Source organism: Pseudomonas sp. S04 (assembly GCF_009834545.1).
Lineage (GTDB): Bacteria > Pseudomonadota > Gammaproteobacteria > Pseudomonadales > Pseudomonadaceae > Aquipseudomonas.
The window spans coordinates 3649659-3879855 of record NZ_CP019427.1; the positions used below are offsets into that span (position 1 = coordinate 3649659).

Below are 230197 nucleotides of genomic sequence, written 5' to 3' on the forward strand. Positions count from 1 at the left end.
GCATCCCCTACACCGCCAAGGACAGCTACCTGGTCAAGGGCCTCACCGCCGCCTCCGGCAGCCCGGCCTTCGCCAATTTGATCGCCTACCGCGATGCGTTCACCATCGAACGGCTGCGCGGCGCCGGCGCAATCTGCCTGGGCAAGACCAACATGCCGCCCATGGCCAACGGCGGTATGCAGCGTGGGGTCTACGGCCGCGCCGAAAGCCCGTACAACGCCGCCTACCTCACCGCGCCCTTCGCCTCCGGCTCCTCCAACGGTGCCGGCACCGCGACCGCCGCCAGTTTTGCCGCCTTCGGCCTGGCCGAGGAAACCTGGTCGAGCGGTCGTGGGCCGGCGTCGAACAATGGCTTGTGTGCCTACACGCCATCGCGCGGGGTGATCTCGGTGCGCGGCAACTGGCCGCTGACCCCGACCATGGACGTGGTGGTGCCCTTTGCCCGCACCATGGCCGACCTGCTGGAAGTCCTCGACATCGTGGTCGCCGAGGACCCCGATACCCGTGGCGACCTGTGGCGCCTGCAACCCTGGGTGCCGATCCCCAGCGTGGCCTCGGTGCGTCCGGCGTCCTACCCGGCACTGGCCGCCAACGCCGCAGCCCTCGCCGGCAAACGCTTCGGCGTGCCCCGTATGTTCATCAATGCCGACCCGGAGGCCGGGACCAGCGCCGCGCCGGGAATCGGTGGCCCGACCGGGCAGCGCATCCACACCCGCGAGTCGGTGATCGGTCTCTGGCAAGAGGCATGCCAGGCTCTGGAAGCGGCTGGTGCAGAAGTCCTCGAAGTGGACTTCCCGCTGGTCTCCAACTGCGAAGGCGATCGTCCCGGCGCGCCGACCGTGTTTACCCGCGGCCTGGTGTCCAAGGAGTTCCTCCATCACGAACTGTGGGACCTGACAGCCTGGGCCTTCGACGATTTCCTGCAGGCCAACGGCGATCCGCAGTTGCAGCGCCTGGTGGACGTCGACGGTGCGCTGATTTTCCCCCACGACCCCGGCACCCTGCCCAACCGCGAAGGTGACCTGGTCGCCGGCATGGACGAATACGTGCGCATGGCCGAACGCGGCATCACCCCCTGGGACCAGATCAGCACGGTGCCTGACGGCCTGCGCGGCCTGGAGCAGACCCGGCGCATCGACCTCGAGGAGTGGATGGACCGCCTGGGGCTCGACGCCGTGCTGTTCCCCACCGTCGCCGACGTGGCGCCGGCCAATGCCGATGTCGATCCGGCGGCCGCGGATATCGCCTGGAGCAACGGCGTGTGGGTAGCCAACGGCAACCTCGCGATCCGCCACCTGGGCGTGCCGACCGTCACCGTGCCCATGGGCGTCATGCCGGACATCGGCATGCCCGTTGGGCTGACCTTTGCCGGTCGGGCCTATGACGATTCGGCGCTGCTGCGGTTTGCCTCGGCATTCGAGTCCACAGGTTCCAAGCGCCAGGTCCCGCCGCGCACCCCGCCACTGTGACCTGCACGGGACTGGCGCCGCCCTGGCGCCAGTCCCGTGCCCCGCGTCTCACTTGATCCGGTAATGAAAGGTATTGCGCACCGCTGGTACAGCCACCGCGCGACCGTCCACCATGCGTGGCTGATAGCGAAAGGTGTTGGCCGCCGCCAATGACGGACGCATGAACAACGGATGGCAGCCGTCGAGCACCCGCGGGTTTTCCACTTTGCCCTGGGGGTTGACGGTGTATTCCACCGAGCAGTCGCCCTCGATGTTCTTGTCCAGGGCTCGCTGCGGATAATCCGGCGCCTCCTTGCTCAACGGCAGGTACTGACGACTGTCGGCCGCCGCCTGCTGGCGCGTGCGTTCGGCTGCCTGGCGCGCCTGGTCGGCACGCTGCGCCTGGTCTGCCTGCTGCTGGGCCAGGCGTTGCTGCTCGGCTTCGCGGCTGCGCTGCTCCTGGGCCACGCGCTGGCGTTGTTGCTCGGCCTCGCGAGTGCGCTGCTCTTCGACCCGCTTGCGAGCGAGGCTCGCCTGTTCCAATTTGCGGGCCTGGATCTGCGGGTCGACTGCCGGTTTGACCGCTGCCGGAGCCGCTGGTACCGGCGCGGCCACTACCGGCGCAGGCGGCGCAGGCTCGACCACCGTCGGCAGCGGTTCAGCGGCGGGGACCGGGGCTGGCGGCGCCGGGGGCAACATCACCAATTGGGTCCGCAGCACCGCAGCCGGCGCTGGCGGTGGTGGCGCCACCGACCAAGTGTGCACCAGCAACGCCAGGACCAGCACATGCAGCGCCACTGCCAGGCCCGCCGCCAGGCTATTGCGCCAGAACCCCGACTGATCGGCGCGCGGCAACACCAGGGCTGGGTGGGCCATGCTCATGCTGGTCATTGCGGCGCCTCGGTAACCAGTCCGAGGTTGCTCACCCCGCCCTGCTGCAACGCCGCCATGGCCGCCACCACCGTGCCGTAGCCAGCGTCCTTGTCGGCGCGGATATAGACCTGGGTCTGGCTGTTGGCCGCAACGATGTCCGTGACCTTGGCCCGCATCTCGTCCAGGGTCAGCGCGCTGTCGGTCTGCTGCTGGGTGTCGAGTTCCCCTCCCAGGTTCCAGGAGTAACCGCCCCCAGCCTGCACCGACAGCGTGAGGATCTGTTGGCGGCTGTCAGTGGCCAGGGCTTCGCTGGCGACCTTGGGCAGCTCGATCTTCACGCCCTGGGTGAGCATCGGCGCGGTGACCATGAAGATCACCAACAGCACCAGCATCACGTCGATATAGGGCACGACGTTCATTTCGGCCTTGGGCCCGTGTTTGCGTTGCGGCCTGACTAACATTGGCTCTCTCCTGCTCAGGCGGCTACGGCCAGGTTGATGGAGCCGCCGTGCAACGTGCGATGCAGGCGTACTTGCAGCTCATTGCCGAAGGCGTAGTAACGGGTCAGCAGGGTCTGGCTGCGTGCAGAAAAACGGTTGTAGGCGATCACCGCGGGAATCGCCGCAAACAGGCCGATAGCGGTGGCAATCAGCGCTTCGGCGATGCCCGGCGCCACCGTGGACAAGGTTGCCTGCTGCACCTGGGACAGGCCGAGGAAGGAGTTCATGATCCCCCACACGGTGCCGAACAGGCCGATGTAAGGGCTGACCGAACCGACCGTGGCGAGAAACTGCAGGCCCTTTTCCAGCTTGATCTCCTGCTCGCTGAGGGCCACGAACATGGCTCGCTCCACGCCCTCGAGTACCACCTCGGGATTGTTGCCGGGGTGCTGGCGCAGTTGGCTGAAGGCCTGTAGGCCGCTATGGAACACCGGCTCGATGCCGGCCTCGGGATCGCTGCTCTGCGCGGTCTCGCGGTACAACGGCTGCAAGTCCGGGGCACTGCGAAAGCGCTGGATAAACGCATTGGCCTGGCGCTCACGCTGGCGCAGCACACGGCTGCGGGCAATGATCAGGTACCAGCTGAGTACGGACGCCAGCAACAACGTGAGCATGACGGCTTTGACCAACAGACTGGCGTCGCTGATCAGCCCCCAGACGGTCATGTGTTCCAGTGTGGCCTGCATGGTGAAGCTCCTTGGTGGGTGCCCGGCGGCGGTTGCCGTGCAACGGCCGCCAGGCTATTCGATGAAAAACCGATGACAGGTTGATGACAGCCGCGGTCAGGGCAATTGCAGCGCCTGGGTGACCTCGGCCCAAGGCACGAACTTGAAGTTCTGGGTCTGTTCGGGCATCCGCTTGCGCCCGTCCTGCACCACCAGCATGCCCTTGCTCCAGGCCCCGCCGAGGTTGACCGCGGTGACCTCCAGGCCGTCGGTTTCTGCGGCACCGTCGATGCCGGCCGGCGCATTCAGGCCGACCCGAAAGGCCCCGCGGGAGGCGAAGGGCGGCTCGGCGTCCAGCACCAGGTAGCTGTCGTTGCCTTGGCTGGAGATCACCAGGTAGTCATGGCTCGGGCTTTGATACAGCGCCAGGCCCTCGACATCGGCGTGCAGTTGCGGGCCGACCTTGATCACGCTGGTCAACTGCGCCGGCTGATCGGCACGGGCATCCACCGCCCAGACCCCCACGTCCTCTTCGCCGAGGAACAGGCGCTGGCGTTGATCGTCGGCCACACAGCCTTCGGGCTGGCTGTCGACCTTGAACTGGCGCACCAACTCACCCTGCACCACACCACTGGGTGCACTCAGGCGGTATTGCAGGAAGGTGCCATCCTTGCCGTTGGCAATTGCATACAGCTCGCCACTGGCGGGCTGGAACAGGCAGATGCCATAGATGTCCTTGAGCGGCGTGGCGATCTCGCCGGCCTCGCGCAACTCACCGCTGCTGCGGTCGATGCTGAACAGGCTGAGGCTGTTGTGATCGCGATTACTCGCCACCGCGAGGTCGACCGTCTGCTGGCGGAGCTTGAAGTTGGGCCGCACGTCGACATTGTTCAGGCGCCCCACCGGCAACTCCTGAAGCAGCTTGCCTTGCAGGTCATAGGCCAACAGGCCCTGCTTTTTGTTGGTGCCCAGGACCCGGCTCAAGGCCGGTTGTTGCGGGTGAATCCAGATCGCCGGATCGTCCGCCGCATCGCCCTGGCGCCCGACCGGGTCACTCTGGGCCAGCGCGCCGACGCTCGGCAGCACCGGTGCCAAGGGCACAGGCTTGGCCTGCCAGTCCAGTTCGCCCTGGTACAGACGCCCGTCGTCGTCATCACGCAGCAAAAGTTGCAGGCCGTTGGCGGTGGTCCGCAGGGCGAGGTTCTGCGGTTCTTTCAACTCACTCACGGGCAGTTTTGCTACGGCGCTCCACGCAGCGTCCTGCTGCTGATACAGGTGCAGCTGTGCCGCCTTGGGGTCTAGCCCGACCACGCCGCCCGGCACCAGCGCCATGGCCCCGGCCTCCTGGCTGATATCGCCAAAGGGCTTGCGCAGGGCCACCGGCACCCGCAACACCTCGGCCTCAGGGTGGGCCGGATAGGCCCACCAGCCGACGTTTTCCTCGTTGACCAGTAACTGGTTGGCGCCATCGTCGACCTGGCAGAACTGCGCCGAAGGCGGCAGCGGCAAACCTCGAACCCGCTGCGGTTGCGGGTTCAACTGTGCACCGTGGCCCACCAGCCACTGCTCACCCTTGCCCTCCTCGCCCACCAGGAACAGGAACAGGTTGCTGGCGTCGTCGCGGTACAGGCACAGGCCATTGACCGCAAAGTCCCGCGTTGGCAGATACACCGGCTGGCCAAAACGCCGCTGGCGCGGATCAAGGCTGACCAGCAGTGCCTGCTGCCGACTGTTGTCGAGACTGGCCAACAGCACCTGCTGGCCGGCAGCCCGGCGGTCCAGGCCACTGAAAGTGCCAGCCAGGTTGGCCAGCGGCGCACCTTGTTCGTCTAGCAACAGCAAGCCATCGCGCTCACTGGCCGCCAGGCGCTGCGGGCCGAGGTCGGCCGGCAAGAACGCCAGTGCATCCACAGTGAGACCGGGGGCCCAGGGGCTGAGAGTCAACTTCGGCCCGGCGGCCAACGCCTGGCCCGTGCCCAGGCAGATCAAGGCGGCCAACAGGCAGCGCTTGGGGGAAAACGAAATAGTCATGGAAGTCCTTGGTGATGTATTGCCCGAATCTGTGGTCCGCAGGGAATCAAAAATGGGTAAAGGTCAGGCCGAGCTTGAAGGTCGGGCCGTACTCTTCGTATTGGGCGTTGTAGGCGCCGTGGCCGGTGTAGACGTAGTACGACTCGTCCGTGAGGTTCTGCGCCTCGAAGTTGACCTGCAGGTTCTTGGTCAGCGAGTAACGCGCACTGAAGTCAACGAAGGTCTGGGCATCCACGTGCAGGTCGTGGGCCTTGTCGTTGATCGCGGCCAGCTCATAGAGGTAGTCGGACTTGTAGTTGGCCGACAGGCGCAGGCTGAGCTTGTCGTCTTCCCAGCCGAGCATCAGGTTGCCGACGGTGTCCGACTGGCTCGGCAGGTCGATGCTGCGCTTGCGGTTGCTGCCGCTGGCGGCGTCGAAGCCTTCAATCTGCGCATCAGAACGGCTGAAGGTGGCGTTGGCGCCCAGCAGCAGGCCGTTCCAGGGGGCGGGCAGCCAGTCGTATTTCTGCGAGTAGGCCAGTTCCAGCCCGTAGAGCTTGGCGCTGTCACCGTTGGTGAAGGTGTGGGCCTCGGAGAAATCGACCCAGGCACCGCTGCCGGCGACGTCGGTGTTGTAGACGAAGTTCTGGATGTCCTTGTAGAACACGAACGCCGAGACCGTGCCGGCACGGCCCATGTAGTGCTCGATGCCCAGGTCCAGGTTGCTCGACTCCAGGGGCTTGAGGTTGGGGTTGCCAAAGGTTGCCTCGTCATCGTCGATGACAAACCCCGGCGCCAGTTGACCGAAGGTCGGCCGCACCACGGACTTGGTCCAGGCCGCGCGCACCTGGGTGTTCTTGTCCAGTTGGTAGCGCGCGTGCAGGCCGGGCAACCAGTGGTGATAGCTACTCTTGCTGTCGCTGGCCTCGAACTCGCCGTCGTTGACCCCGGTGCCCTTGGCCGCGAACTCGGTGCCTTCGTAGCGCATGCCGGCAATGAAGCGCCAATCGTCGATGTCCAGGGTGTTCATCAGGTAGCCGGCGTTGATGTCCTCGCTCATCTTGAAGTCGTTGACCCGTGACTCGGTCTCGTCATAGAAGTCCGCCCGGTCGAGGCCGCCGATCAGGTCCTTGATCGCGCTGCCACTGATGCCCGGACCGAACTCGCCGAGACGGTAGTGCACCTTGCCCTTCTGGAACTGGCTGAGGTTGAGCTGTTCATCACTGAACCCCAGGTCGTCGAAGTCCTCATAGACCCAGGCGTCGAGGTTGTTGTCTTTGTTGCGCCGGCTGACCTTGCCGCCGAACTTGACCTGCGACGCATACCCGCTGAGGTCATAGTCGCGGGCCAGGTCCAGGCGCAGGTTTTTCTCGGTGTCGGTAGTTTTCTGCTGTTCCCAGTCGACCTTGTCGAGGCTGAAGTTGTCGGGGTTGTAGAAGTCCTGGCCGATGATCAGCCGCGGCTTTTCGCTGTCGTAGAAACCACTGCCGGCAAAGTCCTCGGCGCCGCTGAAGGCGGCATTGGCGATGTGCCCCGGGCTGTCTTCGCTGGAGCGGCTGTAACCGGCCTGGCCGCTGAGGGTCCACAGGCCCAGCAGGTGCTCGCCACCCAGCACGTAGGATTGGATTTCCTGGGTTTCCTCGCGCTGCTTGAGCTTGCGCTTGCCATCGGCGTCCCCCAGTTCACCGGCGGCCTGGGGCTCGGCGAACTCGATGCTGGTGGAGTTGCGCGTCTCGCTGTCCTTGTAGCGGCTGTAGAGGGTGCGCAGGTAATAGCTGCTCAGGTCGTCGGGCTTGTAATCGAAGTTCAGGCCGCCGCCGCTGCGCTCCCGACTGATGTCGTAGTCACGCTGCTCGAACTCCTCGAGCCGTGCGCCCCGCTCGAAGTCCCAGGCGCCGCCGGTCTCGACGTTGTCCGAAGCGAAGTCACGCTTCTGCCAGCTCAGCGCCGCGGCCACGCCGAAGTTGTCGATGCCATCGCCGAGGCTGAAGCGGTCGCTGATCGCCCCGGAAAATTTCGGGCTGGTCTGATGGCTGTTCTGGTCATAGCTGGCCTCGCTGCTGCCGGTATAGAACAGGCCCTGATGATCGAAGGCCGACAGGCTCTGCACATCCACGGTGCCACCGAGGGAGTTGGCATCCATGTCCGGGGTCAGGGTCTTGATCACCGAGAGCGATTGCACCAGCTCCGCCGGCAATACATCGAGGGCCACGGCGCGGCGCTCGCTTTCCGGCGAGGGCACCAGGGTGCCGTTGATGGTCACGCTGTTGAGGTCCGGTCCCAGGCCCCGCACGCTGACAAACCGGCCTTCGCCCTGGTCGCGCTCGACGCTGATCCCCGGTAGGCGTTGCACCGCCTCGGCCACGTTCTCGTCCGGCAATTGCGCCACGCCGTCGGCATGCACCACGCTCTTGATGCTGTCGGAGCGGCGCTGTTCCTTGAGCGCCTGATCGATACTGGCGGCCTGGCCGACCACTTCGATGTGCTCGGTCTGGCCGGCGGTTTCGGCGGCGTGCAAGCGGTCGCTGGCTATCGCCAGGGCCAGGGCGGTCAGCGTGAAACTGACAAGCCCGGCGGTGCCGCTGCGCGGGTGGCTGCTGCGCTGGTACATGGTGGTCCCCCCCAAGAGTCCGATAACGCCAGGCAAGACGCCCGGCAACTGGGAGGGCACGCTAGGGGTGGGGAATGACGGTTCTGTGACAGCCACTGCCAGATGGCCCGGTAAACAGGGGGTTTAGCGCGGTTTTCCTGGGACAGTGAGCTGATTTGACCTCTGATACGAGGGGGCCGATCAGCATTTTGCTCTGACTTGAGAGCATCGCGAGCAAGCTCGCTCCCACAGGTTTAGTGGCCGTACGCAAGATTTGCAGGCAACCAGATTTACTGTGGGAGAGGCCGGGCGGCGCTCCGCTTGCTCGCGATGGCGATTTCCCAGGCACCACGCGCTGGGTGGCGCAAAAATCGCGTGTCCCAGGCTGAGCTGATTCGACCTCCCTGCCCTGTCACCCAACTGTCACAGACATCTGCTGTGCTGGCGCGCATTGCTCGTTCGCCAAAGGATCACGGCCATGTTCTCAGTACTCAAACCCCACCGCTGGAAACTGCTCCTGCTGCTGTTGGCCGCCAACCTGGGGCTGCTCCTGCACCTGGCCTGCGGCGAGTTGAAAAGCGTCGGCGAATGGGTCTGGCTGGATATCGTCGGTGAAGGCGGCTCGGCCCTGCTGGCCCTGGTCTGGCTGGGCCTGGTGCTGAAAAGTCGGCCCGCCGGGCGGGTCACCAATTACCTGGCGCTAGGCCTGGGCTGCATCTTTTTCTCCTGGTGGATCGACAGCCTCGACGAGTTTATCCGCCTGCCTGACAGCATCACCTGGGATCACTGGCTGGAGTCCGGGCCGATGCCGGTGGGCATGCTCCTGCTGACCCTGGGCATCTACCACTGGCACCGCGAACAACTGGCGATCAGCGCGCAGATGGAAAAACGCGAGCGGCTGTTTCGCGAACACCGGCTGTTCGACAAGCTCACGCCCTTGGGCGGTGCCGACTATCTCAAGCGCCAACTGGCCAGCAGCCTCGACGAAAGCCTGGAGCAGCAGCAACCGCTGTCGCTGCTGGCCCTGGACCTGGACAACTTCGCCGCCATCAACCAGGCCTGTGGTCACGCTGAAGGCGACGCCGTGCTGCAGGCCGTGAGTCACTTGCTGCTGCTCAACCTGCGGCGCCAGGACCTGCTCTGCCGCCTGGCCGGCGATCGTTTTGTGGTGGTGCTGGCCAACACCGGCGAAAGCCAGGCGCGGTTACTGGCACTGGAGCTGCAACAGGCGGTGCACGGCCTGGCCCACAAAACCCGCCAGCACGGCGAACGCTTGCACCTGTCGGCAAGCACCGCGGTGGTGATGGCCATGGACGAATCCCCCGAGCAGTTGCTCAAACGCCTGAACCTGGCGCTGGCCCGGGCCAAGCAGCCGCTGGCCAAGACGGCCTGAGGCGCGCACATGACCTGCAAAACCCTGTGGTACGAAAACGACAGTCGCTTCATTCCCGGGCACTACCAGCCGGCGACCCTGATCGACCTGGCCCTCTCGCGGGATATCGACAGCCATCGCCTGTTGCGCGGCACCGGGCTGTTCCATGAGGACATCCTGGCCGGCCAGACCCGCCTCAGTCCCCAGCAGTTCTTCGCCTTGATTGGCAACAGCAAGCGGCTGCTCGACGCCGACGACAGCAGCTTCCTGTTTGGCCAGCGTTTGTTGCCGGGGCATTACGGTGCCGCCAGCCATGCCCTGCGCCACGCGCAAAACCTGCACCAGGCTCTCGACACCCTGGTCCAGCAGCAGGCGCTGCTCAGTCCCTTGGTCACCCCGCAACTGGTGCTGGATGAGCAGTACGCCTACTTCTACTGGCTCGACAGCTGCGGCGCAGGCGAGCAGTGGCGCTTCCTGCTGGAAGCGAGCATGACCTCGCTGGTCGCCATGAGCCAATGGCTCAGTGGCCAGCGCCTGCCCTGGCAATGCAGTTTAAGCTACGACGAGCCCCGTTATGTCGAACAGTACTGGGTGCACCTGGGCGAGCAAACCCAGTTCCAGCGCCCGCTGGACATGATGCGCATTCCCCGCCAGTACCTGACGCAAGCCTGGCCCGGTGCCTCCGCCACGGCCGGCCAGGTCGCACGCCAGGAAGCCCAGCAGCAGTTGGACCAGTTGGGCCATGCCAGCAGTTTTCTCGCCTGCCTGTACCGTTACCTGCAAAGCCAAGTCCGCCAGGCGCCGAGCCTGGAGCAGGCGGCTCACGCCTTCGCCATGAGCCCGGCCACCCTCAAGCGCAAGTTGCACAAGCACGACACCGGCTTTCAGCAGCAGGTTGACCTGGTGCGCAAACATGTGGCGCTCTACCTGTACCAGGTCAAGGGTATGAACAACGAGGAAGTCGCGGCCTACTTGAACTTCAACGACCCGGCGAACTTTCGGCGCTCGTTCAAGCGCTGGACCGGCAGCACCCCCAACCTGATCCGCCAGTTGTTCTGTGGAGCCTGAAACGCCGCAGGCTATCGAAAGCGCAACCGGGCATTGTTATGCTCGGCGCCTGTCCCCGTCTTTTGCGCAGAGCCCTGAATGCCCCCATCCCTGAACGCAGACCGCAGTCCCTGGCAGGTGTTCTGGGTGTTCCTGCGCCTGGGCCTGACTTCCTTCGGCGGCCCGATTGCCCATCTGGGCTACTTTCGCCAGGAGTTCGTGGTGCGTCGGCGCTGGTTGAGTGAGCGCAGCTACGCCGAGCTGGTCACGCTCTGCCAATTCCTGCCCGGCCCGGCCAGCAGCCAGGTCGGCATCGCCCTGGGCCTGTCACGGGCCGGCTACCGTGGCGCGCTTGCCGCCTGGTGCGGCTTCACCCTGCCCTCGGCCCTGGTGTTGATCCTGTTCGCCCTCGGCCTGCACGACTACGGCGACGTGTTGCCCGGCGGCATTGTGCATGGCTTGAAAGTGCTGGCGGTGGCGGTAGTCGCCCAGGCGGTCTGGGGCATGGCGCGTTTGTTGTGCCCGGACCTCCCGCGCATCCTGCTGATGGCCGCTACCACGTGCCTGGTGCTGATGCTGCCAACTGCCTGGGCCCATGTCGGGGTGATTGCCACGGCCGGGATTGCCGGGCTGTTGCTGTTCAAGCCGACACCCACCCTCGAGCACGAGCCGTTGCCGATCACCGTCAGCCCGCGCGCCGGGCTGTTTTGGCTGGTGCTGTTTGCGGTGCTGCTGGTGGGCCTGCCGATCCTCGCCCAACTGCTGGCGAGCCCGACCCTGAGCATGCTCGATGCCTTCTACCGCACCGGCTCGCTGGTGTTCGGCGGCGGCCACGTGATGCTGCCGTTGCTGCAGGCCGAAGTGGTGCCCAACGGCTGGGTCAGCAATCAGACTTTCCTCGCCGGCTATGGCGCGACGCAGGCGGTACCTGGGCCGCTGTTCACCTTCGCGGCCTTTCTCGGTGCGTCGATGCAAGGCCCAAAATCGGGTTGGCTCGGTGGCCTGCTGGGACTGCTGGCGATTTTCGCGCCGTCGTTCCTGCTGGTGGTCGGCGCACTGCCGTTCTGGGAGCGGCTGCGGCGCAACCTGCGCATGCAGGCGGCAATGCTCGGGATCAACGCCGCGGTGGTCGGCCTGCTGCTGGCAGCGCTGTATCAGCCGGTCTGGACCAGCGCCATCCTCACCCCGGCAGACTTTGCCCTGGCCCTGGTGGCACTGCTGGCGCTGATGTTCGCCAAGGTCGCGCCGTGGAAGGTGGTGCTGGGGTGCGGCTTGGCGGGCTGGGGCCTGGATGTCATCCTGTGAGCCATTCGACGACTATGCAGGAACCTCGGTACATGGATCAGTCACACCGCGGCAGTTGCCTGTGCGGCGCCGTCAGCTACCAGCTCAGCAGCCCACTCAAGGCCTTCACCCATTGCCATTGCCGCAAATGCCAGAAAGCCCATGGCGCGGCATTCGCCACCTATGCCAGTGCGCCCAGGTCGGCGCTGGCGATCACGGCCGAGGCGTCGCTGCTCAAGGCCTACGAATCCTCCCCCGGGGTCACCCGCCAGTTCTGCGGGCACTGCGGTTCATCGCTGTTCTGGTCGAATGCCCGAGGCGCGTTCCCGGACTGGATCTCGATTGCTGTCGCGACCCTGGACACCCCGTTCCAACCCACCAAGCAAAGCCACAGTTGCCTCGAGGCGAAGGCCTGCTGGTATCAGCTCGACGACGCGCGGTTACCCAGGTAGCTGAAGGCTGATTGCAGCGCGGCCTCGGGCGTACGCGGGGCATAACCCAGTTGCTGCTTTGCCTTGTCGATGCAGTATTGCTGGCGCACTTGATGGAACATCCGCACCTGACTTTGCAACAGCTGGGCCGGCCGCCCGGTCAGCCGCGCCCGCGCCTCCTCGATCCACGCCAGCGCCAGCAATAGCCAGCGCGGCGCCGGCGCGGGCAGCCGATAGCCCGGAGCGACCGCGTTGGCCGCGTCGATGATCTGCGCCAGGGACGAGCAATGTTCGTTGGCCAGAATATAACGCTGCCCAGGCTGGCCCTTCTGCGCGGCCAGGATCATGCCCGCGGCCACGTCCCGCACATCGACAAAATTGAAATGAAAGCCCGGGTCCAGCGGCAGTTTGCGCTGCCTGACCGACTCGATGAACCCCATGGTGTCGGTCAGGCGCGTCGCGTTCGGGCCGATCATGGCCGAAGGCAAGACCGCGACCATCCACAGGTCCAGGGCTCGCGCCGTGTCCCAGGCAACTTGCTCGGCGAGGATCTTCGAGCGGTAGTAGGCGTTGTCCGGCTCGACGTTCCACTGCTGCTCATCCAGCGCCTGCCCGTTGTGACCGATAGCCGCCACGGAGCTGACGTAGACCACCCGCCTGACCCCGGCGCGCTTCGCTGCGTGCAAGACCCGGCGAGTGCCCTCGACATTCGGCTGGACAATCTCGGCCTGGGGATCGCGGGCCCAGTGCTTGAACACCGCCGCCACCTGGAACAACACCTCGACGCCCTGTAGCGCCTGGAACAACGTCTCTTCGTCGAGCAGTTCGACGTACACCAGTTCGCAATCCAGGCCCTGGAACGCCGCGCGGTTGTCGATATCGCGAACCCCGGCCCGGACCCGATAGCCCTGCCCAAGCAAGGCCCGGACCAGGGTATTGCCCAGGTGCCCATTGGCCCCGGTGACCAGACATGACTGACTCATAGCGCCTCGTTGCTCCCTGTTGTGGCGGTCAGCATAGACTCTGCCCCGGAGGGGAGAGTCAAGGACACCGGGGACACCATCAACGCGATCGAGAACGAACGCTACGACCCGAGCCTGCCCCTCAGTCGTGAGCTACTCGGGCGCGCTTGAGCAGTTTCTTGCAGCGCTCGGACAGGTGCAGCACGCGCAGGTGCTTGCCGGCCTTGGCGTAGCGCTCGCGCAAGGTGTCCAGGGCGGCGATGGCCGAGTAGTCGACGAAGCTCAGGTGCCGGCAGTCGAGAGTCACCTGAGGTGGGTCGCCGGCACTGTCGAACTGGTTGAGAAACGGCGTGGTCGAGGCGAAGAACAGCGTGCCATGCACCCGGTAGAGTTTGCTGCCGTCGGGTTCCAGATGGCTGTCGGCATACAGCTGGCGAGCTTGCTGCCAGGCAAAGTTGAGCGCGGCAATGATAATCCCGCACAACACCGCAGTGGCCAGGTCAGTGAAAACCGTGACCAGGGTCACCGCGACAATCACCAACACATCGTTCAGCGGCACCTTGTTCAGCACCCGCAGGGAAGCCCAGGCGAAGGTCTGCTGCGAGACCACGAACATCACCCCGACCAGGGCCGCCAGGGGAATGCGCTCGATCAGCGGTGACAGGAACAGCACGAACAGCAGGATCATCACCCCGGCCACCACGCCGCTGAGCCGTCCACGCCCACCGGAGCTGAGGTTGATCACGGTCTGGCCAATCATCGCGCAGCCGCCCATGCCCCCGAACACCCCAGACACCATATTGGCCGCGCCCAGCGCCACACACTCACGGTCCGGGTAACCACGGCTCTCGGTGATCTCATCGGTCAGGTTCAGGGTCAACAGGGTTTCCAGCAGCCCCACCAGCGCCATCAACACCGCGTAGGGAGCAATGATGCGCAGGGTCTCGAGGGTCCAGGGCAAGTCGGGGAATGCCAACACCGGCAAGCCGCCGGCAATGTGCGCCATGTCCCCCAGGGTACGGGTCGGCAGGCCCAGCAGGTAGACCGCCGCACCGACACCGAGAATCGCCACCAGGGCCGGCGGCACCGCCCGGGTCAGGCGTGGCATCAGGTAGACAATCGCCATGGTCGCGGCCACGAGGCCAAGCATCAGGTACAGCGGCGTCCCGCTGAGCCAGGCTTCCCCGCTCTTGAAATGCTCCAGTTGCGCCAGGGCAATGATAATCGCCAGGCCGTTGACGAACCCCAGCATCACCGAATGCGGCACCATGCGCACCAGCTTGCCCAGGCGCAACAGGCCGAACGCAAGCATGATCAGCCCGCCCAGCAGCACGGTGGCGAGCAAGTACTGCACGCCGTGCTGGACCACCAGCGCGACAATCACCACCGCCATCGAACCGGCCGCACCGGAGACCATGCCCGGGCGGCCGCCGAACAGCGCGGTCAGGGTGCAAATGATGAAGGCGCCGTAGAGCCCCATCAACGGATTGAGGTGGGCCACGAGGGCGAAGGCGATGCACTCGGGCAACAGGGCGAAAGACGTGGTGAGTCCGGCCAGGACATCGGCGCGCAGACGTTGAGGTTTCATGGCTTACCTGAAAATGGCGACCGGGGCAGCCGGCCGTGGAGGATTGCGGGAAAAGGCGCTGAATGTTACGCAATTGCCGGCGGACGAACCAGTCGTGGCGGGGGCCAGCCGTCAATGGGGATTTTGTAACAACTGGCGACCTGTGCATTTCCAGACTGCGTGCTACACCTTGGTGAGCCTCCTTACCCTCGAGCCGACCGCCCATGACCGCCACACCCCTGTTGACCGCGTTCCTGCCCATTGCACTGGGCATCATCATGCTGGGCCTGGGGTTGTCACTGACCCTGGCCGACTTCACCCGCGTGGTGAAATACCCCAAGCCTGTGCTGATCGGCCTGGTCTGCCAGTTGTTGGTGTTGCCGTTCCTGTGCTTCCTGATCGTCCAGGGTTTTCGCCTGGAGCCGGCACTGGCCGTCGGCCTGATGCTGCTGGCCGCCTCCCCCGGCGGCACCACCGCCAACCTCTACAGCCACCTGGCCCACGGCGACGTGGCGTTGAACGTGACGCTGACGGCGGTCAACTCGATGATCGCGATCCTCAGCATGCCGTTGCTGGTGAACCTGTCGCTGCTGTATTTCATGTCCGCCGACCAGGCCATCCCCCTGCAATTTGCCAAGGTGCTGCAGGTGTTCGCGATTGTCCTGTTGCCGGTCGGCCTGGGCATGCTGGTGCGGCGCTACTGGCCACGCTTTGCCAACCGCATGGAAAAACCGATGAAAATCGTCTCCGCCCTGTTCCTCGTCGGCACGGTGACCATCGCCTTCATCAAGGACTGGCAGACCGTGGTCGACTACGCGCCGGTCGTGGGCCTGGCCGCCCTGCTGTTCAACCTGCTCAGCCTGGCCATCGGCTACGGCGTCCCCCGCCTGCTCCGCCTACCCCAGCGCCAGGCGGTGGCCATCGGCATGGAAATCGGCATCCACAACGGCACCCTGGCCATCGCCCTGGCACTCAGCCCGAGCCTGCTGAACAACTCCACCATGGCCATCCCGGCCGCCATCTACAGCTTCATCATGTTCTTCACCGCCGCAGGATTCGGCTGGTGGGTCAACCGCGTGCACGGCAAGCAGTTGGCGTTGGAGGAACGGGAGTTGGCTGGGTGAGTCAGCGAAACGCGGCGAGACCGCCATCGCGGGCAAACGGAGCGCCGCGCGGCCCTCTCCCACAGAGATATTCCAGTGCGGGAAAGCAGGCCGGCCGGTAGGCCGCCTCGCCCGCCCGTACCACTCACCCACCATCGCACCGCTCTTGCCGTAGACATTCCCGTCCCGTTACTATTGCTAATAATTCTCACTAACAAAAAACACCAACGCGATGAGCGACTCTCCAACCGCCACTCACCAGCAGCACGTCGAAGCCCTATACGTGGGCCACCAAGGCTGGCTTTACGCCTGGCTGCAGCGAAAACTGGGAAACCGGGTAGAGGCCGCAGACCTGATGCACGACACCTTCATCCGCATCCTGGCCGCCAAGTCAGTGCCAGACCTGGTCGAACCCAGGGCCTATCTGACCTGCGTAGCCAAGGGCATCCTGATCAACTGGTACCAACGCCAGGCACTGGAACGCGCCTACCTTTCGGCACTGGCCCAACTGCCGGAGTCCCAGGCGCCCTCACCCGAACTGCGCTACCTGATCCTGGAAACCCTGCATGAGGTCGATGCCCTGCTCAACACCTTGCCGCCGCTGGTGAAGCGCGCCTTCCTGCTCGCCCAGATCAGCGCCGTGAAGTACGAAGACATTGCCCAACAACTCGACGTGTCGCTGACCACGGTCAAGCGCTACATCAAACAGGCGTTCCTGCAATGCCTGACGTTGATGCCCGAATGAGCAGCCCGACAAACATTAACCCCGCTGTCCTGGAACAGGCCGCCGAATGGCTGATGCGCCTGGGGGAAGGCAACCTCAGCGCCCAGGAACTCGCGCAATGGCAGCAATGGCGCACCAGCAACGTCGAGTGCGAGCGGGCCTGGCGACGCGCCGAATCCCTGCTCGGCACCCTCGGCGGCTTACCCGCGGACCTGGCCCTGTCGGCGCTCGACCGCCCGGCCAATCCCCAGCGCCGGACACAGCTCGCGCGCCTGGCCGCACTGTTGGCGCTGGCGCCGGCCTCCTGGCTGGGCTGGCAACTGGACCAACGCCAGGGCTGGAGCGCCGACTACCACTCGCCGATTGGCGAACGTCGGCGCCTGACCCTCGCCGACGGCACCCGGGTGACCCTCAATACCGATACTTCGATCGATGTGAATTTCGACCCGCTGCAGCGCCTGATCCGGGTTCGCAAAGGTGAAATCCTGGTGCAGACCGCACCCGATCTCCAGGTGCCTGCCCGACCGTTGCGGGTCAGCACCGAGCAGGGTCGCCTGGAAGCTTTGGGCACGCTCTTCAACGTGCGCGAAGAAACCGGCATCACGCGCCTGGCCGTGCTCGACGGGCGGGTGCGAATCGAGCTGAACCAACAGCCCCAGGCAACCCCGACCATCGTGCTGGCCGGTCAACAGACCGCATTCTCGGCCTCAGCGATCGGTGCCATGCGCGCCACCGACAGCTCTCGCACCGCCTGGACCCAAGGCATGCTGGTAGCCGACCGCATGCGCCTGGGCGACTTCGCCGCCGAACTGGCGCGCTATCGCCCTGGAGTGCTGCGCTGCGATCCGGCCGTGGCCCAGGTGCGGATCTCCGGCGCGTTCCCCCTGGACGACAGCCGTCGCGCCCTGAGCATGCTGAGCCAAACCTACCCGGTGCGAGTGACCTCACGCCTGGGCGGTTACTGGGTGACGATTGCCCAGGCGTAGCCGCGGAGAATATTTTCACCCAGCCCTGGCACTTTTTTCGCGCTCGGCTGGCAAGGGAAGAATCCACCTTCTCCCTTGCCCACAGGATCACCTCTCAATGTCCGTCGTCCGCCCCCAAGGATCCACCCCGCCGTTTCGCCGCACGGCCTGCCATGCGCTGTTCAGTCTGCTGCTCAGTGGCACCTGCGCCCAGGCCTGGGCTGCCGAGCCACAGCCATTGGCCAACACCCAGGCGCGCAGCTACCAGATTCCCGCCGGTACCCTGGGGCAGACCTTGTCGCGCTTCGCCGCCGCCAGTCACATCGCCCTGTCGTTCGACCCCAGTCTCACCGATGGCCTGCAAAGCCCCGGCCTGAACGGCAACTACTCACCACTGGAAGCCCTCAGCCACCTGTTGCACGGCAGCGGCCTGGACCTGCAGCAGCGCGCCGATGCCAGCTTCACCCTGGTGCGCTCGGCGAACGGTGATGCCCTGCAACTGGCGCCGACCGCGATTACCGGCCAGGGCCTGGGCGTCACCACCGAAGACACCCACTCCTACACCACCAGTGAAGTCAGCATCGGCAAGGGCAACATCAAGCTCAAGGACATCCCGCAGTCAGTGTCGGTGGTCACGCGCCAGCGCATGGACGACCAGAACATGAACAGCCTGCAAGACGCCATGCGCCAGGTCACCGGGGCCACCATCAAGACCTACAACTCAGGTTCCAGCCTCAACGACGTGTACATGCGCGGCTTCCTCGTCGACCAGGTGCAGGTCGACGGAGTCTCCCAACCCACCGGCCAGGGCGACATGGCCACCAGCTTCGACCTGGCGATGTACGACCGAGTCGAGGTGCTGCGTGGCCCATCGGGCCTGTACCAGGGGGCTGGTGAGCCCGGCGGCACCATCAACGTGGTGCGCAAGCGCGCCCTGGGCCGGTTTGCCCTGGGTGGCGAACTGGGCGCAGGCTCCTATGATCACTACCGTTCCTCGGTGGACGTCACCGGCCCGCTGAACGAACAGGGCAGCGTGCGCGGCCGTTTCATCACTGCCTACGAGAACAACCAGTCCTTCGTCGACTATGCCCAGAATGAACGGCCGATGGTCTATGGCCGCCTGGAGTTCGACCTCGACCCGTCCACTACCCTGTCGGTTGGCGGTGCCTACCAGCAGAACCACTCCACCCCGGCATTCGGTTTGCCGGCCTACGCCGACGGGCGCTTGCTCGACGTCCCACGCTCGACCTTCGTCGATGCCAAGTGGAACGAACTGAACGAAAAAGTCTGGGAGAGCTTCGCCGAAGTCGACCACGCCCTGGACAACGGCGGCCAGTTCAAGACCACCCTGACCTACCGTGACGCCGAAACCCCCAAGCGCAACTTCACCTGGGCCGATGGCGCCGTCGACCCGGCCACCGGTGACAGCTGGGCCGTGGCCTACAACTACTACACCCACATCAAGACCATTGGCGTGGACAGCTTCGTCACCACCCCGTTCGAAGCGTTCGAGCGCAGCCATGAGTTCACCGTGGGTGGCGAGTACCAGCACCTGGACAAGGACTTCACCTACGGCGGCGGCGACTACTTCCCGATCAACGTGTTCGATCCGGGCAGCATCGACATCCCCAAGCAGGATTACGAGCGCAACAACGGCAACTGGTCCAAATCCGATCAGTACGGCTTTTATACCCGCGCCAAGCTCAACGTCAGCGACTGGCTCGACGTGGTCGGCGGCAGCCGCGTGAGCTGGTACGAAAGCGACGCGCAAAATGCCAACGCCTTTTTCAACAATTTCAGCAGCGCCCACACCAGCATCAACCGCAAGGTGGTGCCCTACGGTGCGCTCATCGCCAAGCTGACTCCCGAGCTGTCGGCCTACGCCAGCTACACCGGGGTGTTCAAGCCGCAAAGCGAGATCGGCAGCGACAGCTCGCCCATCGGCCCACGCAAGGGCAAGCAATATGAAGTGGGTCTCAAGCGCGAGTTCTACGACGGACGCCTGAATGCCAGCGTGGCAGTGTTCCGCATCTATGACGAAAACCGCGCCGAATACGACAACCTCACAGCTGCCTACGAGGCCCAGGGCAAAGCCCGCAGCCAGGGTTGGGAAACCGAGTTGAGCGGCAACCTGAGCGACAACTGGAGCCTGGTCACCGGCTACGCCTTCACCACCACCAAGACCCTGGAGGCCGATGACGGCAACGAAGGCAAGACCTTCAGCACCATCACCCCCAAACACAACTTCAATCTGTGGACCAAGTACCAGTTCACCGATGGCCCGCTCAAGGACTTCAGCGTCGGTGGTGGTGTACGAATCGTCAGCAAGACGTACTTCCAGCGTGAAGTGCGTTTCGAACAGAGCGGCTATGGCATCACCACGGCGCAGGTCGGCTACAAGATCAACGACAACCTGTCGACGACCCTGACCGCCAACAACCTGTTCGATCGCAAGTACTACGACCGAGTGGATGCATCCTGGGGCACCAACTTCTACGGCGACCCGCGCAACCTCACGCTGACCCTGCGCGCGCAGTACTGAGCATGACGCACCACGCTTGACGGAACAGGCAGCGGTGCCGGCAACGAGCCTGCTCGCGAAGGACGCAAGAGCACCGCGGTGAATCAGGCTTTGCGCGTCATCGTTGACGGCCATCGCGAGCAGGCTCGCTCCCACAGGTTTGATGGGTATATGCAAAATCTGCGGGCACCACAAAACCACTGTGGGAGCGAGCTTGCTCGCGATGGACTCAAGAGCGCCGCGGTGAATCAGGCTTTGCGCGTCATCGTTGACGACCATCGCGAGCAAGCTCGCTCCCACAGGTTTGATGGGTATATGCAAAATCTGCGGGCACCACAAAACCACTGTAGGAGCGGGTGCCCGCTTGCGGCTTGCTCGCGATGGACGCAAGAGCACCGCGGTGAATCAGGCTTTGCGCGTCATCGTTGACGACCATCGCGAGCAAGCTCGCTCCCACAGGTTTGATGGGTATATGCAAAATCTGCGGGCACCACAAAACCACTGTAGGAGCGAGCTTGAACTGGCCTAATGATTCTGGACACTTCAATCGGGCGCTATGATGGCGCCCAAATCTGAGGCGTCTATGGAAATGCGTAACTCCTACTCCAACGAGTTCAAACTCAAAGCTGTGCTTATGGTGCTTGATGAGGGGCTAGCTGTCCCAGATGTCTGCGCCAGCCTGAACATCGGACCTACCGCATTACGTCGTTGGGTCGATCAAGTCCGCAAGGAGCGTCTGGGTTCAACACCGGTGGGGGCGAAAGCTATTACGCCTGAGCAAAAAGAAATCCAGGCGCTTAAAGCTCTGCTCAAGCAAAAAGATCGGGATATCGAAATCCTAAAAAAGGCCAGTGCTCTCCTGCTTATGGACTCCAAAGATCATTTCCGCTGATCAGCGAGCTAGGCGAGCAGTACGGCATTAGTGATTGTTGTCGTGTATTTGAAGTTAATCGAAGCAGTTTTTACGTCTGGCGTCAGCGTCAGGGCCGATCGAATCCTGAACGCGAGAAGCTCATCGTTGTTTTGATCAAGCAACACAAGGAGTCGAGGGGCTCTGCCGGTGCTCGGACTCTTTCCAAAGAACTGCAAGCAAAGGGGCATCGCGTGGGGCGCTACATGGCTCGCAGCCTAATGAAAGAGGCCGGTATCGTCAGTCGTCAGCGGCGGCGCCACAAATACAAATCTTCGGGCGTAGAGGCCTTGGTGGCGCCTCACGAGCTCAAGCGCAAGTTTGATGTCTCGGCGATCAATCAAGTCTGGTGCGGGGACGTCACCTACATTCAGATCGGTAAGCGTTGGCTGTATTTCGCGGCGGTTCTGGATTTATTTGCACGCCGCCTCGTGGGGTGGTCATTTTCACTGATATCCGATGCCACGTTGACGTGCGAAGCGTTACGCATGGCGGTTGAGCTGCGAGGACGACCCAAAGAGGTGTTGTTTCATTCCGACCAGGGATGCCAGTACACCAGTCACAAGTTCAGGAATGAGTTGGTGGCACACAGGATCAACCAGAGCATGAGTCGCAAGGGGCAATGTTGGGACAACGCCCCAATGGAGCGCTTCTTTGGCAGCCTGAAATCAGAATGGATGCCTGAAGGCGGATACAGCTCGGAGCAGGAAGCCCGAGCTGATTTGCAGCAATACGTGATGCGCTACAACAACTCCAGGCTCCACAGCTACAACGACTATCGCTCGCCGGTAGCCATGGAAAAAATGGTCGCGTAGAAAACCTAAACATGTGTCCAGAATTACTTGACCAGTTCAGCTTGCTCGCGATGGACGCAAGAGCACCGCGGTGGATCAGGCTTGGAACGTCATCGTTGACGACCATCGCATACCCGGACTCACGCTATTGGCCCATGGTTTCAAGCCCGGTCGCCGCGTTATCATGCCCTGGGACCTGGTGCTATCTCGCGCATCACCTGCAAAAGGACTTCAGCTCATGACAACGCCCCGCATCCGCGCGCTCGCGCTTTGTGTGTTCCATCACCAGGGAAAAATCCTGGTCCATCGCTTCGTCGACCCCGTCACCGGACAGAGCCTGTTCCGGCCAGTCGGCGGTGGCATCGAGTTCGGTGAAACCAGTGCCCAGGCGATCGAGCGTGAAGTCCAGGAAGAGCTCGACCTGGCGATCGACAACCTGCGCCTGGTCGGCACGCTGGAAAGCCTGTTCACGTACAACAACATCCCGGGGCATGAAATCGTCCAGGTCTACGATGGACAATTTCGCGATCAGCACCTGTACCAGATGCCCCACCTCGATGGTCACGAAAGCGACGGCATGGCCTTTCAGGTCACCTGGCAAGACAGCTCGGCTTTCACCGCCACGTCGCCCCTGGTACCCGAAGGCCTCTATCCGCTGCTGAAGAACGCCGGCCTGCTTGCCTGATCCCAATCCCACCGCGCCCAGACCACCGTCACCAAGGATGTCCGGGAGTTGAAGTGCCTGCGCGACAACCTGGGGCGAGCTGCAGGCTTCAGCTCGAATGCACAATTGCCTCGTCCGGAACATCGTCCAACGATTCCGGTTGCCCCGGATCTTCGGTGATCACCGTGAAATCACTGACCTCGACCGCGCCCACCCCGTACCCCAGCAGGTGGAAGGAAAAGGCCTTGCGTGACTCGGGGTTGTCGAAGCTGAAGTTCATCTCCAGCGGTTGATCGCCGGTCACCAGCATTTCTTGCGGCAGGCCCAGCGGCACGTCCTGTTCCAGCTCCTTGGCCTTGAGCAGGATGTAGACCTTCTCTTGCGGGTCCACCGAGCGCACCGTCAGGCGCACGCGGGTCTGGGAGCCCTTGGGCATTTCCAGGTACTGCGCGCCGATCAGGTTGTCGGCCCAGTCGTCCTTGATCTGTGCCTGCAGCGGGATGATCGCCGGGCTGCCGAACTGGTAGCGCTGGTTCAGCGGGGTGCGCAGCAGTGTGCGGTCCAGGGCCTCGGCGCGGGCGCTGATCTGACGGGCCCGCAGGCCGCCGTACTGGCCGGCGAAGGTCGCGCGGTCGGCAATGAACCCCGCGCTGTTGTAATAGCGGCAGCGCTGCTGGAAATCGCACTCGGTGAGGGTGCCCTGGCCGTCGTGATAACGCAGCTTGCCGTTGGTGTAGGACATGATTTCACGGCCGCTGGCATAGTCGCGAAACAACGAGCGGCCACTCAGGCTCGGCGGCACCGGCAAGGAGAAATAGTCGAGGATCGAGGTACTCAGGTCGACGTGCCCATAGACCCCTTGCTTGACCCGGGGCAGTTGTTCCTGCTCGGGGGCCAGTGTCAGGTTGAAGCCCCAGGACGAGGCCAGGCGCACGCCATCGATGCCGTGGGATTCGTCGGAAGTGATCACCACCAGGGTGTCCTTGAGAATGCCCTGGCGTTCCAGGCCATCGAGGAATTGCCCAAGGGCGTCGTCCAGGTAACCGACGGCGGCCTGTTTGGCCGTGTCATAGCGCTGCAGGTACTCGTCCGGTGCCGAGTACGGCTGGTGCGTGCCCACAGTCAGCAGGGTCAGCATCCACGGCTGTTTCTGTTTTTTCAGTTGACCGACGTAATCCAGCGCGCCTTCGAAGAAGGCCTTGTCGTCCTTGCCCCAGGGGAATTCCAGGTAGTTGCTGTTGCTGAACCACTCCAGGCCATGGGTCGCATCAAAGCCGATGTGCGGCATGATCTTGTCCTTGGCCATGAAGCGCAGGCCGGCACCCTGCAGGTAGTGGGTGGCGAAGCCGTGCTGGCGCAGTTGGGCCGGCAGGCAGGCCTGGTTGCGTTCGGTCTGGGTGAGCATCTCCACGCCCTTGGGCGTGCCGTTGTCGAGCTTGTCGTAGTCACCGCACAGCATCGCGTACAGGCCACGGATGGTCTGGTGACTGTGCAGCACATAGTCCGGGGTGTTCATGCCGCGCTCGGCCCAGCGGCTGAGGTTGGGCATCAGGTTTTCCTGATAGCTGCTGTGCAAGGCCTGGCGATTGACCCCGACATACGCCCCGGGTATGCCCTCAAGGGTGATGATCAGCACATTGCGCGCACGACCCGGCGCGCCCAGCAGTTGCTGCCCGTCCAGGTCCAATTGAGTGAGGCCGGCCATCTGCGGCGGCACATCGACCACATCCCCTTCCAGCCATTCTTCGGCGCGCATCTGCACCTCGCCGACGCCGGCTGCCAGCAGCTGGTGCGGCAGGTTGAACAGCTGCCATTGATCAGCCTCCGTCGGGTGCAGGTACTGGGCCCCCCAGTGCGCGACCAGCAGCAACGCCGGGGCGGCCCAGGCGCTGCGCGGCAGGCGCGTCGCGGGTTGGCCGCGACCTGCCCATTGGCAGAGCAGCCAAACCAACAGCCCCGACATCAGGCTGGCGGCCAGCCACGGCTGGGCAAAACTGCCGCTGGTGGATTTATCGAGAAACTGCGGATCGATCAGGTAGTTAAGGTCGGCCGCATTGGGCAAGCGGCCGACTGCGCTGACCAACTCGGCCGTCGCCACGGTAAACAGGCCCCAGACCAGCAACACCGGCAGCGCCAACCACCAGGGACGGCGATGCAACAGCAGCACCAGCAGGCTGCCGATGCCCAGGTCCGACAGATAACCCAACGGGTCCGACCAGCCCATGGCCGCTCGCAGGCACAGGGGCGCCACCAGGACCAGGCCCATCAGGGCAATCAGGCGCGCGCGCGGGTGCTGCAACCAGTGACGAATGATGTTCACAAAAATATGCTTCCAGACATTAAATCTTCATATAGATATGCCCGATGGTACCAAGGGATGCACAGGATGTGCCGTGATATTCCCCGTCGGCGCCGCGATTAAACAAACGTAGGACGGCGGCTACCGCGCCGTGGCCCCGCGATATGGGGCATAAACCCGGCGCCAGAGCGTTGCACCGCCTCGACGAAACGGCGTCCTGAAGGCCTGCAGCAAGTTGTTTCAGGCTGTTTAATCAGGCGGTCATTTATTTTTCCGGCGCCTGCATCCAAAACCCTTCCTGGCGGGTAGTACAGGTAGCAGCCCCTGCGCTGCCGAGCTGTTCAACCTGTTGGAGAGACCTCAATGAACACCAGACAATTGCTCTGCCACCTCACTACTGCGTTATCCGCGACTTGCCTGATGAGCGCGCTGTCGCTCGCCCACGCGCAAACGAATCTACCGGACCCGATCAAAGTGCCCTCGGGACACAAGTTGGTGCTGGAAAGCGTGGGGGTTGGCGAAATCACCTACGAGTGCCGCGACAAAGCCAATGCGCCCGGCCAGACCGAGTGGTTTTTTGTCGGCCCCAAAGCCACGCTCAATGGTCGCGATGGGCAAATGCTGGGCAGCTACTTTGGCCCGCCCGCCACCTGGCAGGCCAAGGATGGTTCGACCATCACCGGTACCCAACTGGCGGTCGCGCCCTCGTCCAGCGGCAACCTGCCCTATCAACTGGTCAAGGCCAACCCGGCACAAGGCAAAGGTGCCATGACCGGTGTCAGCTACATCCAGCGCGTGGCAACTCGCGGCGGTGTCGCGCCCAGCCTCGCCTGCACCGCCGCCAACAAGGGGCAGCGTGAGGTCGTGAGCTATCAGGCCGACTACCTGTTCTGGGCGGCCAACTAACAGCGCGGGGCAAAAACACCCGCCGCAGGGAAACTCGTCTAACCTGCTGCAATGGCACCCCAGCCTCAGGGCTGGGGCGGTTTCACCTTGTCGATGGCGGATCCATTGTCCTTGCCCGAGCCCGGTTTTGATTATGAAGCGTGCCTGACGGCGTGTGCGCAAGGCGACCACCAGGCCCTGCGCGACCTGTACACGCAGGAGAGCGCCCGCCTGTTGGGGGTGGCCCGGCGCATTGCCGGGGACACCGCCCTGGCCGAAGACATCGTGCACGACGCGTTTATCCGGATCTGGACCAAAGCCGCCAGTTTCGATCCGGCACTGGGGACAGCGCGCGGCTGGATTTTCAGTGTCACCCGGCATCTGGCCCTTAACTTCATGCGTAACAGCGCCAGGCTGGTGCCCATCGACCAAGACCACGAAGACGCCTCGCCGGGCTTCGACCTGCACGGGCATTCGGGACGGATCTATGACTGCCTTGAGCAACTGCAGCCGGCCCGCCGCGATTGCCTGTTGCATGCCTATGTCGATGGTTACTCCCATGGGCAGATTGCCGAAAAACTGGGCACGCCCCTGGGCACCGTCAAAGCCTGGATCAAACGCAGCCTGGCGGCATTACGCGAGTGCATGGGATGAACACGAGCCCCGACGACAATGACCAACTGGCAGGTGAATACGTGCTGGGCACCTTGGCGGCCGAACAACGGCGCGAGGTTGAGCAACGCCTGGCCGTGGACCCGGACCTGCGCCTGGCGGTCGCCAGTTGGGAGCGGCGCTTGCTGGAGTTGACCGACCTGGCCCCACCCCACCCGCCTGGCACACGCCTATGGGGCCGCATCGAACGTAGCCTCGACGCTCTTGATCGACCTGAGGCAACTGCGCCTGCCCCGACAACAGCGCCGACCTGGTGGGACCGTCTGGCACTGTGGCGCGGCCTCGCCGGCGCCGGCCTTGCCGCGACCCTGGTGCTGGGTAGCGTGCTGCTGACGCGGACCACGCCCCAGCCGGTGACCTCCTACCTGGTGGTGCTGGTGGCCCCACAGAGTCAGGCCCCAGGCTGGGTCATCCAGGCAAGCGATTCCCGGGAGATGCAACTGATTCCATTGGGCGTGGCCCAGGTGCCTGCCGACAAGGCCCTGCAGTTCTGGACCAAGGCCGAGGGTTGGCAGGCGCCGGTGTCCCTGGGCCTGGTCAAGCCCGGGCAACGCCTGCAGGTGCCCCTGGACCAACTGCCTCCTCTGACGCCCAACCAGTTGTTCGAACTGACCCTGGAAAACCCCGGTGGCTCGCCGACCGGCAAACCCACCGGGCCGATCCAGTTCATCGGCCGGGCGGTCAAGGTCCTCTGAGCGTGCTCGGCGGGCACCCTTTCGCAGTCCGCAGCGGCGCGCGGAAAACCTTGTGCTAGGCTTTTTTTCACATGAAGAACGGCGATTGAACCCTCCCATTTCTGGATGACGGAGTTGTGCAATGAAAAACACGCTTTCCTGGCTGACAATTACCCTGATCAGCCTGCTGCTCGGTGCCTGCGCCAGCATCGATGCCCAGACCACCGCCTACGTCGGCGGGCCGCATCCCGGCCCGACCCTGGCGGCCAACGTCCAGGTACTGCGGGTTGAGCCAACGCGCCCCCATGTGCGCCTGGGTGAAATCCTGGTCGATGCCAGTGTCGACCCTGCCCCGCCTATCACCGACGTCGAGCAGAAACTCAAGGATGAAGCGGCGAAGATCGGCGGAGACGCCGTGGTGGTGGTCTACGACCACATCCAGCCCGTGGCCGCCTACGTCAGCGGACCACTGTGGAGCCGCGATATCGAGACCATCCAGGGCCGCAAACTCAAAGGCATCGTAATCCGCTACCAGTAACTGTCTCGCCCGCGCAGCCTGGCAATTGACCTGTAACAGCGGCGTGGAATACCGATGGCAGAATCCTGGCGCATTGCCACAGGAGCCCTATGCTGTAGACGATCAGAGCAAATCCCAGTCAGGCGAGCGAGTTTTGGGGCAATTCGATAACGCCTGGATACAAGCCCTGGCCGGCAACATGAACTGGCAGTTTTGAGACCCTGCAACCCGAACTTAAATACATGGAGTCACACCCTATGAGCTTGACGCGAAAAATGATCTTCGGCGCCGCATTGGCCAGCCTGTTACTGGGTGGTTGCACCTCGAAAGTCACTGAGCGGGAGCAGTACTCCGGCTTCCTGTCCAACTACAACAACATGGAAGAAGTCACCACCACCAGCGGCGAGAAAGCCATGCGCTGGGTCAGCCCGTCCTGGAACGCCAACGCTTACGACACCGTGGCGTTCAACAAGCTGGAACTGTACCCGGCGCCCAAGCCTGATGAACGGGTCAACCGCCAGACCCTGGATGAGTTGCAGCGCTACATGACCAGCTCGGCCAAAGCCACCCTGGGCACGAAGTACCGCATCGTACCCACCCCGCAAGCGGCGCCTGCCGGTTCCCGCGTATTGATCCTGCGTGCGGCGATCACCGGCGTCAGCGCCTCCAACGAAGGCATGAAATGGTATGAAGTGGTGCCCATCGCCGCTGTCGTCGGCGGGGTCAGCGCGGCCACCGGGCATCGTGACCAGGACACCGAACTGTTCATCGAAGCCGAACTGGTCGACGCCCGCACCAACCAGACTGTGGCCCGGGTAGTGCGCAAACTCTTCGGCAAGACCCTGGAAAACTCCAGCCAGAAGATCACCACCAACGACTTCAAGGCAGCGATCGCCAAACTCAACAGCGACTTGCAAGCCTTCATCCGTTAATCCGCCAAGCCTGCCAGCGCCTGTCCATGGCGCTGGCAGCAGCCCATCAGCGCTGCACAGTGCCCCGCGATGCTGGCGTTGCCAGCAGAAACGGCAACAGATGCGCGACAAACGCCTCGGGCGCCTCCTCCGTAATGAAGTGACCACAACCTGGCACAATCGCGCCTTGCAGATTCAGCGCGCTGCCTTGCATCGTCAGCAGCGGCGCATCGTTGGTCGCATGTTCCGCGCCGATAGCCAACACCGGCATTTCCAGCGGCCTGGCGGCTCGCCGCTGGTTCTGCGCGATGGTCTCAGGGATCGCCCGGTAATAGCCGAACCCACCCCGTAGCCCACCCGGCGTCGCATAGGCGTTGATGTAGCTTTGTACCGCGACTCGCTCCTGGCGCACCGACCATTGCGCAAACATGTAGGCCAGGTACTGGGCTTCCCGTCCCGCGATCAATACCTCGGGCAGGTCGAGCAACTGGTTGAACATGAAGTGCCAGAGAAATATGTTCTGCCCCGCTGGCGCAAAAATCGACGGCGCCGGCGCCAATCCGGGTATCACTGCCTCCGTCAGTACCAGGCACTCAACCGCCTGCGGATAATCGCTCGCCAGGGCGTACGCCACCCACATGCCGACATCATGGCCAACCACCGCGTAATGCTCGTAGCCGAGAACCTGCATCAAACCGTGCAAACGCCTGGCCGTGGCCCCGGTGTCATACCCCTCTTGCGGTTTATCGGAGAGCCCGGTGCCCGGCAGATCCACCGCGATCGCCTGGAATCCGTTCGCCGCCAGTGCCTGCATCACATGCCGCCAGGTCAACCAGGTTTGCGGCCAACCGGGAATCAACAGTACCGGCGCCCCCTGACCCTCGGTCACATAATGAATGCGGCAGCCGTCGACCTCGGCGTAACCATGCTCGTGCGTGCGCCCGGCGAACGCCTGCTGTTCGAAGAGATCCATGTTCATGCCCGCCCTTGCAGTGCAGGTCGGGCCAGGCCGAGCATGGCGTCCAGTTGCGCCTGGTCGACGGCGGCGCCGGCAAAGTCGTCGAACACCTTGTCCGTGACTCGGATGATGTGTTCATTGATAAACGCCACGCCTTGCCTGGCGCCGTCATCCTGGTCTTTCAGGCAGCACTCCCACTCCAGCGTCGCCCAGCCGGCATAGTCATGGAGTGCCAGCTTGGAAAAGATCCCCTTGAAATCGACCTGGCCATCGCCCAGGGAACGAAACCGCCCTGCGCGATCGGCCCATCCCTGGTAACCACCGTAGATGCCCTGGCGCCCGGTCGGATTGAACTCGGCATCCTTGACGTGAAACATCCGAATGAAATCGCGGTAGATGTCCAGATAGTCCAGGTAGTTGAGTTGCTGCAGCACGAAGTGACTGGGGTCGAAGAGGATCTTGCAGCGCGGATGATTGCCCACCCGCTGCAAAAACATCTCGAACGTCACACCGTCGTGCAGGTCTTCGCCGGGGTGAATTTCGTAGCACAGGTTCACGCCCTCCTCGTCACAGGCATTGAGGATCGGCAACCAGCGCTTGGCCAACTCGTCGAATGCCGAGTCGATCAGGCCCGCGGGGCGCTGCGGGAACGGGAACAGATAGGGCCAGGCAAACGAGCCGGAGAACGTGCCCATGTCCGTCAACCCCAATCGGCGGGAAGCCTTGGCCGACAACAACAAGCGCTCCAGCGCCCACTCGGTCTTGGCGGCTGCATTGCCCTGTAGCGCTGGCGGGGCGAACCCGTCGCACAAGCTGTCATAGGCCGGATGCACCGCCACCAGTTGCCCGAACAGGTGGGTGGTCAACTCGCTGATCACCAGGCCGTGCTCTGCCAAGGTCCCGCTGATCTCATCGCAATAATCCTGGCTGTGTGCCGCCAGGCTCACATCGAACAGGCGCTCATCCCAGGCCGGAATCTGCAGCGCCCTGAATCCACGGTCCGCAGCCCAGGCCGCGATGGCCGGCAGGCTATTGAACGGCGGCGCGACGTCACTGAATTGCGCCAGGTGCAAGCTCGGTCCCTTGAGGGTTTTCATCGTTCACTCCATTTGTTTGTCGATCGACAAAGAATAGAGACGTTGAACAAAGTCCGTCAATACGTCGACTTGCTTTTTTTGTCGATCGACCAATAATAGCGCCAAGCCCCACGACCCTTCCCCCATTGAGACCCCCACCCCATGGCTGGCAGACCCCGAGAGTTCGACCGCGATCAAGCCTTGCGCAACGCCCGCGATGTATTTTGGCGGCGCGGCTTCGAAGCCACGTCCATGTCCGACCTGGTCGAGGCGCTAGGCATCGCGTCGGCGCGGATCTACGCCGCGTTCGGTTCCAAGGAAGCACTGTTTCGAGAAGCCGTCGCCCTCTACGAGTCCGCCGATGGAGCCTTTGCCGACGCCGCCCTGGCCGGGGAAAGCAGTGCTCGCGACGCTATCGAGCGCATGCTCAGGGACGCCGTCGAGCTGTACACCCTGCCCGGCCGGCCACAGGGTTGCATGGTGGTGTCGTCGGCCACCAACTGCTCGCCCGACAACGACGGCATCCGCGAGTGGCTGGCTGGGCATCGGCGCAACCGGACCCAGTCGATCATCGAACGCCTGGAGCAGGCAGTGCGTAGCGGCGAGTTGCCCGCGCGCACCGACGTGACGTCCCTGGGTGACTGCTACGCGACCCTGCTGCACGGGTTGTCGGTCCAGGCACGAGACGGGATCGCCAAGGCTCGCCTGCTGGCAATGATTCCCATGGCGTTGGCGGCCCTGGATGCGGCGGTCGATAACGCGCAGCGCTGATCTCGCTACAACTCACTTGCCAACTCCGCACGGTGACGCTAGTGTCAGGACCATGAACCAGCCCCGCACGACCTCGACCACCTTTACCACGACCGCCCAGGGCGGGTCGTGAGAGGTGCCGTGAGCGGCTAAGCACACGTTACCCCAAAGGCCCCGCCAGCAATGGACGGGGCCTTTTTTTGCGCCGCTGTCGCTGGTTTACGACAAGGAAATGCAGCATGCACGCACTGTTGATTCTCGATATGCAAGTTGGCCTGTTCCACGGCCCGGACCCGCTTTGGCGCAGTGCCGCACTGCTGGACGCGGTCAATCTGCTGCTGGACAAGGCGCACCAGGCCGGCGCGCCGGTGTTCCTGGCCCGGCACGTCGGCCCGCCCGGGTCGCCGATCGAACCGGGCAGCCCGCTGACCCACCTGATTGATGAACTGCGGCTACAGGGCGATGAAGTGATCTTCGAAAAGCAGCGTCCCAGCGCCTTTGCCGCCACGCCCCTGGCCGCCTGGCTACGGGAGCGTGGCGCAGAGGGCGTGGTGATCGCCGGACTGAAGACTCAGTACTGCGTCGACAGCACCTGCCGTGTCGCCCGCGACCTGGGCCTGGACGCCATGCTGGTCGAGGACGCCCACAGTTGCAGCGACACCGAGGTGTTGAGCGCCGAGCAGATAGTCGCCCACCACAATGCGACGCTGGCGGGGCCTTTCTGCCGCCTGGTACGGGCCGCGGACTGGAACTTCCAGCCATCAAGGACAAGCGCACCATGAACAGCCAGGTACGCCGCGCCCGTGCCGAGGACGCCAGCGCTATCAGCCAGGTGGTGATCGCCGCGCTGCGCCACTGCAATGCCCAGGACTACCCGCCGACGGTCATTGCCCAGGTGGTGGAGCATTTTTCCCCGGCAGCGATCCGGCAATTCCTGGCGCAGCGCCAGGTCTACGTGGCGACCCTGCAACAGCAGATCGTCGCCACGGCCAGCCTCGATCAGGACGTGGTGCGCAGCGTGTTCGTCGAGCCGAGCCAGCAAGGCCGTGGCATTGGCCAGCAATTGATGGCGGTGATTCACGCAGCGGCCACCGAGGCCGGCCTCGAACAGTTGCGTGTGCCCTCCTCGCTCACCGCCGAGGGGTTTTATCGCCGGCTCGGCTATGTAAAGGTTCGCGACCAGCTGCATGGCGCCGAACGCACCATCATCATGCACAAGCGGCTGGTCTGAACCGCTGAGTGTCGGTGTTCCTCAGGTGGAGAGTCCGAGATGTTAAGCATTGCGGATTCTCCATCCGACGCAATAGAATGCGAAACATTACCACTTGCTAGATTTTCTCATGAAGCCCTCCCCCGCAACCGAGTCGTCGACGCTTGAAGCCCTGTACCGTGGCTATCATGGATGGTTGCTCGGCTGGTTGCGCCGCCGCGTGCAGTGTTCGCACCACGCTTCGGACCTGGCGCAGGACACCTTCATTCGCCTGCTGGCGGCCGGCCCTTACGTCGCCCCGCGTGAACCCCGGGCCTTCCTGGCCACTGTGGCCCGGCGCCTGTTGATCGACAATGGCCGACGCCTGCGCCTGGAGCTGGCGTTTCGCGAGGAGCTTGAACGCTGCGCTGCCTACCTCGATCAAGCGCCGTCGCCGGAGCAGATCCTCCAGGCCATCCAGATCCTCGAAGCCATCGACCGGGCATTGGCCCGGATGAAACCCCGGGTGCGCGAAACCTTCATCCTGCGTCATCTCGATGGCCTGGGACAGGCGCAGATTGCCGAGCGCCTGGGGGTGACCGTGCGCACGGTGCAACATGACCTGGTGGAAGCGCTGCTGGCCTGCGACGCATGTGCCCAGGCATGAAACCCGCAATCGCCCCCCAGGTATTGCGCCAGGCCGCTGAATGGCTGGTGCGCCTGGATCACGGCAGCGATGCCGATGCGCAGACCGAACAACAGTTCCGCGCCTGGCTGGCGGCAGACCCGCAGCACCACGAGGCGATCACGCGGCTGCAGGGCCACATTGCGCCCCTGCAGGAACTCCCTGCGCGGGCGGCCCTGCGCCGAGCACAGCCACCGCGGCGCCGGGCGTCGGGGGTCAAGGGCCTGGCGTTGCTGGCAGTACTGGGGCTGACGGCAGCACCCGGCTACCAGTATTGGCAGAACGGTTACCTGCTGGCCGATCACAGCACCGACAGCCGCCAGTGGCGGCACGAATACCTCGCCGATGGCAGTCAACTGCAGCTGGACAGCAGCTCCGCCGTCGACCTCGACTTCCACTCCGCGCAGCGTCGTGTGCGATTGCTCGAAGGCGAGATCCTGATCGACGTGGCCAAGGACGCCCATCGTCCGTTCTACGTCGACCCCCCCCACGGCACCATTCGCGCCCTGGGTACGCGGTTCATCGTCGAGCGCATCGGCGACGCGACCCAGGTGAGCATGCTGGAATCCTCGACCCGCATCGACAGCGGCGGACGCAGCCTGACCCTCAATCCGGGCCAGCGCGTGCGCTTCGACGCCCAGGGGTTGGGCGCCGTCAGCCAGGTCGATGGCCCTGCCCTGCAAGCCGCGTGGAGTGCCCACCAGTTACTCGCCCACGACCAATCCCTGGCCGATGTGCTGGCACGAGTTGCGCGCCATCGCCCGGGGCTGTTGATCTTCGACCGCCAGGCCCTGCAGGCCTTGCGCGTGACGGTGATGCTGCCGGCCGACGACAGCGACCGCGCCCTGCGCCTGCTGGCGCGCACCCTGCCGATCGAGGTGAAAAGCTACAGCCCGTGGATCACCCGGGTATCGCTGAAACGCGAAAGCGAATAATTTTTCGCGGTTATTTCATGTTTGCGATTCTGCTGCGTCCTTCCTTTGGCCAACATTGATAAGGAGCACACAGAAGATGGCTTCAACGTCGTTCACCCGCAGCGGTTTGCTACTCGCCAGCCACATGCTGCTGGGCAGCCTGCCGCTGGCCCTGCCCACCCTGGCGTATGCCCAACAGCAAACCCAGGCCTTCGATATCGCGCCCGGCCCGCTCGGCGAAGTGCTCGGTCGCTACGCCCAGGCCGCCGGCGTGCCGATCGCGTTCGCCTCGCATCAGGTCGAGGGACTGCGCAGCGAGGGTGTACGCGGCAGCTACAGCGTCGCCGAAGGATTCGCGCAGATCCTGCGTAACACCGGCATGGACGCCAGCGCCAGCACCGACGGCTATCAGTTGGTGAGTCGGCCACTGTCCACCGGATCGATTGCGCTGGAGGCGACAGAAGTCACTGCCAACCAGTTGGGAACCATCACCGAAGGCACCGGTTCCTACACCCCGGGCACCATCGCCACGGCCACCCGCCTGGTCCTGACGCCGCGGGAAACCCCGCAGTCGATTTCAGTGGTGACCCGCCAGACCATGGATGACTTCGGCCTGGTCTCCATCGACGACGTGATGCGTCATACACCGGGGATCACCGTCTCGACCTACGACAGCGAGCGCACCAACTACTACGCCCGTGGTTTCTCGATTCAGAACTTCCAGTACGACGGCATTCCGACCCTGCGCAACGATGCCTTCTCGGCCGGCCAGACCTTGACCGACATGGCCGTCTACGACCGTGTCGAAGTGCTCAAGGGGGCTACCGGGTTACTCACTGGCGCAGGTGGCCCCGGCGGCACCATCAACCTGATCCGCAAGAAACCGACCGCCGAGTTCAAGGGCAACGTGGAGCTGGGCGCTGGCAGCTGGGACAACTACCGCTCGCAGATCGACCTCAGCGGGCCGTTGACCGAAACCGGCAATGTGCGGGCACGGGCGGTCGCCGCCTACCAGGACAAGCATTCGTTCATGGACCATTACCAGCGCAAGACCAGCGTCTACTTTGGCACCGTGGAAATCGACCTCAACCCCGACACCCTGCTGACCCTGGGTGCCGATTACCAGGACAACGACCCCAAAGGCTCGGGCTGGTCCGGCAGCCGCCCACTGTTCGATTCCAATGGCGATCGCATCAGCCTGCCACGCGCCTTCAACAATGGGGCGAAATGGAGTGGCTGGGAGCAATACACCCGCACGGTATTCGCCACCCTGGAACACAGCTTTGCCAATGAGTGGGTCGCCAAGGGCCAGTACAACCACCAGATCAATGGCTATCACGCCGAGATCGGTTCGGTGCAGAGCAGCCCCAATGCGCTGACCGGAACCTCCAGCGTGTACGCCAACAAGTTCACCGGCGAAACCACCAGCGACAGCGGCGACTTTTACCTGTCCGGGCCCTTCAGCCTGCTGGGTCGCGAGCATCAGTTGGTGGTGGGCACCTCGGCCTCCAACTCCCACTGGAAAGCCAAGAGCTACTACAGCCCGACCTACACCAACAACGTGATCGACTTCTATCACTGGGACGGCGACAGCATCAAGCCGGACTGGGGCGTGGCCACCCCGACGGATGAAACCACGCGCCAGACTGCCGGCTACACCACGGCACGTTTTAGCCTGACCGATGAGCTCAACCTGATGCTCGGCGCCCGCGTGGCGAATTATTGGCTGACGGGCACCAGCGACACCCGGGAAACCGGCAAGCTGGTGCCGTACGCCGGCGTCACCTACGACCTCAGCCAGAACCTGTCGTTGTACGCCAGCTACACCAGCATCTTCATGCCACAGCTCTACTACATCGACAGCCAGAACAAAGTCCTGGAACCGGATGAGGGCAAGAACTACGAGCTGGGCATCAAGGGCGAGTATTTCGATGGCCAGCTCAACACCAGCCTGGCGTACTTCGAGATCCACGAGACCAACCGTGCCGAAGCCGACAACGCCTACAACGCGGCCCCGACCAACCCCGCCGTGGAGTACGCCTACCAGGGCATCAAGGCCAAGACCAAAGGCTACGAAGCAGAAATCTCCGGGCAGTTGGCCCCTGGCTGGCAATTGCAGGCCGGCTATACCCACAAGGTGGTGCGTGACGAGCACGGCAACAAGGTGTCCACCTGGGAACCCGAGGACCAGTTGAGCTTCTACAGCAGCTACAAACTGCAGGGCAACCTCGACAAGTTGACCCTCGGCGGCGGTGCACGCTGGCAGGGACAAGGCTGGCAGGTCCTGACCAACCGGGCCAAGTCCAGCGAGGAGAAGTTCTCCCAGGATGCTTACTGGCTGGTGGACCTGATGGGCCGCTATCAGTTCACCGAACACCTGTCGGCCACGGTCAACGTCAACAACCTGTTCGACAAGTACTACTACACCAACATCGGCTTCTATAACTCCTCGTACTACGGCGACCCACGCAATGTGATGGTGACCAGCCGCTACGACTTTTAAGCCATGGCCCACACGCCGAGCAGACACTGGTGGTCGGCTCGGCTCAAGCACCGGAACCGGGCACCGGAACCAGGCACCGGAACCAGGCACCGGGCACCGTTACAAGTAAGGCTGGATATTGGCCAGGGTGCGCTCGACATACAGCTGTTTTTCTCCCACCGGGGCCACGTAGTGCACCGCATTGCAGGCCGCCTCCTGGCCCTGCAGGCGGGCGATGAGCCAGGCCGCCAGGTAGGTTGACGCCAGGCAGCCGCCGGCGGTCGCCACGTTGCCCCTGGCGAAGAACGCCTGGTTCAGTACGTCCACCCCCGCGGCCTGGACCCAGGGTTTGGTGGTCAGGTCGGTGCAGGCCGGCACCCCTTCCAGCAGCCCCAGCTTGGCCAGCACCAGGGTCCCGGAGCACTGCGCCGCCAGCAGTTGCCGCCGCGGGTCCAGGCGCAATTGGCCCATCAGTTGACTGTCCTCGACCACTTCACGGGTCAGCGCACCGCTGCCGACAATCACCGCATCCGCCTCGTTCGCCTCCTGCAGCGTGGCCTGGGACTCGATCACCAACCCGTTCATCGAGCGCACACGCAACGTCGGGCTGGCAATCGACACGCGCCAGCCCGGGGTCTTGATCCGGTTGAGCAGCCCCAGGGCAATCAAGGAGTCGAGTTCGTTGAAACCGTCAAAAGTCAGGATCGCGATATGCATGACCGGGTCGTCCGCTGAATGGGCTGGCGTCCGCCTGTTGGGGCGGTTGTGCGGTCTCAGGCTAGGGCCAATAATCAGTACAATCAAATTATTGTACTGGATACAAGCCCATGGCCCGTTCCCGCTACAAGTACCTGGTGGACGCCTTCGCCGCCGACATCCGTGCCGGCCGCCTGACACCCGGCACGCGTCTGCCCACCCATCGCCAACTGGCCACTCGCGAAGGCCTGGCCCTGGCCACCGCGACTCGGGTGTATGGCGAACTGGAAGCCATGGGCCTGGTCAGCGGCGAAGCCGGCCGGGGCACTTTTGTCCGTGAGACCGCGCTGCCCGCCGGGCTGGGAGTCGACCAGCACGCAGTCGCCGCGGGCCTGCTCGACCTCAACTTCAACTATCCCGCACTCCCCGGCCAGGCCGAACTGCTGCGCGGCGCCTTGCGGCAACTGGCGAACAGCGGTGACCTGGAAGCCCTGCTGCGTTATCAGCCCCACGGTGGTCGCCCCCATGAGCGGGCCAGCGTCGCCCGGCACCTGCACTGTCGCGGTCTTGCGGTCAGTGAAGAGCAGGTGCTGATTGTCAGCGGCGCCCAGCACGGCCTGGCCGTCACCCTGATGGGGCTATTGCGCGCCGGAGATGTGGTCGCCACCGACGCCCTCACCTACCCCGGGTTCAAAGTCCTCGCCGAGAGCCAGCGCCTGGAACTGGCGCCGATTGCCGCTACCCACCAGCAACCGGACCTCGACGCCCTGGCGCGCCTGTGCCAGCAACGCAAGGTACGTGCCGTGTACTGCATGCCGACCCTGCACAACCCGCTGGGCTGGGTGGCCAGTGCCGACTGGCGTCAGCGCCTGGTGCAGATCGCCCGCCAGCACGACCTGCTGATCATCGAAGACGCCGCCTATGCCTTTCTTGCCGATGACCCGCCACCGCCCCTGGCTGCCCTGGCGCCGGAGCGCACCGTGTACGTCTCGGGGCTGTCGAAAAATGTCGCCACCGGCCTGCGGGTCGGTTTTGTCGCGGCGCCCCTGCCCTGGATCCCAGCCCTGGAACGGAGCATCCGGGCCACCGTGTGGAACACCCCCGGCGTGATGACTTCGATCGCCTGCAACTGGCTCGACGACGGCACCGTGCTACGCCTGGAACAACACAAGCGCGAGGATGCCAGACAGCGCCAAGCCCTGGCCCGCGCCGTCCTGCGCGGCCTGCCGTTCACCAGTCACCCCAACGCCTACTTCCTCTGGCTGCCCCTGGGCGAAGAAGTGCGCGCCGACCAGATTGCCATGGCCCTGCTGCGCGAGAACGTCTCGGTGTCGACCGCCGAACCCTTTGCCACCTCCAGCCACGTGCCCCACGCCATCCGCCTGGCACTGGGCTCCCTGGACCTGGCTAGCTTGCAGGTGGCCCTGGAAACGGTGAAGCGGGTGGTGGACAGGCATACGTATTAAGCCGGCTTGCGCCCGGTTGCCTCTGATCCCACCACCCCACGCGCCTCGAGCATCCGCACAAACATGCTCAGGCTTTGCGACACCGTGCCCCGGCGCCACACCAGCCAGGTGCGCAGGTAGCGGAACGACTCCGACAGCGGCCAGATGCTCACCGTGCTGCAACCGGGCATGCTCTCGAGCATGCTGCGGGGCATCAGGGCCAGGCCGGCACCGGCGCTGACGCAGGCGAGCATGCCGTGGTAGGACTCCATCTCGTGGATCCGCCCCGGCACTGCCGCGTCCTTGGCGAACCAGCTTTCGAAGTGGTGCCGGTAGGAACAATTGGCGCGAAACGCATAAATGCTCTCGCCGTTGACCTCCCGCGCGCGGTGGATCGGCGGGTGATTGAGGGGGGCGATCAGCACCATCTCCTCCTCGAACGCCGGCACTCCCTCCAGTGCCGGGTGCAGCACCGGTCCGTCGACGAAGGCCGCCGCCAGGCGCCCGGACAATACACCGTCGATCATGGTCCCGGAGGGCCCGGTGGACAGGTCCAGCGCCACCTTGGCGTACTGTTGGTTATAGGCCGCCAGCAGTGCAGGAATGCGCACCGCCGCCGTGCTCTCCAGTGAGCCCAGGGAAAACGAGCCTTGGGGTTCTTCCCCGGCAACCGTCGCCCGGGCCTCCCCGACCAGGTCGAGAATCCGTCGCGCGTAGTCGAGAAAACTCCAGCCGGCCGGCGACAGGCGCAAGCGGCTTTTCTCACGGATAAACAGATCCACGCCCAGGTCCTGCTCCAGTTGCTTGATCCGCGTCGTCAGGTTCGAGGGCACCCGGTGGATGTGCTGCGCGGCGGCACTGATACTGCCGTGCTCGGCCACGGCCTTGAAAATCTCCAGCTGAACCAGATCCAAGTCATTCTCCATTCGTGAACGATAGGCTCAGCATTATTCAGTTTTCAGCAGCCAAGCGCCAGCGTAGCCTGCATCCATTCCCACCCAGCAGGACGGTGCCATGACCCAGATTTCCAGCCTCACCCATGCCCTTTCGATCAACCCCGCCACCGCCGAGCAGATCGGCCACTACCCCTTCCAGTCCGCGGCCGAGCTGGATGCGGCGCTGGCCCGGGCCAGTGCCGGGTTCGCCACCTGGCGCCGTACCCCCCTCGCCCAGCGTGCCCAGGCCTTGATTGCCCTGGCCCAGGCACTACGCGACAACGCCACGAGCATGGCCCGGATGATCACCCTGGAAATGGGCAAGCCGCTGACCCAGGCCCGTGGTGAAATCGAAAAATGCGCCCAGCTCTGCCTGTGGTACGCCGAACACGGCCCGGCCATGCTCGCTGCCGAACCGACCCAGGTGGAAGGCGCCAAGGCGCGCATCGAGTACCGCCCGCTGGGGCCGATTCTCGCGGTGATGCCGTGGAACTTCCCGATCTGGCAAGTCCTGCGCGGCGCGGTTCCAGCCCTGATCGCCGGCAACACCTACGTACTCAAACATGCACCGAACGTGATGGGCAGCGCCTACCTGCTGCGCGATGCCTTGCGCCAGGCCGGGTTTGCCGAGGGTGTGTTCGAAGTCATCAACGTCACGCCGGACGGCGTCTCCAGTGCGATTGCCGATCCCCGGATCGCCGCCGTGACCCTGACCGGCAGCGTGCGCGCCGGCATGGCCATCGGCGCCCAGGCCGGTGCGGCCTTGAAAAAATGCGTGCTGGAACTGGGGGGCAGCGATCCGTTCATCGTGCTCAACGACGCCGACCTCGATGAAGCGGTCAAGGCCGCAGTGCTCGGCCGCTACCAGAACACCGGGCAAGTCTGCGCAGCCGCCAAGCGCCTGATCATCGAACAGGGTGTGGTCGAGGAATTCACCCGCAAGTTCGTCGAGCTGACCCGCCAACTGGTGGTCGGCGACCCCTTGGCCGACGCAACCTACATCGGCCCGATGGCACGTGTTGACCTGCGCGACGAGCTGCACGAGCAGGTGCGCGAGACCCTGGAACAAGGCGCGACCTTGCTGCTGGGTGGCGCCAAGGCCGAAGGCCCGGGCAACTACTACCCGCCGACGATTCTGGCCGACGTCACCGACCAGATGACCGCCTTCCGCCAGGAACTGTTTGGCCCGGTGGCGTCGATCATCACCGCCCGCGATGCCGCCCATGCACTGGCGCTGGCCAACGACAGCGAGTTCGGGCTGACGGCGACTGTCTTCAGCCGCAACCTGGAACTGGCCCGGCAACTGGCGGACGAACTGCAAACCGGTGGCGTGTTCATCAACGGCTACAGCGCCTCCGACCCTCGCGTGAGCTTCGGCGGCGTGAAGAAAAGTGGTTTTGGCCGCGAACTGTCGCACTTCGGCGTCCGCGAATTCTGCAACGTCCAGACCGTTTGGCTGGATCGCCGCTGAGGGCAGCAAAAAAACCGGGAGCACTAGGCTCCCGGTTTTTTAGCGATGCAAGGGGCTAACGATCAGTCCTGATCCTGGTTCAAGGCTGAGCCAAACACCCCGTGGTAGAACTCCCCGACCCAAGGACCGAACTCCGGTCCGTAGTTCTGTTGCAGGTCGATGTTGTACTGGCTGAACACACCATTGACCAACTGCGGCTCATTGATCATGAACCAGGGTCCGCCGCTGCCACCCGCCGTCAACTCATCGTGCTTGACCACGATGGACGGCGCGGCACTGGCCACCTGACTGCCAATGCTCTGCCATGGCACTTGACCGTCGAACGGGAACAGCACCGTGGCTTGCCCCGGATAACCGGTGTTCCTCCAGCAACCGGCAACCATGCCCCACTGCAAGCCCACCCAGCCGACCACATCCCCTACTCCGCGGCCATCGGGGCCGGGTTTGACCTTACAGAAACCCAGGTCCCAGGCCGGGCTCTGGGTGCTCTCCCAGGCTGTCGGCCAATTCCAGTTCTCCACTTGCCAGCCACCGTAAGGGGCGTTGCCGTTTTCATAGGCGGGGACGAAATAGAGATTGCTGGCTTGATGCCCATCGAGCAGCAGGCAGTGGGCCGCCGTCAAGATCCCGGATCGATGCACCACCACCGCCGACGCGGTGCACGGCCTGCCATTCATATCGAAGAACAGCTTGCCGACGGTACGCTGCGGGTACTCATGCAGGTGCTGAACCCGCGAAGTATCTGGCCCCAGGTGCACACTCAAGCTGCCCGCAGACGGCGGTGTCCCCCCGGCCAACAGACTGTTGGCGTCGCCGCCGACGATCGACCGGCCAGCCTCCGGCAGCGGGTATTCATCCAGCGCGTGAGTGGAGCGATCCAGTGGCTGTGCGCTGGCCATGCGTTCGGCGGTCCACAGCGCGGCAAGGTCTTCGAGCGACGTGGTAGCGCTCGCGGAAAAGTCCTGGGCATGCACGGCGGTGGCCAGCCATGGGCCCACCGGGTAGAGGTTGGCCTCCACCAGGTACCAGACGATGTTCCAGCTGTAGCCTCGGTCGTAGTCGCTCTTGACGAACACATCGCCGCTACTGCGACCGATTACCTGCTCGCTGACTTTGTGCCAGTCGCCGCCCGTGCCATCGTCCCAGTTGCAGATGATGTCCCAGCCGACAATCACCTTGGTCGAATCACGGAAGGAGAACACGTGTTTGTTCCAGCCGATCCGCCATTTCGCCTCGACATGGTCCGAGACGCTCTGGATGTTGATCCCCGGCAGGTCGCCTTTCTGGAACCCGAAGCTCCAGCGCACCGTGCCCTTGTCGGCGTCGAAGTTCTGGTCCTTCTTCGGCTCGTTTTTTCCCGCCGCGACCACCTGGGTGTAGAACACCTGGCGGTTGTTGATCTCGCGCAGGCCGTTGAGCAGGCGATTGGTTTCATCGGTTAACAACTCGATCATTTTCGAGTCTTTGGGCAAGGAGGCTTGCTGCGCCTGGATTTTCGATTCCAGCCGGTGGTACGGCTCCTCGACCAGGCGTCGGCCGAAGTCCGGGCAGCTACTGAACAAGGCGCGCGCCAGCCAGAAACGGTTGTAGAGAAAGCTCAGCTCGGAAAACACCACCGGGCTGACCGGCACTTCGCCGGAAATCGACGGGTCGATCACTCGATAGTGCTGCAGGTAGGTTTCCAACTGATTGGCTTGCAGCGACTGGTTGAACCACGGCAGCAACTCGGTGACGATGGTCTCGGCGGTCCAGCCCGTTTTCGGTGGCGAGGGGATCGCGCTGTTGACCCCGGTGGCCTTGATCCGCACTGAGACGCTGGCGTTGTGTTCCTTGGAGATTCTCTCGAAGCTGGCGCTGCCCTCGGTACTGAACACCTGGGGCACATCGGCGGCCATCGCGGCGGTGAACTTGTTGCGTTGCTCGGCGCTGGAAAAACGGCACTGGTAGATCGCATACAAGGATGAACCGGCCCTGTAGCCTGCGACAAAATAGTCGCCGTACTTGCTGCGAAAATCCTCGCCTGGAGTCACGTTCAGTTCGTTCTTCTGCGCCAGCGCGTACTGGCTCTCCTCGATCGACACCTGGGCCACCAGTGTCACACTCAGCTCGGAAACCGCCATCTCGTTGAGGAACGAGGTACTGGCCGAGACATTCACCCCCTCAAGGTTGTAGGCGGCCTTCACCGAGCCGGAAATCATGCTCTGCAGGTCGCTCTCGGACTGCACCAGTGAATAGATGAATTCCGTCGACTTCTGCCCCGCCGGGGTCACCGTGAACGGCTTGACCGCCGAGGCACGCAATTGACCGGTGATGGCATCGACACCCAACCCGAGCTGGTAGCTCTTTTGCCACGGCTGGCCCACCACTGTGGTGTTGAGCAGGGAGGTCACCGGATTGCTTGAGATCTGTTTCATGGGTCGTTCTCCTTAACAGTTTGAACCGCACAATCGTCACTGGCGCCCGACACCCTTGCGGTGCACTTAGCGCGTCACCACCCTGGCAAGCTTGTGCCAGGCCCACAAGCAATGGCGCATGCGTGCTGCGCACTTCTCGTGCGTGGTGCTCAGTAGCCGCTGGCAGGGTCTTGAAGAACACGGATCAGGTGCGCACGTGCCCGGTCACACAGATCGGGGAAAGGCTGCTCGACCGGCCATGGCGCCGGCTCTCGGTGCTGCTCCATGCCACCGCGCCCCAGCAGCAGCCAGTCTGCCGATACGTCCAGGTACTCGCACAGGGCGATGACATTGGCCAGGGTCATGGGACCGCCCTGGCACCAGCGCGATACCGCGCTTTCGCTAACCCCCATGGCGGCAGCCAGCGCGTAGTGTTTGTTGATGTGGCGTTGCCCCATCGCCTTGCGGATACGTCGTCCTCGATTCAGTGGCATGTCAGCCCCTCTGCAATGAATATCCTGTAGGGAAATCTGGCACAAAAGCCAAGCACCAGTGAGCGATCGCAGGGGGAACTGTGCGGCAGCTAGCAAAGCGCGGGGGGAGACAGCAAAAAAACCGAGGGGTATCAGCTAATTTCGAGCAGTTAAACGATGCCGGGCCTTGTGGGAGCAGCCGGGCGGCGTTCCGTTTGCTCGCGAAAAACGTCAACGATAACGCGTGCATTCAGAATAACCGCGGCGCTCTCCAGACCATCGCGAGCAGGCCGCAAGCGGGCGCTCGCTCCTACATTAAATTTGCTGAGTGTCTGCAAAACCTGCGGGCGGCCAAGCTCACTGTAGGAGCGAGCTCGCGAAAAACGTCAACGATAACGCGCACATCCAGAATAACCGCGGCGTTCTCCAGACCATCGCGAGCAGGCCGCAAGCGAGCGCTCGCTCCTACAGGGATTGCGCCGGGCCTTGTGGGAGCGGCCGGCGTGCAACGCCTTAGTGCTGGAGGATTTTCGAGAGGAAACTGCGGGCCCGGTCCGAGCGTGGGGCGCCGAAGAACTCTTCGGACTTCACGTCCTCGATGATCTCGCCGCCATCCATGAACACGATGCGATCAGCCACCTTGCGCGCGAAGCCCATTTCGTGGGTCACGCACATCATGGTCATGCCCTCGCGGGCCAACTGGACCATGACGTCCAGCACTTCGTTGACCATCTCCGGGTCGAGCGCCGAGGTCGGCTCATCGAACAGCATGGCGATCGGGTCCATGGCCAGGGCCCGTGCAATGGCGACCCGCTGTTGCTGGCCGCCGGACAACTGGATCGGGTACTTGTGCGCATGGCTCTTGAGCCCGACGCGTTCCAGCAGGGCCATGCCCTTTTTGGTCGCCGTGTCGCGGTCGCGACCCAGCACCTTGATCTGCGCCAGGTTGAGGTTATCGATGATGCTCAGGTGCGGGAACAGTTCGAAATGCTGGAACACCATGCCAACCCGCGCACGCAGTTTCGGCAGGTCGACACCCTTGCCCGTGACAGGCTGGTTCTCGATAAAGATCTCGCCTTCCTGCACCGGCTCCAGGCCGTTGACGCATTTGATCAGGGTGCTCTTGCCGGAACCGGATGGCCCGCACACCACCATCACTTCACCACGCGAGAGCTCGGTGGTGCAGTTCTTCAGGACCTGGAAGTTGCCGTACCATTTGCTCAGGTTTTTCATCTGGATCATGCGGTTCTCCCTACATTTCTTTTCAAGCGCTTGGTCAGGCTGGAGAGCAAGTAGCAGATCACCAGGTAGACCAGGGCCACGAACAGGTACAGCTCCACCAGGCGCCCGTCACGCTGGGCGAACTTGCTGGCCGCGCCGGTAAAGTCGGCGATGGACAGCACGTACACCAGTGAGGTGTCCTGGAACAGGATGATGGTTTGGGTCAGCAGCAAGGGGGTCATGCGGCGCAACGCCTGGGGCAGGATCACGTAGATCATCGATTGCGCCGGACGCAGGCCGAGGGCGGCCGCGGCCTGTCGCTGGCCGCCAGTGATGCTCTGGATACCGCCACGAATGATCTCGCTGTAGTAGGCCGCCTCGAACATGCAGAAGGTCACGAAAGCGGTGACCACCGGGCCGATCTGCACCGGCCGTTCGGTGCCGAAGGCCATCTGCAGGAGCAAGGGCATCAGGAAGTAGAACCAGAAGATCACCAGCACCAGCGGGATGCTGCGCATCACCGTCACATAGCCCAGGGCAAAGCCGCGCAATACGCGGTTGTGCGACAGGCGCATGAGGGCCAGGAAGGTACCGGCGACGATGCCGACCGACATTGCCACCAGGGTCAACAGCAGGGTGAATTTCAGGCCATTCCACAGGGCCGGCATGGCCCGGACAATGACGCTTGGGTCTAGATCAAACATGACTACCTCGTCGCGCCGCGAATGGCCAGGGAACGTTCGATGTGACCCATGACAAAGGTCACCAGCAGCGAAATCACCACGTAGATCACGGTTGCGGCGGTGAACGCCTCAAAGGTGTTGAACGAGTACTCGCTGACGTTGCGCGCCTGCGCGGTCAACTCCATCAAGCCGATGGTCAGGGCCACCGATGAGTTCTTCAGGGTGTTCAGGGCCTCGGAGGTCAGCGGCGGGAATACCACGCGGATCGCCTGGGGCAACAACACCTGCAGGTACATCTGGGTCGGGCGCAGGCCCAGCGCCAGGGCCGCGCCCCGCTGCCCGCCGGCGACCGACTCGATACCGGCCTTGAACAGCTCCGACAATTTGGCCGAGGTGAACAGGGTCAGCGCCACCACGGCACTGAAGAACGAGGGATAGGGCAAGTCCTGCTTGAGGTAGTCACCCATCGACACCGGGAGTAACTCGGGCACCACGAAGAAGCAGATGAACATTTGCACCAGCAGCGGGATGTTGCGAAACACCTCGGTGTACAGGTTGCACAGCCATACCAGTGGCCGCAGCGTACTGGTGCGCAGGGTGCCGACCAGGCCACCGATCAACAACGCGAGGATGAACGCGACCAGGGTGGTCGCCAGGGTCCAGCTGGTACCGGTGACCAGCCAGTGCAGATACGACGAAGTTTCTCCGGGAGCGAAATCCCAGAACACGCTCCAGTTCCAGTTGTAATCCATCAACCACCAACCTTTAAGAAAAAGCACAACGCTTGCACGCTGGACACGCTCTCCCCTGCGCAGGAGCTGGCAAGCCAGCGCCCGCGCCTTGAAAAGCGCCTCAGCTCATTGGCAAACCGGCATCAGACGCCGGTGTCGTTCGGGTGCGCGATGGCTTGTTTCAGCGCTTCGCTCATCGGCAGGTTGATCACGGCATTCTTCGGCGGGATCGGCTGCTCGAACCATTTCGGGTACTGGGTATCGATCACGCCAGTGCTGTAGAGGTTGCGCAACACGTCATCGGCAAAGGACTTGAACTGCGGGTCGTTCTTGCGGATGCCGATGGCATAGGGTTCGGCGGACATCGGCTCGGGCAGCAAGGTGTAGGCATCCGGGCTGCGGCTTTGGGCGATGGTTGCCATCAACTGCACGTCGTCGTTGATGTAGGCCACGGCGCGCCCGGTTTCCAGCATCAGGAAGGCTTCGCCACCGTCCTTGGCATTGAGGATTTTCAGGCCCAGCTGTTTTTCCCGGTCCAGGTTCTTGGTGATCCACTCGCCGCTGCCCCCGGTAATCACCACCACCGCCTTGCCCTTGAGGTCGGCGACGCTGTTGATGCCGGCGGTCTTCTTCACCGCGTACTTGGCGCTGGCCACATAGCTGGTGAGCAGGAAGCCGATCTGTTTCTGGCGCTCGACGGTGTTGGTGGTCACCCCACACTCCAGGTCGATGGTGCCATTGATCAACAGTGGCGTACGGGTCGCCGCGACAACCGAGACGTACTCGGTCTTGAGGCCCGGCTCGCCCACCTTGACCTTGATCTGGTCGACGATTTTCTGGCACAGCTCGATGCTGTAGCCGATCGGTTGCTGGGCATCGTTGAGGTAGGAAAACGGCAACGAGGCGTCGCGGTAGCCGAGGGTGACGGTGCCCGATTCCTTGATTTTCTTCAGGGTTCCTGTGAGGTCGTCAGCCTGTGCAACGCTGGTGCCCAGACAAGCAGCGACGACTAGGGCAAGCAGCTGTTTCTTTTTATCGAGCATGGGGATCTCCGACTATTGTTATGGCAGCTTTGGCACAGCGAAAGGGCGAAGAACTTCAGCGCAAGGCATCCAGCGCTTCGCGGATACGAACGACAGCTTTTTGTAGGTTTTCCCGGGAGGTGGCGAACGACAGCCGGAAGTACCCCGGCAACCCGAACGCCAACCCCGGCACGACGGCGACACCGGCATGGTTGAGCAGATAGGCCGACAACTCGACGTCATCGCTGATCACCTGCCCGTCCGGGCTGACCCGACCGAGCAGCTGGCTGCACTCGGGGAAGGCATAAAAGGCCCCTGCCGGTGCGCTCAGGCGCAAGCCGGTGCACTGGCGCAGACCGTCCACCAACAGACGACCGCGCGCGGCGTACTCGGTGGCGCTGTGCTTGACGAAATCCTGCGGGCCTTGCAGCGCGGCGCGCGATGCCTCCTGGGAAATCGCGCTGGCGCCTGAAGTGCTTTGCGACTGGATCTTGCTGATCGCGGCGATCAGCGCCTTGGGGCCGGCGGCGTAGCCGATACGCCAGCCGGTCATGGCATAGGCCTTGGCCACACCATTGATCAGCAGGGTGCGCTCACGCAGCTGCGGGCAGGCATTGGCGAAGGACACGAACGGTTGGTCGGCGAGCAGCACGTGCTCGTAGATTTCGTCGGACATCACCAGCACATTGGGAAAGTCTTCCAGCACCTTGCCCAGCGCTTGCAGCTCGGCGAGGGAGTAGATCGCGCCGCTGGGATTGGACGGCGAGTTGAGGACCAGCCAGCGGCTCTTCTCGGTCAGCGCGGCCTGCAGCGCCTCGGCGGTCAGCTTGAAGCCGACCTCGATGCCACAGGCAATCACCTGCGGGCTGCCGCCATTCAAGGTGACGATATCGGAATAGGAGACCCAGTACGGCGCGGGGATGATCACCTCGTCACCGGCTTCCAGGGTGGCCATGAAGGTGTTGAAGATCACCTGCTTGGCGCCGTTGCCCACGGTGATCTCGTCGACGCTGTAGTCCAGGCCATTCTCGCGCTGGAACTTGCTGACGATCGCCTGGCGCAAGGCCAGGGTGCCCTGGGGCGCGGTGTAGCGGGTATGGCCGTCACGCATGGCCTGGCAGGCCGCGTCGATGATGTGGGCCGGGGTATCGAAATCCGGTTCACCCAGGCTCATGTCGACAATGTCGCGACCCTGGCTGGCCAGCTCCTTGGCACGCATGGAGATAATCATGCTCGGAGAAGAAGAGATCTGCTTGACGCGTTGACTTTCAAAACTCATGAAATGCCCGCCTTCCATGGAGGTCCGCTGAAGATCATGGAGGATCGTCAAGCGCCTCGCTGTTGTTGTACGACGTAGTATGACATGCGTTTTTCTGATTTCGCAATCGCCAAGTGCCAGTGTTTTTTTTCCACGCAAAAAAGCCCGTCATCCCACGATAACCAGTGGTTATCGTGGGATGACGGGCTTGATGGGTCTAGATGAGGGTGATGGCAGCGCTAGGTTCAAGCAGAAAAAAATCGCTGCCTGGGTTGCTTAACCCCGAAAGAGGTACGATGACTTAACGACCTCTTCCGGGAACTGAGACCTTCCAGCACCTAGGCCGGCGTATTGAGGCACACCACCTTGGGCTGGGTCATTTCCTCATAGGCAAAGCGCACCCCTTCGCGTCCCAGGCTGCCGTACTTGGAGCCGCCGAACGGCATCGCATCGAAGCGGTAATCCGAGGAGTCGTTGATCATCACCCCTCCCGCCTCAATCCGCCGAGCAGCGCTCATGGCCGTGGCCAGGTTACCGGTGAAGATCCCTGCGTGCAGGCTGTACTCAGGCTCGTTGGCCAGCGCGATGGCCTCATCGAAACTGTCGAAGGGTTGCAGGACCACCACCGGGGCGAACACTTCATCGCGCCACAACCGGCTGGCGTGATCGACATTCTCCAGCACCGTTGCCGCGTAGCAAGAACCTTGGCGGCGATGACCGCAGAGTAGCGTGGCGCCCTCGCGCAAGGCTTCGTTGACCACCTGCTCGGCATTCTGTGCGGCCTGCGGGGTGATCATCGGCCCGATATCAGTGCTCGCCAAGGCAGGATCACCGGCGACCAGCGCCTCGGCCTGGCGCACGAAGCCTTCGCGAAAGGCCTCATAGACCGACGCCTGGACCAACAGGCGCTGGGTGCCGATGCAGTTCTGCCCGGCCGCCCAGAACGCCCCGGACACACAACTGTCGATCGCCGCCGGCAAGTCGCAGTCACCCATCACGATCACCGGCGCATTGCCGCCCAGGTCCATGGCCAGCTTCTTCAGGCCGGCGGTGCGGGCAATCTTTTCGCCGGTGACGAAGCCGCCGGTGAAGGAAATCATCCGCACCTCGCGGGCAGCCACCAGCGCCCGACCCAACTCTGCCCCACCGGTAGCGACCGTGACGACCGCCTCCGGCAGCCCGGCTTGCACCAGGTAATCCACCAGGCGCAGGGCCGACAAGGGCGCCAACTCCGAGGGCTTGAGGATCACCGCATTGCCCCCGGCAATCGCCGGGCCGAGCTTATGCGCCACCAGGTTCAGTGGATCGTTGTACGGGGTGATCGCGACGATCAGGCCCAACGGCTCACGGGTGAACCAGCCCTGGCGTGACTCGGAGCCTTCATAGGCATCGAACGGCACCACTTCGCCAGCGTTGCGCTTGGCCTCCTCGGCCGACAACTTGAGGGTATTGACGCAGCGCTTGACCTCTTTTTGCGCCTGCACTTGGGTCTTGCCGGCTTCCTCGACAATCAGCCGGGCAAAGCCCTGGGCGTCGCGCTCGATGGCCAGCGCGGCCTGCTCGAGAATCCGTGCGCGACGATGGCGCGGCAGCGCGGCGCAGAGGCGCGCGCCATGCCGGCCCTGCTCCAGCAGCTGCGGGACCTGGGCCGCATCCACCTTGACAACCGTGCCGACGACGCTGCCGTCAAATGGGTTCAACACATCGATGTGCGGTTCAACAACCGCCAGGGCCAGACGCGATAGGTTCACAGGCTTTCTCCTAGTGGGTGACCACGGATTGGTGCAGGCTGATGATGTCCGACAACAACGCGTATGCAGTTTCCATGCGCCCGGCGCCCGGCCCCGAGACCGTCACTGCGCCGAGCAATGGGCTGGTGAACGACACGGCGTTAGTGGCGCCGCTGATCGCGGCCAATGGGTGGTCGTTGCGCAACAAGCGCGGTTCGACCCGGGCACTGACCGAGCCGTCGGCCTGACGCGTGGCGGCGCCAATCAGCTTCCAGCGCGCACCCTCCTGGCGAGCCTTGGCGATATCGTCCAGGGTCAGGGCGCTGATGCCCTGGCAACTGACATCGCTGACCTGCAGCTTGGCGTCCAGCAGTTCATTGGCCAGGATCACCACCTTGAGGCGCACGTCGTAACCTTCGACATCCGCGCTCGGGTCGGCTTCGGCGTAACCCAGTTCCTGCGCCTGGCGCACCGCCTCGGCAAACCCCAAGCCGCCTTCCATGCAGGTCAGGACGAAGTTGGAAGTACCGTTGAGAATGCCCTCGAAGCCGTTGATTGCACTGCCGGCCAGGGTCTGTTTGGCCAGGCGGATCACCGGTGTGCCGCTCATCACCGAACCTTCGTATTCAAACGCCACCTTGTTGCGCAGGGCCAGGGCCTTGAGCTCGGCACCGTGCAGGGCAATCGGCCCCTTGTTGGTGGTCACCACATGCTTGCCCGCCTCCAGGGCCCAACGGCAGAACGAGGTAGCAGGCTCGCCATCCACTGGATTGGTGAAGGTCGCCTCGGCAATGATGTCTGCCCCCGAATCCTTGATCACCGCCTCATTCAACGCCTCGACCGTGCCACCAGGCAACTGGGCCAAAGCCCCCTTGGCCGCCGGCAACCGGGCCAGCACTCCAGCGTCCAGGCCTTCACGGCCAATCAGCGAACCCAGGAACAAGTCAGTCACCCCGACAATCTTGAGGCTGAAACCCAACTCGGTTTTCCAGCCTTCATTACGCTCGGCAATCAGTTGGGCCAACGCCCGGTTGACACCACCGAAGCCGACCAGCGCCAGTTTGTATTCAGTCATTTTGTTATTGCCCTTGATCCGGAAGATGGGTTGTTGGGCACTAGATTAGGCGGCGGGACTGGGCAGTGAAATAGGCCAATTTGCTCTATTTCCTGAGCGTTTTGCCCAGGGTTTGCGCAATTTCACACGCCGTTGCGGGGGGCTCCCAGAGTGTGGTTTTGGGTGTTCGCAGATTTTGTGTACTGCCACTTATTTTGTGGGAGCGAGCCTGCCCGCGATGGCGGTGGGTCAGGCAGTATCGAGGTTGGATGGGCCGGCCCCATCGCGGGCAAGCCGCAAGCGGGCGCCCGCTCCCACAATGATTTTGGCTGTTCACAGATTCTGTATACACCACATCAAACCTGTGGGAGCGGGCTTGCCCGCGATGGCGGTGGGTCAGGCAGTATCGCGGTTGGATGGGCCGGCCCCATCGCGGGCAAGCCGCAAGCGGGCGCCCGCTCCCACAATGATTTTGGCTGTTCACAGATTCTGTATACACCACATCAAACCTGTGGGAGCGGGCTTGCCCGCGATGGCGGTGGGTCAGGCAGTATCAAGGTTGGAGGCCGGCCTCATCGCGGGCAAGCGGAGCGCCGCCCGGCCCGCTCCCACAATGACTCCAGGGGTTCGCAGAGTTTGCATACCCCCCGACTCGCCCTAGACCACCGACGACAACACAAACGAGGTCACGGTGTTTTCCACCCCAGGCAGTGCCGAAATCTGCTTCCAGACCTTGTGCACCCGCTCAGGACTGGCGGCGCCGACGCGGAGCATCAGGTCGAACTCACCGCTCATCACATCGCACTGGATGACTTCCGGGATCGCTCGCAGCGCCTGCAGCACCTCGGCCCCGCGCATGCGGTCGTAGCGGTAGACAAAGATCACCGCATTGATGTGCGAAGCGCCGGAATGCCCCTCCCCCGTGCGCACCGTATACCCCTGGATCGCACCGTCGCGCTCGAGTCGTTCGATGCGCTGGCGCACGGCATTGCGCGACAGGTTGACCTTGGCCGCCAGCTCCGCATGGGCGGCCCGGGCATTGAGCCGCAGCTCGGCGATGATGCGCTCATCGAGGGGATCGAGAATACGTTTCACCGGGCCTCCCAAGGCAGCGCGCCCAGGCGCTGGCGAAGTGTTTGCAGATCATCCGCCTCGATCCGAGACGCCCCGCCGCCCTGCTCCACCACCGGGGCAGGCATCATGGGCAGGACGATCCCCAGCTCGGCGAGCAACTGCGCCGACTTGCCGGGAGCGATCTCGCCCAGGGTCACCATCGGCGCCACCAGGCTGCGGCGATAGAGCCGGGCCGCGAGCACCCCGGTCGCCGTGTGGGGGTCGATGACGTAGCCGGTGTCGCGGTACAGCGCGCTGATTTCCTGCACCGTCTCGGCATCGCTGACCGCGTAGGAGTCAATGATCATCCGCGCCTGTAACCAGCATTCGTTGGCCATGCGCATCTCGCCAGTGGCCTCGAACCCGGCCATCAGCGCACTCACCGCCTGGCCATCTTGCCCATACAGCGCCCAGAGCAAACGTTCGAGGTTGGAGAAAATCGACAGGTCCATGGCCGGTGACAGGGTCTGGTTGGCGTGCGACCGGCAGTAGTAATTCTTCAGGAACAGCTGGTGCAGCGCGTCATTCTGGTTGGTCGCGACAATGATCTGGGTAATCGGCAGCCCCATCTTCTGTGCAATGTACCCGGCATACACCTGGGCAAAACTCGCCGCCGGCACGCTGACGCCGATGGGCCGCTGACCGCCACCCAGTTGCAACACCCCGTGGAAATAGAACACCAGTTGCGCCAGCACACTGACCCAGTTGCTGGAGTTGAAGCTGACCGCCTGCAAGTCGGCGCACGGCCACTGCTGGAATAGCTGACTGACCAGGGTCTGGCACTGATCGAAGCTGCCGTTGACCGCGAACCTGTGGACCCTGGGCCGGTTCACCGCCTGCAACTGCTGCCACTGCTGCGGCGCCACGCCAGTCTGCGGGTAAAGCAGCACCACTTCGGCTTGCGCGCAATGCTTGAATGCCTCGATGGCCGCCAGCCCGGTGTCGCCATTGGTGGCCCCCAGCACCACCGCCCGGCGCTGGCGTTTGCGCAAGAAGTGTTGCACCAGTTGCGCCTGCAGTTGCGCGGCAAAGTCCTTGGAGGAACCCGTGGGCCCGTGGAACAGCTCCAGCACCCACTCGTTGCGGTCGACCTGGTGCAGGGGCGCTATCGCACGATGGCTGAAACCGCGGCAGGCGGCCTTGAGCAATGGGCGTAAATCCGCTTCGGCAATCGCCTCACCGATAAACGGCTGCAACACCCGCCAGGCCAGTTCGTCATAGGCCAGGGTCGACCAGTTGGCGATATCCTGCGGGCTGAAGTGCGGAAGGTCGACGGGGACGAATAGCCCCCCATCGTCGGCCAGTCCGGATAACACGACCTTTTCAAAGTCAGCCTCTACGGCCGAACTGCGGGTACTGACATAACGCATGGTTGGCTCCGGCCATTCATTTGTGACGATGTGCCTGCTCCACCAGCCAGGTGGCAAACATGATCGCGTCGGGGTGTTCGTCGGTGCCGGCACCGCGCACCAGGTAAAACGACTCGCTGGCTTCGATGCGCTGGGCGAAGGGTTCCACCAGGCGCCCGTCCTCGAGCATCTCGAGCACCATCGAGGAGCGGGCCAGGGCAATGCCCTGCCCCAGCTCGGCCATGCGCAAGGTCGAGATCAGGGTGTCGAACTGCATGCCGGTCGAGGAATCGACGCTGTCGGCGCCAACCATCTTCAACCAGTAGCCCCACCCTTCTTCGTAGCCCAGCACGTGCAGCAGCGGATGCTGGGCCACGTCGGCCGGGACCTTGAGCGGCGAGCGCGCCATCAGCGCTGGCGAGCAGACCGGGAACAGGCTGTCCCAGGTCAGGCGCTGCGCCACCAGGCCGGGCCAATGGCCGTGACCCCAGCGAATCTCCATGTCGTCCTCGCCGTCCAGTTCCTTGACCCAGATATTGCTGATGTAGCGGATGTCGACATGCGGATGGGCCTGGCGGAACCCCACCAGCCTGGGCGCCAGCCAGTGCACGAAAAACGACAGGCTGCCGCGCACCTTGATCGGCCGGCGCTTGTGCTGGCCGAAAATTTCGTTGGTGCCCACCGCCAGCCGGGTGATCGCGTCCTGCACCACGGGCAGGTAGGCCTGCCCTTCCTCGGTCAACCCCAGGCCACGAGGCAAGCGCTTGAACAGCGCCACCCCCAGATGGCTTTCGAGCTGGCGGATCTGCTGGCTGACGGCGCCCTGGGTGAGGAACAACTCGTCGGCGGCGTGGGTGAAGTTCAGGCAGCGGGCTGACACCTCGAAGGCCCGCAACCAGTTCAACGGGGGTAAGGTTTTTTGCTTCATGGCCTGGACCTCTGTGACACCCCCGCACCGAGCGAACCTGCCCAGCCCGCCGACGGTTGCTAGAACGCATCGGACGGTTGTGCCAAGGGGGCAAGCGCCAAGCGGCGCTCACGGCTTTTGCGGGTAATGTAATACACGAAGTAGCACCAGGCGATGAAGGGCAAGCCGAAGTACAGGGCCACGCGCTGCTCAGGGTCGAAGGCGATCCCGATGCAGGCCAGGCTGCAGCAGACCAACGCCCCCAAAGGCACCCACGGATAACCGCGGACCCGGAACTTGAGGTCGTGGATATCGCCGCCGTTGGCCACGTAGTGTCGGCGAAAGGCGATCTGGCTCGCGGCGATGCTCATCCAGACCACCACCACGGCCAGCCCGGAGATCGATACCAGTGCCAGGTAGATGGTGTCGGCGGCAAACACACTGCTGAGCAGCGAGGCGGCGCCCCCGGCCATGCTCACGATGATCGCGTTGAGCGGCGTGCCCATGCGGGTCAGGGCCGAGAATTGCTTGGGCAGGTGTCCCTGGTCGCTGAGGGTCCAGAGCATCCGCGAGGCGGCGTACAACCCGGAGTTGGCTGCCGACAGCAAGGCCGTGATGATCACGAAGTTCATGATGTCGGCGGAGTACGGAATGCCGATGTAGGTGAACACCGTGACAAACGGGCTCTCCACCAGCCCGGCCTGCTCACGGGGCAACAGGGTCGCGAGGACAAAGATGGTGCCGACAAAAAAGATCGCCAGGCGCAGCACTGTGGTGCGGATGGCCCGCGGTACATTGCGTTGCGGGTCCTTGGTTTCACCGGCGGCGATGCCGATCAACTCGGTGCCGGAGAAGGCAAAGGCCACCGCCAGCAAGGTCATGGCAATCGGCATGAAGCCGGTGGGGAACAAGCCTTCACGGGTGAAGTTGCCCAGGCCGATGCTGTGCACCTGGTCGATGTTCAACAGGCCGAGAATCGCCCCGCCGCCAATCACCAGGAACACCACCACCGTTATCACCTTGATCAGCGATAACCAGAATTCGGTTTCGGCAAACAGGCGCACCGAAATCACGTTAGTCAGGAACACCACCCCGGCAAACAGGGCGCTCCAGATCCACACCGGAGTGTCCGGGAACCAGCGCGTCATGAGGATGCCGGCGGCGGTGAACTCCGAACCGATGGCCACGGTCCAGGTCAGCCAGTAGAGCCAGGCCACCGTGTAGCCGGTGCCCGGGCCGAGAAAGCGCGTGGCGTAGGTGCTGAAGGAGCCGGTTTCCGGCATCTGCACCGCCAGTTCGCCGAGGCACATCATGACCATGTAGACCATCAGCGCGCCAATGATGTACGCAATCACCGCGCCCAGCGGGCCGGCCTGGTTGACGGTGTAGCCAGAGGTGAGGAACAGTCCGGTGCCAATCACGCCGCCCAATGCCAGCATGACGATGTGGCGGGTCTGCATTTCCTGTTTGAAACCGGAACGCGGGTCGAGTTGTTGTTCTTTTATGGACATGGTTGTTCTCATGAAAGGGGTTAGGGCACGCACTGGCGCCTGCGCTCGGTTGCCCGGCAGAGGCGCACCCAGGTTTTATTGTTATGGCTCTTCATGAAGTCCCCACGGACGGTCTCGCCGTGGGGCTGGTGATCCCTCACTCGTCAGCCTGCGACCTCGGCGCTCGACGGATTGCAGGTAACACGCGCCATCGACGCGCTTTGCTCCTCGCGAGTGCGCCGGACATGGGCAAACGCCTGCTGCAGATCCGCCAGCAGGTCATCGGTGTCTTCGATGCCGACCGAGACCCGCACCAACCCTTCGCTGATCCCCAGGGCGAGACGCTCCTGCAGGGTGTTCTCGACGTGGCTGGTGGTGCGGGCCGGGCCGTAGATGGTTTCCACCGCCCCCAGGTTGCCCGCGCAATGGGCATACCGCAGGCGTGGCAGCAGCACCTTGACCGTGTCCATGCCCCCCACCAGCACGAAGCTGACGATGGCGCCAAAACCGCGCATCTGCGCAGCCGCGACACTGTGGTTCGGGTGGCTGGGTAACCCGGGGTAGTTGACCGATTCCACCAGCGCTTCGCTGCACAGGTAGTCCGCCAGGACGCGGGCGCTGTGCTGCTGTTGGCGCATGCGCAGCACCAGGGTCTTGATGCCACGGATGATCAGGTAGGCCGAGAATGGGTCGAGGGACGCACCGTTGATTTCCCGGTAATGCCGGACCTGCGCCATCAGGGTTTCACTGCCGCACACCAGGCCGCCAAGCACGTCGCCATGGCCGCTGAGAAACTTGGTCGCGCTGTGGATCACCACATCCACGCCCAGCGCCAGGGGGTTCTGGTTCAGGGGGGTGGCGAAGGTATTGTCGGCCACCACCAGCGCACCGACACGCTTGGCCGCGGCGACCAGGCGCTGGATGTCGAGGATTTTCAGGGTCGGGTTGGTCGGTGTTTCCAGGTACAGCACACGACAGCCCTTGGCGATTTGCGCTTCGATCTCGGCGTGATCGAAGGTTTCGCACAAGGTCACTTGAACGCCCATGCGCGGCAGGAATTCTTCGAAGATTTTGTTGGTGCCGCCGTAGCTGTCCTTGGTCGACACCACCCGGTCACCGTTGGCCAGGAAGGTGTAGAGCACACTGCTGATGGCCGCCATGCCGCTGCTGAACGCCACCGCGGACTCGGCCTGTTCCAGCTGGCGGATCTTCGCTTCGAGGGTCTCCACCGTCGGGTTGCTCATGCGGCTGTAGATGAAGCCTGGGGCCTTGCCCAACGCCACGTCGTACCAGACGTCGATGTCGTCGTAGGCATAGGCGGCACTGGCAACGATCGGCGTTTGCGTGGCGTTGTAGGGATGCCCGCCCTGCTCCCCGCCCCAGACCGCACGGGTCCCCGCGCCGGCCTGGGTGAGTCCTGCGCTGTCAGGTTTTTTATTCATAGAGACTACTCGCACTAAGGATGGCGAGCGTTCAGCCACTCACCGGGTATGGCGGCCAATATAGGGAAATACGCCGCCCCCGAGAAACGATGGAATCGGTGGCAAAGGGGCGGTTTTTTTAATGGCTGGGGGACGGGCTGAACGGTCAGGCTCCCCCCTGCGGCGCCCCTTCAGGCTCACGCCTGATCCATAGCCTCGACCACGCCGTTGTCCTCCCCCAGGAAGCCGCCGCTTTGATGCTGCCACAGCCGTGCATAAACGCCGTTCTTGTCGAGCAGTTCGGTGTGGGTACCTTCTTCGATGATGCGTCCGTCATCCATGACGATGAGCCGGTCCATGGCCGCAATCGTCGACAGTCGATGGGCGATGGCGATTACCGTCTTGCCTTGCATCATTTCATCGAGGCTTTCCTGAATAGCCACTTCGACTTCGGAGTCCAGCGCGCTGGTGGCCTCGTCCAGCAGCAGGATCGGAGCGTTCTTGAGCATCACCCGGGCAATCGCGACGCGTTGGCGCTGGCCGCCGGACAGCTTGATGCCCCGCTCACCCACCAGGGTGTCGTAGCCGGTGTGGCCTTGTCGGTCGCTCAGTTGGTTGATGAACCCATCGGCCTGGGCATTGGCCGCGGCGCTGCGGACCTGCGCGTCGGTCGCATCGGGACGGCCATAGGCGATGTTGTCGCGAATGGAACGATGCAGCAGGGAGGTATCCTGCGTGACCATGCCGATGGAGGCACGCAGGCTGTCTTGTGTCACCTTTGCGATGTTCTGGCCGTCGATGCGAATCTCCCCGCTGTCGACGTCATAGAAACGCAGCAGCAAGTTGATCAGCGTGGACTTGCCAGCGCCAGAGCGACCCACCAGGCCGATTTTTTCACCGGGGCGGATGCTCAGGCTCAAGCCATCGAGCACCTGGCGTTCGCCACTGTAGTTGAAGCTGACCTTATCGAAGGTGACCGCGCCACCGCTGGTCATTAGCACGCCGGCATCTGGCGCGTCCTGCACCTTGGCGCCCTGGGTCAGCGTCGCCATGCCATCCTGCACGGTGCCGATGCTTTCGAACAGCGAGGTCATTTGCCACATGACCCAGTTCGACATGCCGTTGATACGCAATGCCATGGCAATGATTGCCGCCACGGCACCGGCGCCGATCTCGCCCTGATGCCATAACCACAGGGCATAACCCCCTGCCGCCATGATCAATGCCACCACCAATGCCTGATTGACGATATCGAACAGGCTGACCAGGCGCATCTGGCGAAAGCCGGTTTGCTTGAAATCCTCCATCGCTGCACGCGCGAAGTGCGCCTCACGATTGGAGTGGGAGAATAGTTTCACCGTCGTGATGTTGGTGTAGGCGTCCGAGATACGCCCGGTCATCATCGACCGCGCGTTGGCTTGTTCCTGCCCGACTTTCCCCAGACGAGGCACGAAGTACAGCATGGCCACGCTGAACAATACGACCCAGGCAATAAAAGGCAGCATCAGCTTCAGGGCGAAGCCGCCGGCCAGGGCGATGATCGCAATCAAGTACACGCCGATCCCGGGGGCGATCTCGATAAGGGTAAACAGCACATCGCGCACCGCTAGCGCAGTTTGCATCACCTTGGTCGTGACTCGACCGGAAAACTCATCGGAAAAAAAAGACAGGCTTTGCCGCAGCATCAGGCGATGGAAGTCCCAGCGCAGGCGCAACGGCAAGTTGATCGCCAATATCTGGTGCTGCACCATGGTGCGCAGCGCGACCAGGACGACACTGGTCACCATGACGATGCCCATGCCCCACAACACGCGACTTTCCTGCGCCGCCGCTGCACCGCCCGCCTGCCAGGTCGAGAGCAGGTCCACGACCTGCCCGAGGAAGTAGAACAACCAGGCTTCGTAGATCGACACACCGGCACTCAGCAACGCCAGCGCCAGGATGTAACCACGAGCACCCCGCGTACAGGCCCACAAAAAGCGAGCCAGGCCGGCGGGTGGCGGTGGCACCTCATCTGGAGGAAAGGGGTCGAGCCTTCGTTCAAACGCACCCAGCATGGTGATCTCCAAAACCATCCAGTCTAGTCCGTTCGACAAAACACGAGAAGCCTGGCGGTTTTTCGAGCGGCGGTTATGGGGTATCGTGCCGACCTCGAAACCGGCTGGTATTCATGGAGGAACAATTGCGGATCTACATTACCGGTGCGTCGTGTGCGGGCGTGACCACATTGGGACAAAACCTCGCAACCCAGCTGGGTGTTCGGCAGGTCGATGTCGATGATTTTTTCTGGATGCCCACCAACCCTCCGTTTACCACCAAGCGACCTGCCGACGAGCGCGTGTCATTGATCCAGCAGGAGTTCACTGACGAAGATTGGCTGCTGACCGGTTCTTGTTTGGGTTGGGGAGATGCGCTGATCCGCCAGGTCGATCTGATTGTGTTCGTTGCAACTCCAACGCCGGTTCGCCTTAAACGGCTGGCCGCCCGGGAACAGCAGCGCTTTGGCGATCGCATCGCACCCGGTGGCGACATGCATGAGATACACGTGGCCTTTCGGGAATGGGCTGCGCAGTATGACAATCCGGACTTTGCAGGACGCAACCGAGCGTGGCACGAGGCGTGGTTATCCAAACAAACGGCACCAGTCCTGCGGATCGACGGGGCCAACAGTGCTGAACAGATGGCAGCGGATGTGATTGCTGCATTGTCGCAAGTATCGTAGTCACTCGTAACCGAGCCGGCTTCCCCGCTAGCTGCTGGTAAAAGGATGAGCACCATGACCCGCACCCGCCACATCCACCTGATGGCAACCTATAACCAGTGGATGAACAGCAGGATTTATCAGGCCGCCCGGAGCCTGCCAGACGAAGAACTGTGCATGGATCGTAAAGCCTTCTTTGGTTCGATTCTGCGGACCTTGAACCACCTGGTGGCCGGCGACACGGTCTGGCTGCAACGCTTCGCCACGCACCCAGCGAACTACCTGGCACTGGGTGCGATTGGCCAATTTCCCGTCAGCAGCCTGGACCAGTTGCTGTTCCCGGATATCCGCGAACTGTCGGCACATCGAGAGTGGCTCGATGAGCAAATTGTCGAGTGGTCTGGCTGCATTACCGAGTCGGACCTGGATCACACCCTCCATTACAGCAGCATGAAGGGTGTACCTGCCGACAAGGACTTCTACGCGTTGCTCATGCACTTTTTCAACCATCAGACCCATCACCGCGGACAAGTGACGACCTTGCTGTCACAGGCGGGTGTCGACATGGGGGATACGGACCTGGTCATACTTGTTCCGTCCGAGCCTGGCGCACTGGATAGCTCGCGCTGAACTCACCATGCCACCTTGAAGCCCGCAGGCCCCTGATGCGACGGAAACAGTGGCAGGACTTCTTCGGCCAGTTCCTGGACGACTTCTGCGGCCGGTCGCTGGGAGAACTGGATGCCCAAGGCGGCATGGTTGACCCCGGCAGCGCGCCACTCACCCAGCAATTCAATCAAGCCTTTACGCCCGGTACGCAGCACATATCCCCCCTGTATCGGCGTGCGGGGATGGTTGGGGTCGTCAACCAGATCGAGCCACTCATTGGTCATGTGGGGCCGGAACCCGCCGTCTGCAATCAACCCCCGCCAGGCCTGGATCTTTGCCGCCAGGCGTTTCGGCCCTTCAGGTGTATGGGTCGCTTCGGGAAAGGTCAGCCAGCCATCCGCCTGTTCTGCGATCCAGGCGGGTGACTGGCGGGACGAACCGGTCACCATCAAGGGTATGACTCCCGCCACGGGTTGCGGCAAGAACTCAGCGCCGGTGATCCGGCCCAAGGGCGAATCGACGGAGGGCGTTTGCCCACCGGTGAGCTGACGAAAATACGCCACCGCCTGTGCAAACCGTTCGCCACGTTCGGCGTGCTGCAGACCGTAGGCGGGAAACTCTAGCGGCCGGTCACCCGAGGCAATGCCCAGGACCAAGCGGCCGCCCGACAGCTGGTCGATCGTCGCCGAGGCCTTGGCCAGGTCGATGGGATGGCGCAGCGAAAAAATCGCACTGCCGGTTGCCAACGCAATGGTCTTGGTCTGGGCGGCCAGGAACGCCAAGTACGTGAAGGGGTCGAACACCTGGCCGGCATCACCGAACGCCGGATCGAACAGCGGCACGTCCCTCACCCAGACGGCGGCAAAACCCAGGCGGTCAATGTCCCTGACCATCTGCGCCTGCCCCGCCAGCACGGCCATGTCACCTTGATAGAAGCGCAAGGGCAGGAAAATCCCCAGTGTCAGTTCATCGGACGCGAACATGCGTCGGTAGCCTGGATGGCTGGCGAACGCCCAAGAGGATTTGCCGACACCGTGATCGATGCAGTTCATGCTCGTTCTCCAGGTTCAAGCGCCTGGAGCGGGCGTGGTAAAGAGGATGCACCCGCAGACTTGCCGGGCAGGATGAGCGCGGCACAGACCACACCGATCACCACCATGCCGGCGGAGACCAAAATGGCATAGCTGAAGCCTTGCACCGCACTTCCACCATCGGCCAGCACGGCGATGCTGACTGCCACACCCATCGCCAGGCCCACGGCTGAACCCACCTCTTGAGTGGTGGTCAGCATGCCGCCGGCCAAGCCGTGGTCGACCGCATCAATGCCCTCGATCCCGGCCACTGTCCAGGCAGGAAACGCGACCCCGTAGCCAATCCCCGCCAACAAGGTGCCGGGAAGAATCGAAGTAGCCCAGGAGGCGTCCGCTGCCAGTGAGGCACCCAGCAGCGCCAGGCCGCCGATGAACAGGGTCATGCCGCCGAGGATGACCGGCTTGGTAGTGACCCTGGCGATCAAGGTCGGCCCGACCCAGGCGCTGGAGAGCGTGAAGGCAATCGCCATCGGCAGCAGCCCCATTCCGGTCTGGGTGGCGCTGAAGCCGAGGATTTCCTGCATGTACAGCGCCACGACCACAAAGGTCGGACCCAGCGCGGTGTTCGCCAGCAGCGAGACCAGGTTGGCCCCACCGGTCATGCGCCGCCAGAAAATCGGGATCGGCATCAACGGCTGTTTGACCTTGCTTTCGACCCAGACGAACAAGGCCAGCAACCCCATGGCCAGGGCGATCAATCCATAGGTGATGGGCGACGCGAGGCCCACGTGTTCGCTGTTGGCAAAGGCGAACACCAGCGTTGCAGCACCCGCCGCCACCAGCACTGCACCGCCGGCGTCCAGGCGCCCCGCAGCCCTTGCCCCCTCACGCTGACCCACCGGGAGATTACCCGCCAGGGCAATCACCAACACGCCAACGGGCACGTTGATCCACAGCACCCAGCGCCAGCCCATGAGGTCAGTGATGATGCCACCCAGGATCAAGCCCGCGACAAATCCTGTCGCGGCCACGGCCGTCCAGGCCCCCAGCGCTCGATTACGCGATTGCTCATCGGTAAACAGGGCCAGCAATAACGAAAAGGCCGCTGGCGAAAACAACGCCGCACCAAAACCCTGCAAGGCCCGGGTGAAGATCAGCATCGCCGGGCTCTGTGAAAAACCCCCGAGCAACGAACCGAGGGTAAAGATAACCAGCCCGAGCAGAAACACGCGCCGGCGGCCAAACAGGTCGGCCGCTCGCCCACCCAGCAGCAGGAACCCGGCAATGGCCACGCCGTACGCATTGATCACCCACTGCAAGGCGCCGGGGGTAAAACCCAGGCTTTGCTGAATCTGCGGCAAGGGAATCATGGTGATGGAGAAGTCGAGCAGTGCAACGAATTGGGTGGTGCACAGCAATATGAGGCAGAGCCGCCAACGAGGATTGTTCATACAGGCATCCTGATAGATATAGTTTTACTAAAGCTTCTTAGTCGCGCTAAACGAACGGTATAATCGCTGGCGTGCTGCTCCAGCGGAAACGATCATTTCTGCGCACTGACTTTAGGAAAACTAAACCTTATGGCCACCTCACTGCCCCTGCTCGCCCTGCGCACCTTCGTCGAGGTTGGCCAACGCGGCAGCATCAAGGCTGCCGCTCAAGCGCTGAGCGTCACCTCCGGTGCGGTCAGCCAACAGATCCGCCTGCTGGAAGATCGGATCGGCCTGGCGCTTTTCACTCGCCAGAGAAGCGGCTTGCGCCTGACCGAAGCGGGAGCCAGCGTTCACCCTTCCCTGCTCCAGGCGTTCGAGCAAATGGAGCAAGCGCTGCAGTCGCTGGAACAGATCAAGTCTCGCCAGACCCTGACGGTCAGCACGGTCGCAACGTTCGCCGCGTCGTGGCTGGTGCCGCGCCTGGGGCGTTTCAACCTGCGCCACCCGCACATTGAAGTGCGGGTCGAGGCGACCTCCGCCGTGATCGACATGCGTCGCGATCATGTGGATGTGGCCCTGCGACACGGCTTGGGGGTCTACCCCAACCTGCACGTCAGCCGCCTGATGGCGCCCGTCCTGGTGCCGGTGGCCAGCCCTGGGTTCATGGCCGACCACTCCATGCCTGAAGAGCCGCAGGAGTGCCTCGACTTTCCACTGCTGCACGACTCTGACCGGGCAGACTGGCCCCTGTGGTTGACCGCACACGGCGTGGCGAAAGACCCGCGCGCAGAACGCGGGACGGCGTTTGAAGATGACTTTCTGCTGATCCGTGCAGCGGAGGCCGGCCAGGGGCTGGCCCTGGTGCCCGTGGAATACGCAAGAGACGAAATCGCCGCCGGCCGCCTCGTGCAAGTCATGGATAAACCTTGGCCGGCACGCTTTGCCTACTACGTCGTGACGCAACCGGAGGCGATGCAGCGCGATGAGGTCAAGGCGTTCGTTGCGTGGGTCATGGAAGAAGCCCAGGGCATGAATTAGATGCACCCCTGCGGCTAATGCTGATCAGTTAAGCGACGCCGTCCATTGTGGGAGCGGGCGCCCGCTTGCGGCTCGCCCGCGATGGCGGTGTGTGGGCAGCGCAAATGGTTGTGTGTGCCGACACGCGGGCTGATATCTTTGCCGCGCGCCGAAACGCGGCCACTCCATCAAGGAAGATGAAAACCATGAAAGTATTATTGATCGCTTCGCTAGGACTTTTCTCGCTGACGCAGACCGCACTGTCCTTGGCCGATAATGCCAACGGCAAGAATCTTTTTACCCAGAGATGCTCCATGTGTCATGGAGCGGATATCAAGGGAACCGGACCTCTGGCCAACAAAAGCAACCCGCCGACACCGGACCTGACCACAGCCACTTTCAAGAAACGCTTGAGTGATTATCCGGGCGTTATTGTCTCCTCGATTATCCTGCGCCCCAATGGCGACCTGATTCCCCGGACCTTGCGCGAGAATGGCGTAAAGGTGGCGCCGCACGCGTGGAGCGTTAACGATTTTCGCGATTTGAATCAGTACATGAGTGCTGTGATTGCAAAAACCCGATGATTGCGAGATGAGCGCTGGGCACGGCAATCCAAGCGAACGACTGAGCACTCCTTAGTGCGCTTTGGACCTGGCAATTGACAACTCTCTCGGCAGGCTGGCCCCATTCTTGGCGGCAAGGATCTCGGCCATCACGCTGACGGCGATCTCCGCGGGCGTCTTGCTGCCGATGTAGATGCCGATCGGTCCGTGCAGACGCTCAAGCGACGCTTGGGTCTCAGCAAAATGCTCGATCAGGCGCTCGCGGCGCAGCTGGCTGTTGCGCCGCGAGCCAATGGCACCAATGTAGAACGCCGGTCCGTGAAGGGCTTCGAGCAATGCGAGATCGTCGAGTTTGGGATCATGACTCAAGGCGACGATGCAGGTTCGCAGATCGACCGCGAAGTCACGAACCACGTCATCGGGCATGCCGACAATGCACTCCACGCCGGCCACCGCCCACGTCTCGATGTACTCGGGACGTGGATCGCAAACCGCCACTTTGAATCCGTTGAACAACGCCATGATGGCCAGGTACTCGGCCAGCGCGCCGGCTCCGATCATCAGCATCCGATACCCCGGCCCCAGGGTATTGAGCATCTGCTGGCCGTCGAAGCTGAATTGCTCCGGGGTCTGCGTGGGTTCGAGGGTGACCTGACAGGGTTGCAGTACCAGGCGGCGGCGCACCAGTCGCCCGGCGTCCATTTCGGCCAGCAGTTCATCGAGCGACCGCCAGGACGGGCTGAACTCCAGAATCAGCTCAAGCGTACCGCCACAGGGCAAGCCGAAACGGTGCGCTTCATCGGCGCTGACGCCATAGCGCACCACCTCGGGTGCGCCGTCCTTCAGGCCACTTCCGCCATGGGCTGTGGTGTAGCGATGGATCAGGTCATCCTCAATGCAGCCGCCGGACACGCTGCCCACCACCCGACCGTCGTTACGCAAAGCCATCATCGACCCTACCGGACGCGGTGAAGAACCCCATGTGCGCGCAACAGTGGCGAGCAGCACGCGCTCGCCGGCGGCGAGCCAGTCCCGCGCGGTGCGCAGGACCAGCAAGTCGATGCTTTCCATCTGGCTCTCCTCTAGCGTATGTGGTGTACCAGGCACGGCCAGCCATCCAGGCGCAGATCAGGTGAAGGTGTGCCGGCTCATGGGCAGGCTACGAACCCGCTGGCCAGTCAGCGTAGCCACCGCATTGGCGACAGCGGGCGCGACGGCGGGCAGCGGCGGTTCGCCGATGCCACCCATTTTTTCCCCGCTCTCGACAACCCGCACATGTACCCGGGCCATCCGCGCAGGCGCCAGGATCGGGTACAAGTCAAAGTTGCGAGCCCGGGGTTTGCCATCCACCCACACCGACTCCTCCACCAGCGTTTGAGACAGCCCCAGCGCCACGGCGCCATTGACCTGGGCTTCGACGATAGCCGGGTTGACGATGCTGCCGGGGTCAATCGCCTGCCAGATATCGTGCACCTTGACCTGCCCGTTCTCGATGGACACCTCGGCGATCACGGCAGTCTGCGTACCGAACGGCGAAGCCATCGCTATGCCGCGCGCACGTTTGCTACCGTCCTCGGCGGTAAACGGCCCGCGCCTCCAACCGCCCGACAGTTCACTCACAGCCTGCAGCAGCGTGGTCAGGCGCTGGTTGCCACGAAGCAGGTGCAGGCGCAGTTCGAACGGATCCTTGCCGCCCTTGTCAGCCAGTTCGTCAAGAAACGATTCGTAGAAGAAGTCGTTGAGGGAATTGCCCACCGAACGCCAGTAGCCCAGCATGGCCGGGCCTTTGACGTAGATCTGCGCGATTCGCTTGTTGGGGATCGCGTAGGACTTGCCCGACAACCCCTCAAGCGCAGTAGGGTCGAGCTTGTCACCCTGCTTGCCCGCGATGGCCTCGCTAGGACCTTCAGTGGCACTGATCGCTTCGATCGCCAGCGGCCAGCCATCGTTATCCAGCGCGGCGCGAAAATTGACCGCGGCAACGGGACGGAGCACGTCACGCAGGAACTCTTCCTCTCGACTCCAGATCAGTTTGACCGGGCGGCCAACCGCCTTGGACAACTCGATCGCCTGGGGATAGGGACTGGCTGAGTCGTAGAGGAAATGCCGACCGAAGAAACCACCCAGCAGTGGCGAATGCAAGGTGATGCGAGACGGATCCAGCCCCGTGCGCTTGGCTATGTCCGCAAGAAACATGTCCGGCGCCTGATTAGGTAGCCAGACCTCCAGCGATCCGTCCGGATTGAACCTGGCCAGCGCAGAAGGCGGTTCCAACTGCCCGTGGTTCAGGTACTGGTTGTGGTAGGTGGCGTCGACCCGGGTCTTGGCGTCAGCGAGAATCGAAGCAACGTCCCCTTTGTGTTCGTCATCCCTGGCCAGCCCCTTTGCGTTAGCGAGTCGCTTGAGCCAGTCGTCGCTGGAAAAGTCTGCGGGCATCGGTCGCACTTTGCTGTCGAGCGCTGGCTCCTGCCAGTCGACCTGAATCGCCTCCACCGCACGTTTGGCGTGCCACCAGCGCTCGGCCAGCACTGCCACGGCACCCGGCAGACGATGCACGGAATGCACGCCTTTCATGGCCTTGACCGGGTCTTCGTTACGCAGGTTGCCCACCGTCATACCCAAGCGCGGGGCATGCTGAACGGCGGCATGCAGCATGCCATCGACCTTCAGATCGATGCTGTAGAGCGCCTTGCCGGTGGACTTGTCGTAGGCATCGATGCGCTTTACCGGCTTGCCGATCCAGCGAAACTGGCTCGGATCACGCAGTTGCACGCTGGCAGGATCGGGAACTGGCAGGTCCATCGCACGCTCGGCCAACTCACCGTACGCCAACGAGCGGCCCGACGCGGCATGCACCACCTTGCCAGGTTCGGTGGTCAATTCGCCCACCGGCACCCCAAGCTTCTCCGCGCCCGCTTGCAACAGCATGGCGCGGGCAAGTGCGCCGAGGCGGCGCATGACCGGGTAACTCATGCGCACCGACATGCTGCCACCGGTGACACGCATGCCATTCTCCATCACCACAAAAGCCTCGCCGGGCGGCGCGGCTTCGACCAGGAAGGTCGCCGGGTCGGCGTCCAGTTCTTCACCGACGATCTGCGCCATCGCGGTGAACGTACCCTGCCCTCCCTCCATGAAAGGGCACAGCAGCCGTATGCGGTTGTCCGGGCGGATTTCCAGGAACGCCGGGACCTGGGTGCCGCGCCCGGCAGTCGTGGCTGCCGCAGCTTGCACCCGGGTCGCACCGAGCGGCAGGCCGAAACCGAGGACCAGTGCGCCGACGGCGGTACCGGTCAAAAAACGTCTGCGCGACACATTGATCGGATCGTGCAGAGCGAATGCCGATGCCTCAAGGGACGGATCGATACGTACGTTCATCACACGCTCCCCTTGGCAGCAAGCTCATGCATCGCGGCATGAATAGCGTTGTATGTGCCGCAGCGGCACAGATTGACCATCGCGGCCTCGATCTGCGCGTCACTCGGCTCGGGGTTTTGTTTGAGCAGCGCGGTGGCTGCCATAACCTGCCCGGACTGGCAGTAGCCGCACTGGGCTACCTGAAGATCGACCCAGGTCGCGACAACCCGCTTCCCAACTTCATCGGCCTCGATAGCTTCGATGGTGGTGATCTCCCGGCCAACCACACCGGCCACCGGCATGATGCACGAGCGCACCACATTGCCGTCCACCAGCACCGAGCAGGCGCCGCATTGCGCCAGCCCGCAGCCGTACTTGGTCCCGGTCATGCCCAGGTCATCACGGATCACCCACAGCAAGGGCGTATCGGCGTCGGCATCGACCTGATAGGTCTTCTGGTTGATTCGTAGTTCCATGGTTCACCCGCTTGATCATCGGTTGACGAGCATTGTTTTAAGCGGTGAAACGCTGCGAGGCGTACCACCGGTAAAGCTGTTCTTTCGCTCAACTTGCCGCGTTACCGAGCCCTTCGGCCTCGAATGACTGCCCACGCAGCAGCGCCATGTCACGACTGGGTGCGGTGCCGAACAGGCGGCCATATTCGCGGCTGAACTGTGAGGGGCTTTCATACCCGACGGCGAACGCCGCCCGTGAGACGTCCAGGCGCTCCGTCAACATCAGCCGACGGGCCTCGTTCAGGCGCAGCCACTTCTGGTATTGCAGCGGGCTCATGCCGGTGAGCTGGCGGAAATGATGGTGGAAGGTGGGTGCGCTCATCTGCACCCGCGCCGCCAGTTCGTCAATGCGCAGCGCAGCCGTGTAGTTGAGCTTGAGCCAGTCGATGGCTTTGGCGATGCGATAACCCTGGCCATCGACGGCGGTTATCTGCCGCAGCCGTGGCCCTTGATCGGTGCTCAGCAGCCGATAGTGGATTTCCCGCAGAATCAGCGGCGCCAGCACCGGGATCGCCTCCGGTTCATCGAGTAATGCCAGCAGGCGATCGAGTGCGCCTTCCAGGGCGAACGACATGCTGCCAATGCCAGCGCCTGAACCCATGACTGGAATTCGCTTGGCAGGCAAGCCGACCTTGGTGATGACCTCGGCAAGCATGCTGACATCCAGTTTCAGCACCAGGCCGACACAGGGTTGTTGGGGACTGGCAACAATCACTTCGGAGTTGGCTGGTAGATCCAGTGACGTGACCAGGAACCGCGAATGGTTGTAGCTGTAACCCTCACCACCAACCCACAACCGCTTCGCACCACGGCCCACCAGTATCAGGCTCGGCTCAATCATGCACACGGCGGGGGGCGCCGGCTGGTCGCGACGAAACAGCGACAGGCCGGGTATGGATGTGGCGAAGTCACCCGCTTCGCTCACGCGCGGGTCAATGTTCAACGCCAAGGGTGACTCATGGCGCAGGGGGTTGGGATTCATGTCAGGTCGCTCCTGTTGACTGAACTCTAGTGCGCCCACGCTGCGTTTCCTATCCACCGCCCTGCATCGCCATAGGATTAGGCAAGCATTCAAGCGGAATGCACTAGGGCAGAGGCAAATCGACCGGGAGAATGTGTCGAACTGTTACAGGAGAGCCACAATGGAAGTCTTCGCTTATGGCGCCCATGCGGGCGACAAACCGCTTGAACCCTTGCGCATCACTCGTCGTGATCCCGGCCCGGAAGATGTGCAGATCGAGATCGCCTATTGCGGCATCTGCCACTCGGACCTGCACCAGGTGCGCGCCGAATGGCAAGGTACACAATTTCCGTGCGTGCCCGGTCACGAGATCGTCGGCCGTGTCACAGCCGTAGGCCTGAAGGTCGCCGGGTTCGCACCGGGTGATCTGGTCGGAGTCGGCTGCATCGTCGACAGCTGCAAGCATTGCCAAGAGTGTGCCGAAGGCCTTGAGAACTACTGCGACAGCATGATCGGCACCTACAACTTTCCAACGCAGGACGCACCAGGCTGGACGCTCGGTGGCTACTCGCAAGCGATCGTTGTCCATCAGCGCTACGCACTGCGCATTCGCCACCCCGAAGCACAGCTGGCGGCCGTTGCGCCGCTACTGTGCGCGGGCATTACCACCTGGTCGCCGCTGCGTCACTGGAACGCCGGCCCCGGGAAAAAAGTCGGCGTGGTGGGCATCGGTGGCCTGGGTCACATGGGCATCAAACTGGCCCATGCACTGGGCGCGCATGTGGTGGCTTTCACCACGTCCGAATCCAAGCGTGACGCCGCCAAAAGCCTGGGCGCCGATGAGGTGGTGATCTCAAGCGATGCGCAGCAAATGGCCGCGCACCTGAAGAGCTTCGACCTGATCATCAACACCGTCGCCGCCCCCCACGATCTGGATGCCTTGCTGGTACTGCTCAAGCGCGACGGCGCGATGACACTGGTGGGCGCGCCCGCCTCGCCGCATCCAGCGCCCAACGTGTTCAACCTGATCATGAAACGTCGAACCCTGGCGGGATCGATGATCGGCGGCATCGCGCAAACCCAGGAGATGCTCGATTTCTGCGCCGAGCACGGCATCGTTTCGGACATCGAGCTGATACGTGCCGAGCACATCAATGAGGCTTACGAGCGGATGCTCCAGGGTGACGTCAAATATCGTTTTGTGATCGACACCGCAACGCTGGCGGGGTGAACAACGGCGCACGCAAACCATCACGCTTTTCGCAAGACAGGTAGTTCCCATGACTGTTCGCGCTACAGAAAAACGCGGCTGGAGCGCCGTGCTGGCCATGTCGTTGGCCGCATTCGCTTTGGTTGCTTCAGAATTCATGCCCGTCAGCCTGCTAACCCCCATTGCGGCGGAACTGAACATTACGCAAGGCCAGGCAGGCCAGGGTATTTCCGTGTCCGGTGCATTCGCATTAGTCACCAGCCTGGTCATTGCAACAATTGCCGCTCGCGTCGAGCGCAAGAGGCTGCTGCTGTGCCTGATCTTGCTGATGATCGTCTCAGGTACGGTCGTCGCCCTCGCGCCAGGCTACCCCTCCTTCATGCTGGGGCGTGCCTTGATTGGTATCGCTATTGGCGGCTTCTGGTCATTATCAGCGGCGACCGCCATGCGCTTGGTGCCGCCTGATCAAGTTTCCCGGGCGCTGGCCATGGTCAATGGCGGTAACGCTCTGGCTACGGTCATCGCAGCCCCGGCGGGGAGCTTTCTTGGCTCGCTGATAGGATGGCGCGGGGCGTTCTTGTGTGTGGTTCCGGTCGCAGCGCTTGCAGCCGTGTGGTTGCTGATCAGTCTCCCGACCTTCAAGGTCGAGCGTAACGCAAGCAGCGGCAATGCCCTGCGGCTGATGAAGCAGTTGCCAGTCGCATTGGGCATGGTCGCCGTCAGCGTATTTTTCATGGGACAGTTCATGCTGTTCACTTACCTGCGGCCCTTTCTTGAGGTCGTCACCGGTGTCAGCGTTTCAACCTTGTCTTTGATGCTGTTGGGCCTGGGACTGGCCGGCTTTATCGGGACCTTTGTGATCGAGAGATTCATGGGCAATGGCCTCTACCGCACACTGACCGTGATACCTCTGATAATGGCTGTTATAGCGCTGGCTCTGGTGGCCTTCGGTGCATCGCCGTTACTGACTGCCGTGTTGCTCGGACTCTGGGGCCTGGTGGCGACTGCCGCTCCCGTTGGCTGGTGGACATGGCTGGCGCAAACGCTTCCTGATGATGCTGAAGCCGGTGGCGGCTTGCTCGTGGCCATTGTCCAGCTGGCTATCGCAGGAGGGGCAATCATCGGCGGCCTGGCATTTGACCTGAGCGGCTATAGAGCCACCTTCGAGCTGAGCGCGACTGTGCTGGTCATCGCATCTGTTCTCGCTTGGCTAGCGGGTCGCAGTGCCACTGAAGTTCATCTCGCCGAGTCGAACGCGACAGCCTGACGAGATCAGGACCTGCCCAGCGAGCTACGTGACTCTGGGCAGATCGGTCGCTTCGCCGAAGACTGCACAGTGCACCCGCAGGTATTGAGCTGCGGGGACAATAAATCTGTCCCCTTTCCCTACTTTCTCTGGCGAGCCACTTTCAAGGCGCCTGCTATAGTCAGCCGGGTCGGTTCAAGGCTATAGCTGCAGGTAAAAAACAAACTACTCAGGAGTTTGATTATGCGAATTCTATCGGCCACTGCGTGCATATTCCTGTTATCCCTGGCATTGCCAACGCTGTCCTTTGCCGGTTCGGACTGTGATGATGCGGGCAGTGCAAGTGACGTCAGAAACTGTTTAAAAAACAACAACGAGCAAAAAGGTAAAGGCAATTGTAATGACAATGGCAATTGCGCCAAGGCCAAGGACAAAGCCAAAAACAACGATTACGATGACGATCACTCAGTCAGTTGCATGAAGATCAACAACCTGACCTTGCGCCGTGAGTGCCTTGACCGGCGTAGAGATTGAATGAACTGATGTGATAGCGGGATCAAGGAAGAAACCACATTGAAAATAGCTTTTGGCACCCTGTTGTTGACCGGGCTGACGACTATCGCACTCGCTGACGAAAGCGCTGTCGGCTTCCAATCTTCCACGCTGGTGGACACGCACAATGACCGCGCACTGCAGATGGTGGTCTGGTACCCCAGTGCAACCACCGCCGCCACACAACTGATCGGCGATGATGCGGTGTTCGTCGGGGCGGCTGCGGTTCGGGACGCACCGCCCGCGGCTGGCAAGCATCCGTTGCTGGTGCTCTCGCACGGGTACAGAGGTAACTGGAGCAACCAGATCTGGCTCGCCAGTGCGCTGGCTCACAGGGGTTACATCGTCGCCGCCATCAATCACCCGGGCTCCACCACCCATGACCGCAGCCCTCACGCAGCGGCGCAGTTATGGCAGCGCCCGGTTGATGTGAGCCGAGCCATTGATAGTGTGACCACTCAACCTGAAAAATTCGGCGCGGTGGCCAAAGACCGAATTGCCGTGGCCGGCCATTCACTCGGCGGCTGGACCGCCCTGGAGATCGCCGGCGCGCAATTCGACCCAGACCGCTTCGCCCAAGACTGCAAGGCGCACCCGCAGTTAACCAGTTGCAGCGTCTTTGCACGGATGAACCCGGCAAGCACCTCACAATCAAAAGCCGCATTGACCGCCGATTTGCGTGATCAACGTGTCACTGCCGTGGTCACACTAGACGTGGGGCTTTCACGGGGCATGACCGATGCGAGCCTGGCGGCGCTGCCGATACCCGCGCTGGTAATCGCTGCCGGCGCCCCTTCGCATGATCTTCCTGCGCAGTTGGAGTCTGCCCACCTGGCCAAACGTCTGCCGGCGGCTTCAAGTCGTTACGTCGAAATCAGCGACGCGAGCCACTTCACTTTCTTATCGGTGTGCAAACCGGGGGCGCAGGCACTGCTCGAAGAGGAAGTACCAGGCGATGGCATCATTTGCCTGGATGGCGAAAGCGCACGTGCGCGTGGGGTGATTCAACAGCAGGTGACTTCGCTGATCGCGGAGTTTCTTGAGTCATCTGCCGCCAAGCAACCCTAACCTTGTGCAATATCAGCCGGTGCGAGCACTTGATAACGACTCTGGACAAATCCGTTATCCGATACTGATGAGTCAATCAGGCGTAAGCCCAGCTCATCAGCAAACTGGCTGAACAGTGGAATGCCTTTGCCCAACAACACTGGAATGCGCGTGATGACGATCTCGTTGATCAATCCCGCAGCAAGGAAAGCCTGGATGGTCTGCCCCCCATCTATGTAGAGATGCTTGAGACCTCGCGCCGCCAGTTGCTCCACGATGTGTGCCGGGTCGCCGGCCAGCACATCGATCTTGCCCCTCAGTTCTTGTGGCAGCGCCACCTCCCCATGCGAGAGCACTACGACTGGCGTGTTGCCGTAGGGCCATTGAGGAAAGGACAGCACCTTGTCCAGGGTCTTGCGTCCCATGACGATGGCATCAACCGTGGTCATGAATTCGTCGTAACTGAGCCCCTTCAAAGCCGCGCACTCGTACTCGGGCCGATGAAGCCACTCGATATCGCCATCAATCCTGGCAATGAAGCCGTCAACGCTGGCCGCGATGAACACCGAGCATTTTCTATCCATAGTCTGGGAACCTCCTGTTTGGGCGGTGTTTATAGCATGAGCTGACGCCCGAGATTCAGGGGGGAAAAGATGATCACGCTGTAGTTACATCAACGCCGCTTGTCCACCCAGTGCCCCCGCGCCTGCAAGACCTCGCACAAGAAGTCCAGCGCTCGACGAAAAACAGGATGGCAATCGTCATAGGGTAAGCAGTCGAACGAAGCCCAGAAAAACTCGAAGAGGTGACCATGGTCATCGAGCGTCTGGTGTGACCATTGCTCAGGTAAGGGTCCACCCGCCTGACAAAGGTGAAACGACCAGATCTGGCCCTGATGAGCGGAGTCCCAGCAGCCTAGATCGTTGACGATTTCGGCATTGCTTATACCCGACTCTTCCGCCAACTCACGCAGGGCAGCTCGAGCCGGTGTTTCGCCCTGTTCAATGGTTCCCTTCACCAGTTGGACCCCCGCTTGAGGATGCCGGAACAACAGGATCCTGGGTGGCGACGTAGAAGAAAGTACGACTGGGCAGGCCTTGTCAGGACGCATGGCGATTTCCGTATCGGTAATGAGGGCCCGCCATCATACGCGTTCAGCTAATGCGTCAGGGCTGTGGCTGGGTCCTGACTGGCATCGTGAGCTGCAGCCAAGTGATCACATTGGCCAAATCAAAACAGGCCTTGAGCAAACGCGGCTAGGTGCGTGCACGGCGCTATAGTCGACTCTATTGACGACCGTACTTCCAGGAGCTTTTCCAGTGTCTGACATGCCGAGCAATCTCGCTTACACAAAACGCTTCAACGCCGTGCTCGCCTACATTGATGCCAATCTCGAAGGCGACCTGTCGGTGAAGACGTTGAGCCGTGTGGCGAACTTCTCGGCATTTCACTTCCATCGACAATTCACCGCGTTCGTTGGAGTGCCCGTCTCCCGCTATGTGCAACTGATGCGACTACGCCGCGCGGCACATCGCCTGGCAGCCCTCGCTGATCACTCGGTACTGGACGCGGCACTCGATGCCGGTTTTGAAAGTCCCGAGGCATTTAGCAGGGCGTTCAGGCGGGCGATCGGTATGACGCCGAGCGCGTTCAGGAAGGAACCGAACTGGCAGGTCTGGAATGCGGTGTTCGCAATCCCTCACTTTTCAAGGACAGTCATCATGCAAGTACGAATCGTAGATTTCCCCGAGGTCAAGGTCGCCGCGCTTGAGCACTGCGGGCCAGCCGGGCTCGTCAGTGAAAGCGTGAACAGGTTCATCGAGTGGCGTATGCACAGTGGACAGTCGCCGGTGGCCTCGTGTCGCACCTTTGGCATTCCCTATAGCAACCCCGATACGACACCTGCACAGGAATTTCGCTTCGCAATCTGCGGCGAGATTCACCAAGCGGTGGCGCCCAATGAGTTCGGCGTGCACGAGATCGTCATCCCCGCCGGCCGTTGCGTCGTGGTACGACACACGGGGTCACCGGATCACATCGGCGAAACGATCTATCCGATCTACCGCGACTGGCTGCCAACCAGTGGCGAGGAACTGCGTGACCAGCCGCTGTTCTTCCATTACCTGAGTGCCTATCCCGAGACCCCGCGGGATCAATGGCAAACCGATGTGTATGTCCCGCTGCAATAGCGCAGCAAATAGCGTTCGAGCCTGAGCTGACGCTGACGAGTGTCTGTTCAGGGTCGAAGCTTGCCTTCCCTGCAAGCTCCACTCTTGGCTGCTGTGAAATCAAGCTAGGCTTGAGCAACCCCGGCGATGGCCAATATAAACTAAGGTGACGGGCAGCTTTCGGCCAGAAGCGGTCATCCCGATTCCTATACATGGTCAGGAGTTCTGCCTGGGTTCTTCAAAACACGTTTCTAATTAGCCGACTGCACGTCGTAGGGTGGGCCACTGTGCGGTCAATGATGCTCAAGGGCACCCGATGGAGCCAGTCGTTTCAGGCTTTGCAGATAAGCCTGGAGGCTTTTTCATTGCGGTAGGTCAACTGCTCCAAGCCCTGCGGCGCGTATTCGGCGTCCTCGCGGGCGGCTAGGATGAGGCCATGGTGCGACGACTTTCCGCAAACCGGGTCGGCGTTGTCGGCATCGCCGGTGAGCATGAAGGCCTGGCAGCGACAGCCACCGAAGTCACGGTCCTTCTCGTCACAGGAGCGGCACGGCTCGGGCATCCAGGCGTCGCCGCGGTAGCGGTTGAATCCGAACGACTCGAACCAGATGTGCTCCAGGCTGTGCTCACGCACGTTGGGGAACTTCACCGGCAACTGCCGGGCGCTATGACACGGCAGCGCGGTGCCGTCCGGGGTGATGTCGAGAAACAGCTTGCCCCAGCCGCTCATGCACGCCTTCGGCCGCTCCTCGTAATAGTCCGGGGTGACGAAGATGAGCTTGCATGGGTGCTTCTGCGCCGTCAGCTTGGTCCGCCACTCGTTAGTGATGCGCTCGGCGCGCTGCAGCTGCTCGCGGGTCGGCAGTAAACCGACGCGGTTCAGCTCGGCCCAACCGTAGAACTGACAGGTGGCCAGCTCGACGTAATCGGCCTCCAGTTCGATGCACAGCTCGATGATGCGGTCGATGCGGTCGATGTTATGCCGATGGGTGACGAAGTTGAGCACCATCGGGTAGCCGTGCGCCTTGACCGCGCGGGCCATTGCCAGTTTGTGGGCGAAGGCCTTGCTGGAGCCTGCCAGCAGGTTGTTCACCTCCTCGTCGGCAGCCTGGAAGCTGACTTGGATATGATCCAGGCCAGCCGCGCTGAACTCAGCGATTCGTTGCTCGGTAAGTCCGATGCCTGAGGTGATCAGGTTGGTGTAGAAGCCCAGGTCACGGGCAGCCTTGATCAGCTCAGCGAGATCCTGGCGCACCAACGGCTCGCCACCGGAAAAGCCCAACTGCGCTGCGCCCAGTGCACGGGCCTGGCGGAATACGTCGATCCACTGTGCAGTACTCAGCTCGGTGCCCTGCTTCGCGAAATCCAGCGGGTTGGAGCAGTATGGGCACTGCAGCGGACAGCGGTATGTCAGTTCGGCCAGCAACCACAGCGGCGGGCCGATCTGGGACCGCGTGGGGTTAGGCGAATTCGATCCAGAACTGGGCATGGGCCACCTCAATAAACGCCAGGATGTCTTCATCGATATCCGGCACGCCGGGGAATTGTTCGGCCAGAGAGGCGATGATGTTCGCCACGTCGCGGGCGCCGTCAACACACTTGAGAATCTCGCCGGCGCTGTCGTTGAGTTTGATCATCCCTTCCGGGTAGAGCAGCACATGGCAGTTCTGCATCGGTTCATACTGCAGGCGGAAGCCACGGCGAAAGCGCGGCACGCAAGACTGGGTGGATTGGTTCAAACTGAAAATTCCGTCATCGGGTGCGCCGTACAACGTTGCACCATTTGAGTTATTCGATGCGTAGGGTGCGCACGGTGGCCCAATGCGTCCTTCATCCGCGCGGTTCACTTGACTATCCCACGGTGCTAAACACGTTCGGCCGTCACCGTGTGATACCGCGGGCGCTCCAGTTCGTAGGCCATGCTCATGCATGAGGTCTGCTTTGGGACTGGAAACCCCGGCGTACCGGGGCTCGGATGATCAGCGGTTGGCGAAGTACAGGGTGACTTCGAAACCAAGGCGCATATCGGTGAAGTTGGGTTTAGTCCACATGGGTAGATCCTCTTTTTATTGGCGCCGGCACATGCCGACAGGGCGAGTTAATCACCAGGCCCGCCCTCCCCGAATGATACTTTCGGAGGAGTTGCGGCCCTGATTTTGAAGCGGGCGCGCGACAGTTGCTCGCCCTCCCGCTACAGCTGTCGCATTTCTGCGACGACTACGAAAACCACCGCCGAGTCCGCTCATCAAGGGCGCGGCGCTCAAGCGCGGGCCCTGCAGCGGTGTGGCCCGACGCCGGCATGTACTATGCTGGGTGGCTAGTGTTCGACGGAAGGATGACTGCACGCACCGTCGTACAAGGCTATGGTTGCAACATTCGCCAGGCCTGCGGCCAAGGCCGACCACAACAACAAGATGCCGGTGCGCGACTCGCCACGCCGGCCACATGGAGCGCCCATGCCCCTGCATGCCGTGGAAACCAGCCCCAGCGAACTCGCTGCCTTCGTCAGCGATCACTTCCCCGAACGCAGCATCCGCCCGGACGGGCTGATCGCCCAGTCGTGGTACCGCAGCGTTACCCAGCACAACCTCAACCCGCGCGGGCGCTGCATCAAGAACATCCTCTCCGCCGAGGAAATTCGCCTGCACCAGGCCCAGCACGAGGAATACCTGAAGGTCGCCAGCCAGGGCGTCACCGGCCTGGCCAAGCGTGTGGTACAGGCCGGTTTCGCCGTGCTGCTCAGCGACGAACATGGCATTACCCTCGATGCGCGCCTGCCCAGCAAACGTGACCCCTACACCGAGTCCGGGCTGATCGTCGGCGCGCGCTGGGACGAATCGGTGGCCGGTACCAACGGCATCGGTACCACCTTGGCCGCAGCTCAGGCGATGACTATCCACCGCGAGGAACACTTCCTCACTTCGAACTTCCGCCTGAGCTGCTCGGTGTCGCCGATCTTCGACGCTCAAGGCCAGCTGCGCGGTTGCCTCAACGCTACCTGCCTGAACAGCGACGGGCCGAAGGAAGCGCAGTACCTGACTCTGCAACTGGTGATCATGTACGCGCGGCTGATCGAAAACGCGCACTTTCGCCAGAGCTACCGCGACGGCCTGACCCTGGCGATCAAGCCGCGCGACGACATCACTGATCTGGTCAACGAACAGTTGCTGGCCCTCGACGACCAGGGCCGGGTAATCGGTGCCAACCGCGCCGCCTTCGTCGCCCATGATCACACAGGGCATAGTCTGCTCGGCCGGCACATTGACAGCCTGCTGCCGGTCGGCGTGGATGAACTCCTCAGCCTCACCAGTGGCGGCGCCCGTGGCGTACTGCTGCGAACGCTGGACGAGCAGGCGCTGGTGGATGTCGGGCTTAGAATCCCGGCCGGTCGCCTGCCCCCCGCTCCGCCTGCAGCAAGCCGCAAGCATCTTCCGGTCGGCAACCACCCGGACCTCAACCAGCTCGGAGGTAGCGACGCGCAACTGCAGCAGGGCGTACGGCGCATTCGCAAGGTGATAGACAAGGGCATCCCGATCCTCATCACCGGCGAGACCGGCACTGGCAAGGAAGCCTTCGCACGCGCCATCCACCAGGCCAGCAGTCGTCGCGCCGGGCCGTTCGTGGCGCTGAACTGCGCGGCGATTCCGGAAACCCTGATCGAGAGCGAATTGTTCGGCTACCGCAGCGGTAGCTTCACCGGCGCCAACAAAAAGGGCATGAAGGGCAAGCTGGAACTGGCCAATGGCGGCACCCTGTTCCTTGATGAGATCGGCGATATGCCGGCGCATCTGCAGACCCGTCTGCTGCGCGTGCTGGCCGAGCGCGAGATTTCCCCACTTGGCGCCGAAGCGCCGGTGGAGCTGGATGTGCAGGTGGTATCGGCAACGCACCAGGACCTCGGCCAGATGATCCACGCCAAGCAGTTCCGCGAAGACTTGTTCTACCGTCTCAGCGGCATGACCCTGGCCCTGCCGGCTTTGCGCGAACGCAGCGATCGCAGCGAGCTGATCGATGCCCTGCTCGCCGCCCAGCCGGGCACCAGCAACCTGCGTCTGGATGCCCAAGCTCGTCAGCGCCTGCATACCTACTCCTGGCCGGGCAACATCCGCCAGCTGCTCAATGCCCTGCGCTACGCCGTTGCACTGGCCGAGGACGGTCGTATCGATATCGATTGCCTGCCTGCCGAACTGCATAACCTTGACCTCACCGATCTGAGTCCAGCTGCTGACAGCGTCGCCAGCCTGGCTGATCACTTGGGCGACGCCGAAGCGCGCCATCTGTACGCGGCGCTGCGTCAGCACCGCTGGAACATTAGCGCGGCCGCCGACTCGTTCGGCATTTCGCGCTCGACCCTGTACCGCAAGATGAAGAAGCACGGCATCGTCCAGCCCAACGAGCTGTTCTAGCCGGCCCTCCTTTGCTGATTCGCAGGGTGCGCCTTGCACACCGGGCAGGCCGCACCGAAAAATCCGCGCAGCCCCTCGGCGCGCGCGGCACAAGCCTACGATTCGAACCGCTCCTTTTGCCTGACGTCGCACACAACGTCAGGCAAAAGGAGCGGAGTCTGGCCGAAGCCTTTCTCCACTCTATTCACATGCCCTTTGGTTCCTGCCCGTACGCCACATGGATCATGAGTGAGTCCCCGCGGCAGACCGCGATGTATCCGTGCATCTCGGCTTCCTGCCCCACCTCCACTTAGGGCCGGCGCAGGCACGGCCCTTCCCTTCACGCCTGCATGTACACCACATGGGTATGAGTAAACTCGTACAACCCGTGCTTGCCATCCGCGCCGCCGATGCCAGATTTGCGCGTGCCGGCGTGGAAGCCCTGCATGGCCTCGAAGTTTTCGCGGTTGACGTAGGTTTCGCCGAAGTCGATCTCGCGACTGGCCTTGAGCGCCGCACCCAGGCTGCGGGTGTAGATCGATGAGGTCAGGCCGTACTCGCTGTCGTTGGCCAGGGCGATGGCCTCATCGAGATCATCGACAATCTGAATCGGCAGCACCGGACCGAAAATTTCCTTGCGCATGATCTCCATGTCCGCGCTGCAGCCAGCGAGCACGGTCGGCTGGTAGTGGAAGCCCTTGCCCTTGTCCGCAACACTGCCTCCGGTGATGACCTGGGCACCGTGGCCGATGGCGGTCTTGACCATCTGCGCGACCTTGTCCAGGCCGGCCTGGTTGATCAGCGGGCCCATGTCCAGGTCATTGTCCACCGACGGGTCGCCGTAACGCGTGGCGGCCATGGCCGCGGCGATCTTGTCGATGAACTGGTCAGCGACCTTGCGCTCGACGTAGACACGCTCGGCGCAGTTGCACACCTGTCCGGTGTTGATCACCCGCGACGCGGTGATGGCGGTCACGGCCAGCTCTAGGTCGGCATCTGCGAGGACGATGGCCGGTGCCTTGCCACCCAGTTCCAGGTTCAGCTTGGTGATGTTCGGCGCGGCAGCGGCCATGATCCGCGAGCCTGTGCCTACACTGCCGGTGAAGCTGATCAGGTCGATGCCGGCGTGGCTGGTCAGCACACTGCCGGCACCCGCACCGGTGCCGCTGACGACGTTGAATACACCCGGCGGCAGATCGGTTTCGGCCACCAGTTTGGCGAACTCGAAGCAGTTGATCGGAGTTTCTTCGCTCGGCTTGATGACGATGGTGTTGCCGGTGATCAGCGCTGGCGCCATCTTGCGGGCGATGAGGAAGAACGGGAAGTTCCACGGCAAGATGCCAGCAACCACGCCCAGCGGCTTGCGCAGCAGGAAGATGTGTTCGTTGACCCGGTCGCTGGTCAGCACTTCGCCTTCGAGACGGCGCGCCCACTCAGCCATGTAGTCGAGGTAATCAGCGGTGAAGTTGACTTCCACCAGCGCCAGCGCCGGCACTTTGCCCTGCTCGCGGGTGATGATGCGCGCCAGGCGCTCTGCGTTGTCTCGCACTTTTCTGGCGATCTGGCGCAGGTAGCCGGCACGCTCGATGGCCGGCTTGGCCGCCCAGCCGCGTTGCGCCTTGCGCGCAGCGGCGATGGCCCGCCCGACCTGCTCACCGCTGGCGTCCGGCACCCGGGCCAGCAGCGCGGCATCGGCCGGGTTGTACACCTCGATCAGGCTATCGCTGCCGACGAAGGTGTTGTCGATATAATTCTGGTAGGTAATCTCGCTCATGATCCGGTCTCGCTATTGCTGAAATTCGGGGAAATTCAGGTCAGACGAGCGCACCCCGCGGCGCGCCCGACTGACAATTACTGCGCGGTGAACTTGTCCCAGGCGCCACCTTCGGTCTTAAGGTCGTGGGCACGCTTGATCAGGTACTGATGGATCTGGTCGACCTCCTTGGCATCGAAGGCTTCGGCGAACGACGGCATGCCGTCCGGTACGCGACCGCCATACACGATGCCCAGGAACATCTGGTGCTTGTCGGTGGTGAGCTTGCGCAGATCCGGCAACACGCCGCCGCTGACCGCGTGGATGCCGTGGCATTGCGAGCAGTGGCCGTCGTATAGCTTGGCGCCGGCTTCCACAGTGGCCGCATCGGCAACCAGCGGTGGCGGTTCCGGGGTGTCCGCCGGTGGTGCCGGTTCCTGTAGCTTGGCGATGCCACCGAGCTTGTAGGTCAGCACCTGAGAAAACGGCTGCACGCCGGCGCGCAGGGACAGAGCCCCGGCGAAGGTGGAGAAGGCGCCGCCCCAGCCGGCCATGAAGGTCACGTATTGCTCACCGTCCACCGAGTAGGTTATCGGTGCGGCCATCACACCGCTGGCGGCCGGCTGCTCCCAGAGTTTCTTGCCGGTGTCGGCCGCGTAGGCGATCACCCGACCGTCGGAACTGCCCTCGAATACCAGGTTGCCAGCAGTGCTCAGGGTGCCTCCGTTGAAGATGGTCACGTACGGCACTTCCCAGGCCGGCTCCTGCTTCACCGGGTCCCAGGCAATCAGCTTGCCAGACCAGGTCTTGGCCATTTCCAGCAAGCCGTCCGGACCTTCGGGCATCATCCCGGTCTTCAGGCCGAGCTGGTACATGCTCTTGAATGGGTTGCGCTTGGGCGCATCCGGGATGTGCTCGTAGTAAGCGGACATGATGTGCGCGGGGATGTAAACCAGGCCAGTCTTCGGGTTATACGACATCGGGTGCCAGTCGTGAGCGCCCCAGAATGCCGGGGTCACCAGGTTGCGCTTGCCGTTCTTCCAGTAAGCGGCGTTTTCCTCGTCGACGATGGGCCGGCCGGTCTTCATGTCCATGCCCTTGGTCCAGTTCTGCGGGACGATGCCCTTGGCCGAGAGCAGCTCGCCGGTGGCGCGGTCGATGACGTAGAAGAAGCCGTTTTTCGGCGCCTGCATCAGCACCTTGCGCTGCTTACCCTTGATCTCCAGTTCGGCGAGGATCATGTGCTGGGTGGCAGTGAAGTCCCAGGCATCGCCCGGCGTGGTCTGGTAGTGCCAGACGTATTCACCGGTGTCGGCGTTGACTGCGACGATGGACGAAAGGAACAGGTTGTCGCCCTTGGCCTGGCTGCGCCATTTCGGGTCCCACAGCGAACCGTTGCCGACACCGATGTAGAGCAGGTTCAGCTCGGGGTCGAAGGCGAAAGAGTCCCAGGCGGTGCCGCCACCGCCCTGCTCAACGAAAGCGTCGCCGTACCAGGTCTTGGCGGCGATTTCCATGCCCTTGCCTTCTGGCGGCAGCTTGGGGTCGCCGGGTACGGTGAAGAAGCGCCAGGCCTGCTTGCCGCTCTCAGCGTCGTAGGCGGTGACGTAGCCACGCACGCCGAACTCGGCGCCGCCGTTGCCGATAATCACCTTGCCGTTTACCACGCGCGGTGCGCCGGTGATGGTGTAGCTGCGCTTGTGGTCGTTGCGCGTATCGACCGACCAGACCTTCTTGCCGGTTTTGGCGTCGATGGCTTCCAGGCGGCCGTCAAGCACGCCGACGTAAACCTTGCCGTTCCACACCGCGACGCCGCGGTTGACCGCGTCACAGCAGGCCTCGCCGGCCCGCGAGCGGTCCGACTGCGGGTCGTACTTCCAGATCTGTTTGCCATTGCGTGCATCCAGCGCATAGACCACCGAAAACGGCCCGGTGGTGTACATCACGCCGTCGACAACGATGGGCGTGGCCTCCACGCCGCGGTCGAGGTCGAGCTTGTAGCTCCAGGCCAGGCCCAACTGGCCGACGTTGCCGTCGTTGATCTTTTCCAACGGGCTGTAGCGTTGTTCGTCGTAAGTGCGCCCGTGGCTCATCCAGTTACCCGGTTCGTCGTCGGCAGCGATGATGCGCTTGCCATCGACATTGGCGGGCACGTCGGCAGCCCAGGCAGGGGTTACCAACACACCGAGCAACAGGGCGGTCAAAAGGGGTTTCAGCGGCACGCCTGCGAGGGTGAGCCGAGAGGCGACGTGCGAAGTCAGGCCAATCTGTGTCATGGGGGTCTCCCGATTCTTATTAGGTACCGGCGTCAGCGCGCTCCGGTATCAGGGATAGAGCAACCGCCATGCCAGCGCCTCAAAATCGGCCAGACACCAGCATTCATGGGGCCTGTATAGTTTTATTGGGGGGCAAATGGAGCACCTGTGCCTGCGACAGGTGTCGCACCAGGCGCGGCAGGTGTCGCGCGCATGAAGCAGGCAGGAGGGAATAACACGTTCAATAATGTGGCCGGTCAGGACCGTATCCGGGCATCGTCATGACAGTGCTCGAAGGCAGTGCTAACGACATCAGCCAGCGTCTGCAAAATCGCGAAATCGACGTGGCCTTGCTTGATACCCGCCGCGTCGAAACCACCTGGGACTCAGTACTGCTTGGCACCGATGCAATGGTGCTGTGCATGAACGGACAGCATCCGCTGGTCGGCCAACCCTTGCTCGAAGCGCACCAGTTACGGGACGAGGACATGCTGGTGTTTGATAAGACCTTTCTGCAACGTCATCTGCTCGATGCGTACTGTGGCGCCGACGGCGTGAAAGCTGACGCGTCAATGGATACTTGCCTTCGGCGAATCAGCGGTTTATCGAGTGCGCCCCGCAATTGAAGTTCGGTTCAGATGTTATCCGCCCTTTTCGACTGTCAGCTTCGGGTCGAATTTAGCCAGTCTCGACAGGCAGAAAGCGGCCAATAGCAGCCCTTCTGATCGGTTGCTATTGGCAAAAAAGGTAGCCTTGGCCGACACCGACCTACGTGTCAGCAATGGGTCGCACTACTTCGATACCACCAGCGCCGGAGGCTGCCAGCTGCCTTTGCCAGCGGGAAGAATCGAAGGGGGTGCGGTCTTCGGCCAATAGAGGCGCATTACCAGAAAGACGGTGTCGTCAGGCGCGGGCAACCAGTTTGCCTCCTTAGCCTTGCCAGGGGAGTCTTTCTGGATGTACAGCGTCAGTGAGCCATCCGTGTTTTTCTTCATCGCCGACAGCATCGGCGAATTGATCAGGTAACGGTTGAGCGGATTCTTGACCAGCAGTTGGCTCTTGCCGTCGTACATGGTCACTGACCAGAAGGCATTGACTGGCGGCAGTTTGCCGGCCGGGAAAGTCAGCGTGTACTTGCGCTTGCTAGTATCCAGCGTCTGGCCGGTGCCGTCGGTGCGCGTGTTGGGATACATCGCCTCGACGGCGTCGTTGCCGTAGAGGCCGCCTTTCGCGGCACCAGCACGCTTCAGCCAGTCGGCCTTGTAGAACGCTTGGTCGCCGAAGTACGCGCCTACGTTCCAGCCGTTGATTATCTTCGTGCCGCTCGCGAGGAACTTGTCGACCTTCTCGTCACCGGCCTTCATCCCGAGCAGGACCACAGCCTTGTGCTCGAGCGAGAGGTCCTTGAATTCGAAGGTGCGACCTGGTCCCACACCAATGCTCGCCAGCTTGGCCCGGATTTCCTGGTCGTCAACCGATGGCGGCACATACTCCATCGCGGCCGACAGGTACTCGAAGAAGTTGGCCTTGATGCCTTCCGTCGTAGCCGGTACGAAATCAATCTTCGGCGCAGTGGGTGGCGCGGGTTGATGGAGGAAGGCGGAGAGCGGCTGGACCTTGTAGCCCGCTTGCACCTTCTCGACATTCGGCATGTCCTTGGCATTGTAGAGCTGAGTCCGAATGGCGCTCACGGCAAAGGGAGTGGTCGAGGTGAAGACTTTTTTGATGCCGGGAGGGGGCGCGCCTTTCCAATCGGGACCGACCACCATGTAGTCGCCCGCTTCGTTGCCAGTGGCACGGCTGCCGATGTAACCGTAGTTGTAAGTGTTGCCGTCGATCATCTGCACCGAGTAGTAACGCCGCTTGTCCACTGCCGGCACCGAGATAACCATCGGCTCCGCGCGCAGGTCCAGCCAGACAAACGAGTACGGGGTGTCGCTGTTCGGAGTGATGATGGCCGTGTCTTGGTAGGTGAAGACGCGAGGCTCGTTCTTGATCTGGTTGAACGGCGCCTTGTATTGCGGGCCGCCCTTGTCCACAGCATATTCGTGCATCACGGCGTAGTTCATCACCAGCGGCAAGCCGTAGATAAAGCCTTCCTCGGCGATCGCCTTAGTCTGCTCGAGACTGGGTGCGGGTACGCCCTTGGCCACATCGGCCTTGTCTGCCTGCGTGATCGGATCGTTCTTGCTCGCACACCCCGCAAATAACGTTGAACCCACGACGACGAGTGCCGCAGCCATTGTCCAGCCCGGGTTTGACTTCCTGTTCATTTTCACCTCGTTGGTTTAGTGCAAGCTGGCAAGGTTTTTACTGATCGACTGGCATGCCCCCATCCACACACCCAAGGAGTGTAGATCACAGTAAGCCAACATCCCCTTGCGAGCTAAAGGCGCACAGTCAGCAAACTACTGTTATGTGTCCGATATCATTAATGACGGCTGCCTGCGACTGCTATGAGTCAGTTTCTGCCTCTCACCACAGGCAGAAAACGGTCAAGAGCGGTCGTTTGGGGAGGCTAATGGGTGTCCCCTTTTCCGTCCCCTTTTCCAGTTAATCAAGCCGGAAAAACGACCGGGCAGTCATTGAAAACCGATGACCCGTCGCATCTCTCCTGAGCGCTCGCGGGAGTGGCACCGGGTTCTCTGACTCAGGCATGATGTGAACCTGAGCTAACGGAGAGGCGCTATGGGCAGTCACGACAACCCAGCGGTTTCACTGGCCTTTCGTTCGTATTCGGGCCAAGTCGAACTGCACGATCACGACTTTCATCAGCTCGTGCTGCCGCAGTCCGGCTCCATGGACATCGAAGTCGACGGTCGGGGCGGCAAGGTCGACTGGAGTCAGGGCGTGGTAATTCCTGCCGGTGCTCGCCATGCGTTTCTGGCGCAAAAGACCAATACCTTTCTGGTGCTCGACGTGCCGGCGACGACCTTCGGCGGGCCCAAGAATGTCGACCTGTCGATCAGACTCCTGGCCGACAAACGCTTTTTCCCGGTACGCCCGGAAATCCGCCATTTACTCGATTACGCGAGCCGCAGCGCGCCCCTGCTGACCAGTTCACCTCAGGTTGCGGAGTCCTGGAGTACTTTGCTGCTGTCTTCGCTGACGCTACCGCCCGGAATCATCCCTGAGCATGGTCAGTTCACCCTGGCACGGGCTCTCGCTTACATCGAAAGCCATCTGGACAGCCGGCTCAGCGCCATGGAGATTGCACGGGTGGCAGGTACCAGCGAGCGGCGACTCTACGTGCTGTTCGCTCGGCATTTGAAGAGCACGCCTTTTGCGCATATCGCCACCTTGCGCCTCAACTGTGCCATCGACTTGCTGTGTGAAACCGCGCTGTCGATCACCGAGATCGCCCACCGCGTCGGTTATGCCGATCAAAGCGCACTCACCCACGCCCTGAAAAAGAACCGCGACCTGACCCCGGCCGCGGTGCGCCGAAGTTCGCGGGTAAGGTGAATCCGGCAGGCCTGAACAAATCTTCAGCAGTGCTCATCAATACCCGCCCGGCCGGACCTTTCTATCATTGCCCCACTGACAAGGATAAATCAGACGGGGCGTAGATGACCGAAGCGACGCACACTGCCAAAACACAGGTGTCTGTCAGAGCCGCAGCCTCGGCCACCGCCATCGGCGTGATCGCGGTGTTGCTGTGGTCATGCCTGGCGTTGCTGACCAGCCTCACCGAAGGCATTCCACCCTTCCAACTGCTGACCCTGAGTTTTGCCGTCGCGTTTGTGGCGAGCCTGTGCATCCTCGGCCGCAACGGCATGGCGGGGTTTCGCAGTTGGCGTCAGCCCTGGTCGGTATGGGCGGTCGGTTTTCTCGGGATATTCGCCTACCACGCGCTGTATTTTTTCGCCCTCAAGGCTGCCCCGGCTACCGAGGCGAGCCTGATCGCCTACCTGTGGCCATTGTTGATTGTGCTGCTCTCGGCCTTCAGCGCGGGGGAACGGCTGCGCAAACGCCAATTGCTCGGCGCGTTGCTGGGGTTGGCCGGTACGGCGTTCATCATGCAACAGCGCGCCTCGGGTGAAGCCGCCGCCATGCCGGTAGCCGGCTACCTGGCCGCCTTCGCCTGCGCGCTGGTCTGGTCGTCCTATTCGGTGATCAACCGCCGCTTCAGCGACGTGCCAAGCAGCATCATTGGTGGTATCTGTGGCCTCGTCGCAGTGGCCGGCCTGGTCTGCCATCTGGCGTTTGAAACCGCGGTCATTCCAAGCACCGGGCAATGGGCGGCCATCGTCGGTCTTGGTCTGGGGCCGGTGGGCCTGGCGTTTTTCGCCTGGGACCACGCCACCAAGCACGGCAGCCTGGCGATGCTCGGCGCTCTCTCCTATCTGGCCCCTCTGATCTCGACCCTGCTGCTGGTGGCCATAGGGCAAAGCCATGCCAGCCCGATCCTGATTATTCCCGCACTGCTGATTATCGTCGGCGCCGGTATCGCCACCTCGCGAACAGGCCAGCCCAACGCCGACATCACTGTTGTAAAGGAGCTGTGAGATGGACCTGATTGCCTCTGAAGGCGCCATAAGAATTCAACGCGACCTGCCACGGTTCAGCGTGGCGCCCACTCGATAACCGTCCCATCATGCTGTGTGATCCCCCGCCGGCCAATGAAGCAATTTTGCCGCAGGCCAGAAAGGGGAGCTACTTTTTCAACAGAGTCGGCCGTTCTCTGCCTGTCACCACCGGCAGCTTTGGCTCGATTTCCGCCAGTTGCGCCAAGCAGAAAACGGCCAACAGCGGACTCTCACAATCGACTTTTCCAAGCCCACTGCGAGCAATTGAAGCGGGTCTGCCAGTACGCCCCCCATACAACCTCTTGGTGGAACACACAGCTCCGCCCTTCTTCGCCCCTCAGGCCCAATGATAGAATTTTCTTTTGAAAAAGGAGTTTCATCTGTGGACGCTGGAAAAAAGAGTTGCCCTTACTGCGCGGAAGCCATCATGGCTGAAGCCATTTTGTGCAAACACTGCCGATCCGACCTAAGGCAGAAAACACCAACCCCGCCCTGGGGGCCGCTATCATCAGTAACGAGAATGGGCCCGGCCAGCAAGGTCCTCGTCGGCAGCGTTATCGCCATCGCCTTGTATTTGGCTTTCGGTTTTGTTGTCAGTAACAGCTCGCAGGACAAGGAAATAATCCAGGCCCGAGAGGCCAGCGAACTATGCCGTCAGCAAGTAGACAGCTACTCTGGCCCGGAAGTCGGCAAAACCATTATTGAAGAAACCTGTCGAAAGCTTGAAGACGAATTGCGCAAGGGTTTTGGCCACGCGCCATAGGCGAGGCCGATTGAAAGAACCCTACGCTTATGTGAGGGAAGACGCGGCTTCGATGCCAGAAGTGCTCGACAAGCTTGATCAGTGGCTAGCTCAGTTCGGCAAACGTTATCTTCACCTGGACTGCACAGGTGACAATTACGAAGGTGTGATAGTTGACACTGAGCGGCTGGAAGAAGTTATCGAGTTGGCTGGACGAGCTGGAATCAAAGCCAGTTTTGAGAGCTTCTAGCGCTGCAATAGAGAGCCCGGCGCAGGTCAGTCGCGAGAACTCAAACTAATAGCCGCAGGCGACTCTGACTTTTTCCAGGGCGAGTTCAAGCGTTGCAACAGGCACCGATCCCAGCGCCACGCGCAGCGCATTAGGCGCATGGGAGGCCGCAGAAAACGGCTCTGCTGTCGTCACCAGGATGTTGTCGCGGCGCAATGCGGCAGCAATGCTCTCGGCCCGCATGTCTTCGGGCAACGGCAGCCACAGGAAGTAGGCGTTTGGATGGGCGAGCAGGTTGATGCCGGCGAAAATGCGGCGGGCCAGTCGTTGCCTATGCGCGGCGTCTTTGCGCTTCAATTGTTCCAGGTCATCCACCACACCTTCTTCGATCCAGCGACACGCCAGTTCGACGGTGAGCGATGGCGAACTCCAGGTGGAGGCTCGCACGGCTTGCTCGAGCGCTGGGATCAGCGATACAGGCGCTGCGATGAAGCCGATACGCAAGCCCGAGGCGACGCTTTTGGAAAGGCCGGAAACGTAGATCGTGCGATTCGGTGCGAGCATGAACAACGGCTTCGGCGCCGGCTCGGCTAGAAACGCATAGGCGCCGTCCTCGATCAAAGCAAAATCGTGTTCCTCGGCCAGCGCTACCAAGCGTTTGCGGTCGGCGGCCGGCATGATCGATCCCAGGGGATTGTGCAGGGTCGGCATCGCATAAAACGCGCGCACAGGACGCCGCTTGCAACTTGCCGCGAGCGCGTCGAGATTGGTCTTGCCATCAGCCAACGGTATAGGCAGAAGTTCAATGCGATGGGCGACGGCCAGCGCTTTGATGCCCGGGTAGGTGAGCGCGTCGACCGCGAGTACATCGCCCGGTTTGAGTAGCGCCATCATCGCGAGCGCCAGCCCTTGCTGCGCGCCATTGACGATCAACACTTGTGATCCGGGGACGCGTATCCCTCGATTGCGCAGGTGTTTCGCCGCGATTTCTCGTTCATGCGCACGCCCACCATGGGGGGCGTTGCGCAACAAGGCGTCCAGATCGCCCGACAATGCGAGGCTGCGCAGTGCCTGCCTCAGCAACTCGGCTTGTCCGGGAACCGCTGGACTATTGAAGGCCAGGTCAATTATTCCAGCGTCGGATGCCGGTTGCAGACCAAGGTCGCGTGGCACAGAGGTGTCGCGCACGAAGGTGCCACGGCCCATTTCACCCACCACCAGGCCCATCGATTCCAACGTGCGGTAGACCCGCGCGGCTGTCGCAAGCGCAATCCCATGTTCGCCCATCAAGCTGCGTACCGTCGGCAGTTGGGTTCCAGGGCGCAAACGTCCGCTGCGAATATTTTCCGCTAGCTGGTCAGCAATGGTTTTGTAGCGCGGCATCGTCATTCAATGTACCTAGAACAATTCTTTGTGTGTATCAGGTGCCGAGCGTAGGCTCCACTACCACACAAAACAAGGAGGCGAGTTCGGCACGCAGGACACAACCGTTCCAGTGGCGTCGAATCGATTGAGAGATGTTCAGTCACGTTACTGTGGGATGCACCGACCTCGAAACAGCTGCGGCTTTTTATGACGCCGTGCTTGCGCCACTCGGGCTGATCCGCCGCGCGGTGACCCCGGATGGAGGCCCCGCCTCGGCTTGCTGGGTGCATCCGACGCGCACACTGCCGAGGTTCTATGTCTATTTGCCGCGTGATGGCCTTGCGGCCACGGCGGGCAATGGCAGCATGCTCGCGTTTCATGCCGAGACGCCTGACAGGGTACGCGCGGCGTACACCGCGGGGATTCTCCAGGGCGGTACTGATGAAGGTACTCCGGGTGAGCGGCCCTGGTATGGCGAGGGCTACTACGGTGCCTACCTGCGCGACCCTGATGGCAACAAGCTGCACATCGTCTATCGCGGCGATCTGGAGCACACATGGTAGAGCCATCGACGCTGCTGCTGTTCGCGGGGGCGGTGTTGCTGTTGCTGATGTCTCCCGGCCCCAACATGGCCTTCGTGATTGCGCACGGCGCGAGCTACGGCTGGCGTGGCGGCGTCGTTGCTGCATTGGGAATAGGCGCAGCTGACCTGGTATTGACCGCGCTCACCGCAGCCGGTCTCACGGCCGCAATAGCACAGTGGCCACCGTCGTTCGACCTGATCCGCTGGGCCGGCGCGCTCTATCTGCTCTGGATGGCCTGGAAGGCCATACGGGCGCATGCCGGCCTGCCACCACACTCCGCTATCCAGGCCTCGCTGACGTCGGTGTTCATCCGGGCGCTGCTGAACTCTTTGCTCAACCCGAAAGCGCTGCTGTTCTTCATGGTGTTTTTGCCGCAGTTCGTTGTTCAGGGCAGCTCTACGGTGGCACAGCAAATCGTGGTACTGGGGCTGGTGTTGACCCTGGTCGCGAGCGTTTTCCACATCGCGCTGGGCCTGGTCGGGGGAGTCATCCGCGGTTACGTGTCCGACAAGAGCCAGTCCGCGAAGTGGCAGTCGCGGGGCCTGGCATTGGTATTGGTGTTGCTTGCGGCTCGCCTGGTGTTTACCTCGCGGCCGGCATGAATCTGGCCGACAGGCTTGTTCAAGTGTCGCCTAGCGGCATGATGTGAGTGGCATGGACATCCTCTGTTCGCACGAAACCGCAGTGCAGGTAAAACGCGTCTCCTGAGGGCGTATCGGTGCTCAGACGCACGCTCTGAAAGCGCAGAGCGGCATGTGCGACCAGCGCTTTTACTAGCCTTTGACCGACGTGGTGCCCCCTTGAAGATGCTGCGACGTAAACCCGTCGCAGCCTTGCCGTATTGGTCTGGCCATAGGGATCAACTGAAAGGCCGCCGATGCCTATCAGTTGCTGGTCGAAATACGCCGCCATGAGACATTCCCCGGGTGCATCGAAGCGATTTGCCCCGCAGTGCCATTCGCCAATCAGCCGAGTAAGAAATCTGAAACCCTCTCCAACGGCCTCTTTTTCCAAGGCCAGGATCTGTGGCGGCAGGTGCGTGATGTGGTGAATCTCGACTGGTTTCATGCATCGTCCTTGATTCGGGGTTAAAGGGTTTCGGCTGATCTACACTCCCTGGGCGGCTGAGTTGGCGCTTTACCGCCGGATTTACTTAGTCGGGAGACAATCCTGGGTTTCAGTTGGGCTGCGATCTGGATGGGAGCCTGAACACTCACGGCAATTGCTTGCTCAACACTGACGAGGTGCAAATGAACAGGAAGTTTAACCGGGGCTGGACAATGGCGGCGGCTGTCGTCGTGGGTTCAACGCTTTTTGCAGGGTGTGCGAGCAAGACCGATCCGATCACGCAGGCAGACCAGGCCGATGTGGCCAAGGGCGTACCCGCACCCAGTCTGGAGCAGACCAAGGCGATCGCCGAGGAAGGTTTTATCTATGGCTTGCCGCTGGTCATGAACTACGCCGTGATGAACGAGTTCGCGGTGGACTCACAGTCCAGCCAGTTCAAGGCGCCCTTCAATCAACTGCGCAATGAGCATCGGGTTTCTACTCCCGCCGATACGGCTGTCATTACGCCAAACAGCGACACTCCGTACTCGATTCTCTGGGCCGACCTGCGCGCAGAGCCGCTGGTGATCACCGTGCCGGCGGTGCCCAAAAAACGCTACTACTCGGTCCAGTTGATCGACGGCAACACCTATAACTACGGCTACATCGGGAGCCGGGCAACGGCCGGCGCACCCGGGAGCTATCTGATCGCAGGCCCCGACTGGAAGGGTGCGCTGCCCCCTGGCATTCACAAGGTGTTCAACTCCACGACGCCCTTCGCGCTGACGCTGATCCGCACCCAGCTGTTCAATCCGGCCGACATGCCGAATGTCGAGAAGCTGCAGGCGAGTTACAAGATCCAGCCGCTGTCTGCCTTCCTCCATCAACCCGCGCCGCCCGCTGCGCCGAAGATTGATTTCGTGCCGGCGACGACAGAGGGCATCAAGGCCAACTTCTTCGAGTACCTGTCGGCCGCGTTGGAGTATGTGCCGCCATCGGCCTACGACAAGGAGATCCGTGCCAGGCTGGCCAGCATCGGCGTAGGTCCGGGCCGGAGCTTCGAGTTCAAGGACCTCTCGCTCGAACACAAGGCCGTGGTCTTGCTGGGGATGAAGGCCGGCGACGAGAAGGTCGACAAGTTTCTCTCCAGTGGTATGAAAAACATCAACGGCTGGAACATCGGCGCGTTCTTCGGCGACCAGGCGTTCTACAAAGACAACTGGCTGATGCGGGCTGGCGCTGCGAAGGGCGGTATCTACGGTAACAACGCCGTCGAAGCCATGTACCCCTTCACACGTACTGACGGCAACGGCCAGACGTTGAATACCGGCAAACACAACTACACGCTCACCTTCCCTGCCGGCAAACTGCCTCCCGTCAATGCGTTCTGGTCGGTGACCATGTACGACGGCAAGAGCCAGCTGCTGATCAACAATCCGCTCGACCGCTACCTGATCAACTCGCCGATGCTGTCGGCCATGAAGAAGAATGCCGATGGTTCGCTGACGCTGTACATCCAGAAGGATTCGCCGGGCACGTCCAAGGAGTCCAATTGGTTGCCCGCGCCTGACGACACGGCCTATCTGGTGCTGCGCCTGTATTGGCCGAAAGCCACGCCACCTTCGATTCTTCCAGCGGGTTCCGGCACTTGGTCACCCCCAGGTATCACCCAGGCGAAGTGAAAGCTGCAGCATCGTAGTGACCTTACTGCACGGGTCACTACGACAGCCCGCCCCCCCATTGCCGCCCTTGATGTCTGTTTACTTGCACCTTAGATTACTGGCATTCATGGAGGAGTCTGGCTGATGGCACGCGTAAGTTTGATACTGACACCCGGTTTTGCAGACTGGGAATATGCATTCATTGCAGGAACTGGGTCGCCGTTCTACGGGATCGACGTCAGGTTTTTCGCGCCTGCTGTGGGGCAGTTCCACTCACAGGGCGGATTGGCTGTCACCGTCGAGAGCAGTTTGCAGCACTGCCTGGATTGGCAACCGGATGTTGTGGTGGTCATTGGAGGAACTGTCTGGGAAGGTGCGTTGGCGCCGGACATTTCAGGCTTTCTTCAAACCAGTCGCTCACGAGGAGCGAGCATTGCCGGTATCTGTGGGGGAACGCTGGCGCTTGCCAGAGCCGGGCTTCTCGACACAGTGCCGCATACCTCGAACAGCCCTGCCTTCCTGCAAGACAATGCTCAAGGTTACGCGGGACACTCGTTTTATCGAAGCAGTCCGGTCGCGGTAGTTGCAGACCGCATCATTACAGCGCCCGGCCCGGCCCCCGTCAGCTTCACCTGCGCGGTGTTCGAGGCTGCCGGGCTGTCTGCAGAGACCATTGCACAGTTCAGGGCAATGTTGGCCGCGGAACATCGGTGAGATACCGCACCTACACAGACAACTGTGGGAGCGAGCCTGCTCGCGATGAACTGAAGAACAACGCGTTGATTCAGACAATACGCGTCATCGATGACGTTCATCGCAAGCAAACGGAGCCCCACCCGGCGGCTCCTACAGAGTGAACCAACCCCCGACTACGGACGCAATCGCCTATGGACCTCGCCACCCTCACCCTGTTCCTCCCCGCCTGCTTCGCCTTGAACATGGCGCCGGGGCCGAACAATCTGTTGTCGGTCAGCAACGCTACCCGCTATGGCTACCGCACCTCGTGCCTGGCCGGGATCGGGCGGCTACTGGCATTCGCCGGCATGATCGCCCTCGCCTCCGCCGGCCTGGCGGTGGTGCTGCAGACGTCGGAGTGGCTGTTCTACGGGATCAAAATCGTCGGTGCGGCTTACCTGCTGTACCTCGCCTGGCAACTGTGGACCGCCGATCCCCAGGTCGAAACCGCAACCAAACGCCCTGAGGCGGGGTTGCTGGCGCTGGCCCGGCAAGAGTTTTTGGTGGCAGCCGGCAACCCCAAAGCGATCCTGATATTCACCGCCTTCCTGCCGCAGTTCGTCGACCCCAGCCAGGCGGTGACCCCGCAGTTTGCCTTGCTGGGCGCGCTGTTCCTGGCCCTGGAGTGGGTTGCCATCGCCTCATACGCCTACATGGGGCTGCACATGCGCCGCTGGTTCAGCCAGCCCGGTGGCAAACGGGTTTTCAATCGGTGCTGCGCCGGGCTGTTGGCGGCGGCGGCAAGTGTGCTGATGATGGCGCGTAGGGCCTGAGCCTCGGGCATGCCTGAGCGCTTGAGCAAACGGCTGCGGAGTCTCGACATCCGCTTTTTCCCATACGTTGAGTGATCGGAGCAATAAAGTGGAAATCAAGATTGATATATTGGATTCTCCCACCGAAAAGGATCAGGGAGTTCTGAATAATAGGTTTTCAGAATACCTTCGAATTCAATATCCAAATCTACCGCCAGAATCTGAAGATAAAAAATTCATGGTGGTTGCGCACGATGAAGTAGGCGACTACATCGGCGCAATAAGCTGTAATTGTTACTGGGATGGCTTGGAAATTGATACCTTCTGGGTGAAGGAATCTCATCGCGGTAGAAAAGTCGGTTCCATGCTATTGGAAAAAGCAGAGACGTTTGGCGCCAACAATGGGGCAGTAGTCGCATTCTTGAAAACCGTTGATGCTAAACAGTTCTATGAGCGGCATGGGTATGAGCTTTATGGCGTTCTTGAGGATCGGCCAATCGGGACTAACCTGTACCATTTAAAGAAACGGTTAGTAAAACACGCATAACAACTGCTTCAAACCTTTCGCTTCACTCACTGGAAAGGGACAAAGACTGGCCTTTAACCCAATGCTGGTCAGCGTCCGCATTGGGTCGAAGCTTGCCTTCCCTGCAAGTTCCACTCTTGGCTGCTGTGAAATCAAGCCAGGCTTGAGCAACCCCAGCGATGGCCAATATAAACTAAGGTGACGGGCAGCTTCCGGCCAATAGCGGTCACTCAGGTAAACACGAATTCGCACCTTGAGCCGGGTAGCTCGCAGATCCTCATGTTGTAGAACAATACACCTAAGAATGTGATCGCCAGAGCCCACCGAGCTTGTCGACAATGACCAGAGCCACCCACTCTGCGTTTTCGCAGGCTATGGTTTGAAGTTGATATTGAAGTACCAACAGGCCAATTTAAAAGGCTTTTTTTGGCGCTGGACGTCGATACACGGAGCAATAAACATCTAGATTTCTGCATCCTCCAGCCTTTCTGGTGAAATGCGCGACCGGTTAAATCAGTTCAGATCAGTCGTTTCCTTTGTGCCTGCTTTCTTCTCGGTAGGATAGATCTCGTACCGCCCGATCAATCCGCATATAGACTCAATATGTCGTCATATTTGCCGCTCTGTTTGATCTGGTCGAGGGCCCGTTGCCATCGAGCCACTTCCGAACCAGGTGTGCTTTTGGACAGTGCTATGTATCCATCGGAGGTGAGGATCGTCACCGGCGTTAGACGCAATGCAGAGGCAGAGACCTTGGCTTCGGCCAGCTTATGTTGTAAGCCCCATATCGATGAAGCTACAAGCAGCACTCTGCCCGCTTGCAGCATTTTGAAGCAACCCGAATAGCTATTGCTACGGATGATGGCAGTAAAACCTTGGCTCACAAGGGCAGCATCATCCACGTTGTGGTTCAGCACACAGACGGGTAAATGGCGAGCATCAGATAGCGTATTGATTCCGGTTGGATGTTCGGCGCTTTCATATAGCCGATCCGTTTCGCTGGAAATCGGCCCTACCCAATTGACGGTCGATTCCCTGTCCGCCGTTCGGCTTACATTGAAAAAGGCAATGCCTTCGTTTTGTTGTACCAGCGCCAGGCCTCGAGCCAGTGGCACTTCGGTAATCTCCATAGGCTCGCCGAGCTCTGACAACAACGCTCGTACCAGCTCTAGGTAGAAGGCGCGCTTCCCACTATGTGGCACGCCGCGCAGGCTCCCGCTCGTACGGGACACCTCAAGGCCGGTACTGTGCGTCAATACCTGCCACTCATCGGCCAGGACATGGGATGAGCTGAAAGCCAGAATCGCGGCCAACATCCTCCTTTTCATACATCCCACTCGGGCTGCTCCTGTTCATCCTTCGAGTCACTATAAACGCGTCACCAGATGATTAAAGTCGACAGTGAGCATCGACAACTCGCCCTACGGTCATCGATTGGTGCCAGCGTTTTCAGGCACTCAGATTGGGCCTCCGATTCCCATCGAACGGCGACAGAATGCCAATGTTTTCTAACGGGTGCCATCTGAAGCCTCGTCTAATCTCGTCAGCAAGTGCAAACGGTCGGAGGGTATTTATTCAAAGAAATAGATTGTGCTTGAGCACGCGAGGACAAATTCGAGCCACCTTCAGAGGTTGGGTTAGCCAGTTGGAAAGCATCATCCTTGAAGTTTGTCTTACACCAAGCGTAGCTGATCAAATCTTAGGTGCATTGAATGTAAAGCCTTCCTGAAAATCTATCATTGACTGCCAGCCACGACTGGCAGCAATGGGTCGATTTATCCCTTTGCTGACAGGCAGCTATGGGTCTTGAGCCGCTGCCACTCAGTAGAACAGCAGGGGATGTTCCAGGGGGGTAAGCAGCAGCTTTTCAAGGCTCAGTGCGGCATCTTCGGGATAGAGGGTGTTGATACTGAGCCTGGGTTCGGTCATGTACGCCGCCGGGCCAAGTGCGCCAACCATCTGGCTGACACTGTAGAAGCCCCTGACCCTGCCCTGATGCTGAATTTTGACTTTGAAGCTGGCTCTGGGCTCGAGCCTGGAGGCGCGTATTTTCCAGTCAGCTGGAACGTTGGGGTAGCCAAGAATACGCTTCAGGGTCTGATCTTCCTGATCGCTGCCGTTGAGCATGACATGCTGTTTGAACGCCATGATCACCAACGACAATGCGTCTTGCCATTCCTCGCTCAGCGCGCCATCGCTGCCGTCGTTGAACAGAAAGTCATACAAGTTGACGGTTTGCCTGAGCCGCTCGGTATCGACTTTGTCCTGATAGAAGCCTACCCAGGCCTTGTTGACCATCAGGATATTGCCCGCGCCATCAGTCAGGGTGGATGGATACGGATCCAGTGTCTGCAATGTTCTGAGCATTGCAGACCTTAACCATTTGAGATCCGGGCTGTGAAAGTCCTGCGCTATTTCATTGGTCGCGTAGCCCGCAGCAATGCGCAGATGGCTGCGATCCCTGCGGCCAAGCTTTAGCGCGTCCGCGATGTGGTCGGTCAGCACCTCACTTGGCTTGCTTATCCCGTTTTCCAGGCGACTGACATGTCGAGTCGAGGTGCCGACCATTTCGGCCAGTTGCTCCTGGCTCAGCCCGAAGACTCCGCGCCAGAACCTGAGAAAGTCAGCAAAGCGCTGTAAGTGTTGTGTCTCGGCCATGTCCATTGTTGCGAAAAATCCCTTCTATCAGACATCCCATGTCGTGGTGACTGGGGCCGGCCTCGGCAAAATGGGCGGGTCTCGTCCATTCTTCGCGGAGTAATACCATGGCGGCCTCCATACTAAACGTCAGAGATCTGCATTTCTATCTGTTCGAGTTGTTCGATGCGCAAGCCCTGACCGCCCGCCCGCGCTATGCCGAGCACAGCAAGGAAACTTATCTGGCGGCCATCGAAACCGGGCGCAAGATCGCGCAACGCTACTTCCTGCCAATCCGGCAGAAGGTGGATGTGCAACAGCCTACGTTCGACGGCAAGCAGGTGCACATGCTTCCCGAGATCAAGCCTGCAATCGATGCCGTTATCCAATCCGGGCTCGCTTGCCCGGAAGCCGATTATGAATGGGGTGGCATGCAATTGCCGGCCATTGTTGCAAGTGTGGCCACTTCTTTCCTGTCAGCTGCTGGCAGCACCACACTGGGTTACACCAGTCTGACCAATGCCAACTGCAATCTTATCGAGGCTCACGGCACGCCCGAACAGATCGCCAAGTGGGTCGTGCCGATGCGTCAGGGCCGGTTCGCCGGAACCATGGCCATGACCGAGCCGTCGGCGGGCTCGGGGTTGGCAGACCTGGCGACCAGCGCGACCAGGACTGAAGAGGGTCGTTACCTGATTACTGGCAACAAGATCTTCATTTCTGGCGGTGATCACAACCTTAGCGAAAATATTGTTCACCTCGTCCTGGCAAGGATCAAAGGCGCGCCCAAGGGCATCAAGGGCGTATCCCTGTTCATTGTTCCCAAGTATCTGGTCGATGAAACCGGTGCGGTCGGCAGCCGCAATGATGTGAGCCTGGCTGGCTTGTTCCACAAGATGGGTGGGCGCGGGCAAACCTCCTGTGCGATCAACTTCGGTGAACAGGGCGGCTCGATCGGCTACCTGGTAGGTGAGGAGAATCAGGGTATTCGCTACATGTTCCACATGATGAATGAGGCACGCATCATGGTCGGAACCAGCGCCGCGCTCACCGCGTTAAGCGGTTATCAGTACTCCCTCGACTACGCGAAGGAGCGGCGACAGGGGCGTTTACCTTCGTCCAGGGATCCGCTGTCTGCGCCCGTGCGGATCATTGAGCATGCGGATGTGCGGCGCATGCTGTTGGCACAGAAGGCCTATGCCGAAGGTGCCTACAGCCTGTGTCTGTTCGGTGCACAACTGGCTGACGATGTGCGCACTGCTCCTGACGAGGCCGAGCGCAGAAGCGCAAAGGTACTGCTGGATTTCCTGACGCCGATCATCAAGTCCTGGCCATCCGAATACGGCCCGCGCGCCAATAGTCTGGCGATTCAGGTGTTGGGTGGGCATGGCTATACCAATGAGCATCCGGTCGAGATGTTCTACCGCGACAACCGCCTCAACTCGATCCATGAGGGCACCTATGGCGTGCAGTCGCTTGACCTGCTCGCACGCAAGGTGCCCGCCGACAATATGGCCGGATACACGAACTGTATCAGCAGGATGCGTGACGACATTGAGACGGCCACCCAGCACCCGGCATTGCAGGAGCCTGCGGCTGCGCTTCTGGCCGCCATTCAAGTGCTCGAGGAAACCACCGGTGCTGTTCTTGGCGGCATGCAGAAACTGCACATCGACTTGGCGCTGGCCAATTCGGTCAAGTACCTGGAGCTGTTTGGCAACGTGGTTGTGGCCTGGATGTGGCTCAAGCAAGGCATAGCCGCGAGCGCTGGCCTGGCCAGGGACCCGCATGAGGATGACCGGAACTTCTACCTGGGCAAGTTGCAAGCCCTCAAATACTTCTACGCCTACGAACTGCCAGAGATACAGGTCTGGAAACAGATTCTGTGCGACTTCGAAGATGCCTTCTACATGGCCCGAGAAGAGTGGTTTTGATGGCTGCGGCGTACCTGGTTTGTCCGTTGAATAACCGTATCAATCGCAGAGGTTTCATATGAGTCAGCAAAGTATCGATTTTACTGGGCGTGTCGCCATCGTCACCGGAGCCGGAAACGGACTCGGACGCTCCCATGCGCTGGCATTGGCCAGGCGCGGTGCCAAGGTGGTGGTGAATGATCTGGGAGGCGCCCGTGACGGCGCGGGTAACTCGTTGCAGGCTGCAGACGAGGTGGTCGCGCAAATCCAGGCCATGGGCGGCGAAGCCATTGCCAACGGCGCCAACGTTGCCAACTTTTCTGAAGTCGAGGCGATGGTCGCGCAGGTCATGGAGCGTTGGGGGCGGGTCGATATTCTGCTCAACAACGCCGGAATACTTCGCGATAAAAGCTTCTCCAGGATGGACCTGGCCGACTTCAGGCTGGTGATGGACGTGCACCTGATGGGCTCGGTCAACTGCACCAAGGCCGTCTGGGAAATCATGCGGGCGCAGAACTATGGGCGAATTGTCATGACCACCTCCTCTTCCGGTCTCTACGGCAATTTCGGTCAGTCGAATTACGGTGCGGCCAAGATGGCGGTTGTAGGGCTCATGAATACCCTGGCGCTGGAGGGACAGAAACACGATATCCGGGTCAATGCGCTGGCCCCCACTGCCGCCACCCGCATGACCGAAGACCTATTGGACAAGACGGTATTTGAACTCTTGACCCCTGAGTCGGTTACCGCAGGCGCGCTACTGCTGTGCCACGAGGGTGCACCGCAGCGCACGATCCTCTGTGCCGGTGCAGGTGGCTATGCCACTACGCGGATTTTCGAGACCAATGGCGTGTACCTCCCACCTGCCTTGCAGACCCCTGAGAGTGTGCTGGCGACCTGGGACGCTATCTGTGACACCACAGATCAATGCGCCCTGGAGGCGGGCTTCAAGCAGACAGAGAAGTTCCTGTCCAAGGCTGCCGCCAGCTTCGGCAATCAATGAGATCGCACGCCTGAGCGGTGCATCCAATTCAATTTCTGCGCTTGTCCGGTTGACGGACGGGCGCGTTTTTCTCGGAGAGCAGTATGCAGGATCTATTCAGTTTGCAAGGTCGGGTGGCGCTGGTCACCGGTGGGGCGCGAGGGATTGGCGCGATGATCGCGCGGGCGTACCTGCAATGCGGGGTCAAGGTGTACATTTCATCGCGAAATCAGGATGAGCTGGCGAATTTTACCAACGCTGTTGCAAGCCTTGGCGAGTGCGTTGCGATCCGTGCTGACCTCTCCAGCCTGGAGGGCATCGAGTTTTTGGTCGACGAGATTGGCAAGCGTGAGTCCGGCCTGGACATCCTGGTTAACAATGCCGGCGCTACCTGGGGCGCGGAGTTTTCCGTGTATCCAGAGGCGGGTTGGGACAAGGTTGTGGATCTGAATCTGAAGTCACCGTTCTTTTTGACGCAGCGTCTGCTCGGGCTGCTCAAAACTGCGGCTAAAGCAGAGACTCCGTCCCGGGTGATCAATATTGCCTCGGTCAACGGCCTGGTAAATCCCGGAGTCGATAATTATGCGTACTCTGCCAGCAAGGCCGGCCTGATTCACCTGACCCGGCATCTTGCGGTTGATCTGGCTCCCGCAAATATCAATGTCAACGCAATCGCGCCCGGCTTTTTTCACACGAAAATGACGGCTTACGCGGTTGAGCAAGATGCAGGTTCCATCATGGCCATGGTCCCGAGGGGGCGACTTGGCAATCAGGACGATATGGCTGGCGCTGCCATCTTCCTGGCATCCAGGGCCTCTTCCTGGATCACCGGACATACGCTGGCGCTGGACGGTGGCCTGGTCGCAGCCGCCGGTTGATCAAATAGATTTCAGCGATACTCATGAGACTCTGTGACAAGCCGCAATAGAAAGCCCCCTCCGCTGGCAGCGGAGGGCTCACGGATAACAGCGTCAGCTTTGGCGGGTTGCCTTACTTTGGATCAACACCCAGTGTTCCTATGAAGTCGACCACGGCTTGCCGTTCTTTGTTATTGATCTGGGTAGCAATGGCTTGCATCCACTTGCCCTGGATATCGGAATACTCATCTGCCCCCCGCCAGCCCTGAGCGTAATTGTTCAGCTGCTGATCGATATACCAGCCGTCAAGGATTCGCAAATCAGGTGCCTGCAGGTGTGCATAACCTTGGGCAAATTGGCCGTGGCAAGCCGCACAGGTATCCTGATAGCGTGCTGCGCCAACCTTGGCAGTGGCACTGTCAGACTGTGGCGCCTTGGCCAGTTGCAGACCGGCGTAGTGCGCGGCCAGACTGGCAAGCTGCTCTTCACTGAGGCTCAGGGTAATCGCACGCATGCTCTGCCCCGCCTGATCCTGTTGAGCGTAACCGCGCCGGCCGGCTTTGAAATTCAGCAGCTGACGAGCCAGATATTGTGCGTTCTGCCCCGCCAGGCGCGGTGCGCCCAACGCCTGATTACCCTGGCCTTCTGCGCCGTGGCACACCGCACAGGTTGCACTCAGTGCTGCAGTGGGCGCCTCCGTCGCCTGGGTGGCGAGCGGAGCCAGAAACAGTAAGGCCAGGCTGGTCATCTTATTCATCTGCGAATGCTCCACTGTGCTGCTGTTGCTCACGCTGAACGATCTGTTCAAGCAAATGCGCTTGAATGACTGATGGGCTGGCCAGGGGATACTGACGCAAGGTGCCTACTTCAGCAGCGGTATAGGGTTGAAAATCCGCCGGTATCTGTGCCGCACTGAAGCTGCCGAGCATCCAGTTCAGCAAGCGTGCCAGATCAGAATCGGGCAGCGCCGTCTGGGCGGTGCCCGGCACCTGCACCAGATACTCGCGACCGCCCGGGACACTGAGAAAGCTGCCCATCCGATTACGCAAATCTGGCACCTGTCGTGCGGGAAAGCCGCTGCCATCTGGTAAATGGCAACCCTGACAATTGAGCATGTAATCGACCTGAGCCGGCTCGGTCGCCCAACTGCAGCTGCTGGACAGGAGAAGCCCCAGAGCAACTGCGCGAATCATTGTTCCTTCACTCCGATCACGACCGACAGCGAGCAGTGATAAGGCACATTCGCCTGGCTGCCGGTACACCAATTGAGATCGTTCGAGCTCTGCGGCCGATAGATCGGGGTGTCGCCCTGATCTCGCTGGCAGATGCAGCGCCCACAATTACTTTTGCCACAACAGTCGTTGTAGGAAATGACGTAGTCCTTGCCGTCCGTGGGATTTCGGCAGGTGCCGATCCAGGTGATGTCTGACTTCACGGTGCCAGGCGGACAACTGCTAGCCGTGCCACCGCAACATCCACAAAGAAAACCGTCGATCGCACAATGTCTCCAGTAGTCGCAGCTATTGGGATTGCCTTCTTCAGCAATGCCCGTGGAGGCAAAGGCACTGTTGCGATAAACCGGCAGCAGCGTAAAGGCGCCCGCACCGATCAACAGAGTGCCCAGGCCGCCGAGAAAACCTCGACGCGACGTGCTGCGAGCGGTCTGTCGGGTGAGTTTTTCGGTCACTTGATCAAGCCAATTGTTTTCCATCGTCATTGCCCTCGATGCGTGTGCCTGGCAACTCAGCCATGTGCCGCATGAAATTGTTGAACCGTGGCGTAGCCGAGGCTTTTCGCCTCGAACAGGCTGTCCAGATGTTCGCGGGTATTGATCAGGCCGTGTGCGGTCACCTTGCCCGAGGCATCAATCAACACCCCATAGGGCAGCTTGGCGATCTGGTAAGCCATGCCAACCTCGGGAGAGAGCAAATACGCAAACTCATTCAGCCCTTCACGTCGAATGAAGGACAACTGTTCGGCTTCGTCACCATCACTGGCCAGGATCACGCGTAGCCAGGCTCGCTCCTTTGCCTGGGCCGACTTGAGCACCGGCAGCAAGGTCTTGCACACCGGGCACGTCGGCGAAAGGAAGAACAGCAGTGTCGAGAGTCCGCCAGCATCTACGCCAGCCAGACTCAATGCACCGCCGGTCAGGCTCGGCAGATTGAAGACTGGCGCCTCATCCCCGACCTTGATCACCTTGCCCAGCGACAGCGCCCCTACCGGGCGGATGCGCTCGTGCAGCAGACCAATTTGCCGGGTCAGGGCCAGCACCGTCACCAACAAACCGATGATGGCCAACCAGGAAAGGCTAATGGCAACAACCAGTGCTTCAATCATAGAGAGAGTTCTCGGGCAGAGTTTTGGTTGGCAATCAGGGTATTGGCCAGAAGGTAGAAGGCGCTGCCGGTAAGCACCACGCAGCCAATCACCAGCCAATCGTAGAAAACCAGGATGCGGCCGCTCGGCGGCAGCAGCAGATTCAGGGTGAGGAGCATGAGAATCAGGTTGCGCCATACCAATGGCCAACTGACTGCCTGGCGGCGGGCGCCTGCCTGGCAACCGCAGTCGGCAATGCGCCGGCCCTGCACCAGGCTCAGCGCCATTGCAAGCGCATAGATCAGCAACAACGCCGCCGCGAGCCACACAACGAAGGGCTGCCGGAAAGCCAACAACCCGCCGGCGGTGACTATCTCAAGCCAAGGCAACAGCAAGGCGACAGGACGAACCAACCCTTGCGCAAGCACGTCATAGCTCTGCAACACCGCCGTGAACCCAAGCGTGTCGCGTAATTTGTGCCAGCCTGCAACCCCCAGCAGCAGGGCCATGCCGACACTTATGGCGGTCAACCAGACCGGTTCGCCGAGCAGGCCGATCACCATGGCAGCACCATGTTCAGATATCCATAAGGCAGCCCGGTGATGGTGCGCAGGTGCGCACCGCTCTCGACATCGTAAAGATTGATGTCCTGCTGCAGACGACGCAGCACACCATCCTGGCCCTCGGTTAAATAAATCCAGGCACTGGCCAGCCAGGGCATCTGCAGCACCCAGTCCACGCTGTAAAGACGTGGCTGGACGCCGGGACTGACGCCGATAGAGATGCTCTGCTCAGCCAGTTTGATGGTCTGGATTTTTTTGCCCTGGTTCGCATCGAAGACCCAGACTTCGGTGCCCGGCTCCTGGAAGGTGTCTGGCCCGCCTTGGTGCATCAACACGAACAATCGGCCGCTCGCTGCATGTACGGCGGTGTGCTGAATGCCGCTCATGCGCCAGTCGTCCTTTCGCTCATCCCCGCTAAGCAACGACCACTGCCGGGACACGCGCAACTGATCCGGGCCCATCTGAATGGCATACACCTGACTTTCGCGAGAAACGAAATACCAGGTGTCACCTATCCGCGAAGCCGCAGTCGACAGCAGGTCCTTGAGCGGATCGAATAACGGTTTGCTGCGCTGCTGGATCAGTACCTGACCTTGTTCTCCCAGGCGCAGGTGAAGAAATCCGCCGTCGCCGCAGATGGCATAGAAATCACGCTTGCCGGCCGGATAGATCGAGGCGCAGCCGGGTGTCTCCACCTCGCTGACAAAACGATCGGCATCCAGATCGACGATACTGATGGACTGCGCCGGGGTAAAATTGAGCACCAGGAGAAAACGCTCGTCGTCCGACAACACACTCAAACCCGTATTGCCCAGGGCGTTGATGCGCTTGGACGGAATCGGGATTTCCCGTTTGGGCGCGAGGGTCTGTGGGTCATAGACCGTCACCATATCGCTGCGGGTTCCACGGGTGCCGCGGCTGAAATAGGTTTCGACGGAGAACAACTCATTACGTGACTGTGCAGGCAGCAGGCTGTTGAACCAGAAGCCGGTATCAAGCTGGCCCAGCATCTTGCCGCTGTCATCGAACAAAAATGCTCGACCATCGAGCTGCGTCGGCGCTCGATTGCCCCATACCCAGAACCAATGCTGACCGTCATGGGCTGCCAGGGTTTCGACCCTGGCCTGCTCCACCGGGATATCAGCCAGTGCCAAGGGCAGTTGCAGCGAAGTGCCCAGCATGAAATAGCACGCTAAACGTTTGAACATATCGACATTACCTACCCATAAGCTATTGAAGTTGGCTTCGATCGGGGTTTTCTCACTGTGTATGACGGTGGGTCTATGCCATTCCCTTCTTGCGCGCCAGGGCGCGATACACATAGAAAATCTCTGTAAAAATCAACGACCAGGCAAAGGTTTCAATCACCCACTTATTGAAAAACACCGCTGTGTCTTCATTGGGCAGAACCATGAAGTCCTGGATAGCGGCGACAAACAGATTCAGGACTATAAGTACGACCATCAACCAGCCGTGCAAGATCAGCTTGTATTTAAATGCCTGCTGTACGATACAACCGCAGAAGATTAAAAAGAGTACAGCTGCCAACATCGAGGCGACCGGTAGTGCCGCCCGCATGAAGTCCAGCGTTTCAAAGCCATAACTGAGAACAAGCGCGACGACAAAAACCAGAACCTCCTTACCTTTGGACAATTCAAAGTTATGCGTCACTTTCATTAAGCCGATGGCACCAATAACGGTAACACCAAATAGTTTTGAAAACGTATCCAGGTAATGCCAGACATAGGCGGAAAATTCAAAGACACCGGCCTTATCTAAAATCACGTTGGTTGCAGACACGGCGAGAAAGAACCACTCGTAGCCCAACATATCGTTTTTCAACTTGAGAAAGCGGTATCCGTAATAAAAGCCGACCCACACCAGGGACGAAACAGCCGTGTAAATCATCATATCTCTGCTAGACATTGCCGCTGTCCTTTTTGTTTTTTCGGGGAGTACTTTGATTACCCACCGCCACTGCAGCCTATGGGCTGGCTTAAGCAGCGCCAGCGCAGGTCATTGGCCTCATCGGCCAACGGGAATAACCTGATGGCCGTAGTGTCAGATCAACGCCCAGCCAGGTGTTACCCAATATCCGCATTGAGTAAATTGCGTTTATTGGCTAACGCTGGCACTGCCAATCGCTTAGGCTGCGCGAGACCGATCGTCAGTGCACTTTTCAGCACGATGGGCGATTACAGGAGTAGTGGTGATACGCGCCGCATGGGATAAAGGCGCCTAGTGCTCGGCGGAGTAACCGCCAGGAATCATATGTTGTCCAAGGAGATTGCCAGTGAATACCAGCGGCGGCCTTTACTCCCCTACTCCATTGATCGCGACTAATCCCGTCGTCGTCAGCGTTGCAGAACTGCATGACGTTGATGACTATGGCGCGACCCTGCCTGGCTGGTCCAGTGAGGTCCAGCAGTTGAGCAACGGCTTCTTTGCCGGGCGCTGCAGCCTGGTAAGCTTTGCCGGCATGCAACTGTTTCGCGAAATCACCTCCCAGCGCATGTGCGTTAAGTTCGCCACCAAAGCTAATTCGCGCTCCATTGCCCTGCCGCTGTCGTTGTCCCAGCCTGCCCTGTTCAGTGGCACCGAAGTCAATCACCGGGAAATCGTCTGCTTTGCCGAGGATGAAACCTTTACCTATTACACAGCACATTCAAGCGACTTGCTGACCCTGAGCTTCGATACTGACGTCTTCGCTGCCTATGCCGATCAAATCAAAGATGCCGATGTCGCTCGCAGCCTTGATAAAACGGCCTTTCTAAAAGTCATGCCAGATCAGGCTGCTCAGCTGCAAACATTCCTGCAAACCGTGCTGACCGTTTTGCTGAACAATCCTGGCGCCTTGCAGCACCAGCATGCACAGGACTCGCTGACCGAATCGATTTACACACAGGTGCTCAAGCTGCTCGGCAACGGCGACAAACTGTGCGCATTCGCCATGCCCAAACATCGCTATGCCCTGGTTGCGCGAGCGCGTGAATATCTGTTTCACGACCCCCTGGGTGAGAGCTTCACCATTGCCAGGCTTTGTCACTACCTGGGAGTTGGCTCACGCACGCTGGAATATGCATTCCAGGACGTCCTGGGCATGACCGCAGTGGCTTACTTACGCGCATTGCGACTCAACTATGTGCGGCAGGACATCAAGTCTGGCGGCCCACAGAGTTCCGTGCTGGATATTGCTGCGCGCTGGGGTTTTTGGCATCCGTCGCATTTCAGCGCAGATTACAAGCGCCTGTTCGGCGATCTGCCATCCGAGACGCGCCGACGTTATGCCAGTTAACGTGATGTTGCTCCTGACTAACCAGCCCGCTACTCCAGTGCACTAACCTTTCGCCCAGTAATGCCCCTTTCGAATACATAGCTATTTATCAAATGAAGATGAGCGCTGGAACACTCACTGGCCGGCGCTAATTCTGCACGCGCGCAACACGCGTCGCCGAAGCAGCGGTTAAGTGCGCCCGGCAATAATTCAAACATCGTAAACACTGCGATTTTTGGCTAACGCCTGCGCCACAACCACACAAATAATCGAACCAACGCGTTGCAATGCACATTGAGACTTGATGCACCACTACAACTTGCGCGGGGGGCAGTGGTCATTCCATCGTTACCGGCAAGGCTGAATATTTAATCAATCATCAGGACTTATTGACTGTGAACAAAACAAGCAGAGTGCTCATTCTGGGTGCCACGGGAAATATTGGTGGACTGACCGCTCAAGCGCTGGCGGTAAAATACCCATCTATAAACTTACGTCTGACCAGCAGCCGCGACGCCGGCTGCGATTTACTGCGTGCCCTGCATCCACAGGCTGAAGTACTTAAGGCCGACTGGTACGACCCCGGTAGTCTGCCCGCCGCTTTTACCGACGTAGACAAGGTGTTTATTGTCTCGCCGGATTTTTACACCGACGAAAATATTGTCACCCCCAACCTGATTAACGCCATTCAGGAAGCCGGCTGTGTTGCCCAGGTACTGCGCTTGATCTCCCTCCCGCCAGGGCTGACGGCTGATCAATTGGAGCCGGACATTCTGGCCACCCGATGTGGGGCCAACCTCTCGGTTGTCGCGAAGCCACTGTTTGATGCCAGTGGCTTACCCATGACCTACCTCAATGTTGCCAGCTGGCTGATGTTCAATGTGCCCTGGTTCCTGGCTGCCGAGATTAAACAACACCGGCGCCTGGCCATGCCGCAGGCCACCCATGCATCACGCCTGTGGTTGTCTGAGTGCGACGTTGCCGCAGCCGCCGCCAGGATCCTCGCAAGCGATGCCGCTCTCCATGTGGGTCACGAGTATCTGCTTACCGGCACTGAGCGCATCGACTTTACCCAACTCGCCGAGCTACTGGGCGAAGTGATCGGTGAGCCGGTCACGATGGTGGACGATGACCAGCCCCTGCGCACCGCCACCGCAGAGGCCTTCGATTTGCTCATGACCTACTTCCGACATGAAACCCGCGATTACCTCGACATTCCCGTCACCGACAGCTTTGCGCAGTTGACCGGTCGACCTCCCATGGCCTTGCGCGACTATCTGATAGCCAATCGAACCCTGTTTATCTGATTCACTGGCGCCGCTGGAAAGCTGTGCGAACGCCGCCCAGCCCTGCGCTCCGACCTCTAACAATAATAGGAGACACCTCGTGAATAGCATGTTCAAACGGACTTTGCTGTTTAGCGCCCTGCTTGCATGCTGGGGCCTGAGCACGGCACAGGCGGCCACTTCAGCTGAACTGGAGCAACTCGGCAAAAAACTCACCCCCTTCGGTGCGGAGCGGGCTGGCACCGTGGATGGCAGCATCCCGGCCTGGGAGGGAGGCCTGGCCCGTGCCCCGGCTGGCTGGGAGCCCGGCCATGGTGACCCCTATGGGGCTGACAAGGTGCTTTTCAGCGTCAATGCACAGAATCTCGCTCAACATCAGGCAAAGTTGCCCGCCGGACAGATTGAACTGATCAAGGCCTATCCCGGCTACCGCGTGGACGTTTATCCGACCCATCGCAGTTGCACCTTCCCGGACGCCGTGGCGCAGCGCACCAAACAATTCGCCGCACAGAGCAAGGTTGGCGCTGACGGTTGGCAGTTGGAAGCCGCGGCCGGCGAAGCGATTCCGTTTCCGCTACCGGCCAGCGGTGTCGAGGCGATGTGGAACTACAAATTGCGCTACATCGCCAAGGGTCGGCAATTCGATGCCGCGTTTCTGATGCGGGACAAAGGGGGGACGCTGACACAAGTCGAGCAAAAATCCTACGAGTTCTACCCCTATAACGACCCGGCCGTAAAAGCCCCGGCAGATACCGGCAATATCGAAGCCAAGCTGATGTATGACCTGCTTTCACCCTCGTCCCGGGCGGGCGAGATGTACCTGGTGCATGCACAATTGGATAAGCCGCAGGATGCCTGGATCTACTTCCCTGGCCAACGCCGCGTGCGGCGTGCCCCCTCCTTTGCCTACGACAACCCGATTGCTGGCTCCGACAGCCTCTACTACGTTGACCAGATCAATATGTACACCGGTGCGCTCGATCGCTACGACTACAAGCTGGTCGGCAAAAAGGAAATGATTGTTGCGTACAACTCTTACAAATTGGTCGATAAGTCGAACCGCTATGAGCAGTTGATCGGTCAGGACTACCTCAATCGTGACGTGCAGCGTTACGAGCAGCACCGGGTCTGGGTGGTGGAGGCAACGGTGAAAGCTGACAAGCGTCACTCCCTGGCCAAGCGGGTGTTCTACTTCGACGAGGACAGCTGGGCATTGCTGCATGTCGATATGTTCGACGCCAAGGGCAATCTTTGGCGTGCCCAGGAAGGCAGCGTCTGGGCCAATCCACAGATCCAGGCATGCACCTCCATCGAGTACGTCAGCTATGACCTGATCGCCCGTCGCTACATCGCCGACGGCTTTACCCAGGAAGGCAAGGTGCTCGACCTGACCGCAGGCCTCGAAGGCCGGGTCAACGACAAGATGTTCAACTCCGACGAACTGCGTCGCCGCGGCGAACGTTAAGTCCGACCTGAGGAAAAGCTCATGCATAACAAAAATAAAGGCGCGGCCCTTGCCGCGCCGGGCTTCCCGCGTGTCAAAAACAACCTGACCCTGCTGATGATGGCGGCCTGCGGCCTGGTCTGGAGCGCGCCGGGCCACGCGTTTCGCTTCGGCTCGGACGCGGGGATATCCGGCAGCCTGGATTCGAGTCTGTCCTATGGCTTCGCGCAGCGCCTGGAGTCGCAGGACTGCCATATCCTCGGCGGCGATAGCGGTGGCTGTAACAACGGCACCCAGACTCAGACCGGGCGCTTCTACAATCTGAGCAAAGGGAATGGCTACGCCAACGCCGATATCAGCTACAGCAATGCTGACGATGGCAACCTCAACTACAACAAGCACGATGTCTTCTCGCACGTGATCAAGGGCAACCATGAGTTGAGCCTGAAACTCGGTGAGGGTTGGAGCGCACTCGGCCGGGTCGCCTGGGCGAAAGACTTCAAGATGGATGACACCCGAAACACCGAACTGGATGACGACGCCAAGCGGGAAGCCACCGAGCGCCTGGAGTTGCTCGACCTCTGGGTGGCGAAGAGTTTCGACCTCGGTGAGATGCCAGCCAAGGTCAAGGTCGGCAACCAGGTGATCAGCTGGGGCGAGGAAATCTTCGTGACCGGTGGCATCAACCAGATCAACGCCATCAACCTTGCGAACTACCACACCCCCGGCACCCAATTGAAGGAGGTGTTCATCCCGGCACCTATGGCTTCGTTCAACCTCGGGCTGAGCGAGACCCTCAGCGTTGAGGCCTACTACCAGTTCAAGTGGAACGCCTATGGCATCGACCCGGTGGGCACCTACTACTCGGGGAGCGATGTGGTGGGTGAAGGCAATCTGCCGATCTACCTCTCGACCAGCTTCGTCAACAATGTCTACAGCCCCTTGCTCGGCCTGACTTGCGCCGACCTGACGCCCACGGGACGCTGCGGCGCGCCAGGGATCAGCGGCCTGAGCGACGAGCAGATGTTCGCCACGGGGCTGGCGATTCCCTACGCCGGCAGGCATGAAGCGAAAAACAGTGGGCAGTACGGCATCGCCCTGCGCTGGACGGCGGAGGAGATCGAGACCGAGTTCGGCGTGTTCTATCAGCGCTACCATGACAAGTTGCCCTTCGTCGGCTACACGGCCACCCGCTCCCCCGATACCCTGCTGGTCGACAACTACTTCATCAACTATGGCGAAGACAAGAATCTGTTCGGCCTGTCGATGAACACCATGGTCGGACCGGTAGCGGTCGGCGCGGAGCTGTCCTACCGGCCCAACGACAGCGTCAGCATTGATCCCCTGGTGCCCTTTGGCGCGGCCTTCACCGGCCGGTTCAATGAATTCAGCGTGTACGACAACGGCGTCAGCAAGGGCTATGTCGAAGAGAAGAAATGGCAGGCACATGTGAATGCCGTCTACAGCTTCTCGGCCAGCGACCCGCTGGGTTTCATTCCAGGGAGCCTGGGCGCCTCCGACGGCTTCCTGCTGACCGAGGCGGTCGTCACCCACTACCCGGATCTGGACACCTCGGGCGAGACGCCATACCTGCTCCCGGACTATTCACTGCCGGACAAAACCTCCTGGGGCTACGTCGCCGAGATGGGCATCAACTACCCGAATGCGTTCGGTAGCGGTATCACCCTCACGCCGCAGCTGGACTTCTACCACGACGTCAACGGCACCACGCCGAACGCATCGCCGTTCGTCGAGGGCCGCAAGTCGCTGACCAGCGCCTTGCTGTTCAACTACCGCGACCGTTGGAAGGGTGGCCTGCAGTGGGTGCAGTACTGGGGCGGCGGCGACAACAACCTGATGACTGACCGCGATTTCATCAGCGGCAACATCTCCTACTCGTTCTGACCGCCGGCGCAAGGCGGGCCAGTCCCGCCCTGCTCCGTTCGCTTGGTAATTTCAGGAAGGCATAACCATGCTGACTTCCCTGGTGCTCGGCCTCGAGCGCTTCTTCTTCCGTCATCGTCTTGCCACCCTCGGCGTGCTGGCCCTGGTGACCCTGGTGATGGCTGGCTTCGCCGCGCAACTGCGCATGTCTGCCGGCTTCGACAAGCAGCTGCCGCAGCAGCACGAGTTCATCAAGACCTTCAACCAGTACCGCGACGTGCTGTTCGGCGCCAATCGCATCATCGTGGTGCTGCACGCCAAGCACGGCGATATCTGGAACAAGGAGGCGCTGACCAAGCTCAACGACCTGACCCAGACCCTGTTCTTCATGCCCGGCATCGACCGCCGCACGGTGACCTCGCTGTGGACCCCGAACACCCGCGCGGTACAGATTACCGAAGAGGGCATGAAGGCCGAGGATGTGGTGGGGGGCGACGTCACCGTGGCCACTCTGAACGACCAGGCCATCGCCGGCATTCGTGAGCGCACCCTGGTCGGCGGCTTCGTCGGCAGCCTGGTGGCCAACGATTACTCCGGGGCCATGGTGCTGGCCGAGCTGGCCGATCCTGACCCGCAGACCGGCCAACGCCTGAACTACCTGGAGTTCAGCCAGCGCCTGGAGGACGAAGTGCGGGCCAAGTACGGCGACGACCAATACGAGGTGCAAATCATCGGTTTCGCCAAGCAGATGGGCGACATCGGCGCTGGCGCCACGTCGGTGATGGGTTTCTTCGCCCTGGCGTTCCTGCTCACCGTGCTGGCGGTCTATTGGTACACCCGCTCCTGGGCGTTGACCTTCCTGCCGCTGTGCTGTTCGCTGGTGTCGGTGGTCTGGCAGTTCGGCACTATCACTCTCCTTGGCTTCGGCCTCGACCCGCTGGCGATCCTGGTGCCTTTCCTGGTGTTCGCCATCGGTGTGTCCCATGGCGTGCAGCAGGTCAACTTCATCTCCAAGGAAGTCTGCGCCGGCGCCGATGGCATGACCGCCGCGCGCCGCAGCTTCTCCGGCTTGCTGATTCCCGGCACGCTGGCGCTGATCACCGCCTTCGTCGGCTTCGCTACGCTGGTGCTGGTGCCAATCCCAATGATTCGCGAACTGGCGATCACCGCCTCGGTTGGGGTGGCCTACAAGATAGTCACCAACCTGATCATGCTGCCGGTGCTGGCCAGCTATTTGCGCTTCGATCAGGCCTATGTGAGACGCGTCGATCGACTTCGCCGCGGGCGTGACGGCGCCATGCTCAAGCTCGGGCGCATCGCCGAGACGCGTAATGCGGCAATCGGGGCGGTGCTGTGTCTGGTGCTGCTGGTCGCCGCCGTATGGCAGAGCCAGGGTCGGCATGTTGGCCATGTCCTGCCGGGCGCGCCGGAGCTGCATATCGACTCGCGCTATAACAAAGACGTGGAAAGCGTGGTCAGCCATTTCGGTCTCGGCCTGGATCTCTTCACAGTCGCGGTGGAAACGCCGAAGAACAGCTGCTATCAGCACGAGGTGATGGCCTACATCGACCGGCTGACCTGGTACCTGGCCAATGTGCCGGGTGTTCTCTCGGCGCAGTCGTTGCCTGTACTGACCAAGCTCTCGGCCTCCGGAGTCAACGAGGGCAATCCGAAATGGGTGGCGCTACCGGCGGATGAGCTGTCACTCGGTGAAGCGGTACGCCAGGTACCCGAGGGGCTGCGGCTGTACAACGCAGACTGCAGCTTGCTGCCGGTCAACCTGTATCTGGCCGACCACAAGGCCAGCACCCTGAAAAGCGTGGTGGAGGCCGTTCAGCAATACCGCGCCGAGCACCCAATGGTGGGGGTAAACGTGCGCCTCGCCAGTGGCAATGCCGGGGTGCAGGCGGCCACCAACGAGATCGTCGAAAGCTCCGAGCTGCCGATGATGCTCTACGTCTACCTGACCATCGTGCTGCTGGTCTTTGTGGTTTACCGCGACTGGCGAGCGATGGTCGCCTGCTGCCTGCCGCTGACCTTGGCCACCTTTCTCGGTTACTGCTTCATGAAGGCCCTGGATATTGGCCTGACTGTCGCCACTTTGCCGGTGATGGTGCTCGCGGTCGGCATCGGCGTGGATTACGCCTTCTACATCTATAACCGTCTGCAGTTGCACCTGGCTGAGGGGCTGGACATCGCCAACGCCTTCAAGCTGGCGCTGCGCGAGGTCGGCGTGGCGACCATCTTCACGGCCATCACCCTGTCCATCGGTGTGGCCACCTGGTCGTTCTCGGCGCTGAAGTTCCAGGCTGACATGGGGCTGCTGCTGACCTTCATGTTCATGGTCAACATGCTGATGGCGATTACCCTGTTACCGGCCATCGCAGTGATGCTGGATGTGCTGATTCCGCGTCGGGGGCCGGTTTGCGCGCCTCTGGTTGCGCACTGATTGGAGGACACGAAATGCCCAAGAGAGACTTCACTCCCGTGCGTTTGCTGCTGGTTTGCGCCTTGCTGGCAGGCGCCAACATGATCCTCTACAGCCGTGCCGCTGAACGGACTCCCGCCATGCGCCAAGCCCAAGCACAACACGCCCCGCTGGTGGCGGTGAGCCAGGCCGGTGAGCGCCTGGTCGCGGTGGGCGATTATGGCGTCGTGGCGCTCTCCGACGGGGGGCAGGACTGGCGGCAAGCCAGGGTGGTTCCTGTCGATACGCTGCTGACCGCGGTTAGTTTCGCCGACGCGCAAAATGGATGGGCGGTCGGTCACGGAGGAGTGCTGTTGCACACCAGCGATGCTGGCGAAAACTGGACTCTGCAGCAGCGCCTGGAAGACAAACCCGTACTGCTTTCCGTCTGGTTCGAGAACACCCGCCACGGCATAGTCACCGGCGCCTATGGCTACGCCAGCGAGACCCAGGATGGTGGTCAGAGCTGGCAACGCCTGAGCCTGGGTGCGAACGATGATGACTATCACCTCAATCACATCTTCTGCGCACCGGATGGCAGCCTGTTCATCGCCGCGGAGGGCGGCAACGCGTACCGCTCGCGCGACAACGGTGTGACATGGGAGACGTTGGATACCGGCGTCAGTGGCTCGTTATGGAGCGGCATCACATTGCGCGACGGCCGCGTGCTACTGGCTGGCATGAGCGGGCGGGTGCTGCTCAGCGAAGACCGCGGCGATTCCTGGCGCGAGTTGGACAGCGGCAGCCAGGAGGCGATCACCGCCTTGATCCAGTTGGTCGATGGCCGCGTGGTGGTGGTTGGTAATGGTGGGCTGGTGAGCGTCGCGGATGCTGAACTAAAGCATTTCAGTAGCGCGATTCGTGAAGACCGCGTGAACCTTTCTGCGCTGCTGGCTGTGGATGACGATCAACTGACATTGTTCAGTCCACAGGGTGTGTTGCATCAGCGGCTGTCATCGCGGCAATGAGTTGCTCAGGCCGACACAGTACCTGTACAGACGCGGCCATTTGCCTTGCGGTGATCCCATCGAGTTCATCGCAAGGCCTGTCTTAATGAAGCGATTCATTCAAGGCGAAATGAATCTCCTCTAGTTTCGTAGACACTTTTGAAGGCAGGTTGGACTACCCCCTGAACGGTAGACACCTCCAGGCCTTGAACTGAAGCCACTGGACAGTGCCCTGAGCAACCAGCGTTAGGCGAGTGATCGTGCCGTTGCGCAAATCACAGGCGCTGTCTCACGCCTTCATCTACACCGCTGTGACAAGGGCGCAGGCGCCGGTGATCCCGATGGGCTATGTGAAGGCTGCAAGGAAAGCAGTTACGAATGCACCTAAATGGGTGTCCGGTTTCATTTGACCACTACAATATGGACACAGGGAAACTCCGCCGAGCGGATTCGCGAGTAGCAGCCCTGCACCTGCGCGCGCTGCTGGAATCCGAGTGGCTTGATCTTTTCCTGTTTTCCACGATGCAAGGATTTGATCAAACGTTTTGTAAAGACACAGCTACCAGAGCGACAGATGCATTTTTAGCCGCGTACGGCGCCCCTCAATGATCTGGGCCGATGATGACCTGCTCTGAGCGGTTAGCAGTGTTGCGTACAACAACCCCACATGACCGACAATTTTCACTCGCCGATGAAGTTTATGGATCGAAAGCCTGCTCCTCAGTGCTACGAAAGTCAGGATGGATTCCCGCGCCCCTGCCAACCCCGTGGCAAGCGGATTTTCAACCGTTGCTGCGCCGGGCTGTTGGCGGCGGCGAGTGTGCTGTTGATGGCGCGTCGGGCGTGAGCCTCGGGCATGCTTGAACCCTTGAGCAAACTGTTGCTGGGGCCTTTGCTCCTGCTGCAGGGTCTCTACGTCCGGCGGGTCACCCCGCGGTTGCCGGAAGCCAGCGGTGCACGCCAGGGCTTGACCGGCAATGGCGTGCGCCTGCGCTTGCTGATAGTCGGGGATTCGGCCGTCGCCGGGGTGGGTGCCGCGACCCAGGACCAGGCCCTGAGCGGGCAACTGGTTGGACGGCTGGCTGCAGATTTCCAGGTGAGCTGGCAACTCTGGGCACAGACCGGGCTGGATTCCCAAGGCCTGCTGGAGCTGCTCGAAGCCAAGGACGCGGAGCCCTTCGATGTGGCGGTGCTGGGCATTGGGGTCAACGATGTCACCAGCAGCCTTGGCGCCGATCAATGGCTGGTGCGGCAACAGCGCTTGCTGGGGTTGTTGAGGGACAAGTTCGCAGTGCAACAGTTGATCATTTCCCCGCTGCCACCGATGCATCTGTTCCCGGCATTGCCCCAGCCTCTGCGCTGGTACCTGGGCAACCGGGCCAGGCGTTTCAACCAACGACTGGCCACCCTCACCGCCGCCCAGCCATCCTGTAGCCTGCTGACCCTGAGCCTGGCCCCGGAGGCCGGGATGATGGCCGTCGACGGTTTCCATCCCGGGCCGATGATCTACAGTCTCTGGGCAGAGCACGCCGCCCAGGCCATCACTGGGCGGCGGCACAACAATAAAAACCCAGGAGTCGAACATGTCTGAACTCAAGCTGCATCCCAACGTCGCCGCCACCCTGGCGCAGTGGCACGCCATGCTCGATAAGGGCGACTTGCGCGCCCTGCCCGAATTGCTCGCTACCGAAGCCGTATTCCGCTCGCCAATGGCCCATACGCCCTACCCCGGCGCGCCGGTGGTGGCGATGATCCTCAACACGGTGTTCCAGGTGTTCGAGGATTTTACCTACCACCGCGAACTGGCGAGTGCCGACGGATTGAATGTGGTGCTGGAATTCAGTGCCCGGGTCGGCGCCAAGCAACTCAAGGGCATCGATATGATTCGCTTCAACGAGGAGGGGAAAATCGTCGAGTTTGAAGTGATGGTGCGACCGATGAGCGCCTTGCAGGCCCTGGGTGACGAGATGGGCCGACGTCTTGCTGCGTACCTGGCTGCGAGCAAGGCCTGAGCACCAAGGCGCCATTGCGAGTTTGAGCGCAAGACCCCGGGTGCACGGTGGCGGGCGGACGACTAGTCTGTCCACCAGTCCCTCACTCCTGACCCGGATGCCCCATGCCCTATCACCGCGCCCGCCAGTTCCTCGCCGCCCTCGACGACGACTGGGCGCGGCATGTCGCGGCCATCGGCCCATGCCTGCATCAACCCCAGCCAACGCGCGATCCCTACGAAGCCCTGGTGCGGGCGATCGCCTATCAGCAACTGCACGTGCGTGCCGGCGATGCGATTGTCGGGCGCTTGCTCGCGCTGTTCCCCGGGCAGCCCTTCCCCACTGCTGCACAGTTGCTGGCCAGCGAGTTTGACGACCTGCGCCGCTGCGGTTTTTCCGCGAGCAAGATCGCGACCATTCAGGGCATCGCTGGCGCCACGTTGAGCGGCGTTGTCCCGGACTACCCCACGGCGCAAGCCATGGACGACGAGGCGCTGATTGCGCGCCTGACGCCGTTGCGTGGGGTTGGTCGCTGGACCGTGGAGATGCTGCTGATCTACACCCTCGAACGCTCGGACATCCTGCCCGCCGACGACTTTGGTGTACGCGACGGTTACCGCCGCCTCAAGAGCCTGGAGCAAACGCCCACGCGCAAGCAGATGCTCGACCTTGGCCAGGCCTGGAGCCCGTATCGGACGGTTGCCGCGTGGTATTTGTGGCGAGTGCCCAGGGGATGAAAACCTACTGGCTGCTCAACGAACAACGGCACAAGATCGCCAGCCCGGTGCCCGGCCTGTTGGGCGGCCACCGGCGCTCGAAGATCTACGGTCGCCTGGATTGCCCAGGCGCCTTGCGTGCCATTGCCCGGGGCGGCTACGTGACTCATCGGGTGTTTTTTGCCGATGAGGCAGCCGCCCTGGCGGCCGGTTTCCGGCCGTGTGCGGGGTGTTTGCCAGAGGCTTATCGGGCGTGGAAAAACGCCCGACAACCGCTCTGATCAGTAGGCTTCAGCTACCGGAAAAGGCACACGTTTACCCGTTACCACTTCAGGTTCACGTCGCTCTGCCAACGCAGCGTCCTGCTCCGATTTCGGCTGCGGTGCCGGGGTACGGTAGGCCACGGCCGGCATCTCCTGGCGCAAGCTGTGGATCAGGCTGTAGCAAATGGCCAACAGCAACATGGCGATCGGCAACCCTGCGGCAATACTCGCCATTTGAATCGCTTTCAATCCGCCGGCCAATAACAACCCCGCCGCAATGGCGCCTTCCAACAGGCACCAGAGCACCCTGATCCACTTCGGTGGATTGGTGCTGCCCAAGGCGCACAAGGTACACAACACCTGGGTCCCGGCATCGGCGGTGGTGACAAAGTGCACCCCGAGCAACACGCAGACCAGGATCGACAGTGCCGCGCCGACCGCAGGGCCATCGAGCACTTGCAACAGGGTGAACATGGCCGCCGTGGTTTCTTTTTTGGTCGCCAACAGCACCGTGCCACCGCTGAACGGTGCTTGCTCCTGCACCACTTCCTGAGCCGCTACCGACTGCTGATAGGCTTGCCGGTCGAGTTGCTCCTGCTTCAGGGAAGCACCACCAAAGACCGACATCCAGAGGATGGTGACCATGGTCGGCACAATCAACGCACCCACTACCAGCTCACGGATGGTCCGGCCTTTGGAAATTCGTGCGATGAACAAGCCGACAAACGGCCCCCAGGTCATCCACCAAGGCCAGTAGAACGCGGTCCACCAGTTTTGCCATTCGCTGTCTTTCTGGGCATCCATCCAGAAACTCAGGCCGACGATGTTCTGCACATAATCGCCGGTGGATTCGAACATCAAGTTCAGAATGTAACGGGTTGGACCTAACAGCAGCACCGCGAGCATTAACAGGAAAGACAAATACATATTAAGGGTGGAGATGCGCTTCATCCCCTTGGACAATCCCACCAGCAAGGAAACGCAGGCGAGAATACTGACCACCAGGATAATCGATAACTGCAGGCCGATACTCACCGGGACATCAAACACTTGATGTAAGCCGGTATTGATCTGCGCCACACCCAGGCCCAGTGACTGGGAAACACCAAAGGCGGTGATCACCACACCCATGATATCGACCACATGGCCGATCCAACCGTAGATGCGGTTACCGATCAACGGATAGAGCAACGAACGCAGCGCCAGCGGCAAGCCCCGGCGATAGGCAAAGTACGCCAGGCCCAGGCCGATCATGGAAAAGATTGCCCAGGGGTGCAGGCCCCAGTGAAACAGGGTGATGCGCATGGCGATGCTCGCCGATTCGTCGGTCAAGCCCTTGGAAAACGGGTTGTCGGCGTAGTGCAGCATGGGCTCGGCAACCGACCAGAAGATCAGGCCGATGCCCATGCCGGCGCTGAACAGCATGGCGATCCAGGACGCGAAGCTGAACTCTGGCACATCCTCGTCGGCGCCCAGCTTGAGGTTGCCAAAGCGGCTGACGGCAATATAAGCCAGCACCCCAAGTACAGCACTGATCAACGTAATGTAGTACCACTTGAAGTTGTACAGGATAAACCCGGAGGCCGTTTCAAACGCCTTGGCGGCTTGTTCATCTTGAACGGCACAAAACAGTACAAACAGGATCACGCCAACTAATGAAGCCACCGTCACTTTCGGATTCAAGCCTTTCAACATGCCAGATTGCGCACGCATTTTATTCCCCTTTTGTTTTTGTATAAGGGTGTAGAGAGTGTTCTGGAGTCAGGCGCTTGACGGGTTATTCAAAGCCCCGAAAAACAACGCTGTTCGTCCGATGATTATTCCAGGCGTGTTTATCCTAATTACCACTGGCAAGATGGTGGAAACCCCACCCGCCTTCAAACCATTTTTCGTCACCGATTCATGAGAAAAACGCATCGATCAAAACCGTCGCTGCCCTCCCTGGCGACGGCACTTAGTGCCTTGCCGATTGCTCTACCGGCTCTGCCACCGCCACCCAGTTCGAACTTGCCAGACCATCCGGCGTGAGCGGTTGATGCAAGGGCGCGTCCGGGTTCAGGTGCCGACCGCTGACTCGCGTCTGGGTCACGCACAAGGCCAGCAACAACGCACAACCGGCGTGAAAAAAATACAGGCTGGAGGCGCCCGCATATTCCATCAATAAACCTGCCACCAGCGGCCCGATACAGGCTCCGACGCCGAAGGTGATCAACAGCATGCCCGAGAGGGACACTCGCAAGCCTGCCTCCATATTGTCGTTGGCCAGCGCCACGCCCAGCGGGTACAGGCAAAACTGCAGGAAGCCAATCGCCGCGCCAAACAGCAACACGGTGCTGAACGAGGGCGACTGATTAAACCCCAACGGCAGGCTGGCCACGAGAAGCACCACCGCCACCCCACGGATCAGGCTCGCCCGTGGCAGGCGGTCCGAGAGCCAGCCCAGCGGTAACTGCGCCAGCAGCCCGGCGCCGATGGTCAAGGCCATGAACTGCCCGACCTGCGCCGTATCGAGTCCCTGCTTGCTCGCATAGATCGCAGCCAGGCCGTAGAAACTGCCATTGATCATCCCGGACACCAGGACGGTCACCAACGACTGGGGAATCCGCCGCAGGAACAACCGCACATCAATCGCCGCACTGGGCACCACGCTGGGATGGGCACTGCGGGTCAGCGCCACTGGCACCGAGCACAGGGCAAACACCATGGCCACGCCCAATAGCGCACGAATGCCCAAGCCGGTATCGAGGGTCAGGGCCAACTGGCCGAGCATCATGCCGACGTAGCTGGCAACCATGTACAGCGCCAGTACCGCGCCACGTTGCTCGGTGCGGGCCTGATCGTTGAGCCAGCTTTCGATCACCATCAGCTGGCACATCATCGCCAGCCCCACCAGCGCCCTGAGCAATAGCCAGAACGGCAGTGAATGACTGAATTCATGGGCCAGCACCGCCGCGGCAATAATCCCGGCGCACGCCGCGTAGGTACGAATGTGCCCAACCGCGCCGATCAGCCAACGCCCGACCCAACCGCCCAGGACCATGCCCAGGGCATTGGCGGCCATCAAGGCACCGCCGGCCGCCTCGCTCCCGCCCATGCCACTCAAGCGCAACGCCAGATAGGTCATCAGCAGGGTCGAGCCCAATTGCATCAACAAGCTGGCCAGGTAAAGGGCCCCGAAAGTTCGCGTCAGTCCAAGCACGGTGCGGATTCCAAGAAGTCCAAGGGGGGAAGTTGGCGTCACGCCAACCCGTGCAGCTCTTTCCAGTTGCCCGGGTGCACCACGTAGCCGAACAAGGCATGACCGCCATACACCAGCTCGCTGCCTTCAGGAATCCACAACACCTGGCCTGGCCTGACCTCGAACATTTCACCGTCGGCCTGCAGCTGCAGACAGCCCTCGATCACGAAGATCACCTCGTCATACAGCACCGTCCACCGCACCTCTGCCCCTTCCCAGCGGGCAAATCCCACCCCGATATTCGGTGACACCTCGTTGCTCACGGCACGGGCGACATAGGCCGCTCCGGGCGGCCCACCACGCACGGTGAATGTCAGGTCCTGCTGGTCGATGCACAGCACCCGTGCCTTGCCTGGGGCGCGCGGGCTCATAACTCACTCCGGCTGTTCCAGGCGGCCAGGCGAATGCGCGAGCGCACCCCCAGGCCGAGAAACGGTTCCGGCGGGTTGAGCGACGGCATGCCGGTCACTGCACGGATATCGTTCAACTGCGCCGAATCGGCGCCCACCGCCAGATCGGCCAGCAAGGTCCCGGAGATCGTGCCCCAGGCCGCACCCACCCCGTTGTCGCACGCCGAGGCATGCAGCCCCGGTTCCAGTTCGCCAAAGAAGTTGGTGAAGTTGCGCGAGATCGCGTAGACCCCACCCCAGGTATGACTGAAAGGCACCTCGGCCAGTTGCGGGAAGCGCGCCAGGAACGCCTTGCGATGCGCCGCGCGCACGTCCAGGCGCATGGCATCGCTGGTGCTGCGCCCATACTTGGGCACATGTTTATAGGTATTGCGGATGATCAGGCGACGATCCTCGGTCATGCGCACCGTGGTACCGGCGTGGTCCGCCGGGGTCAGCCCCCAGTCCACCTGACCGCCGTAGGCCGCCAGCTCGTTGTCGGTCAGCGGTCGGGTCCAACTGGCGAAGGTCATCACCGGCAGCAGGCGGTTACGCAAATAACCAAACTCCTGGGTGAAGATGCTGGTGCCGAGCAATACCTGCGGGCTGCGGATCAGCCCCTGGCTGCCATGCAACAGCCAGCCGCCCTTGCCGTCACGCTCCAGGCGCTGGATCGGTGACTCTTCCAGCAACTCGACATTCTCCGGCAACGAACGCGCCAGCCCGGTGACCAGGGCCGCGGGTTGCATCAGGTAGCAGCCGGGGGTGTAGATCGCGCCACTGTAATGCTGGGTGCCGAGGACGCTGGACAGTTCTGCCGGACCCACCCGGCGAAACGGTTCGCCAAGGTCGCTCATCAGCCGCTCGAAGTGATCCAGGTAAGCCAGGCCACGGGCACCGACGGCACCTTGATACTTACCGGCGTGGGACCATTGGCAATCGATCCCACGGCTCTGCACCAAGCCTTGCAACTGTGCAATGGCGGCGCGATTGAGCCCCAGCAAGCGCTGCTTGTGTGCCGGGTCCGGATGCTCCAGGGCGAATTTGTGTGGCAGGTCAATCACAAACCCGGAGTTGCGCCCCGAAGCCCCGTGAGCCACCCGTTGGGCATCGACCAACAGAATCCGTGCTTGCGGGTGATGCGTTGCCAGACGGCGTGCGGCCGCCAGGCCGGCAAACCCTGCGCCGACGATGGTGAAGTCGGCCCGCTGCTCACCGGACAGGCGCGTGCAGGCGGGTTGTGGAGGCAAGGCTGCGTACCAGCCGCAGCTGGCATCGTCATACGGCAGATTGATCGTGTTCTTCATGATTCGGGCCTCAGGCTACAGCCTGTTGGGAGTTCTGGCAGGACTGCAGCAAACGGCTGCGTTGGGCTTGCGCCTGGCGACCGAGCAGGACAAAACCTTGCAGCGCACCGTCGACGTCATGGAAACCGGCACTCACCCCGTCCTCGGTCAAGGTGCAGCGCCATTCCCCCACGCAACCCGCCGCGGGCGGCAGCAGGCACAGCGGCGCGACCGGGGTCTTGACCGTCACCGGCATCAACGGGTAATCGACGGCCGTAGGCCGACCGAGCAAGGTCTGGCTGAGTGCCTGGATGCCCTGGTTGATCGGTGCCAGATAAGGCAACAACTGCCCGGCGATCTCGATGCAATCGCCCAAGGCGTAGATCCCCGGCTGGGAAGTCTGCAGTCGCGAGTCCACTTGAATGCCCCTGCCGACTGTCACCCCGGCACTCTCTGCCAGGCTGAGGTCCGGCCGCAGCCCGACGGCAGACAACACCAGGTCGGCCTCGATGCGTTGCCCGTCGGCGAGTTGCAAGCGGTAACCCTGGGCCGTTGGCTCGATGGCCTGCAGGGTGTTCTGCAGATACCAGTTCACTCCCAATTCGCTGAGGGCGTGCTGCAGCTTCTGGCCGGCCTCGACCGGCAGCAGGCGCTCCATGGGCCAGCGGCCGAGGCCGATGACATCGACACGCACGCCGTTGCTGGCCAGGTCGTTGGCAAACTCGCAACCGATCAGGCCGTCGCCCAGGATGGCGACACGCTGCACGCTGCTCAGGCGCTGACGGAATTGTCGGTAGTCGTGCAAATTGTTGACGCTGAGCACGGCACTGGTGTCGCCCTCGATCGCCAGGCGCAGCGGCATCGCGCCGCTGGCCAGGACCAACTGGCCGTAGTCCATCTCACCCAGACTGGTGCTCAAGCGCCGCGCCGCGCTGTCAATGCGCTGCACTTGGCAATGCGCATAGACGCGGATGTTCAGGCGCCGCTCGATGGCCATCGGCGACTCGCTGGCCAATGCCTCGGCGTCTTTGCCCTGGGACAGCCCGATCGACAGTGCCGGCTTGGAATACAAGTGCCCGCAGTCCTGGGTCAGCACGCAGATCTCCACCCGCGGGTCGGCCTTGCGCAATGCCTGGGCCAGGCCGTAACCGGCGTAACCGCTGCCGATGATGACGATCGGCTGGGTCGGCAACAGCGCGGCAGGAGCCATCACCGGGGTGGGCAACGGCACACTGGCGACGGCAGCCGGCGCAACATGCTCGCTGATATCGAGCATCTCGAAATCCGCCTTGCCGACGTGGCATTCGGGGCACAGCCAGTCTTCGGGCACATCCTCCCAGCGCGTGCCGGCGACGATGCCGTCCTGGGGCCAGCCCAGCGCCTCGTCGTAGATCAGGCCACAGACGATACACAGCCAAGTCTTGTACATGGCGCTCACTCCCCCGCAACCCGGATCGCTACGTTCTTGGTGCGCACATAGCTGTACAAGGCTTCCTGGCCCTTTTCCCGGCCAAAACCCGACAGCCCGACGCCACCAAACGGGGTTTCGATTCCCCCGGCGTACCATTCGTTGACGAACACCTGGCCGGCCCTCAGGCGCCGGGTGCAGCGCATCGCCCGGCTGATGTCCTGGGTGAACACCCCCGCCACCAGACCGAACTCGGTACCGTTGGCGATGGCGATCGCTTCCTCCTCGGTGTCGAAAGGGATCACCGCCAGCACCGGGCCAAACACCTCTTCCTGGGCAATGCACATGTCGGGACGCACATCGCGGAACACCGTCGGGGCCATGAAGTGACCGGAGCGGTCAGGCAATGCCTGGCCACCGGTGGCCGCTACCGCACCTTGCGCCACAGCGCGGCGACACAGGTCTTCGATACCTGCCAGTTGTCCGGCACTGACCACGGGCGTGAGGTCCGCGTCGTCCTGGCCGATCCCGACGCTGAGCCCTTCGGCCATGGCGACAACGGACTCGACCACTTGCTCATAAATCTCGCGCTGCACCAGCAGCCGGGACATCGCTGAACAGACCTGGCCGGCATTGAAGAAAATCCCCGACTGGACGCTGGCCAGCAGTTGCTCGGGGTCGGCATCGGCGAAGGCAATCGCCGCCGACTTGCCCCCCAACTCCATCACGCTGGGAATCGCGTGTTGGGCGGCATCCCGCAAGATCGACTGCCCGGTAGGCACGGAACCGGTGAACACAATCTGGTCCACCGCACGGTGGCTGACCAAGTGCGCCCCGACCTCACGGCCTCGGCCGCAGATCAGGTTGACCGCGCCTCGCGGCAAGCCCGCTTTGCTGATGGCGCCGATCAGCACACACAGGCCCAACGGTGAAAGCTCAGGTGACTTGATGACCACCGCGTTGCCCGCCGCCAACGCCGGGGCCAGGGAACGGGCACAGATCGAAACCGGGAAGTTCCAGGGCACGATCTGCGCCGAAACGCCCATCGGGTCGTACAGGGTAAAGTCCATGTAACCGTTGCCCAGCGGGATCGAGGTGCCCTCGATCTTGTCCGCCATCCCGGCGTAATACTCGAAGTACCGCGCCGCCTCGACGAACTCGTCCCTGGCGTCGCACAGGCGCTTGCCGTTCTCCTGGCACAGCACCCAGGCCCCTTCGTCGGCCACGGCGCGAATTTCTTCGGCGATGCGCAGCAGCCAAGTGACGCGTTGCGCCGGGCGCACTCGGGTCATTTCACCGCTGTCGGCACAGCGCCGGGCCGCCGCCAAGGCGCGCTCGGCGTCTGCCAGACCGGCCTGGGCGATGGTTGCGAGCAACTTGCCATTGCCCGGGTTGTGGACTTTCAAGTGCTGGGTACTGTCGCTCCATTCACCGTCGATGTAGTTGAGCCAGTGCGAGGCTATCGGATACATGGGCGCTCCTCCTCAGGCAGACGGCGTGGTGGCGAGCAACTGACGTGCAGCCCACTGGTGGAAGAAGTGCGTCGGGATGTCCATTTCCGGAGAGAACGCGCCACCTTTGTAGCCTGGGGAGAAACGGCCTTTCTGCATGCCTTCCACCGAGCTGATGTCTTCTTGGAACACCACTTTCCAGGACTCGAGAATCGCGGCGCGGCAGGCGGCGAACTCATCGCTGGTGGCCGCTTCGTCACCCACATAGAACAGGCGCAGGTGCTCGATGGTGCGTCCCGGCGCAACCGGCTCAAGCTGCATGGCAAAGGCGTGGTCGGCCTGGATGCCCAGCAGCACGTTGGGGAAAAATGCTACGTATTCGGCGTTGCGCAGACGGTCCTGGGGCCACGCCGGGAACTTCGGCAGGTGGGTCCCGGCGACATCCGAGAGGTTGTAGGCGTAGCTGCCCTGGCCGGCGAAATGCTCGTCGAACAAGATGTTGTAGTGGTCTTCCAGGCGCGAATAGGAGTTCAGGCTCGGGTGCACCCACGGCAGGTGATAGGCCTCGCAGTAGTTCTCCACCGCCAGCTTCCAGTTGCAGTTGATGTCCAGGGTGGTCTGGTCCTGGCCCGCACGGCGACGCAGCAGGCTCATGCCGTCCTCGCCAAGGAACTGGGTCCAGCGCGTGGTCAGCGGCGCGAGCATGTCCTCGAGTGGCTGGGCGTCGCCCGACAGGTTGATGAACACCATGTCCATCCAGATCGCGCTGCGGATGGCTTTCAGGCCGTGCTTTTCGCAGGCGAAGCGCTCGTCCTTGTGCTGATCGATCCCGCCGACGTGCGGCGTGCCACGCAGGCCGCCGTTGAGGTCATAGGTCCAGGAGTGGTAAGGGCAGCGAATCACCCCTTGCACCTCACCGGCCTCCTCCACCAGCTTCATGCCGCGGTGACTGCAAACGTTATGGAATACCTGCACCAGGCCTTCACGGTTGCGCATCAGCAGCAGGGGCAGGCCCATGAAATCAATCGGCTTGACCGAACCGGCCTTGACCAGGTCGCTGGCGAAACCGACACAGGCCCAGGTCTTGCCCATGACCTGATCACGTTCCAGTTCGAAGAAATGTTGATCGGTGTAGAACTCGTTGCTCAGCCCGGTGGCCTCATGGATCGGGTTAAGTACGGTTTCAAGGTGATGCACAGGAATTTGGCGGTTGTTGCTCATTATTGTTTTCCCCTGCTGGGCACGGTTTGGAAAGATCGGCAGGCCCACTGGCCACTGTCCGTTGGCAGCCAGTTTGGGAAAACAGGAGTGGTCTCGACAAACGATATTTGCGGGGCGATTCATGACTTTTAGTCATAAATTCGCCAGCCTTGTTTTTTGCCTTGAAACTTGCTAATTGCAGGGGCGCGCGAATATATGAGCAACTTGTTGTTATCGGCAAGTTTAACTTTTGCGATTCTTAGACGGAGTCTTTCGAAGGTGGAAGTTGATTCAGCAACCAACTTCTAAAACACTTCACACTCTGGCGCATAGCGCCCCGTGACAACGGCTCCAGCAAACAGAACTGCGCCTCGGTCGTTAATACCGCCTCCAGCGGTCGTACCAATGCGCCGGTGCGCAAAGGGTCATCGACCAGGTTCGACCAAGCCAGGGCAATGCCCTGCCCGTTGATTGCCGACTGGATCAGCATCGAGTAACTATTGATATTGATTCGGCGCTTTGGCTCGACCTTGTTCAGGCCCTGGCTGAGCAACCAGTCGGACCAGCCGATCCAGTCCCGCTGCGGGTCATCGAGGTACAGCCAGGTCAAGCCGGCCAGGTCTTCAGGCTTGCTCAAATGCGGGTGCTGGGCCAGGTAGGCCGGGCTGCAAACCGGGTACACCTCCTCGCAAAACAAGGGCGTTACCTGCATGTTCGGCGGCGGTGTACGGCAGTAATACAAGGCCAGGTCACAGTCCAGCCGGGAGAAATCCTTGACCTGGTCGTGGGCGATGATCCGCAGGTCGATCTCTTCGTTTTCACGCTGGAACTGGGTGACTTTGGGCAATAACCAGAGTGATGCCATGGCCGTACTGGTGGCCACCGTTACTTGCTCGGCCCCCTGCCATTGGCGTATTTCGCCGGTGGCTTGCGCCACGCCCAGCAATGAATTGCGAACCGCTTCGTAATACTGGCTGGCGGCCGGGCTTAGTTGCAGAGTACGGGTCGTGCGTATAAATAGGGTTTTACCCAGGTAATCTTCGAGCAAACGTACCTGGCGACTGATCGCGCCTTGGGTAACGTTTAACTCGTGCGCCGCCAACGTGAAACTCATGTGCCGCGCTGCGGCCTCAAAAGCAATCAAACTATTGAGGGGTGGAAGTGGATGGATTCTCATGCAGGCAAGTCACGTCGTTATTGTGGTTATATGCCACTAGTCTAGCCCTTGTAATAAGCAGTGCACAGAGGGACGCTCGCCCACCGGTCCTGTGCTGGAAAACAAAACGCCGCTCAATGAGCGGCGTTCTTGTGCGCGGGGCAGTTACCAGGACCTGGAAGGCCTCAGGCTTTGCTGTCCCATGGACGATCGCCACGCTCATCCTTGATGCGGGTCGGCAGGCCCATCACGTCCAGCGCCTTGAGGAACGGCTCGGCTGGCAGCTCCTCGACGTTGACCATGCGTTGCACGTCCCACTCGCCACGGGCGACCAGCAAGGCGGCGGCTACCGGTGGCACGCCAGCGGTATAGGAAATGCCCTGGCTGTCGGTTTCGGCATAGGCCTCCTCGTGATCAGCCACGTTGTAGATGAACACTTCACGCGGCTGGCCATCCTTGGTGCCCTTGACCAGGTCGCCGATGCAGGTCTTGCCGGTGTAGCCAGGCGCCAGCGAACTTGGGTCCGGCAGCACGGCCTTGACCACTTTCAACGGCACCACTTCGAGGCCTTCGGCAGTCTTGACCGGTTGCTCGGAGAGCAGGCCAAGGTTCTTGAGTACGGTGAACACATTGATGTAGTGCTCGCCGAAGCTCATCCAGAAACGCACGTTGGCCACGCCGAGGTTCTTCGACAGGGAGTGCACTTCATCGTGGCCGGTGAGGTAGAGGTTCTGCGCGCCGACCACTGGCAGGTCGTCGGTGCGTTTGACTTCGAACATGGTGTTGCTGGTCCACTGGCTGTCCTGCCAGCTCCACACCTGTCCGGTGAATTCGCGGAAGTTGATTTCCGGGTCGAAATTGGTGGCGAAATATTTGCCGTGGGAACCGGCATTGACGTCGAGAATGTCGATCGAATCAATGCGGTCGAAATACTGTTGTTGCGCCAGGGCTGCATAGGCGTTGACCACACCCGGGTCGAAGCCCACGCCGAGAATGGCGGTGACGTTCTTCTGCTGGCATTCCTCGAGGTGTTTCCACTCGTAGTTGCCATACCAGGGCGGCGTTTCACAGATCTTGCCCGGCTCTTCGTGGATGGCGGTGTCCAGGTAGGCGACACCGGTATCGATGCAGGCACGCAGCACCGACATGTTGAGGAACGCGGAACCAACGTTGATGACGATCTGCGATTCGGTTTCGCGGATCAGCGTCTTGGTCGCTTCGACATCCATGGCATCCAGGGCAAAAGCCTGGATATCGGCGGGCACTTTGAGGCTGCCCTTGGCCTTGACGCTGTCGATGATGGCCTGGCATTTGGAGATGTTGCGCGACGCGATAGCAATACGACCGAGTTCATCGTTGTGCTGCGCGCACTTGTGGGCCACCACCTTGGCGACACCTCCTGCACCAATGATAAGTACGTTCTTCTTCAATTTTTCTCTCTCTCCTTCTGCGCCAGCTTACGAAAGGCTGGACAAGTAATCGTCGAAACCAAACTCACGAACCAGCTCGACACTACCATCGAGTTGTTTCACTACGATGGACGGCATTTTCAGGCCGTTGAACCAGTTTTTCTTGACCATGGTGTAACCCGCGGCATCGACAAACGACAGACGGTCGCCAATCGCCAACGGTGCAGCAAACTGATACTCACCAAAGATATCCCCGGCCAGGCAGGATTTGCCGCACACCATGTAGGTGTGTTCACCCTCGCTCGGCGCCAGCTTGGCGTTCAGGCGGTAGATCAGCAGATCGAGCATGTGCGCTTCGATGGAGCTGTCCACGACGGCCAGGTGCTTGCCGTTGTAGAGGGTGTCGAGCACGGTGACTTCCAGCGAAGCGCTCTGGGTGATGGCAGCTTCGCCCGGCTCCAGGTAGACCTGCACGCCGTACTTCTGCGAAAAAGCCTTGAGGCGCGCGCAGAACTGGTCGAGGGCATAGTCTTCACCGGTGAAGTGAATACCGCCGCCCAGGCTGACCCATTCGACCTTGTGCAGCAGGTGACCGAAGCGCTCCTCGATGGTGCACAGCATCTGGTCGAACAGGCCAAAGTCGCCGTTCTCGCAGTTGTTGTGGAACATGAAGCCGGAGATCTGCTCGATGACCGCCTCGACCTTGACCGGGTCCCACTCGCCCAGGCGGCTGTATGGACGCGCCGGGTCTGCCAGCAGGTAGTCGGAGCTGCTCACCTGCGGGTTGACCCGCAGACCGCGAACCTTGCCTTCGGACGCCTCGGCAAAGCGCTGCAGCTGGCCAATGGAGTTGAAGATGATCTTGTCGCAGTTGGCGAGCATCTCCTCGATCTCATCGTCGGCCCAGGCCACGCTGTAGGCGTGGGTCTCGCCGGCAAATTTCTGGCGGCCGAGCTTGAGCTCGTAGAGCGAGGACGAGGTGGTGCCATCCATGTACTGCTCCATCAGGTCGAACACCGACCAGGTGGCGAAGCACTTGAGCGCCAACAGGGCCTTGGCCCCGGACTGCTCGCGCACATAGGCGATCTTCTGCATGTTCGCCAGCAGCTTTTGTTTATCGATCAGGTAGTACGGCGTCTTAATCATTTCGAGGCCTCCGGCAAGGCTAGCCAAAAAAGGATGCGCATTGTGCCTTCACTGACTGCAGATCGAAAGAGCAGAAAGCGTTTGCACCCTGGCCAGGGCATGGAAAGGGGTCAGTTATAACTGGGCGGGGGCATGCAGGGTGGCAGTTTCAACCCACCAAACCGGTGGGGGTGTCAGGTGCCATGGATGCTGACTGTGCCGGCCTCATCGCGGGCAAGCCCGCTCCCACAGTGATTTTGGCTGTTCACAGATTTTGTATATACCCACAGTAGCGCCAGGTGTTCACAGATTGTGCATACAGCCATCAAACCTGTGGGAGCGGGCTCGCCCGCGATGGCGGTGTGTCAGGCGCCAGCGATGTTGGCTGTGCCGGCCTCATCGCGAGCAAGCTCGCTCCTACAGTGAATTTGGATACTCACAGATTTTGTATACACCCACAGTAGCGCCAGGTGTTCACAGATTGTGCATACAGCCATCAAACCTGTGGGAGCGGGCTTGCCCGCGATGGCGGTGTGTCAGGCGCCAGCGATGTTGGCTGTGCTGGCCTCATCGCGAGCAAGCTCGCTCCTACAGTGAATTTGGATACTCACAGATTTTGTATACACCCACAGTAGCGCCAGGTGTTCACAGATTGTGCATACAGCCATCAAACCTGTGGGAGCGGGCTTGCCCGCGATGGCGGTGTGTCAGGCGCCAGCGATGTTGGCTGTGCTGGCCTCATCGCGAGCAAGCCGCAAGCGGGCGCTCGCTCCTACAGTGAACTTGGTTGCTCACAGATTTTGTATACACCTGCAAGGTCGGATACACCTTTGCCTAGCGCGCGCTCGCCAGTTCACGCAGCCGCGCCAGTTCGGCTGCAGGCAGGCTGATGCCGTCGGCCAGGGATTTGGCCCGTTCCTGATACCGTCGGTCGCCTGGCATGCGTTGCAGGCCGACGCCGCGCATCTGCTGCACCAGTTCTTCGCTACGGCTGGCGAAGTGGTTGCCGGCGGTCTTGCTCGGATCGATCACGATCAGCAACTGACCGGTCCAGGGGGTTTGTGCCCCGGGATGGTTCGACCAGTCGAACTCGAACGAAAAGTTGCCGCCGGTCAGGGCCGCCGCCAACAGTTCCACCATCATCGACAGGGCCGAACCCTTGTGCCCGCCAAACGGCAACAGCGCGCCGCCGTTGAGGATAGCCTTGGGGTCCCGGGTCGGCTGGCCCAGGCTGTCGACGCCCATGCCCTCGGGCAGCAATTGACCCTGACGCGCGGCGATCTGCACATCGCCGTGGGCGATGGCGCTCGTCGCCAGGTCAAAGACGATCGGCTCGCCACCGGCCCGCGGTGCGGCAAAGGCAATCGGGTTGGTGCCGAACAGCGGCCGTTGCGCGCCATGCGGCACCACGCAGGTCATGCTGTTGACCACGCTCAAGGCCACCAGGCCCTCTTCGGCGAAGGGTTCGACGTCCGGCCAGAGCGCGGCGAAATGGTGCGAGTTGCGGATCGCCAACACCGCGATGCCGGCACTGCGGGCCTTTTCGACCAGCAAGCCACGGGCTGCGGCCAAGGCCGGCTGGGCAAAACCTTTGGCCGCGTCGACCCGGACAAAACCCGAAGCCACATCCTCCACCACCGGCACGGCCCGACCATCCACCCAGCCACTGGCCAACGACGACAGGTAACCGGGAATGCGGAACACCCCGTGACTGTGGGCGCCGTCGCGCTGGGCGCTGGCACAGTTGTGCGCCAGTACCTGGGCGACTTCCGACGAGGTGCCGTGCTGTTCAAAGATGCGCTGCAGCAGCTCAGTCAGGTCGGCGAGTGAAAGGCTTTGCACTTCGGGCAAAGCGGTGTTGGCGTGGGACATTCTGAAGCTCCGGGCGATTTGTTGTTATGGGCGAACTATCCGGCGATGACAGTTATCTGTCAAATATTGACTTTATGACAGAAAACATCCATTTTCCTTCCCAAGCGCTGAATAACAACAGGAAACAGCCTTGAGCCAGCCCATCAAACAACGCCTTGAAAGCAGTCTGTCAACCGCCGCCGCCTCTGGCCGGGCGATTGCCAACTACATGCTGGCCAACCTCTATGAACTGCCGTTCCAGACCGCTGCCGACATCGCCGCGAAGTTGAACGTCAGTGAATCCAGTGTCGGGCGCTTCTGTCGCTCCATCGGCTACAGCCACTTCAAAGACCTGAAAAACGACCTCAAGGCCGACCTTGGCGATGGCCCGTGGCTGGTAGGCGACCGTTTGCAGGAATTCCGCCAGCAGGCCAGCCAGGGTCCGCAGGGCCTGCCCCGCAGCTTCGAGCTGGAAGTGGCGGCGCTGGTCAAGGTCTACGAATACAGCCTGACCCCCACCTGGCATGCCGTCAGCCAGCGCCTGGCCAGCCGGCGCAAGGTGTTCGTCGCCGGGTTCCAGACCGAACGGGGCATCGCCGCCTCCATGGTGCACTTGCTGCAGTACCTGCGCGATGACGTGCACTGGGTCGACGGCGCTGCCGGGCATTACGCCGACGTGCTGCTCAGCCTGCCCGCCGACAGCGCCCTGGTGGTGTTCGAAGCCCGCCGCTATTCACGCCATGCCCTGACCCTGTGCCGCAAGGCCCGCGAGGCGGGCATCCCGGTGACGCTGGTCACCGACACCTTTTGCGACTGGGCCGAGCAGAACGCCGACGAAGTGTTCCGCGTGCCCACCGAGTTCAACCTCTTCTGGGAGTCGACCGCCGCGATGCTGTCGTTGGTGCACCTGCTGGTCAACGACGTCTGCAAACAGCTGGGCCCGGAAGTGGAAAAACGTCTTGCCGCCGTTGCGCTCCTGCACAACGAGTTCGTTGGATACACATCATCACCAAGCTCAAAACAATAAATCGAGGTGCTAGATGAAACACGTCATTCGCTTTGCCAGTGCATGTGCAATGGTCCTGGCCGGGGCCTCCGGCGCGCAGGCTGAAGTCCTGAAGATCGCCACCGAAGGCGCTTACCCGCCGTTCAACTATGTCGACTCGGACAACAAGCTGCACGGCTTCGATGTGGACATTGCCAACGCGCTGTGTGAACGCATGAAAGTCCAATGCAAGATCGTCGCCCAGGACTGGGAAGGGATTATCCCGGCGCTGATGGCGAAGAAATACGACGCCGTGGTCGCCTCGATGATCGCCACCGACGAGCGCAAGCAGAAGATCGATTTCACTAACCACTACTACCGCACTCCGCTGTCCGTGGCCGTGCCCAAGGACTCGGACATCTCCGACGCCCAGACCGATTTCAAAGGTCGCACCGTGGGTGCCCAGGCCTCCTCGACCCAGGCCATCTACGCCGAAGATCACTACGGCCCGGCTGGCGCCGACGTCAAGTTCTACCCGACCCTGGATGAAGCCAACAGCGACCTGGCTGCCGGCCGCGTCGACGGGGTGATTGCCGACAAGTTCCCACTGCTGGCCTGGATCGACAGCGCCGGCAAGGACTGCTGCAAGATCATCGGCGATGTCAACGGCACCACCGCCGACGCCTCCATCGCGGTACGCAAGGGTGACGATGCACTGCGCGAACGTTTCAACAAGGCGCTGGATGAAATCGTCGCCGACGGCACCTACAAGAAGATCTCCAGCCGCTACTTCGCGTTCGACATCTACTGATCCCCTGCCCCCCAGGTCAGCCTGCGGGGCGTTCCTTGCCGACCTGCTGCACCGCGCGCCCACCGGCGGCGGTGCATGCGTGCGGGCCTAATTTACCGAGAGGGTTCGAGCATGTTCGAAAACCTGTCACTGCTTTCCTTCGCCAGCGGCGGCTGGGGCTCAGCCTTGCTGGCCGGCGCCCTGGTGACCATCGTCCTGGCCTTGAGCTGCCTGCCGATCGGCTTGCCACTGGGGTTGGGCCTGGCCTTGGCCGCCCGCTCCCGACGTCGCTGGCCGCGCGCCATGAGCACGGTGTTTGCCACCGTGTTCCGTGGCCTGCCCGAACTGCTGACCCTGCTGATCATTTACTACGGCTGCCAGATCGGCGCGCAGAAACTGTTGTCGGTGATGGGCTACGAGGCTGAAGTGGCGATCAACCCCTTCGTCGCCGCCATGATCGCGTTCAGCCTGGTGTTCGCTGCGTTCTCCAGCCAGATCTGGCTGGGCGCCTTCAAGACCGTGCCCAAGGGCCAGTTCGAAGCCGCTGCCGCCCTCGGCCTGTCCCGGCGCACCACCTTTACCAAAGTGGTGCTGCCGCAACTGGTGCGCATCGCCCTGCCGGGCCTGTCGAACAACTGGCTGTCGTTGCTCAAGGACACTTCGCTGGTGTCGACCATCTCGCTGGTCGACCTGATGCGCCAGACCAACCTGGCCGTCAGCGTGACCAAGGAACCGATGTTGTTCTACACCGTGGCCTGCTTTGGCTACCTGTTCTTCTCGGCGATTTCCGGCCGCCTGTTCCAGTACCTGGAACAGCATTTCAGTCGCCATCAACGGAGCGTGCGCCCATGAGCCTGGCTGAATTGCAGAGTCTGTTCCTCAGCCCTGAGTTGCTGGAACGTTATGGTCCACGCTTCATAGACGGCCTGTTGGTCACCGCCAAACTGGTGGCTATTTCCTTCACCCTCGGTGCCCTGCTCGGCCTGCTGATTGCCCTGGCGCGGTTGTCGGGCAACCGCTTTCTCAGCCGTTTTGCCGGCGTCTATGTGTACTTCTTCCGTGGCTCGCCGCTGCTGGCCCAACTGTTCATGCTGTATTACGGCCTGGGTTCGTTCAAAGGCTTCTGGCAGGACGTCGGCCTGTGGTGGTTCTTCCGTGACGCCTGGTTCTGCACCCTGCTGGCGTTCACCCTGAACACCGCGGCCTATCAGGCGGAGATCCTGCGGGGCAGCATCATGGCCGTGGCCCAGGGGCAACGCGAAGCCTGCAACGCCCTGAGCCTGTCGCGCTGGACCACCTTTCGCAAAGTCGTCCTGCCGCAATCGCTGCTGGTGGCCATCGGTCCCCTGGGCAACGAACTGATCCTGATGATCAAGGCCAGCGCCATTGCCTCGCTGGTGACCATCTACGACTTGATGGGGGTGACCAAACTGGCCTTCTCGCGCAGTTTCGACTTCCAGATCTACCTCTGGGCCGCGGTGCTGTACCTGCTGATCGTGGAAGTGGTGCGACGCAGCCTCAAAGCCCTGGAAGGCCGCCTCGGCCGCCACTTGCAGTAAACCGGTTTTTTCTCGGGCTGCCGTGGGCGCCCCAGCATCAAGGATCTACCCATGCATTGCCAAACCATCGTTCTGGGCGCCGGGATTGTCGGCGTCAGTACCGCCCTCCAGTTACAGGCCCGTGGCCGCCAGGTGGTGCTTATCGACCGCCAGCAGCCGGGCAAAGGCACCAGCCACGGCAACGCCGGGCTGATCGAGCGCGCCAGCGTGATTCCCTATTCGTTCCCCCGCGAGCTGTCGAGCCTGCTGCGCTACGCCCGCAACCAGCAATCGGACGTGCGCTACAGCCTCAAGCACCTGCCCAAGGCCGGTCCCTGGTTGCTGCAATACTGGCGGCACTCCGGGGCCAAGGGCCTGGCCATGGCGACCAAGGCCATGCTGCCGCTGGTGGAACGTTGTGTCAGTGAACATGACCTGCTCTCGACGCCGGCCGGCATGGACCATCTGATCCAGGCCGGCGGCTGGGTCGAGGCCTACAGCTCGATCCCGGCTTTCTTCAAGGCGCAACAGGACGCCGCAGCACTGCAGCGCTTTGGCCTCAATTACCAGGTGCTCGACCGCGACGAACTGCGGGCACGCCAACCCGGCCTGCACAGCAGCGTGATCGGTGGCATCCACTGGCTCGATCCCAAGACCGTCAGCGATCCCGGCGGCCTGACCCGTGGCTACGCCGAACTGTTCGTCGAACGCGGCGGCGTGTTTGTCCTCGGCGATGCCCTCTCCCTGCGCCAGGGCGAAGGCAAATGGCAGGTGCAGACCGAGCAGGGCCTGGTGCTCGGCGACGAAGCCGTGGTCGCCCTCGGTCCGCAAGCCCGGGGCGTCTTCGAACCCCTGGGCTACAAGATTCCGCTGGCGATCAAGCGCGGCTATCACATGCACTATGCCGCCCTGCCAGGCAGTTGCCTGCAACAACCCTTGCTCGACCCTATCGGCGGTTACGTGCTGGCGCCGATGGTGGGTGGCGTGCGCCTGACCACCGGGATCGAGTTCGCCGACAGTGACGACCCGATCAACGAAATCCAGTTGCGCCGCTGCGAAGAGCTGGCGCGCAAGTTCTACCCGCTGGGCGAGCGCCTGGACGCCGAACCCTGGCTGGGCCGCCGCCCGTGCCTGCCGGACATGTGCCCGGTGATCGGCCCGGCAGCGCGGCACCCGGGCCTGTGGTTCAACTTCGGCCACGCCCACCACGGCCTGACCCTCGGCCCGGTCTGCGGCCGTTTGCTGGCCGAAATGATGACCGGTGCCACCCCGTTCACCGACCCTGCCCCTTACAGCGCCGAGCGCTTCCATTGATTGCCGGAGACCCGACCATGCCTGCCCTCTCTGCCCGTATCGATACGCCGCTGGCCGTGCAACCCGACACCCGTAAGGTGGTGGTGGATATCGCCGCCCTGAACAAGTTCTATGGCGCCTTCCATGTCTTGCACGACATCAACCTGCAAGTGCGCGAAGGCGAACGCATCGTCCTGTGCGGGCCTTCCGGCTCGGGTAAATCGACCCTGATCCGCTGCATCAACCGCCTGGAAATCGCCGAGAAAGGCCGGATCCTGGTGAATGACACCGACCTGTCCCAGAACACCCGCGAGGCGGCCAAGGTGCGCAGCGAAGTGGGCATGGTGTTCCAGCATTTCAATCTGTTCCCGCACATGAGCGTGCTCGACAACTGCACCCTGGCGCCGATCTCGGTGCGTGGCCTGAGCCGCAAGAAAGCCGAGGAACTGGCCGAGCACTTCCTGCACAAAGTCGGGATCGCCAGCCAGGCCGGCAAGTACCCCAGCCAGCTCTCCGGCGGCCAGCAACAGCGCGTGGCCATCGCCCGGGCGTTGTGCATGGAACCGAAAATCATGCTGTTCGACGAGCCCACTTCGGCGCTCGACCCGGAGATGGTCAGCGAAGTGCTGGACGTGATGGTGAAACTGGCTGGCAGCGGCATGACCATGCTCTGCGTGACCCACGAGATGGGGTTTGCCCGGCAAGTGGCCGAGCGCGTGCTGTTTCTCGACGGTGGCCAGATCATCGAGGACGCCCCGCCGGAAGACTTCTTCAACGCCCCGAAAAGCCCACGGGCCAAGGCCTTCCTGGCGCAGATCGTGCATTGACACAGGCCAGGCCCGCAGGGTGCTGCGGGCCTGACTGACGAACGTCAGGCGACTATTGGGCCATACCCGCTAATCTCCCATGGCAATTCTTCAGCACTGGAGGTTGGTCATGAATCCCAGATATCCACTGGTCGCCCTGCTGGTCAGCGCGAGCCTGTTTGGTTGTACCACGTCAAGCGAGCACGGGATCAGCATTCCCCTGGCGGCCACTCGGCACAACGTCGGGCAAATCGCCAATACCACCCTGGCCAATTGGGACCAGAACACCGGGTTCGACTTTTTCATCAGCGGCGTGCCCACCGGCACCTCCCTGCCCCTGCGCATCTACACCTTCATCCATAAGGGCAGTTGCCAGCAGCCCGGCCCGGTGGCCTATGCGATGAACGACAAGGTCAATACCGAACGCGCCGCCGTTGCCGGCTGGACCTTTTCCAGGAGCGCCCCCATCGCCCTACCGGAGTTGCTGGCCGGCCAGTACTCGATCGTCCTGCGATCGGCACCGGAGGACGGCAACCTCGATCTGTTCTGTGGCGATATTCCCCCGGGCGGCACAGCAAAATAGTCGAGGCGCGATCAGCTCTCGACCGGGCTGCTTGGATCCTGACTGGCTTCAGCCGCCAGCTTCAAGCGGTCGGCTTTGCTGATGTACTTGTCCTTGTTGACTGGGGCCAGCTTGGCGCTGGCCTTTTTCGCGTGGGCTTTTAACAGCTGCTTGATTTTCTTACGGCGATTCATGGTGCTCTACTCAGGGTGACAATGGCGCGATGGTAGCAGCTAACGGTCTTGAAGCAGGACCCCATGGCGCGCCTGGATGCAGGACACTGGACACAGATAGGCCACCTGAAACCGGTCAGTTGACCACCGACTCCTGAGAACAGGCCGCTGCTGTCTTGAAAAACCAGATCGCAAACGTGAGAGTCGACCACTTCAATGAATGGATGCAGAGAGGTTGTAGCGTGAAGTGGCTATTTGAAGTGATCGCAGCCGTCGGGGTGGTACTGGGTGCAATCAGGGTGATTTATGACATGACCACCGTCACCCGATCCCGACTCAAAGAAGACTATCTATTCGCAAAGGGCTTCCTCAAAAGTCTTGAGCAGGAGCCCAACACCCACCACTTGGTGATGGATCGCGGCTACTACGCTTTGGCGGGTACTACCGCGATTACGGTCGCGGAAATTGCCTATCTGATCTCGCTGACCCACCCTGACAAATCCTTGAGAAGTTACATCGCCGCCAGGAAATACCTGCAGATCATGCCCTCCAGTTACAAGGTTGGGTTTCGCAAAAAGTACAAAAACCCTTGGTCAAGAAGATGGCGTAAATCGGTGTACCTTTTCATGTACTTGATGGGCGCCAGCCTGTCGATGTCTCCTCTCATTTTGCAAAAGCCTCTTGGATTGGAGGCAACATCGTTACTCATGATGATTGTGACCGTTCCAAGCTTCGGCTTTTTAGCGTTTGATTCCTTGCGCAGCTTCATGAAGATCAAGGCCGGTGAAGAACTGGTCAGAGATCAAACTGAACACGTACAGAAATTAATCGTGTAGGTGGCCGCCATGAGACCTTTGGGGGCCAGGACAGTCGGCCTGCCCTGCCCCCGGTTGACGCGGGTTAACCCTTGATCGCGGCCTCAATGGCGGCGACATCGATTTTGCCCATCTCCATCATTGCCGCGAAGGCGCGCTTGGCCACCGCTCGGTCGGGGTGGGTGAAGGCCGCCGTGAGCACTCGCGGAGTGATCTGCCACGACAGTCCCCAGCGGTCCTTGCACCAGCCGCAGGCGCTGGCCTCGCCGCCGTTGCCGACAATCGCGTCCCACAGGCGGTCGGTTTCGGCCTGATCGTCAGTCGCGACCTGGAACGAAAACGCCTCGTTATGCTTGAACGCCGGCCCGCCGTTCAATCCCAGGCAAGGGATGCCCATCACATTGAACTCCACCGTCAACACATCGCCCTGCTTGCCCGCCGGGTAGTCGCCGGGCGCACGATGCGCAGCGCCCACCGTGCTGTCGGGGAAGGTCTTGGCGTAGAAGGTCGCGGCGTCCAGGGCATCGCCGTTGAACCACAGACAGATCGTATTTTTGCTGACCATTTTGTTTCTCCAGAATTGGCACAGACCGGTTCATTCTAGCTGCACCGTTCATCGCCCCATGGCAGCATGGCGGTTTACCCAGGATCAGGAAGATCATGCTTATTCGACTGACGCAGGTTTCGTCTTCATCGATGAGTGGGAACCCTTGGCCAGTCATCCGCAGATCCTGGTCCAGACCATGATCTGGCAGGCAAGCCACTGAAATTCACGGTAAAAAACCGGGTTTTCATGTGTTCCCCGGGGGCTCCCCGGCGTCGCAGTTGTTTACTGCCCGCCCCCTTTTCGTCTGGAGTTCGCCCGATGCCCGCGTCCAAATCCTTGCCCACTGCATTACTGGGCCTGGCCCTGGCCTGGCCCTGGCCTGTCCGGCCATGGCCGAGGCGCAGGGCCTGGAATTGGGCCAGGTGCTGATCGGTGCCGAAGAGCGCAGCGGCGAAGACGCCTCGGTGGAAGAAGCCAAGGCCCGGCTGGCCCAGGTGCCCGGCGGCACTAACGTGGTCGACCTGCGCCGGCCGCTCCAGGGCCGGGTGGCCAGCAACCAGGATGTGTTGGCCTATCAGCCGGGGATCTATGCCCAGTCCGCGGGCAACGAAGGGGTCAAGATCTCGATCCGTGGCTCGGGGATCAACCGCGCCCCTGGCGCCCATGCCTCGGGACTGTACGCCATGCTCGACGGCCTGCCTTTGACCGGCCCAGGCGGCACCCCCTATGAACTGCTCGAGCCGCTGTGGCTCGATCACGTGGAAGTGCTGCGCGGCGCCAACGGTTTCGACCGCGGCGCCCTCGCCCTGGGCGGCGCCATCGACTACGTCAGCCACACCGGCTATGACTCACCGCTGTTGCAGGTGCGCTACGGGATCGGCAGCCACGGCTACCAGCAGCGCCAGGTCAGCTCCGGCCAGGTGCTGGGCGACTTCGATTACTACCTGGCCGTGACCGATGCCCGCTCCGATGGTTACCAGGATCACACCGCCAGCGACAGCCAGGGGTTCATCGCCAACGTCGGCTACCGCTTCAACCCGAACCTGGAAACCCGCTTCTACCTGCGCTACCGCCAGACCGACAACGACCTGGCCGGGCGGGTCAGCAAGTACTCGATCGAGCACGACCCACGGGCCGCCAACCCTGCGTACGTGGCGCGCGACGATCGCCGCGAGCAACCGGGCAGCACCTTCATCGGCAACAAGACCACCTACTACATCGACGACGATTCGAGCATCCAGACCGGCCTGGTCTACCACGACTACCCGATGGACCTGCGCGAAGGACCCAACCGCCTGAAAGTCGCCTACAGCGATGTCAGCGGCACCTTCGACTACAAGCGCCGCGACACCCTCTGGGGCCTGGAAAGCCAGAGCACCCTGGGCCTGCGCACCACCAAACACCTGCCCAACGCCGGCGCCAGCGAAGAAGTGCGCATCCCCACCGGCAACACCGCAGGCTACGCGCCGGGCACACCGATGCGCGACTTCACCTACCAGGGTTCGGACTCCGTGCTGCACGCCGGCAACGACCTGGAAATCGCTGACGACCTGTGGCTGACCACCGGCCTCGCCGCCCTCTACACCCGCCGCGAAAGCGCCGTCACCTACCCCGAGGAAGGCGGCAAGACCAGCCAACACGACTGGGACTACGCCGCCCGTCTGGGCCTGCGCTACCAGTTGACGCCCGGCGTGCAAGTGTTCGGCAACCTCAGCCGCTCGGTGGAAGCACCCCACCCCTGGTCGCTGATCTACAGCTCGAACATTCGTTTCCCGCAAGGCAGCGGTCCCGCCAGCGGCACCCAGCGCGACCCGATCGAACTGCAAAACCAGACTGCCACCACCCTCGAACTCGGCGGACGCGGCGATGCCGTCCTCGGACAATGGAGCCTGTCCTGGTACTACGCCCAGGTCCGCCATGAACTGCTCTCCGTCCTGCCGGACGCCAACACCGTCACCCCCTACGAACTCAACGCCAGCCCCACCGTGCACCAGGGCGTGGAAGCCAGCCTGCAAAGCACCCTGTGGGCATCGCCAACCGGTGAACAACTGAGCCTGCGCCAGAGCTACACCTTCAGCGACTTCCACTACCGCGACGACGACCACTTCGACGATAACCGCCTACCCGGCCTGCCAATGCACTACTACCAAGGCGAACTGCGCTACGACTGGCCCCTGGGCTTCTTCGCCGCAATCAACAGCCAACTGGTCTCCAAAGTCGCCGTCGACTACGCCAACAGCGAATACGCCGACCCCTACGCCCTCTTCGGCGCCACCCTGGGCTACAACGCCCCGAAGGGCGACTGGCAAACCTGGCTGGACCTGCGCAATTTGACGGATAAACGGTACGCGGCGACGGTTACGCCGGGGTATGACGATAGGGGGTTGGATGCAGCACGGTCGACGCCTGGGGAAGGGTTTGGGGTTTATGCGGGGGTTTCTTGGAGTTTGCGGTGAGGGGCAGAAAGCGTGTCCGCCTTTCAACCTCAAATCGCCGGACCACACTTCGCAAATCGCATCAGCGACGGATAAAGCTCTTCGAAATCTGAACTGAGCGGTAAATACAGGTTTGTCAGTTCTTCAAAAGCGTCATGTAGGTTCTCAGGCCCGGATAAACGTTCGGATATAACGTCTAGTCCGTGGCCGATCATTGAAAAGTCCCTGTACGCTCCAAGCCAGTCTTCAGAAATGATCAATGGCGCAATCCGAGCCAGGCGCTCGGGCAAATCGGCTTCGCTCCTTAGAACGGTGTAAACCCTTTTAGAGAACGCATCCAAGGTTGTCTCGGCGTATCGGTCCCAATCCCGAGCCAGGCAGTGATCGAAAAACATGTCGAGCGCAATGCCCGCATATCTACGTCGCGTGACAGTGAACCGGCCTAAGGCCCTTCTGACGACAGGATGGGAATCAGTGAAGACGTCAATCTTGCGATGAAGGTTGATCGCTTCTTCAGTCCTGGCAGAAAAGCGACCTGCAAGCGCTCCTTTCACGAAATCTCCATAGAGGCTTCCCAGCAACTGTTCTGGCTCCTGACCACCTAAATGGAGATGTGCGAGGTAGTTCATGGTCACCCAATGTCGGAAAAAATGATGTTGAGGTGATGCAATGGATCGCAAGCTAAGTGTTTCGCTTGAAATATCGAATAAAACCATACCATCCTAAAGATAGGCAATTCAACTCAACGCATAATTTTCGCCTATTCAATTCTGTTGATAGTGGATATCACTTCAGTTGCATTGCACGCCTACCTACTGGATGGTAGATTTGATTCATGTTTCAGGCTGCTCCATGTCCACTGTCCCCTACCTCTGTGAGAATCCCATGCAAGATTGGAAGCAAACCCGCAACGACATCAACACTCGCCTCGTTGAACTCAATAGCCTATCCCCAGAAACCATGAAAGGCATGGCTGCGCTGGGCGCCGCTGGCGGAAAGACCAACCACCTGGACGCCAAAACCCGCGAACTGATATCCCTGGCCGTGGCCGTGACCACCCGCTGCGACGGTTGCATTGCCTTCCACGCAGCGCAAGCCAAGAAACTCGGTATCACCAGTGAAGAGGTAGCCGAAGCACTGGGCGTAGCCATCAACATGAACGCTGGTGCCGCGCTGGTTTACAGCACTCACGTCCTTGACGCGTTCGACAAATCCTGAATCCAACGCCAACCCTCATCCTTTCAAACGACGTCGAGATTAGTCATGAACAAGTTGTTCACCCCGTACGATTTGTCCGGTATTACGCTCAAAAACCGTGTTGTCATGGCGCCAATGACTCGCACCCGAACGCTGGACAATGTTCCCAACGAATCCACCGCTCTGTATTACGCGCAACGCGCTTCCGCCGGCCTTCTGATCACTGAAGGTTTGCCGATTTCCGACGAGGCCCGTGGCTACCTCTACACACCGGGTATTTATGCCGAAGGACACCTGCCCGGCTGGCGTCAGGTCACCGAAGAAGTGCATGCCAAAGATGGGAAAATTTTCGCGCAGTTGTGGCACGTAGGTCGCATGTCTCATCAGTCGGTACATGGCATGGTGCCGGTCTCCTCGGGGACTGTGCCTGCCGTGGATACCACAGTGTATGCATGGGTCGAGCCAGGTAAATCAGGCCCGGTTCAACCCAGCGCACCTCGTGCATTGAAAACTGACGAAGTGAAACGCGTCATCGCGGACTTCGTAAAGTCTGCGCGCATGGCGATTGACGCCGGTTTTGACGGTATCGAAATCATGGCCGCCAACGGCTTCCTGTTCGATCAGTTCCTGAGCAGCGCCCTAAATACCCGCACTGACCAGTACGGTGGCTCCATCGCTAATCGTCAGCGCTTCTTACTGGAAACCATCGACGCAATTGCGGCTGAAATTGGCGGTTCGAAAGTCGGCGTACGTTTCTCCCCATTCGGCCGCCTTTATGACTTCGGTGTGTACGAAGGCGAAGAAGAAACCTGGATGAGCATGGCGGCTGCGCTCAACGATCGCGAACTGGCGTTCGTTCACCTGAACTACCAGCCGACCATCCTTGCCGCGCAAACACCACCTGGTTTCGGCGCGGCATTCCGCGAGACCTACAAAGGCACCTTGATGGCCGCCGGCGGCTTCACCAAAGAGATCGCAGAGTCGGAACTGGCCAAGAGTGAACTGGACCTGATCGCCTTCGGCACGGCCTACATTGCCAATCCTGATCTGGTAGAGCGGATGCAAAACGATTGGCCACTTGCTGAGGGTGATCGTGCAACCTACTACGGCGTGAGTGGTTCGATTGAAAAGGGTTACACCGACTATCCGGAATATACAGCGGCCTATGCCTGACATTCCTTTTCCAGCATTCAGGAGCACACCATGCCACTCGTAACGATCAAAGGTATTGAAGGCGTTTTCTCCGATGAGCAAAAAGCCGAGGTCATTCGCAAAGTGACTGACGTCATGGTGTCGGTGGAAGGCGAAAACATGCGCGCCCTCACTTGGGTCATCTTTGAAGAGGTCAAGAGCGGAGATTGGGGCATTGCCGGCAATCCCGTGACTGCGCAGGAAGTATTGAAGCTGCAAGCCGGTAAATAAGGGCTTCACCTTCAAGTCATTGGCTCCCCGGACATTGAGTGCACTCATGCTCAGCGTCCGGGGAGCTTTTTGCGTTCTAAAAGAGCGCCAGGTTTGTTGGGGATTAATCTGTGATTCTGATCATCTATGCCCATCCTTACCCTGAGAAATCTAACGTCAACAAGTTGATGCTCAGGCTCGCTGCCAATAATTCCGATGTCGTCATCCGCTCCCTTTACGACCTGTATCCCGATTTCAACATTGATGTCGAAGCTGAACAGAAGGCTGTTGAGCAAGCAGACCTGCTGGTTTTGCAACATCCCCTTTATTGGTACAGCTACCCACCTCTTTTAAAGCTGTGGATCGACAAAGTGTTCACTAAGGGCTGGGCTTATGGCGAGGGCGCTGCCGCTCTCACAAACAAACACCTGCTATGGGCTGTGACTACGGGAGGAGAGCACGATCACTTCAATATCGGCGACAACCCTGGGTTCGCCGTGCTCGCCCAACCCCTTCAAGCAACAGCCAGTTACTGCGAGATGCGCTGGCTAAGTCCAGTTGCTGTCCATGGCGCCTACAGAGCTGATGAAAATGCGCTGCTCTCACAAGTGCGTGATTACAGCGCACGCCTCACCTCGTGGAGGGATGAATGAATGGACACTCATAGCCTGATCGAAATGCTCATCTACCTAGGCTCAGCAGCATTGATTGTGCCCATCGCCGTGCGGTCGGGATTGGGCCCCGTGTTGGGCTATCTACTGGCTGGCTGCCTGATAGGCCCATGGGGCTTGAAGCTAGTGACGGATGTGGAGTCCATCCTGCATTTTGCTGAAATCGGCGTGGTCTTGATGCTGTTCATCATTGGTCTTGAACTTGACCCGAAACGACTTTGGGCCATGCGCCGTATGGTGTTCGGTGGCGGTGCGCTGCAAATGCTTGCGTGTGGTCTCGCAATTGCCGTGTTTTGCGCGGCACTGGGCTTGAACTGGACGGCCGCACTGTTGGTGGGATTAACGCTGAGTCTCTCGTCGACCGCCATTGCCATGCAGGCCATGAACGAACGAAACATGATCCCAACTGCCGTGGGTCGCAGCAGTTTTGCCGTGCTGTTGTTTCAGGACATCGCGGCGATTCCACTGGTGGCAATGATTCCTTTGTTGGCCGCAAATGGTGGCACCCCTTCCGGCGCTGAACTCGCGCTGTCCATCGCAAAAGTCGTCGGTGCGATCGTCTCGGTGGTGCTCCTGGGTAAGTACGTTTCCCGCCCAGTCCTGCGCTTCGTCGCGCGCTCGGGCTTGCGTGAAATCTTCAGTGCCGTTGCGCTGTTTCTGGTGTTCGGGTTCGGCTTGTTGCTGGAGGAGGCTGGATTATCCATGGCCATGGGTGCCTTTCTCGCGGGTGTCCTGTTAGCGAGCTCGGAATATCGACACGCACTTGAAAGCGACATCGAGCCATTTAAGGGGCTGCTGCTCGGTCTGTTCTTTATCGGCGTGGGCATGTCGATCGATTTCGGCACGCTGATCGATGCACCATTGAAAGTCTTGACGCTGACCTTGGGTTTTATCCTGATCAAGCTGCTGGTGATCAAACTCCTTGGTCGCTTCTTGAGTGTCCCCACTGAACAACGCTCTTGGCAGGCGGTGTTTCTGGGTCAAGGCAGTGAGTTCGCTTTCGTCGTGTTTGGCGCAGCAACCGTTGCCGGAATTCTGGTCGACCCTTGGGGCAAAAGCCTGACCTTGGCGGTGGCGTTATCCATGTGTGTCACACCGCTGCTGATCTTGGTGCTTAATCGACTGGAATCCGCAAATAAACGGGGTAACCAGGAAGCGGACACCATCGAACAGAGCAATCCTCGGGTGATCATCGCCGGCTTTGGTCGATTCGGCCAAATCGCCGGCCGACTACTGATGTCATGTGGGTTTGAAGTCGTAGTACTGGATCACGATCCCGATCATATCGAGACGTTGCGCAAGTTCGGAGTCAAGGTGTTCTACGGCGATGCGACCCGCATCGATTTGCTCCACGCTGCCGGCGCAGCGCAGGCAGTGGTGCTGATCAACGCAATCGACAATCAGGAAGACAACCTGGCACTCACCAGGCTGGCTCAGGAGCATTTTCCATCTCTGAAGCTGGTGGTACGTGCTCGCGACATGGGGCACATCATCACCCTCCGCCAGATGGGGATTGAGGCAGTTGAGAGGGAAACTTTCGAGAGTGCTTTGTCCTTGGGACGCAGAGCGCTGGAGCAGCTTGGGATCGGGCGCTACGAGGCTCGAGAGCGCGCGGATAGATTCCGCCGATTGAATCTGGAGATGCTTGAAGAAATGGCGGCCCAACCCGAAGACGACACCGAGTTTAAGTACGACGCCTACAAGCGCGCTAATGCGCTGCTGACAGAAATATTCAATGAAGATCTTGCTCACCCGTTCGATAACGGGCCGGGAAAAACTCCACCTGCAATCAAGGGCAGAAACGTACCAGACTAAGCCATGGCGCTGAGGCTCGATTAACGAGCCTCTTCCAGCTCCGCCAGTATTACCTTCTTCAAGGCAGAGACGGACCGAGACCCAGGCATGACCCGCAAAAGTCGGCCCTGATGGAAGACCGCCAAAGACGGCACCGCGCGAATGCCATACATTTGCGCAATCGTCGGCGACACCGCGACGTCTATCTTCCCAAATACTGCCAAGGCGTGAAGCTTTTCCTCCAGCGCATGAAAGATCGGCTTCATCTCCTGACAAGGCTTACACCAGGACGCTGAAAACAGCACAACGCTGCTGCCTTTTGCAATAAATCGAGCGAACTTTGGAGCGCTCAACTCAACGATACGGCTCATCAGATCCTCCTCCAGACTATGCGAGGTGCGGTACCACTAGGGACCGCACAACCAGTGCCTATCAAACTTTGCAGCCATCGATACCGCAGACTTGTCCTGCAAAATCCTCTTCCTTGACCTGTACCTTTGCTTGCATCTTATTCAGCGCTTCGAGAAAAACGGCCTCAGGCTGAGCGCCGGACAGCGAGAACTCGTTGTTGAAGACGAACATCGGCACGCCCGATCCCAATTGCGCAGCGAAGTGCTCGTCCTCTTCCATCTCAACGCGTATTTCTACGGATGACCATGCTAGCTGGATCGATTCTTCCGACACGCCCACTTCCCGCGCAATCGCCTCCAGACTGGAGCGATCAAACAGTGACTTGCCATGGGTAGTGCTTTGTTCGTACAACGCTTCCATGAGACGCTTTTTCACTGTCGGTTCTTCAACTGCCTTGACCAGCACATGAGCGTCTGCGGTATCGCCAAACTGCATAGTCGCAAAGCGGTAATCAAGGCCGTCTGCTTTACCGTATTTGAGTACGGTACTCATCATCGCTTCAGCGGTGTCTGCGTTCCCGAGCTTGCGCTTTAGAGCAGCAATCATGGGTTCAGGTGTGTGGTTCGCCGCCAAGCGATAAGCACGAATATTTATCTGAACTGCGTCTTTTTCTTCAAAGCGATCCAGCGCTTTTTCAAAGCGACGCTTTGCGACCCAGCACCAAGGGCAAACAAAATCAGACCAGATATCGACTACGTATTTTTTCGAAGTGGTTTGCATAAGTCATCCTGCGAGAAGAAATGAAGACCGCATTGCCAGCGACTCAAGCAAATGGTCAAAGCCAGCTAAAGGGTAGGTTGATCGGCCCAATGCCCAATCGATGAGGCTTGAGCCCTCTAGCGTGCTCAGCAGCATGAAGGCGTATTCCTCAACGGGTTTATCCAGCAACCAGTGGTGCAGTTGGACTGCGTCATTGAGGGTGGCCGTCAGCCAGTCGAGCTGAGACTCAAAAAAATCCCGAGTGAGCTCTTGCAGCGAGATGGGCAATGCGGCCATTTCTGCCGCCAATGCACCACACAACGGCAGCAGCCCGTCATGGGCGCTGACGACGAACAGCCGCGAAAACTCACGTAGCCGCAACAGCGGATCGGGATGCCTGATTTCTATCGAGCCAAGCGTCTCTGTGAATCGATGGATGTAATCCCTGATCAATTCCGCGCCCAGACATTCCTTGGTCGGGAAGTGATGATGAATACTGGCTTTCCTGATTCCGATCTGTGCTGCTAGGTCGGCGTAACTGAACGCTGAGTAACCTCTGGAGCGCATCTGTATTTGCGCGACATTCAACAGTGCGGCTTTTGTCGTGATAGACATTGGAGACTCCACCGGCCAGCGTTCAGCCGTTTTTTAGCCAAGGCAGCGAGCCGCTGAGCGCCCTCCCGGAGGAGGGCCATTCCATTCGCGCTGCACTTTCGGGTTAGGCACGTACGGCCATGATCCCGGCGTCCACGTCCCAGATTGCGCCTGTCACCCACGATGTCTTGTCCGACAGCAGGAACAGAATGGTATTGGCGACGTCTTCTGGAACACCAACTCGACCCAGCGGGTGGAAATCGTTCAGCGACTTCATGGCTTCCGGAATCGCTTCCTTGTCCATGAAACCCTCGTAGATCGAGGTGTGAACAATGCCTGGCGATACCGCATTGACGCGGATACCCGAATGAGCCAATTCGATAGCCAGGTTGCGTGTCAACGCATGCAGACCTGCTTTGGCCATCGAGTAGGCGGAGGCAGGAGAACCGGCTAGTGCCGCCTGTGCACCGATGGAGCCGATATTGACGATCGAACCCTCACGCTTGGCTGCAAGCATGTTTTTGACCACTGCCTGTGTGATGAAGAAGGTCGCGCGGTTGAGCGACAGGTACATGTCGTACTCAGCTTCGTCGTGCTCGGTGAATGGTTTTGGAATGAAGATCCCGGCCGAGTTCACCATCAGGCTGATGTCGCTGTGCTTGGCGTTGATTTCGTCACGGACGAAGTTCATGCCTTCTTCAGTCATTAAGTTGGCCACGATCACCGAGACCGAACCCAGTGGGCTCAGCTCGTTACGAACGGCGTCAGCTTTATCTTGCTTGCTGCCGGTAAGCACTACGCTACCGCCTGCCTTGAGCACCATGCGCGCGGTTTCCAGACCCATGCCACTGGTGCCGCCGACGACCAAAAGTTTCTTGCCTTTGAAAAAATCGTTCATTACAGACTCCGGGAATCCAGATTTCGTAAGAGGGCACCAAAGCAGCTTTCTACCTGGTGCTCACAAGTTGTCTATCTCGATGAAGCAGGCGATTTAGCCTTCAAGGACTTCGAGGGTTGGCACCATGCGGATGGCTTTCGAAAAGTTGGCGTAGTTGACTGACGTTTTCAGCACCACCTTGTGCAACTCTTCAACGCGCTCGCGGGAGGCGTCGGTGTGCAGGCGAATCACGACGTTCACTTCGTCGTAGCCAGGGTTGACGGTTTCGTCGATGCCCAGGAAACCGCGAAGGTCGAGGGTGCCGTCAGTCTCGATTTCCAGGCTGTGAATCTTGATGCCCATCATTGCCGCATTCGCTGCGTAGCCGACCGACATGCAAGCGTTGAGCGCTGCCATCAGCAGTTCCTGTGGGTTAGGTGCGGTGTTTTGGCCCAGCAGTTCATTTGGCTCATCGGCGACAATTTCAAAGTTGCGCGAGTAGGTTTCCCCGGCCAGGTTATAGCGATTGACCTTCGCGACGGAACGGGTTTGGCCTTTCCACTCGGTCTTCACGTTAAAACTTGCATGACGCTTGGTCGCATCCTCAGCAACGCCTTGGGCAAACTGCTGGAGTGCGGCGACATCGATACCATTCAGATTGTTGCTCATGTGTTCGTTCCTCTTCGGATGGACCGGGCGTTAGGCCCGGAAGAGAAACAAGCCTACCAACTAGTAGGTTGGATATCAATAGGCTATTTCTTTACAGCTGAGCGTCGCAAGAAACTTGCTCTAACAGATATTCTGGAATACGCGCGCTTGCGATCACCGTAGAGGTGTCGCAGCTCTCAAAAAAATCAGCTCGGGTTTGCTGGGGTAAAGAAGGGGGAAAGTGTCCGCGACAATTGCAGGACTCGACGTGCTCCCGATAGAAGGAGCGCGCGAATGCAGAATTTAGAGGATCGAGACTGGGGGATGAAACGATCACGAGGAGGCGGTAAGGCCGTGCTGGTCATAGCAGAGCCGAAGGCTAGGGAAGCGGAAGCTGTTATGCCTCAGTGGCGCGTTCCCGCAGCCCTGAGCCCATCTAAAATGAATTCAAAACCAGAAAACTGCTCGTAGTTGTCGTTCAGCGCCCAAGATACAAAGCTGCCGCCTTCTAATGTGTTCAAGATGAGCCTGGCGACCTTCACTCGGTCGAGATCTGCTTTGAGTTCGCCGGCTTCTTGGCCCTTCACGATATTTTCCTGAAGCCAGTTGAGGTGGATCTCGAAAAAATCTCTCGTCAACTGCTTCAGGCTATTAGGCAAAGCCAGCAGCTCCGCCGCCAAGGCTCCACAGAGCGGAAGCAGAGCGCTTTCGCTGCTTTTCGCGAACATCATGGCGAAAGCATTGAGCCGATCAACAGTGCCGGTATTTTCAACATTGATGTATTCCAGCTGACTCTTGAAGCGGAACAGGTAGCCCTCAACGATGGCAATCGCCAGACCTTCTTTGGTGGGAAAGTGGTGATGAATACTCGCCTTCCTGATACCGATCTCTTCAGCCAGATCAGCGTAGCTGAAAGCTGCATAGCCTTTCGTACGCAACAAAATCTCTGCGCTGGCAAGGAGGTCAGAACGTGTACTCATAATGCCGCTTCCAAATTGATCAATGCGGCATCATAAATTAGTACTTACTCATAAGACAGCGCTCGGTTTGTCCACACCTGTCGCATCTCAATGGCTGTTTTCTGCCCATCACGACAAACGGAAACCCCCCACCTTGTACAACCCCCCATCTCGTCCTATCGTTAAATCCCTCAGAGCACCTTTAAATTCACGCGGCCCAACAGCCCCAGTTAACCGCGTGTGATACAGAGATCGGGGCAAGCACTGATTAGATTCAGTGCGAGGAGAATGCTCATGATCCGCAGATACTATCTAACCGCCCTCACCGCCCTGGCCCTTGCAGTTGGCGGCTCCTGGGTGCCGACACTGGCTTTCGCCACCGATCAGGCTGACCAGCGGCAGGAGTCGCGCGATACCAAGCAGGAGGGGCGTGATGCTTCTCGGGAGACCAAGGAGGCTTGCAAGGAAGGCGACGAGAAGAGTCGCGCCGATTGCCGCCAGGACAAGCGCGATACCAAGCAAGACACGCGCGACACTGCGCGAGACATCAAGTACTGATTGCGTAGATCTCACCCTCGCACTTCGCTGCGGGGTCAGGACAGGTTGATCCTTCGGTTATCGGTTGGAGCTGCGCGGCGTGTTGATTGGAGCGCCGCGCACAACAACTGCAGGGGGCGATCAAGGGGCGCGGCCCTATTCCGCCAATCCCGACAGGGGCAGTGCATATGAAGACGGCGCTCGGATACTTCGCCAAACGGGTACTTGCTGGTCTGCTGGTTATCGTCCCGATTTATCTCGCGATCCTGGTGCTGCTCAAGGGCATGAAGTCGCTGGGACAACTGGTGCGACCCTTCTCCCAACTGTTGCCGGAATGGCTGCCTGCCGAGCAGTTGTTATCGTTGATCCTGGTGTTGTTGATCTGCTTTTTCATTGGCGCCGCCCTGCGTACCGGTTTGGGCGAGCGCACCCGCGCGCGGGCAGAACGGGCGGTGTTTGAAAAAATCCCCGGCTACAGCCTGTTCCGCAGCCTGACCCAGCAAGTGGCGGGTGATAGCCGGCAAAACGTCTGGAAGCCGGCCTTGGTCGAAATCGAAGATGCGCTGGTCCCGGCGTTCATCATTGAAGTGTTCGATGACGGCCGCTATACGATTTTCGTCCCTTCGGTGCCCACGCCATTGGCCGGCGCCATCTATGTGCTGGAAGCAAGCCGCGTGCATCCGCTGGATGTGTCCTTCACTGATGCCTTCAAGGTCATCAGCAAATGGGGTTTGGGTGCCAAGGATCTGGTGGCGGCCATGGAAGCCGGGGCCAAGCGGCCTGAGGTTCCAGTGGTCGCCAGCAAGGTTGATGCAGCACCTTGATTCGCCTCGTTCTCAAGAGCAGTAATCCACAACCTTCAGCCAAGGCCAGCGCTGCTGGTAACTCTGTGCCTTCTGGGCAAACAACTCGGGCTTGGGGTTCTTCCGGTTGATCCGCAGTAGCCCCTGCTGCGTGTCGGCCAGGCCATGGGGGGCGTAGAGTTCGCCGGTGGTGATGTCCAGGCCGATGCAGGTACCGGCGATCAGGTAGCGGTCGACGCCGTCCCGGGTTGAGTGCAATTGCGGATAGTCGCTGCCGAATCGCTGGCGGTACCACAGGTGGACACGGGCCTGGTTCTTCAATTCGATGTTGACGTCGAGGTCGTGGAACAAGCGGCGGCCGGCCTGGATCACCTGGTCTTCGGCTTCCCAGGACAGGTCTGGGTCGAAGTAGAAGATGTCATAGTCCTTTACGCCCCAGTCCAGGGGGCGTTGGGCCTGTTGGTTCCAGATGGCCTGGAACAGGCAGCCGGCGGTGAGCATGCATTGGTCCAGGCCGAGTGCGGGCAGGCGGGCGGTGATGAGTGCGTTGACTGGGTTGGCCAGTGCGACCTCGAGCAGGGTTTTGGCCGTTAGTGTCATGTTGATCCTTTTTGGGTGGGGCTCCGGGGTGCTGAGGATAGCTTAGCGTTGGGGGGTGTGGATTATAGTGATTTGGCGCCCTGCTCTATCTCCGTCAGTTGGTCAGGACAGGTTTTCCAGGAGCTCCAGGGCTTGGTCGAAGTCGTAGGATTGGGCTTGTTGCATCACTTGATTTAACTGTTCGGCCACTCGTGGGCCTGATGCCAGTCCTTGCAGGGTGTGCAAGGCGCTCAGGGCTTGGGCGTCGCTTTCGGCCAGTAGGTCGCGGACGTGGGCCAGTTGGGTGTGCCATTCGCTGTCCAGTGGGGGGACGTCGATTACCGGTGCCTCGTTTAGCTGCGCCAAGCCGGCCAGCAGCGGGGTCAGGTGCTGTTCGACGGCCGCCAGGCGTTCGGCCAGGTCCGGTTCGCTGGCGCCTTGCAGGCACGCTTGCTCCAGGGCACCGGCGGCTTGGGCCAGGGCGGTGGCGCCGAGGTTGCCGGCGGTGCCGCGCAAGGTGTGGGCGAGTCTGGCTGGCGCCGCTGGATCGGCCTGGGTTCGCGCGCTGCGGAATTGGCCGTCAAAGCCTTGTTGGCTGGCGTTGAATTTACCCAGCAGGCGCAGGTAGAGGTCGGTCTTGCCCATGCAGGTGGCGAGGCCGGCGTGCAGGTCGATCCCGGGCAGGCTGGCGGGCAGGCTGCTGGTCGTTGCATTGGCCGCGGCCACCTCGGCGGCAGGGGCGCCGCGCCCTGGACGTGGGTGTATCCACTTGGCCAGGGTGGCGAACATGTCGTCAATGTTCAGCGGTTTGCTGATGTGGTCGTTCATGCCGCAGGCCAGCGCCCGCTCGCGGTCGCCCGCCATGGCGTCGGCGGTCATGGCGATCACCGGCAGGTCGGCCCAGCGCGGCTGCTCGCGGATTTTGCCGGTGGCGGTGTAGCCGTCCATCACTGGCATCTGGCAGTCCATCAGCACGCCGTCGAAGTCTGAGTCGCGCTGCAATTGCTCCAGCGCCTCGGCGCCGTGGACGGCCAGGCACAGTTCGATCCCGGCGCTCTCGAGCAACTCACACGCCAGCTCGCGGTTCAGTTCGTTGTCTTCCACCAGCAGCACCCGCGCGCCACGCAGGCTGGCAATGGCGCTGGCGCTTTGGCCGGAGCGCTCGTTGGCCCGGGTGTCGACCTGGGGCGCCTTGCCGAGAACCGTGCCCAGCGCTTCGAGCAAGGTCGAGGGGGTCACCGGCTTGGTCAGCACCACCGGCAATTGAATACCGTGGCGGCTGGCTTCTTCGCGGGCTTCTTCGCGGCCAAAGGCGGTGACCATGATCACCGACGGAGTTTGTGCCAGTTGGGCGGCATGCATCTGCAGCACCGTCTCCACGCCATCCATGCCGGGCATGCGCCAGTCCATCAGCACCAGGTCGTAGGGCAGCATCCGGGCTTCGGCGTCCACCAGCTTGGCCAGGGCCGTCCGGCCGCTCTGCGCGACATCGACTTCGACACCAAAACTGCGAGCCATGGTCGAGAGGATTTCCCGCGCGCTGGCGTTGTCATCGACCACCAACACCCGGCAGCCGAGCAATTCCTCGGCGGTCAGCATGCGCCGCACATGGCTCTCGCGCTGCAGCCCCAGGCTGACCTCGAAGTGAAAGGTCGAGCCCTGGCCCGGCTCGCTCTCGACCCATATCTCGCCGCCCATCAGTTCCACCAGATGCCGGGAAATCGCCAGGCCCAGGCCGGTACCGCCGTATTTGCGGGTGGTGGAACTGTCTGCCTGACTGAAGGGCTGGAACAGGCGCGAGCACTGTTCGGTACTCATGCCGATGCCGCTGTCCCGCACCCAGAAATGCAGCTGCGCCTGGCCTTCCTCACCACCGCACTGCTCCACGCCGAGCACGATTTCGCCCTGCTCGGTGAACTTGGTCGCGTTATTGCCCAGGTTGACCAGCACCTGGCCGAGGCGCAACGGATCGCCGATCAACCCGGTGGGCAGTTCGGCGGCGATGCTGAACAGCAGTTCCAGGCCTTTGTCCTCGGCCTTGAGGCCAATCATGTTGGCGAAGCCGTCGAGCACGTCCTCAAGATGGAAGGGAATCTGCTCCAGGTGCATCTTGCCGGCCTCGATCCGGGAGAAGTCGAGGATATCGTTGATGATCCCCAGCAGGCTTTCCGCCGAGCGATGGACCTTTTCGATGTAGTTGCGCTGGCGATGGTCGAGCTCGGTGCGCAAGGCCAGGTGGCTCATGCCGATGATGGCGTTCATCGGGGTGCGGATCTCGTGGCTCATGGTCGCCAGGAAGTCGCTCTTGGCCCGGGTCGCCTCCTCTGCCGTCTCGCGCGCGCGCTGCACCTGGGCCTCGGCGATCTTGCGATCGGTGATATCGAAGTACCAGTTGGCCCCCATGCCCCGCTCCCCCTGGGTCAGGGTGACGCTCGACACCAGCACCTCGAAACGCTCACCGTCGGTGCGCTGCAGGCTGGCCTCGAAGTTGAGCACCGCCCCTTGCGCCACCTCGGCGAGAAACCGTTGATGGGCCTCGGGCTCGACCCAGAATTGGCTCAGGTCGCTGCCCTGCAGTTGCCCAAGCTGGCTGGCGAACAAGCGGTCGAATTGCGGATTGCTGTAGGTCGGGCGGCCATCGGCGTCTTTGATCAGCATGGCCACCGGGCTGCTGTCGAGGACCGCGCGCAACTGGATCTCGCTGGCCTTGAGCGCCGCCTGCAGTTGCCGGCGCTCGCTGACATCGCGTACCGAGGCGCACACACACATGCCGCTCCCTTCCAGGCTGGGCAAGCGTGACAGGCTGATCTCGGCGGAAAACAGGCTGCCGTCCTTGCGCACGCCTTGCAGGTCTTCGAGGTTGGCGCCCATCTGCCGGGTGTCGCCGTGGCCGATGAAACCGTCGCGCAGCGCCACGTGACGGCCGCGACTGGCCAGCGGCACGAGGCGCTCGATGGCCGCGCCGATCAGCTCGCCGGGGGCGTAGCCGAACAGTTGATCCAGCTGACGGTTGGTCCTCAGGATGTGCCCACCATCGTCCACTACCAGCATGCCATCGGGCGCCGCTTCGATGATCCCGCGATACCAGGCTTCGGTGGCGCGCAGTGCCCCTTGCTGGGTTTCCAGCGCCTGGGCCTGCGCCTCCAGTTGCAGCGCCTGTTGCGCCACTTCGCTGGCCTGGCGTCGGGTTTGCGCCAACAGGGTCTTGACCGCCTGATTGCGCTCCATGATCGCCATCGCGGCGGCCAGTCGTGGCGTGGCCTCCTGCAACAGTAGCCATTCACGCTCGTCCAAAGGCTGCAGGCTGGCCAACTCGAACACCCCCAGCAGGCGCTCGCCATGCACGATCGGTTGCAGCAACAGGCAACTGGCCGCTACCTCGCCCAGCGGCGAGTGCAACCGCCAGTACTGCTGCGGCAACGCCTGCAACTGTCGCACTTGGCGATCCAGCGCACACTGACCCAACAGGCCGTCGCCGAATGGCACCTGGTCCTTGGGTGGGTGCTCGGAATCGGTGGCATAACCGCCCATCAGCTGCAGCGTGGCGGCGTCTTCCTGGGCGCTGTACAGCACCGCCTGGCAGATGCCGTGCAGGCCCGCGATGTGCAGCAGGAATACCTGCGCCAGTTCGTCCGGGGTGTCGGCCTGCTGCAGGTCGATCTGCAATTGGGCGATATGGCCCTTGATCCAGCGCTGGCGCTCCAGTTGCTGGGACTCGGTCTGCAGTTGGGCGATGGCCCGCGCCAGGTCCCCGGTTTCATTGTTCAGGTCGGTGTGGGGGATCGGCTGGTCGAGCTGCCCGGCGGCCAGTTGATCGACCGCCACCCGCACCCGATTCAGCGGGTTGCGGATCGACTGGCTGGCCAGCCACGACAGCAACAACGCCAACGACAGGCCACCGAACAACAGGATGTAGGTCAGCAAGGTGCTGCGTTCGGCGTACTCGACAATGCCCTTGGCGGTGTCGCGAATCGAGGCTTCCTTGATTTGCGCAATACCGTACAAATGACTGTCGGCCTGCCGGGCGATCCTCTGGAACTCGCTGCTGTTAAGCAGCAATAGCGCCTGGCTCTGCCGACCCTGGTCGATCAACACAAAAGCCTGTTCGCTGTAGCGCTGCAACTGTTGCAGCATCAGGTCGATCTCGGCCAGGCGCGCGAGGTTCTCCGGGCGCTTGAGGGTGACCTTGGCCTGGGCCAGGGCCAATTGCAGGCGTTGCCGGTTGTCAGCCAACTGCTGCAGGGCTTCGACGCGAATCTGCGCACTGTCGGTGCCCACCGCCCGCTGCAGGGTTTGCATCAAATGGGGCAGCTGCACCCGCGCTTCATGCAGGTACTCCATGCCGACCAGTTCCTGCAGATAGAGGTTTTGCATGTCCTGCTTCAGCGATTGCTGAGTGCGCAGGCTTTGCACGCCGAGCACCAGCACCAACAGCAGCAGCGCGGCGAATCCCAGGAGCAGTTTGTGCAGCAGCGCGAGACGCTCGAGCAGGGTGCGAAATCCAGCCATTACCTATCCTCGTGAACCTGATCGAAAAAGCTCCGCACGCGCGGGGTCAAGGCGTCTGCCCGCTGCGTTGCAGGGCCGCCAACTGCACGGCCATGTCCTGGTCGGTATCGGCGAAACGCTGGGCGATCTCCTGGAACTGTTCACAACAGGCCAGGAAGGCATCGCAGATGTCCGGGTCGAAGTGGCTGCCGCGCCCCTGAGTGATGATCTCGACAGCCTGCTCATGGGGCATCCCCGCCTTATACACACGCCGGCTTATAAGCGCGTCATAGACGTCGGCCACCGCCATCAACCGCGCGCTGATGGGGATAGCGTCCGCCACCAGCCCCTGGGGGTAACCGCTGCCATCCCATTTTTCCTGGTGGCTGTAGGCGATCTCCTTGGCCAGGCTGAGGAACTCGGCGCGTATACCCAACTGGTCCTCGGCGCGCTGGATGGCGTCACGCCCAAGGGTGGTGTGGCTCTTCATGATCTCGAATTCCTCTGCGCTAAAGCGTCCCGGCTTGAGCAGGATATGGTCGGGAATGCCGACCTTGCCGATGTCGTGCAGGGGCGCCGACTTGAACAGCAACTCGATGGTCGCCACGCTGAGAAAGTGCCGGAAACGCGGGTGATCCTGCAGATGTTCGGCCAGCACCTTGACGTAGTGCTGGGTGCGGCGGATGTGGTTGCCGGTTTCGTTGTCGCGCGTCTCCGCCAGGGAGGCCATGGCCTGGATCGCCACATCCTGGATAGCGACCACCTCGCGGGTGCGACGCTGCACTTCCTGTTCGAGGTAGTCGTTGTGATCACGCAGGAAGTCGGCCGCCGCCTTCAGCTTGAGCTGGGTGTCGACCCGCGCCAGCACCAGTGCCGGCCTGATCGGCTTGGTGATGTAGTCGACCGCGCCCAGTTCCAGGCCATGGATCTCGTCCTCGGTGCCGGCCATGGCGGTGAGGAAAATGATCGGAATTTCGCGGGTATGAGGATCGTCCTTGAGTCGCCTGGCCACTTCATGCCCGGACAGCCCAGGCATCATCACGTCCAGCAGGATCAAGTCCGGCAGCGAGTCGCCCTGGAGCAGGCGCAAGGCTTTTTCCCCGCTATTGGCGACCTTGACCCGGTAGCGATCCTTGAGCAGGTCGGTCATCAGCAACAGGTTATCGGGCGTGTCGTCGACCACCAGCAAGGTCGCACGGGTGTAATGACTCGGTTGGCTATTCATCGCAGGCCGCTCCCTCGCCAGACATTGGCATCCCCAGGCGGCATTTCCAGCCTGGCGCTGGAAAGCGTAGTTGCAGTTTTGCGCACTTGCCGAACCGTTGCGTGCGGAAAAGAACGGGAGTTTCCTGGCAGTTTTTTAAGCTTTGCTACTATTAGCGAACGGCATCGACACCGACGCCTGCGGCTTGCACAGTCGGCTGACACTTCCCTGGTTTTGAATCACCCCTCTCAACCTGCCTGAGCCCATGGAGTTGCAATGCGCATTCCATTAATTTACGCGTTCTCAGCCGTCCTTTTTGTCAGTGCAGCGGCCAGCCAGGCACAAAGCGTAGCGCCGGCCGCCAGTCCACCCGCCAGCACCACTGCGCCAGCGCCGGTCACGGCAGCGACCAAGGACCCGGTGTTTACCCAGGAACAGCTCGACCAGATGCTGGCGCCTATTGCCCTGTATCCCGACCCCCTGCTGGCCCAACTGCTGATGGCCAGCACCTACCCCGGGGAAATCGCCGAGGCGGTGACCTGGTCCAAGGCCCACCCGGACGCCAAGGGCGATGACGCGGTCAAGCAGGTGGCGAGCCAGCCGTGGGACCCGAGCGTGCAGGCGCTGGTCGCGTTTCCCCAGGTCATGGTCACGCTGGGCCAGGATCCGGTCTGGGTCCAACGCCTGGGGGATGCCTTCCTGGCGCAGCCCGACGACGTCATGGAGGGCGTGCAACGCTTGCGCCGCCAGGCGCAAACCGCCGGTAACCTGCAGAGCAACCAGTACCAGAACGTCACGGTCCAGGCCGCTGCCCCGGCTCCAGCCGCCAGCTCCAGCAGTTCGGCGCCCGCCCCGGCCAGCAGTTCCTCGACCATCATCATCCAGCCCGCCGACCCGCAGGTGGTGTACGTACCCACCTACAACCCGACCACCACCTACGGCACCTGGCCCTACCCGGCCTCGCCACCGGCCTACTATCCGCCGCCGCCCGCCTATTACCCGGGTTCGGCGCTGATGGCCGGGTTGGCGTTCGGCACCGGGGTGGCGATCGTCGGCGCGTTGTGGGGCGAATGTGACTGGGACGACAACGATATCGACATCGACGTCGATCGCTACAACAACATCAATGCCAACAACCGCATCAGCAACAATCAGAACAAGTGGCAGCACAACTCCGCGCACCGCAATGGCGTGCCCTATCGCGACAACCGCAGCCGCCAGCAATACGGTCGCCAACTGGACGGTGCCACTCAGCGTGAGGCCTACCGCGGGGACAACGCCCAGCGCGCCCAGGCTAGGGAAAACGCCCGTAGCTCGATGGACAAGCACGGTATCGAACGCCCCGCCACCAGCAACCGCGAAGCCCGGGACCGGGTGCGCGAAGCCCAGTCCGGTGCCTCGGCGGGCAACCGCATGCAAGCGAGTAACGAGCGGCCACGGACTACGGACCGCAGCCAGGGCACGCCCCGGACCACCCGCGACAATCAGCAGCCGCGCCAGCACAACCGGCAGGTCAATCAGCGCGACCAGCGGCCGGCGCAGGCGCGCCAAACCACGCAAAAACGCCCGGCTGCCACTCAGAGTGCGGCGCGCAACAATGCCTTCGCCGGCGCGCGCTCACCGTCCCAGGTCAATGCCCAGGCCAATCGTGGCCGTGCCAGCCAAGTCTCCGCGCAGCGCCCGAGCGCCTCGCGAGCCGCTGGCCATCAAATCAGTCGACCATCCAGCGCACCCGCGCGCCAACGGGGGAGCCGTCGTTGAATAACCATCCTCGCAGCAAGCCACTCACCGGCCGGCTCCTGCACGCCCTGGGGCTGACTGTCGGCCTGGCCTGGTCGTGCCTGGCCAGCGCCCAGCAGGAATTTGCCACGCCTGAACAGGCCGCCCAGTCGTTCGTCGAAGCGTTGGGCAGTAAACACGCCGACCACGAGCGCCTGACGGCGTTGCTGGGCAATGAGTGGCGTAGTTTCATCCCGCGTGAAGGTGCCGAACGCCAGGATGTCGATGCGTTCATCAAGCAGTACCACGAACAGCATCAGATCGAGCAAACCAGCGACGGCAAGGCGCTGCTGTCGGTCGGCAGCAACCACTGGACGCTGCCGATCCCCCTGGTCAAAAGCGCCAACGGTTGGCGCTTCGACATCAAGGCCGGCGGCGCCGAAGTCCGGGCTCGGCGCATAGGCCGCAACGAACTCTCTGCGGTACAGGCGGCGCTGGCCTATCACGATGCGCAGATGGAATATGCCTCAATCGACCGTGACGGCGATGGTGCCCTGGAGTATGCGCAAAACCTCTTCAGCCACCCGGGCCAGCATGACGGGCTCTATTGGGCAGACGACGACAGCGGCCAGATCAGCCCGCTGGGCCCCTCCTTCGGCAAGACCGTTGCCGGCGAGGATTGGCACGGTTATCACTTCCGCATCCTGCATGGCCAGGGACCCTCGGCACCGGGCGGTGCCTACAGCTACCTGATCGGCGACAAGATGAGCCGGGGGTTTGCCCTGATCGCCTGGCCGGCAAAATACGCCGACACCGGGGTGATGAGCTTCATGATCAGCCATGAAGGCCAGGTGTTCGAAAAAGACCTGGGACCGGACAGCGAGAAGCTGGCCCAGGGGATGACCGTCTTTGACCCGGATGACAGCTGGAAGGAAGTCGGGCCGGACCAAGAGTAACGCGCTTAGCCGCCTGGGCCGGGCTCGTCAAAGGTTCCCGTGCGCACCTCACCGCAGTACACATAACGGGTCAGCAGCACGCCGCCGGGGGTGCTGCTGGACTCCACCAGGGTGAAAGCCGCCGCTTGGGCGCTGTGGTCGAACAGGCGCTTGCCCTTGCCCAGCAGGATCGGAAATATCATCAGCCGCAGTTCGTCCACCAGGCCTGCCACCAGCAGTTGGCGCACCAGATCACCACTGCCCTGGGTCAACAGTTGAGCGCCCTGCTCCTGCTTGAGCGCGCGTATCGACTCCGTCAGGTTGCCCTGCAATCCATGGCTGTTGTGCCAGGCCAGGGTCTCGGGGTGATGGGTGGCTACATGTTTGGGCACGCTGTTGAACAGCTCGGCGATAGTGCGGTGATCGGCATCGGCCTGGCTGTACTGCGGCCAATAGGCGGCGAAGATGTCGTAGGTCCGGCGCCCCAGCAGCAATTCGAACGGCTGGGAAAACAGTGCCTGTATCGCCAGGCCGGAAACCGGGTCGGCATAAGGCACGATCCAGCCGCCATAGCGGAAGCCGCCGCAGGTATCTTCCTGTGGCCCGCCGGGGGCTTGCATCACCCCATCCAGGCTGATGAACGCGGCAACGATAAGTTTGCGCATGGTTATCTCCTGCTGGGGCCTGGTGCGACATCAGCGCCGCGCCTCACTCCTCTTCTCGCAACGCGATGATCCGCCCGGATTTTTCGGCGGCCAGCAGCGTGCCATGGTCGGCGGCATTCTGATCGGCATAGGCGATGGCAAATTTGCCGATGGCCTGGTCGAAGGAGTCGGTCTTGCCCAGGTAACCACTGATGAGCGCCGCATCGCCGGATTTGGCGTGGGCGCGGGCCAGGGTCAGGCCGCACCACTGGGCGTACATTTTCATCCGCGCGGCGGATACGCCTTCAATCGGCGCGGACATTTTCATGTCGCGCAACTGCCGGACAAAAAAACAGCGACCGTTCTGGCTGCGGGTCCAGCCCAGGAAGATATCGCTGGAGGACTGCATCAGGCGCTGCCCGGTGACCACTCGCTGACCGTGGTTGTCGTAGTTGCTCTTGCCGGCATAGGGCGCCAGGACCGAGGGACAGGCCTCCTTGAACTGCAGGAGCAACGGGTGATTTTCCGCGGAAAAGAACAGGCCGACAAAACAGTAGGTACCGACGCTCCCGATGCCCACCGCCTTGACCGCAATGTCTTCCAGGCGGTAACGATCGAACAGCACGCGCCGCTCATGGGGCAGTGACAGCCGATAGTCCTGGAGCGTCAGTTGGACGTTGCGCATGAAACCCTTTTCATACACATGAAACAGGATCGGCGGTTGATCGATCAGGCGTCGGCGCCCGCCGACTTCGCCGCTGATCTTGGGGTAGAGGTAATCACCGACCCGCATTCGCGCCTTGGCGACCACTTGCTCGCGGATTTTCTTGATCTGCGCATTGGGCGCCATGTCGATGATCGTTTGCGCGTCCAGGCAGTCGTACCAGACGTCCATCGGGTTCATCCTGGAAAACCTGCGCAGGTGCTCGCGGTAGGCGCCCACGCAACCGGCGGCGATGGCTCGCGCTTCTTTGTCGCCGAGGTCGTTGTCGCGCGCGGCCACGGCAAAGCTGATCGCCAGGCGTTTGACATCCCACTCCCAGGGCGCGGGCAGGGTTTCGTCAAAGTCGTTGATGTCGAAAATCAGGTTGCGCTCGGGGGTGGCGAACAAGCCGAAGTTCATCAGGTGGCAATCGCCGCAGGCCTGGACCTGGATGCCGGTCGTCGGGGTAGCCGCCAGGTCATGGGCCATCAACCCGGCAGAGCCGCGCAAGAAGGTGAAAGGGCTGCGCAGCATGCGGCCGTAGCGCACCGGCACCAGGTTGGGCAGTCGATAGCGGTTGGATTCTTCGAGCAGCTCGATGGCGTTACGCTGCTTGCGGGCGGGCTTCCACTGGGCGTGTTGGCCATGGGGCAGACGCTCGCGCAATAACGCACCGGCGTACAGCCGCTCCTTGCGCGACTGAAAAACCTGTTCGTCACCGGTGTCATCCGACGGCTCTGGATTGCCGGCGGCAGGCCTGCTTTTTGGCGGGGGCATGTGCCCTCCTACGCTCAACGAAGTCTGATTCGCTTGGGCACAGGACCTGATAATTCGACTGTTCCATCAGCCCGCAGAAGACAGGTGCGGCGGTAGGCTAGAAAGCGCCAAAGCTAATGGTTCAAGCGTAGCAGCTCTTATCCTGGTGGCCATTATGGCGGGCAACGGAAAAGGTGTTGGCTTGAACAGCAGGCTGCCCGGGCGAACGCGACGCCTTGGCATCGCGTTCGCCTGGCACTCAGTGAGGGGCGCGGACGATGGTCTTGAGCAGGTCCGCCGGGCTGATGTGCCCGACTACCTGCTGTTGCACGCCACTGCCCGGCTGGGGCAGGTCGAGGATGTGGCCCTTGATCTTGCCGACCACGTGCATCTCGCAGGGTTTGCAGTCGAACTTCAGGGTCAGCACTTCGTCGCCGTGGATCAGTTGCATCGGCGCGACCTTGGTGCGCACGCCGGTGACACCCTTGGCCTGTTTCGGGCACAGGTTGAAGGAGAACCGCAGGCAGTGCTTGGTGATCATCACCGGCACCTCGCCGGTCTCCTCGTGGGCCTCGAAGGCCGCGTCGATCAGCTTGACCCCATGGCGATGATAGAAGTCCCGGGCTTTCTGGTTGTAGACGTTGGCCAGGAACGACAGGTGGGACTCCGGGTACACCGGCGGCGGACTGGTCTCGGCTTTGCGTCCACCCCTGGGATGGGCCTCGACCCGGGCTGCGGTCAGGGCTTCGATGACGTCGCGGCGCACCGCCTTGAGCTGGGAGTTGGGGATGAAGTAGGCCTGGGGCGCATCCAGTTTGATCGCAGCGGCGTGATACTGGGTGGTGCCCAGTTGACCGAGCAGATCGCGCAGTTGCTCCAGGGCCTGCTCCGGTTTGTTGGCGACGCCGAACGGGCCTGCGAGGGCGACGCTGGCACTGATGCCCTCCTCGCTGGTGGCCGTCAGCTCCAGGCGCTCTTCACGCAGCTGCACGTGCCAGTCAACGCCCACCCGGCGTTCGGCGGAGGTCTTGAGCAGGGCTTGCTGCCAGTTGTGGTCGAGATTGCGATTGAGCGGGTGATTTGGCCGGGCCTTGTACAAGTCCGCAGGCATCTCGTTGGGCTCGACGCGATAGCGGTAGCGCTTCTCGCCGTCCTCCTCGAACTCGCCCTTGGCCTCGGCGATGTTGGCTCGAAAGCCCACCACTTCGCGCTTGATCAGCACGTTGAGGCCGTCACCGTTGGACAGCGGCTCTTGCGTGACCACTTGCAAATCGCGCTTGCCGACTTTTTCGACGATGCCCACCGGCAGGCCGGTAAAGGTCGGCGTGTCGAAGGCGCCAATGTCGATCTTGCGGTCACTGACGAAGTAGTCGGTGCTGCCACGGTGGAAAGTCTTTTCCGGGTCCGGCAGGAAGAAGTGCGCGGTGCGGCCGCTGGAGGCGCGGGCCAGGTCCGGACGGTCTTCGAGCACATCATCCAGGCGCTGGCGGTAGTAGGCCGTGATGTTCTTCACGTAGCCCATGTCCTTGTAGCGCCCCTCGATCTTGAACGAGCGCACGCCGGCTTCCACCAGGGCGCGGATGTTGGCGCTCTGGTTGTTGTCCTTCATCGACAGCAAATGCTTCTCGAAGGCGACCACACGACCCTGGTCGTCCTTGAGGGTATACGGCAGGCGGCAGGCCTGGGAGCAGTCGCCCCGGTTGGCACTGCGGCCGTTCTGCGCATGGGAAATGTTGCACTGGCCGGAAAAGGCCACGCACAAGGCGCCATGGATGAAGAACTCGATCGCCGCGTCAGTCTCGTCGGCAATCGCGCGGATCTCCTGCAGGTTCAGCTCGCGCGCCAGCACCAGCTGGGAGAAGCCGGCCTGGTCGAGGAACTTGGCCCGGGCCAGGGTGCGGATGTCGGTCTGGGTGCTGGCGTGTAGCTCGATCGGCGGAATATCCAGCTCCATCACCCCCAGGTCCTGGACGATCAGCGCGTCGACGCCGGCATCGTAGAGCTGATGGATCAGCTTGCGCGCCGGCTCCAGCTCGTTGTCGTGCAGGATGGTGTTGATGGTGGTGAACACCCGGGCATGGTAGCGCCGGGCAAATTCCACCAGGCCGGCGATTTCGCTCACTTCGTTGCAGGCGTTATGCCGCGCACCGAAGCTCGGTCCACCGATGTACACGGCGTCGGCGCCATGCAGAATGGCCTCGCGGGCAATGGCGACATCGCGGGCGGGGCTGAGTAATTCCAGATGATGTTTAGGCAGGGACATATTTTTTTAGTCGACTTGTCACGGTAGGTGCGCATTGTAGCGGCGAATCGCCGGAGCGGCACCCGTGTGCTGCCAGGTGGCGGCCGTTGCCTGGGCAAGGCCGCCGTCCGAGCCCGTCGACTCAGGCCTTGGCGGCCATCGCGGTGACTTCCACACGCATCCCTTCAACCGCCAGGGCGGCCACGCCCACGGCGGCGCGGACTGGCCATGGCTTGGCGAAGAAGCGCTGGTACACCTGGTTGAAGGCGGCGCGGTCGGCCATGTCGGTGAGGTAGATGGTCAGGTGCAGCACCCGGTCCATGGAACTGCCGGCCTTCTCCAGCGCGACTTTCAGCGCCTGCAAGGTGCACTCGCTCTGCAACTCGATATCACCCAGCTCCAGGCTGCCGTCGGCGCGAGTAGGAATCTGGGTGGAAACCAGCAGGCCGGCGAAACCGGCAACGTCGGAAGAGATCGAATCGGCGTCCGGATCGGGGATGAAGGTCAGGTCTTGATTAGCCATGGGTGCTCCTGCTTGAGGGGGAAAAAGTCCCGCAGTCTACCGCCCCATCGCGCCCACGCTGAGTGATCCGCTGGAAAAAAATCCCAGGCACGGAAAAACCCGCGTCACGACCCAGGCCGGCGCAGCAGATTTTACGAGAAAGATTGCTTTGGAAAATGGCAGGGGCGGCTGGATTCGAACCAACGCATGGCAGGATCAAAACCTGCTGCCTTACCGCTTGGCGACGCCCCTGCAGATGTAGCGACGAGTGCTGGGCACTCACTTGCTGAACCCTTGCACGACTGACGACCCGGTAAAGGCCAGTGCAAGAATGCGCGGAAATTTACCAAGTTTGTTCGAGCCTGGGAAGCTTTTTTTTAACAAATTTGTTTGAAAACAGCTACTTGCTCATAAGTAATGGCCATGAGCGGCGTTCCCGGGCAGTTTTTTCCAGCTTTTGCTCGGCCAGACTTGCGCTTGGCGACAGTGAGCTAAGCTTTGAGCAGCTCATTGCACACGATGCTCATGCTGCAGGTTTTGGGGTTTTCTGGAGAGCGTCTGCAACGACTGATCAGACTGCCCTCCTCCTTGCCGCAGGATTTGCCGTGATGACCGAGCCCCTCCTAAGCTTCGAAGCACTCAAGCGCGCCGCTGCCAATGGCGAAATCGATACCGTGCTGGTGTGCATGGTCGACATGCAGGGGCGCCTGGTGGGCAAGCGCTTCCAGGTCGAGTTTTTCATCGACAGCGGTCACGAAGAAACCCACTGCTGCAATTACCTGTTGGCCGACGACATCGACATGGAGCCGGTGCCCGGGTACGCGGCCGCCAGCTGGAGCAAAGGCTACGGCGACTTTGTGCTCAAGCCCGACATGAGCACCCTGCGCCGCGTGCCGTGGCTGGAATGCACGGCCCTGGTGCTGTGCGACGTACTCGACCATCACCACCGCCAGGACCTGCCCCACAGCCCGCGGGCGATCCTCAAGAAACAGGTCGAACGCCTGCGCCAACGCGGCTACACCGGCATGTTCGCCTCGGAACTGGAGTTCTACCTGTTCGACGAGAGCTACGAGGCCATCCACCAGCGCAACTACCACCAGCCAAAAACCGCCGGGCACTACATCGAGGACTACAACATCCTGCAGACCACCCGCGAGGAACCGGTACTGCGGGCGATCCGCAAGCACCTGCAGGCCTCCGGCATTCCCGTGGAGAACTCCAAGGGTGAATGGGGCCCGGGGCAGGAAGAGATCAACATCCGCTACGCCGATGCCCTGACCATGGCCGACCACCACGTCATCATCAAGCACGCCTGCAAGGAGATCGCCCAACTGCAAGGCAAGGCGATCACCTTCATGGCCAAGTGGCGCTACGACGCCGCCGGCTCCAGCAGCCACATCCACAATTCGCTGTGGGACAAAAACGGCAAGAAGCCGCTGTTCTTCGAAGCCAAGGCCGAGTTCGGCATGTCAAAACTGATGCGTGCCTGGGTGGCCGGGCAGCTCAAGTACGCCAACGACATCACCTGTTTTCTTGCGCCCTACATCAACTCCTATAAGCGCTTCCAGGCCGGCACCTTTGCGCCCACGCGTGCCGTCTGGAGCCTGGACAACCGTACCGCCGGCTTTCGCCTGTGCGCCGAGGGCAGCAAATCCATCCGTATCGAATGCCGGATCGGCGGCGCCGACCTCAATCCCTACCTGGCCTTCGCCGCCCTGATCGCCGCAGGCCTGGCCGGGATCGACGAGCAGCTCGAGCTGGCCGCGCCCTTCGAGGGCGATGCCTATGTCGACAGTCATTTGCCGGAAGTCTCCAAGACCCTGCGCGAGGCCTGCGCCGCGCTCAAGGGCTCGGGCATGTTGCGCGAAGCGTTCGGTGACGACGTGATCGACCATTACGTGCACACCGCCGAATGGGAGCAGAAAGAGTACGACCGGCGCATTACCGACTGGGAATTGCAGCGCGGCTTCGAGCGCTATTGAGACCGCCATGACTTCGACCATCCAACTGATTTCCCCGGTCGACGGCCGGGTCTACGCCGAGCGTCAGCGCGCCGATGCCGGGCAGATCGAGCAGGCCCTGGCGAGCGCCGCCAGCGCCCAGGCACTGTGGAAGCGCCGCCCGCTGGCTGAGCGTGCGGCGTTGTGCAGCGCCGCCGTGGACGCGATGCTGGCGATGCAGGCCGAGATCGTCCCGGAGCTGGCCTGGCAGATGGGCCGTCCGGTGCGTTTTGGCGCGGGCGAGCTGCGTGGCTTTGCCGAACGGGCCCGGCACATGATCGCGCTGGCACCGCAGGCATTGGCGGCGATCGAACCGGAACCGAGCGCCGGGTTTCGCCGCTGGATCAGTCGCGAGCCACTGGGCACGGTGCTGGTGGTCGCGCCGTGGAACTACCCCTACCTGACCGCCGTAAACAGCATTATTCCGGCGCTGATGGCGGGCAACAGCGTGATCCTCAAACACGCCTCGCAAACCCTGCTGGTGGGCGAGCGTTTCGCCGAGGCCTTTCGCCGCGCCAACCTGCCCGAAGGGCTGTTCCACAACCTGCTGCTCAGCCACCTGGATACCGCGCAGATGATTGCTGGCGGCCAGGTCCAGCGGGTCAATTTCACCGGTTCCGTGGGCGGCGGCAAGGACATGCAACGGGCGGCCGTCGACGGTTTCCTCGGCGTCGGCCTGGAGCTCGGCGGCAAGGACCCGGCCTATGTTCGCGCAGACGCCAACCTCGACCACGCGGTGGAGAACCTGGTGGATGGCAGCTTCTTCAACTGCGGGCAAAGCTGTTGCGCTGTCGAGCGCATTTATGTCGCCGCCAGCCTCTTCCCCGCCTTCGTCGAACGGTTTGTCGCCCTGACCCGCCAGTACGTGCTGGGCAACCCGCTGGACCCAGCCACCACGCTGGGTCCGATGGTCACCCCCCAAGCCGCGGACCTGGTCCGTGGACAAATCGCCCAGGCCCTGGACCAGGGTGCCCGGGCCTTGATCAAGCCCGAAGATTTTCCCGCCGACGTGCCAGGCAGTGCTTACCTCGCGCCCCAGGTCCTGGTGGATGTCAGCCATCGGATGGCGCTGATGCGCGACGAAAGTTTTGGCCCGGTGGTGGGCATCATGCCGGTGCGCGGCGACGAAGAAGCCCTGGCCCTGATCAACGACAGCGAGTTTGGCCTCAGCGCCTCGCTCTGGACCCAGGACCTGGCCGCTGCCGAACAGTTGGGCCACGCGATCGACACCGGCACCCTGTTCATGAACCGCTGCGATTACCTGGACCCGGCCCTGGCCTGGACCGGGGTGAAAAACAGTGGGCGCGGCGTCACCCTGTCGAGCCTGGGCTATGAACACCTGACCCGCGCCAAATCCTTTCATCTGCGCCACGAGATCTGAACCATGAGCCTGACGGGAAACTGGAACTACCCCACCAGCGTGCGCTTCGGTGTCGGGCGCATCGCCGAGCTGGCCGACGTCTGCCGCAGCCAGGGCATCCAGCGCCCGTTGCTGGTCACCGACAGCGGCCTGGCACGGGCACCGATCACGGTGGCGGCAGTCGACGCCCTGCGCACGGCCGGCCTCGGCGTGGCGCTGTTCAGCGACCTCAAGCCCAACCCGGTGGAAGCCAACCTGGCGGGTGGGTTGCAGGCCTGGCGCACCGGCCAGCACGACGGGGTGATTGCCTTCGGCGGCGGCAGTGGCCTGGACATGGGCAAGCTCATCGCCTTCATGAGCGGTCAGAGCCGGCCGGTCTGGGACTTCGAAGACATCGGCGACTACTGGACCCGCGCCGACGACAGCCGCATCGCCCCAATCATTGCCGTGCCGACTACCGCCGGGACCGGCTCCGAAGTCGGCCGGGCCGCGGTGATCATCGATGAACGCAGCCACACCAAGCGCATCATTTTCCACCCGAAAATGCTCCCGCGGGTGGTCATCAGCGACCCGGCCCTGAGTGTTGGCATGCCGGCCAAGATCACCGCTGGCACCGGCATGGATGCGTTTGCCCACTGCCTGGAAGCCTACTGCGCCCCCGGTTTCCACCCGATGGCCGACGGCATTGCAGTAGAAGGCATACGCCTGGTGGCCGGGGCCCTGGTCCGTGCCGTGCGCACCCCCGCCGACCTCGAAGCCCGCGCCAACATGCTCGCGGCCGCCGCCATGGGCGCCACAGCCTTCCAGAAAGGCCTGGGCGGCATGCACGCACTGTCGCATCCGGTGGGGGCGCTGTACGACACCCACCACGGCATGACCAACGCCACTTTCATGCCCTATGTCCTGGCGTTCAACCGCCCGGCCATCGAGGAGCGCATCACCCGCCTGGCGGCCTACCTGGGCCTGCCCGCTCCCGGGTTCGACAGCTTCCTGGCCTTCGTCCTCAAGTTGCGCAAGGACATCGACGTGCCCCATACCCTGGTTGAACTGGGGGTGGACGATCGCCAGGCCGGACTGATCGCCGACATGGCCGTGGTCGACCCCTGCGCGGGAGGCAATCCACTGCCCCTGACCCGCGAGGGTGCGGCGCAGATATTTGCCGCGGCCTATCACGGTCGCCTCTAGAGCAGTCACCTGGCCATGGCCCGACCACGGGCCGGGACAGGGTTTACCCAGCAGTGACAGGAGCAGTACGACAAGGGGTTGAAAGCCAAGCCATCCGGCGCTGTCAGCGCGGGTGGATGCGTATCAAAACCTGAAGGGGCACCCACATGAAACCAGCCAGCCAGCCCGATAGCGGCACCCCCCATGACGACGACGTCAAGGTGCTGCACAGCATGGGCTACGCCCAGCAACTCTCGCGACGAATGGGGGTTTTCTCCAACTTTGCGATTTCCTTTTCGATCATCTGCATCCTCTCCGGCGGCATCAACTCCCTGGCCCAGGGCACCTCGGGGGCAGGCGGTGCGGCAATTGGCATCGGCTGGCCGCTTGGCTGCCTGATCTCCGGGGTATTTGCCCTGGCCATGGCGCAGATTTCCTCGGCCTACCCCACCGCTGGCGGGTTGTATCACTGGGGCTCGATCCTGGGTAACCGCTTCACCGGCTGGCTGACCGCCTGGTTCAATCTACTGGGGTTGGTGACCGTGCTCGGCGCCATCAACGTCGGCACCTACTACTTCTTTTTCGGCGCCTTCGGACCGGCGCTGGGCATGGAGGACACCACCACGGTCAGGGTGATTTTCCTGGCGGCCCTCACCGGCCTCCAGGCCCTGTGCAACCACTTGGGCATTGGCCTGACGGCAAAGCTCACCGACTTTTCCGGCTACTTGATCTTCGCCACGGCCCTGGCGCTGACGATCGTTTGCCTGGTCTCGGCGCCCAGCTATGAGTTCGCCCGGCTATGGACCTTCGGCAACTATTCCGGCGCGGCTGGCGGCAATGTCTGGCCCGAGGCGTCGAATGCCTGGATCTTCATGCTCGGCCTGCTGCTGCCGATCTACACCATCACCGGTTATGACGCCTCGGCGCACACCTCCGAGGAAACCCGCAACGCGGCCATGTCGGTGCCCCGGGGCATGGTGATGTCGGTGGTCTGGTCGCTGCTGTTCGGTTGGGTCATGTTGTGCTCGTTCGTGCTGCTGTTGCCGAGCCTGGACGAAGCAGCGAAACAGGGCTGGAACGTGTTTTTCTGGGCCATGGACACCCAGGTCAACCCCAACGTCAAACTCGCGCTGTACGTGGCGATTTTCATTTCCCAGGTGCTCTGCGGGTTGGCGACCGTGACCTCGGTGTCACGCATGATCTTCGCCTTCTCTCGGGATGGCGGCCTGCCCTTTTCGAAAACCCTGGCCTCGGTCTCGCCGACCTTCCGCAGCCCGGTCGCCGCGATCTGGACCGGCGCGACCCTGGCGGTATTGTTCGACTGGGGCTCATCGGTGATCTCGATCGGCGCCACCCCGGTCTACACCATCGTGGTCTCCTGCACGGTGATTTTCCTGTTCTTCTCCTTCATCATCCCGATCGTGCTCGGCCTGTTCACCTACGGCACGGCGAAGTGGCCGACCATGGGCCCCTGGAACATGGGACGCGGCTGGTACTCGCTGTTTGCGATTCTGTCAGTCATCTCGATGGCGGTGATCTTCATCATCGGCATCCAGCCCCCGAACGATTGGGCGCTGTACATCACCATCGGCTTTCTGGTCCTGACTGCAATCGTCTGGTTCGGCTTCGAAGCCCGGCGCTTCCAGGGCCCACCGATCGGCGACATGATCAGCAAACGCCAGGCACAGATCGCCGAAGCGGAAGCAGCGCTGAACAAAACCCCAGGAAGTTAAGCAAGGTAGAGACCTGTGGGAGCTGGCTTGCCTGCGATGGTTGCAAGGACGGCGTGGTGCATCAGGCAGTGTGCGTCATCGTTGGCGACCATCGCGAGCAAGCTCGCTCCTACAAGGGATATCCCCACAGACCCAGGATCAAAAGATCGCAGCCTACGGCAGCCCCCACATCACCGTCAGACACTGAGCACCATCGCCAGCAAACCGCAGGAATTACGCCCCATTGAGCCATAAACGCGACACCTGGATTGAGCAATAATCCAGCTTGGGATAGAACTGCCTGGCGGTATTTTTCCTACGCTGATCAATCCTCGCGATAAGGGCTGAACCTTGAAGACAACCATAACCAAAACCTTCGCCACTCCCCTGCTCCTGTCCTGCCTGCTGCTGTCCGGCACCGCCACTGCTGCCGAGCAGGCCAGCCCTCCTGCTTCGAACCTGCTCACCGCCGCCGTTGCCTGGAAACAGACCGCCGCCGAATTCGAGGCGCTGTACTACCAGGGTTTCAACGTGGCGAGAATGCAACTGGATCGGGCCCTGCAGGCGCACAAGGACGGCGACCGGCCGCTGGCGATCATCAGCGACGTCGATGACACGGTGCTGGGGAGCAACAGCTACTGGGGCTACATGATCAACGCCGACAAAGAGTTCTTCGACGACGCAGCCTGGGACAAATGGGTGGCGGACAATGGCCCGGTCGCCACGCCAGGCGCGGTGGATTTCCTCAACTACGCAAAATCCAAAGGCGTGGAGGTGTTCTACGTCACCAGTCGCGATCAAGGCGAAAAAACCTTCGAGTACGCCCTGGCCAACCTGCGCAAGAACAACCTGCCCTATGCCGATGAGCAGCACCTGACGGTGTATCGCGACAGCTCCAACAAAGAGCCGAGGCAGCAGGAAATCGCCAAGAACTACGAGGTGGTGGTGATGCTGGGCGACAACCTCAACGACTTCAAGCGCAAGTACTACGTGGGGGACGTCAAGCAACGCATGAGCCTGATGAACGAGGACAAACAAGAGTTCGGTCGCAAGTTCATCATTTTCCCCAACCCCACCGACGGCCACTGGCTGAAGGCAATTTTTGGCGACTCCGAGCCACCGGCCACCGCCGAGAACCACGCACGTTTCAAGGCCGCCGCCGGTTCCACGGCCTGGCAGCCCAAGCCGTAACCCGGTTCGAGTCCGAGGCTCCCTGGCGGAGCCCGGACTCAACCCGCCTGGCCAGTGACCACCCGGGCGTTACGCACGAACAGCGCCCGCACCTTGTCCCAGAAGCTGCCCCCCAGTACAAAAAAGCTGCCGATCAGCATCGCATCGCCCAGCAGCTGGATCTGCCACACGTTGGGCCGCAAACCCGGCCAGAGACTGTCGACGTAAGGTTCCAGGACCGAGGAGATCAGCGGCAGGCAGAACATCACGATGCCGATGGCATGGCGCACCGGCCCCACTTCCACGTCGGCACTCGGCGCCAGCCCGGAGACGTAGCCGAACAGGCTGCGCTTGACCCGCTGGAACCCGGCCTTGCCCATGACGGCGATGACCAGGATCAGCAGGATTTTGTTGCTGATGAACAGCGCGCCGGTCAGGGCCGCGACTTTCGAGCCCGGGAGCCCGAGCGACGCCGCGATCGGCACCATGACCCAGGAACCGAGCATCACGCAGATGATGCCGATGCCCAATTTGAAGCGCCAGCCGACGGCAGGGGGTTGAGCGACATCCTCGGGGGTCTTCATGGACCGCGTCCCTCACTTGAATTAATCCGCGCAAACAACCTCAGGGCGTGACCTGATAACCCTTGCCCTGCAGGCAGCTGGTATAGGCGGTGGAACTGGTCGAGGCGCTGGTCTTTTCCTGCTCCCGGCGCTCCTGCCGTTGCCGCGAGCCCCCCACTACCACGCCAGCCGCTGCGGTCTGCTTGGCGCGATCTTGACGATAGTCCTGCTTCACATCGTCGTCGACCCGGTCGTACACCTCGTCATGCTGGTTGCCGCGCACCGCGGCCCCCGTTGCACCGGCCGCGGCACCCACGGCGGCACCGCGCAAACGTCCCCCGGAAGCCGTGTTGGTGCTTGCGCTCTGGCTGGCCGCCACGTTATGGCATTCACTGATATCGAGCTGGGTTTGCTGCGCGCTCTGACCTTTTGTCGGCACCACCGTTTCCGCCCATCCCTGGGTGCAGGCAAGCGACAAAGCAGCGCACAGGCTAATGGATGACAACCTACTCATAATGACCTCCCTGAAGCCGTTGCACCGGCTCGGTGCAGTCAATCCAGTGTAGATCACCCACGGTTAGCCTCCTCGACAAAAAATGCCCCCCTAAACCGGCCGCTGCGGCACCACCGCCAGGGCCGTCGACCTGGCCAGCAGGTAGTAGAGGATGCCCGGCACCAGCAGGCCGACGATCCAGGAAATATCCACCCCACCCAACTGCGCGACCATCGGCCCGGAATAGAAATGGGTGTCGACAAACGGCAACTGGATCAACACGCCAATCACGTAGACGCTGATGCCCAGCACGTTCCAGCGCCCGTAGCGGCCCGCCGGATCGGACAGGGCCGGGATGTCGTAGCGCTCCTTGTTGATGAAGTAGTAATCCACCAGGTTGATCGCGCTCCAGGGGGTGAAGAAGGTCAGCAGGAACAGGATGAAGTACTTGAACGAGTTGAGGAACGAGTACTGCCCCAGCAGCGCCAGCGTGGTCGACGCCGCGACAATCAGCAGCACGAATACCATGCGGTGCCGGGCTGTCAGCTGCAGGCTGCTGCGAAAACCACTGATGATGGTGGCCACGCACATGAAGCTGCCGTAGGCGTTGAGGGTCGAGACGGTGACCTTGCCAAGCACCACGCTCAAATACAGCAACGAGGCGATCACTCCGGTGCTGCCCAGGCCAACGATGGTCGCCACCTCGTGCCCACGAAAGCCGGCCCCCGCCAACGCCGCGGCGAACACCCCCAGGACCATCGACGCCTGGGCGCCGAGCACGGTTCCCAGGCCAACGGCGGTGAAGGTTTTCCAGGACGAGGTGGTGCTCGGCAGGTAGCGCGAATAGTCCGCCACGTACGGACCAAAGGCGATCTGCCAGGAGGCCGAAAGCGACACCGCCAACAGGAAGGTGCCCCAGGCAAAGTGGCGGTTTTCCAGGAGCAGGCCGATGTCATTGAGGGTCAGCAGCCGGGTGAACAGGTACACAAAGGCAATGATCCCCAGCACACTCGCGACCTTGCCCACCAGGTGGATCACCCGGTAGCCGAAGATCGTCAGGAACGCGATGCACGCGGCAAAGATCAGGATCCCGGCGCTGTCGCTGACATCGATCAACTGGGCAATCGCCTGCCCCGACAACACCGCGCCCGTGGCGCTGAAACCCAGGTACATCAGGCACACCAGGACAATCGGGATGGCTGCGCCATAGACCCCGAATTGCACCCGGCTGGAGATCATCTGCGGCAGGCCCAGCTTCGGCCCTTGCGCCGCGTGCAGGGCAACCACCGCCCCGCCCAGCACCTGGCCGAGCAACAGGCCGATCAGCGACCAGAACACGTCGCCACCCAGCACCACTGCCAGGGCCCCGGTGACAATCGCGGTGATCTGCAGGTTGGCCCCCAGCCACAGGGTGAACTGGCTGTAGAGGCTGCCATGGCGTTCGGATTCGGGGATGTAGTCGATCGAGCGGGTCTCGATCAGTGGATTGCGCTTGGAACTCTCGATGACCTTGGTCATGAACGGTTTTTCCTTGGAGGAGCAGACACTGTTGTTGTTATTGCGGCGTCGACTTAGAACGCCTTGCTGGCACTGACCACGACGGTGGCCGTGCACAGGTCGTCATAGCCATACCAACTGGCACATTGGCTTTTTTTCAGGTTGGTGTCGACATAACTCAGGCCCCAGGTGACGCCCACGAACTCACGGCTGAGCTTGGCCTCCCATTCGTTGTAGGCCGAGCTCCCGCTGCCGTTGGTGGCCAGGAAGGCTTCATCCTTGGTGTCGTTGCGCCCCAGGCGCAAGTCCAGGCTCACCTCGGCCGGCAACACCAGGGTGTAGCCGAGATAGGCATACAGGGTGTCCTGGTCCTGGCCAAACACATTGGGTGTGTCGTTGGAGTAGTACGCACCCACCTTGACCCCATACAGGTCGAGGATGGCGTAGACCTCACTGAGGTTGAATTGGCCCTCCTTCGGGTAGTCGTATTTGATGTATCCCAGGTCCAGGCTGATGGCATCCGTGGCCTGCCAGAAATAACCGGCGTAGTACTCCATTTCCTGGCGGGTCTTGTAGTCATAGCCAAAGTCGACATTCGAGGTCCAGGCGCCCAGGTACAGGCCGCTGCTGTGTTGCAGCGTGGCGCCGAACTGCAGCGCCGGATCGCCAAGGGTCTGGGAGATTCCGCGGGAGCGGTAGTCACTGGCGGCGGTCAGGCTCATGTCCAGGCTGAAGTCGTCGCTGAGGGGCAACGCCTGGCTGGTGATTGGCAACAGGGCCAGGCTGGCCAGGGCGAAGCGTGAGAGTGCGTTCATGGAAAACCCTTGTTGTTATGAGTGTGCGGGTTATTGCAGGCACGGCGTTGCCGGACGCCTTGAGATGCAAGGCGCCCGGTGGTTTGGCTGGATCGCGGGTGTTAGGGGTAGCGCGGTTCAGGACGCGGGGGCGTATACCTGCTTGCCGGCGAAGAAGGTCTTCAGGACCTGGGTGTCGAACAACTCGTCGTCACTGACCTTGAACACATCGCGGTCAAGAATGATCAGGTCAGCCTGCTTGCCCGGCGCCAGTGAACCGATCTGCCGCTCCAGGCGCAGGGTCTTGGCGGCGTTGAGGGTATAGGCGTAGAACATGCTCTGGCGATCGAGGCTTTCCTTGGCATTCAACACCCCCAGCGGGCCTTTGCGGGTACTGGCCTGGGCGATGGCGTTGAACGGATTGGGGCTGGACACCGGCCAGTCGCTGCCACCGGCAATCACCGCACCGGCGTCATGCAGCGAGCGGGCGGGATACTGGTAACCGTAGGCAAACGCGCTGATGTAGGGCTTGACCAGCTCCACCGTGTACGACTCGCCGGTGGCCCACAGCAACTGCATCGAGGCGATCACCCCCAGTTGCTTGAAGCGCGGGAACTCCTTGGGATTGACCAGTTGCAGGTGCGCGATGCTATGGGGCACCGGCGTCGGGCTGAGCTTGCGCGCGTAGGCCACGCCATTCAGGGCTTCACGCACCGCACGGTCACCGACCGCATGCATGTGCAGGATCCAGCCGCGCTTCTCCGCCGCCACCACCAGTTCACCGAAGTGCTCCGGGTCGATCAACAACTGGCCATTTTTATGGCTGTTCTTGAAGGGCACGATGACCGCCGCCGTCTGCCCGGGAAACTCGAGAATGCCATCGGCAAACACCTTGATCCCGGGGAACGTCAGGTTGGGTACGCCCTCGAACTGTTTCATCACCGTGGCCAGGACTTCCAGGTCCTCGGGCCGGCTCTTCGGATTGGTCAGCATCAGGGCCGCGACGTGGGCGCTGAGTTCGCCTTTCTCGGCCAGTGCGCGGTACAACGGCAGGACCCCGGTACTGTCGGCGGTTGCCTGGAAGTCGAACAGTGAATCGTCGCTCCCCGCATTCGCCGCGGCGTCCATCCAGGCAGTGACGCCATATTGGTTGTTGATCCTGACTGCCTCGCGGGCGGCCTTGAGCATGGTTTCCTGGCTGGGCGCAGGGATTTCGTTGCGGATCTTGTCCCAGCGCGATTCGGCAAAATAACCGTTGGGGGTGAAGTCCGCCTCATGCCCGACAAAACTACGGTCCTGCTCCGACAGGCCCTTGACCAGCGCGGCATCGATCTTCAGGCGCTTGAGCATGGCATTGTTGGCCCAGCCGGTATGCCCGTCGATGCCGCTGAACACCAGCGGCTGATCGGCCCAGCGGCCCTGATTGAAACGCTGGCCCATTTCGCGGCTTTTGTCCCAGTAGGCCGAACTGGTCCCGGCAATGCTGATCACGTCACCGGCCCGCGCGCGCCCGGCCTGGTCCTGCTCGATGATCCATTGTTCGAGCTCCGCCAGCGGCTTGACCTCGTCCAGCAGGTTGGCGCCCATGCTGTCGAAGGCCGCCACCACCGGGTGGCTGTGGGTGTCGATCAACCCCGGCATCAGCACTTTGCCGGCCAGGTCGATACGTTGGGTGTTGGCGTCGGCCAGGGCCTGGATCTCGGCGTCGCTGCCCACTTGCAGGATCTTGCCATCTTGCACCGCCACCGCCTGCACCAGCGCCTGGCCGGGCTCTGCGGTAAACACCTTGCCGTTGAACAACACCAGGTCGGCAGCGGCCATCGCCGGCACCGCAGTCAGGGCCAGCGCGGCGGCCAGCAGGTTGGGAATCAATCGTTGCATCGGGACGCTCTCTTGTTGTTATCGGGCTGGCATCACCCTATAGAACACCAGCGCAGAACGGACCTCTACAAATGAGGAGGGGGTACACAGGACAACCCTAGACCCAACCCGTGGGGGCGGGCTTGCCTGCGATAGGCATAGGTATCTACACAACTGTGGTGCGACCAGGATGTTGGATTAGACCGAGTACATATCCATTTTTGCGGTAACGGCCACCTATGGTTCCGCTTTTACAGCGGCTCACTTTTGGAGGAGCCCAAAAGTAAGCAAAAGGCTCTTGCCCCACCACTTGGCACCTCGCTTAGGCTCGGTGTTCCCTCACTCCGGCTTGAATCCGTGGGCCGCCGCCACGCGCCATCCATGGCGCGGGGCGGCTAACCCGGCGTCCTGCCGGGTTACCCACGGCTTCAAGCCTGCGTTCGGCCAGCGTGGTTAACGGGGCGCCCAGGATCAAAAGCCAAAGCCAAAGCCAGAGCCAGAGCCAGAGCCAGAGCCAGAGCCAGAGCCAGAGCCAGAGCCAGATCAAAAGATTGCTGACTTCGTCAGCGTCTTGGGAAGTAGAAGCCACACCGCGCATGCTCTAGCGATCAGGTCGGCTTTTAGGCCGCCTCGCTTTGTTTTTGATCCTGGGCGCCCCGTTAACCACGCTGGCCGTACTTCGATATTGATTTGGGGGGTAAACCGGCAGGACGCCGGTTTAGCCGCACTGGGCCAGGGAGGGCCCATTGCGGCGGCCCCCCAAATCAATGTCGGAGTACGGGCATGCCGAGCCTAAGCGAGGCACCGAGTGGTGGGGTATGTACGGGACAACCACATGGGTTACAAAAAAGTACCTTTACATAGGTAACACTTTTATCGACACGTACCCGTTCTTTGCCTCTCTAGCATAGACCCGGCCTAGGATTACCGGACCGAATATCACCTCCCACACATCATCACTGATCATCTCCATTCCAATGGTCTGATGCTTAAGCACATTGGCTATATAAATCCGCAGACCTGCTCGATTAATGATTCCATTACTATCAGCCAGGTAACACTCCACGTGGCTCGCATACCCCATTTCAGGCAACTTTTCCGGGTAAGTCCGAGTCGAGGGTGAATAGCAGGAAGCAGGCGTTTTCTGGTCAAGCGCCTCGTGCCCCCGCTCATAATTGTAGTGCTGCATAAAGCGGTCAAACTGTCTCTGCTGAGCCTCCCAAGGAATGGCGGGCGGTTGAGGCAAGGTGCTTTTCAGCGTTCGGTGCATGCGTTCGTGACGCCCATTCTGGTCCGGACGGCCAGGCTCAATTCGCTCAGGAATAATCCCTAGTCGCAGCCACCATATCGACAGCTGCGACAGCCCGGCACGGCCGGTACTGGCAAATGGCACACCATTGTCAGTTCGAATACGCTCCGGCAACCCGTACTCGCGGAAAACTCGCTCAAAGGTCTGTTGGGTCTCCTTCAGATTGGTACTGGACATACTCTGGCAGGCCAGTAGAAAACGGCTGGCGTGATCCATGATCGTCAGTGGATAGCACCAAACTCCGGCGCCCGTCAGAAACTGGCCCTTGTAGTCCGCGCTAAAGAGCTGATTAGGTTTTTCTGCCTTGCTCAAAGGTTTGGGATAGACCGCGACACGCCGTCGTACACGCTGCGGCGTAATTAAGTCGGCTGCTTTAAGGATGTTGTAGATGGTCGTTTTTGACGGCGGATCCTGATCGGGAAAGCGCTTGAGCAAGTCATTTTGGATCTTCTTAGGCCCTGGAGTTGTTTCTCCGATAGACCGAAGCTCGATGATTGCCTGCCTAACAGCGACAGGCACCACGTAGCTCTGGTTGTGCCGGCAACGGCTGCGTTCCTCAAGCCCACTAGGCCCTTCAGCTTTGTATCGCTCGACCCATTTATAGCCAGTCTTTCGACTGATCTCGTAGTCACTGCACAGCTTGCTGAAGGTGTGTTTGTCCGCCAGATAGGCAGCGATGAACATCACTTTTCGATCCATAGGTTTCAGCTCTCTCCAGGGCATGGTCAGATCCTCGCGAAATCGACCATGCCAGTTAATAACTGTTACCTATGTGCGTGAACTGATTTGTAACCCATGTGGGTGAGTCATACCGGTAAGAGCGTTTTGCTTACTTTTGCGCTGTTCAAAAGTGAGCCGCTGTAAAAGCGGAACCATAGGAGGCCGTTACCGAAGAAATGGATATGTACTCCGCCTAATCCAACACCCCTGAGGCCGCCACGCGAGCAAGCTCGCTCCCACAAGTTTGCTGCGTGTCAGCTGTTGGAGCGCAACGCCGAGCCCAGTTCGACCTTGCTCTTGACCCCCAACTGCACGTAGCAATTGCGCAGGTAGGTGCGCACGGTGGCGGGGCTCAGGGCGAGGATCCTGGCGATTTCCTTGTACGAGTGACCCGCGGCAAACAGCATGGCCGCCGTGCGTTCGCGGGGGGCCAGGACCACCCCGCGCGGTGGCGCTTCGAGGGACAGGATCACATGCTCGGCATTCGGGCTCAGGGTCAGGGCGCAGCGGCCCAGGCGCATCACGCAGGGGACCTTGGCCAGTTGGGCGATGACCTGAGGCGGCAGGATCGAGCCGTTCCACCCCGGCACTTCGCGGCCAATCGCGGCGCATAACTGCGCGCCCACATACAGCAGGCTGCCGTCCATGCGCGCCACGCCAAAATCGCTGGCGCCATTACCGGTGTCGAGGCGGATCATGTCCTGCACCTGGAATCGCCACAGCTGCAACAAGTGATCACAGAAGGCCTGGAACAACCCGGCCTCGCACTCATTGAAAGTCGCGTCGTCGACGCCCCGGTACAGGCAGACAAAAAAGTACAGGCCGCTTTCAGGCAATTCGAAAGTGATGCTCATCAGGTGATAGAGATCATGCCGACGGGCGAAGTCGTTCACTTCCTCGCTGGGGTCGGTGAACTCGCTGTCGCGCATCACCTGCCCCAGGCGGGTAAAGGTGTCATTGGCGAAGCAGTCCAGTTCCGCCACCTGGCTCCACTCCTCGACAAAGGACTCCGGCAGGTCGATACGCCCGTGCATCCAGCTTTGCGGCGGCGCGCTGGCATGGGAGGCCGACATCTCACCCCACCAACCCGAGGCAAACGGCACCAATTGGCGAAAGGCCTGCAAGCCTTCGGCAATGAAGTGCGAACCGCCCCGCTCCCGCGCAACCCTCGCCAGCTGGAGCAGGCAACCATTAAATGCCTCGAGCGTGGCCATCGACATCTGTGCAGCGCACAACTCACCCGCAACCATCACGACAACCCCGACTACTGAACAAGCCTGACGTACCTGAGCGCTGGACCATGCCACAGGCGACGCAACAGCGTCCAGCCGGCAAACCGGGTCATTGGCGCACTGAGTAAAAAGGCGTTGTGTTCCCTCGATAACGAATGTTATGTTCATAACACGGTCACAATAAATGACACACATATAACAATCCCGTACCTGGCGCGCCCCTATGTCCATGGAAAAGAACAGTTTTCTGCAGTTGCTGGAACACAAGTTCTCCAGCCTGACCCCGACCGGCAAGCGCATCGCCAGTTACCTGCTCGGCAACCCCGAGCAATTGCCCTTCGAGTCGGCCGACAGCATCGCCCAGCAGACCTCCACCACCGGGATTTCCGTGGGGCGGTTCTTGCGCTCCCTGGGCTACCAGAATATCGATGAGGTCAAACAGAGCCTGCGCGGCGAGGCGCCCACTTCCTGGCTGATCACCGACCGGATTGCCGCCTTCCGTGCCGAAACCAACGCCGACGACGCCCTGGAGCGCTCCCAACATCGCGAGATCGAAGCGATCCAGATGGTCTACGCCCTGGCGCGCAGCGAGACCTTTGCCCAGATCGTGCAGCGCATCTACGAAGCCGATGCGGTGTTCATTCTCGGGATCCAGTCCACACGCGGGATCCTCACGGCCTTCCACAGTCACCTGGAATACATTCGTCCCAAGGTCTACTACGTCGATGGCCTGTCGGGCATCTATGCCGAGACCCTGAACTCCGGCTTCGCCAACCCGTACGCCATCATTGCCGACTTTCGCGCGTACTCCAGCGTGACCCAGACCTTCTGCGACGCGGCGATCGACAACGACCTGCCGCTGGCGCTGATCACCGACCTGCAATGCCCCTGGGCCCGTGACTATCCCCTTGACCTGTTGCAGCTGAAAACCGATGTCGGGCAGTTCTGGGACTCCCCGGCGCCTCTGGCGTGCCTGTTGAACCTGGTGGTTTCGGCCGTCGCGGAGAAATACGGCGAGCGCCTCGATGAACGCCTGGCCAGGAACCGTCAACTGCAAAAAGCCTTCGGCCAGTTCGAAGGCTGATCCCCCCGCCCCACTGAATCCCAACTGGAGTGTTTGCGTGAGCCACAGCCCCCTTGTAGAAATTGACGCCCAGCGTTATCAGGTGCAAATCGATCTGATCTACGCCAGTGCCGACAACCTGGCTGGAAAAGTGATCTACCCGACGGCGCGCTGCCTGTTGCACGCCGCAGCCGCCGAGTGCCTGGACAAGGCCAGCCAACTGGCGCGCCTGGCCGGCTACACCCTGCGCATCTATGACGCCTACCGCCCGCCGTATGCCCAGTACCTGTTATGGGAAGCCTTGCCCAACAACGACTACGTGCGTGATCCGCACCTGGGCTCGCACCACAGCCGCGGCGTGGCCGTCGACCTGACCCTGGTGGACAGCGATGGCACGCCGCTGGACATGGGCACGGCCTTCGACGCGATGGAAGAAAAGTCCCATCAGTTTTATCCCGACCTGCCAGCGAGCGTGCAGCGCAATCGCCTGTTGCTGCTGGGGATCATGCTCGGCGCCGGCTTCCAGGCCATCGCCACCGAGTGGTGGCATTTCGAACTGCCGAATGCCGACGACTACCCCCTGCTGGAGGAATGAACCGCCCCCGGCCAAGACGTACCGAAGAAACCGCAGAGTTTCTGCCGCGACCTACAACAACAAAACGCTCCACCCTGCTTCACCTGCTACTGCCCGGTTATAGATTTTATAAAAACAAACCTGACGTACTTCCATACATCGAATGATCAAGGAAACCGGCATGACCCCAATCACCACCGTGACCCGCAAACCTTTCCCCGGCGTCGGCAAACTGCTGCTGAGCGTCCTGTGCAGCGCGCTGAGCCTCGGCGCCTGGCAAGCCGCCAGCGCTGCCGTCGCCCAGGACACACTGGTCATCGGCAAACCCGCCGACCCGCAGACCCTCGACCCGGCCGTGACCTTCGACAACAACGACTGGACCATCACCTACCCGTCCTACCAGCGCCTGGTGGGCTACAAGATCGAGGGTGACAAGAGCAGCACCGAAGTCCAGGGCGACCTGGCTGAAAGCTGGACCGTTTCCCCGGACAACCTGGTCTGGGAATTCAAGATCAAGCCCGGCAACAAGTTCGATGACGGCGCCAGTGTGGACGCCGACGCCGTGAAGTTTTCCTTCGACCGCCTGATGACCCTCAAGCAGGGGCCGTCCGGTGCGTTCCCGGAAGACATGGTGGTCGCCGTGATCGACCCACAGACTATTCGTTTCACGCTCAAGACGCCGTTCGCCCCGTTCCTGTTCACCCTGGCCCACAACGGCGCTTCGATCGTCAACCCGGCCGTGGCCAGCAAAGGCGCGGAAACCAACGCCTGGCTGTCCAGCCACACCGCAGGTTCCGGCCCGTACCGCCTGAGCAACTGGCAGAAAGGCCAGTCGCTGACCATGGAGCCCAACCCGCACTTTGCCGGGCCCAAGCCTGCGCTGAAAACCGTGGTGCTGAAGATCATCGCCGAGCCGTCGGTGCGCCGCCTGCAACTGGAACGCGGTGACCTGGACATCATCGAGGACATGCCCGAAGACCAGTTGGGCGCTCTCGCCAGCAAGCCGGGCGTGGTGGTCAAGGAGTTCCCGTCGCTGCGGGTCACCTACCTGTACCTGAACAACAAGAAAGGCCCGCTGACCAGCGTCGACGCCCGCCGGGCGATTACCGAAGCGGTGGACTACAACGGCATCGTCAAGGGCATTCTCAAGGACAAGGCCAAGCTGCTGAACGGGCCGATCCCGGATGGCATGTGGGCCTACGACAGCTCCCTGCCCGAGACGAAGCAAGACATGGCAGCCGCCAAGGAGAGCCTGGCCAAGGCACCGCAGAAGATCACCAACCTGAGCTACATGTACTCGGACAAGGACGCCAACTGGGAGCCGATCGGCCTGACCCTGCAAGCGGCTCTGGCGCCGTTGGGCATCAACCTCAAGCTGGAGAAAACCGCCAACGCCACCCTGCGTGAACGCGTTGGCCAGGCCGACTACGACATCGCCGTGGGCACCTGGAGCCCGGACTTCGCCGACCCCTACATGTTCATGAACTTCTGGTTCGACTCCAAGATGCAGGGCCTGCAAGGCAACCGTTCGTTCTACAGCAACCCCCAGGTCGACACCCTGATCCGCGAGGCCGCCACCACCAGCGACACGGCCAAGCGCGTCGAGCTGTACCAGAGCGCGCAAAAAATGGTGCTCAAGGACAGCGTCTACGCCTACCTCTATCAGAAGAGCTACACCCTGCCGATGCGTGATTCGGTCAAGGGCTACGTGTTCAACCCGATGCTGGAACAGGTGTTCAACCTTGGCAGCATGAGCAAGTAAACCCGCTCCCTCGCGCCAGCCAGCAATGGCTGGCGCGGCTGTTGAATTTTGTCGTTGCTGTGACTGAGGTGCCAAATGGCCTTCCTGACTCTGTTGCGCAAGCGCCTGTTCGGCCTGGTGTTGGTCGTGTTCGGCGTTTCGCTGATTACCTTTGCAATTTCCCACTTGATCCCCGGGGATCCCGCCCGGTTGATCGCCGGCGACCGGGCCAGCGATGCGCTGGTGGCGGGCATTCGTCACCAGTTGGGGCTGGACCTGCCGCTGTACCAACAATACGGCCGCTACCTGATGGACCTGTTGCACGGCGACCTCGGGACGTCGATCCGCACCAACCGTCCAGTGCTGGAAGACTTGCAGGCATTCTTCCCTGCCACGCTGGAGCTGGCCCTGGTGGCGCTGTTCCTGGCGATCCTGGTGGGCGTGCCCCTGGGCGTGCTGTCGGCGGTCTATCACAACCGGGCGATCGACCAGATCGCGCGGACCCTGGCGGTCACTGGCATTTCCACACCGGCCTTCTGGCTGGGCCTGGGGGCCATAGTGCTGTTCTACGGCCACCTGGGCTGGTTGCCCGGCGGCGGCCGCTTGTCCGAAGGCGTGGCACCACCGCCGACCTTCACCGGGTTCTACCTGATCGACGCCCTGCTGGCCGGTGACGGCGGGCTGTTTCTCGACGCCCTGGAACACCTGATCCTGCCGGCCGCGACCCTGGGCTTCGTGACCCTGGGCGTGGTCGCCCGGCAGATCCGCTCGGCGATGCTCGACCAACTCGGCGAAGACTACATTCGCACAGCCCGGGCTTATGGCCTGTCACGCTGGACAGTGATCCTGCGCCATGCGCTGCCCAATGCGCTGATCCCTTCGGTGACGGTGCTGGGGCTGACCCTGGGCGACTTGCTGTATGGCGCGGTGCTGACCGAAACCGTGTTCGCCTGGCCCGGCATGGGCGCCTATGTGGTCAAGTCGATCCAGTCCCTGGACTTCCCGGCAGTGATGGGCTTCGCGATCCTGGTGTCGTTTATCTATGTACTGCTGAACATGGCCATCGATCTTCTGTACCGCGTGATCGATCCACGCATTGGCGAGGTGAATTGAAATGTCCCTGACCCTGACGGCCGCGCGTGGTCCGCGCTGGCGCGAAAAACTCGCCTACCTGGCCTACCAGATCCGCCGCAGCCCGCTGACCATGGCCGGCCTGGCAATCACCCTGATGGTCCTGCTGTGCATGATCTTTGCGCCCTGGCTGGCCAGCCATGATCCCAACGCCCTGAACCTCGCCGAGCGCCTGGCACCGCCGTCGGCCGAGCACTGGTTCGGTACCGACGAAGTCGGCCGCGACCTGTTCAGCCGAGTCCTGTACGGCAGCCAGCAATCGGTGGGCGTCGGCCTGTTCGTGGCCTTTGCCTCGTGCTTGATTGGCGGCTTGCTGGGCTGTTTTTCCGGAGTGATCGGCGGGCGCTTCGATGCCCTGACCATGCGCCTGATGGACATCATGCTGTCGGTGCCGTCGCTGGTGCTGATCATGGCCCTGGCCGCCGCGCTGGGCGCCAGCCTGTTCAATGCCATGTTGGCAATTACCCTGGTACGGATTCCGTCCTATGTGCGCCTGGCCCGCGGCCAGGCCCTGAGCATCCGCCAGATGGGCTACGTCAAGGCTGCCGAAACCTTCGGCGCCGGGCGTTGGCACATGGTGCACTGGCACGTCGCACGCAATGCCATGCCCCCTTTGCTGGTGCAATTGAGCCTGGATATCGGCAGCGCGATCCTCATGGCATCGGCCCTGGGTTTCATCGGCCTGGGCGCACAACAACCCACCGCCGAATGGGGCGCCATGGTCGCCACCGGGCGCAACTACATCCTGGACAACTGGTGGTACTCGACCTTCCCGGGGCTGGCGATCCTGATCACCGCCACCGGTTTCAATTTGCTGGGCGATGGCGTGCGCGATCTGCTCGACCCACGGCAACAGGGGAAATGACCATGCACACTGCTACGCCTGTATTGGCCATCGAAAACCTGAGCCTGGAATTCCCGGCCTACAAGAACAACGTCAAGGCGTTGAACGGCGTCTCGCTGCACGTCAATCCGGGGGAAATAGTCGGCGTGGTCGGCGAGTCCGGCTCGGGCAAGTCGGTGACCGCAATGCTCAGCATGCGCCTGCTGCCCGAGCGCAGTTATCGCGTGACCGGTGGCAGCCTGCACATGCTCAACCGCGACATGCTCGCTGCCCCGGAAAAAGACTTGCTGCAGATTCGCGGTCGCGATGCGGCGATGATTTTCCAGGAGCCGATGACCGCGCTCAACCCAACCCGGCGCATTGGCCGGCAGATGCTCGACGTGATCATCCACCACCAGAAGATCAGTGCCGCCGAGGCTCGCACCAAGGCCATTGCCTTGCTGCGCGACATGCACATCGCCAGCCCTGAACAAGTGCTGGAAAGCTATCCCTTCGAGCTGTCCGGCGGCATGCGCCAACGGGTGATGATCGCCCTGGCGTTTTCCTGTGAACCACAACTGCTGATCGCCGACGAGCCGACCACTGCCCTCGACGTCACGGTGCAACGCCAGGTGCTGTTGCTGCTGCGCGAGAAGGCCCGGCAAAAAGGCACGGCGATCTTGCTGATCACCCACGACATGGCGCTGGTCTCGCAGTTCTGCGACCGGGTCTACGTGATGTACACCGGCGCCGTGGTCGAGCAAGGCAGCACCGCCGAAGTCATGGGCAACCCCCAACACCCTTACACCCAGGGGTTGCTCAGCGGCCTGCCAGAAATGGTCGAGCCGGGTCAGCCGCTGATGACCATTCCCGGGCAAGTGCCCAACCTGGCCTCCCTGCCCGTGGGCTGCACTTTCGAAGAACGCTGCCCGCACAGCATGCCAGTGTGTGGCAAGCGTCCGGTCCTGACCCCCATCCAGGGTAATGAGCAACGCCAAAGCGCGTGCTGGTTGCCGCTCAAGGAGTTTGCGTGATGAACAGTGCGCTGATTCACCCCGTTAGCGAATCCGCAGCCGAGATCCTGCGGCTCACGGACGTGCGTGTGCGCTTCCCGGTGAGCAACGACTGGCTGGGGCGACCACGGGGTTACGCCCACGCCCTCAACGGCATTGACCTGCAGGTGCGGGCCGGGGAAACCCTGGGTATCGTCGGCGAGTCCGGCTGCGGCAAAAGCACCCTGGCCCAGTTGCTGATGGGCCTGCTCGCGCCCAGCAGCGGTGAGCTGAACTGGGCCGCTGGCAGCAAGGGACCGGGCAGCAGCAACGTGCAGATCGTGTTCCAGGACCCGCAATCGTCCCTTGATCCGCGCCTGCCGATCTGGAGGATCATCACCGAACCGCTGTACGCCCGCGGCCACCGCAACCGCAGCGAAATGCGCGAGATCGCGGCCAAGGTTGCGGCGCAGGTGGGGATCCGCCCGGAGTACCTGGACCGCTTCGCCCACCAGTTTTCCGGTGGCCAGCGGCAACGGATCGCCATCGCCAGGGCCCTGTCCTCGGACCCGGACATCATCGTCCTCGACGAGCCGACCTCGGCCCTGGATATCTCGGTGCAGGCGCAGATCCTCAACCTGCTGGCCGAATTGCAACGGGCCCGCAACCTGACGTACATATTAATTTCGCACAACGTCTCGGTAGTGCGGCACATGGCCGACCGTGTGGCGGTGATGTACCTGGGGCAGATCGTCGAACTGGGCAGCGCCGCCCAGGTCCTCGAAGAACCGCGCCATCCCTACACTCGCCTGCTGTTCGAAGCAGTACCGCGCCTGGGGGTTGCCCTGCATGCCGAACAGGTCGCCGCGCCAACCGAGCTCCCCGGTAACCGGCAACTGCCCACAGGCTGTTTTTTCCGTGAGCGCTGCAGCTTCAGCACCCACGGTTGTGAACAACCACAGGTGATGCGTGGGGGTGAGCAGCAGCGAGTCAGGTGTCACGTCCAGCTGTGATCGGGCTGGGCCAGCCGGGGAGCCACTCCCCGGCTGCTACGGTTGGGTTGCGGGTCGGCTAAAGCTCATCGTCCTTCTTGCCCGACAACGGCGAGCGGTACTCGTGGCGCTCCTCGGCGTCTGGCGCCTCCATGTTGCTGCCCGGCATGAACACGTTAGTCAGCAGTTCCCGGGCGTCGACTTCCATGACCCCGGGCACGCCCCGGGCCAGTTCAATTGCCTGTTCACACTGGCGATGGGTCAGCACCCTGCCGCTCAAGGCCACTGTGCCGGCATGGGTCTTGACGTGGACATTCAGGCTCAAGGTCTTATCGGCGAAGGCCAGGGCGGATTTCACCCGGGTGGTGGTCCACGTGTCGTGAACGGCCATGCCCAGGTCGTGGGACAAATGCTGCAAGGAATGATTTTTCATGGCAGAACCCTCTGTTGTGAGCCGTCGTATGGCCAGCGGGTTCGCCGGGCAATACGCGCCACAACACAGGTTAATTATAGTGCCTGGCGCGCGGTGCCGATTGGCCACGCAAAAAGGCCGCCAGGAAGGCGGCCCATGGGATCTGCCGGGGTGACGCGCTTGTGCGCCCGAGGGGATATTACTGCGACATGGCGTCTTTTTTCATGGCGTCTTTGCCCATTGCGTCCTTGGACATCGAGCCCTTGCTCATTGCATCTTTGCTCATTGCATCCTTGCCCATAGCGTCTTTGCTCATTGCATCCTTGGACATCGAGTCCTTGCTCATGGCGTCTTTACTCATCGCGCCTTTACTCATCGCGTCTTTGCTCATTGCATCTTTGGACATGGTGTCCTTGCCCATGGTGTCAGCGGCATACACGCTGGCGGCGCCTAGTGCCAGGCACATGGACAGGACTGCAGTGGTGATCTTGTTCATGGTGTAACTCCTTGAAGCTCAGGTTGCGAATCGACGCAGCGAGTGCCGCGCCGTAGAAATTCTCGGCGCCCATCAGCTACCACCGAACCAGTTGTAGCCCTGGTCTTCCCAGTAGCCACCGCTGTAGGTATTGCTGACGAATATCGCCTGGATGTGTTTGGGGTTCTTGTAGCCCAGCTTGGTCGGCATGCGCAGCTTCATCGGAAAGCCATAGCGGCGCGGCAGCACTTCGCCGTCATAGGTCAGGGCCAGCAGGGTTTGCGCATGCAGGGCGGTGGCCATGTCGATGCTGGTGTAGTAGTCGTCGGCGCATTTGAAGCCGACATACTTGGCGTCGGTGTCGGCACCGATCCGCTTGAGGAAATCGCTGAAGCGCACCCCGCCCCAACGGCCAATTGCACTCCAGCCTTCAACGCAGATATGCCGGGTGATCTGCTCGGTCTGCGCCATGGCGCGCAATTCATCGAGGCGCCAACTGCGCCGGTCCGCCACCAGGCCGGTGACTTCCAGGCGATACTCGGCTTCTTCGACCACCGGCACCTGGTCGATGCCGTAGAAGGCATTGAAGGGGAACGGCCGGGTAATCATCGATTGCGGATAAGTCGGCGCCAGTGCGTTGGGGTTGAACAGCCAGCCCTGCACCCGGTCATTGAACCGTGACATCGCCGACAGCGCGGTTTCGACACTGTCGTTGTCGGTCAGGCTGCAACCGGACAACATCGCCACACCCCCCAGGGTCAGGCCCCTGAGCAGGAACGAGCGACGCGAGCGGTCCTCGACTTGCAGCTGTGGCGCGAGGATTTTCCTGGCATCGGTCAGAATGGAGGACTCATCCAGATGCGGACCTTGCGTGTGCTTGTTCATGTGCGCTCCTTGCGGCCGACGATCATCGCCCAGAGTGTTTTAGGCACCACGGCGACCATCAGCAGATGGACCGCAACGAACCCCACCATCAGCGCCATCGCCACGAAATGCACATGCCGGGCAGCTTCATAGCCCCCCAGCAGCTCGCGCAACGTGGCGAACTGCACCGACTTCCAGAGCACCAGGCCGGAGACCACCAGCACCGCGATGTCGAGCATCACGAACAGGTAGGCCAGCCGTTGCACCTGGTTGTAGCGGCTCAGGTCGGCATGCCCCAGGCGCCCCCTCAACGCGGCCCACAGGTCTTGCGCCACGCCCTTGGCCGACAAGGGGAAAAACTGCCGTGACAGGCGACCACTGGCAAGGTTGATCAGCAGGTAGGCAATGCCGTTGAACAACAGCAGCCACATCGCTGCAAAATGCCACTGCAAGGCGCCGCCCAGCCAGCCACCGAGGGTGATCGCCAGAGGGAAACTGAAGTCGTACAGAGGGGAGGCGTTATAGATGCGCCAGCCGCTGGTCACCATGATCAGCACGGCCAGGGCATTGAGCCAATGGGTCAGCCGCAGCCAGCGCGGATGGCTGGCATACGGATGCTCGACAGGAGCGCGGAGAGGGGTGGGCAGCACTGACATGATCAGTTCCTGACGTTGGATTTGTCAGGGAGTATGCCGACCAATAGATCGCTAAATCCTCACGGAAAGTTCAACTTAATGTGATAACTGCAAAGCGGGTTCCCGAGGTTTCGCCTACTGGACGAAGACCCCGGGATGGGCCGCAGCCTCAGGTGTGATGAATATCCCGGTCCTTGGTTTCCGGCATGAAGAAGATGCCCAGGACGGCCGTCATCACCGCGATGACGATGGGGTACCAGAGCCCGTAGTAGATATCCCCCGTGGCCGCCACCATAGCGAACGCGACCGTCGGCAGGAATCCTCCGAACCAGCCATTGCCGATGTGGTACGGCAGCGACATCGAGGTGTAGCGGATGCGCGCCGGGAACAACTCCACCAGCCAGGCGGCGATGGGCCCGTAGACCATGGTCACATAGATCACCAGGATGGTCAGGAGCAGCAGCACCATTGGGTAGTTGGTCTTCGCCGGGTCGGCCTTCTCGGGATATCCGGCGTCCTTGAGGCCGCTGCCGAGGGAGGCGACGAACGCATCGTTGCGCGTCTTGAAGTCGGCGGCCGGCATGCCGGTGCCCTCGAAACTGGGGATCACCTGGTCGCCGATACGCACCTGGGCCACGGTGCCAGGCTCGGCCTTCTCGTTCTTGTAGGGGATCGCCCGCTTCGCCAGCACAGTCTTGGCCAGGTCGCAGGAACTGGTGAATTTGGCCTTGCCCACCGGGTCGAACTGGAACGAACACTGCGCGGGATCGGCGACCACCGTGACCGGGTTTTTCTCCTGGGCGATGAATACGTCGGGGTTACCGTACTGGGTCAGCGCATGGAAGATCGGGAAGTAGGTCAGCGCCGCCAGGATGCAGCCGGCCATGATGATGCCCTTGCGGCCGATGCGATCGGAGAGACTGCCGAAGATCACAAAAAACGGCGTGCCGATCAGCAGGGAACCGGCAATCAGCAGGTTGGCGGTCTGCGGGTCGATCTTCAGCGTCTGCAACAGGAAGAACAACGCATAGAACTGCCCGGTGTACCAGACCACGGCCTGGCCAGCGGTGCCGCCGAGCAACGCCATGATCACAATCTTGAGGTTATCCCAGCGGGCAAAAGACTCGGTCAGCGGCGCCTTGGAAGCTTTGCCTTCGGCTTTCATCTTGAGGAACACCGGCGACTCGCTGAGCTGCAGGCGGATATACACCGAGATGACCAACAGCAGGATCGACAGCAGGAACGGAATCCGCCAGCCCCAGGCCTCGAATGCCTCGGTGCCCAGGATGGTGCGACAGGCGAGGATCACCAGCAGCGAGAGGAACAGCCCGAGGGTCGCAGTGGTCTGGATCCAGGAAGTGAAAAAACCGCGCTTGCCCTTGGGTGCATGCTCGGCGACGTAGGTCGCCGCCCCCCCGTATTCACCGCCCAGGGCCAGGCCTTGCAAGAGCCGCAGGGTAATCAGGATGATCGGCGCCGCCACGCCGATGGTTGCGTAGCCCGGCAGGAATCCCACCACGGCGGTGGAGACCCCCATGATCACGATGGTGATGAGAAAGGTGTGCTTGCGCCCGATCATGTCACCCAGGCGGCCGAACACGATGGCGCCGAAAGGCCGGACCGCGAAGCCCGCGGCGAAGGCCAGTAGCGCGAAGATGAACGAGGTGGTCTCGTTGACCCCGGCAAAGAAATGCTTGGCGATGATCGCGGCGAGGGAACCGTACAGATAGAAGTCGTACCACTCGAATACCGTCCCCAGGGACGAGGCGAAAATGACCTTGCGCTCCTCCTTGGTGATTCCGTGATGGGGCGCGCTGCCCGTGGAGGTGCTGTCGATTGCCGGCATGGGTGTTCTCCGTCCAGTAGTTGTCATAGGCCGGAGTGCCTCTCTGTCCATGCCGCTTGGCGGGGATCCAGGCTGATGGCCTCCCTGAAGCATAATCGGCTTGCGCCAGATATCCACTCGCCTGCATTCACAAGCCTCCTGGGTGCCTATCACCCTGCTCTATCGTCGATGACTTTCAATTGGCCCTGGCGCAGGGTGAAGTTTCAACCGGAGGGATTCGACATGCTCAACACACTCAAACAGATCAACTCAAGTTCGGCTTTCAACCGCTGGGCCGGCCTGCAAGTCACCCGTGCCGACAGCGGCGAGGTGGAACTAAGCATGGCCTTTCGCGAGGCCGACATGGCGCAATATGCCGGCTTCCTGCACGCCGGGATGATCGCCGCCCTGCTCGATACCGTCTGCGGTTTTGCCGCCGGGACGGTGGCCGGTAACGTGCTGGCCTCGCACTTCTCGGTGAACTGTCTGGCACCGGCGGTGGGTGAGGTTTTCATCGCCAAGGGCAAGGTGATCAAGGCCGGCAAGAAACAGGTATTCGCCCGCGCCGAACTGTTTGCCCAGAACGGCGAACAGTTGAAACTGGTCGCCACCGGGGATGCGATCCTGGTGCCGGTTGAAGCGGGCTAAGGACTGGCCGGACCGCTGCACAGTCTTTGACAGTTTCCCGACAAAGCTGTCAAAGATTGCCTGAGTTCGCGCGCCTAGCATGGCGGCATCCTAATTTCCCCTGGGTGCCCCATGTCTTCCCTGAACAACCGCAAGTGCCTGTGCCTCGTCCTCACCTCCTTCGGCCTGTTGATCGGCGCCGAGCCGTTGCCTGCCGACGACTGGCACGCCAGTGTGCACACCGGCATCGCCAACCTGCCCCGCTACAGCGGCAGCGACGAGCGGGTCAGTGCACCGCTGCTGGGTGTGCAGATCACTAGCCCTCATGGGTTCTTCCTGGACAGCGACAAGGGTTTGGGCTGGGCCTTTGACGAGGACGACTTTGGCCTGAGCCTGTATGTCGGCGCCAGTGATGCGCGCAAGGACCGCAAATCGCAGTTCCACGGCAGCGACGCGCTCAACGGCATGGGTTCGATCCAATCGCGCCCGGTGTTCGGCCTTGAGGCCACCTACCCCTTGGGCGAAGCCATCCTTGGCGCGACCTTCGAACACGCGCTGGAAAAGGACGACGAGCATGACACCGGCTCGGCCTACAACCACCTGAAGTTGAGCATCAGCGCCCCGCTGTACAAGGGTGCCTACGGCGAGTTGCTGGGCAGTCTCAACAGTCAGTTCGGTGACAGCAACTATGTGCGCACCTGGTATGGGGTCAGCACCAAACAGGCTTCGCGCAGCCAATTTCGCGCCCACGACACCCACGCTGGGCTGGTCAGTCGCGGCGCGGACCTCAGTTGGTCCCTGCCGATCGATGAGCAATGGAGCGTGTCCACGGTGCTGGCGCTGCAGTACCTCAACGGCGATGCCGCCGACAGCCCACTGGTCGAGCGACGGTGGCAGACGACTGTGGCTGGGCAGGTGGTGTACACCTTTTGAGGGGCGCAGCCATTGAGGCAGATGGCTTGCTCGCGATGAGCTGGAGAACGCCGCGGGTATCCTGAATGTACGTGTAATCGTTGACGACCATCGCGAGCAAGCTCGCTCCTACAAGGGCTGCTGTCGCTCACAGTTTTGTGTTGTGGCAGCTGGTTTGTCAGTGAAGAATCGCAACCGGCGATACACCTGTGGGAGCGAGCCTGCTCGCGATGAGCTGGAGAGCGCCGCGGGTATCCTGAATGTACGTGTAATCGTTGACGACCATCGCGAGCAAGCTCGCTCCTACAAGGGCTGCTGTCGCTCACAGTTTTGTGTTGTGGCAGCTGGTTTGTCAGTGAAGAATCGCAACCGGCGATACACCTGTGGGAGCGAGCCTGCTCGCGATGAGCTGGAGAGCGCTGCGGGCATCCTGAATGTACGTGTAATCGTTGACGACCATCGCGAGCAAGCTCGCTCCCACAGGGGTTGCTGTCGCTCACAGTTTTGTGTTGTGAACACCGTCATTGTGGGGTTTGCTGGTTAATCCAGGTGCGCCCAGGTCATGCGAAACGACGCCCCGCCCCACGGTGAGTCCGTCACGTGCACGTGCCCGCCATGGGATTGCGACACTCGCCGCACCAGTGCCAGCCCCAGGCCGAAGCCTCCTGTGCGGCGGTCGCGGCTGGCGTCCAGGCGCGAGAACGGTTCGAAGATCTTCTCCCGCCCTTCCACCGGCACGCCGGGGCCATCGTCATTGACCCGCACTTCATAGTGATCGCCGTTACGCACCAACGACACTTCCACCCGCTGCTCGGCATACCGAATGGCGTTGCGCAGCAGGTTGATCACCGCCCGGGCCATGAAGCGCGGCTCCAGGCGCACTTGCGCTAGCTGGCACTCGACGATCAGCAACTGCACCCCGGCCGCTTCGGCCTCCAGCGCCACACTGCCGACCACGCTGTCGAGCCAGTTGTTGGCCTGGATGTTTTCCCGGCTGATGACCGTCGCGCCGCGCTCCAGGCTGGCGTAGGTCAGCAGCTCGGAGACCATCTCCTCCAGCTCGCCGAGGTCGGCATACATGTCGGCGATCAGCGCCTTGTTGGCACTCGGATCAGCCTGCTGCCTGAGCTGGTCCAGTTCGAACGACAGTCGCGCAATCGGCGTGCGCAGTTCATGGGACACCGCGTTAGTCAGCTCGCGCTGGTTGGCGATCAGGCCTTCGATGCGCGCCGCCATCTGGTTGAAGTGTTCGGCCAGGTCACGAATGTTCGAGCGCTTGGACAACTGGATCCGCGCCGTCAGGTCATTGTCGCCAAAGCGCTCGGCGGCCAGACGCAGTTTTTCCAGGTCACGCCAGTGCGGGCGGACCCAGAAGAACAGCACGATGCCCAGCAACACCCCGAGCATGCTGTAGGCCAGAAGCATGTAGATAGTGGTGTGGCTGGGCTCCTCCGGCAGCTTGATGCTCAGCAGTTGCTCGCCGTCGTCGATGCGCGAGATGAACTGGGTGTATGTGTCGCGGACCACCATCAGGTTATCCGCCAGCTCAGCCCGCTCGGTGTCGCTCAGCGCCAACTCGGCCGGCTCGACCAACTGCAGGCGCAGGCCGTAATGGGGTCGCAGTTTTTCCAGTTGTGCCTGGCGGCCCGGCCCATCCAGCTCACGCAGTTGCTCCACCAGAGAATAGGCAGGCCCGCGCACCGCCTCGCGGTTATAGGTTTTCAGGTCACCGTCGAGGACCGCGGTAAAGGTCCGGTCCACCACCTCGATGGCCGCCACCAGACCAATCGCCAGCACCAGGAACAGGCCAAAGAACAGACGCAGCATCTAGAGCTCCCAGGCAAACGGATTGAACAGGTAGCCCTTGCCCCACACGGTCTTGATGCACACCGGCTCGCGCGGGTTGTCCTTGAGTTTGGCCCGCAGCTTGCTGATGTACACGTCGACGCTGCGGTTGAGGCCGTCGAAGGCGATGCCACGCATGCGGTTGAGGATGTCGTCCCGGGACAGGGTCTTGCCGGCCGCGCTCGCCAGCAACCACAGCAACTCGAACTCCATGGTGGTCAGTTCGATCAGCTCGCCGGCCAGGCGCACTTCGCGGCAACTGCGATCGATCAGCAGCCCGCCGAACTCCAGCGAACCGCGCACTGTGCTTTCCGGGACCTGGCGGCGTTGCAGGGCACGCAGGCGAGCCAGTAGCACCGGTGGTTTGATCGGTTTGATCACATAGTCGTCGGCACCGGACTCCAGGCCGAGGATGTGGTCGAGGTCATCCTCCTTGGCAGTGAGGATGACGATGGGGGTATCGGACAGGCTGCGGATCTCGCGACACAGGTGCAGCCCGCTCTGGCCCGGCAGCATCAGGTCGAGTACGACCATCTTCGGCTTGAACTCGATGAACGCGGCCAGGGCCAGGTCGCCGCGATACACCTGCCGCACTTCGAAGCCGTGCTGGGACAGGAAGTAGGCGATCAGCCCGGAGAGCTTTTCGTCGTCTTCCACCAGCAATACTTTGCCAAAACCCAGGTTATCCATAACGACCGTCGACCACGCCTTGAGTGAAGGGGCCGCATTATGGCGCCAATCGATGGCGGGACGCAGACGACAGACGGCAAAAACCGCCCTTGGCGGACGGTTTTCAGTGATCTTTCATACTCTTAAGAGTTTTTAACAATTGCCCCGGGTTCTTTGACAATTACCCGGCGGGTGTCAGGCGGCGGCCGGTACACCACTGTGGAAGCGAAATTCGACGTCCGGCGACTCGATCAACTCCTGCTCGGCAGCGCGGACCCGCTCGATTACCTGGGCAATGTCCTTGGCGTCGCCGTATTGATAGGCCAGCTTCAGGTATCCCTGGAAGTGCCGGGCTTCGCTTTTCAGCAGGCCAAAGTAGAACTTGCCCAGTTCCTCGTCCAGGTGCGGCACCAGTGCCTCGAAGCGCTCGCAACTGCGCGCTTCGATAAAGGCCCCGACCACCAGGGTGTCCACCAGTTTGACCGGCTCGTGGCTGCGCACCACCTTGCGCAGGCCCGAGGCGTAGCGCCCGGCGGACAGCTGGCGCAGCGCGATCTTGCGCTTCTTCATCAGGCGCATGACCTGCTCGTGGTGCACCAGTTCTTCACGGGCCAGGCGCGACATCAGGTTGATCAGGTCAACATGGGAGTGGTACTTGGCAATCAGGCTCAACGCTGTGCTGGCGGCCTTGAACTCGCAGTTCTTGTGGTCGATCAGCAGGGTTTCCTGATCGGCCAGCGCCGCCTGAACCCAGCCATCCGGCGTCCGGCAACCAAGGAACTCATGAATCTCGGGAAGGATCATTGGCTCACTTCCGACAGTTCAACAGGACCATGGGGCAGGACGGCGAGGATTTCAGGGATCGATGACATGGGGCTCACGGGCAAAAGGTTCAAAGCGAGGCGCGATTATACCGGGCTGCCGGCAGACCACCAGTCGCTGCACTTGATATGCATCAAGGCCCTGGATCACCACCAGCATCTATAGTTGTTCAACACGCTTATTTTTTGTCATCGGAGATCCTGACCATGCAAGACATCCGCAGCATTCTGGTGGTGATTGAGCCCTCCCCCGACGAAAGCCTGGCGCTCAAGCGCGCCAAGTTGATCGCCGGGGTCACCCAGGCGCACCTGCATTTGCTGATTTGCGATAAAAAGCATGATCACTCGGCACTGTTGAGCGTGCTCAAGGCCAGCCTGGTGGGCGAAGGCCATAGCGTTACCACCGAGCAGGCCTGGAACGAAACCGTGCACGACACTATCGTCGAAGTGCAGCAGGCCGAAGGCTGCGGGTTGGTGGTCAAGCAGCACTTTGCCGACAATCCGCTGAAAAAATTCCTCCTGACCCCGGACGACTGGAAGCTGCTGCGCCAGTGCCCGAGCCCGGTGCTACTGGTGAAAACCGCCAAACCCTGGACCGGCGGGACTATCCTTGCGGCCATCGATGTGGGGAACAACGACCCCGAACATCGGGTATTGCACGCCACCATCGTCGATCATGGGTTCGACATCGCTCACTTGGCCAAGGCCCAACTGCATGTGATCACCGCGCATCCGTCGCCGATGCTGTCGGCCGCCGACCCGGTGTTCCAGCTCAAGGAAACCATCGAGGCGCGCTATCGCGAAGACTGCAAGGCGTTCCAGGCCGAGTTCGACATCGATGACGAGCACCTGCATGTCGAGGAAGGCCCGGCCGATGTATTGATTCCGCACATGGCCCACAAGCTGCAGGCGGCGGTGACGGTGATCGGCAGCGTGGCGCGCAGCGGATTCTCGGGGGCGTTGATCGGCAATACCGCGGAAGTGGTGCTCGACTCGCTGGAAAGCGACGTGCTGGTGCTCAAGCCGCAGGAGATCATGGATCACCTGGAGGAATTGGCGTCTAGCGAGACCTGATGAGGCGCCTTCGCTGGTGAGCCAACTCCACCTTGGGCGTCGGCTTGCCGGCGAGGTTTTTTTAACCTAGCCGCCAAATACATCCTTGAGAAAACCCGGGGCGATGTAGCGCTGGTAATGCGCCTCGGACAAAAGGAAAAATTCCCGATCAATGGCATCACGCAGCTCCGGCAGGTTCCACTCGCGAAACTCCGGCAGCAGCACCATCCCATAGGCCTCCAGGTTGTTGATCACCCGCGCCCCACGGGCAATCAACTGATAGGCCCAGCAATATTCCGACTGATGGGGCACAAAGCGGATTTTTCGTGATTCCAGCTGCTCGCGCAGGCGCTTGGCATCGAAAATTTCCAGCTTGCCGGCCATCACCTGTACCAGCAACTGCTCAAGACGCAGCCACACGGCGCGTTTTTCTTCCTCGTTGTAACCGTTCCAATGGATCACTTCATGGTGGAACCGCTTGCAACCACGGCACACCAGATCCCCGTAAACAGTGGAGCAGAGGCCGATGCAGGGGGTCTTGATAGTCTGATTGGGCATAGGTAGGCAGGACGCGAGAAAGCAGGACAGGCCGGCATGTTAGCCCTTTGTCTAACATTCATCACCCCTCAAAGTTCAGGGTCGAACTTACCTTTAATTTTTTTTTGCCGTAGAATCAGCCAGCCTTTTTAGGCGCCAATGTCCGTTAGAAGCTGTTTTCAAAGCGTCACGAGCACAGTCGTTCCTTCAGAGCGGTGTTGGCGAAGGGTTTTTCAGCGGTGAAAAACCTTGCGCCAACCCTCATCAGCTCCCGTTCTGCAGGCGTAAAACTTTGAAAGCAGCTTCTGTAAGGAATTGTCGGTAATTCTGGCTAAGCGGCCCACAACGCCACGCAGCGCATGAGTACGGCAATTTCGGGATGAGCGTCCCGGACACCCATTTGGGACCACTGATGAGGGTAATAACTGTGCTTGAAGCCTACCGCAAACATATCGAAGAGCGCGCAGCACTGGGTATCGTTCCCCAGCCGCTTAACGCCGAACAAACTGCAGGCCTGGTCGAGCTGCTGAAGAACCCCCCGGCTGGCGAAGAAGCCGTTCTGCTGGACCTGATCACCAATCGCGTTCCACCTGGCGTGGACGAAGCAGCCTATGTCAAGGCCGGTTTCCTGTCCGCCCTGGCCAAGGGCGAAGCCACTTCCCCTCTGATCGACAAAAAACGCGCTGTAGAACTGCTCGGCACCATGCAGGGCGGCTACAACATCGTGACCCTGGTTGACCTGCTCGACGACGCCGAACTGGCCCCGGTCGCTGCCGCCCAACTCAAGCACACCCTGCTGATGTTCGATGCGTTCCACGACGTCGCGGAAAAAGCCAAGAACGGCAACGCACACGCCCAAGGCGTCCTGCAATCCTGGGCTGACGGCGAGTGGTTCAAGAACCGCCCGACCCTGGCCGACAAGATCAGCCTGCGCGTATTCAAGGTCACCGGCGAAACCAACACCGACGACCTGTCCCCTGCTCCTGATGCCTGGTCCCGTCCAGACATCCCGTTGCACGCCCTGGCCATGCTGAAAATGGCCCGTGAAGGCATCGAGCCTGACCAGCAAGGCGTCACCGGCCCGATGAAGCAGATCGAAGAAATGCGCAACGCCGGCTTCCCGATCGCCTACGTCGGCGACGTGGTCGGTACCGGTTCGTCGCGTAAATCGGCTACCAACTCGGTGCTGTGGTTCTTCGGCGACGACGTTCCCTACGTGCCGAACAAGCGCGCTGGTGGTTTCTGCTTCGGCAGCAAGATCGCTCCGATCTTCTACAACACCATGGAAGATGCTGGCGCACTGCCAATCGAATTCGACGTCACCAACATGCACATGGGCGACGTGATCGACCTGTACCCGCATGCTGGCAAAGTCTGCAAGCACGGCACCGACGAAGTCCTGACCACCTTCGAAATGAAGACGCCAGTACTGTTGGACGAAGTTCGCGCTGGCGGCCGTATTCCGCTGATCATCGGCCGCGGCCTGACCGAAAAAGCACGTGCCGAACTGGGCCTGCCACCTTCGGACCTGTTCAAAAAGCCGGAAGCACCTGCCGAAAGCACCAAGGGCTTCACCCTGGCGCAGAAGATGGTCGGCAAGGCGTGCGGCGTGACTGGCGTTCGTCCAGGCACCTACTGCGAACCGAAGATGACCACCGTGGGTTCCCAGGACACCACCGGTCCAATGACCCGTGACGAACTGAAAGACCTGGCGTGCCTGGGCTTCTCGACCGATCTGGTGATGCAGTCCTTCTGCCACACCGCGGCCTATCCAAAGCCGATCGACGTGACCACCCACCACACCCTGCCTGACTTCATCATGACCCGTGGCGGCGTATCCCTGCGTCCGGGCGACGGCATCATCCACTCGTGGCTGAACCGCATGCTGCTGCCGGACACCGTCGGCACCGGTGGTGACTCCCACACCCGTTTCCCGATGGGCATTTCGTTCCCGGCCGGTTCCGGCCTGGTAGCGTTCGCCGCAGCCACTGGCGTGATGCCACTGGACATGCCGGAATCGATCCTGGTGCGCTTCAAAGGCGAAATGCAACCGGGCGTCACCCTGCGTGACCTGGTTCACGCCATTCCTTACTACGCGATCCAGGCTGGCCTGCTGACCGTAGAGAAGAAAGGCAAGAAGAACGCCTTCTCCGGCCGCATCCTGGAAATCGAAGGCCTGGACAACCTGAGCATCGAACAGGCTTTCGAGCTGTCCGACGCCTCGGCCGAACGTTCGGCTGCCGGTTGCACCATCAAGCTGTCGAAGGAGTCGATCACCGAGTACCTGAGCTCCAACGTCACCCTGCTGCGCTGGATGATCGGCGAAGGCTACGGCGACGCGCGTACCCTGGAACGTCGCGCCCAAGCGATGGAAGCCTGGATTGCCAACCCTGAGCTGATGGTTGCCGATGCTGACGCCGAATACGCGGAAATCATCGAAATCGACCTGAACGAGATCAAGGAGCCAGTTCTCTGCGCGCCGAACGATCCGGACGACGCCCGTCTGCTGTCCAGCGTTGCTGGCGAGAAGATCGACGAAGTGTTCATCGGTTCGTGCATGACCAACATTGGTCACTTCCGCGCTGCCGGTAAGCTGCTGGAGCAGGTCAAGGGTCAGCTGCCAACCCGTCTGTGGCTGTCGCCGCCGACCAAGATGGACGCTCACCAACTGACCGAAGAAGGCTACTACGGCATCTACGGCAAAGCTGGCGCGCGCATGGAAATGCCGGGCTGCTCGCTGTGCATGGGTAACCAGGCTCGTGTAGAGCCGAACTCGACCGTGGTGTCGACTTCGACCCGTAACTTCCCGAACCGTCTGGGTGATGGTGCGAACGTCTACCTGGCTTCGGCCGAGCTGGCGTCCGTGGCTTCGATCCTGGGTCGCCTGCCGACCGTCGAGGAGTACATGGAATACGCTGGCAAGATCGACAGCATGGCGGCCGATGTCTACCGCTACCTGTCTTTCGACCAGATCGCCGAGTTCCGTGAAGCCGCTGCGAACGCCAACATCCCGGTTGTTCAAGCCTAAGGCTGCAACGCAATAAAAAACGCCGCCCATCGCGAGATGGAGCGGCGTTTTTTTATGCCCGCAAGCTGCACACTGAACCCCTGTGAGAGCGAGCTTGCTCGCGATAGCGGTAGTCCATTCAATATTGATGTCGACTGATACGCCGCCATCGCGAGCAAGCTGAACTGGTCAAGTAATTCTGGACACATGTTTAGGTTTTCTACGCGACCATTTTTTCCATGGCTACCGGCGAGCGATAGTCGTTGTAGCTGTGGAGCCTGGAGTTGTTGTAGCGCATCACGTATTGCTGCAAATCAGCTCGGGCTTCCTGCTCCGAGCTGTATCCGCCTTCAGGCATCCATTCTGATTTCAGGCTGCCAAAGAAGCGCTCCATTGGGGCGTTGTCCCAACATTGCCCCTTGCGACTCATGCTCTGGTTGATCCTGTGTGCCACCAACTCATTCCTGAACTTGTGACTGGTGTACTGGCATCCCTGGTCGGAATGAAACAACACCTCTTTGGGGCGTCCTCGCAGCTCAACCGCCATGCGTAACGCTTCGCACGTCAATGTGGCATCGGATATCAGTGAAAATGACCACCCCACGAGGCGGCGTGCAAATAAATCCAGAACCGCCGCGAAATACAGCCAACGCTTACCGATCTGAATGTAGGTAACGTCCCCGCACCAGACTTGATTGATCGCCGAGACATCAAACTTGCGCTTGAGCTCGTGAGGCGCCACCAAGGCCTCTACGCCCGAAGATTTGTATTTGTGGCGGCGCCGCTGACGACTGACGATACCGGCCTCTTTCATTAGGCTGCGAGCCATGTAGCGCCCCACGCGATGTCCCTTTGCTTGCAGTTCTTTGGAAAGAGTCCGAGCACCGGCAGAGCCCCTCGACTCCTTGTGTTGCTTGATCAAAACAACGATGAGCTTCTCGCGTTCAGGATTCGATCGGCCCTGACGCTGACGCCAGACGTAAAAACTGCTTCGATTAACTTCAAATACACGACAACAATCACTAATGCCGTACTGCTCGCCTAGCTCGCTGATCAGCGGAAATGATCTTTGGAGTCCATAAGCAGGAGAGCACTGGCCTTTTTTAGGATTTCGATATCCCGATCTTTTTGCTTGAGCAGGGCTTTAAGCGCCTGAATCTCTTTTTGCTCAGGCGTAATAGCTTTCGCCCCCACCGGTGTTGAACCCAGACGCTCCTTGCGGACTTGATCGACCCAACGACGTAATGCGGTAGGTCCGATGTTCAGGCTGGCGCAGACATCTGGGACAGCTAGCCCCTCATCAAGCACCATAAGCACAGCTTTGAGTTTGAACTCGTTGGAGTAGGAGTTACGCATTTCCATAGACGCCTCAGATTTGGGCGCCATCATAGCGCCCGATTGAAGTGTCCAGAATCATTAGGCCAGTTCAAGCTCGCTCCCACAAGGGGTTACGTGGAGGGGTTTAGGGCTTGTTGGACTGCGCCGTCGACACTTAGCCCACTCAGAGTCACCTGCTCCAACTCCAACGTCGGCAACAACGACAGCACCGCTTTCGCCTCATGCTTGAGCCGCGCCAGGATCAGCAACTTATCCTCCGCCCGCACCTGCAAAAAGAACGCCTCCAGCGCTTCGATGCTGGTGCCGTCCAGATCGGGCGACTCTTCCAGGCTGAGGATGATCGTGTGCACCGGCGGCGACGCATGCCGCGCGAGCCTTAGCGCTCCACCGAGAATCCGCTCCACATTGGCGAAAAACAGCGCTTCGCTGGGTCGCACAATCAACACGCCAGGGATTTGCAAGGCGTCAGGGTGACGTTGCACATCAACGTAGTCATGACCGCCGCCCATTTGCCCCAGCACTTGAATATCCGCCGACGACATCTGCTTGAGCATCAGCACCACACTGATCGCCACCGCCACCAGCAAGCCGTCCAGCACGCCCAACACCAGCACTGCTGCCACTGCGCAGATCACCAGCAAGCGATCACGGCGCCAGATGAAATAGCGGCCCAATGGCTGCAGGCTCAAGCCCCGCGCCAAGGCATGAATGACGATGGCCGCCAATACCGGCTCCGGGGTCAGGGCAATGTAGGGCAACACCGTGAGCACGATCAGCAACACCACCGCCGCCACGACCACGCCGGACAGCCGTGAGCCGGCACCCGCCGCCTCATTCGCCGAGGTCGCGGAGTACCCGGCGCCCGCCGGCATGCCATGGAACAGGCCGGACAGCAGATTCGCCGCACCGAGGGCCAGCAGGTCGCGGTTCGAGTAAACCCGGTCGCCATGTTTGAGCGCAAACGAGGTGATCGAACCATAGGACTCGGCATACAAAATCATCACCATCGCGAACGCCAATTCCCCCAGGCGCAGCCAATCGGCAAACGGCAACACCGGCAGCCGGGGCACTTCAAGACTCAGGTCGATCACGCCGATCAGGTCCACGCCGTAGGCTTGCAAGTTGAGCCACTGGCCGGCGGCGATGCCTAGCGCCACCACCAGCAAACCGCCGGGCACCCGCCGGAACCGCGCGCATACCCACAACACCAGCAGCGCCACCGCCGCGACCAGGAGGCCGACGCGGTTCCATTGCGGCCACTGTTCCAGCAATTGCGGGACGAAGCGGATCAGGTTGCCGTTGCTCAAGTGCACGTCAACGACGCTCGCGACCTGCTTCAGGATGATGGTTACCGCCAGGCCCAAGGCAAAGCCGCGCAGGACCGGTTTGGCAATAAAAGAGGTGACGCTGCCGAGCTTGAACAGCCCCGCCAGCAGAAAGAGCCCGCCAGTGACCAGCACCAGGCCGATGGCAAGGGTCATGCGCAGGTCCGGATCGCCGCCGGCCAGCGTGGCGGTGGCCGCCGCCAGCACCGCCGCCGAAGACGACGTCGCAGAAACAATCGCAAAACGGCTGGTGCCCAACAGCGCGTAGCACAGCAGACCGGCAAACAACGCAATCACCCCGGCCTGGGGCGGCACCGCGGCGATGCTGGAATAGGCCACCGCCTCGGGTAACAACAAACCGGCAATCGACAATCCGGCCAGCAGGTCCTGCCAACGGTTCGGTTGTTCAACAGATTGAGGGGTGCTCGACAAACCACGTTCTCCGGGCGAAAAACCATTCTGCGCATCAGGCACAGCTGCCACTGTAGCGCTCAATCCTTCAGAGGGCGAAGTAAAAGGACAGTCCTTCACCCCGGCGACACGCCCACCATCCCGGATACGTCCTACACAACAAAGCGATTCGCCTGACTTCGCAAAATCCTGGTCCCAAGCAAAGTCCTGCCCCTAAGGAAACACAGGGGAACGTGGATGTTCAGTGTCGGCAAATCAGCCATTTTCAAACTCGATATCGAGGGTGTTTCTCATGACCTTCAAGTACTCGAGTTCCGGGCCAGGGAAGCGCTCAACCAAACCTATAAAGTCGAGCTCGAACTGGTCAGCGAACGCCGCGACATTGATCTCGAATCGCTTATGGATCGTCCAACCTTTCCGTCTTTCAGCGAGGATGGCTCCGGCATTCATGGGCAAATTTATCAGATCGCCGATTACCGTCAGGGGCACGGGCGCAGCGACCAGAGCCTGATGCGCAGTGGCAGTTTCGTTGATATCAGCCACCACCCGCGTGGCGACTGCAATGGTTTGTGGTTACTCACTCGGGTCGAACACGCCGGAAAACAACCCCAAGTGCTCGAGGAATCAATTATCGAGGCCGGCAATAAAGACGAATTCACTCAGGGATACCGCAACCATTTTGTCGTGACGCCTTGGGATATCCCGTTTCGCCCGGCGCTGGAGCATCCCAAGCCCCGAGTCACCGGCAACCAGCATGCGGTGGTGACCGGACCGCCCGGCGAAGAGATCTACTGCGACGCCTATGGCCGAGTGAAGGTTCAACTGCTATGGGATCGCGAAGGTCAGCTGAATGAACAATCCAGTTGCTGGCTGCGCGTGGCCACGGGCTGGGCCCATGATCAATACGGCTGCGTGCAGATTCCGCGCGTCGGCATGGAAGTGCTGGTGGGCTTCACTGAAGGCGATCCCGACAAACCATTCGTCCAGTGTTGCCTGACCAATGCCGTGACGCCGGTGCCACTGGACCTGCCAGCCGAACAGACGCGCAGCATTTTGCGCAGCCAGAGCAGCCCCGGCGGCGGTGGTTACAACGAGTTGCGCATCGAGGACAAAAAAGGCGTCGAAGAAATCGCGATTCAGGCTCAGCGCGACTTCGTCCAGTTAGTCCTCAACAACGAACGTGTGCAGGTCGACAATCAGCGCACCGTGGTGATCGGCGGCATCGCCAGTCATGAACTGCGCAGCGACGAACACCACTTGACCCACGGCAACCGCCTGACCGAACTGAAACAGGACGATCATCTGTGGGTTCAGGGTGACCGGCACATTCGGGTCGCCAGTCAACGGCTCAGCGCGTCGCAGCAGATCCACTTCGGTGCCGGTCAGCAAGTGGTGATCGATGGCGAAGCCCATGTGACCGTCATGGCGGGCGGCCAGTGGTTGACGCTGGGGCCGGAGGGCATTTTCAGCAGCGTACCGATTATCCAGGGCGGCACGCCGGCGAACAGTCTGGCGGCGGAACCACTGGCCCCGGGCGCCCTACCCCTGCTGAAGGTGACATCCGATACCGCCCAGCAACGCCATGCGCTGATGTCCACCCGCACCGCGCGCTGCCTGATTTTCGAGGCCGCACAAGCATGAGCCTTTCGACCTCTTTGCCTGGCGGTTTGCCATGGGACGAGCAACAGGCATGCCTGTTGCTGGATGGTGCGACGATCAGCGATTTGCCCACGCGGGTAAAACAGCTCAGCCCTGCTGCCAGCACTTTTGCCCTGTATGACCAACCGCCCTTCTCGGCGCTGCGGGACATATCGCCGCTGTTGGTGGCCATCCAGCGACCGGACGATCCGCTGGCGCAGTTCTATCTGCAACACGCGCATGAAGAATGGGGCGTGCTGCTGTTCAGCGCTGCCCCCGTGTTCAGCGTTGCTGAACACCTGCGCAAACTGGTGACCATCGAAATGCCGGCGGGCCCGGCCGCACTGTTGCGGCTGGCCGATGCTGCGGTGGCGCAGGCGTTGTTTGCCAGTGCCGATCAGTGTTTGTTCGGCCCGCTGTCCTGTGTGGTGACTGCCGATAGCGTCAATGCGGTTTGGCAATGCCAGCGTCCTCGGCAAGCGCAATGCCCGGCACTTGCGGTCCCCTATCGCCTGAGCCATGAACAGGACGCCGCCCTGCAACAGGTTGACCGGCGTCGCACCTTGCTTGAACTCGATGCGCATCTGCGCAGGCACTTTCCCGAATTTCATCCCGGGCTATCCGTGGCTCAGCGCTGGCCGATGCTGGAGCGATGCGAAACCCAGGCCTGTGCGTTGGGCCTGAGCAGTCAATCGGAGTTGTTCCATTACGCCAACGTCATGACGTGGCTCGACGGCAGCGACGTCGATCAGCATCCGCGCATCCATCACATGCTCCACACGCCATCTCTGCAATCACCCGGCGAGCGCGTCGCGCTGGCCGCTGACCTGGCTTGTCAGTGGGCTTTTGAACGAGGTCTGTCATGAACCATCCCGCCAACCTCGCTGCCGCCGCAGCGTCGAAATCCCCCATCGGCGCCCCGGCTGCCTGCCCATTACGACAAACCCACGTGCAACTGTTGCCCTTGTCCTACGGCCTGGTGGAAAAACCGCTCGACCCGAGCGCTGAACTGGCTCTGCCGTACGCCCTGACCAGCCGTCCCATGGGCATCCGCAGGTTACGCGACGGCTGGCTGTACATCATCGACAGCCTCAGCGGCGAGTTGTACGAATATCGGATGCTCGACGGCGTCGTCAGTGCGCAATTGCACAGAGGCAAAACCGTGAACGAGGATCAGCGTTCATCCATTGAAGAGCGTCCGGCGCTGATCTTTTCCCGGCGCAGCGTGTTGTACGTGACCTTCGCCGAGGTGCAGTGGACGGCGGGCAAATGCCGACAGGTGCTCGACAGCGCCGAAGAACGCGAGCACTTCATGCAAGCGGTGGATCTTGGTCCGGTGCATTGTCAGGTCGGGGGCAAGCACTTGCTGACTGTCGCCCAGGCCAAACAATGGCTGGCGGAAGTCGCGGCCGGCGCCGAACCGGTTGTCGATCCCGTGTCGGGTACGGTTGAACTGCCGACGGTGCAGGTCAGCGATGCCCCCGAACATGAGCGCGAACCCTATCTGTGGGAGCAACCACGGCGTTTTCGTGAGGCGCACATCGGTGAGTTTCTGGGTCGGGTACGCGGGCCTTATCAGGACGACACGCTGTTTCTGCTGGTCAACGACGACCTCGGCGTGATGCGTGATCTGGCCGAGTACCAGGACACCGTGGTCGGCTGGATCGACGAATGGAGCAACACCGCCAACAACCCGCGTGATTATCTGCTGGCCTGTTACATCGAGTCCCTCAGCCAGCTCGGTGCCGAGGATTTCGATAAGCTGGCCAAAGCCAGCGAGCAACCGTCAGCCAAAGCGTTGTTTGCCGATCTGGAACAGTTGCCCGAGCCGGATCGGCAAAACACCCGCAAGGCCCTGCTCGATTACCTGAACAACGGCGGCAAGGTTGAACCGGACGCCGCCGCGACGCCGGAGTTGGAACAGCTACGCGCAAAGGCCCTTGATGACGCGCTGGCGCTCAACCGTTTCGACGGTGTCGCCCCGGACTTTACCGCCCACGGCCGCGCCACCGCCGAAGCCGACCGGCGTTATTACACACGGCAGTACTTCCAGGCGGTCGCCCCGCAGGACTTTGTCGACCGGCATTTGCAAACCCTCGTCAACCTCGGTCGGGATCAGGATCGACGCATCCACGACGTGCTCGATGGCTCGATATTCAGTGGCAAACGCGGGATCAACGACCTGATCGACCGGGCGGCGATGGACGAAGCGTTGAACCGCCACCGTGATGACCTCGGGCGCTGGAATCGCCTGCTCGAGCGCATCACCGCTGACCGCACGCAACTGGTGTGCGCGGGCCGCTACCACCGTTCGGCGTGGTATTACGATGCCCAGGCGCCGGAACAACTCGGCCCGGCCTTCGCCGCTGAATACGCCTGCCTCAAGGATCTGTGTCGCAGCGACAAAGCCAGCGAAGCGCTGCTCGGCTATCTGGAGCAGCATCCGGAACTGACCCGGCCGCTGTTCTACACCTTGCCGCTGGGAGTGCAACCAGAGCAGGCCGGGCAATATTCAATACTGTTCAACGCCGGCATGGCGATGTTCAACAACCTGCCGCATTGGCTGGAGAAGCTCAAGAGCATCGAACAACCACGGCTGCCGGCCCTCGACGACTTGCCTGAACACACCCGCGCCGTCGCCGATGCCGTGCAGCAAACCTATAGCCCGGCGCTGAACCTGGGCCTGGGCCGGGTGCTGGAAGGTTTCGACCTGTCGGGGGAGAAAATCCCCGACCTGGATGAACTGTTCCAACGCCTGCCCAAAGGCCTGAAGCTGCGAATCTTCGATGCCGTCAAAACCAGCGGTGTGACCTTCACCGTCGCCAGCCCGGCGGAACAGAACGCACTGCACACCGCGATCAAGGAAGTCCTCAGAGAACGCGAATACCTCAAAACCCTGAACCGCGAGCGTAATCAGCTCACCCGCAACAAGAACCGCCCGGGCCACAAAACGCCACGGGCGGTGGAGTTGCAGGAGGAGATCGTGCGGGTGCGGGCGCAGTTGGCGCAGAACGAGGGGCGACTGGCGGCGGCGTTGAGCCCGATCGAGGAACTACCGGATCGCTCGGCGCGGCTGTATGGCGCCACGCCGGCACGAGCCGGGGTCACGGTGGTGTTCCCGCCTGCGCAGCAGCAGGAGTTGCGCAGTTTGTTGGGGAATATTCGGTTGGGGGTGGCCAGTGTGCCGAAGGCCAGTCTGGTGAAGACTGAAGGGATGGGGTTGGTGGTGGTTTTGGTGCAGGTGGTGAATTTGGTTGGGGTGTTTAAGGAAACTTTCGAACAGTCAAAAAATAAGCGAGCTATCGGGCCGCTTTTGTCTGCTGCTGCTACAACAGGAGCGGCTGGTTTCACCGCAGCCCAAAGTCCCCCGGTGTTGGGTAGCCAGACGCGGTTACCCGCGTCCAGCCCCCTAAGAACCGTGCATGCGCCTTTCAACGCACACGGCTCAAGCCTCCACTAAGGCATCTTTCGACACCCGGTTACCCAATTTCGTTTTTGGCGTGTAACTGATTTCTAGGGCAATTGAGATGGTGCATTTGCAGGTTGCTTGCTGCATCTGATCCGCCGTCAGTCCGTTTTACAATACTGCGAACATCCCAAGGGGTGTTCTTTGTGATCGGTTTCTGACAGGTAGAGCACATGCCATCTTGCCTGCGCCAGACGCGGTAAAGCTTCCCGCGACCTTTCGATGAGCTCAGCATTTTTTTACCCCATCGGGACTCGAAATACTGCTCCCACTGTGGGTCATGCGGGTTTGCGCTTGCTTTGATCTTGATATGCCGCTGTATTAGCGTATCCGCCTCTGAAAGCAGGCTGCGCTCCCTTTTCGTTCCATCTTCTCTTTCTTCTGTTGCGGCAAACACCCACGTTCGGGAGCCTCTGGTCTTGAAGTAGCGATCCTTGACCCAGCGGGCTCCTTTATTCGGGTGTCTTCTTACCGCCCATCGCCATAGCATTGACCATACGTAGGCGTCGATTCGATTAAAGGTTTTCTTGGCGACTACATGACGGTGGTAATTCGCCCACCCTCGTAACACGGGGTTGAGCAGATTTATCAGGTCAATCTGTTTAGCCTGCCTGTTGGCCTTTATAACTTCACGGATTTTGCCAAGATGTGCTTTGACGTTCGCTTTCGACGGTTTCATCAACAGCTTGCCGTTGTACTTGCGGATGCTCCATCCGAGGAAGTCAAACCCATCCTTGATGTGTGTTACTTTGGTTTTTTCAGGTGACAGGACTAGCCCACGCTCTGCCAGAAATTCAACCACTGCGGGCTTGACCTCGTGTTCCAGCCACTCTTTCGAATTACCAGTAATAATGAAGTCATCCGCGTAACGCACCATGTTCATTTTCCGGCCTGTTCTCTTCGCTTTCGGGAATTTTTCCGAGAGCATCAGTTCGAGGCCATCCAATGTCATGTTTGCCAACACTGGCGATATTATGCCCCCTTGCGGGGCGCCGGAGTCGGTGGGAAAGAGTTTGTTTTGATACACGAATCCCGCCTTGAGCCACTTATTTAAAACCACCTTATCCGTTGAGATATTGGGGATCATCCAGTCGTGACTGATTTTGTCGAAACAGCCTTGAATATCGGCCTCCAGCACCCACTGCGCGCTCGCCTTTTGCGCCAAACAAGTGAAGCATTGTTCACCGGCATCGGCAGTTGAGCGTTCCGGCCTGAACCCATAAGAATTCAGGTCGGCGGTGGTTTCCGCGATCGGTTCCAGGGCCAGCAAATGCAACGCTTGCATAGCCCTGCACTTCATCACGGGTATGCCGAGCGGCCTCGTCTTGCCATTTTTTTTCGGAATCATCACTCTCCGAAGCGGAAGAGGCGAGTAACCTCGCCGCTTCAACGACGCAATCGCGTTGGTCTTTGCCCTCGGCGTTTTCCACGTCACCTTGTCCACGCCGGGGGTATTCTTGCCTTTGTTTTCAGTCACTCGCTTGACGGCTAATGCCTTGCCACAAAACGAGTGGGTCAGCAGCCATTGCAAGGCTTTCGCCTTGTTGTGCCTGCCGGCCTGGGTGGCCTTCACAATACGCGTTTGCAGCCGTCTTACATGGCGCTGGACATCGGCCCAATTAATGCCGTCCCATGCCACGCCGGAAGGTGCACACGCCAGTGTTGCTGCATTCATTTGCTCTCCTCCCGTTTAAATGGTTCTACAAATTTTCTTGTGAAGGGAGACCATGAGGAAGTCTGCCCGCTTTCGCGTGGGATGATGTTGCAATCCCTATCCGTCCCATTACAGGGCGGCGTTCGCTTTGTCCTCAATCCTGTTCCCGCACCGCCATTGGCAGACCTTGCGGCCTGCTGTCCCCGAGGGGAACGATACGGGGTTCCCACGTTCCACTTGCAGAAGTACGTCGGGTTAGGTGCCTGCTATGGGCCGGGAGGTGTCTGGGTCACGAAGGCCCACCTGACAAGGGTTCTTCCCACCTCCGTTACCGTTTTGGTCAAGCGCAATAGCCATTTCCGCTTGTTCAACTTAACGACCTTTAGCGCAGATTCACATGTGTTCACCATCCCGACTATCTAGCACTTCACCGGCGTATGGCTGCCAGAAGAGTACGCCTCTCGCGATTGATACCCCGTACCTTGCGGTGCTTCGTTGCATTGTCAGAGTCGCTCTTTATTCAGACTCCTAGATTCACCAAGTGACATTGGTGGTTCCCTCAGTTGAAGCGGGAACGACTTCTACAAGCGACTTCGTGTCGCACGTCAGGGTAGTTGTCGTGTCCTCCGCTTTTTAAAAGTATTCCGGGGGCGGCAAGAGTAAGGTCATGCCTTTCTATTCAGAAGAACGCAAAGCTGCGTTGTTGAAAATGATGCTTCCGCCCCTGAGCCTTTCAGCGTCGGAGGTCGCGCGCCGTGAAGGTTGTAGCGACATGTCTCTTCATTATTGGCGTAAGCAAGCTGCTGCCAGAGGTTCCCAGTTGTCCGAAAACAAGCAGTCGCCTGAAAATTGGTCTGCCGAATCCAAGCTCATGGCAGTCATCGAATCATCAGCTTTGTCGGAGCTGGAGCTGAGTGAGTATTGCCGTCGCAACGGTATTTTCCCTGAGCAAATTGATGGCTGGCGCAAAGCTTTCATTGCCAACAGTACTAATCATTCAGCGCTGAAAAAAGGAATCGCTGGGGAGACCAAGGAGGATAAAAAGCGGATTCGGGAACTGGAGCGCGAGCTGCGCCGAAAGGATGCAGCACTGGCTGAAACAGTCGCATTGCTGGTGCTGCGAAAAAAGCTCAATGCCTACTGGGGGAGCGACGACGAGGTCAATTGACCTTGTTGCCAGAACGGCATCTTCTCGTCGACTGGCTCAACGAAGCCATCACGGCGGGCGCCCGCAGGGCGCCTGCGTGTCTAGAAGTCGGTATTTCGCTACGCACGCTACAGCGCTGGAGCCTGCCCGAAGCAATGTTGGCAGATGGGCGCACCACGACGGTGAGGCCAGTGCCGAGTAACGCCCTGAGTGATCTTGAGCGCCAAGCTATCCTGGTCTTGTGCAACAGCAAGGCCTACGCACATCTGCCACCGAGCCAGATCGTGCCACGGCTCGCTGACGAGGGACGTTACATGGCATCGGAGGCAACCTTTTACCGAGTGCTGCATGCGGCAGATCAGCAGCATCATCGTTCCCGCGCCAAACGCCCGCATCGCCATGAAGCACCCACCACTTACGCGGCGACAGCCGCCAATCAGGTGTGGTCTTGGGATATTACGTACCTGCCGTCGCCGGTTCGTGGGAAGTTTTACTACCTCTATTTGATCGAGGATATCTACAGCCGAAAGGCCGTGGGCTGGGAAGTTTACGAGGCAGAAAGCGGTGAAAAAGCAGCCGTCCTACTGCAACGAAGTGTCACTCGAGAGAAGTGCTGGCGTCAGCCGCTGGTGCTTCACTCGGACAATGGCGCACCGATGAAATCGGTGACGTTACTGACCAAGATGTACGACCTGGGTATCACGCCATCGAGAGGAAGACCTCGGGTAAGCAACGACAATCCTTACTCGGAGTCGCTGTTTAGAACGCTGAAGTACTGCCCGCAGTGGCCGCAGGATGGATTTAGCAGCCTGGATGACGCGCGTATCTGGGTGAGGAATTTTATGGCCTGGTACAACACCGAGCATCGTCATAGCCGAATCCGCTTCGTGACACCCGCCCAGCGCCACGAGGGAAATGACCGGGAAATCTTGGCCCGGAGGGCGGCAATCTATGGGCAAGCGAGAGAAAAAAGGCCTGAAAGATGGTCAGGTGAGACACGCAACTGGAACCCAATCGGGACGGTGTATCTCAACCCCGAAAGGGAGCTGACAGTTGTCGTGAAGGTCGCCTAGCAAGACGGGCGACACGACAACTACCTTGAAAAACGCCGAAGTCTCGCAGATACAACTTTAAAGGTTCGTAGCACTTCGCTTGTAGCTGGACTTCAACATCAAGCGTTGCGGCATGTACATGTGCAGATGGGGAAGATGCATATTGGGTTGGGCATTTTCACCTATGGCTTCGGCCTAGTGTCGTCGGCAGTCAGTCTTAAGAACCAATCCCAAAATTGGCAACAGGCGATCCGCAGCGGCAATCAATCGGCACAAGGGGCCGCTGCACTGGCCACATTGGGGGCGGGTGGCATGGTGACGGTTAACGCCTATGGACTGAGTCATACCGTTCACGCCACTTTCACGGTACTGAATGCCCCCAATAGCGCGGCACGAACTGCCGCTTGGGCTGCTGCGGGTACACGCCTTTCCACCATTTTCTTCCGTTTCAATCTCGCAGGGGCCTTGTTCACCGTGCTCGAGCTGAGCGGTACGTGGTTATACAACCGTTACAACATCAGCGCCCACGATAAATGGCTGAAAACCACGCCATGGAGCCGGGATACCGAAATGCGCGGTGACCATTCACTGGATGACTACCAAAGTTATCTGGCCTTTCTGATACACGCCCCTTATGCGCATCTAGGCAAAAACTCAGATGACTCTTGGCTAAAGAGCCTGCTGTTCAAAGCCAAGCCCAGCGATATTCATTTGGTGCTGCCAAGACTGACGTTAAGTGATCTGCTGCCACCCCTTGGCAGCATACCGACTCATCGTCTGGGCATCGGCGCCCACCGAATTTCCATCCCCCTGCACAGTCACGGAGTTCCGCGAGAACAAAAGGACGTGATCAGCGACGAAGTTGTGAGCAGCCTGCGCATCGTGCAATCAACGCCCGAAGGGCTGGTGCTCTGTCTTCAATACCCGGTCGATCCGGACGCCAGGTTCACGCCATCAAACGAAACACTGGAACTGGCCGTTTGCATCCAGACCCTAAACACCAAAGGCGCGTGGGCGTCGCGAACCCGCGTGATCCATATCAACCCTCACGGAGAAGGCCATTTTTCAGTGGTGACGCCTCAGTTGGTCAAGGAGCACCCACCGGTGTTGCTGGTTGAAACCCAGTTTTTGGAACAGGCCGACCATGCCGAATAACGACGATAAGTCCCTCTGCGCTCCATCGCTCGAACAGCCACGAAAAGCGGGGGATATCGAACCGTTCCCGAGCGGGAAAATCACCTACCTTGCGCCGCTGCCATTACCAACGCCAATACCACCCTATGGACCACATATTGGCGAGTTGAATGATGTGTATATGGACTTTGGGTTGGGATCACCGCAAGTATTTTCATGGCAAGTCATTTTTGGCGGGCCATTAACAATGACCTTTATGTTTGCCGTCTTGTTGCCTTTATTCAGTATTTTCTTTGGTCTCGTCTCAGGATACGACTGGCTCTACTCTTGGGAATTCGCGGAAGAGTTATTTTTCCCGTCCTCAGAACTAGGATTGCAAACTGCCTTTGTCATGTTATCTATCGGCTTGGGAGTCTGGCACCACAACCACAAAAAACGCGCCCAAATAATCCCCACCCGCTTCAACCGTCAACGCCGCGAAGTCTGTTTCATGCCCGAAGGCGCCACCGATCCCGTCTTCGTCCCGTGGGAATCCCTCTCCGCCTGGGTCATCGAAGCCCAGGGCGCGACCCAATACGGTATCCATCGCCAATACGGCATGGGCATCGGTTTCCGGCACGGCGAAACAATGACCAGCCTCGAATTCCCCTGCGCCGCCCTGCCCCTGGCCATCAGCCATTGGGAGGCGATTCGCGGTTACATGGAGTACGAGGTCAACGACCTTAAATCGATCCAGGACTTGCAGGATCTTCAAGGCCCCGACGACCCGCCCCACGAAGGCCTGCACACCTTCCGCAACGCCCGCGCGCGCATGCACCAGCAAATACGCGACGGTTCACGCTCTCGGCTGTCGGGGTTTTTCTGGCACCTGTACCACGTCATGACCCTGTGGACGATTCCCAACCACCTCGTCGAATGGGAAGTGCGCCGACTCGAAAGAATCGGCAAACAGACACTGCCCGACGTGATGCGCCAATGGTCAGAGCCGCTGCCAGAAGCGCAATGGGCCAAGCCCAGCGAAACGTTGCTGCGGCTGAGTGAACAGGTGCGCCAGATGCAAAAGCGCCAGCCACGAAGGCCGATCACGGAAATCTTCGCCGAGGTGCAGCGCTCGGCGGCGAGCGGTAAGCGTCGCGTATGAGTTGCTTTTCCAACTTCCTTAGCGTGCTGGTTGAAACCCAGTTTTTGGAACAGGCCGACCATGCCGAATAACGACGATAAGTCCCTCTGCGCCCCTTCGCTCGAACAGCCACGAAAAGCGGGGGATATCGAGCCGTTTCCGAGCGGGAAAATCACCTACCTCGCGCCGCTGCCATTACCAACGCCAGTGCCACCCTATGGACCACACATTGGCGAGTTGAACGACGTGTACATGGACTTTGGGTTGGGATCGCCTCAGGTCTTTATGTGGCAAATGACTCTGGGTGGGGCGTTCAACGTGTCGTTCTCAGTAATATTTCTGTTCCCTCTAATTACCGGTCTTTTGGGAGTGTTTTTTGGGTATGGACAGGAAGATATTTGGAACTCAGTAATAGGTATGTTTGAAGAAGGCTATGGGAACGCGTTAATAACCGGCCCCCTCATCTTATTCATCAGCCTGGGAGTCTGGCACCACCACCACAAAAAACGCGCCCAAATAACCCCCACCCGCTTCAACCGTCAACGCCGCGAAGTCTGTTTCATGCCCGAAGGCGCCACCGATCCCGTCTTCGTCCCGTGGGAATCCCTCTCCGCCTGGGTCATCGAAGCCCAAGGCGCGACCCAATACGGTATCCACCGCCAATACGGCATGGGCATCGGTTTCCGGCACGGCGAAACAATGACCAGCCTCGAATTCCCCTGCGCCGCTCTGCCCCTGGCCATCAGCCATTGGGAGGCGATTCGCGGTTACATGGAGTACGAGGTCAACGACCTCAAATCGATTCAGGACTTGCAGGATCTTCAAGGCCCCGACGACCCGCCCCACGAAGGCCTGCACACCTTCCGCAACGCCCGCACGCGCATGCACCAGCAAATCCGCGACGGTTCACGCTCTCGGCTGTCGGGGTTTTTCTGGTACCTGTACCACGTCATGACGTTGTGGACGATTCCCAACCACCTCGTCGAATGGGAAGTGCGCCGACTCGAAAGAATCGGCAAACAGACACTGCCCGACGTGATGCGCCAATGGTCAGAGCCGCTGCCGGAAGCGCAGTGGGCCAAGCCGAGTGAGGAGTTGCTGCGGTTGAGTGAACAGGTGCGCCAGATGCAAAAGCGCCAGCCACGAAGGCCGATCACCGAGATATTTGCGCAAGTGCATAAGGGGTTTGAATCAGGGGATTGGTCGGTTTAAGGGGGTTGGGGCCGCTTCGTAGCCATCGGAGGTAACCCCCTGAGCACACAATGGCGGCGACAGAGAGTTGTCGCCGCCCGGCCCCGATCTTTTGATCTTAAGCGGTCAGCGAATAAATCAACGCTGTAATCGCCACCAACCCTACCGCCGTGACAAACACATTCGACGCCTGACCACGATACCGCGCCATCGCCGGCACCTTACGGATCGCATACATCGGCATCAGGAACAGGATCGCCGCGATGATCGGCCCACCCAGGGTCTCGATCATGCCCAGGATGCTCGGGTTCAGCGTCGCGACAATCCAGCACACCACCAGCATGAACGCCGCAGTCATGCGGTCCAGGGCCTTGGCACCCGGACGCTTGCCGCTTTTCACGATCAACCCCTTGAGGCCTTCACTGGCACCGATGTAGTGACCCAGGAACGACTTGGAGATCGCCACGAACGCAATCAACGGCGCCACGAACGCGATGGTCGGGTTGCTGAAGTGGTTGGCCAGGTACGACAGGATCGACAGGTTCTGCGCCTTGGCTTCGGCCAACTGCGCAGGCGACAGGGTCAACACGCAACTGAAGACGAAGAACAGCACCATTGCCACCATCAACAGGTGAGCGCGGGACAGGATCTGCGAGCTGCGTTCTTCGGCGTGGACGCCATAACGACGCTTCTGGTCTACCGCGAACGCCGAGATGATCGGCGAGTGGTTGAACGAGAAGACCATCACCGGAATCGCCAGCCACAGCGTATGCAGCAACGCCGAAGGCTCTGGCAGGGTGCTCGCGGTGCTGAGGATGCCGCCATTCCAGTGCGGAATCAGGAACACCGCCAGGAACAGCAGCGCGACGATGAACGGGTAGACCATCAGGCTCATCGCCTTGACGATCACTTGCTCGCCACAACGTACCACCGCCAGCAGGCCAAGGATCAGCACGAACGACAGGATCGCCCGCGGTGGCGGCATGATGTGCAACTGGTGCTCAAGGAAGCTGCCAACGGTGTTGGTCAAAGCCACGCTGTAGATCAGCAGGATCGGAAAGATCGCGAAGAAGTACAGCAAGGTGATCAGCGCGCCGGCCTTGAGGCCGAAATGCTCTTCGACCACCTCGGTGATGTCGGCGCCCTCGCGACCGGACAACACGAAGCGGGTCAGGCCCCGGTGTGCATAAAAGGTCATGGGGAATGCCAGCAGCGCCAGGATCAACAGCGGCCAGAAACCGCCAACACCTGCGTTGATCGGCAAAAACAAGGTTCCCGCACCAATCGCCGTGCCAAACAGGCCCAGCATCCAGGTGGTGTCATGACGATTCCAGCTAGTGAGGCTTGCTGGTGCCGCCGCTTCATAACGCTCATCAACGCTATTGGCCTGATCATTCATCCGGTCGGATCTCCGCATTCCGGTCACTTGCCACTCGGTCAGGGCGAGTCAGAAAAAGCTGACAGGCAGCGCCCCGGCCGAAACAGGGGCGCGATTGTCCGGGATTAATCAACAGAAGCAAAGACTTAGCTGAGGAGCGGTGGTGCAGATCAGATGATCAGGCGGTTTTTTTCCACTAACCCTGCAAAAAACCTGCTCGACGGTGCTTTGACGCCACGCAACCCACCCCGCCGAGCCCATTGCCAAACGCTGCGCCAGCCAGCAATCTTCAGCAGTGTGATGTGACCCTCATTCAATGCCTAAAGGAGCCGAGCATGCCCGCAACTGTCCTGGTACTGGTTGAAACCATCAACGACTACCTGCCGATTCTCGAACACCAAGGCTTTCACCTGATCCTCGCCCCCACTCCTACCGAACGCACCCAAGCCATCAACACCTACGGCGGGCAAATCGACGCAGTGCTGACTCGCGGGCCACTGGGTCTGTATGCCGAAGAAATCGCCGCCCTGCCCAACCTGAAGATCATCTGCGTGATCGGCGCCGGCTACGAGCAGGTCGATCTGCAGGCCGCCAGCAACCGGGGCATTCGCGTGACCAATGGTGCGGGGGTCAACGCCTCATCGGTGGCCGACCATGCCATGGCCCTGTTGTTGGCACTGGTGCGTGACATTCCCCGGGCCGATTCGGCAGTGCGCCGCGGCGAATGGCCGAAAATCATGCGCCCCTCCCTCGCCGGCAAGCGCCTGGGCATACTCGGGCTCGGTGCGGTGGGCATGGCTATCGCCAAGCGCGCGGCCAATGGTTTTGACATGAGCGTCAGTTACCACAACCGCCAGGTGCGCAACGACGTGCCCTATGACTTCTGCTCCACCCCCACCGAACTGGCGCGGGCCTCGGACTTTCTGATGGTTTGCACCCCGGGCGGCCTGGGCACCCAGCACCTGATCAACAAGCAGGCGCTGGACGCCCTCGGTCCCCACGGTTTTATCGTCAACATTGCCCGCGCCAGCGTGATCGTCACCAGCGACTTGATCAGCGCCCTGGAGCAGCGCCGGATCGCCGGAGCCGCCCTGGATGTGTTCGATGACGAACCCCAAGTGCCGGATGCGCTCAAGGCCCTGAACAATGTGATCCTCACCCCTCACGTCGCCGGCCTGTCGCCCGAAGCGACCCAGGGCACCGTGGAACTGGTGGGGCAGAACCTGCTGGCGTTCTTCTCCAGTCGCCCGCTGCTGACCCCCATAGAACTGCCACCGGCGGCTCGGCGCGCGCTGCGCTGAAGCACTTTCAAACGCCTGTATCAAAAGCAATGATTAACCGGCAACACGCTCACCTATAAAGGGCCGCCGTGGTTGTGGGTGCCGGGTGTGCGCATTAGATTAGCCAATAATTCCTGCCATCCAGAATAAGCAGAAGGGATAAGCATGGCGCTTAACGACCAGTCCACCCGTATTCGCGCAGGCGAAGAACTCGATGCCAGCCTGATCGATCCGTACCTCAAGGCCCACATTCCGGGCTTGAGCGGGTTGCCACAGATCAGCCAGTTCCCCGGCGGTGCGTCGAACCTGACGTACCTGCTGGAATACCCCGAGCAGGAATTTGTCCTGCGTCGCCCGCCCTTTGGCCACAAGGCCAAGTCCGCCCATGATATGGGCCGCGAGTTCCGCATCCTCAACCAGCTCAAGGACGGCTTCCCTTACTGCCCCAAAGCCTACGTGCACTGCACCGACGAAGCGGTGATCGGCGCCGAGTTCTATGTAATGGAACGGGTCAAGGGCATCATCCTGCGCTCCGAACTGCCACCGGAGCTGGGCCTGGATGCGACAAAGACCCAGGCACTGTGCAAGAGCTTCATCGACAAGCTCGTCGAGTTGCATGGCGTCGACTACCAGGCCTGTGGCCTGGCCGACCTGGGCAAGCCTGAAGGTTATGTGGCGCGGCAGATTCGTGGCTGGAGCGAGCGCTACGACAAGGCCCTGACCCCGGATGCGCCGAGCTGGGAGGCGGTCAAGGCCTGGCTCAACGACAAGATGCCAGCCGACCACCCGACGTCGAGCATCGTGCACAACGACTATCGCTTCGACAACGTGATCCTCGACCCTCACAACCCAATGCAGATCATTGGCGTGCTGGACTGGGAGCTGACCACCCTGGGCGATCCGCTGATGGACCTGGGCAACTCCCTCGCCTACTGGATCGAGGCCGCCGACCCGGCGCCAGTGCAACTGATGCGCCGCCAACCCAGCCATGCCCCCGGCATGCTGACCCGGCGTGAGTTCGTCGATTACTACGCCGAACGCTCAGGCATCCAGATCGACAATTTCGACTTCTACTACACCTACGGGCTGTTCCGCCTGGCCGGTATCGTGCAGCAGATCTACTACCGCTTCTTCCATGGCCAGACCCAGGACAAACGCTTTGCGCAGTTCATCTCGATGAACAAACTGCTGGAGCAGATGAGCCTGCAAGTGATCCACAAATCCAGCCTCTGACCGCCCTTCCGGCGCCACGCCCCCTCACAAGGAAAAACCATGTCCAAGACTCAGTTGTTCGACCTCGACGGCAAGATCGCGTTTGTCTCCGGCGCCAGCCGTGGCATCGGTGAGGCCATTGCCCGGCTGCTGGCCCAGCAAGGCGCCCATGTGATCGTGTCGAGCCGCAAGCTCGAGGGTTGCCAGCACGTGGCCGACGCCATCATCGCCGAAGGCGGCAAGGCTACTGCGATTGCTTGCCACATTGGAGAAATGGAGCAGATCAGCCAGGTCTTTGCCGGGATCCGCGAACAGTTCGGCCGCCTGGATATCCTGGTCAACAATGCGGCCACCAACCCGCAGTTCTGCAACGTGCTGGACACGGACCTGGGGGCCTTCCAGAAAACCGTCGATGTGAATATCCGTGGGTACTTCTTCATGTCGGTGGAAGCCGGCAAGCTGATGCGCGAGAACGGGGGCGGCAGCATCATCAACGTGGCGTCGATCAACGGCATCTCGCCGGGTATCTTCCAGGGCATCTACTCGGTGACCAAGGCCGCGGTGATCAACATGACCAAGGTCTTTGCCAAGGAATGTGCGCAATTCGGCATTCGCTGCAACGCCCTGCTGCCGGGCCTGACTGACACCAAGTTTGCCTCGGCGCTGGTCAAGAACGACGCGATCCTCAATACCGCACTGCAACAGATCCCGCTCAAGCGCGTGGCTGCGCCGAGTGAAATGGCGGGCGCGGTGCTGTACCTGGCGAGCGATGCGTCCAGCTATACCACTGGGGTTTCGTTGAATGTGGATGGGGGCTTCCTGTCCTGACCGCTAGGTAGCCTGTAGGAGCTGCCGAGAGCAACGAAGCTGCATTCGATCAAAGATCGCAGCCTTCGGCAGCGTCTACAGGGGTGGCTGGTGGCCCTGTACCAAACGCTGCGCCAGCGCCTTGGCCTGGCTTGCCACATCCGTCACCGCGGTACTTTCCCACCACATGCCTCGCAAGGGTGGCCCCATGGCGAACAGCCGTTGGGCGACCTGGCCCTGGGCGTCGATCACTGCCCCATCGGCTCGCGCGGCAATCCCCAGGGCCAGCGGCCCCGGCTGGATCAAGCCACGGACCAGCAACTGCCGGGGTAATGGCCGGGCAACCCGGCGCCAGTCGTATTCGATGCCACTGGAGTTGATCAAGGCATCGCCGCCGACCACCGTTATCTCAGACTCGCCGCGTCGCCGCAGCGCCAGGCTGAGCCGACCCTCGTGCGCCGGCAGCAGGCCCTTGAACGACGCTGCGTGAATCCGCAGCCGTCCCTGCTCATGCAAACGGGCCACCAATTTGGCACTCAGGGGTGGCGAACGGTGGTGATGGCTTTCCCACCAGGGCCGCACATGCCGCACGAACTGCCGGCGCTGCACGTCCGTGGCCTGGCTCCACAAGCGCGCGATATGAGCGCGCACGGTGTCCAGCGGCGCTTGCCAGTCGATGCCCTGGGCCAGCGCCGCCCGGCACTGGCGGCGCACCTCGTGAAGCAGTTGTCGGGGGCTGCGGATGTCCGGGTCCAGGGCCAGGAAATCCACCCACTCCGGCGGTTGCCGCCGCACATGCGGCAACAGGCCGTGGCGGGAGAACACTTCGATTGGTCCACGGTGGCCGGCCTGCTCCAATGAGACCACGGCATCGACCATGGTCAGGCCGGAGCCGATGATCATCACTGTCGCGTGCGGATCGAGTTCCGCCATCGCCGCCACGTCCCAGGGATCGAGCGCCGCTGCGTTGATCCCGCTGGAGTGGGTTTGCGGGGTTCTCGCCGCCGGGAACATGCCAGTGGCCAGCACCGCAAACTCACCGCGTAGCCGGCTGCCGTCACTCAAGGTCAACCAGGTCGCCTGGGCATCGACCTGCAGGTCCACCACTTCGCCGCGCACATGCTCGACGCTCGAGCCCTGCAGGGCACCCTGTTCCTGCGCTTGCGCCAGGCGCTGTTGCACATAGACCCCGAACAGCCCCCGCGGCGGGAACAACTCGGCAACCGGCACCGCTTGCTCTGCCGATTCCGGCCAGCCACCGGTGGCGATGAAGGCGCTCAGCCATTGGCTCAGGTCATCGGCATTGTCCGGATCGACGCTCATCCGCGCCGCGTTGCCATTGAGGGTATGGCCCAGTTCGACGGCACTGTAGGCCTCACCACGACCCAATTCGGCGCGCGGTTCGATCACCAGCACCTGGCGTCGGCCCGGCAGGCGCATCAATTGCGCTGCCAGCAGTGCACCACTCAAGCCACCGCCGACAATCAGGATATCGGCGCTACGGAAATCCGGCGGTGTTTGCTCGCAGGGAATCTCGCTCATGAATTTCTCATAATTATTTTTAATTCAATGATTTAGATAGCTTTTAGAGAATCTACATGAGGTTTAGATCACCACGTTACGGACAAACCTGACAGCCACGGCGCCATCGTTGCGATAGGCGTGGGTGCGGTCGCTGGCAAAACTGATGAACTCACCGCTCGACAATAGCCGTTCCTCATCGCCCAGCACCACCGTCAGGCAACCCTCGAAGACATACACCTGTTCACTCCAGCCTTCGGCATCCGCTTCCGACAGATAGTTCTCGCCGGGCTCTAGCCGCCATTGCCATAGCTCCACCTCGCGACTGGCGCTGGCCTTGGCCAACAACACCGCCTGGCTGCCGGGGATTGCCCCGGCCCAGGCCAACTCGTTGATGCGACTGGGGTCACGGGCGTCGGGGGCTTGGATCAAGTCACTGAAGGCCACGTCCAGCGCTTCGGCAACCCGGTCGAGGGTGGTCAGGCTGACGTTCTTCTCGCCAGCCTCGATGGCTACCAGCATCCGTCGGCTGACCCCGGACTTTTCTGCCAGCGCAGTCTGGCTCAGTTCGGCGGCATGGCGCAGGCGGCGAACATTCTGGCTGACGTGTTGCAGGACGGAGGCGCGTTGGCCATGGTCTTTGTGCACTATATTGCTCACTTTTTTGATTGCGCAGTATACTGCCCAACTGTCGACGCATTGTGCGTCCCACTCAGGAAGCGCGCAAGACCATGACGCCGGCAACCCCTTGCAATCCCTCTTCCCGGCGCCTGCGTTTAAGCAAGGCCGAGTGCGTGCTGGTGCTGATCACCATGATCTGGGGCGGCACGTTCCTGCTGGTGCAACACGCCATGACCGTCAGCGGACCGATGTTCTTCGTCGGCCTGCGCTTTGCCGCCGCCGCGTGCCTGGTGGCCCTGTTCTCCTGGCGCAGCTTGCGTGACCTGACCCTGTTCGAGTTCAGGGCGGGGTTCTTCATCGGCGCCGCGATCATGATCGGCTACGGCCTGCAAACAGTCGGCCTGCAGACCATCCCCAGCAGCCAGTCGGCCTTCATCACCGCACTCTATGTGCCGTTCGTGCCCTTGCTGCAATGGTTGGTGATGGGGCGTCGGCCAGGGCTGATGCCCAGCATCGGCATCATGCTGGCCTTTACCGGATTGATGCTGATCTGCGGCCCGGCCGGGGCATCGCTGAATTTCAATGCCGGCGAATTGGTGACCTTGATCAGTGCCGTAGCCATCGCCGTCGAGATCATCCTGATCAGCAGCTACGCCGGCCGTGTCGATGTGCGGCGGGTCACGGTGGTGCAACTGGCGACCACCTCGATCCTGGCGCTGCTGATGATTGTACCGACCGGGGAAGTTATTCCCGGATTCTCCTGGTTCCTACTGGCCAGCGCCCTCGGCCTGGGCGCCGCGAGCGCCGCGATTCAACTGGCGATGAACTGGGCGCAAAAAAGCGTCTCACCAACACGCGCGACCTTGATCTACGCCGGCGAGCCAGTGTGGGCCGGGATTGTCGGAAGGATTGCCGGGGAACGGTTGCCAGGATTGGCGCTGGTTGGCGCGGGGTTGATCGTGCTGGCGGTGATTGTCAGTGAGTGGAGGGCCAAGGAAAAGGCTGACGTCGAGGTGCAGGACGCTGTTTAGGCGTTGAAGGCGGCTGCTACGGGGGGCTGGGGTATCGCCCAGATTTGTGGTGTGTGGGGATCGCCATCGCGGGCGAGCCCGCTCCCACAGGGGATAGGTTCCAGCCAGGCAAAGCAGGGCGCAACCCTAAGTAGCCATCACCGCAGTAACGGATATGCACATACATCTACCCACCACCGAAACAATGATAAACAGGTAAATTCAGTCTAACTTGTAGGATTCTGCCACAGCTTGGCAGTTGGTGATCCGGGCCTCGGCAAGTATGATCCTTCACAAACTTGCGCAGAATAGAAGCCTATGTCCCTGATAGTTCTACTGCTTCTGCCATTCATTGGCAGCTGTCTGGCGGCTTTGCTGCCCCACAATGCACGTAATGCTGAATCGATTCTCGCTGGACTGGTCGCCCTCGTCGGCACCATCCAGGTAGCCTTGCTGTACCCGCAAATCGCCGACGGCGGGGTGATTCGCGAAGAATTCTCCTGGCTGCCCAGCCTCGGCCTGAACTTCGTCCTGCGCATGGACGGGTTCGCCTGGCTGTTCTCCATGCTCGTGCTGGGCATCGGCACCCTGGTGTCGCTCTACGCCCGTTACTACATGTCGCCCGAAGACCCGGTACCGCGCTTCTTCGCGTTTTTCCTGGCGTTCATGGGCGCCATGCTCGGATTGGTGATCTCCGGCAACCTGATTCAAATGGTGTTCTTCTGGGAACTGACCAGCCTCTTCTCATTCCTGTTGATCGGCTACTGGCACCACCGCGCCGACGCCCGCCGAGGCGCGTACATGGCGTTGATGGTCACCGGTGCCGGTGGATTGTGCCTACTGGCGGGGG

206 protein-coding genes, 1 tRNA gene and 7 pseudogenes (2 of these 214 only partly in view) are annotated in these 230197 nt (G+C 61.3%); 109 read left to right on the forward strand and 105 right to left on the reverse strand.

From position 1 onward, the window contains the following. Window positions 1-1469, forward strand: partial view of an amidase gene (locus PspS04_RS16100; RefSeq protein ID WP_162530207.1) — the 3' portion only. 241 nt of this gene lie to the left of the window's left edge; the window shows 1469 of its 1710 coding nt (coding positions 242-1710); the start codon falls outside the window, past its left edge; the stop codon is at window positions 1467-1469. Between the two features lie 48 nt (window positions 1470-1517). On the opposite strand, the gene PspS04_RS16105 is transcribed toward PspS04_RS16100, so the two are convergent. The 5 genes from PspS04_RS16105 to PspS04_RS16125 all read right to left on the reverse strand — a co-directional run bounded on the left by PspS04_RS16105 (window position 1518) and on the right by PspS04_RS16125 (window position 8107). Beyond that, complete coding sequence (locus PspS04_RS16105) at window positions 1518-2339, reverse strand: energy transducer TonB (RefSeq protein WP_159996529.1); 822 nt, start codon at window positions 2337-2339, stop codon at window positions 1518-1520. Next, window positions 2336-2782, reverse strand: a complete 447-nt coding sequence (tolR, locus tag PspS04_RS16110; protein ID WP_095169900.1) for a protein TolR — start codon at window positions 2780-2782, stop codon at window positions 2336-2338. The genes PspS04_RS16105 and tolR overlap by 4 nt, the downstream gene beginning before the upstream one ends. A gap of 14 nt (window positions 2783-2796) precedes the next feature. After that, a complete protein-coding gene (tolQ, locus tag PspS04_RS16115; protein ID WP_095169899.1) occupies window positions 2797-3507 on the reverse strand; it encodes a protein TolQ in 711 nt (236 codons plus the stop codon). 96 nt (window positions 3508-3603) lie between these two features. Continuing rightward, window positions 3604-5517 carry a phytase gene (locus PspS04_RS16120; RefSeq protein WP_159996531.1) on the reverse strand — a complete coding sequence of 638 codons (1914 nt, stop codon included), beginning with the start codon at window positions 5515-5517 and terminating at the stop codon, window positions 3604-3606. Window positions 5518-5563: 46 nt separating this feature from the next. Then, window positions 5564-8107, reverse strand: a complete 2544-nt coding sequence (locus PspS04_RS16125) for a TonB-dependent receptor (RefSeq protein WP_159996533.1) — start codon at window positions 8105-8107, stop codon at window positions 5564-5566. 457 nt (window positions 8108-8564) lie between these two features. Between PspS04_RS16125 and PspS04_RS16130 the strand changes: the two genes are divergently transcribed. From PspS04_RS16130 to PspS04_RS16145, 4 genes are all read left to right on the forward strand, one after another. Then, window positions 8565-9479, forward strand: coding sequence for a GGDEF domain-containing protein (locus PspS04_RS16130; RefSeq protein ID WP_159996535.1), 915 nt, complete (start codon window positions 8565-8567; stop codon window positions 9477-9479). A 9-nt stretch (window positions 9480-9488) separates the two neighbouring features. After that, on the forward strand, window positions 9489-10526 hold the full coding sequence (locus tag PspS04_RS16135; protein ID WP_095169895.1) for an AraC family transcriptional regulator: 1038 nt from the start codon (window positions 9489-9491) through the stop codon (window positions 10524-10526). Window positions 10527-10604: 78 nt separating this feature from the next. Continuing rightward, a complete protein-coding gene (gene chrA / locus PspS04_RS16140) occupies window positions 10605-11810 on the forward strand; it encodes a chromate efflux transporter (protein WP_159996537.1) in 1206 nt (401 codons plus the stop codon). A gap of 32 nt (window positions 11811-11842) precedes the next feature. Continuing rightward, window positions 11843-12241, forward strand: coding sequence for a GFA family protein (locus PspS04_RS16145; protein ID WP_159996539.1), 399 nt, complete (start codon window positions 11843-11845; stop codon window positions 12239-12241). On the opposite strand, the gene PspS04_RS16150 is transcribed toward PspS04_RS16145, so the two are convergent. After that, window positions 12211-13203 carry an NAD-dependent epimerase/dehydratase family protein gene (locus PspS04_RS16150; RefSeq protein WP_159996541.1) on the reverse strand — a complete coding sequence of 331 codons (993 nt, stop codon included), beginning with the start codon at window positions 13201-13203 and terminating at the stop codon, window positions 12211-12213. The two genes, PspS04_RS16145 and PspS04_RS16150, sit on opposite strands and share 31 nt — an antisense overlap. A 121-nt stretch (window positions 13204-13324) precedes the next feature. Continuing rightward, complete coding sequence (locus PspS04_RS16155) at window positions 13325-14770, reverse strand: SulP family inorganic anion transporter (protein WP_095169891.1); 1446 nt, start codon at window positions 14768-14770, stop codon at window positions 13325-13327. A gap of 203 nt (window positions 14771-14973) precedes the next feature. On the opposite strand from PspS04_RS16155, the gene PspS04_RS16160 reads away from it, so the two are divergent. The 7 genes from PspS04_RS16160 (at window position 14974) to PspS04_RS16185 (ending at window position 22451) form a co-directional block, all read left to right on the forward strand. Continuing rightward, window positions 14974-15873: a bile acid:sodium symporter family protein gene (locus tag PspS04_RS16160; protein ID WP_095169890.1), complete on the forward strand. Its 900-nt coding sequence runs from the start codon at window positions 14974-14976 to the stop codon at window positions 15871-15873. Window positions 15874-16084: 211 nt separating this feature from the next. After that, window positions 16085-16597 carry a sigma-70 family RNA polymerase sigma factor gene (locus PspS04_RS16165; RefSeq protein WP_095169889.1) on the forward strand — a complete coding sequence of 171 codons (513 nt, stop codon included), beginning with the start codon at window positions 16085-16087 and terminating at the stop codon, window positions 16595-16597. After that, window positions 16594-17562 (forward strand): FecR domain-containing protein, encoded by a 969-nt coding sequence (locus PspS04_RS16170; RefSeq protein WP_159996543.1) that lies wholly within the window; start codon window positions 16594-16596, stop codon window positions 17560-17562. Before PspS04_RS16165 ends, PspS04_RS16170 begins: the two co-directional genes overlap by 4 nt. A 97-nt stretch (window positions 17563-17659) precedes the next feature. Further along, the gene (locus tag PspS04_RS16175) at window positions 17660-20083 is read left to right on the forward strand and encodes a TonB-dependent siderophore receptor (RefSeq protein WP_159996545.1); all 2424 of its coding nucleotides are present in this window, start codon (window positions 17660-17662) and stop codon (window positions 20081-20083) included. 568 nt (window positions 20084-20651) lie between these two features. Further along, window positions 20652-20954 carry a transposase gene (locus PspS04_RS27840; RefSeq protein ID WP_237234924.1) on the forward strand — a complete coding sequence of 101 codons (303 nt, stop codon included), beginning with the start codon at window positions 20652-20654 and terminating at the stop codon, window positions 20952-20954. A 26-nt stretch (window positions 20955-20980) separates the two neighbouring features. Continuing rightward, window positions 20981-21787 (forward strand): IS3 family transposase, encoded by an 807-nt coding sequence (locus tag PspS04_RS16180; protein WP_237235002.1) that lies wholly within the window; start codon window positions 20981-20983, stop codon window positions 21785-21787. Window positions 21788-22004: 217 nt separating this feature from the next. Next, window positions 22005-22451, forward strand: a complete 447-nt coding sequence (locus PspS04_RS16185; RefSeq protein ID WP_159996547.1) for an NUDIX hydrolase — start codon at window positions 22005-22007, stop codon at window positions 22449-22451. An 88-nt stretch (window positions 22452-22539) separates the two neighbouring features. Here the strand turns inward: PspS04_RS16185 and PspS04_RS16190 are convergent, their stop codons facing one another. Then, window positions 22540-24696 carry an LTA synthase family protein gene (locus PspS04_RS16190; RefSeq protein WP_442966646.1) on the reverse strand — a complete coding sequence of 719 codons (2157 nt, stop codon included), beginning with the start codon at window positions 24694-24696 and terminating at the stop codon, window positions 22540-22542. A 396-nt stretch (window positions 24697-25092) separates the two neighbouring features. On the opposite strand from PspS04_RS16190, the gene PspS04_RS16195 reads away from it, so the two are divergent. The 6 genes and pseudogenes from PspS04_RS16195 to PspS04_RS16215 all read left to right on the forward strand — a co-directional run bounded on the left by PspS04_RS16195 (window position 25093) and on the right by PspS04_RS16215 (window position 28409). After that, window positions 25093-25635 (forward strand): DUF3455 domain-containing protein, encoded by a 543-nt coding sequence (locus PspS04_RS16195; RefSeq protein ID WP_159996551.1) that lies wholly within the window; start codon window positions 25093-25095, stop codon window positions 25633-25635. Between the two features lie 51 nt (window positions 25636-25686). Beyond that, window positions 25687-26268: a sigma-70 family RNA polymerase sigma factor gene (locus PspS04_RS16200; protein WP_095169883.1), complete on the forward strand. Its 582-nt coding sequence runs from the start codon at window positions 25687-25689 to the stop codon at window positions 26266-26268. Then, window positions 26265-26981 carry an anti-sigma factor gene (locus PspS04_RS16205; RefSeq protein WP_159996553.1) on the forward strand — a complete coding sequence of 239 codons (717 nt, stop codon included), beginning with the start codon at window positions 26265-26267 and terminating at the stop codon, window positions 26979-26981. The genes PspS04_RS16200 and PspS04_RS16205 overlap by 4 nt, the downstream gene beginning before the upstream one ends. A gap of 121 nt (window positions 26982-27102) precedes the next feature. Beyond that, on the forward strand, window positions 27103-27498 hold the full coding sequence (locus PspS04_RS16210) for a hypothetical protein (protein WP_095169881.1): 396 nt from the start codon (window positions 27103-27105) through the stop codon (window positions 27496-27498). 48 nt (window positions 27499-27546) lie between these two features. Continuing rightward, window positions 27547-27694: pseudogene (locus PspS04_RS27845) on the forward strand (transporter); the annotation flags it as partial. 40 nt (window positions 27695-27734) lie between these two features. Continuing rightward, window positions 27735-28409 carry a DUF3313 domain-containing protein gene (locus PspS04_RS16215; protein ID WP_095169880.1) on the forward strand — a complete coding sequence of 225 codons (675 nt, stop codon included), beginning with the start codon at window positions 27735-27737 and terminating at the stop codon, window positions 28407-28409. Between the two features lie 46 nt (window positions 28410-28455). On the opposite strand, the gene PspS04_RS16220 is transcribed toward PspS04_RS16215, so the two are convergent. Both PspS04_RS16220 and PspS04_RS16225 read right to left on the reverse strand, forming a co-directional pair. Continuing rightward, window positions 28456-29361 (reverse strand): alpha/beta fold hydrolase, encoded by a 906-nt coding sequence (locus PspS04_RS16220; RefSeq protein WP_159998850.1) that lies wholly within the window; start codon window positions 29359-29361, stop codon window positions 28456-28458. A gap of 2 nt (window positions 29362-29363) precedes the next feature. Beyond that, complete coding sequence (locus PspS04_RS16225) at window positions 29364-30443, reverse strand: sugar phosphate isomerase/epimerase family protein (protein WP_159996555.1); 1080 nt, start codon at window positions 30441-30443, stop codon at window positions 29364-29366. A gap of 141 nt (window positions 30444-30584) precedes the next feature. Here PspS04_RS16225 and PspS04_RS16230 point away from each other — a divergent pair, with 141 nt between their 5' ends. The 6 genes from PspS04_RS16230 to PspS04_RS16255 all read left to right on the forward strand — a co-directional run bounded on the left by PspS04_RS16230 (window position 30585) and on the right by PspS04_RS16255 (window position 36463). Next, window positions 30585-31193: a TetR/AcrR family transcriptional regulator gene (locus PspS04_RS16230; protein WP_159996557.1), complete on the forward strand. Its 609-nt coding sequence runs from the start codon at window positions 30585-30587 to the stop codon at window positions 31191-31193. Between the two features lie 218 nt (window positions 31194-31411). Further along, window positions 31412-31954: a cysteine hydrolase family protein gene (locus PspS04_RS16235; protein ID WP_159996559.1), complete on the forward strand. Its 543-nt coding sequence runs from the start codon at window positions 31412-31414 to the stop codon at window positions 31952-31954. Next, complete coding sequence (locus PspS04_RS16240; RefSeq protein WP_159996561.1) at window positions 31951-32403, forward strand: GNAT family N-acetyltransferase; 453 nt, start codon at window positions 31951-31953, stop codon at window positions 32401-32403. Before PspS04_RS16235 ends, PspS04_RS16240 begins: the two co-directional genes overlap by 4 nt. Before the next feature lie 109 nt (window positions 32404-32512). Beyond that, window positions 32513-33028: a sigma-70 family RNA polymerase sigma factor gene (locus PspS04_RS16245; protein WP_159996563.1), complete on the forward strand. Its 516-nt coding sequence runs from the start codon at window positions 32513-32515 to the stop codon at window positions 33026-33028. Then, window positions 33025-33981, forward strand: a complete 957-nt coding sequence (locus PspS04_RS16250) for a FecR family protein (protein WP_159996565.1) — start codon at window positions 33025-33027, stop codon at window positions 33979-33981. The genes PspS04_RS16245 and PspS04_RS16250 overlap by 4 nt, the downstream gene beginning before the upstream one ends. Before the next feature lie 76 nt (window positions 33982-34057). Then, a complete protein-coding gene (locus tag PspS04_RS16255) occupies window positions 34058-36463 on the forward strand; it encodes a TonB-dependent siderophore receptor (protein WP_159996567.1) in 2406 nt (801 codons plus the stop codon). Between the two features lie 99 nt (window positions 36464-36562). Here PspS04_RS16255 and PspS04_RS16260 read toward each other — a convergent pair whose 3' ends face one another. Continuing rightward, on the reverse strand, window positions 36563-37159 hold the full coding sequence (locus PspS04_RS16260) for a DJ-1/PfpI family protein (RefSeq protein WP_159996569.1): 597 nt from the start codon (window positions 37157-37159) through the stop codon (window positions 36563-36565). Between the two features lie 110 nt (window positions 37160-37269). Between PspS04_RS16260 and PspS04_RS16265 the strand changes: the two genes are divergently transcribed. Then, entirely contained in the window at window positions 37270-38604 is a 1335-nt protein-coding gene (locus PspS04_RS16265) for an aminotransferase-like domain-containing protein (protein ID WP_159996571.1), read from the forward strand. Here the strand turns inward: PspS04_RS16265 and ptrR are convergent. Continuing rightward, the gene (ptrR, locus tag PspS04_RS16270; RefSeq protein WP_159996573.1) at window positions 38601-39497 is read right to left on the reverse strand and encodes a putrescine utilization regulator PtrR; all 897 of its coding nucleotides are present in this window, start codon (window positions 39495-39497) and stop codon (window positions 38601-38603) included. The two genes, PspS04_RS16265 and ptrR, sit on opposite strands and share 4 nt — an antisense overlap. Window positions 39498-39597: 100 nt before the next feature. On the opposite strand from ptrR, the gene PspS04_RS16275 reads away from it, so the two are divergent. Then, a complete protein-coding gene (locus PspS04_RS16275; RefSeq protein ID WP_159996575.1) occupies window positions 39598-40989 on the forward strand; it encodes an aldehyde dehydrogenase family protein in 1392 nt (463 codons plus the stop codon). Between the two features lie 62 nt (window positions 40990-41051). Here PspS04_RS16275 and PspS04_RS16280 read toward each other — a convergent pair whose 3' ends face one another. The 15 genes from PspS04_RS16280 to PspS04_RS16350 form a co-directional block, all read right to left on the reverse strand. After that, on the reverse strand, window positions 41052-43403 hold the full coding sequence (locus PspS04_RS16280) for a trypsin-like serine peptidase (RefSeq protein ID WP_095169867.1): 2352 nt from the start codon (window positions 43401-43403) through the stop codon (window positions 41052-41054). A gap of 149 nt (window positions 43404-43552) precedes the next feature. Continuing rightward, window positions 43553-43876, reverse strand: coding sequence for a helix-turn-helix domain-containing protein (locus PspS04_RS16285; RefSeq protein ID WP_095169866.1), 324 nt, complete (start codon window positions 43874-43876; stop codon window positions 43553-43555). Window positions 43877-44368: 492 nt separating this feature from the next. Beyond that, window positions 44369-45097, reverse strand: a complete 729-nt coding sequence (locus PspS04_RS16290; protein WP_095169864.1) for an amino acid ABC transporter ATP-binding protein — start codon at window positions 45095-45097, stop codon at window positions 44369-44371. Continuing rightward, window positions 45094-45780: an amino acid ABC transporter permease gene (locus PspS04_RS16295; RefSeq protein WP_095169863.1), complete on the reverse strand. Its 687-nt coding sequence runs from the start codon at window positions 45778-45780 to the stop codon at window positions 45094-45096. Before PspS04_RS16295 ends, PspS04_RS16290 begins: the two co-directional genes overlap by 4 nt. Before the next feature lie 2 nt (window positions 45781-45782). After that, complete coding sequence (locus PspS04_RS16300) at window positions 45783-46511, reverse strand: amino acid ABC transporter permease (protein ID WP_159996577.1); 729 nt, start codon at window positions 46509-46511, stop codon at window positions 45783-45785. 122 nt (window positions 46512-46633) lie between these two features. After that, entirely contained in the window at window positions 46634-47533 is a 900-nt protein-coding gene (locus tag PspS04_RS16305) for a transporter substrate-binding domain-containing protein (RefSeq protein ID WP_095169861.1), read from the reverse strand. A 55-nt stretch (window positions 47534-47588) separates the two neighbouring features. Then, window positions 47589-48791 carry a pyridoxal phosphate-dependent aminotransferase gene (locus PspS04_RS16310; RefSeq protein ID WP_159996579.1) on the reverse strand — a complete coding sequence of 401 codons (1203 nt, stop codon included), beginning with the start codon at window positions 48789-48791 and terminating at the stop codon, window positions 47589-47591. A 317-nt stretch (window positions 48792-49108) separates the two neighbouring features. After that, window positions 49109-50521 (reverse strand): aldehyde dehydrogenase family protein, encoded by a 1413-nt coding sequence (locus PspS04_RS16315; protein ID WP_159996581.1) that lies wholly within the window; start codon window positions 50519-50521, stop codon window positions 49109-49111. A gap of 10 nt (window positions 50522-50531) precedes the next feature. Next, window positions 50532-51575, reverse strand: coding sequence for a homoserine dehydrogenase (locus PspS04_RS16320; RefSeq protein ID WP_159996583.1), 1044 nt, complete (start codon window positions 51573-51575; stop codon window positions 50532-50534). A 636-nt stretch (window positions 51576-52211) separates the two neighbouring features. Further along, entirely contained in the window at window positions 52212-52649 is a 438-nt protein-coding gene (locus tag PspS04_RS16325) for an Lrp/AsnC family transcriptional regulator (protein WP_095169858.1), read from the reverse strand. Further along, complete coding sequence (gene thrC, locus PspS04_RS16330; protein ID WP_159996585.1) at window positions 52646-54037, reverse strand: threonine synthase; 1392 nt, start codon at window positions 54035-54037, stop codon at window positions 52646-52648. Before thrC ends, PspS04_RS16325 begins: the two co-directional genes overlap by 4 nt. A 16-nt stretch (window positions 54038-54053) precedes the next feature. Next, entirely contained in the window at window positions 54054-54944 is an 891-nt protein-coding gene (locus tag PspS04_RS16335; RefSeq protein ID WP_095169856.1) for a LysR substrate-binding domain-containing protein, read from the reverse strand. Between the two features lie 59 nt (window positions 54945-55003). Beyond that, a complete protein-coding gene (locus tag PspS04_RS16340) occupies window positions 55004-56434 on the reverse strand; it encodes an amino acid permease (protein WP_159996587.1) in 1431 nt (476 codons plus the stop codon). Between the two features lie 143 nt (window positions 56435-56577). Continuing rightward, the gene (locus PspS04_RS16345) at window positions 56578-57855 is read right to left on the reverse strand and encodes a cystathionine gamma-synthase family protein (protein WP_159996589.1); all 1278 of its coding nucleotides are present in this window, start codon (window positions 57853-57855) and stop codon (window positions 56578-56580) included. Window positions 57856-58031: 176 nt separating this feature from the next. Further along, the gene (locus PspS04_RS16350; RefSeq protein WP_159996591.1) at window positions 58032-59891 is read right to left on the reverse strand and encodes an ABC transporter ATP-binding protein; all 1860 of its coding nucleotides are present in this window, start codon (window positions 59889-59891) and stop codon (window positions 58032-58034) included. 125 nt (window positions 59892-60016) lie between these two features. Here PspS04_RS16350 and PspS04_RS16355 point away from each other — a divergent pair, with 125 nt between their 5' ends. Together PspS04_RS16355 and PspS04_RS16360 are read left to right on the forward strand one after the other, a co-directional pair. Continuing rightward, window positions 60017-60556, forward strand: a complete 540-nt coding sequence (locus tag PspS04_RS16355) for an ATP-binding protein (RefSeq protein WP_159998852.1) — start codon at window positions 60017-60019, stop codon at window positions 60554-60556. Window positions 60557-60610: 54 nt separating this feature from the next. Beyond that, window positions 60611-61165: a DinB family protein gene (locus PspS04_RS16360; protein WP_159996593.1), complete on the forward strand. Its 555-nt coding sequence runs from the start codon at window positions 60611-60613 to the stop codon at window positions 61163-61165. Between the two features lie 2 nt (window positions 61166-61167). Here PspS04_RS16360 and PspS04_RS16365 read toward each other — a convergent pair whose 3' ends face one another. Further along, window positions 61168-62196, reverse strand: coding sequence for an LLM class oxidoreductase (locus PspS04_RS16365; RefSeq protein WP_159996595.1), 1029 nt, complete (start codon window positions 62194-62196; stop codon window positions 61168-61170). Further along, the gene (locus PspS04_RS16370) at window positions 62193-63626 is read right to left on the reverse strand and encodes an MFS transporter (protein WP_159996597.1); all 1434 of its coding nucleotides are present in this window, start codon (window positions 63624-63626) and stop codon (window positions 62193-62195) included. The genes PspS04_RS16365 and PspS04_RS16370 overlap by 4 nt, the downstream gene beginning before the upstream one ends. A 129-nt stretch (window positions 63627-63755) precedes the next feature. Between PspS04_RS16370 and PspS04_RS16375 the strand changes: the two genes are divergently transcribed. Together PspS04_RS16375 and PspS04_RS16380 are read left to right on the forward strand one after the other, a co-directional pair. Then, window positions 63756-64646 carry a LysR substrate-binding domain-containing protein gene (locus PspS04_RS16375; protein WP_159996599.1) on the forward strand — a complete coding sequence of 297 codons (891 nt, stop codon included), beginning with the start codon at window positions 63756-63758 and terminating at the stop codon, window positions 64644-64646. Between the two features lie 185 nt (window positions 64647-64831). Next, window positions 64832-65209, forward strand: a complete 378-nt coding sequence (locus tag PspS04_RS16380) for a c-type cytochrome (protein WP_159996601.1) — start codon at window positions 64832-64834, stop codon at window positions 65207-65209. A gap of 51 nt (window positions 65210-65260) precedes the next feature. Here the strand turns inward: PspS04_RS16380 and PspS04_RS16385 are convergent, their stop codons facing one another. The 4 genes from PspS04_RS16385 to PspS04_RS16400 form a co-directional block, all read right to left on the reverse strand. Then, window positions 65261-66259 carry an XdhC family protein gene (locus PspS04_RS16385; protein ID WP_159996603.1) on the reverse strand — a complete coding sequence of 333 codons (999 nt, stop codon included), beginning with the start codon at window positions 66257-66259 and terminating at the stop codon, window positions 65261-65263. Window positions 66260-66316: 57 nt separating this feature from the next. After that, entirely contained in the window at window positions 66317-68566 is a 2250-nt protein-coding gene (locus tag PspS04_RS16390; RefSeq protein ID WP_159996605.1) for a xanthine dehydrogenase family protein molybdopterin-binding subunit, read from the reverse strand. Next, window positions 68566-69021: a (2Fe-2S)-binding protein gene (locus tag PspS04_RS16395; protein ID WP_095171962.1), complete on the reverse strand. Its 456-nt coding sequence runs from the start codon at window positions 69019-69021 to the stop codon at window positions 68566-68568. The genes PspS04_RS16390 and PspS04_RS16395 overlap by 1 nt, the downstream gene beginning before the upstream one ends. 88 nt (window positions 69022-69109) lie before the next feature. Continuing rightward, window positions 69110-70042 carry an AraC family transcriptional regulator gene (locus PspS04_RS16400; RefSeq protein WP_159996607.1) on the reverse strand — a complete coding sequence of 311 codons (933 nt, stop codon included), beginning with the start codon at window positions 70040-70042 and terminating at the stop codon, window positions 69110-69112. Between the two features lie 160 nt (window positions 70043-70202). Here PspS04_RS16400 and PspS04_RS16405 point away from each other — a divergent pair, with 160 nt between their 5' ends. The 4 genes from PspS04_RS16405 to PspS04_RS16420 all read left to right on the forward strand — a co-directional run bounded on the left by PspS04_RS16405 (window position 70203) and on the right by PspS04_RS16420 (window position 74097). Next, the gene (locus PspS04_RS16405; protein ID WP_159996609.1) at window positions 70203-71252 is read left to right on the forward strand and encodes an NAD(P)-dependent alcohol dehydrogenase; all 1050 of its coding nucleotides are present in this window, start codon (window positions 70203-70205) and stop codon (window positions 71250-71252) included. A gap of 49 nt (window positions 71253-71301) precedes the next feature. Continuing rightward, window positions 71302-72498, forward strand: coding sequence for an MFS transporter (locus PspS04_RS16410; protein WP_159996611.1), 1197 nt, complete (start codon window positions 71302-71304; stop codon window positions 72496-72498). Between the two features lie 222 nt (window positions 72499-72720). Further along, on the forward strand, window positions 72721-73011 hold the full coding sequence (locus tag PspS04_RS16415) for a hypothetical protein (protein WP_095171955.1): 291 nt from the start codon (window positions 72721-72723) through the stop codon (window positions 73009-73011). A 39-nt stretch (window positions 73012-73050) separates the two neighbouring features. Further along, window positions 73051-74097 carry an alpha/beta hydrolase family protein gene (locus tag PspS04_RS16420; protein ID WP_159996613.1) on the forward strand — a complete coding sequence of 349 codons (1047 nt, stop codon included), beginning with the start codon at window positions 73051-73053 and terminating at the stop codon, window positions 74095-74097. Here PspS04_RS16420 and PspS04_RS16425 read toward each other — a convergent pair. Together PspS04_RS16425 and PspS04_RS16430 are read right to left on the reverse strand one after the other, a co-directional pair. Then, window positions 74094-74660 (reverse strand): dihydrofolate reductase family protein, encoded by a 567-nt coding sequence (locus PspS04_RS16425; protein ID WP_159996615.1) that lies wholly within the window; start codon window positions 74658-74660, stop codon window positions 74094-74096. The genes PspS04_RS16420 and PspS04_RS16425 overlap by 4 nt on opposite strands. 89 nt (window positions 74661-74749) lie before the next feature. Continuing rightward, the gene (locus tag PspS04_RS16430; RefSeq protein WP_159996617.1) at window positions 74750-75187 is read right to left on the reverse strand and encodes an NUDIX hydrolase; all 438 of its coding nucleotides are present in this window, start codon (window positions 75185-75187) and stop codon (window positions 74750-74752) included. 208 nt (window positions 75188-75395) lie between these two features. Between PspS04_RS16430 and PspS04_RS16435 the strand changes: the two genes are divergently transcribed. Continuing rightward, entirely contained in the window at window positions 75396-76265 is an 870-nt protein-coding gene (locus PspS04_RS16435; RefSeq protein WP_095171949.1) for an AraC family transcriptional regulator, read from the forward strand. Between the two features lie 310 nt (window positions 76266-76575). Here the strand turns inward: PspS04_RS16435 and pqqE are convergent, their stop codons facing one another. The 4 genes and pseudogenes from pqqE to pqqA form a co-directional block, all read right to left on the reverse strand. After that, window positions 76576-77733 carry a pyrroloquinoline quinone biosynthesis protein PqqE gene (pqqE, locus tag PspS04_RS16440; protein WP_159996619.1) on the reverse strand — a complete coding sequence of 386 codons (1158 nt, stop codon included), beginning with the start codon at window positions 77731-77733 and terminating at the stop codon, window positions 76576-76578. Continuing rightward, entirely contained in the window at window positions 77705-77983 is a 279-nt protein-coding gene (gene pqqD, locus PspS04_RS16445) for a pyrroloquinoline quinone biosynthesis peptide chaperone PqqD (RefSeq protein WP_033040650.1), read from the reverse strand. The genes pqqE and pqqD overlap by 29 nt, the downstream gene beginning before the upstream one ends. A gap of 125 nt (window positions 77984-78108) precedes the next feature. Next, window positions 78109-78171: pseudogene (locus PspS04_RS27850) on the reverse strand (hypothetical protein); the annotation flags it as partial. A gap of 52 nt (window positions 78172-78223) precedes the next feature. Further along, window positions 78224-78295 carry a pyrroloquinoline quinone precursor peptide PqqA gene (gene pqqA / locus PspS04_RS16450; RefSeq protein ID WP_080725296.1) on the reverse strand — a complete coding sequence of 24 codons (72 nt, stop codon included), beginning with the start codon at window positions 78293-78295 and terminating at the stop codon, window positions 78224-78226. Window positions 78296-78700: 405 nt separating this feature from the next. On the opposite strand from pqqA, the gene PspS04_RS16455 reads away from it, so the two are divergent. Then, window positions 78701-80650: a sigma-54-dependent Fis family transcriptional regulator gene (locus tag PspS04_RS16455; RefSeq protein ID WP_159996621.1), complete on the forward strand. Its 1950-nt coding sequence runs from the start codon at window positions 78701-78703 to the stop codon at window positions 80648-80650. A gap of 319 nt (window positions 80651-80969) precedes the next feature. Here the strand turns inward: PspS04_RS16455 and aldA are convergent, their stop codons facing one another. Both aldA and PspS04_RS16465 read right to left on the reverse strand, forming a co-directional pair. Then, on the reverse strand, window positions 80970-82403 hold the full coding sequence (gene aldA, locus PspS04_RS16460) for an aldehyde dehydrogenase (RefSeq protein WP_159996623.1): 1434 nt from the start codon (window positions 82401-82403) through the stop codon (window positions 80970-80972). A gap of 77 nt (window positions 82404-82480) precedes the next feature. Beyond that, window positions 82481-84658, reverse strand: coding sequence for a PQQ-dependent dehydrogenase, methanol/ethanol family (locus PspS04_RS16465; protein ID WP_159996625.1), 2178 nt, complete (start codon window positions 84656-84658; stop codon window positions 82481-82483). A gap of 254 nt (window positions 84659-84912) precedes the next feature. Between PspS04_RS16465 and PspS04_RS16470 the strand changes: the two genes are divergently transcribed. Then, a complete protein-coding gene (locus tag PspS04_RS16470) occupies window positions 84913-85263 on the forward strand; it encodes a LysR family transcriptional regulator substrate-binding protein (protein WP_257792328.1) in 351 nt (116 codons plus the stop codon). A gap of 165 nt (window positions 85264-85428) precedes the next feature. On the opposite strand, the gene PspS04_RS16475 is transcribed toward PspS04_RS16470, so the two are convergent. Further along, window positions 85429-86880: a DUF1254 domain-containing protein gene (locus PspS04_RS16475; protein ID WP_202982091.1), complete on the reverse strand. Its 1452-nt coding sequence runs from the start codon at window positions 86878-86880 to the stop codon at window positions 85429-85431. Between the two features lie 445 nt (window positions 86881-87325). On the opposite strand from PspS04_RS16475, the gene PspS04_RS16480 reads away from it, so the two are divergent. The 4 genes from PspS04_RS16480 (at window position 87326) to PspS04_RS16495 (ending at window position 90158) form a co-directional block, all read left to right on the forward strand. Then, window positions 87326-88102, forward strand: coding sequence for a helix-turn-helix domain-containing protein (locus PspS04_RS16480; RefSeq protein ID WP_159996631.1), 777 nt, complete (start codon window positions 87326-87328; stop codon window positions 88100-88102). A gap of 104 nt (window positions 88103-88206) precedes the next feature. Continuing rightward, window positions 88207-89145 (forward strand): aromatic amino acid exporter YddG, encoded by a 939-nt coding sequence (yddG, locus tag PspS04_RS16485; protein WP_159996633.1) that lies wholly within the window; start codon window positions 88207-88209, stop codon window positions 89143-89145. Between the two features lie 448 nt (window positions 89146-89593). Further along, complete coding sequence (locus PspS04_RS16490) at window positions 89594-89929, forward strand: hypothetical protein (RefSeq protein WP_159996635.1); 336 nt, start codon at window positions 89594-89596, stop codon at window positions 89927-89929. Window positions 89930-89939: 10 nt separating this feature from the next. Continuing rightward, entirely contained in the window at window positions 89940-90158 is a 219-nt protein-coding gene (locus tag PspS04_RS16495; protein ID WP_159996637.1) for a DUF6630 family protein, read from the forward strand. 45 nt (window positions 90159-90203) lie between these two features. Here PspS04_RS16495 and PspS04_RS16500 read toward each other — a convergent pair whose 3' ends face one another. After that, entirely contained in the window at window positions 90204-91526 is a 1323-nt protein-coding gene (locus tag PspS04_RS16500) for an aminotransferase-like domain-containing protein (protein WP_159996639.1), read from the reverse strand. Window positions 91527-91654: 128 nt separating this feature from the next. Between PspS04_RS16500 and PspS04_RS16505 the strand changes: the two genes are divergently transcribed. Together PspS04_RS16505 and PspS04_RS16510 are read left to right on the forward strand one after the other, a co-directional pair. After that, window positions 91655-92065 carry a VOC family protein gene (locus PspS04_RS16505; protein ID WP_159996641.1) on the forward strand — a complete coding sequence of 137 codons (411 nt, stop codon included), beginning with the start codon at window positions 91655-91657 and terminating at the stop codon, window positions 92063-92065. Next, a complete protein-coding gene (locus PspS04_RS16510) occupies window positions 92059-92688 on the forward strand; it encodes a LysE family translocator (RefSeq protein ID WP_159996643.1) in 630 nt (209 codons plus the stop codon). Before PspS04_RS16505 ends, PspS04_RS16510 begins: the two co-directional genes overlap by 7 nt. A 19-nt stretch (window positions 92689-92707) precedes the next feature. Here the strand turns inward: PspS04_RS16510 and PspS04_RS16515 are convergent, their stop codons facing one another. Beyond that, on the reverse strand, window positions 92708-93154 hold the full coding sequence (locus PspS04_RS16515; protein ID WP_159996645.1) for a GNAT family N-acetyltransferase: 447 nt from the start codon (window positions 93152-93154) through the stop codon (window positions 92708-92710). A 182-nt stretch (window positions 93155-93336) separates the two neighbouring features. Between PspS04_RS16515 and PspS04_RS16520 the strand changes: the two genes are divergently transcribed. The 4 genes from PspS04_RS16520 to PspS04_RS16535 all read left to right on the forward strand — a co-directional run bounded on the left by PspS04_RS16520 (window position 93337) and on the right by PspS04_RS16535 (window position 96828). Continuing rightward, window positions 93337-94815: a DUF1254 domain-containing protein gene (locus PspS04_RS16520; RefSeq protein WP_237234926.1), complete on the forward strand. Its 1479-nt coding sequence runs from the start codon at window positions 93337-93339 to the stop codon at window positions 94813-94815. A gap of 123 nt (window positions 94816-94938) precedes the next feature. Beyond that, window positions 94939-95508, forward strand: coding sequence for a DJ-1/PfpI family protein (locus PspS04_RS16525; RefSeq protein ID WP_159996647.1), 570 nt, complete (start codon window positions 94939-94941; stop codon window positions 95506-95508). A gap of 173 nt (window positions 95509-95681) precedes the next feature. Beyond that, the gene (locus PspS04_RS16530; RefSeq protein ID WP_159996649.1) at window positions 95682-96302 is read left to right on the forward strand and encodes a LysE family translocator; all 621 of its coding nucleotides are present in this window, start codon (window positions 95682-95684) and stop codon (window positions 96300-96302) included. A gap of 88 nt (window positions 96303-96390) precedes the next feature. Further along, window positions 96391-96828 carry a GNAT family N-acetyltransferase gene (locus PspS04_RS16535; protein WP_202982077.1) on the forward strand — a complete coding sequence of 146 codons (438 nt, stop codon included), beginning with the start codon at window positions 96391-96393 and terminating at the stop codon, window positions 96826-96828. Window positions 96829-97388: 560 nt separating this feature from the next. On the opposite strand, the gene PspS04_RS16540 is transcribed toward PspS04_RS16535, so the two are convergent. After that, window positions 97389-98123 (reverse strand): substrate-binding periplasmic protein, encoded by a 735-nt coding sequence (locus tag PspS04_RS16540; protein WP_159996651.1) that lies wholly within the window; start codon window positions 98121-98123, stop codon window positions 97389-97391. A gap of 505 nt (window positions 98124-98628) precedes the next feature. Next, window positions 98629-99471, reverse strand: a complete 843-nt coding sequence (locus PspS04_RS16545; protein WP_202982078.1) for a helix-turn-helix domain-containing protein — start codon at window positions 99469-99471, stop codon at window positions 98629-98631. 101 nt (window positions 99472-99572) lie between these two features. On the opposite strand from PspS04_RS16545, the gene PspS04_RS16550 reads away from it, so the two are divergent. The 3 genes from PspS04_RS16550 to PspS04_RS16560 all read left to right on the forward strand — a co-directional run bounded on the left by PspS04_RS16550 (window position 99573) and on the right by PspS04_RS16560 (window position 103217). Next, window positions 99573-101378 (forward strand): acyl-CoA dehydrogenase, encoded by a 1806-nt coding sequence (locus PspS04_RS16550; protein ID WP_159996653.1) that lies wholly within the window; start codon window positions 99573-99575, stop codon window positions 101376-101378. A gap of 58 nt (window positions 101379-101436) precedes the next feature. Next, window positions 101437-102360: an SDR family NAD(P)-dependent oxidoreductase gene (locus PspS04_RS16555; protein WP_159996655.1), complete on the forward strand. Its 924-nt coding sequence runs from the start codon at window positions 101437-101439 to the stop codon at window positions 102358-102360. Between the two features lie 83 nt (window positions 102361-102443). Continuing rightward, window positions 102444-103217 carry an SDR family oxidoreductase gene (locus PspS04_RS16560; RefSeq protein WP_159996657.1) on the forward strand — a complete coding sequence of 258 codons (774 nt, stop codon included), beginning with the start codon at window positions 102444-102446 and terminating at the stop codon, window positions 103215-103217. Between the two features lie 112 nt (window positions 103218-103329). Here the strand turns inward: PspS04_RS16560 and PspS04_RS16565 are convergent, their stop codons facing one another. From PspS04_RS16565 to PspS04_RS16595, 7 genes are all read right to left on the reverse strand, one after another. Next, the gene (locus PspS04_RS16565; protein WP_159996659.1) at window positions 103330-103944 is read right to left on the reverse strand and encodes a c-type cytochrome; all 615 of its coding nucleotides are present in this window, start codon (window positions 103942-103944) and stop codon (window positions 103330-103332) included. Window position 103945: 1 nt separating this feature from the next. Next, window positions 103946-104389, reverse strand: a complete 444-nt coding sequence (locus PspS04_RS16570; protein WP_110660981.1) for a hypothetical protein — start codon at window positions 104387-104389, stop codon at window positions 103946-103948. Continuing rightward, entirely contained in the window at window positions 104386-104913 is a 528-nt protein-coding gene (locus tag PspS04_RS16575) for a methylamine dehydrogenase light chain (protein ID WP_411740880.1), read from the reverse strand. Before PspS04_RS16575 ends, PspS04_RS16570 begins: the two co-directional genes overlap by 4 nt. A 26-nt stretch (window positions 104914-104939) precedes the next feature. Continuing rightward, on the reverse strand, window positions 104940-105536 hold the full coding sequence (mauD, locus tag PspS04_RS16580; protein ID WP_159996661.1) for a methylamine dehydrogenase accessory protein MauD: 597 nt from the start codon (window positions 105534-105536) through the stop codon (window positions 104940-104942). After that, window positions 105533-106078 carry a MauE/DoxX family redox-associated membrane protein gene (locus PspS04_RS16585; RefSeq protein ID WP_159996663.1) on the reverse strand — a complete coding sequence of 182 codons (546 nt, stop codon included), beginning with the start codon at window positions 106076-106078 and terminating at the stop codon, window positions 105533-105535. Before PspS04_RS16585 ends, mauD begins: the two co-directional genes overlap by 4 nt. Further along, window positions 106072-107286, reverse strand: coding sequence for an amine dehydrogenase large subunit (locus PspS04_RS16590; protein ID WP_237234927.1), 1215 nt, complete (start codon window positions 107284-107286; stop codon window positions 106072-106074). Before PspS04_RS16590 ends, PspS04_RS16585 begins: the two co-directional genes overlap by 7 nt. 73 nt (window positions 107287-107359) lie before the next feature. Continuing rightward, window positions 107360-108004 (reverse strand): hypothetical protein, encoded by a 645-nt coding sequence (locus PspS04_RS16595; protein ID WP_159996665.1) that lies wholly within the window; start codon window positions 108002-108004, stop codon window positions 107360-107362. A 553-nt stretch (window positions 108005-108557) separates the two neighbouring features. On the opposite strand from PspS04_RS16595, the gene PspS04_RS16600 reads away from it, so the two are divergent. The 12 genes and pseudogenes from PspS04_RS16600 to PspS04_RS16655 all read left to right on the forward strand — a co-directional run bounded on the left by PspS04_RS16600 (window position 108558) and on the right by PspS04_RS16655 (window position 120368). After that, window positions 108558-109373 (forward strand): helix-turn-helix domain-containing protein, encoded by an 816-nt coding sequence (locus PspS04_RS16600; RefSeq protein ID WP_159996667.1) that lies wholly within the window; start codon window positions 108558-108560, stop codon window positions 109371-109373. A gap of 374 nt (window positions 109374-109747) precedes the next feature. Next, a complete protein-coding gene (locus tag PspS04_RS16605; RefSeq protein ID WP_159996669.1) occupies window positions 109748-110659 on the forward strand; it encodes an NmrA family NAD(P)-binding protein in 912 nt (303 codons plus the stop codon). An 88-nt stretch (window positions 110660-110747) separates the two neighbouring features. Next, window positions 110748-112103: a DUF1329 domain-containing protein gene (locus PspS04_RS16610; RefSeq protein WP_159996671.1), complete on the forward strand. Its 1356-nt coding sequence runs from the start codon at window positions 110748-110750 to the stop codon at window positions 112101-112103. A 21-nt stretch (window positions 112104-112124) separates the two neighbouring features. After that, complete coding sequence (locus PspS04_RS16615; protein ID WP_159996673.1) at window positions 112125-113987, forward strand: DUF1302 domain-containing protein; 1863 nt, start codon at window positions 112125-112127, stop codon at window positions 113985-113987. A gap of 67 nt (window positions 113988-114054) precedes the next feature. Next, window positions 114055-116415 (forward strand): efflux RND transporter permease subunit, encoded by a 2361-nt coding sequence (locus tag PspS04_RS16620; protein ID WP_159996675.1) that lies wholly within the window; start codon window positions 114055-114057, stop codon window positions 116413-116415. A gap of 14 nt (window positions 116416-116429) precedes the next feature. Next, window positions 116430-117401 (forward strand): WD40/YVTN/BNR-like repeat-containing protein, encoded by a 972-nt coding sequence (locus PspS04_RS16625; RefSeq protein WP_159996677.1) that lies wholly within the window; start codon window positions 116430-116432, stop codon window positions 117399-117401. Window positions 117402-117800: 399 nt separating this feature from the next. Next, window positions 117801-117989 (forward strand): TetR/AcrR family transcriptional regulator C-terminal domain-containing protein, encoded by a 189-nt coding sequence (locus PspS04_RS28125; protein ID WP_442966648.1) that lies wholly within the window; start codon window positions 117801-117803, stop codon window positions 117987-117989. A 151-nt stretch (window positions 117990-118140) separates the two neighbouring features. Next, window positions 118141-118227: pseudogene (locus PspS04_RS16635) on the forward strand (LysE family translocator); the annotation flags it as partial. A gap of 9 nt (window positions 118228-118236) precedes the next feature. Beyond that, a complete protein-coding gene (locus tag PspS04_RS16640; RefSeq protein ID WP_095170734.1) occupies window positions 118237-118971 on the forward strand; it encodes an SGNH/GDSL hydrolase family protein in 735 nt (244 codons plus the stop codon). Then, window positions 118964-119392 (forward strand): nuclear transport factor 2 family protein, encoded by a 429-nt coding sequence (locus PspS04_RS16645; RefSeq protein ID WP_095170735.1) that lies wholly within the window; start codon window positions 118964-118966, stop codon window positions 119390-119392. The genes PspS04_RS16640 and PspS04_RS16645 overlap by 8 nt, the downstream gene beginning before the upstream one ends. Window positions 119393-119496: 104 nt before the next feature. After that, window positions 119497-120108 (forward strand): DNA-3-methyladenine glycosylase family protein, encoded by a 612-nt coding sequence (locus PspS04_RS16650; protein WP_159996681.1) that lies wholly within the window; start codon window positions 119497-119499, stop codon window positions 120106-120108. Next, window positions 120105-120368 carry an Ada metal-binding domain-containing protein gene (locus PspS04_RS16655; RefSeq protein ID WP_095170739.1) on the forward strand — a complete coding sequence of 88 codons (264 nt, stop codon included), beginning with the start codon at window positions 120105-120107 and terminating at the stop codon, window positions 120366-120368. Before PspS04_RS16650 ends, PspS04_RS16655 begins: the two co-directional genes overlap by 4 nt. On the opposite strand, the gene PspS04_RS16660 is transcribed toward PspS04_RS16655, so the two are convergent. The 12 genes and pseudogenes from PspS04_RS16660 to PspS04_RS16710 form a co-directional block, all read right to left on the reverse strand. Next, window positions 120369-122063 (reverse strand): BCCT family transporter, encoded by a 1695-nt coding sequence (locus PspS04_RS16660; RefSeq protein WP_095170741.1) that lies wholly within the window; start codon window positions 122061-122063, stop codon window positions 120369-120371. A 241-nt stretch (window positions 122064-122304) separates the two neighbouring features. Further along, window positions 122305-123549, reverse strand: coding sequence for an MFS transporter (locus PspS04_RS16665; protein ID WP_174244581.1), 1245 nt, complete (start codon window positions 123547-123549; stop codon window positions 122305-122307). 38 nt (window positions 123550-123587) lie between these two features. After that, window positions 123588-123959, reverse strand: coding sequence for an ethanolamine utilization protein EutQ (locus PspS04_RS16670; protein WP_095170742.1), 372 nt, complete (start codon window positions 123957-123959; stop codon window positions 123588-123590). After that, window positions 123956-125284, reverse strand: a complete 1329-nt coding sequence (locus tag PspS04_RS16675; RefSeq protein WP_095170745.1) for an NAD(P)/FAD-dependent oxidoreductase — start codon at window positions 125282-125284, stop codon at window positions 123956-123958. Before PspS04_RS16675 ends, PspS04_RS16670 begins: the two co-directional genes overlap by 4 nt. A gap of 10 nt (window positions 125285-125294) precedes the next feature. Then, entirely contained in the window at window positions 125295-126539 is a 1245-nt protein-coding gene (locus tag PspS04_RS16680; protein ID WP_335929851.1) for an FAD-dependent oxidoreductase, read from the reverse strand. After that, a pseudogene (locus tag PspS04_RS27855) lies at window positions 126528-126692 on the reverse strand (rubredoxin); the annotation flags it as partial. The pseudogene PspS04_RS27855 and the gene PspS04_RS16680, both read right to left, overlap by 12 nt. A gap of 5 nt (window positions 126693-126697) precedes the next feature. Then, window positions 126698-128143 carry an aldehyde dehydrogenase family protein gene (locus tag PspS04_RS16685; protein ID WP_159996685.1) on the reverse strand — a complete coding sequence of 482 codons (1446 nt, stop codon included), beginning with the start codon at window positions 128141-128143 and terminating at the stop codon, window positions 126698-126700. Window positions 128144-128155: 12 nt separating this feature from the next. Further along, window positions 128156-129343, reverse strand: a complete 1188-nt coding sequence (locus tag PspS04_RS16690; protein ID WP_174244582.1) for an aromatic ring-hydroxylating oxygenase subunit alpha — start codon at window positions 129341-129343, stop codon at window positions 128156-128158. A 238-nt stretch (window positions 129344-129581) separates the two neighbouring features. After that, window positions 129582-130499, reverse strand: a complete 918-nt coding sequence (locus PspS04_RS16695) for a LysR substrate-binding domain-containing protein (protein WP_095170751.1) — start codon at window positions 130497-130499, stop codon at window positions 129582-129584. Between the two features lie 164 nt (window positions 130500-130663). Then, the gene (locus tag PspS04_RS16700; RefSeq protein WP_095170753.1) at window positions 130664-131908 is read right to left on the reverse strand and encodes a saccharopine dehydrogenase family protein; all 1245 of its coding nucleotides are present in this window, start codon (window positions 131906-131908) and stop codon (window positions 130664-130666) included. A 27-nt stretch (window positions 131909-131935) separates the two neighbouring features. Then, window positions 131936-133033 carry a carboxynorspermidine decarboxylase gene (locus PspS04_RS16705; RefSeq protein ID WP_095170755.1) on the reverse strand — a complete coding sequence of 366 codons (1098 nt, stop codon included), beginning with the start codon at window positions 133031-133033 and terminating at the stop codon, window positions 131936-131938. 813 nt (window positions 133034-133846) lie between these two features. Further along, window positions 133847-134884: an Ldh family oxidoreductase gene (locus PspS04_RS16710; protein WP_095170757.1), complete on the reverse strand. Its 1038-nt coding sequence runs from the start codon at window positions 134882-134884 to the stop codon at window positions 133847-133849. A 130-nt stretch (window positions 134885-135014) separates the two neighbouring features. Between PspS04_RS16710 and PspS04_RS16715 the strand changes: the two genes are divergently transcribed. The 7 genes from PspS04_RS16715 (at window position 135015) to PspS04_RS16745 (ending at window position 140858) form a co-directional block, all read left to right on the forward strand. After that, window positions 135015-135890 carry a MurR/RpiR family transcriptional regulator gene (locus tag PspS04_RS16715; protein ID WP_159996687.1) on the forward strand — a complete coding sequence of 292 codons (876 nt, stop codon included), beginning with the start codon at window positions 135015-135017 and terminating at the stop codon, window positions 135888-135890. A 13-nt stretch (window positions 135891-135903) separates the two neighbouring features. Next, window positions 135904-136659, forward strand: a complete 756-nt coding sequence (locus PspS04_RS16720; protein ID WP_095170761.1) for a transporter substrate-binding domain-containing protein — start codon at window positions 135904-135906, stop codon at window positions 136657-136659. 111 nt (window positions 136660-136770) lie between these two features. Next, window positions 136771-137490 (forward strand): ABC transporter permease, encoded by a 720-nt coding sequence (locus PspS04_RS16725; protein WP_095170769.1) that lies wholly within the window; start codon window positions 136771-136773, stop codon window positions 137488-137490. Next, the gene (locus PspS04_RS16730) at window positions 137487-138197 is read left to right on the forward strand and encodes an ABC transporter permease (protein WP_095170771.1); all 711 of its coding nucleotides are present in this window, start codon (window positions 137487-137489) and stop codon (window positions 138195-138197) included. Before PspS04_RS16725 ends, PspS04_RS16730 begins: the two co-directional genes overlap by 4 nt. Window positions 138198-138248: 51 nt before the next feature. Continuing rightward, on the forward strand, window positions 138249-139490 hold the full coding sequence (locus PspS04_RS16735; protein WP_159996689.1) for an NAD(P)/FAD-dependent oxidoreductase: 1242 nt from the start codon (window positions 138249-138251) through the stop codon (window positions 139488-139490). A gap of 17 nt (window positions 139491-139507) precedes the next feature. Then, the gene (locus tag PspS04_RS16740; protein ID WP_414860856.1) at window positions 139508-140296 is read left to right on the forward strand and encodes an amino acid ABC transporter ATP-binding protein; all 789 of its coding nucleotides are present in this window, start codon (window positions 139508-139510) and stop codon (window positions 140294-140296) included. Window positions 140297-140405: 109 nt separating this feature from the next. Further along, window positions 140406-140858 (forward strand): hypothetical protein, encoded by a 453-nt coding sequence (locus tag PspS04_RS16745; RefSeq protein WP_159996691.1) that lies wholly within the window; start codon window positions 140406-140408, stop codon window positions 140856-140858. 11 nt (window positions 140859-140869) lie between these two features. Here PspS04_RS16745 and PspS04_RS16750 read toward each other — a convergent pair whose 3' ends face one another. Next, complete coding sequence (locus tag PspS04_RS16750) at window positions 140870-141031, reverse strand: DUF2986 domain-containing protein (RefSeq protein WP_095170777.1); 162 nt, start codon at window positions 141029-141031, stop codon at window positions 140870-140872. Window positions 141032-141186: 155 nt separating this feature from the next. Here PspS04_RS16750 and PspS04_RS16755 point away from each other — a divergent pair, with 155 nt between their 5' ends. Further along, the gene (locus PspS04_RS16755) at window positions 141187-141846 is read left to right on the forward strand and encodes a hypothetical protein (protein WP_159996693.1); all 660 of its coding nucleotides are present in this window, start codon (window positions 141187-141189) and stop codon (window positions 141844-141846) included. A 64-nt stretch (window positions 141847-141910) separates the two neighbouring features. Here the strand turns inward: PspS04_RS16755 and PspS04_RS16760 are convergent, their stop codons facing one another. Continuing rightward, on the reverse strand, window positions 141911-142390 hold the full coding sequence (locus PspS04_RS16760) for a VOC family protein (RefSeq protein WP_095170806.1): 480 nt from the start codon (window positions 142388-142390) through the stop codon (window positions 141911-141913). 58 nt (window positions 142391-142448) lie between these two features. On the opposite strand from PspS04_RS16760, the gene PspS04_RS16765 reads away from it, so the two are divergent. Both PspS04_RS16765 and PspS04_RS16770 read left to right on the forward strand, forming a co-directional pair. Next, the gene (locus PspS04_RS16765; RefSeq protein ID WP_159996695.1) at window positions 142449-142592 is read left to right on the forward strand and encodes a hypothetical protein; all 144 of its coding nucleotides are present in this window, start codon (window positions 142449-142451) and stop codon (window positions 142590-142592) included. 98 nt (window positions 142593-142690) lie between these two features. Continuing rightward, a pseudogene (locus tag PspS04_RS16770) lies at window positions 142691-144828 on the forward strand (TonB-dependent receptor family protein). Between the two features lie 29 nt (window positions 144829-144857). Here the strand turns inward: PspS04_RS16770 and PspS04_RS16775 are convergent. Next, on the reverse strand, window positions 144858-145436 hold the full coding sequence (locus tag PspS04_RS16775; RefSeq protein WP_159996697.1) for an acyl carrier protein phosphodiesterase: 579 nt from the start codon (window positions 145434-145436) through the stop codon (window positions 144858-144860). A gap of 256 nt (window positions 145437-145692) precedes the next feature. Between PspS04_RS16775 and PspS04_RS16780 the strand changes: the two genes are divergently transcribed. The 5 genes from PspS04_RS16780 to kefC all read left to right on the forward strand — a co-directional run bounded on the left by PspS04_RS16780 (window position 145693) and on the right by kefC (window position 149891). Continuing rightward, window positions 145693-146025, forward strand: coding sequence for a carboxymuconolactone decarboxylase family protein (locus PspS04_RS16780; RefSeq protein WP_159996699.1), 333 nt, complete (start codon window positions 145693-145695; stop codon window positions 146023-146025). A gap of 45 nt (window positions 146026-146070) precedes the next feature. Beyond that, complete coding sequence (locus PspS04_RS16785) at window positions 146071-147177, forward strand: alkene reductase (protein ID WP_159996701.1); 1107 nt, start codon at window positions 146071-146073, stop codon at window positions 147175-147177. A gap of 30 nt (window positions 147178-147207) precedes the next feature. Then, a complete protein-coding gene (locus PspS04_RS16790; protein WP_159996703.1) occupies window positions 147208-147426 on the forward strand; it encodes a tautomerase family protein in 219 nt (72 codons plus the stop codon). A gap of 110 nt (window positions 147427-147536) precedes the next feature. Beyond that, on the forward strand, window positions 147537-148058 hold the full coding sequence (kefF, locus tag PspS04_RS16795) for a glutathione-regulated potassium-efflux system oxidoreductase KefF (RefSeq protein ID WP_150368129.1): 522 nt from the start codon (window positions 147537-147539) through the stop codon (window positions 148056-148058). Then, window positions 148059-149891 carry a glutathione-regulated potassium-efflux system protein KefC gene (gene kefC, locus PspS04_RS16800; RefSeq protein WP_159996705.1) on the forward strand — a complete coding sequence of 611 codons (1833 nt, stop codon included), beginning with the start codon at window positions 148059-148061 and terminating at the stop codon, window positions 149889-149891. A gap of 20 nt (window positions 149892-149911) precedes the next feature. Here kefC and PspS04_RS16805 read toward each other — a convergent pair whose 3' ends face one another. The 6 genes from PspS04_RS16805 to PspS04_RS16830 all read right to left on the reverse strand — a co-directional run bounded on the left by PspS04_RS16805 (window position 149912) and on the right by PspS04_RS16830 (window position 154079). Then, window positions 149912-150241 carry a thioredoxin family protein gene (locus PspS04_RS16805; protein WP_134175966.1) on the reverse strand — a complete coding sequence of 110 codons (330 nt, stop codon included), beginning with the start codon at window positions 150239-150241 and terminating at the stop codon, window positions 149912-149914. A gap of 61 nt (window positions 150242-150302) precedes the next feature. Further along, on the reverse strand, window positions 150303-151001 hold the full coding sequence (locus tag PspS04_RS16810) for a DsbA family oxidoreductase (protein WP_159996707.1): 699 nt from the start codon (window positions 150999-151001) through the stop codon (window positions 150303-150305). A gap of 3 nt (window positions 151002-151004) precedes the next feature. Then, the gene (locus tag PspS04_RS16815; RefSeq protein WP_159996709.1) at window positions 151005-151595 is read right to left on the reverse strand and encodes a TetR/AcrR family transcriptional regulator; all 591 of its coding nucleotides are present in this window, start codon (window positions 151593-151595) and stop codon (window positions 151005-151007) included. A 103-nt stretch (window positions 151596-151698) separates the two neighbouring features. Continuing rightward, window positions 151699-152472, reverse strand: coding sequence for an SDR family NAD(P)-dependent oxidoreductase (locus PspS04_RS16820; RefSeq protein WP_159996711.1), 774 nt, complete (start codon window positions 152470-152472; stop codon window positions 151699-151701). 93 nt (window positions 152473-152565) lie between these two features. Then, window positions 152566-153120: an OsmC family protein gene (locus tag PspS04_RS16825; protein WP_159996713.1), complete on the reverse strand. Its 555-nt coding sequence runs from the start codon at window positions 153118-153120 to the stop codon at window positions 152566-152568. 383 nt (window positions 153121-153503) lie between these two features. Continuing rightward, on the reverse strand, window positions 153504-154079 hold the full coding sequence (locus PspS04_RS16830) for a TetR/AcrR family transcriptional regulator (RefSeq protein WP_159996715.1): 576 nt from the start codon (window positions 154077-154079) through the stop codon (window positions 153504-153506). Between the two features lie 273 nt (window positions 154080-154352). Here PspS04_RS16830 and PspS04_RS16835 point away from each other — a divergent pair, with 273 nt between their 5' ends. Further along, window positions 154353-154616: a hypothetical protein gene (locus PspS04_RS16835; protein WP_095171623.1), complete on the forward strand. Its 264-nt coding sequence runs from the start codon at window positions 154353-154355 to the stop codon at window positions 154614-154616. A gap of 167 nt (window positions 154617-154783) precedes the next feature. Next, the gene (locus PspS04_RS16840; RefSeq protein WP_159996717.1) at window positions 154784-155419 is read left to right on the forward strand and encodes a DUF502 domain-containing protein; all 636 of its coding nucleotides are present in this window, start codon (window positions 154784-154786) and stop codon (window positions 155417-155419) included. A gap of 12 nt (window positions 155420-155431) precedes the next feature. On the opposite strand, the gene PspS04_RS16845 is transcribed toward PspS04_RS16840, so the two are convergent. The 3 genes from PspS04_RS16845 to PspS04_RS16855 all read right to left on the reverse strand — a co-directional run bounded on the left by PspS04_RS16845 (window position 155432) and on the right by PspS04_RS16855 (window position 161690). Beyond that, window positions 155432-155998: a nucleotidyltransferase family protein gene (locus PspS04_RS16845; protein ID WP_159996719.1), complete on the reverse strand. Its 567-nt coding sequence runs from the start codon at window positions 155996-155998 to the stop codon at window positions 155432-155434. 102 nt (window positions 155999-156100) lie between these two features. Continuing rightward, entirely contained in the window at window positions 156101-160486 is a 4386-nt protein-coding gene (locus tag PspS04_RS16850; protein WP_159996721.1) for a response regulator, read from the reverse strand. Between the two features lie 46 nt (window positions 160487-160532). Next, window positions 160533-161690 carry a response regulator gene (locus PspS04_RS16855; RefSeq protein WP_159996723.1) on the reverse strand — a complete coding sequence of 386 codons (1158 nt, stop codon included), beginning with the start codon at window positions 161688-161690 and terminating at the stop codon, window positions 160533-160535. Window positions 161691-161945: 255 nt separating this feature from the next. On the opposite strand from PspS04_RS16855, the gene PspS04_RS16860 reads away from it, so the two are divergent. Both PspS04_RS16860 and PspS04_RS16865 read left to right on the forward strand, forming a co-directional pair. Beyond that, window positions 161946-163430: a DUF3300 domain-containing protein gene (locus PspS04_RS16860; protein WP_159996725.1), complete on the forward strand. Its 1485-nt coding sequence runs from the start codon at window positions 161946-161948 to the stop codon at window positions 163428-163430. Window positions 163431-163468: 38 nt separating this feature from the next. Next, on the forward strand, window positions 163469-164344 hold the full coding sequence (locus tag PspS04_RS16865) for a DUF2950 domain-containing protein (RefSeq protein WP_159998866.1): 876 nt from the start codon (window positions 163469-163471) through the stop codon (window positions 164342-164344). 5 nt (window positions 164345-164349) lie between these two features. Here the strand turns inward: PspS04_RS16865 and PspS04_RS16870 are convergent, their stop codons facing one another. The 5 genes from PspS04_RS16870 to PspS04_RS16890 all read right to left on the reverse strand — a co-directional run bounded on the left by PspS04_RS16870 (window position 164350) and on the right by PspS04_RS16890 (window position 169422). Next, on the reverse strand, window positions 164350-164988 hold the full coding sequence (locus PspS04_RS16870; RefSeq protein ID WP_159996727.1) for a dihydrofolate reductase family protein: 639 nt from the start codon (window positions 164986-164988) through the stop codon (window positions 164350-164352). Between the two features lie 43 nt (window positions 164989-165031). Further along, complete coding sequence (locus PspS04_RS16875) at window positions 165032-166447, reverse strand: DUF2252 domain-containing protein (protein ID WP_159996729.1); 1416 nt, start codon at window positions 166445-166447, stop codon at window positions 165032-165034. A 238-nt stretch (window positions 166448-166685) separates the two neighbouring features. Next, entirely contained in the window at window positions 166686-168689 is a 2004-nt protein-coding gene (locus PspS04_RS16880; RefSeq protein WP_159996731.1) for a peptidase U32 family protein, read from the reverse strand. A 121-nt stretch (window positions 168690-168810) separates the two neighbouring features. Beyond that, on the reverse strand, window positions 168811-169191 hold the full coding sequence (locus tag PspS04_RS16885) for a RidA family protein (RefSeq protein ID WP_095171602.1): 381 nt from the start codon (window positions 169189-169191) through the stop codon (window positions 168811-168813). A gap of 156 nt (window positions 169192-169347) precedes the next feature. Next, window positions 169348-169422: transfer RNA gene (locus tag PspS04_RS16890), tRNA-Gln, on the reverse strand. Between the two features lie 356 nt (window positions 169423-169778). On the opposite strand from PspS04_RS16890, the gene PspS04_RS16895 reads away from it, so the two are divergent. From PspS04_RS16895 to PspS04_RS16915, 5 genes are all read left to right on the forward strand, one after another. Continuing rightward, the gene (locus PspS04_RS16895; RefSeq protein WP_095171600.1) at window positions 169779-171152 is read left to right on the forward strand and encodes a glutamine synthetase family protein; all 1374 of its coding nucleotides are present in this window, start codon (window positions 169779-169781) and stop codon (window positions 171150-171152) included. 7 nt (window positions 171153-171159) lie between these two features. Further along, window positions 171160-172551, forward strand: coding sequence for an aldehyde dehydrogenase family protein (locus PspS04_RS16900; RefSeq protein ID WP_159996733.1), 1392 nt, complete (start codon window positions 171160-171162; stop codon window positions 172549-172551). A 3-nt stretch (window positions 172552-172554) separates the two neighbouring features. Further along, complete coding sequence (locus tag PspS04_RS16905; RefSeq protein WP_159996735.1) at window positions 172555-173715, forward strand: iron-containing alcohol dehydrogenase; 1161 nt, start codon at window positions 172555-172557, stop codon at window positions 173713-173715. A 146-nt stretch (window positions 173716-173861) separates the two neighbouring features. Then, the gene (locus tag PspS04_RS16910; protein ID WP_159996737.1) at window positions 173862-175427 is read left to right on the forward strand and encodes an amino acid permease; all 1566 of its coding nucleotides are present in this window, start codon (window positions 173862-173864) and stop codon (window positions 175425-175427) included. 342 nt (window positions 175428-175769) lie between these two features. Next, a complete protein-coding gene (locus PspS04_RS16915; protein WP_371917611.1) occupies window positions 175770-176597 on the forward strand; it encodes a 5'-nucleotidase, lipoprotein e(P4) family in 828 nt (275 codons plus the stop codon). A gap of 38 nt (window positions 176598-176635) precedes the next feature. Here the strand turns inward: PspS04_RS16915 and PspS04_RS16920 are convergent, their stop codons facing one another. The 7 genes from PspS04_RS16920 to PspS04_RS16950 form a co-directional block, all read right to left on the reverse strand. Continuing rightward, the gene (locus PspS04_RS16920) at window positions 176636-177160 is read right to left on the reverse strand and encodes a transporter suffix domain-containing protein (protein ID WP_159996739.1); all 525 of its coding nucleotides are present in this window, start codon (window positions 177158-177160) and stop codon (window positions 176636-176638) included. A 40-nt stretch (window positions 177161-177200) separates the two neighbouring features. Beyond that, window positions 177201-177653 (reverse strand): YMGG-like glycine zipper-containing protein, encoded by a 453-nt coding sequence (locus PspS04_RS16925; RefSeq protein ID WP_095171590.1) that lies wholly within the window; start codon window positions 177651-177653, stop codon window positions 177201-177203. Window positions 177654-177743: 90 nt separating this feature from the next. Continuing rightward, window positions 177744-179150: a purine-cytosine permease family protein gene (locus PspS04_RS16930; protein ID WP_159996741.1), complete on the reverse strand. Its 1407-nt coding sequence runs from the start codon at window positions 179148-179150 to the stop codon at window positions 177744-177746. Window positions 179151-179203: 53 nt separating this feature from the next. Next, window positions 179204-179944 carry a TorF family putative porin gene (locus PspS04_RS16935; RefSeq protein WP_095171587.1) on the reverse strand — a complete coding sequence of 247 codons (741 nt, stop codon included), beginning with the start codon at window positions 179942-179944 and terminating at the stop codon, window positions 179204-179206. Window positions 179945-180061: 117 nt separating this feature from the next. Beyond that, window positions 180062-181804, reverse strand: a complete 1743-nt coding sequence (locus PspS04_RS16940; RefSeq protein ID WP_159996743.1) for an amidohydrolase — start codon at window positions 181802-181804, stop codon at window positions 180062-180064. A gap of 835 nt (window positions 181805-182639) precedes the next feature. Continuing rightward, window positions 182640-183815: an integrase core domain-containing protein gene (locus PspS04_RS16945; RefSeq protein ID WP_159993658.1), complete on the reverse strand. Its 1176-nt coding sequence runs from the start codon at window positions 183813-183815 to the stop codon at window positions 182640-182642. A gap of 251 nt (window positions 183816-184066) precedes the next feature. Beyond that, a complete protein-coding gene (locus tag PspS04_RS16950) occupies window positions 184067-185026 on the reverse strand; it encodes a helix-turn-helix transcriptional regulator (RefSeq protein ID WP_095171467.1) in 960 nt (319 codons plus the stop codon). Window positions 185027-185267: 241 nt separating this feature from the next. Between PspS04_RS16950 and PspS04_RS16955 the strand changes: the two genes are divergently transcribed. The 7 genes from PspS04_RS16955 to PspS04_RS16985 all read left to right on the forward strand — a co-directional run bounded on the left by PspS04_RS16955 (window position 185268) and on the right by PspS04_RS16985 (window position 192381). Next, the gene (locus PspS04_RS16955; RefSeq protein ID WP_095171395.1) at window positions 185268-186128 is read left to right on the forward strand and encodes a MurR/RpiR family transcriptional regulator; all 861 of its coding nucleotides are present in this window, start codon (window positions 185268-185270) and stop codon (window positions 186126-186128) included. Between the two features lie 37 nt (window positions 186129-186165). Next, on the forward strand, window positions 186166-186702 hold the full coding sequence (gene ddpX / locus PspS04_RS16960) for a D-alanyl-D-alanine dipeptidase (protein WP_095171397.1): 537 nt from the start codon (window positions 186166-186168) through the stop codon (window positions 186700-186702). 160 nt (window positions 186703-186862) lie between these two features. Beyond that, window positions 186863-188443, forward strand: coding sequence for an ABC transporter substrate-binding protein (locus PspS04_RS16965; RefSeq protein WP_159996745.1), 1581 nt, complete (start codon window positions 186863-186865; stop codon window positions 188441-188443). A gap of 75 nt (window positions 188444-188518) precedes the next feature. Beyond that, on the forward strand, window positions 188519-189535 hold the full coding sequence (locus PspS04_RS16970) for an ABC transporter permease (protein ID WP_095171400.1): 1017 nt from the start codon (window positions 188519-188521) through the stop codon (window positions 189533-189535). Between the two features lies 1 nt (window position 189536). Next, window positions 189537-190418 (forward strand): D,D-dipeptide ABC transporter permease, encoded by an 882-nt coding sequence (gene ddpC, locus PspS04_RS16975; RefSeq protein ID WP_159996747.1) that lies wholly within the window; start codon window positions 189537-189539, stop codon window positions 190416-190418. Between the two features lie 2 nt (window positions 190419-190420). Further along, window positions 190421-191410 carry an ABC transporter ATP-binding protein gene (locus tag PspS04_RS16980; protein ID WP_095171469.1) on the forward strand — a complete coding sequence of 330 codons (990 nt, stop codon included), beginning with the start codon at window positions 190421-190423 and terminating at the stop codon, window positions 191408-191410. Beyond that, a complete protein-coding gene (locus tag PspS04_RS16985) occupies window positions 191410-192381 on the forward strand; it encodes an oligopeptide/dipeptide ABC transporter ATP-binding protein (protein ID WP_159996749.1) in 972 nt (323 codons plus the stop codon). The genes PspS04_RS16980 and PspS04_RS16985 overlap by 1 nt, the downstream gene beginning before the upstream one ends. A gap of 58 nt (window positions 192382-192439) precedes the next feature. Here PspS04_RS16985 and PspS04_RS16990 read toward each other — a convergent pair whose 3' ends face one another. The 5 genes from PspS04_RS16990 to PspS04_RS17010 all read right to left on the reverse strand — a co-directional run bounded on the left by PspS04_RS16990 (window position 192440) and on the right by PspS04_RS17010 (window position 196592). Continuing rightward, window positions 192440-192793 (reverse strand): BON domain-containing protein, encoded by a 354-nt coding sequence (locus PspS04_RS16990; RefSeq protein ID WP_159996751.1) that lies wholly within the window; start codon window positions 192791-192793, stop codon window positions 192440-192442. Between the two features lie 178 nt (window positions 192794-192971). Continuing rightward, on the reverse strand, window positions 192972-193268 hold the full coding sequence (locus PspS04_RS16995; RefSeq protein WP_159996753.1) for a pentapeptide MXKDX repeat protein: 297 nt from the start codon (window positions 193266-193268) through the stop codon (window positions 192972-192974). Window positions 193269-193340: 72 nt separating this feature from the next. Continuing rightward, a complete protein-coding gene (locus tag PspS04_RS17000; protein ID WP_159996755.1) occupies window positions 193341-194132 on the reverse strand; it encodes a molybdopterin-dependent oxidoreductase in 792 nt (263 codons plus the stop codon). Then, window positions 194129-194767, reverse strand: coding sequence for a cytochrome b/b6 domain-containing protein (locus tag PspS04_RS17005; RefSeq protein ID WP_159996757.1), 639 nt, complete (start codon window positions 194765-194767; stop codon window positions 194129-194131). The genes PspS04_RS17000 and PspS04_RS17005 overlap by 4 nt, the downstream gene beginning before the upstream one ends. A gap of 148 nt (window positions 194768-194915) precedes the next feature. Beyond that, window positions 194916-196592: an MFS transporter gene (locus PspS04_RS17010; protein WP_159996759.1), complete on the reverse strand. Its 1677-nt coding sequence runs from the start codon at window positions 196590-196592 to the stop codon at window positions 194916-194918. A 222-nt stretch (window positions 196593-196814) separates the two neighbouring features. Between PspS04_RS17010 and PspS04_RS17015 the strand changes: the two genes are divergently transcribed. Beyond that, window positions 196815-197219: a PaaI family thioesterase gene (locus PspS04_RS17015; protein WP_095171413.1), complete on the forward strand. Its 405-nt coding sequence runs from the start codon at window positions 196815-196817 to the stop codon at window positions 197217-197219. A 111-nt stretch (window positions 197220-197330) separates the two neighbouring features. Beyond that, window positions 197331-198131 (forward strand): MipA/OmpV family protein, encoded by an 801-nt coding sequence (locus tag PspS04_RS17020; protein WP_159996761.1) that lies wholly within the window; start codon window positions 197331-197333, stop codon window positions 198129-198131. 519 nt (window positions 198132-198650) lie between these two features. Here PspS04_RS17020 and PspS04_RS17025 read toward each other — a convergent pair. The 3 genes from PspS04_RS17025 to PspS04_RS17035 form a co-directional block, all read right to left on the reverse strand. Further along, window positions 198651-199937, reverse strand: coding sequence for an ATP-binding protein (locus PspS04_RS17025; protein ID WP_095171417.1), 1287 nt, complete (start codon window positions 199935-199937; stop codon window positions 198651-198653). Beyond that, window positions 199938-200645 (reverse strand): winged helix-turn-helix domain-containing protein, encoded by a 708-nt coding sequence (locus PspS04_RS17030; RefSeq protein WP_095171419.1) that lies wholly within the window; start codon window positions 200643-200645, stop codon window positions 199938-199940. 174 nt (window positions 200646-200819) lie between these two features. Continuing rightward, the gene (locus PspS04_RS17035; RefSeq protein ID WP_159996763.1) at window positions 200820-201428 is read right to left on the reverse strand and encodes a tRNA-(ms[2]io[6]A)-hydroxylase; all 609 of its coding nucleotides are present in this window, start codon (window positions 201426-201428) and stop codon (window positions 200820-200822) included. Window positions 201429-201652: 224 nt separating this feature from the next. On the opposite strand from PspS04_RS17035, the gene PspS04_RS17040 reads away from it, so the two are divergent. Beyond that, the gene (locus PspS04_RS17040; protein WP_159996765.1) at window positions 201653-202519 is read left to right on the forward strand and encodes a universal stress protein; all 867 of its coding nucleotides are present in this window, start codon (window positions 201653-201655) and stop codon (window positions 202517-202519) included. A gap of 66 nt (window positions 202520-202585) precedes the next feature. Here the strand turns inward: PspS04_RS17040 and PspS04_RS17045 are convergent, their stop codons facing one another. Further along, window positions 202586-203056 (reverse strand): DUF1289 domain-containing protein, encoded by a 471-nt coding sequence (locus PspS04_RS17045; protein ID WP_159996767.1) that lies wholly within the window; start codon window positions 203054-203056, stop codon window positions 202586-202588. Between the two features lie 406 nt (window positions 203057-203462). Here PspS04_RS17045 and acnB point away from each other — a divergent pair, with 406 nt between their 5' ends. Further along, a complete protein-coding gene (gene acnB, locus PspS04_RS17050) occupies window positions 203463-206063 on the forward strand; it encodes a bifunctional aconitate hydratase 2/2-methylisocitrate dehydratase (protein WP_159998868.1) in 2601 nt (866 codons plus the stop codon). Window positions 206064-206262: 199 nt separating this feature from the next. On the opposite strand, the gene PspS04_RS17055 is transcribed toward acnB, so the two are convergent. From PspS04_RS17055 to PspS04_RS17060, 3 genes are all read right to left on the reverse strand, one after another. After that, entirely contained in the window at window positions 206263-207099 is an 837-nt protein-coding gene (locus PspS04_RS17055; protein ID WP_335929848.1) for an IS3 family transposase, read from the reverse strand. Further along, complete coding sequence (locus PspS04_RS27860; protein ID WP_237234924.1) at window positions 207096-207398, reverse strand: transposase; 303 nt, start codon at window positions 207396-207398, stop codon at window positions 207096-207098. The genes PspS04_RS17055 and PspS04_RS27860 overlap by 4 nt, the downstream gene beginning before the upstream one ends. 92 nt (window positions 207399-207490) lie before the next feature. Next, window positions 207491-209137: a SulP family inorganic anion transporter gene (locus PspS04_RS17060; protein ID WP_159996769.1), complete on the reverse strand. Its 1647-nt coding sequence runs from the start codon at window positions 209135-209137 to the stop codon at window positions 207491-207493. Window positions 209138-209584: 447 nt separating this feature from the next. Here PspS04_RS17060 and tssI point away from each other — a divergent pair. The 3 genes and pseudogenes from tssI to PspS04_RS17075 form a co-directional block, all read left to right on the forward strand. Beyond that, window positions 209585-210757 (forward strand): annotated as a pseudogene (gene tssI, locus PspS04_RS17065) (type VI secretion system tip protein TssI/VgrG); the annotation flags it as partial. Continuing rightward, entirely contained in the window at window positions 210754-211620 is an 867-nt protein-coding gene (locus tag PspS04_RS17070; protein ID WP_159996773.1) for a DUF4123 domain-containing protein, read from the forward strand. The pseudogene tssI and the gene PspS04_RS17070, both read left to right, overlap by 4 nt. Beyond that, on the forward strand, window positions 211617-214214 hold the full coding sequence (locus tag PspS04_RS17075; RefSeq protein ID WP_237234928.1) for a toxin VasX: 2598 nt from the start codon (window positions 211617-211619) through the stop codon (window positions 214212-214214). Before PspS04_RS17070 ends, PspS04_RS17075 begins: the two co-directional genes overlap by 4 nt. 19 nt (window positions 214215-214233) lie before the next feature. Here the strand turns inward: PspS04_RS17075 and ltrA are convergent, their stop codons facing one another. Beyond that, window positions 214234-215895, reverse strand: a complete 1662-nt coding sequence (gene ltrA / locus PspS04_RS17080) for a group II intron reverse transcriptase/maturase (RefSeq protein WP_159994948.1) — start codon at window positions 215893-215895, stop codon at window positions 214234-214236. A 646-nt stretch (window positions 215896-216541) separates the two neighbouring features. Here ltrA and PspS04_RS17085 point away from each other — a divergent pair. From PspS04_RS17085 to PspS04_RS17100, 4 genes are all read left to right on the forward strand, one after another. Then, a protein-coding gene (locus PspS04_RS17085) for an IS3 family transposase (protein WP_194240661.1) occupies window positions 216542-218094 on the forward strand; the annotation gives its coding sequence in 2 pieces (ribosomal slippage) (window positions 216542-217004 and window positions 217004-218094; 1554 coding nt in all). Between the two features lie 135 nt (window positions 218095-218229). Continuing rightward, window positions 218230-219228, forward strand: a complete 999-nt coding sequence (locus PspS04_RS17090; RefSeq protein WP_237234929.1) for a hypothetical protein — start codon at window positions 218230-218232, stop codon at window positions 219226-219228. After that, window positions 219218-220348: a hypothetical protein gene (locus PspS04_RS17095; RefSeq protein WP_159996775.1), complete on the forward strand. Its 1131-nt coding sequence runs from the start codon at window positions 219218-219220 to the stop codon at window positions 220346-220348. The genes PspS04_RS17090 and PspS04_RS17095 overlap by 11 nt, the downstream gene beginning before the upstream one ends. 60 nt (window positions 220349-220408) lie before the next feature. After that, entirely contained in the window at window positions 220409-221539 is a 1131-nt protein-coding gene (locus PspS04_RS17100; RefSeq protein ID WP_159996777.1) for a hypothetical protein, read from the forward strand. A gap of 97 nt (window positions 221540-221636) precedes the next feature. On the opposite strand, the gene PspS04_RS17105 is transcribed toward PspS04_RS17100, so the two are convergent. Further along, entirely contained in the window at window positions 221637-222917 is a 1281-nt protein-coding gene (locus PspS04_RS17105) for an HAAAP family serine/threonine permease (RefSeq protein ID WP_159996779.1), read from the reverse strand. Window positions 222918-223231: 314 nt separating this feature from the next. Between PspS04_RS17105 and PspS04_RS17110 the strand changes: the two genes are divergently transcribed. From PspS04_RS17110 to PspS04_RS17120, 3 genes are all read left to right on the forward strand, one after another. After that, the gene (locus PspS04_RS17110; protein WP_159996781.1) at window positions 223232-224197 is read left to right on the forward strand and encodes a 2-hydroxyacid dehydrogenase; all 966 of its coding nucleotides are present in this window, start codon (window positions 223232-223234) and stop codon (window positions 224195-224197) included. Window positions 224198-224341: 144 nt separating this feature from the next. Beyond that, window positions 224342-225409, forward strand: coding sequence for a phosphotransferase family protein (locus PspS04_RS17115; protein WP_159996783.1), 1068 nt, complete (start codon window positions 224342-224344; stop codon window positions 225407-225409). Between the two features lie 39 nt (window positions 225410-225448). Further along, window positions 225449-226216 (forward strand): SDR family oxidoreductase, encoded by a 768-nt coding sequence (locus PspS04_RS17120; protein ID WP_095171437.1) that lies wholly within the window; start codon window positions 225449-225451, stop codon window positions 226214-226216. 75 nt (window positions 226217-226291) lie between these two features. Here the strand turns inward: PspS04_RS17120 and PspS04_RS17125 are convergent, their stop codons facing one another. After that, the gene (locus tag PspS04_RS17125; RefSeq protein ID WP_159996785.1) at window positions 226292-227737 is read right to left on the reverse strand and encodes an FAD/NAD(P)-binding protein; all 1446 of its coding nucleotides are present in this window, start codon (window positions 227735-227737) and stop codon (window positions 226292-226294) included. Between the two features lie 63 nt (window positions 227738-227800). Then, window positions 227801-228364: a helix-turn-helix domain-containing protein gene (locus PspS04_RS17130; RefSeq protein WP_095171440.1), complete on the reverse strand. Its 564-nt coding sequence runs from the start codon at window positions 228362-228364 to the stop codon at window positions 227801-227803. On the opposite strand from PspS04_RS17130, the pseudogene PspS04_RS17135 reads away from it, so the two are divergent. Further along, window positions 228359-229368, forward strand: a pseudogene (locus tag PspS04_RS17135) (DMT family transporter). The gene PspS04_RS17130 and the pseudogene PspS04_RS17135 overlap by 6 nt on opposite strands. A gap of 297 nt (window positions 229369-229665) precedes the next feature. Continuing rightward, window positions 229666-230197 carry the 5' portion of a monovalent cation/H+ antiporter subunit A gene (locus PspS04_RS17140; RefSeq protein WP_159996787.1) on the forward strand. The gene runs 2387 nt beyond the window's last position, so only the first 532 of its 2919 coding nucleotides appear in the window; its start codon is at window positions 229666-229668; its stop codon lies beyond the right edge, outside the window.

Excerpts from the sequence above, each read along its gene's own strand:
- PspS04_RS16710 (WP_095170757.1), bottom strand. The coding sequence starts at position 134,884 with ATGTCCCACGCCAACACCGCTTTGCCCGAAGTGCAAAGCCTTTCACTC.
- PspS04_RS16310 (WP_159996579.1), bottom strand. The coding sequence starts at position 48,791 with ATGAGTTTTGAAAGTCAACGCGTCAAGCAGATCTCTTCTTCTCCGAGC.
- PspS04_RS16740 (WP_414860856.1), top strand. The coding sequence starts at position 139,508 with ATGCCTGCCCTCTCTGCCCGTATCGATACGCCGCTGGCCGTGCAACCC.
- ltrA (WP_159994948.1), bottom strand. The coding sequence starts at position 215,895 with ATGAATGCAGCAACACTGGCGTGTGCACCTTCCGGCGTGGCATGGGAC.
- PspS04_RS16660 (WP_095170741.1), bottom strand. The coding sequence starts at position 122,063 with ATGCGTGCGCAATCTGGCATGTTGAAAGGCTTGAATCCGAAAGTGACG.
- PspS04_RS16560 (WP_159996657.1), top strand. The coding sequence starts at position 102,444 with ATGCAGGATCTATTCAGTTTGCAAGGTCGGGTGGCGCTGGTCACCGGT.
- PspS04_RS17015 (WP_095171413.1), top strand. The coding sequence starts at position 196,815 with ATGCTCAACACACTCAAACAGATCAACTCAAGTTCGGCTTTCAACCGC.
- PspS04_RS16820 (WP_159996711.1), bottom strand. The coding sequence starts at position 152,472 with ATGAACGATTTTTTCAAAGGCAAGAAACTTTTGGTCGTCGGCGGCACC.
- PspS04_RS27860 (WP_237234924.1), bottom strand. The coding sequence starts at position 207,398 with ATGCGTAACTCCTACTCCAACGAGTTCAAACTCAAAGCTGTGCTTATG.
- PspS04_RS16835 (WP_095171623.1), top strand. The coding sequence starts at position 154,353 with ATGATCCGCAGATACTATCTAACCGCCCTCACCGCCCTGGCCCTTGCA.
- PspS04_RS16925 (WP_095171590.1), bottom strand. The coding sequence starts at position 177,653 with ATGAGTAGGTTGTCATCCATTAGCCTGTGCGCTGCTTTGTCGCTTGCC.
- PspS04_RS17110 (WP_159996781.1), top strand. The coding sequence starts at position 223,232 with ATGCCCGCAACTGTCCTGGTACTGGTTGAAACCATCAACGACTACCTG.
- PspS04_RS16615 (WP_159996673.1), top strand. The coding sequence starts at position 112,125 with ATGCATAACAAAAATAAAGGCGCGGCCCTTGCCGCGCCGGGCTTCCCG.
- PspS04_RS17100 (WP_159996777.1), top strand. The coding sequence starts at position 220,409 with ATGCCGAATAACGACGATAAGTCCCTCTGCGCCCCTTCGCTCGAACAG.
- PspS04_RS16670 (WP_095170742.1), bottom strand. The coding sequence starts at position 123,959 with ATGAGCCCGCGCGCCCCAGGCAAGGCACGGGTGCTGTGCATCGACCAG.
- PspS04_RS16235 (WP_159996559.1), top strand. The coding sequence starts at position 31,412 with ATGCACGCACTGTTGATTCTCGATATGCAAGTTGGCCTGTTCCACGGC.
- PspS04_RS16240 (WP_159996561.1), top strand. The coding sequence starts at position 31,951 with ATGAACAGCCAGGTACGCCGCGCCCGTGCCGAGGACGCCAGCGCTATC.
- PspS04_RS16935 (WP_095171587.1), bottom strand. The coding sequence starts at position 179,944 with ATGAACGCACTCTCACGCTTCGCCCTGGCCAGCCTGGCCCTGTTGCCA.
- PspS04_RS16805 (WP_134175966.1), bottom strand. The coding sequence starts at position 150,241 with ATGAGCCGTATCGTTGAGTTGAGCGCTCCAAAGTTCGCTCGATTTATT.
- PspS04_RS16970 (WP_095171400.1), top strand. The coding sequence starts at position 188,519 with ATGGCCTTCCTGACTCTGTTGCGCAAGCGCCTGTTCGGCCTGGTGTTG.
- PspS04_RS16590 (WP_237234927.1), bottom strand. The coding sequence starts at position 107,286 with ATGTTCAAACGTTTAGCGTGCTATTTCATGCTGGGCACTTCGCTGCAA.
- PspS04_RS16995 (WP_159996753.1), bottom strand. The coding sequence starts at position 193,268 with ATGAACAAGATCACCACTGCAGTCCTGTCCATGTGCCTGGCACTAGGC.
- PspS04_RS16895 (WP_095171600.1), top strand. The coding sequence starts at position 169,779 with ATGACCGAGCCCCTCCTAAGCTTCGAAGCACTCAAGCGCGCCGCTGCC.
- PspS04_RS16475 (WP_202982091.1), bottom strand. The coding sequence starts at position 86,880 with ATGGCTGCGGCACTCGTCGTCGTGGGTTCAACGTTATTTGCGGGGTGT.
- PspS04_RS16610 (WP_159996671.1), top strand. The coding sequence starts at position 110,748 with ATGTTCAAACGGACTTTGCTGTTTAGCGCCCTGCTTGCATGCTGGGGC.
- PspS04_RS16425 (WP_159996615.1), bottom strand. The coding sequence starts at position 74,660 with ATGGATAGAAAATGCTCGGTGTTCATCGCGGCCAGCGTTGACGGCTTC.
- PspS04_RS16940 (WP_159996743.1), bottom strand. The coding sequence starts at position 181,804 with ATGCAACGATTGATTCCCAACCTGCTGGCCGCCGCGCTGGCCCTGACT.
- chrA (WP_159996537.1), top strand. The coding sequence starts at position 10,605 with ATGCCCCCATCCCTGAACGCAGACCGCAGTCCCTGGCAGGTGTTCTGG.
- PspS04_RS16905 (WP_159996735.1), top strand. The coding sequence starts at position 172,555 with ATGAGCCTGACGGGAAACTGGAACTACCCCACCAGCGTGCGCTTCGGT.
- PspS04_RS17000 (WP_159996755.1), bottom strand. The coding sequence starts at position 194,132 with ATGAACAAGCACACGCAAGGTCCGCATCTGGATGAGTCCTCCATTCTG.
- PspS04_RS16790 (WP_159996703.1), top strand. The coding sequence starts at position 147,208 with ATGCCACTCGTAACGATCAAAGGTATTGAAGGCGTTTTCTCCGATGAG.
- PspS04_RS16220 (WP_159998850.1), bottom strand. The coding sequence starts at position 29,361 with ATGGATCTCTTCGAACAGCAGGCGTTCGCCGGGCGCACGCACGAGCAT.
- PspS04_RS16695 (WP_095170751.1), bottom strand. The coding sequence starts at position 130,499 with ATGAGAATCCATCCACTTCCACCCCTCAATAGTTTGATTGCTTTTGAG.
- PspS04_RS17125 (WP_159996785.1), bottom strand. The coding sequence starts at position 227,737 with ATGAGCGAGATTCCCTGCGAGCAAACACCGCCGGATTTCCGTAGCGCC.
- PspS04_RS17040 (WP_159996765.1), top strand. The coding sequence starts at position 201,653 with ATGCAAGACATCCGCAGCATTCTGGTGGTGATTGAGCCCTCCCCCGAC.
- PspS04_RS16980 (WP_095171469.1), top strand. The coding sequence starts at position 190,421 with ATGCACACTGCTACGCCTGTATTGGCCATCGAAAACCTGAGCCTGGAA.
- PspS04_RS16685 (WP_159996685.1), bottom strand. The coding sequence starts at position 128,143 with ATGTATCCGATAGCCTCGCACTGGCTCAACTACATCGACGGTGAATGG.
- PspS04_RS16585 (WP_159996663.1), bottom strand. The coding sequence starts at position 106,078 with ATGGTGATCGGCCTGCTCGGCGAACCGGTCTGGTTGACCGCCATAAGT.
- PspS04_RS16930 (WP_159996741.1), bottom strand. The coding sequence starts at position 179,150 with ATGACCAAGGTCATCGAGAGTTCCAAGCGCAATCCACTGATCGAGACC.
- PspS04_RS17025 (WP_095171417.1), bottom strand. The coding sequence starts at position 199,937 with ATGCTGCGTCTGTTCTTTGGCCTGTTCCTGGTGCTGGCGATTGGTCTG.
- PspS04_RS16680 (WP_335929851.1), bottom strand. The coding sequence starts at position 126,539 with ATGCTCGATATCAGCGAGCATGTTGCGCCGGCTGCCGTCGCCAGTGTG.
- PspS04_RS16990 (WP_159996751.1), bottom strand. The coding sequence starts at position 192,793 with ATGAAAAATCATTCCTTGCAGCATTTGTCCCACGACCTGGGCATGGCC.
- PspS04_RS16735 (WP_159996689.1), top strand. The coding sequence starts at position 138,249 with ATGCATTGCCAAACCATCGTTCTGGGCGCCGGGATTGTCGGCGTCAGT.
- PspS04_RS17010 (WP_159996759.1), bottom strand. The coding sequence starts at position 196,592 with ATGCCGGCAATCGACAGCACCTCCACGGGCAGCGCGCCCCATCACGGA.
- PspS04_RS17120 (WP_095171437.1), top strand. The coding sequence starts at position 225,449 with ATGTCCAAGACTCAGTTGTTCGACCTCGACGGCAAGATCGCGTTTGTC.
- PspS04_RS16365 (WP_159996595.1), bottom strand. The coding sequence starts at position 62,196 with ATGAACTGCATCGATCACGGTGTCGGCAAATCCTCTTGGGCGTTCGCC.
- PspS04_RS16260 (WP_159996569.1), bottom strand. The coding sequence starts at position 37,159 with ATGCATATCGCGATCCTGACTTTTGACGGTTTCAACGAACTCGACTCC.
- PspS04_RS16730 (WP_095170771.1), top strand. The coding sequence starts at position 137,487 with ATGAGCCTGGCTGAATTGCAGAGTCTGTTCCTCAGCCCTGAGTTGCTG.
- PspS04_RS16160 (WP_095169890.1), top strand. The coding sequence starts at position 14,974 with ATGACCGCCACACCCCTGTTGACCGCGTTCCTGCCCATTGCACTGGGC.
- PspS04_RS16555 (WP_159996655.1), top strand. The coding sequence starts at position 101,437 with ATGAGTCAGCAAAGTATCGATTTTACTGGGCGTGTCGCCATCGTCACC.
- PspS04_RS16105 (WP_159996529.1), bottom strand. The coding sequence starts at position 2,339 with ATGACCAGCATGAGCATGGCCCACCCAGCCCTGGTGTTGCCGCGCGCC.
- yddG (WP_159996633.1), top strand. The coding sequence starts at position 88,207 with ATGACCGAAGCGACGCACACTGCCAAAACACAGGTGTCTGTCAGAGCC.
- PspS04_RS16465 (WP_159996625.1), bottom strand. The coding sequence starts at position 84,658 with ATGACACAGATTGGCCTGACTTCGCACGTCGCCTCTCGGCTCACCCTC.
- PspS04_RS16945 (WP_159993658.1), bottom strand. The coding sequence starts at position 183,815 with ATGCCCTGGAGAGAGCTGAAACCTATGGATCGAAAAGTGATGTTCATC.
- PspS04_RS16385 (WP_159996603.1), bottom strand. The coding sequence starts at position 66,259 with ATGGAAAGCATCGACTTGCTGGTCCTGCGCACCGCGCGGGACTGGCTC.
- PspS04_RS16575 (WP_411740880.1), bottom strand. The coding sequence starts at position 104,913 with ATGACGATGGAAAACAATTGGCTTGATCAAGTGACCGAAAAACTCACC.
- PspS04_RS16565 (WP_159996659.1), bottom strand. The coding sequence starts at position 103,944 with ATGACCAGCCTGGCCTTACTGTTTCTGGCTCCGCTCGCCACCCAGGCG.
- PspS04_RS16130 (WP_159996535.1), top strand. The coding sequence starts at position 8,565 with ATGTTCTCAGTACTCAAACCCCACCGCTGGAAACTGCTCCTGCTGCTG.
- PspS04_RS16815 (WP_159996709.1), bottom strand. The coding sequence starts at position 151,595 with ATGTCTATCACGACAAAAGCCGCACTGTTGAATGTCGCGCAAATACAG.
- PspS04_RS16825 (WP_159996713.1), bottom strand. The coding sequence starts at position 153,120 with ATGAGCAACAATCTGAATGGTATCGATGTCGCCGCACTCCAGCAGTTT.
- PspS04_RS16645 (WP_095170735.1), top strand. The coding sequence starts at position 118,964 with ATGTCTGAACTCAAGCTGCATCCCAACGTCGCCGCCACCCTGGCGCAG.
- PspS04_RS16775 (WP_159996697.1), bottom strand. The coding sequence starts at position 145,436 with ATGAACTACCTCGCACATCTCCATTTAGGTGGTCAGGAGCCAGAACAG.
- PspS04_RS27840 (WP_237234924.1), top strand. The coding sequence starts at position 20,652 with ATGCGTAACTCCTACTCCAACGAGTTCAAACTCAAAGCTGTGCTTATG.
- PspS04_RS16375 (WP_159996599.1), top strand. The coding sequence starts at position 63,756 with ATGGCCACCTCACTGCCCCTGCTCGCCCTGCGCACCTTCGTCGAGGTT.
- PspS04_RS16165 (WP_095169889.1), top strand. The coding sequence starts at position 16,085 with ATGAGCGACTCTCCAACCGCCACTCACCAGCAGCACGTCGAAGCCCTA.
- PspS04_RS16275 (WP_159996575.1), top strand. The coding sequence starts at position 39,598 with ATGACCCAGATTTCCAGCCTCACCCATGCCCTTTCGATCAACCCCGCC.
- PspS04_RS16870 (WP_159996727.1), bottom strand. The coding sequence starts at position 164,988 with ATGCGCAAACTTATCGTTGCCGCGTTCATCAGCCTGGATGGGGTGATG.
- PspS04_RS16515 (WP_159996645.1), bottom strand. The coding sequence starts at position 93,154 with ATGAAACCAGTCGAGATTCACCACATCACGCACCTGCCGCCACAGATC.
- PspS04_RS16215 (WP_095169880.1), top strand. The coding sequence starts at position 27,735 with ATGAGCTTGACGCGAAAAATGATCTTCGGCGCCGCATTGGCCAGCCTG.
- PspS04_RS16965 (WP_159996745.1), top strand. The coding sequence starts at position 186,863 with ATGACCCCAATCACCACCGTGACCCGCAAACCTTTCCCCGGCGTCGGC.
- PspS04_RS16255 (WP_159996567.1), top strand. The coding sequence starts at position 34,058 with ATGGCTTCAACGTCGTTCACCCGCAGCGGTTTGCTACTCGCCAGCCAC.
- PspS04_RS16155 (WP_095169891.1), bottom strand. The coding sequence starts at position 14,770 with ATGAAACCTCAACGTCTGCGCGCCGATGTCCTGGCCGGACTCACCACG.
- PspS04_RS16135 (WP_095169895.1), top strand. The coding sequence starts at position 9,489 with ATGACCTGCAAAACCCTGTGGTACGAAAACGACAGTCGCTTCATTCCC.
- PspS04_RS16550 (WP_159996653.1), top strand. The coding sequence starts at position 99,573 with ATGGCGGCCTCCATACTAAACGTCAGAGATCTGCATTTCTATCTGTTC.
- PspS04_RS16595 (WP_159996665.1), bottom strand. The coding sequence starts at position 108,004 with ATGTCTAGCAGAGATATGATGATTTACACGGCTGTTTCGTCCCTGGTG.
- PspS04_RS16525 (WP_159996647.1), top strand. The coding sequence starts at position 94,939 with ATGGCACGCGTAAGTTTGATACTGACACCCGGTTTTGCAGACTGGGAA.
- PspS04_RS16500 (WP_159996639.1), bottom strand. The coding sequence starts at position 91,526 with ATGACGATGCCGCGCTACAAAACCATTGCTGACCAGCTAGCGGAAAAT.
- PspS04_RS16265 (WP_159996571.1), top strand. The coding sequence starts at position 37,270 with ATGGCCCGTTCCCGCTACAAGTACCTGGTGGACGCCTTCGCCGCCGAC.
- PspS04_RS28125 (WP_442966648.1), top strand. The coding sequence starts at position 117,801 with ATGGACACAGGGAAACTCCGCCGAGCGGATTCGCGAGTAGCAGCCCTG.
- PspS04_RS16650 (WP_159996681.1), top strand. The coding sequence starts at position 119,497 with ATGCCCTATCACCGCGCCCGCCAGTTCCTCGCCGCCCTCGACGACGAC.
- PspS04_RS16320 (WP_159996583.1), bottom strand. The coding sequence starts at position 51,575 with ATGACTGAATACAAACTGGCGCTGGTCGGCTTCGGTGGTGTCAACCGG.
- PspS04_RS16705 (WP_095170755.1), bottom strand. The coding sequence starts at position 133,033 with ATGATTAAGACGCCGTACTACCTGATCGATAAACAAAAGCTGCTGGCG.
- PspS04_RS16880 (WP_159996731.1), bottom strand. The coding sequence starts at position 168,689 with ATGTCCCTGCCTAAACATCATCTGGAATTACTCAGCCCCGCCCGCGAT.
- PspS04_RS16900 (WP_159996733.1), top strand. The coding sequence starts at position 171,160 with ATGACTTCGACCATCCAACTGATTTCCCCGGTCGACGGCCGGGTCTAC.
- PspS04_RS16620 (WP_159996675.1), top strand. The coding sequence starts at position 114,055 with ATGCTGACTTCCCTGGTGCTCGGCCTCGAGCGCTTCTTCTTCCGTCAT.
- PspS04_RS16725 (WP_095170769.1), top strand. The coding sequence starts at position 136,771 with ATGTTCGAAAACCTGTCACTGCTTTCCTTCGCCAGCGGCGGCTGGGGC.
- PspS04_RS17075 (WP_237234928.1), top strand. The coding sequence starts at position 211,617 with ATGAACCATCCCGCCAACCTCGCTGCCGCCGCAGCGTCGAAATCCCCC.
- PspS04_RS16370 (WP_159996597.1), bottom strand. The coding sequence starts at position 63,626 with ATGAACAATCCTCGTTGGCGGCTCTGCCTCATATTGCTGTGCACCACC.
- PspS04_RS16230 (WP_159996557.1), top strand. The coding sequence starts at position 30,585 with ATGGCTGGCAGACCCCGAGAGTTCGACCGCGATCAAGCCTTGCGCAAC.
- PspS04_RS16125 (WP_159996533.1), bottom strand. The coding sequence starts at position 8,107 with ATGTACCAGCGCAGCAGCCACCCGCGCAGCGGCACCGCCGGGCTTGTC.
- PspS04_RS16830 (WP_159996715.1), bottom strand. The coding sequence starts at position 154,079 with ATGAGTACACGTTCTGACCTCCTTGCCAGCGCAGAGATTTTGTTGCGT.
- ddpC (WP_159996747.1), top strand. The coding sequence starts at position 189,537 with ATGTCCCTGACCCTGACGGCCGCGCGTGGTCCGCGCTGGCGCGAAAAA.
- PspS04_RS16300 (WP_159996577.1), bottom strand. The coding sequence starts at position 46,511 with ATGGATTACAACTGGAACTGGAGCGTGTTCTGGGATTTCGCTCCCGGA.
- PspS04_RS16400 (WP_159996607.1), bottom strand. The coding sequence starts at position 70,042 with ATGAATCCCAACCCCCTGCGCCATGAGTCACCCTTGGCGTTGAACATT.
- PspS04_RS16290 (WP_095169864.1), bottom strand. The coding sequence starts at position 45,097 with ATGATCCAGATGAAAAACCTGAGCAAATGGTACGGCAACTTCCAGGTC.
- PspS04_RS16510 (WP_159996643.1), top strand. The coding sequence starts at position 92,059 with ATGGTAGAGCCATCGACGCTGCTGCTGTTCGCGGGGGCGGTGTTGCTG.
- PspS04_RS17090 (WP_237234929.1), top strand. The coding sequence starts at position 218,230 with ATGCATATTGGGTTGGGCATTTTCACCTATGGCTTCGGCCTAGTGTCG.
- PspS04_RS16540 (WP_159996651.1), bottom strand. The coding sequence starts at position 98,123 with ATGTTGGCCGCGATTCTGGCTTTCAGCTCATCCCATGTCCTGGCCGAT.
- PspS04_RS16195 (WP_159996551.1), top strand. The coding sequence starts at position 25,093 with ATGAACACCAGACAATTGCTCTGCCACCTCACTACTGCGTTATCCGCG.
- PspS04_RS16505 (WP_159996641.1), top strand. The coding sequence starts at position 91,655 with ATGTTCAGTCACGTTACTGTGGGATGCACCGACCTCGAAACAGCTGCG.
- PspS04_RS16305 (WP_095169861.1), bottom strand. The coding sequence starts at position 47,533 with ATGCTCGATAAAAAGAAACAGCTGCTTGCCCTAGTCGTCGCTGCTTGT.
- PspS04_RS16360 (WP_159996593.1), top strand. The coding sequence starts at position 60,611 with ATGACCCGCACCCGCCACATCCACCTGATGGCAACCTATAACCAGTGG.
- PspS04_RS16120 (WP_159996531.1), bottom strand. The coding sequence starts at position 5,517 with ATGACTATTTCGTTTTCCCCCAAGCGCTGCCTGTTGGCCGCCTTGATC.
- PspS04_RS16335 (WP_095169856.1), bottom strand. The coding sequence starts at position 54,944 with ATGAAGCAAAAAACCTTACCCCCGTTGAACTGGTTGCGGGCCTTCGAG.
- aldA (WP_159996623.1), bottom strand. The coding sequence starts at position 82,403 with ATGAGCGAGATTACCTACCAGAATTATATCGACAACACCTTCGTCGGC.
- PspS04_RS16205 (WP_159996553.1), top strand. The coding sequence starts at position 26,265 with ATGAACACGAGCCCCGACGACAATGACCAACTGGCAGGTGAATACGTG.
- PspS04_RS16950 (WP_095171467.1), bottom strand. The coding sequence starts at position 185,026 with ATGGCCACGCTCGAGGCATTTAATGGTTGCCTGCTCCAGCTGGCGAGG.
- PspS04_RS16545 (WP_202982078.1), bottom strand. The coding sequence starts at position 99,471 with ATGGACATGGCCGAGACACAACACTTACAGCGCTTTGCTGACTTTCTC.
- PspS04_RS16910 (WP_159996737.1), top strand. The coding sequence starts at position 173,862 with ATGAAACCAGCCAGCCAGCCCGATAGCGGCACCCCCCATGACGACGAC.
- PspS04_RS16345 (WP_159996589.1), bottom strand. The coding sequence starts at position 57,855 with ATGAATAAAAAACCTGACAGCGCAGGACTCACCCAGGCCGGCGCGGGG.
- PspS04_RS16520 (WP_237234926.1), top strand. The coding sequence starts at position 93,337 with ATGAACAGGAAGTTTAACCGGGGCTGGACAATGGCGGCGGCTGTCGTC.
- PspS04_RS16455 (WP_159996621.1), top strand. The coding sequence starts at position 78,701 with ATGCCCCTGCATGCCGTGGAAACCAGCCCCAGCGAACTCGCTGCCTTC.
- PspS04_RS16840 (WP_159996717.1), top strand. The coding sequence starts at position 154,784 with ATGAAGACGGCGCTCGGATACTTCGCCAAACGGGTACTTGCTGGTCTG.
- PspS04_RS16720 (WP_095170761.1), top strand. The coding sequence starts at position 135,904 with ATGAAACACGTCATTCGCTTTGCCAGTGCATGTGCAATGGTCCTGGCC.
- PspS04_RS17020 (WP_159996761.1), top strand. The coding sequence starts at position 197,331 with ATGTCTTCCCTGAACAACCGCAAGTGCCTGTGCCTCGTCCTCACCTCC.
- kefC (WP_159996705.1), top strand. The coding sequence starts at position 148,059 with ATGGACACTCATAGCCTGATCGAAATGCTCATCTACCTAGGCTCAGCA.
- PspS04_RS16920 (WP_159996739.1), bottom strand. The coding sequence starts at position 177,160 with ATGAAGACCCCCGAGGATGTCGCTCAACCCCCTGCCGTCGGCTGGCGC.
- pqqE (WP_159996619.1), bottom strand. The coding sequence starts at position 77,733 with ATGCCCAGTTCTGGATCGAATTCGCCTAACCCCACGCGGTCCCAGATC.
- PspS04_RS17095 (WP_159996775.1), top strand. The coding sequence starts at position 219,218 with ATGCCGAATAACGACGATAAGTCCCTCTGCGCTCCATCGCTCGAACAG.
- mauD (WP_159996661.1), bottom strand. The coding sequence starts at position 105,536 with ATGATTGAAGCACTGGTTGTTGCCATTAGCCTTTCCTGGTTGGCCATC.
- PspS04_RS16855 (WP_159996723.1), bottom strand. The coding sequence starts at position 161,690 with ATGAATAGCCAACCGAGTCATTACACCCGTGCGACCTTGCTGGTGGTC.
- PspS04_RS16875 (WP_159996729.1), bottom strand. The coding sequence starts at position 166,447 with ATGCCCCCGCCAAAAAGCAGGCCTGCCGCCGGCAATCCAGAGCCGTCG.
- PspS04_RS16640 (WP_095170734.1), top strand. The coding sequence starts at position 118,237 with ATGCTTGAACCCTTGAGCAAACTGTTGCTGGGGCCTTTGCTCCTGCTG.
- PspS04_RS16570 (WP_110660981.1), bottom strand. The coding sequence starts at position 104,389 with ATGATTCGCGCAGTTGCTCTGGGGCTTCTCCTGTCCAGCAGCTGCAGT.
- PspS04_RS16390 (WP_159996605.1), bottom strand. The coding sequence starts at position 68,566 with ATGAACGTACGTATCGATCCGTCCCTTGAGGCATCGGCATTCGCTCTG.
- PspS04_RS16350 (WP_159996591.1), bottom strand. The coding sequence starts at position 59,891 with ATGCTGGGTGCGTTTGAACGAAGGCTCGACCCCTTTCCTCCAGATGAG.
- PspS04_RS16745 (WP_159996691.1), top strand. The coding sequence starts at position 140,406 with ATGAATCCCAGATATCCACTGGTCGCCCTGCTGGTCAGCGCGAGCCTG.
- PspS04_RS16415 (WP_095171955.1), top strand. The coding sequence starts at position 72,721 with ATGCGAATTCTATCGGCCACTGCGTGCATATTCCTGTTATCCCTGGCA.
- PspS04_RS16170 (WP_159996543.1), top strand. The coding sequence starts at position 16,594 with ATGAGCAGCCCGACAAACATTAACCCCGCTGTCCTGGAACAGGCCGCC.
- PspS04_RS16405 (WP_159996609.1), top strand. The coding sequence starts at position 70,203 with ATGGAAGTCTTCGCTTATGGCGCCCATGCGGGCGACAAACCGCTTGAA.
- PspS04_RS16690 (WP_174244582.1), bottom strand. The coding sequence starts at position 129,343 with ATGAGCAACAACCGCCAAATTCCTGTGCATCACCTTGAAACCGTACTT.
- tolR (WP_095169900.1), bottom strand. The coding sequence starts at position 2,782 with ATGTTAGTCAGGCCGCAACGCAAACACGGGCCCAAGGCCGAAATGAAC.
- PspS04_RS16340 (WP_159996587.1), bottom strand. The coding sequence starts at position 56,434 with ATGTCCATAAAAGAACAACAACTCGACCCGCGTTCCGGTTTCAAACAG.
- PspS04_RS16190 (WP_442966646.1), bottom strand. The coding sequence starts at position 24,696 with ATGGGCCTGGTCCTGGTGGCGCCCCTGTGCCTGCGAGCGGCCATGGGC.
- PspS04_RS16765 (WP_159996695.1), top strand. The coding sequence starts at position 142,449 with ATGGCAGCATGGCGGTTTACCCAGGATCAGGAAGATCATGCTTATTCG.
- PspS04_RS16780 (WP_159996699.1), top strand. The coding sequence starts at position 145,693 with ATGCAAGATTGGAAGCAAACCCGCAACGACATCAACACTCGCCTCGTT.
- PspS04_RS16850 (WP_159996721.1), bottom strand. The coding sequence starts at position 160,486 with ATGGCTGGATTTCGCACCCTGCTCGAGCGTCTCGCGCTGCTGCACAAA.
- PspS04_RS16225 (WP_159996555.1), bottom strand. The coding sequence starts at position 30,443 with ATGAAAACCCTCAAGGGACCGAGCTTGCACCTGGCGCAATTCAGTGAC.
- PspS04_RS16760 (WP_095170806.1), bottom strand. The coding sequence starts at position 142,390 with ATGGTCAGCAAAAATACGATCTGTCTGTGGTTCAACGGCGATGCCCTG.
- PspS04_RS17115 (WP_159996783.1), top strand. The coding sequence starts at position 224,342 with ATGGCGCTTAACGACCAGTCCACCCGTATTCGCGCAGGCGAAGAACTC.
- PspS04_RS16955 (WP_095171395.1), top strand. The coding sequence starts at position 185,268 with ATGTCCATGGAAAAGAACAGTTTTCTGCAGTTGCTGGAACACAAGTTC.
- PspS04_RS16145 (WP_159996539.1), top strand. The coding sequence starts at position 11,843 with ATGGATCAGTCACACCGCGGCAGTTGCCTGTGCGGCGCCGTCAGCTAC.
- PspS04_RS17005 (WP_159996757.1), bottom strand. The coding sequence starts at position 194,767 with ATGTCAGTGCTGCCCACCCCTCTCCGCGCTCCTGTCGAGCATCCGTAT.
- PspS04_RS17045 (WP_159996767.1), bottom strand. The coding sequence starts at position 203,056 with ATGCCCAATCAGACTATCAAGACCCCCTGCATCGGCCTCTGCTCCACT.
- PspS04_RS16250 (WP_159996565.1), top strand. The coding sequence starts at position 33,025 with ATGAAACCCGCAATCGCCCCCCAGGTATTGCGCCAGGCCGCTGAATGG.
- PspS04_RS16810 (WP_159996707.1), bottom strand. The coding sequence starts at position 151,001 with ATGCAAACCACTTCGAAAAAATACGTAGTCGATATCTGGTCTGATTTT.
- PspS04_RS16280 (WP_095169867.1), bottom strand. The coding sequence starts at position 43,403 with ATGAAACAGATCTCAAGCAATCCGGTGACCTCCCTGCTCAACACCACA.
- thrC (WP_159996585.1), bottom strand. The coding sequence starts at position 54,037 with ATGCGTTATGTCAGTACCCGCAGTTCGGCCGTAGAGGCTGACTTTGAA.
- PspS04_RS16675 (WP_095170745.1), bottom strand. The coding sequence starts at position 125,284 with ATGAAGAACACGATCAATCTGCCGTATGACGATGCCAGCTGCGGCTGG.
- PspS04_RS16750 (WP_095170777.1), bottom strand. The coding sequence starts at position 141,031 with ATGAATCGCCGTAAGAAAATCAAGCAGCTGTTAAAAGCCCACGCGAAA.
- PspS04_RS16395 (WP_095171962.1), bottom strand. The coding sequence starts at position 69,021 with ATGGAACTACGAATCAACCAGAAGACCTATCAGGTCGATGCCGACGCC.
- PspS04_RS16885 (WP_095171602.1), bottom strand. The coding sequence starts at position 169,191 with ATGGCTAATCAAGACCTGACCTTCATCCCCGATCCGGACGCCGATTCG.
- PspS04_RS16295 (WP_095169863.1), bottom strand. The coding sequence starts at position 45,780 with ATGTTTGATCTAGACCCAAGCGTCATTGTCCGGGCCATGCCGGCCCTG.
- PspS04_RS16480 (WP_159996631.1), top strand. The coding sequence starts at position 87,326 with ATGGGCAGTCACGACAACCCAGCGGTTTCACTGGCCTTTCGTTCGTAT.
- PspS04_RS16600 (WP_159996667.1), top strand. The coding sequence starts at position 108,558 with ATGCAACTGTTTCGCGAAATCACCTCCCAGCGCATGTGCGTTAAGTTC.
- PspS04_RS16380 (WP_159996601.1), top strand. The coding sequence starts at position 64,832 with ATGAAAGTATTATTGATCGCTTCGCTAGGACTTTTCTCGCTGACGCAG.
- PspS04_RS16175 (WP_159996545.1), top strand. The coding sequence starts at position 17,660 with ATGTCCGTCGTCCGCCCCCAAGGATCCACCCCGCCGTTTCGCCGCACG.
- PspS04_RS16985 (WP_159996749.1), top strand. The coding sequence starts at position 191,410 with ATGAACAGTGCGCTGATTCACCCCGTTAGCGAATCCGCAGCCGAGATC.
- PspS04_RS16860 (WP_159996725.1), top strand. The coding sequence starts at position 161,946 with ATGCGCATTCCATTAATTTACGCGTTCTCAGCCGTCCTTTTTGTCAGT.
- PspS04_RS16430 (WP_159996617.1), bottom strand. The coding sequence starts at position 75,187 with ATGCGTCCTGACAAGGCCTGCCCAGTCGTACTTTCTTCTACGTCGCCA.
- PspS04_RS17030 (WP_095171419.1), bottom strand. The coding sequence starts at position 200,645 with ATGGATAACCTGGGTTTTGGCAAAGTATTGCTGGTGGAAGACGACGAA.
- PspS04_RS16530 (WP_159996649.1), top strand. The coding sequence starts at position 95,682 with ATGGACCTCGCCACCCTCACCCTGTTCCTCCCCGCCTGCTTCGCCTTG.
- PspS04_RS17035 (WP_159996763.1), bottom strand. The coding sequence starts at position 201,428 with ATGATCCTTCCCGAGATTCATGAGTTCCTTGGTTGCCGGACGCCGGAT.
- PspS04_RS16200 (WP_095169883.1), top strand. The coding sequence starts at position 25,687 with ATGGCACCCCAGCCTCAGGGCTGGGGCGGTTTCACCTTGTCGATGGCG.
- PspS04_RS17070 (WP_159996773.1), top strand. The coding sequence starts at position 210,754 with ATGAGCCTTTCGACCTCTTTGCCTGGCGGTTTGCCATGGGACGAGCAA.
- PspS04_RS16245 (WP_159996563.1), top strand. The coding sequence starts at position 32,513 with ATGAAGCCCTCCCCCGCAACCGAGTCGTCGACGCTTGAAGCCCTGTAC.
- tolQ (WP_095169899.1), bottom strand. The coding sequence starts at position 3,507 with ATGCAGGCCACACTGGAACACATGACCGTCTGGGGGCTGATCAGCGAC.
- PspS04_RS16210 (WP_095169881.1), top strand. The coding sequence starts at position 27,103 with ATGAAAAACACGCTTTCCTGGCTGACAATTACCCTGATCAGCCTGCTG.
- PspS04_RS16490 (WP_159996635.1), top strand. The coding sequence starts at position 89,594 with ATGGCTGAAGCCATTTTGTGCAAACACTGCCGATCCGACCTAAGGCAG.
- PspS04_RS16150 (WP_159996541.1), bottom strand. The coding sequence starts at position 13,203 with ATGAGTCAGTCATGTCTGGTCACCGGGGCCAATGGGCACCTGGGCAAT.
- PspS04_RS16785 (WP_159996701.1), top strand. The coding sequence starts at position 146,071 with ATGAACAAGTTGTTCACCCCGTACGATTTGTCCGGTATTACGCTCAAA.
- PspS04_RS16410 (WP_159996611.1), top strand. The coding sequence starts at position 71,302 with ATGACTGTTCGCGCTACAGAAAAACGCGGCTGGAGCGCCGTGCTGGCC.
- PspS04_RS17105 (WP_159996779.1), bottom strand. The coding sequence starts at position 222,917 with ATGAATGATCAGGCCAATAGCGTTGATGAGCGTTATGAAGCGGCGGCA.
- PspS04_RS16845 (WP_159996719.1), bottom strand. The coding sequence starts at position 155,998 with ATGACACTAACGGCCAAAACCCTGCTCGAGGTCGCACTGGCCAACCCA.
- PspS04_RS16655 (WP_095170739.1), top strand. The coding sequence starts at position 120,105 with ATGAAAACCTACTGGCTGCTCAACGAACAACGGCACAAGATCGCCAGC.
- PspS04_RS16185 (WP_159996547.1), top strand. The coding sequence starts at position 22,005 with ATGACAACGCCCCGCATCCGCGCGCTCGCGCTTTGTGTGTTCCATCAC.
- PspS04_RS16625 (WP_159996677.1), top strand. The coding sequence starts at position 116,430 with ATGCCCAAGAGAGACTTCACTCCCGTGCGTTTGCTGCTGGTTTGCGCC.
- PspS04_RS16285 (WP_095169866.1), bottom strand. The coding sequence starts at position 43,876 with ATGCCACTGAATCGAGGACGACGTATCCGCAAGGCGATGGGGCAACGC.